The organism is Lebetimonas sp. JS032 (assembly GCF_000523315.1).
Lineage (GTDB): Bacteria > Campylobacterota > Campylobacteria > Campylobacterales > Nautiliaceae > Lebetimonas.
On the sequence record NZ_ATHS01000001.1, the window covers coordinates 1,358,152 to 1,520,921 of the forward strand.

Annotated in this window: 170 protein-coding genes and 8 pseudogenes; 139 read left to right on the forward strand and 39 right to left on the reverse strand. The window is 31.6% G+C overall.

What is annotated here, in order from left to right; all coding sequences use genetic code 11:
- Positions 1-104 precede the first annotated feature (104 nt).
- A pseudogene (locus DZ65_RS10095) lies at positions 105-1,204 on the forward strand (transposase).
- A 52-nt stretch (positions 1,205-1,256) separates the two neighbouring features.
- On the opposite strand, the gene cysE reads toward DZ65_RS10095, so the two are convergent.
- Genes cysE through DZ65_RS0107655 form a run of 8 tightly spaced genes read right to left on the reverse strand, consistent with a single transcriptional unit; the run spans position 1,257 to position 9,735 of the window.
- Positions 1,257-1,958 carry a serine O-acetyltransferase gene (gene cysE / locus DZ65_RS0107620; protein ID WP_024788040.1) on the reverse strand — a complete coding sequence of 234 codons (702 nt, stop codon included), beginning with the start codon at positions 1,956-1,958 and terminating at the stop codon, positions 1,257-1,259.
- Positions 1,942-2,517: a dTMP kinase gene (gene tmk, locus DZ65_RS0107625; protein ID WP_024788041.1), complete on the reverse strand. Its 576-nt coding sequence runs from the start codon at positions 2,515-2,517 to the stop codon at positions 1,942-1,944. The genes cysE and tmk overlap by 17 nt, the downstream gene beginning before the upstream one ends.
- Positions 2,501-2,983, reverse strand: coding sequence for a pantetheine-phosphate adenylyltransferase (gene coaD, locus DZ65_RS0107630; protein ID WP_024790159.1), 483 nt, complete (start codon positions 2,981-2,983; stop codon positions 2,501-2,503). Before coaD ends, tmk begins: the two co-directional genes overlap by 17 nt.
- A gap of 25 nt (positions 2,984-3,008) precedes the next feature.
- Positions 3,009-3,599: a UbiX family flavin prenyltransferase gene (locus DZ65_RS0107635; protein ID WP_024791498.1), complete on the reverse strand. Its 591-nt coding sequence runs from the start codon at positions 3,597-3,599 to the stop codon at positions 3,009-3,011.
- Positions 3,596-4,210: a flagellar basal body P-ring formation chaperone FlgA gene (flgA, locus tag DZ65_RS0107640; RefSeq protein ID WP_024790959.1), complete on the reverse strand. Its 615-nt coding sequence runs from the start codon at positions 4,208-4,210 to the stop codon at positions 3,596-3,598. Before flgA ends, DZ65_RS0107635 begins: the two co-directional genes overlap by 4 nt.
- Before the next feature lie 13 nt (positions 4,211-4,223).
- Positions 4,224-6,539 (reverse strand): endopeptidase La, encoded by a 2,316-nt coding sequence (gene lon / locus DZ65_RS0107645; RefSeq protein ID WP_024791499.1) that lies wholly within the window; start codon positions 6,537-6,539, stop codon positions 4,224-4,226.
- 9 nt (positions 6,540-6,548) lie between these two features.
- Positions 6,549-7,169 carry an outer membrane protein assembly factor BamD gene (bamD, locus tag DZ65_RS0107650; protein WP_024788045.1) on the reverse strand — a complete coding sequence of 207 codons (621 nt, stop codon included), beginning with the start codon at positions 7,167-7,169 and terminating at the stop codon, positions 6,549-6,551.
- Positions 7,162-9,735, reverse strand: coding sequence for a valine--tRNA ligase (locus DZ65_RS0107655; protein ID WP_024788046.1), 2,574 nt, complete (start codon positions 9,733-9,735; stop codon positions 7,162-7,164). The genes bamD and DZ65_RS0107655 overlap by 8 nt, the downstream gene beginning before the upstream one ends.
- 188 nt (positions 9,736-9,923) lie before the next feature.
- Here DZ65_RS0107655 and fliW point away from each other — a divergent pair, with 188 nt between their 5' ends.
- The 13 genes from fliW to DZ65_RS0107725 are packed head-to-tail and all read left to right on the forward strand — an operon-like array spanning position 9,924 to position 18,165.
- Entirely contained in the window at positions 9,924-10,301 is a 378-nt protein-coding gene (fliW, locus tag DZ65_RS0107665; RefSeq protein ID WP_024788047.1) for a flagellar assembly protein FliW, read from the forward strand.
- Entirely contained in the window at positions 10,298-11,038 is a 741-nt protein-coding gene (proC, locus tag DZ65_RS0107670) for a pyrroline-5-carboxylate reductase (protein ID WP_024788048.1), read from the forward strand. The genes fliW and proC overlap by 4 nt, the downstream gene beginning before the upstream one ends.
- Complete coding sequence (locus DZ65_RS0107675) at positions 11,016-11,672, forward strand: type II secretion system protein (protein ID WP_024788049.1); 657 nt, start codon at positions 11,016-11,018, stop codon at positions 11,670-11,672. Before proC ends, DZ65_RS0107675 begins: the two co-directional genes overlap by 23 nt.
- A complete protein-coding gene (locus DZ65_RS0107680; protein WP_024791500.1) occupies positions 11,669-12,631 on the forward strand; it encodes a type II secretion system protein in 963 nt (320 codons plus the stop codon). Before DZ65_RS0107675 ends, DZ65_RS0107680 begins: the two co-directional genes overlap by 4 nt.
- Positions 12,628-13,044: a hypothetical protein gene (locus DZ65_RS0107685; protein WP_024788051.1), complete on the forward strand. Its 417-nt coding sequence runs from the start codon at positions 12,628-12,630 to the stop codon at positions 13,042-13,044. Before DZ65_RS0107680 ends, DZ65_RS0107685 begins: the two co-directional genes overlap by 4 nt.
- A 42-nt stretch (positions 13,045-13,086) precedes the next feature.
- Positions 13,087-13,587: a ribosome hibernation-promoting factor, HPF/YfiA family gene (hpf, locus tag DZ65_RS0107690; RefSeq protein WP_024788052.1), complete on the forward strand. Its 501-nt coding sequence runs from the start codon at positions 13,087-13,089 to the stop codon at positions 13,585-13,587.
- Positions 13,588-13,625: 38 nt separating this feature from the next.
- Positions 13,626-13,760 (forward strand): 50S ribosomal protein L34, encoded by a 135-nt coding sequence (gene rpmH, locus DZ65_RS0107695; RefSeq protein WP_024788053.1) that lies wholly within the window; start codon positions 13,626-13,628, stop codon positions 13,758-13,760.
- Between the two features lie 23 nt (positions 13,761-13,783).
- Positions 13,784-14,041 (forward strand): ribonuclease P protein component, encoded by a 258-nt coding sequence (gene rnpA, locus DZ65_RS10595; protein WP_236617401.1) that lies wholly within the window; start codon positions 13,784-13,786, stop codon positions 14,039-14,041.
- Positions 14,007-14,324 carry a membrane protein insertion efficiency factor YidD gene (gene yidD / locus DZ65_RS0107705; protein WP_035003207.1) on the forward strand — a complete coding sequence of 106 codons (318 nt, stop codon included), beginning with the start codon at positions 14,007-14,009 and terminating at the stop codon, positions 14,322-14,324. The genes rnpA and yidD overlap by 35 nt, the downstream gene beginning before the upstream one ends.
- On the forward strand, positions 14,321-15,829 hold the full coding sequence (yidC, locus tag DZ65_RS0107710) for a membrane protein insertase YidC (protein ID WP_024788056.1): 1,509 nt from the start codon (positions 14,321-14,323) through the stop codon (positions 15,827-15,829). Before yidD ends, yidC begins: the two co-directional genes overlap by 4 nt.
- Positions 15,813-16,460 (forward strand): Jag N-terminal domain-containing protein, encoded by a 648-nt coding sequence (locus DZ65_RS0107715; protein WP_024788057.1) that lies wholly within the window; start codon positions 15,813-15,815, stop codon positions 16,458-16,460. The genes yidC and DZ65_RS0107715 overlap by 17 nt, the downstream gene beginning before the upstream one ends.
- A complete protein-coding gene (mnmE, locus tag DZ65_RS0107720; protein WP_024788058.1) occupies positions 16,429-17,757 on the forward strand; it encodes a tRNA uridine-5-carboxymethylaminomethyl(34) synthesis GTPase MnmE in 1,329 nt (442 codons plus the stop codon). Before DZ65_RS0107715 ends, mnmE begins: the two co-directional genes overlap by 32 nt.
- A 15-nt stretch (positions 17,758-17,772) precedes the next feature.
- On the forward strand, positions 17,773-18,165 hold the full coding sequence (locus tag DZ65_RS0107725; RefSeq protein WP_024788059.1) for a GatB/YqeY domain-containing protein: 393 nt from the start codon (positions 17,773-17,775) through the stop codon (positions 18,163-18,165).
- Here the strand turns inward: DZ65_RS0107725 and DZ65_RS0107730 are convergent.
- The 5 genes from DZ65_RS0107730 to DZ65_RS0107750 all read right to left on the reverse strand — a co-directional run bounded on the left by DZ65_RS0107730 (position 18,158) and on the right by DZ65_RS0107750 (position 25,961).
- Positions 18,158-19,903 (reverse strand): chloride channel protein, encoded by a 1,746-nt coding sequence (locus DZ65_RS0107730; RefSeq protein WP_024788060.1) that lies wholly within the window; start codon positions 19,901-19,903, stop codon positions 18,158-18,160. The genes DZ65_RS0107725 and DZ65_RS0107730 overlap by 8 nt on opposite strands.
- Before the next feature lie 4 nt (positions 19,904-19,907).
- Complete coding sequence (locus tag DZ65_RS0107735) at positions 19,908-22,877, reverse strand: NAD-glutamate dehydrogenase domain-containing protein (protein ID WP_024788061.1); 2,970 nt, start codon at positions 22,875-22,877, stop codon at positions 19,908-19,910.
- A 136-nt stretch (positions 22,878-23,013) separates the two neighbouring features.
- Positions 23,014-23,811 carry an AmmeMemoRadiSam system protein B gene (amrB, locus tag DZ65_RS0107740; protein WP_024788062.1) on the reverse strand — a complete coding sequence of 266 codons (798 nt, stop codon included), beginning with the start codon at positions 23,809-23,811 and terminating at the stop codon, positions 23,014-23,016.
- An 88-nt stretch (positions 23,812-23,899) separates the two neighbouring features.
- Complete coding sequence (gene amrS / locus DZ65_RS0107745) at positions 23,900-24,901, reverse strand: AmmeMemoRadiSam system radical SAM enzyme (protein ID WP_024788063.1); 1,002 nt, start codon at positions 24,899-24,901, stop codon at positions 23,900-23,902.
- Between the two features lie 73 nt (positions 24,902-24,974).
- The gene (locus DZ65_RS0107750; protein ID WP_024788064.1) at positions 24,975-25,961 is read right to left on the reverse strand and encodes an amidohydrolase family protein; all 987 of its coding nucleotides are present in this window, start codon (positions 25,959-25,961) and stop codon (positions 24,975-24,977) included.
- A gap of 46 nt (positions 25,962-26,007) precedes the next feature.
- Between DZ65_RS0107750 and DZ65_RS0107755 the strand changes: the two genes are divergently transcribed.
- The 12 genes from DZ65_RS0107755 (at position 26,008) to DZ65_RS0107810 (ending at position 38,700) form a co-directional block, all read left to right on the forward strand.
- On the forward strand, positions 26,008-26,472 hold the full coding sequence (locus DZ65_RS0107755; protein WP_024788065.1) for a DUF2628 domain-containing protein: 465 nt from the start codon (positions 26,008-26,010) through the stop codon (positions 26,470-26,472).
- A gap of 68 nt (positions 26,473-26,540) precedes the next feature.
- Positions 26,541-27,797: a phosphoribosylamine--glycine ligase gene (gene purD, locus DZ65_RS0107760; RefSeq protein ID WP_024788066.1), complete on the forward strand. Its 1,257-nt coding sequence runs from the start codon at positions 26,541-26,543 to the stop codon at positions 27,795-27,797.
- Positions 27,798-28,241 (forward strand): RDD family protein, encoded by a 444-nt coding sequence (locus DZ65_RS0107765; RefSeq protein ID WP_024788067.1) that lies wholly within the window; start codon positions 27,798-27,800, stop codon positions 28,239-28,241.
- Entirely contained in the window at positions 28,222-30,213 is a 1,992-nt protein-coding gene (locus DZ65_RS0107770) for an LPS-assembly protein LptD (RefSeq protein WP_024790961.1), read from the forward strand. The genes DZ65_RS0107765 and DZ65_RS0107770 overlap by 20 nt, the downstream gene beginning before the upstream one ends.
- A complete protein-coding gene (locus DZ65_RS0107775) occupies positions 30,210-31,613 on the forward strand; it encodes an MlaD family protein (protein ID WP_024788069.1) in 1,404 nt (467 codons plus the stop codon). Before DZ65_RS0107770 ends, DZ65_RS0107775 begins: the two co-directional genes overlap by 4 nt.
- Positions 31,614-31,636: 23 nt before the next feature.
- On the forward strand, positions 31,637-31,861 hold the full coding sequence (locus DZ65_RS11350) for a J domain-containing protein (protein ID WP_255327396.1): 225 nt from the start codon (positions 31,637-31,639) through the stop codon (positions 31,859-31,861).
- The gene (locus DZ65_RS0107785) at positions 31,858-32,448 is read left to right on the forward strand and encodes a hypothetical protein (protein WP_024790177.1); all 591 of its coding nucleotides are present in this window, start codon (positions 31,858-31,860) and stop codon (positions 32,446-32,448) included. The genes DZ65_RS11350 and DZ65_RS0107785 overlap by 4 nt, the downstream gene beginning before the upstream one ends.
- Positions 32,445-34,613: a polyribonucleotide nucleotidyltransferase gene (locus DZ65_RS0107790; RefSeq protein WP_024790962.1), complete on the forward strand. Its 2,169-nt coding sequence runs from the start codon at positions 32,445-32,447 to the stop codon at positions 34,611-34,613. The genes DZ65_RS0107785 and DZ65_RS0107790 overlap by 4 nt, the downstream gene beginning before the upstream one ends.
- Positions 34,610-35,704, forward strand: a complete 1,095-nt coding sequence (locus tag DZ65_RS0107795) for a succinyldiaminopimelate transaminase (RefSeq protein WP_024790963.1) — start codon at positions 34,610-34,612, stop codon at positions 35,702-35,704. Before DZ65_RS0107790 ends, DZ65_RS0107795 begins: the two co-directional genes overlap by 4 nt.
- Positions 35,701-36,162 (forward strand): hypothetical protein, encoded by a 462-nt coding sequence (locus DZ65_RS0107800; RefSeq protein WP_024788072.1) that lies wholly within the window; start codon positions 35,701-35,703, stop codon positions 36,160-36,162. The genes DZ65_RS0107795 and DZ65_RS0107800 overlap by 4 nt, the downstream gene beginning before the upstream one ends.
- Entirely contained in the window at positions 36,159-37,460 is a 1,302-nt protein-coding gene (murC, locus tag DZ65_RS0107805) for a UDP-N-acetylmuramate--L-alanine ligase (RefSeq protein WP_024788073.1), read from the forward strand. The genes DZ65_RS0107800 and murC overlap by 4 nt, the downstream gene beginning before the upstream one ends.
- A 49-nt stretch (positions 37,461-37,509) precedes the next feature.
- Positions 37,510-38,700, forward strand: coding sequence for a class I SAM-dependent methyltransferase (locus DZ65_RS0107810; RefSeq protein WP_024791501.1), 1,191 nt, complete (start codon positions 37,510-37,512; stop codon positions 38,698-38,700).
- Here DZ65_RS0107810 and recG read toward each other — a convergent pair.
- The 3 genes from recG to DZ65_RS0107825 are packed head-to-tail and all read right to left on the reverse strand — an operon-like array spanning position 38,692 to position 42,135.
- Positions 38,692-40,440, reverse strand: a complete 1,749-nt coding sequence (gene recG / locus DZ65_RS0107815) for an ATP-dependent DNA helicase RecG (RefSeq protein ID WP_024790965.1) — start codon at positions 40,438-40,440, stop codon at positions 38,692-38,694. The genes DZ65_RS0107810 and recG overlap by 9 nt on opposite strands.
- A 41-nt stretch (positions 40,441-40,481) precedes the next feature.
- Positions 40,482-41,573 carry a pitrilysin family protein gene (locus DZ65_RS10110; RefSeq protein WP_236617374.1) on the reverse strand — a complete coding sequence of 364 codons (1,092 nt, stop codon included), beginning with the start codon at positions 41,571-41,573 and terminating at the stop codon, positions 40,482-40,484.
- A gap of 13 nt (positions 41,574-41,586) precedes the next feature.
- Positions 41,587-42,135, reverse strand: coding sequence for a class II aldolase/adducin family protein (locus DZ65_RS0107825; protein WP_024790966.1), 549 nt, complete (start codon positions 42,133-42,135; stop codon positions 41,587-41,589).
- A gap of 62 nt (positions 42,136-42,197) precedes the next feature.
- Between DZ65_RS0107825 and rsmH the strand changes: the two genes are divergently transcribed.
- The 8 genes from rsmH to DZ65_RS0107865 all read left to right on the forward strand — a co-directional run bounded on the left by rsmH (position 42,198) and on the right by DZ65_RS0107865 (position 51,878).
- The gene (rsmH, locus tag DZ65_RS0107830; protein WP_024788077.1) at positions 42,198-43,103 is read left to right on the forward strand and encodes a 16S rRNA (cytosine(1402)-N(4))-methyltransferase RsmH; all 906 of its coding nucleotides are present in this window, start codon (positions 42,198-42,200) and stop codon (positions 43,101-43,103) included.
- The gene (locus DZ65_RS0107835) at positions 43,103-43,378 is read left to right on the forward strand and encodes a hypothetical protein (RefSeq protein ID WP_024790185.1); all 276 of its coding nucleotides are present in this window, start codon (positions 43,103-43,105) and stop codon (positions 43,376-43,378) included. The genes rsmH and DZ65_RS0107835 overlap by 1 nt, the downstream gene beginning before the upstream one ends.
- A gap of 48 nt (positions 43,379-43,426) precedes the next feature.
- Positions 43,427-46,495, forward strand: a complete 3,069-nt coding sequence (locus DZ65_RS0107840) for an efflux RND transporter permease subunit (protein ID WP_024790967.1) — start codon at positions 43,427-43,429, stop codon at positions 46,493-46,495.
- A 1-nt stretch (position 46,496) separates the two neighbouring features.
- Entirely contained in the window at positions 46,497-47,717 is a 1,221-nt protein-coding gene (mtaB, locus tag DZ65_RS0107845; protein ID WP_024791502.1) for a tRNA (N(6)-L-threonylcarbamoyladenosine(37)-C(2))-methylthiotransferase MtaB, read from the forward strand.
- Positions 47,704-49,092, forward strand: a complete 1,389-nt coding sequence (locus DZ65_RS11435) for an AAA family ATPase (protein ID WP_024791503.1) — start codon at positions 47,704-47,706, stop codon at positions 49,090-49,092. The genes mtaB and DZ65_RS11435 overlap by 14 nt, the downstream gene beginning before the upstream one ends.
- Positions 49,079-49,606 (forward strand): pimelyl-ACP methyl ester esterase BioV, encoded by a 528-nt coding sequence (bioV, locus tag DZ65_RS0107855; RefSeq protein ID WP_024791504.1) that lies wholly within the window; start codon positions 49,079-49,081, stop codon positions 49,604-49,606. Before DZ65_RS11435 ends, bioV begins: the two co-directional genes overlap by 14 nt.
- Position 49,607: 1 nt before the next feature.
- Positions 49,608-50,726, forward strand: a complete 1,119-nt coding sequence (locus DZ65_RS0107860) for a calcium:proton antiporter (protein WP_024791505.1) — start codon at positions 49,608-49,610, stop codon at positions 50,724-50,726.
- A 63-nt stretch (positions 50,727-50,789) separates the two neighbouring features.
- Positions 50,790-51,878 (forward strand): TRAP transporter substrate-binding protein, encoded by a 1,089-nt coding sequence (locus DZ65_RS0107865; protein WP_024791506.1) that lies wholly within the window; start codon positions 50,790-50,792, stop codon positions 51,876-51,878.
- Here DZ65_RS0107865 and DZ65_RS0107870 read toward each other — a convergent pair.
- The 3 genes from DZ65_RS0107870 to surE are packed head-to-tail and all read right to left on the reverse strand — an operon-like array spanning position 51,875 to position 54,526.
- A complete protein-coding gene (locus DZ65_RS0107870; RefSeq protein ID WP_024791507.1) occupies positions 51,875-52,501 on the reverse strand; it encodes a tRNA threonylcarbamoyladenosine dehydratase in 627 nt (208 codons plus the stop codon). The genes DZ65_RS0107865 and DZ65_RS0107870 overlap by 4 nt on opposite strands.
- The gene (locus tag DZ65_RS0107875) at positions 52,491-53,738 is read right to left on the reverse strand and encodes a YcaO-like family protein (RefSeq protein ID WP_024791508.1); all 1,248 of its coding nucleotides are present in this window, start codon (positions 53,736-53,738) and stop codon (positions 52,491-52,493) included. Before DZ65_RS0107875 ends, DZ65_RS0107870 begins: the two co-directional genes overlap by 11 nt.
- Positions 53,739-53,758: 20 nt before the next feature.
- The gene (gene surE / locus DZ65_RS0107880) at positions 53,759-54,526 is read right to left on the reverse strand and encodes a 5'/3'-nucleotidase SurE (RefSeq protein WP_024791509.1); all 768 of its coding nucleotides are present in this window, start codon (positions 54,524-54,526) and stop codon (positions 53,759-53,761) included.
- 37 nt (positions 54,527-54,563) lie between these two features.
- Here surE and DZ65_RS0107885 point away from each other — a divergent pair, with 37 nt between their 5' ends.
- A complete protein-coding gene (locus DZ65_RS0107885) occupies positions 54,564-55,046 on the forward strand; it encodes a hypothetical protein (protein ID WP_024791510.1) in 483 nt (160 codons plus the stop codon).
- 15 nt (positions 55,047-55,061) lie between these two features.
- Positions 55,062-55,751, forward strand: coding sequence for a 2,3-diphosphoglycerate-dependent phosphoglycerate mutase (gene gpmA / locus DZ65_RS0107890; protein ID WP_024791511.1), 690 nt, complete (start codon positions 55,062-55,064; stop codon positions 55,749-55,751).
- On the opposite strand, the gene DZ65_RS0107895 is transcribed toward gpmA, so the two are convergent.
- Positions 55,743-56,189, reverse strand: a complete 447-nt coding sequence (locus DZ65_RS0107895) for a YaiI/YqxD family protein (protein ID WP_024791512.1) — start codon at positions 56,187-56,189, stop codon at positions 55,743-55,745. The two genes, gpmA and DZ65_RS0107895, sit on opposite strands and share 9 nt — an antisense overlap.
- Positions 56,173-56,898 (reverse strand): iron export ABC transporter permease subunit FetB, encoded by a 726-nt coding sequence (gene fetB / locus DZ65_RS0107900; RefSeq protein WP_024791513.1) that lies wholly within the window; start codon positions 56,896-56,898, stop codon positions 56,173-56,175. The genes DZ65_RS0107895 and fetB overlap by 17 nt, the downstream gene beginning before the upstream one ends.
- 145 nt (positions 56,899-57,043) lie before the next feature.
- Between fetB and hisD the strand changes: the two genes are divergently transcribed.
- Entirely contained in the window at positions 57,044-58,333 is a 1,290-nt protein-coding gene (gene hisD / locus DZ65_RS0107905; protein WP_024788092.1) for a histidinol dehydrogenase, read from the forward strand.
- A complete protein-coding gene (locus DZ65_RS0107910) occupies positions 58,330-58,749 on the forward strand; it encodes a hypothetical protein (RefSeq protein WP_024790979.1) in 420 nt (139 codons plus the stop codon). The genes hisD and DZ65_RS0107910 overlap by 4 nt, the downstream gene beginning before the upstream one ends.
- Positions 58,750-58,757: 8 nt before the next feature.
- On the opposite strand, the gene rpsO is transcribed toward DZ65_RS0107910, so the two are convergent.
- Positions 58,758-59,033, reverse strand: a complete 276-nt coding sequence (gene rpsO, locus DZ65_RS0107915) for a 30S ribosomal protein S15 (protein ID WP_024788094.1) — start codon at positions 59,031-59,033, stop codon at positions 58,758-58,760.
- A 105-nt stretch (positions 59,034-59,138) separates the two neighbouring features.
- Here rpsO and DZ65_RS10440 point away from each other — a divergent pair, with 105 nt between their 5' ends.
- The 5 genes from DZ65_RS10440 to DZ65_RS11355 are packed head-to-tail and all read left to right on the forward strand — an operon-like array spanning position 59,139 to position 65,224.
- Positions 59,139-60,956 (forward strand): HAMP domain-containing sensor histidine kinase, encoded by a 1,818-nt coding sequence (locus tag DZ65_RS10440; RefSeq protein WP_024791514.1) that lies wholly within the window; start codon positions 59,139-59,141, stop codon positions 60,954-60,956.
- A gap of 43 nt (positions 60,957-60,999) precedes the next feature.
- Positions 61,000-61,416 carry an Rrf2 family transcriptional regulator gene (locus tag DZ65_RS0107925; protein ID WP_024788096.1) on the forward strand — a complete coding sequence of 139 codons (417 nt, stop codon included), beginning with the start codon at positions 61,000-61,002 and terminating at the stop codon, positions 61,414-61,416.
- Positions 61,406-63,580, forward strand: a complete 2,175-nt coding sequence (gene flhA / locus DZ65_RS0107935) for a flagellar biosynthesis protein FlhA (RefSeq protein ID WP_035908234.1) — start codon at positions 61,406-61,408, stop codon at positions 63,578-63,580. Before DZ65_RS0107925 ends, flhA begins: the two co-directional genes overlap by 11 nt.
- 1 nt (position 63,581) lies before the next feature.
- On the forward strand, positions 63,582-64,442 hold the full coding sequence (locus tag DZ65_RS0107940; RefSeq protein WP_024791515.1) for a cache domain-containing protein: 861 nt from the start codon (positions 63,582-63,584) through the stop codon (positions 64,440-64,442).
- Positions 64,439-65,224 carry a diguanylate cyclase gene (locus tag DZ65_RS11355; RefSeq protein WP_024791516.1) on the forward strand — a complete coding sequence of 262 codons (786 nt, stop codon included), beginning with the start codon at positions 64,439-64,441 and terminating at the stop codon, positions 65,222-65,224. Before DZ65_RS0107940 ends, DZ65_RS11355 begins: the two co-directional genes overlap by 4 nt.
- Here the strand turns inward: DZ65_RS11355 and cmoA are convergent, their stop codons facing one another.
- Positions 65,225-65,932, reverse strand: coding sequence for a carboxy-S-adenosyl-L-methionine synthase CmoA (cmoA, locus tag DZ65_RS0107950; protein ID WP_024790985.1), 708 nt, complete (start codon positions 65,930-65,932; stop codon positions 65,225-65,227).
- A gap of 52 nt (positions 65,933-65,984) precedes the next feature.
- Here cmoA and DZ65_RS0107955 point away from each other — a divergent pair, with 52 nt between their 5' ends.
- The 5 genes from DZ65_RS0107955 to DZ65_RS0107975 all read left to right on the forward strand — a co-directional run bounded on the left by DZ65_RS0107955 (position 65,985) and on the right by DZ65_RS0107975 (position 71,572).
- Positions 65,985-67,238: an O-acetylhomoserine aminocarboxypropyltransferase/cysteine synthase family protein gene (locus DZ65_RS0107955; RefSeq protein ID WP_024790986.1), complete on the forward strand. Its 1,254-nt coding sequence runs from the start codon at positions 65,985-65,987 to the stop codon at positions 67,236-67,238.
- Positions 67,235-69,394, forward strand: a complete 2,160-nt coding sequence (locus DZ65_RS0107960; protein WP_024790987.1) for an EAL domain-containing protein — start codon at positions 67,235-67,237, stop codon at positions 69,392-69,394. The genes DZ65_RS0107955 and DZ65_RS0107960 overlap by 4 nt, the downstream gene beginning before the upstream one ends.
- A 28-nt stretch (positions 69,395-69,422) precedes the next feature.
- Entirely contained in the window at positions 69,423-70,523 is a 1,101-nt protein-coding gene (locus DZ65_RS0107965) for a homoserine O-acetyltransferase (protein WP_024790206.1), read from the forward strand.
- Between the two features lie 99 nt (positions 70,524-70,622).
- Positions 70,623-70,799 (forward strand): exodeoxyribonuclease VII small subunit, encoded by a 177-nt coding sequence (gene xseB, locus DZ65_RS0107970; protein ID WP_024788105.1) that lies wholly within the window; start codon positions 70,623-70,625, stop codon positions 70,797-70,799.
- The gene (locus DZ65_RS0107975) at positions 70,796-71,572 is read left to right on the forward strand and encodes a carbon-nitrogen hydrolase family protein (protein ID WP_024788106.1); all 777 of its coding nucleotides are present in this window, start codon (positions 70,796-70,798) and stop codon (positions 71,570-71,572) included. Before xseB ends, DZ65_RS0107975 begins: the two co-directional genes overlap by 4 nt.
- A 47-nt stretch (positions 71,573-71,619) precedes the next feature.
- On the opposite strand, the gene DZ65_RS0107980 is transcribed toward DZ65_RS0107975, so the two are convergent.
- Positions 71,620-72,666 carry a dehypoxanthine futalosine cyclase gene (locus DZ65_RS0107980; protein ID WP_201767801.1) on the reverse strand — a complete coding sequence of 349 codons (1,047 nt, stop codon included), beginning with the start codon at positions 72,664-72,666 and terminating at the stop codon, positions 71,620-71,622.
- Positions 72,667-72,719: 53 nt separating this feature from the next.
- Between DZ65_RS0107980 and DZ65_RS0107985 the strand changes: the two genes are divergently transcribed.
- The 11 genes from DZ65_RS0107985 to DZ65_RS0108025 all read left to right on the forward strand — a co-directional run bounded on the left by DZ65_RS0107985 (position 72,720) and on the right by DZ65_RS0108025 (position 81,833).
- Complete coding sequence (locus DZ65_RS0107985; RefSeq protein ID WP_024791518.1) at positions 72,720-73,601, forward strand: GGDEF domain-containing protein; 882 nt, start codon at positions 72,720-72,722, stop codon at positions 73,599-73,601.
- Positions 73,602-73,609: 8 nt separating this feature from the next.
- Positions 73,610-74,131, forward strand: a complete 522-nt coding sequence (locus tag DZ65_RS0107990; protein WP_024790990.1) for a CvpA family protein — start codon at positions 73,610-73,612, stop codon at positions 74,129-74,131.
- 9 nt (positions 74,132-74,140) lie between these two features.
- On the forward strand, positions 74,141-75,649 hold the full coding sequence (gene lysS, locus DZ65_RS0107995) for a lysine--tRNA ligase (protein ID WP_024790991.1): 1,509 nt from the start codon (positions 74,141-74,143) through the stop codon (positions 75,647-75,649).
- 13 nt (positions 75,650-75,662) lie between these two features.
- Entirely contained in the window at positions 75,663-76,910 is a 1,248-nt protein-coding gene (locus DZ65_RS0108000; RefSeq protein WP_024790992.1) for a serine hydroxymethyltransferase, read from the forward strand.
- A gap of 30 nt (positions 76,911-76,940) precedes the next feature.
- Complete coding sequence (locus DZ65_RS0108005) at positions 76,941-77,483, forward strand: DUF1882 domain-containing protein (protein ID WP_024791519.1); 543 nt, start codon at positions 76,941-76,943, stop codon at positions 77,481-77,483.
- Positions 77,484-77,492: 9 nt separating this feature from the next.
- Positions 77,493-78,173, forward strand: coding sequence for an SPOR domain-containing protein (locus tag DZ65_RS0108010; protein ID WP_024791520.1), 681 nt, complete (start codon positions 77,493-77,495; stop codon positions 78,171-78,173).
- Entirely contained in the window at positions 78,173-79,576 is a 1,404-nt protein-coding gene (locus DZ65_RS0108015) for an anthranilate synthase component I family protein (protein ID WP_024790994.1), read from the forward strand. The genes DZ65_RS0108010 and DZ65_RS0108015 overlap by 1 nt, the downstream gene beginning before the upstream one ends.
- 3 nt (positions 79,577-79,579) lie before the next feature.
- Positions 79,580-79,972, forward strand: a complete 393-nt coding sequence (locus DZ65_RS11185) for an STAS domain-containing protein (RefSeq protein WP_236617375.1) — start codon at positions 79,580-79,582, stop codon at positions 79,970-79,972.
- A gap of 31 nt (positions 79,973-80,003) precedes the next feature.
- On the forward strand, positions 80,004-80,708 hold the full coding sequence (locus DZ65_RS11190; protein WP_236617377.1) for a hypothetical protein: 705 nt from the start codon (positions 80,004-80,006) through the stop codon (positions 80,706-80,708).
- Complete coding sequence (locus DZ65_RS11195; RefSeq protein WP_024790998.1) at positions 80,698-80,922, forward strand: chemotaxis protein CheX; 225 nt, start codon at positions 80,698-80,700, stop codon at positions 80,920-80,922. Before DZ65_RS11190 ends, DZ65_RS11195 begins: the two co-directional genes overlap by 11 nt.
- 104 nt (positions 80,923-81,026) lie before the next feature.
- Positions 81,027-81,833, forward strand: a complete 807-nt coding sequence (locus DZ65_RS0108025) for a shikimate dehydrogenase (protein ID WP_236617379.1) — start codon at positions 81,027-81,029, stop codon at positions 81,831-81,833.
- Positions 81,834-81,854: 21 nt separating this feature from the next.
- Here the strand turns inward: DZ65_RS0108025 and murA are convergent, their stop codons facing one another.
- The 3 genes from murA to DZ65_RS0108040 form a co-directional block, all read right to left on the reverse strand.
- The gene (gene murA / locus DZ65_RS0108030) at positions 81,855-83,120 is read right to left on the reverse strand and encodes a UDP-N-acetylglucosamine 1-carboxyvinyltransferase (protein WP_024791000.1); all 1,266 of its coding nucleotides are present in this window, start codon (positions 83,118-83,120) and stop codon (positions 81,855-81,857) included.
- Positions 83,113-83,958: a deoxyribonuclease IV gene (nfo, locus tag DZ65_RS0108035; protein ID WP_024791521.1), complete on the reverse strand. Its 846-nt coding sequence runs from the start codon at positions 83,956-83,958 to the stop codon at positions 83,113-83,115. The genes murA and nfo overlap by 8 nt, the downstream gene beginning before the upstream one ends.
- 86 nt (positions 83,959-84,044) lie before the next feature.
- Positions 84,045-84,380 carry a histidine triad nucleotide-binding protein gene (locus DZ65_RS0108040; RefSeq protein WP_024791002.1) on the reverse strand — a complete coding sequence of 112 codons (336 nt, stop codon included), beginning with the start codon at positions 84,378-84,380 and terminating at the stop codon, positions 84,045-84,047.
- 52 nt (positions 84,381-84,432) lie between these two features.
- Here DZ65_RS0108040 and pheS point away from each other — a divergent pair, with 52 nt between their 5' ends.
- The 18 genes and pseudogenes from pheS to DZ65_RS10135 all read left to right on the forward strand — a co-directional run bounded on the left by pheS (position 84,433) and on the right by DZ65_RS10135 (position 102,836).
- Positions 84,433-85,416 (forward strand): phenylalanine--tRNA ligase subunit alpha, encoded by a 984-nt coding sequence (pheS, locus tag DZ65_RS0108045; RefSeq protein WP_024791522.1) that lies wholly within the window; start codon positions 84,433-84,435, stop codon positions 85,414-85,416.
- Positions 85,413-87,656, forward strand: coding sequence for a YtpR family tRNA-binding protein (gene ytpR, locus DZ65_RS0108050; RefSeq protein WP_024791523.1), 2,244 nt, complete (start codon positions 85,413-85,415; stop codon positions 87,654-87,656). Before pheS ends, ytpR begins: the two co-directional genes overlap by 4 nt.
- Positions 87,653-88,948 (forward strand): 3-phosphoshikimate 1-carboxyvinyltransferase, encoded by a 1,296-nt coding sequence (gene aroA, locus DZ65_RS0108055; protein ID WP_024791005.1) that lies wholly within the window; start codon positions 87,653-87,655, stop codon positions 88,946-88,948. Before ytpR ends, aroA begins: the two co-directional genes overlap by 4 nt.
- A complete protein-coding gene (locus DZ65_RS0108060; protein WP_024791524.1) occupies positions 88,938-89,774 on the forward strand; it encodes a 4-hydroxy-3-methylbut-2-enyl diphosphate reductase in 837 nt (278 codons plus the stop codon). Before aroA ends, DZ65_RS0108060 begins: the two co-directional genes overlap by 11 nt.
- Positions 89,765-90,922, forward strand: coding sequence for a S1 RNA-binding domain-containing protein (locus DZ65_RS0108065; protein ID WP_024791007.1), 1,158 nt, complete (start codon positions 89,765-89,767; stop codon positions 90,920-90,922). Before DZ65_RS0108060 ends, DZ65_RS0108065 begins: the two co-directional genes overlap by 10 nt.
- Positions 90,919-91,365, forward strand: a complete 447-nt coding sequence (locus tag DZ65_RS0108070; protein WP_024788122.1) for a hypothetical protein — start codon at positions 90,919-90,921, stop codon at positions 91,363-91,365. The genes DZ65_RS0108065 and DZ65_RS0108070 overlap by 4 nt, the downstream gene beginning before the upstream one ends.
- On the forward strand, positions 91,366-92,934 hold the full coding sequence (gene serA, locus DZ65_RS0108075; protein WP_024791008.1) for a phosphoglycerate dehydrogenase: 1,569 nt from the start codon (positions 91,366-91,368) through the stop codon (positions 92,932-92,934).
- A 9-nt stretch (positions 92,935-92,943) separates the two neighbouring features.
- Positions 92,944-93,507 carry an elongation factor P gene (gene efp / locus DZ65_RS0108080; RefSeq protein ID WP_024790226.1) on the forward strand — a complete coding sequence of 188 codons (564 nt, stop codon included), beginning with the start codon at positions 92,944-92,946 and terminating at the stop codon, positions 93,505-93,507.
- A gap of 9 nt (positions 93,508-93,516) precedes the next feature.
- Positions 93,517-94,059: an adenine phosphoribosyltransferase gene (locus DZ65_RS0108085; RefSeq protein ID WP_024791009.1), complete on the forward strand. Its 543-nt coding sequence runs from the start codon at positions 93,517-93,519 to the stop codon at positions 94,057-94,059.
- Positions 94,060-94,071: 12 nt separating this feature from the next.
- Positions 94,072-95,271 (forward strand): tryptophan synthase subunit beta, encoded by a 1,200-nt coding sequence (gene trpB / locus DZ65_RS0108090; RefSeq protein ID WP_024791010.1) that lies wholly within the window; start codon positions 94,072-94,074, stop codon positions 95,269-95,271.
- On the forward strand, positions 95,271-95,906 hold the full coding sequence (locus DZ65_RS0108095) for a DedA family protein (RefSeq protein ID WP_024791011.1): 636 nt from the start codon (positions 95,271-95,273) through the stop codon (positions 95,904-95,906). The genes trpB and DZ65_RS0108095 overlap by 1 nt, the downstream gene beginning before the upstream one ends.
- Positions 95,907-97,271: a leucyl aminopeptidase gene (locus DZ65_RS0108100; RefSeq protein WP_024791525.1), complete on the forward strand. Its 1,365-nt coding sequence runs from the start codon at positions 95,907-95,909 to the stop codon at positions 97,269-97,271.
- Between the two features lie 71 nt (positions 97,272-97,342).
- Entirely contained in the window at positions 97,343-98,443 is a 1,101-nt protein-coding gene (gene ychF / locus DZ65_RS0108105) for a redox-regulated ATPase YchF (protein WP_024791526.1), read from the forward strand.
- A complete protein-coding gene (locus DZ65_RS0108110; RefSeq protein ID WP_024791527.1) occupies positions 98,440-99,612 on the forward strand; it encodes a class I SAM-dependent rRNA methyltransferase in 1,173 nt (390 codons plus the stop codon). Before ychF ends, DZ65_RS0108110 begins: the two co-directional genes overlap by 4 nt.
- Positions 99,612-99,860 carry a phosphoglycerate mutase family protein gene (locus tag DZ65_RS0108115; RefSeq protein ID WP_024791528.1) on the forward strand — a complete coding sequence of 83 codons (249 nt, stop codon included), beginning with the start codon at positions 99,612-99,614 and terminating at the stop codon, positions 99,858-99,860. Before DZ65_RS0108110 ends, DZ65_RS0108115 begins: the two co-directional genes overlap by 1 nt.
- A pseudogene (locus DZ65_RS10130) lies at positions 99,847-101,224 on the forward strand (menaquinone biosynthesis decarboxylase); the annotation flags it as partial. The gene DZ65_RS0108115 and the pseudogene DZ65_RS10130, both read left to right, overlap by 14 nt.
- Positions 101,225-101,233: 9 nt before the next feature.
- Complete coding sequence (locus DZ65_RS0108125; protein ID WP_024791529.1) at positions 101,234-101,590, forward strand: Crp/Fnr family transcriptional regulator; 357 nt, start codon at positions 101,234-101,236, stop codon at positions 101,588-101,590.
- Positions 101,591-101,652: 62 nt separating this feature from the next.
- Positions 101,653-102,836, forward strand: a pseudogene (locus DZ65_RS10135) (IS256 family transposase).
- Between the two features lie 298 nt (positions 102,837-103,134).
- On the opposite strand, the gene DZ65_RS10750 reads toward DZ65_RS10135, so the two are convergent.
- Complete coding sequence (locus tag DZ65_RS10750; protein ID WP_156920233.1) at positions 103,135-103,302, reverse strand: hypothetical protein; 168 nt, start codon at positions 103,300-103,302, stop codon at positions 103,135-103,137.
- A 1,555-nt stretch (positions 103,303-104,857) separates the two neighbouring features.
- On the opposite strand from DZ65_RS10750, the gene DZ65_RS0108145 reads away from it, so the two are divergent.
- Positions 104,858-105,085 carry a helix-turn-helix domain-containing protein gene (locus tag DZ65_RS0108145; RefSeq protein WP_024791531.1) on the forward strand — a complete coding sequence of 76 codons (228 nt, stop codon included), beginning with the start codon at positions 104,858-104,860 and terminating at the stop codon, positions 105,083-105,085.
- 517 nt (positions 105,086-105,602) lie between these two features.
- On the opposite strand, the gene DZ65_RS11545 is transcribed toward DZ65_RS0108145, so the two are convergent.
- From DZ65_RS11545 to DZ65_RS10760, 3 genes are all read right to left on the reverse strand, one after another.
- Positions 105,603-105,770, reverse strand: coding sequence for a helix-turn-helix transcriptional regulator (locus tag DZ65_RS11545; RefSeq protein WP_369792326.1), 168 nt, complete (start codon positions 105,768-105,770; stop codon positions 105,603-105,605).
- 15 nt (positions 105,771-105,785) lie between these two features.
- Entirely contained in the window at positions 105,786-105,923 is a 138-nt protein-coding gene (locus tag DZ65_RS10755; RefSeq protein WP_156920234.1) for a hypothetical protein, read from the reverse strand.
- A 703-nt stretch (positions 105,924-106,626) separates the two neighbouring features.
- Entirely contained in the window at positions 106,627-106,791 is a 165-nt protein-coding gene (locus DZ65_RS10760) for an Arm DNA-binding domain-containing protein (protein ID WP_156920235.1), read from the reverse strand.
- Between the two features lie 398 nt (positions 106,792-107,189).
- Between DZ65_RS10760 and DZ65_RS0108160 the strand changes: the two genes are divergently transcribed.
- Entirely contained in the window at positions 107,190-107,690 is a 501-nt protein-coding gene (locus DZ65_RS0108160; protein WP_024791532.1) for an Arm DNA-binding domain-containing protein, read from the forward strand.
- A gap of 316 nt (positions 107,691-108,006) precedes the next feature.
- On the opposite strand, the pseudogene DZ65_RS10140 reads toward DZ65_RS0108160, so the two are convergent.
- Positions 108,007-109,068: pseudogene (locus DZ65_RS10140) on the reverse strand (IS256 family transposase).
- 45 nt (positions 109,069-109,113) lie between these two features.
- Positions 109,114-110,607 carry a sigma 54-interacting transcriptional regulator gene (locus DZ65_RS0108170; protein ID WP_024791533.1) on the reverse strand — a complete coding sequence of 498 codons (1,494 nt, stop codon included), beginning with the start codon at positions 110,605-110,607 and terminating at the stop codon, positions 109,114-109,116.
- Positions 110,608-110,761: 154 nt separating this feature from the next.
- Between DZ65_RS0108170 and DZ65_RS0108175 the strand changes: the two genes are divergently transcribed.
- The 7 genes from DZ65_RS0108175 (at position 110,762) to DZ65_RS0108205 (ending at position 116,068) form a co-directional block, all read left to right on the forward strand.
- A complete protein-coding gene (locus DZ65_RS0108175; RefSeq protein WP_024791534.1) occupies positions 110,762-111,940 on the forward strand; it encodes a nitroreductase family protein in 1,179 nt (392 codons plus the stop codon).
- A gap of 1 nt (position 111,941) precedes the next feature.
- Complete coding sequence (locus DZ65_RS0108180; protein WP_024791018.1) at positions 111,942-112,226, forward strand: hypothetical protein; 285 nt, start codon at positions 111,942-111,944, stop codon at positions 112,224-112,226.
- 85 nt (positions 112,227-112,311) lie between these two features.
- On the forward strand, positions 112,312-112,605 hold the full coding sequence (locus tag DZ65_RS0108185) for a 2Fe-2S iron-sulfur cluster-binding protein (RefSeq protein WP_024788148.1): 294 nt from the start codon (positions 112,312-112,314) through the stop codon (positions 112,603-112,605).
- Complete coding sequence (locus DZ65_RS0108190) at positions 112,602-113,816, forward strand: FprA family A-type flavoprotein (RefSeq protein WP_024788149.1); 1,215 nt, start codon at positions 112,602-112,604, stop codon at positions 113,814-113,816. The genes DZ65_RS0108185 and DZ65_RS0108190 overlap by 4 nt, the downstream gene beginning before the upstream one ends.
- Positions 113,816-114,823, forward strand: a complete 1,008-nt coding sequence (locus DZ65_RS0108195; protein WP_201767433.1) for an AAA family ATPase — start codon at positions 113,816-113,818, stop codon at positions 114,821-114,823. Before DZ65_RS0108190 ends, DZ65_RS0108195 begins: the two co-directional genes overlap by 1 nt.
- The gene (locus DZ65_RS0108200) at positions 114,804-115,316 is read left to right on the forward strand and encodes a hypothetical protein (protein ID WP_024791535.1); all 513 of its coding nucleotides are present in this window, start codon (positions 114,804-114,806) and stop codon (positions 115,314-115,316) included. Before DZ65_RS0108195 ends, DZ65_RS0108200 begins: the two co-directional genes overlap by 20 nt.
- 53 nt (positions 115,317-115,369) lie before the next feature.
- Positions 115,370-116,068 carry a hypothetical protein gene (locus DZ65_RS0108205; protein ID WP_024791536.1) on the forward strand — a complete coding sequence of 233 codons (699 nt, stop codon included), beginning with the start codon at positions 115,370-115,372 and terminating at the stop codon, positions 116,066-116,068.
- On the opposite strand, the gene DZ65_RS0108210 is transcribed toward DZ65_RS0108205, so the two are convergent.
- Positions 116,054-116,485, reverse strand: coding sequence for an ankyrin repeat domain-containing protein (locus DZ65_RS0108210; protein ID WP_024791537.1), 432 nt, complete (start codon positions 116,483-116,485; stop codon positions 116,054-116,056). The genes DZ65_RS0108205 and DZ65_RS0108210 overlap by 15 nt on opposite strands.
- Positions 116,478-116,975, reverse strand: a complete 498-nt coding sequence (locus DZ65_RS0108215) for a hypothetical protein (protein ID WP_024788154.1) — start codon at positions 116,973-116,975, stop codon at positions 116,478-116,480. The genes DZ65_RS0108210 and DZ65_RS0108215 overlap by 8 nt, the downstream gene beginning before the upstream one ends.
- A gap of 94 nt (positions 116,976-117,069) precedes the next feature.
- On the opposite strand from DZ65_RS0108215, the gene DZ65_RS0108220 reads away from it, so the two are divergent.
- The 16 genes and pseudogenes from DZ65_RS0108220 (at position 117,070) to DZ65_RS0108295 (ending at position 130,779) form a co-directional block, all read left to right on the forward strand.
- Positions 117,070-118,653: an aspartate:alanine exchanger family transporter gene (locus DZ65_RS0108220; RefSeq protein WP_024791020.1), complete on the forward strand. Its 1,584-nt coding sequence runs from the start codon at positions 117,070-117,072 to the stop codon at positions 118,651-118,653.
- A 36-nt stretch (positions 118,654-118,689) separates the two neighbouring features.
- On the forward strand, positions 118,690-119,388 hold the full coding sequence (locus DZ65_RS10455) for a NifU family protein (protein ID WP_024788156.1): 699 nt from the start codon (positions 118,690-118,692) through the stop codon (positions 119,386-119,388).
- 46 nt (positions 119,389-119,434) lie between these two features.
- Positions 119,435-119,833, forward strand: a complete 399-nt coding sequence (locus DZ65_RS0108230; protein WP_024788157.1) for a DUF362 domain-containing protein — start codon at positions 119,435-119,437, stop codon at positions 119,831-119,833.
- A 2-nt stretch (positions 119,834-119,835) separates the two neighbouring features.
- Positions 119,836-120,219, forward strand: coding sequence for a NifB/NifX family molybdenum-iron cluster-binding protein (locus DZ65_RS0108235; protein ID WP_024788158.1), 384 nt, complete (start codon positions 119,836-119,838; stop codon positions 120,217-120,219).
- Positions 120,200-120,589 (forward strand): DUF362 domain-containing protein, encoded by a 390-nt coding sequence (locus DZ65_RS0108240; RefSeq protein ID WP_024788159.1) that lies wholly within the window; start codon positions 120,200-120,202, stop codon positions 120,587-120,589. The genes DZ65_RS0108235 and DZ65_RS0108240 overlap by 20 nt, the downstream gene beginning before the upstream one ends.
- A 10-nt stretch (positions 120,590-120,599) precedes the next feature.
- Positions 120,600-121,025, forward strand: a complete 426-nt coding sequence (locus DZ65_RS0108245) for a DUF362 domain-containing protein (protein ID WP_024788160.1) — start codon at positions 120,600-120,602, stop codon at positions 121,023-121,025.
- 334 nt (positions 121,026-121,359) lie between these two features.
- Positions 121,360-123,732, forward strand: coding sequence for an EcoAI/FtnUII family type I restriction enzme subunit R (hsdR, locus tag DZ65_RS0108250; protein WP_024791538.1), 2,373 nt, complete (start codon positions 121,360-121,362; stop codon positions 123,730-123,732).
- Between the two features lie 3 nt (positions 123,733-123,735).
- Entirely contained in the window at positions 123,736-124,737 is a 1,002-nt protein-coding gene (locus tag DZ65_RS0108255; protein WP_024791539.1) for a virulence RhuM family protein, read from the forward strand.
- A 1-nt stretch (position 124,738) separates the two neighbouring features.
- A pseudogene (locus DZ65_RS10150) lies at positions 124,739-126,079 on the forward strand (N-6 DNA methylase); the annotation flags it as partial.
- 61 nt (positions 126,080-126,140) lie between these two features.
- Positions 126,141-126,293 (forward strand): annotated as a pseudogene (locus DZ65_RS0108265) (restriction endonuclease subunit S); the annotation flags it as partial.
- A 112-nt stretch (positions 126,294-126,405) separates the two neighbouring features.
- Positions 126,406-126,729: a restriction endonuclease subunit S gene (locus DZ65_RS11550; protein WP_369792334.1), complete on the forward strand. Its 324-nt coding sequence runs from the start codon at positions 126,406-126,408 to the stop codon at positions 126,727-126,729.
- Positions 126,684-127,451, forward strand: coding sequence for a restriction endonuclease subunit S (locus tag DZ65_RS10155; RefSeq protein ID WP_024791542.1), 768 nt, complete (start codon positions 126,684-126,686; stop codon positions 127,449-127,451). The genes DZ65_RS11550 and DZ65_RS10155 overlap by 46 nt, the downstream gene beginning before the upstream one ends.
- A complete protein-coding gene (locus DZ65_RS11360; protein WP_024791543.1) occupies positions 127,448-127,942 on the forward strand; it encodes an AAA family ATPase in 495 nt (164 codons plus the stop codon). Before DZ65_RS10155 ends, DZ65_RS11360 begins: the two co-directional genes overlap by 4 nt.
- Positions 127,929-128,252 carry an AAA family ATPase gene (locus tag DZ65_RS11365; protein WP_024791544.1) on the forward strand — a complete coding sequence of 108 codons (324 nt, stop codon included), beginning with the start codon at positions 127,929-127,931 and terminating at the stop codon, positions 128,250-128,252. Before DZ65_RS11360 ends, DZ65_RS11365 begins: the two co-directional genes overlap by 14 nt.
- Positions 128,253-128,289: 37 nt before the next feature.
- Complete coding sequence (locus tag DZ65_RS0108290; protein WP_024791545.1) at positions 128,290-128,799, forward strand: AAA family ATPase; 510 nt, start codon at positions 128,290-128,292, stop codon at positions 128,797-128,799.
- Between the two features lie 189 nt (positions 128,800-128,988).
- Entirely contained in the window at positions 128,989-130,779 is a 1,791-nt protein-coding gene (locus DZ65_RS0108295) for a DUF262 domain-containing protein (protein WP_024791546.1), read from the forward strand.
- A gap of 26 nt (positions 130,780-130,805) precedes the next feature.
- Here the strand turns inward: DZ65_RS0108295 and clpX are convergent, their stop codons facing one another.
- From clpX to DZ65_RS0108310, 3 genes are read right to left on the reverse strand one after another with little or no spacing between them, the layout of a single operon-like run.
- Positions 130,806-132,017, reverse strand: coding sequence for an ATP-dependent Clp protease ATP-binding subunit ClpX (gene clpX / locus DZ65_RS0108300; RefSeq protein WP_024791547.1), 1,212 nt, complete (start codon positions 132,015-132,017; stop codon positions 130,806-130,808).
- Between the two features lie 11 nt (positions 132,018-132,028).
- On the reverse strand, positions 132,029-132,871 hold the full coding sequence (locus DZ65_RS0108305; RefSeq protein WP_024791548.1) for an SIR2 family protein: 843 nt from the start codon (positions 132,869-132,871) through the stop codon (positions 132,029-132,031).
- Complete coding sequence (locus DZ65_RS0108310) at positions 132,868-133,371, reverse strand: hypothetical protein (protein ID WP_024791549.1); 504 nt, start codon at positions 133,369-133,371, stop codon at positions 132,868-132,870. The genes DZ65_RS0108305 and DZ65_RS0108310 overlap by 4 nt, the downstream gene beginning before the upstream one ends.
- Positions 133,372-133,464: 93 nt before the next feature.
- On the opposite strand from DZ65_RS0108310, the gene nifB reads away from it, so the two are divergent.
- The 29 genes and pseudogenes from nifB to DZ65_RS11370 all read left to right on the forward strand — a co-directional run bounded on the left by nifB (position 133,465) and on the right by DZ65_RS11370 (position 157,579).
- Positions 133,465-134,874: a nitrogenase cofactor biosynthesis protein NifB gene (gene nifB / locus DZ65_RS0108315; RefSeq protein ID WP_024788170.1), complete on the forward strand. Its 1,410-nt coding sequence runs from the start codon at positions 133,465-133,467 to the stop codon at positions 134,872-134,874.
- Complete coding sequence (nifV, locus tag DZ65_RS0108320; RefSeq protein WP_035908241.1) at positions 134,871-135,983, forward strand: homocitrate synthase; 1,113 nt, start codon at positions 134,871-134,873, stop codon at positions 135,981-135,983. The genes nifB and nifV overlap by 4 nt, the downstream gene beginning before the upstream one ends.
- Positions 135,974-136,789 carry a GNAT family N-acetyltransferase gene (locus DZ65_RS0108325; RefSeq protein ID WP_024791551.1) on the forward strand — a complete coding sequence of 272 codons (816 nt, stop codon included), beginning with the start codon at positions 135,974-135,976 and terminating at the stop codon, positions 136,787-136,789. Before nifV ends, DZ65_RS0108325 begins: the two co-directional genes overlap by 10 nt.
- A gap of 12 nt (positions 136,790-136,801) precedes the next feature.
- Complete coding sequence (locus DZ65_RS0108330; protein ID WP_024788173.1) at positions 136,802-136,990, forward strand: CCE_0567 family metalloprotein; 189 nt, start codon at positions 136,802-136,804, stop codon at positions 136,988-136,990.
- Positions 136,991-137,000: 10 nt separating this feature from the next.
- Positions 137,001-137,267, forward strand: coding sequence for a hypothetical protein (locus DZ65_RS0108335; RefSeq protein ID WP_024788174.1), 267 nt, complete (start codon positions 137,001-137,003; stop codon positions 137,265-137,267).
- A 1-nt stretch (position 137,268) separates the two neighbouring features.
- A complete protein-coding gene (locus tag DZ65_RS0108340; RefSeq protein ID WP_024791552.1) occupies positions 137,269-138,768 on the forward strand; it encodes a GNAT family N-acetyltransferase in 1,500 nt (499 codons plus the stop codon).
- Between the two features lie 131 nt (positions 138,769-138,899).
- Positions 138,900-139,811: a nitrogenase iron protein gene (nifH, locus tag DZ65_RS0108345; RefSeq protein ID WP_024791553.1), complete on the forward strand. Its 912-nt coding sequence runs from the start codon at positions 138,900-138,902 to the stop codon at positions 139,809-139,811.
- A 19-nt stretch (positions 139,812-139,830) separates the two neighbouring features.
- The gene (locus DZ65_RS0108350; RefSeq protein ID WP_024788177.1) at positions 139,831-140,211 is read left to right on the forward strand and encodes a hypothetical protein; all 381 of its coding nucleotides are present in this window, start codon (positions 139,831-139,833) and stop codon (positions 140,209-140,211) included.
- A gap of 14 nt (positions 140,212-140,225) precedes the next feature.
- Positions 140,226-141,710, forward strand: coding sequence for a nitrogenase molybdenum-iron protein alpha chain (gene nifD, locus DZ65_RS0108355; RefSeq protein WP_024791554.1), 1,485 nt, complete (start codon positions 140,226-140,228; stop codon positions 141,708-141,710).
- Entirely contained in the window at positions 141,698-143,245 is a 1,548-nt protein-coding gene (gene nifK / locus DZ65_RS0108360) for a nitrogenase molybdenum-iron protein subunit beta (RefSeq protein WP_024791555.1), read from the forward strand. Before nifD ends, nifK begins: the two co-directional genes overlap by 13 nt.
- A 110-nt stretch (positions 143,246-143,355) precedes the next feature.
- Positions 143,356-144,714, forward strand: coding sequence for a nitrogenase iron-molybdenum cofactor biosynthesis protein NifE (nifE, locus tag DZ65_RS0108365; protein WP_024788179.1), 1,359 nt, complete (start codon positions 143,356-143,358; stop codon positions 144,712-144,714).
- Positions 144,711-145,994, forward strand: a complete 1,284-nt coding sequence (gene nifN, locus DZ65_RS0108370) for a nitrogenase iron-molybdenum cofactor biosynthesis protein NifN (RefSeq protein ID WP_024788180.1) — start codon at positions 144,711-144,713, stop codon at positions 145,992-145,994. Before nifE ends, nifN begins: the two co-directional genes overlap by 4 nt.
- Positions 145,987-146,442 carry a NifB/NifX family molybdenum-iron cluster-binding protein gene (locus tag DZ65_RS0108375; RefSeq protein WP_024788181.1) on the forward strand — a complete coding sequence of 152 codons (456 nt, stop codon included), beginning with the start codon at positions 145,987-145,989 and terminating at the stop codon, positions 146,440-146,442. The genes nifN and DZ65_RS0108375 overlap by 8 nt, the downstream gene beginning before the upstream one ends.
- A gap of 10 nt (positions 146,443-146,452) precedes the next feature.
- Positions 146,453-146,902, forward strand: coding sequence for a NifX-associated nitrogen fixation protein (locus DZ65_RS0108380; RefSeq protein ID WP_024788182.1), 450 nt, complete (start codon positions 146,453-146,455; stop codon positions 146,900-146,902).
- Positions 146,903-146,904: 2 nt separating this feature from the next.
- Positions 146,905-147,423 (forward strand): flavodoxin, encoded by a 519-nt coding sequence (locus DZ65_RS0108385; protein ID WP_024788183.1) that lies wholly within the window; start codon positions 146,905-146,907, stop codon positions 147,421-147,423.
- Between the two features lie 9 nt (positions 147,424-147,432).
- Positions 147,433-147,759, forward strand: a complete 327-nt coding sequence (locus DZ65_RS10160) for a nitrogenase-stabilizing/protective protein NifW (protein ID WP_024788184.1) — start codon at positions 147,433-147,435, stop codon at positions 147,757-147,759.
- 3 nt (positions 147,760-147,762) lie between these two features.
- Positions 147,763-148,146, forward strand: coding sequence for a nitrogen fixation protein NifZ (locus DZ65_RS10165; RefSeq protein WP_024791556.1), 384 nt, complete (start codon positions 147,763-147,765; stop codon positions 148,144-148,146).
- Between the two features lie 39 nt (positions 148,147-148,185).
- On the forward strand, positions 148,186-148,566 hold the full coding sequence (locus tag DZ65_RS0108400) for a 2Fe-2S iron-sulfur cluster-binding protein (RefSeq protein WP_024788186.1): 381 nt from the start codon (positions 148,186-148,188) through the stop codon (positions 148,564-148,566).
- A 16-nt stretch (positions 148,567-148,582) separates the two neighbouring features.
- Complete coding sequence (locus DZ65_RS0108405) at positions 148,583-148,873, forward strand: 2Fe-2S iron-sulfur cluster binding domain-containing protein (RefSeq protein WP_024791557.1); 291 nt, start codon at positions 148,583-148,585, stop codon at positions 148,871-148,873.
- Positions 148,874-148,963: 90 nt separating this feature from the next.
- Entirely contained in the window at positions 148,964-150,205 is a 1,242-nt protein-coding gene (gene rpoN / locus DZ65_RS0108410; protein ID WP_024788188.1) for an RNA polymerase factor sigma-54, read from the forward strand.
- Between the two features lie 35 nt (positions 150,206-150,240).
- Positions 150,241-152,238 carry a hypothetical protein gene (locus DZ65_RS0108415; RefSeq protein WP_024791558.1) on the forward strand — a complete coding sequence of 666 codons (1,998 nt, stop codon included), beginning with the start codon at positions 150,241-150,243 and terminating at the stop codon, positions 152,236-152,238.
- Positions 152,239-152,333: 95 nt separating this feature from the next.
- Positions 152,334-152,717, forward strand: a complete 384-nt coding sequence (gene rpsL, locus DZ65_RS0108420; protein WP_024788191.1) for a 30S ribosomal protein S12 — start codon at positions 152,334-152,336, stop codon at positions 152,715-152,717.
- Between the two features lie 197 nt (positions 152,718-152,914).
- On the forward strand, positions 152,915-153,382 hold the full coding sequence (gene rpsG, locus DZ65_RS0108425; protein WP_024788192.1) for a 30S ribosomal protein S7: 468 nt from the start codon (positions 152,915-152,917) through the stop codon (positions 153,380-153,382).
- A gap of 107 nt (positions 153,383-153,489) precedes the next feature.
- Positions 153,490-155,571, forward strand: coding sequence for an elongation factor G (fusA, locus tag DZ65_RS0108430; protein ID WP_024791559.1), 2,082 nt, complete (start codon positions 153,490-153,492; stop codon positions 155,569-155,571).
- Positions 155,572-155,895: 324 nt separating this feature from the next.
- The gene (locus DZ65_RS0108435) at positions 155,896-156,123 is read left to right on the forward strand and encodes a DUF6364 family protein (protein WP_024791030.1); all 228 of its coding nucleotides are present in this window, start codon (positions 155,896-155,898) and stop codon (positions 156,121-156,123) included.
- Positions 156,120-156,536 (forward strand): PIN domain-containing protein, encoded by a 417-nt coding sequence (locus tag DZ65_RS0108440; protein WP_024791560.1) that lies wholly within the window; start codon positions 156,120-156,122, stop codon positions 156,534-156,536. Before DZ65_RS0108435 ends, DZ65_RS0108440 begins: the two co-directional genes overlap by 4 nt.
- Positions 156,537-156,657, forward strand: a pseudogene (locus DZ65_RS11555) (hypothetical protein); the annotation flags it as partial.
- A 114-nt stretch (positions 156,658-156,771) separates the two neighbouring features.
- Positions 156,772-157,470 (forward strand): ModD protein, encoded by a 699-nt coding sequence (locus DZ65_RS10170; RefSeq protein WP_051433550.1) that lies wholly within the window; start codon positions 156,772-156,774, stop codon positions 157,468-157,470.
- On the forward strand, positions 157,445-157,579 hold the full coding sequence (locus tag DZ65_RS11370; RefSeq protein WP_255327389.1) for a hypothetical protein: 135 nt from the start codon (positions 157,445-157,447) through the stop codon (positions 157,577-157,579). The genes DZ65_RS10170 and DZ65_RS11370 overlap by 26 nt, the downstream gene beginning before the upstream one ends.
- On the opposite strand, the gene DZ65_RS0108450 is transcribed toward DZ65_RS11370, so the two are convergent.
- Entirely contained in the window at positions 157,563-157,958 is a 396-nt protein-coding gene (locus DZ65_RS0108450; protein WP_024791031.1) for a DUF6858 family protein, read from the reverse strand. The genes DZ65_RS11370 and DZ65_RS0108450 overlap by 17 nt on opposite strands.
- 110 nt (positions 157,959-158,068) lie before the next feature.
- On the opposite strand from DZ65_RS0108450, the gene DZ65_RS0108455 reads away from it, so the two are divergent.
- The 8 genes and pseudogenes from DZ65_RS0108455 to DZ65_RS0108490 all read left to right on the forward strand — a co-directional run.
- Entirely contained in the window at positions 158,069-159,079 is a 1,011-nt protein-coding gene (locus DZ65_RS0108455) for a M99 family carboxypeptidase catalytic domain-containing protein (protein WP_024791032.1), read from the forward strand.
- Between the two features lies 1 nt (position 159,080).
- On the forward strand, positions 159,081-159,380 hold the full coding sequence (locus DZ65_RS0108460; RefSeq protein ID WP_024791561.1) for a hypothetical protein: 300 nt from the start codon (positions 159,081-159,083) through the stop codon (positions 159,378-159,380).
- A 27-nt stretch (positions 159,381-159,407) separates the two neighbouring features.
- On the forward strand, positions 159,408-159,584 hold the full coding sequence (locus DZ65_RS10820) for a hypothetical protein (protein ID WP_173391320.1): 177 nt from the start codon (positions 159,408-159,410) through the stop codon (positions 159,582-159,584).
- A 56-nt stretch (positions 159,585-159,640) separates the two neighbouring features.
- Positions 159,641-160,348, forward strand: coding sequence for a molybdate ABC transporter substrate-binding protein (modA, locus tag DZ65_RS0108470; RefSeq protein ID WP_024791562.1), 708 nt, complete (start codon positions 159,641-159,643; stop codon positions 160,346-160,348).
- Positions 160,341-160,724 carry a TOBE domain-containing protein gene (locus DZ65_RS0108475; RefSeq protein ID WP_024791563.1) on the forward strand — a complete coding sequence of 128 codons (384 nt, stop codon included), beginning with the start codon at positions 160,341-160,343 and terminating at the stop codon, positions 160,722-160,724. Before modA ends, DZ65_RS0108475 begins: the two co-directional genes overlap by 8 nt.
- Positions 160,714-161,384 (forward strand): annotated as a pseudogene (modB, locus tag DZ65_RS10175) (molybdate ABC transporter permease subunit). Before DZ65_RS0108475 ends, modB begins: the two are co-directional and overlap by 11 nt.
- The gene (locus DZ65_RS0108485; protein ID WP_024791564.1) at positions 161,381-162,325 is read left to right on the forward strand and encodes an ABC transporter ATP-binding protein; all 945 of its coding nucleotides are present in this window, start codon (positions 161,381-161,383) and stop codon (positions 162,323-162,325) included. Before modB ends, DZ65_RS0108485 begins: the two are co-directional and overlap by 4 nt.
- Positions 162,326-162,336: 11 nt before the next feature.
- Positions 162,337-162,770 (forward strand): transposase (locus DZ65_RS0108490; RefSeq protein WP_024791565.1); only part of this gene is annotated, 434 nt, incomplete at its 3' end.

Consider the following 162,770-nt stretch of genomic DNA (forward strand, 5'->3'; position numbering starts at 1 on the left):
TAAGCAATTTAAGAATAAATTGGCCCCATCAAAAAAACTGTGTAAATCCTAATATAGATGTTGAGAGATGATAAAATAAAAAAATAAAAGTAAAGGATTTACACATGAGTATTTTAAACATTGAAGAATATAAAAGAAGATTAAAATCAGGAAATCCAGTGACAATTGAAGAGATTGAAAAAGAATTAAAAAATTTAATCAAAGAGATGATAGAAACAGCAACCCAAAGTGAAATGACAAACCATTTAGGTTATGAGAAAAATGAAAAATCTGATAATAGCAATTACAGAAATGGATACTCTACAAAGAATTTAAAATCTAAATATGGAGAAATTGAAGTAAATATTCCAAGGGACAGAAATTCAACATTTGAGCCTAAAATTGTAAAAAAAAGACAAAGTGTAAAAGATATTCAGCACCATCTTGATGATTTATACGGATATGAGCTTTCAACTGAAACCATATTAAATATTACTGAAAAAATCTTAGAAAAAGCTATTGAATGGCAGAATAGACCTTTGGAAAGTATTTATCCTATAATTTTTATGGATGCAACCGTATTAAAAATAAAGGTTGAGAGAAATATAAAAAATACAGCCTGTTATATAATGCTGGGAATCACTATAGAAGGTAAAAAAGATATTTTAGGTATATGGATAAGTGAAGAGAATGAAACTTCTAAATATTGGCTCTCAATACTTAATGAAATAAAAAACAGAGGTGTAGAAGATGTTTTAATATTTTCAATAGACGGACTAAACGGATTTAATGAAGCTATTAAAGCCGTATATCCAAAAGCTGAAATTCAAAGATGTGTAGTTCATCAGATAAGAAACAGCTGATACTGAGGATTTAGCCATTCAAAATCTTGAATATTTCAATGAAAAATGGGGCAAAAGATACCCTCATATTTATGATTTATGGAAAAGAAACTGGGATGAGCTTGCTACTTTTTTTAAGTATCCAAAAGAACTTAGAAAGCTTATTTAAAATCCGATTAAATCTTTAAATCTAAAGGCTCATTCCCTTCAAAAGAAGTAAAGTCCTTTTTACTTCAACACAGGAGGTTATGCAAAAATGGAAAAACAGTAGGATTAGAAACTGGTCGGAAATTTATCCTCAACTTGTGATATATTTCCAAGATATTTTAATAACATACCTTCAAAGTTTTAGTCTTTGGTTTTTATTTACACAGTTAATTTGATGGGCTCGATATAGTCCAAAGATATCACAGAAAAAATATTCAATTGGATTAATCAGCGGTTTTTAAGGGCTTCTAAATAATCCCTGTATTTTTTTTCTATTTCCTCATCTTTTTCTATGATGTCCTTATTGTTGTTTGTAACGGCTTCTTCAAGTATTTTTATTCTGTCCATTAAATATTCGAACAGTTCTTTTTCAATATCGGGAAGTTTATTATGCGCAAGAGGTGAATAATCTTTTCTTTTGATAACCTTTCCTGGAATTCCCACAACTGTTGAATAAGGCGGCACATTATTTACCACAACAGAATTTGCACCGATTTTACTGCCTTTGCCTATGGTTATATTTCCGAGTATTTTAGCCCCGGCGCCTATTGTTACATCGTCTTCTATTGTGGGATGCCTTTTCCCTGGATTTAAACTGACTCCTCCAAGTGTTACGCCCTGATATATAGTTACATTATTTCCTATTATTGCAGTTTCACCTATCACTACCCCGATTCCATGGTCAATAAAAACATTTTCCCCTATACTGGCTCCCGGGTGTATATCTATATTTGTCAGAAACTGATTTATTGCCATAATAAACCTGGCACACCTTTTAAAACCTTTTTTATAAATGGAATTTGATATTCTATAGCAAACCAATGTCCAGACGCCAGGATATGCATAAAGCAGCTCCAGATTGTTTTTAAAAGCCGGGTCTCTTGTTTTAACGGCTAAAAAGTCTTTTTTTATTTTATTTAATATACCCACTGATTGCCTTTTTTATTCGAAAATATATCTCATCTACTGAACTTGAGGCATCCAACAGAAGATACGGAATTTCAAGTCTGTTGCATGTGTTAATAATATTATTTTGAATTCTTAATAGATAATCAATTCCTCTTTTTTCAATATTGTCATGTTTTTTAAGTGAAAGTCTGTATTTTAGTGTTTCCTTGTCCAGTTTTAATATAATTGTCAGATTTGGAAAAATTCCATCCGTTGCAAATTTGTTTAGATTGACAAGCAAGTCAAAATCGAAAAATTCCATTGCGTATGCAATACCGCTTATTGCACTTCTATCGGTTATTATTGTTTTATCAAGATTCGGTTTTATTACTGTTTGCATCGTTTCGCTTCTGTCTGCCAAAAATAAAAAAAGTTCCGATTTTTTAGATATTTTTTCTTTTAATATTATCTCTCTTAATTTTTTTCCAAATTCAGTGTATCCGGGCTCTTTTACAAACAAAAAATTTTTATATTCTTTTTTTAATAAATTTATTTGGGTGCTTTTGCCTGCGGTGTCGATTCCTTCAAACGCTATATACACTTTTAATGTCCTTTATAATTTCTTTTGGGACTAAATGTTCTATGCCTCCGTTATATTTTAAAATACTTCTTACCACACTTGAAGAGATGAATGCATTTTCGAGGTTTGGCATCAAATATATTGTATCTATTTCTTTGTCCAGTGTTTTATTGGCATAGCCCATTTGCAGTTCATATTCAAAATCACTTACCGCCCTTAGACCTCTTATAATTATTTTGGCATTTTCTTTTTTTGCAAAGTCCACCAAAAGGGACGAAAAACTCTTTACTTCAACTTTATTGAATTTTTCAGTGGCTTTTTTCATAAATTCAACTCTTTTTTTAAGATTAAACATCGTTTTTTTATCTTTGTTGTCGGCAACTGCAACTATAATTTTATCAAACATCCTGCAGGCTCTGTTTATTATATCTATATGACCGTTGGTTACAGGGTCAAATGTTCCCGGATATACAGCTTTTGTTTGCATCTTTTTCCTTTATTCTTTTTTACTTCTAATTATTTTCACCACTCACCACCCCGCCGCTTTGCAAGTGCGCGGACAGGCTTTCACTATTTTCACTATTACTCCCATTCCATCTTTTAAAAAGATTATGTTTAATGCCTGCCAAATCCAGCCATTTACCGATTAAAAAATTTTCCATCTCTTCCAATGTTTTTGGATTGTGATAATATCCTATTACCGGGGGTGCTATAAAAATATTGGATAATTTTGCAAGATTTGTCATATGTTCCAAGTGAATAGTGCTAAAAGGCATTTCCCTTGGAGCTAAAATTAATTTTCTTTTTTCTTTTATTGCAACAAGGGCACTTCTTGTAATTAAATTATCCGCAATGCCGGCTGAAATTTTGGCAAGTGTGTTCATACTGCAAGGAACTATAAATGTTGTATCTATCTGAAAACTTCCGCTTGCCGGAGGGGCTGAGAGGTCAGTGTTAAAAAAAATATTTTCTTCATTTTCCAAAACCGTTTTTGCACTTTCACTTAATATTAAATATTTTTCATAAGTTTTTGGTATTAATTCAAACAGTTTAATTCCAAGACTTGCCCCGCTTGCCCCGCTGATGGCGACTAAAATTTTCATTGAATCTCCACTTCATATGATTTATTTAAAACACCTTCATAAATTTTATGATTTATTTCGACTTTTATTTTTTCACCAATGTTTGCATCGTTTAGCGCTGTGCCTTTGGAATATATTTCCACACCTATGCCTTTAAAAACCACATTTACATTGTCTCCTTGTAAAACAGCGGGCTTTATTCTTGTGTTTTCTTTGGTAATCACCGCATTTTTGGAAATAACTTTTGAAGCTATCAAATTTTTGTGTATTTTAAGCAGAGGAGGGGAATAAAAATGTCTGAAATCTATTTTTTCTTTTTTGACATAAGGTAAAACAGATTCGTTTTTTTTAATTACTTTTATGGTTTTATAAACTGTTAATTTTGCTTTTATCCGGTAAAAATAATATTTATTCTCTATAATTAAATTTCCGCTTGGAAATTTCGGGTTAATAAGTTTGAAAGAAATTTTTTTATATTTTTTGGGAAACGGTTTTTGAGTATAAATAGAAACAATTTCAATATTTGGATAATAGTGTTTATAAAACTTAACAAGTTCTTTTTTTACAGAAGCAAATAAAAAAATGGGTAAAAATAAAAAAAATAATTTAATTTTTAATTTTCCATTTTCCATTTTTCATTTTCCATTAAATTAAGGCTTCTTTTAACACTTCATCTATTGTTTTAACCGGAATAATTTCAAGACCGTTTAAAACTTCTTGTGGAATATCGTCCAAGTCTCTTTCATAATTTTTTTGCGGAATTAAAACTTTTTTAATTTTTGCTTTATATGCAGCTATTAATTTTTCTTTGAGACCTCCTATCGGCAAAACTTCCCCGCTTAATGTTATTTCCCCTGTCATTGCAATGTCTGAGTGAACTTTCCTGTTACTGAAAATGCTTGCAATTGCCGTGGTCATTGTGATTCCAGCACTAGGCCCGTCTTTTGGAATGGCACCTTCTGGGACGTGAATGTGAATGTTGTATTTGTAATAAATGGGTTCTCTGCTTTTTTGTGTTTCAATTTTTTTAGTATCAATTAAAACTTTTACAAGAGTATATGCAATTTGTGCGGATTCTTTCATAACGTCTCCGAGCTGCCCTGTAAGGCTTATTTGTCCTTTGCCTTTATATTTGACGGCTTCTATTCTCAACACATCCCCTCCTACTGGGGTCCATGCAAGTCCGTTTACAACCCCGATTCTATCTTTTTTGCAGACTTCTTCTATTCCGAAATAACCTTTATCAAGAAAATCTTTTAAATTTTTGATATTTACTCTTGCTTTTTTATCTTCTAAAACAAGTAAAGCGGCTTTTCTCATTATTTTAGCAATTATTCTTCTAAGGTTCCTTACACCCGCTTCTTTTGTATATTTGTCTATTATTTCTTTTAACGCTGCGTCTGAAATAGAAATTTCGCTTTTTTTAAGAGAATGTTTTTTCATCTCCTGAGGGATAAGATATCTTTTGGCAATTTGAAATTTTTCCTGCGGAGTATAACTTCCAACAAAAATCATCTCCATTCTGTCTTTTAAAGGAGCCGGTATGGTGTTTGGGTCGTTTGCCGTGGCTATAAATAAAATTTTGCTTAAATCAAGTTCAAAATTTAAATATAAATCTCTAAAATGTGCATTCTGTTCTGGGTCTAATACTTCCAAAAGCACTGCTGTTGGGTCACCTTTGAATCTTGAAATTTTATCTATTTCATCAAGTACCATTACAGGGTTTAACTGTTTTGCGTTAATAAGCCCTTGTGCAATACGCCCGGGCATTGCGCCGATGTATGTTCTTCTGTGGCCTCTTAGTTCATTTACGTCTTCAAGTCCTCCAAGAGCGATTCTTACGATTTTTCTCTCAAGAGAGCCGGCAATAGAATTGGCAAGAGAAGTTTTACCAACACCCGGAGGGCCCACAAAACATATTATTGCCCCGGAAAATTCCTCACCCCTTTTTTTGGCCAGCTCTTTTGCACCGAAGTATTCTATAATTCTTTCTTTCGGCTTTTTTAACCCGTAATGGTCTTTATTGAGCCTGTTTTTAAGTTCATCTATTGAAAATTCTTCTTTTGTATATTTTCCAAAAGGTATTTCAAGCGCCCATTCAATATAATTTTGTGTTGTTGTGGCTTCGGCGCTGTCGGGATGCATACGGGAGAGTCTGTTTAGCTGTTTTTTAATTTCTTTATATGCATCTTCTCGCATATATTTTTTGAGACTCTCAAGTTTTTCATAATATTCTTTTATTTCTTCTTCTATTTCATTTTTTATTCCGAGTTCTTTTTGAATTAATTTTAACTGTTGTCTTAATAAATGCTCCCTGTTTACTTCCTGAACCTGTTCCATTACTTTTTTGGAGAGTTCGTTTTTAATTTTTATTGATTCTATTTCTTCCAAAATAAAATGAATAAGTTTTATAATTCTTTCTTTTGTATCAATTTCTTTGAATAATTCATAGCCTTTTTCCACCGGAAGTTTAAGAGAGCTTGCTATGATATCCACAACTCTGTTGGCATCTTTATTGTTTTCAATTATTTTTATAAAATCTTTTGGGAAAAAAGGATTTATTTCGCTTAGGGTTATTATATGCTCTTTTAATGTTTCAAGAAGCGCTTTTATCTCTTTTTCATCTTCAGCTATCGGTTTAACTTTGTCTATTAGAGCCATTGTCGGATTTTTGTCTTCTATTTCAATAATTTTACCTCTGCTGAGTCCCTGAAAAAGAATTTTTATTTTTCCCTCAGGCAGGGTAACTTTTCTGATAATTGTACCTATTGTACCGTATGTGCCTATATTGTCGTTAATTGATACAAAAATCAGGGAATGGTCGTTTATCGCTTTTTGTATGGCTAAAACATCCTCTTTCTTTTCAAGAAAAATAGGAATTATCATAAACGGATATATTAATTCCTTTTCTGTCAAAACGGGTAAAACGCTTGGAAGTTTTTCGTAATTTTCTAATGTCATAATCCACCTTTACCAATAAAATATTTTTTTATACCATGGAACAGAAGGTTCTTTTGAATTTTTTGGAATATCTGTTTTAAATTTGTCTGCAGCTTTAGGTTTATTTAATTTTTTATACAGGTTATATATTCTAACATCTAAATAATTTTTTGTCAATTCAGCTTTGGCTAAAATTGTGTTTACTTCATATTTAAATTCGGAATTTGGGTAATTTTTTAAATAATTTTTACATTCGGTAATCAGATTTAAGAGTTCTTTTTGATTTGTAAAAGGATTATTATATTTGAGGAAATCGAATTTTATTTTTTGATATTCAATCCATGGAATTTCAGCCAAAGAGGCATATCTTTTTTCATATTCGTCAAGATAAAATTTTCCAACTTCAAATTCTCCGGTGTTTGCATGGGCAAAAGCCAAAATAAGTATATCTGTTTTTATATATGGAGATGCCGGATGCTCTGCTTCCAGAGAGAGAAAATCATCATCAGCCTGGTCAAGATTGTTTGCTTTTACATCTTTTGATATTTTATTGTGCCACGTAAGAGCCGTTAAGTTTTCATAATGTACAACATTTTTGTTAGAACAGCCCAAAAACACAAAAGGGATAATAAAAAGGATTTTTTTAAACATTTAATTTCCTTAATTCTTCTTCAATTTTTTCTAATTTTTCTTTAAGTTCATTTAATTCGTTTTTATTTTTTTCAATTACTTCTTTCGGCGCTTTTTCAATGAAATTTTTATTTGAGAGTTTCTTTTCAAGCTTTGTTATTTCTTTATTTAATTTTTCTTTTTGTTTGTTGAGTCTGTTTACAATAGGCGTTATGTCGATTTCTTCTTTGCTTACCATTGTTTCAAGGTTGTCGCTTATATCCCTTATGGCATTTTCAATCGGTTTATCAACGAATTCAACTTCGTCTATTTTTGCAAGTTTTTTAATGTATTTTTTTGCCATTTCGGGTAAATTTGCCAAGACATAAGCTTTTTTGAAATTACTTCCGGTTAAAGCTTTTATTCTTCTGAGGCTTACAATCGCTTCAATAATCATATCAAAATCCGCCGGTTTTTCTGTTTTTAGTGGTTTTGGATATGTTTTTAGCATAATTGTGTTTTCTTTTATATTAGTGCCGCTTAATTCCTGGTATAAAAATTCAGTAATAAAAGGCATAAAAGGATGAAGCAGTTTCATTGATTCTTTGAATATTGAGCCAAGTTCGGCAATCGAATCTTTAGAAACTTTGCCAAGCTCAATTCCCCAGTCGCAAAAATCCTGCCATAAATATCTGTAAAGAGTCATTGCCGCATCGTTAAATCTGTATTCATCAAGTTCAGCTCTTACGTTTTTAATGGCTCTATTTAATTTATAAAGCATCCATTTACCGAGGTCTGTTTTAATCTCCTGATTTTTTAAATCATTAAATTTTTCCTTATGCATTTTTAAAAATCTTGCGGCGTTATATAATTTATTGGTAAAGTTTCTTGATTCAAGCATTTTTGCTTCTGAGAGTTTTATATCTCTTCCCTGAACGGCAAGTATTGCAAGGGTGAATCTCATAATGTCGGCCGAATATTTATCTATCATTTCAAGCGGGTCTATTACGTTTCCTTTTGATTTGCTCATTTTCTGGCCGTGTTCGTCTCTTACCAGGGCATGTAAATAAACATCCCTAAAAGGCACTTCTTTTAAGAAATGAACACCCATCATCATCATTCTTGCAACCCAGAAAAATAAAATATCAAAGCCTGTTATTAAAAGATTGTTTGGATAAAATCTTTTTAAATCAACTTCTTTCCATTTGGTCCCTTTCCCCCATTCACCGTTTTCCCATCCAAGCGTAGAAAAAGGCCAAAGGGCGGAGCTAAACCATGTATCAAGAACATCAGGGTCCTGATGGAAATTTTTTGAGCGGCATTTAGGGCACTCTTTCGGCTCTTCCACGCTTGCCCATTCATGTCCGCATTCATCACAGTAATAAACGGGAATTTGATGCCCCCACCATAGTTGGCGTGAAATACACCAGTCCCTAAGCTCTCTCATCCATGCATCGTAATTGTTTTTCCATTGTGCTGGATGAAATTTTACTTCGCCTTTGTTGGCGGCTTCGATAGCCTCTTTTGCCACTTCTTTTTTCAAAAACCACTGGGTTGAAACATAGGGTTCTATTACGCTTTTGCATCTGTAACAGTGGCCTACCTGATGAATATGTTTTTCTTTTTTTTCAATAAATCCTTTGCTTTCAAGTTTTTCAACTACTTTACTTCTTGCTTCCAGTCTGTCAAGTCCGGCAAATTCTCCGGCGTTTTCGTTTAAAATACCTTTTTCATCAAATACTTTTATTATAGGAAGATTGTGTCTAAGCCCCACTTCATAGTCGTTTGGGTCATGAGCAGGTGTTACTTTTACCGCACCGGTTCCAAATTCCATGTCAACATAGCTATCCGCAATAATCGGAATTTCCCTGTTTATCAGAGGAAGTCTTACTTTTTTACCTATTAAATGTTTATATCTTTCATCTTCCGGATTTACCATAACAGCAGTATCCCCAAAGTATGTTTCAGGTCTTGTGGTGGCAACTACTATATATTCATCGCTATTTACGATTGGATATTTAATATAAACAAGCTCGCCTTCGTGTGTTTCATATTCCACTTCAATATCACTTAGTGCCCCGTCTTTTGGACACCAGTTTACCATATAATTGCCTTTTACAATGAGCCCCTCATCATAAAGTTTTTTAAAAGCAACCCTTACAGCTCTTTGTAGACCTTCATCCATTGTAAATCTTTCCCTGGACCAGGCAGGGCTTGCCCCCAGGCGTCTAAGCTGGGTTGTAATAGTGCCGCCGCTAAACTCTTTCCATTTCCATACTCTTTTTAAAAATTCGGCCCTTCCTATTTCTTCTTTTGTTTTACCTTCCGCCAAAATCTGTTTTTCCACAACATTTTGGGTGGCAATTCCGGCATGGTCTGTTCCCGGTTGCCAAAGTGTGGCATATCCGTCCATTCTTTTATATCTTACAATGATATCCTGAAGGGTAAAGGTTAATGCATGGCCTATATGAAGACTTCCGGTGACATTGGGAGGGGGCATCATAATGCAAAAATTTTTTTCTTTTTTATAATCTACTTCAAAAAAACCTTCCGTCTCCCATGTTTCATATGTGTTTTTTTCATATTCATGAGGGTTGTATTCTCTCAATGCTGTTCCTTTTTTGCGAAATTATAACACAAATTTATCAATGGATAATGGAAAATGAGCGAAAATGAGCAAAGCGAATTAACTAACCTGGCTGCTTGAAAAACGGCCATGGTGGATAATGGAAAAAAGTTTTTCATTTTTAAAAATTTAGGTATAATTATTGCTGTAAATGCAAAAAAAGGATATTGATGGAATATAAAGTTGCTTTGCCTGTTCTTGGATTTGAAAATATAGATAAATTTGAATTGGAAGAGATTGAACCCAATTTTTTTAAACTTCAAAACGGAAATATCTCTTTTACATTAATCAATCCCGCTGTTTTAAGAGAGGATTATTTTTTTGAAATAGACGAAGATGCCCAAAAAAAGCTCAAATTAAATGAAAACAGTAATTATTTTGTTTTAAACATTATGATAATAAATAAACCGTTTGTAGATTCGACAATTAATTTCGCCGCTCCTGTTATTTTTAACAATGATGAGAAAATTATGGGACAGGTGATTTTAGATAAATATCCTTATTCTCTGAGCGATCCTCTTAGAAATTACATAAAGGAAAAGAAGTGATTTATATACTCGGCTATGGGGCAATGGCCAGGGCTATTGCAACGGGAATGAGAGGAAAAGAAAAATTTGCAGTTGTGGGCAGAAATGAAGATAAATTAAAAAATTTTTCAAAAGAATTTGAATGTGAATATTTTTTATTAGACGGTTTTGATATAACTGATAGAGAAATAATTTTAGCCGTTAAGCCTTATGCGCTTGCTGAGGTTTCTATGAGAATAAAAGGTGAAGCAAAAACTCTTTATTCTATTTTAGCCGGTAAAAGTTTAACAGAACTTCAAAAATATATTAAAGCAAAAGCGTATATAAGAGCAATGCCAAATATAGCAGCAGCCTACGGGTCATCCACTACTGCTGTAACTGGGAATATTGATGTAAAAAAAAGAGCGGAGGAATTGTTTTCTTATATAGGGGATGTCGTTTGGCTTGAAAATGATGATGAAATAGATAAAGCAACAGCTATTATCGGAAGCGGTCCTGCATTTTTGGCTATAATAGCGGAAGCGATAAGTGACGGTGGCGTTTATATAGGTTTTAAAAGAGATGTCGCAAACAAGCTTGTTAAAGGACTTTTTAAAAGTTTCAGCACAATTAATTTGCCTTTTAGCGAAACAAAAGACAAAGTAATGTCTCCAAAAGGTACAACGGCAGAAGGTGTCTTGGAAATAGAAGATAATAAAATAAGAAGTACTATGATAAAGGTAGTAAAAAAAACTTATGAAAAATCAAAAAAATTATAAAGCGTTTTCATTATTTGAAATTGTAATTTCCATTGTGGTTTTAGGAATTATAGCGGCTACTTTTCCTTTAATCCTTGAAAGTGTTTTCAAAACTGCAAAAACGGTTACAAAAGAAGAAACGGTTTTAAATGAAATGAGTCTACTTACAATGATTTTGCCTTATTATTTTGATGAAAACAATACTTTAGGGGATAATTTTTATAAAGATTTGAATGCAAGCAATGGGGAAAGTGAGCTTTTAATAAATTTTAATTCTATATATACGGGCCCTGCAAGAAGAGGTAAAGCTGAATTTAATAATAATATATTCAGAAGTGGAAGCAGTTTGGGTGTCTCCGATATTGGTACAGATTCAGGGGAAAATAACATTTCCGCCTATGATGATATAGATGATTTTAATAATTTTTCGGAAATGATAAACGGTGTGAATTTAACAGTGCGTATTTATTATATCGAAGATAATGCCAGTTATAATGACCAAAATTTGTCTTTTTCATATAACTATAATAATATTGCAAATAAAACGAATATAAAACTTATAAAAATAACAAGTGACAATAATGTGACAATTTATTATCCAACATGCAACATAGGGGCGAGTAAATTTTTATCTTTAGAGGAAATAAGCAGATGAAAAAAGCATTTACATTAATAGAACTTACCATTGTAATAGTGATTTTGGGAATACTCGGAACAATCAGCGTTGAAATTCTTCAAAAACTTGCAAATAATTATGTTATGCAAAAAGAGATGAACAGGCTTGCTTATAAAACAGATTTAACCCTTAATATTATTGCATCCAAATTAAAAACAAGAATAAAAAACAGTGTAATTGCGAGTCATTGTAATGACAGTGGAATTCCAGACGGAGATTTTATCGCCGTTTCGCAGTTAACCCCGCAAAACAGCTGGAAATATCGGGTATTGGAATGGCTTAATTATTCTGTTTATTCAAAAAGAGGGATGTGGAACGGTACTAAAATCCAGCCCGGCTGGAGCGGTTTTGTGGATTTAAAAGATACAAATTCCTCAAACGGAGGCGATGAATACAATATATCCACTCCCGACAGTAATTTTTCAATTGTTCAGCAAATAGACGGTAACTGGTTTCATACATGGGGAATTAACGGATATAATAATATTTTTAACAATAAACGGGATGTTTTAGTTTTCAGCGGCAGTGACGGAAGAGGGGATCTCAGTGATATAAACAATTCTTACGGCTGGTATGAACATAACGCGACAAGAGTTTTTGCCATAGGCAAATTAAGTGACACTGAATTAAATTTAAGTGCTGTTGATGAATCCAATTCAACAACGGTTTATGAAGGATATTATATAATTAATTCAGCGGAAGCGGTTGTTCCGGTAAAAAGCGGCAATGAATATAATCTTACACTCAGATTTAATTATTTTCCATGGCTTGATCAAAATTATACAGATGGGAATGTCTCAATTTTGGCCACTCATGTTACCAAATTTAAGTTTAAAGAAGAAAACGGCCTTTTGAGAATTTATGTATGTATTACATCTGCAAATAAAAATCTACGTGATTATAATTTAACAATATGTAAAGAAAAGGTTGTATTTTGAAAAAATCATTTTCCCTGCTAATTACCCTTGTTTTTGTAATAGTTGTTGCTATTATAGGTGTTATGAGTCTGGAATTTGCCGCTGCGACAAACAAACATACAGCCGAAGTCTCAATGGACAGCAGGGCGGAGCTTATGAGCAGGGCCGCAACAGAATATGCAATTATGGCAATGCAGGGGCATGATTATAACAATAACTGTTTAAAACATATCAGTTTAAGTGATACTTTTTTTGATGTAAATATAACATATCATTATTTTTTAACGGATTGTAATACAAGCAGTTGCAGTGGGTATTGTTCAAATATAAACACGGCCGATACGAATGGAAGTGCATTAATTTATGTAACAGTAACTTCAAAAAATCCTTCTTTTTACATAAGAAAAGTCAGATTTACACTTCAAAATCCATAAATTTGCTATAATTCCTAATCAATTTTAAATAAAAGGAGAATTATGAACGTAACAGTTGTTGGCAGAAATGTTGAATTAACAGAGGCTATGAAAGACCATATCAAAAAAGTAATAAATGAAATAGAAAAATACAATTTGGGGATTCTTCATTCGGTTGTAACAATAGAAAAAGACAAAAGAGATTTTTTTAATGCAGAAATAATAATGAATATACCTGAAAAAGGCACAGCGGTTGTCCATTTTAAAGATAAAGACATGTATGCCGCACTTGACAAGGCAAAAGACAAACTTGAAAAATTATTAAGAAGATATCATGATAAAATTAAAGATTATCGTAAAAAAGACAGATTGGAAGAAATAATAGTTGAAGAAAGTCAGGATGAAATTGTCGAGGTTCCTCTTGATGTGGAAAAACCTTTAAGTATAGATGAAGCTATTGAAGAATATAAAAAATCAGGCCTTTATTTTATGGTGTTTAGAGATAAAAACGGAGAAAAAAGAGTGATATACAGAAGAAAAGACGGAAAGCTTGGATTATATTAATTTGTTTGGTAAAATTTCAGCTTAAAAAAGGAGTATAAATGAAAAGAACATATCAGCCAAGTAAAATAAAAAGAAAAAGAACCCACGGTTTCAGAGCGAGACTTAAAACTAAAAACGGAAGAAAAGTACTTGCAAGAAGAAGAAGCAAAGGCAGAAAAAGATTAGCGGTTTAAGTTCTAAGGAAATAGAATATATTATAAAAAAAGGGAGAAAATTTTATTCTAAATATTTTGTTATATATTTTCTCCCGTCTGAAAGTTTGAGAGTGTCCCCGATTGTGTCTAAAAAAATTTCGAAAAAAGCGGTGGTTAGAAATAAAATAAAAAGAAGAATCAGGGTGTTGGCAAAAGATGAAAAAGGACTCTTTGCAATTATTGCAAAAGAAGATGTTTCACAAATAAATTTTAAAGAGCTTATATATGATTTTAAAAAAGCTATTAATAAAATCAATTGATTTGTATCAGTTGTTTATAAGTCCGATGCTTGGTAATAACTGCAGATATTATCCCAGTTGCTCAGAATATAGTAAGATTCAGTTTGAATTGAATAATCCCCTTAAAGCTTTTATTGTTTCTATTAAAAGAATTTTAACCTGTAATCAGCTTTTTAAAGGCGGAATCGATTATCCTGTAATTGAATTGAATCTAAAAAACATTAAATATAAAAAACTTCCTGTAAAATACTGGTTAATTCCTCTAAAAAAAAATAAATATTATGTGATAAAGGCAGAAGTATGAATAAACCCAATATGAAAAATATTATAATTGCAACATTGATTTCATTTATTTTTTTTGCTGTTTATGAATATTTTGTTATTGAACCGCAGGTTCAAAAACAGAGTGCACAACAGAACAAAAGTGTTAATATACACACAGTTACAAAAACAAAAATAAATAAAGTCAGTGAAAAAAACATAAAAATAATAGCAAAAATAATTGCTAAAAATTATGAAATCAAAATCGATTCACTCGGAAGAATCGCCTCTTTCAAATTGGAACAAAAAAAATTTTCAAAAAACGGTAAAAAGCTGGAACTTGTTTCAAATGTAAAACCTCTTGAGATAAGGTTTGATGATGCCAAAATAAATGAAGCTGCTTTTAAAACAGATTACATATCTGATAAAAAGTTAATTAAACTTAAAGACAAAGCAACAATAACTTTAACTCAAAAACTGCCGACTCTAACGGTAAAAAAAATAATTACGTTTTATAAAGACGGCCATTATGATTTAAAGATTGAGTTATCAAAAAATGTTGATTATTTTATCACCCCGGGAAGCAGGCCTTCAGCCGCAGTCGATAAACTGACGGTTCACGGTGCGTTAATCAAAAAAAGCGATGGTACGCTTGATATAATCAAAGACGGAGATGCTGAAAATAAAACATATGATAATGCAATTGTCATAGCGGGGTTTGACAGATATTACACAACTCTTTTCTTTTCAAAAAAACCTCTGAAAGCAATTGTTTATCCGAATAAAGAAAATAATCCCCTGATTTTTATAAACACGGATAAAAATATTGAATTAACCGGATATATTGGCCCAAAATATGTGGACACACTTACCGGAATTAATAAAGAACTTATTGATGTTGTTCAATACGGAGTGGGAACATTTTTTGCGAGAAATCTGTTTATATTGCTTGACTGGCTGCATAAAATAGTGATAAACTGGGGTATTGCCATTATTTTCCTTGTTATTATTGTGAGAATTGTTTTATTTCCTCTTACTTTTAAGGGAATGATAAGTATGTATAAACTTAAAGAACTTGCCCCTAAAATGAAAGAATTGCAACAAAAATATAAAAAAGACCCTCAAAAACTTCAACAACATATGATGAAACTTTATAAAGAGCATGGGGCAAACCCTTTAGGAGGGTGTTTGCCTTTAGTACTTCAAATACCTATTTTTTACGGTATTTACAAACTTCTTTTATATTCCATTGAATTAAAAGGGGCGTCATTTTTATGGATACATGATTTAAGTTCAATGGACCCTTATTTTATTTTGCCTGTTTTAATGGGGGTTAGTATGTATCTGCATCAAAGGCTGACACCTACCAATTTCCAGGATCCTATGCAGGAGAAAATATTTAAATTTCTGCCTCTTGTGTTTACTTTTATGATGGCAACATTTCCGGCAGGTTTGGTTCTTTATTGGACAACGAACAATATTCTTTCAATTTTGCAACAATATATAATAAATAAATTAATGGAGAAAAAAAGTGCGCATAGAAGCTAAAACTCTTGAAGAAGCCTATTTAAAGGCGAGTGAAACATTTAACTGCTCTGTTACCGAGCTTAATATAAAAATACTTCAGTATCCTTCGAAAGGTTTTTTGGGTTTTTTTTCCAAAACCGCTGTAATTGAGGTGGAAGAACCTGAAAAAAATATAGAGGAGGTTATTGGAGAGATAAAAAAAAGTTTAATAAATTTATTTAATAATTCCTGTTTTAATATTGACACAATAGATGTTTATAAAATAAACGATGAAACAGTGGGAATAAAAATAGACGGTCCCGACGCTGCTTTGCTGATAGGTAAAGAAGGATATAGATATAACGCCTTAAATTATATGCTCTATAGCTGGATTAATCAAAAATACGGATTTAAAGTAAGACTTGAAATTGCAGAGTTTTTAAAAACACAAACCGAAATGCTTAAAAACTATTTAGCTCCTTTTATTGAAAAAGTAAAAATCAGAGGATACGGAAAAACCAAACCGTTTGACGGAATTTTGGCTTTTTTGGCGCTTGAAATATTAAGAAAAGAATTTCCTGAAAAATATGTCGCCCTCAAAGAAAGAAACAGGGAAAAATATATTGTAATAGGCGAAAGACATGAACACTATAGCGGCAATAGCAACTCCTAACGGGGTAGGCGCTATTTCGATACTCAGAATATCAGGAGAGGGGGCTTTAAGTATTGCTAAAAAACTGATAAAAAAAGAATTAACCCCCAGAATCGCCACCTTGGCAAAAGTATACGATTTAAAAAACAATCTCATAGATATAGCCCTTGTAATTTATTTTAAAGCCCCACATTCATTTACAGGGGAAGATGTAATTGAATTTCAATGCCACGGGGGATATGTGGTAAGCAGACTTATATTGGAAGAAGTTTTAAAAGCAGGTGCCAGATTGGCAAATCCGGGAGAATTTAGCAAAAGGGCTTTTTTAAACGGGAAAATTGATGCAACCCAGGCTGAAGCTATAGCCAAATTAATTGAAACAAGAAGTGTTGAGGGGGCGAGGGTTCTTTCACGTCAGTTAGAAGGCGAACTTAAAGAATTTGTGGAGGATATCAGAAACAGGCTTGTGGAAATTATGGCTTATTCTGAGGTGTTTATAGATTATGCCGAAGAGGATTTGCCTGAAAGTCTTGGAGGAGAGATTAGAAAAAAACTAAATGAAATAAAAAATGTTCTGGAAAAAACACTTGAAGCGAGCCAGAGACGCCAAGGTGTCATTAACGGATATAAAGTGTCAATTGTCGGTAAACCAAATGTAGGTAAAAGCTCTATTTTAAATGCTCTTTTAAATAAAAACAGGGCGATAGTAAGCTCCCTCGCAGGGACTACGCGCGATACAATTGAAGAAGATATACAAATAGGTTCACATTTAATTAAAATCATAGACACTGCCGGAATAAGGGTTGCCAAAGACGAAATAGAAAAAATAGGTGTTGAGAGGAGTAAAAAAGCAATTAACGAAAGCGATATTATTTTGGGTGTTTTTGAAGCCAATAATTTCAATAAAGAAGATGAAAAAATATTTGATTTAATTAAAAATTCAAAAAAAGAGGCTATTATAGTGATAAACAAAGTTGATCTGGGTATAAATATAGATTTAAACAGGTTTAAAAACTTTGAAATTGTAAAAATTTCAGCAAAAAAAGATATAAATGAATTAATTGAAGCCATAAAAAAACTTTTGGACAATAAAGAGGGTGAAAATGAGCATATACTCACATCTTTAAGGCAAATTGAAATGATAAAAAAATCACTCAAAGCAATAAATGAAGCGGAAGAATTTTTAGATACCGGCGAACTTGAGCTTTTCAGTTATAATATCCAGGATGCCATAAAAGCTGTAAGTGAAATAACAAGACCTTTTGAATATGACGAAATGCTTGATAAAATGTTTGGAAGTTTTTGTGTCGGAAAATAAATCAAAGGAGAAAAAATGACAATAATTGAACTTAAAAAAATGATGATTAAAGCAAAAAAAGAAGATAAAACAAAAGCCAATGCATTAATGATGCTTGTAGACACTGCCCAAAAACTTGCAAAATCAAAAAATGAAGAGATAAGTGAAAAACATATAATTGAAGCTGCCAGGAAACTTGCCAAAATGGCAAAAGAAAGTATCGATGCAGGAATGGAAGAAGCCAAAAAAGAACTTTCAATATACGAGGAATTTTTGCCTAAAATGTTAAGTGAAGAAGAGAGCAAAAAAATTATAGAAGAAATTATTAATGAAATAGGCGGAAAAAATATAGGCGAAATTATGAAAAGATTAAAACAAAGAGGGGATATAGATTTAGGCTTAGCCAATAAAATCATCAAATCTATTTAATAGGTATAGGTTTATTTATATCCTCTTCCAATTTTTCATGCTGACGTTTTAATTTTGAAAAATATTCTGAAACAGGTGTAAAGTAAGAGCTGAGTTTGTTTATGGCGCTTTGTGCTCCGTAAACCAAAACTTCATCGTTTTCTTTTAAACATTCTATTTCGCTTGGATGATACCACTCACCGTTTCTGAATATATATAAAACCCTTAAATCTTTAAATTTTTTAATATATCCTTCTTTTTTTAGTTCTGCATTTTTGTTTATTTTTCCAAAAAACAGATATTTGTTGTTTGGGAGTTTTATAGGAGCTCCGCTTTCAAGCAGTTCAACAATTTCTTCTTTTTCAATTTCAGAAGGATTTAGCTGTAATAAGTCCTGATAGCAAAACAGTATATTTTTTAATGTTTTTATTTGATAAAAAATAGAATAATTTTTATTTAATAACTGTGCTTCATACAAGCTTATGTATTTTACATTAAATACAGAACATATTAATTTATGTGTAATAGAAGAAAAAAATACTGCTAAAATAGTAGCAGGCAACAGTGAATATCCACCAGCCATTTCAACCACTATTACTATTGCGGCAAGTGGTGTTCTTGCCGCCGCTCCAAAAACAGCCGCCATTGCAATAACACTGAAAATTGCACTTGTATTGTGAAAAATTATGGCCAGGAATGTTCCAAGTGTAGCACCTATAAATAATGTAGGTGCAAATACACCACCGGAACCGCCGGAACCGATAGTTAAGGAAAAAGCCAATATTTTACCAGCAAATAATATTATTAAAATTTTTTCAGTAAAATTTCCGTTTATCGCCTGTTGAATCCATCCATATCCACCCCCTAAAACCTGGGGTATGTAAATTCCTATTACTCCTACAAATAATGCTCCGAGCGCAGGTTTAAAATGAGGTTTTATAGGTAAGTTTCTAAAAAAATCTCTTGTATAATAAAATATATTCGGCAGTATTACCGATACTATTCCGCTTATAATTCCAAGAAGAATAATTTCTATATAGGTTTTAATATCCGTTATCTGCAAATTGGAAGGCATTGTGAAAATAGGCTGCCATCCGAAAATATAACCGGAAAATATATAAGCTATTAAAGGCCCGAAAAAAACAAACAACAGTTCTCTTGTTTCATATTCCAGTTCGCTGTAAAGAACTTCTATTGAAAATATTGCCGTTCCCATAGGAGCTTTAAATACTGCAGAAAGTCCCGCAGCCATTCCAATAATCGCAAAAAGTCTTCTTTTTTCAATAGAAGCATGTCTAATATTGGCATAAATGGAACCTATACCCGCGCTAAAAAGTGCTGTAGGACCTTCTCTTCCGGCTGCTCCACCTGTTCCTATGGTTATAGCTGAGGCGATAATTTTAATAGGTGTTACAATAGGCCGCAAATATCCACCAGCCCTATGGTAAGCTCTGATAACAGTGTCTGTTCCATGTCCTTCTGCTTCGGGTGCAAATGTGTAGACTAAAAATCCTGAAATCAATCCCCCTGTTACAATTACAATAATCAAATTTACAGGACTAAAAGGATGATTAATATGCGAGCTGATTATATTTATGGTGTCTGCGGGAATATAACCGGCAATATAACCCAGTGTAAATTTGCTTATTAAATCCAGTAAAAAAATAAATATACTTGCGCAAATTGTCCCTATAAGCCCTATAACAAAGGTGTCTAAAAGTAAAATTAAATATTTTTTAATTTGATTTTGAGTATTCATAATGTTATTTTAGCATATTCAATATAAGAATGTTACTTATATGAGAAATTTCCAGTAACGATTTGCTGTGTTCTTTGCATAGTTCATCAGTTTCATTTATCATATGCTTGTATTCTTCTTTTTTTATTTCTAAAAAACTATTTATTGATTTATTAATTTTGTTTTCATTAAAGCCGGTTTTTAAAATTTCTTCGTTAAATGTTATTACAAAATATTCTATCATTGATTCTATTTCTTCTTTTAAATTTTTTTCTATTCTGCTTTTTGGCTTTATGTGCTTTATGCTGTGTAATAATTTGTTTATTTGGAATTTTTTTATTGTAATTTCAAAAAGTTTCAAAATATTTTCCAGTTTAAAAGAATATTTATGGTTAAAATAAATAATTGCCGGAAGAAATTTAAACAGTTCTTTCCATTCAAGAAAAATACCTATATTTTTTTTATTTTTAAAATTTTTATACTTTTTTGAAAAAATATTTTTAAGTTTTTCTTTGTATGTGATAAGCATCAAAGGCTTGATATTTTCGTTTTCTAATTCTTTAATAAGCCATCTGGAGGCAAATTTTATCGTTTCCTCCAACTCTATAAGCATATCGTATATTTTTTGATATTCGATTTGAAAATTAAGGGAATATATTTCTTCCCTTATGCTGTTTGCATTAATTAAATCGTTTAATATTATATAGGCTGTAATTTTATAAGGAAATTCTTTTTCTTTGAAATTATTTATAAAAGAAATGCCGTAATTGTTTATTATTTCATTAGTTATTTGTGTTGCTATGATTTGATTTTTTAGCAAATGTGAATTTACATATTCGCTGTAAGAGCTGTAAACAGAAGACGGAAAATAGTGTTTTAAAAATGTAGAAGCATATTTGCATTTATAAAAATTTTTTAAAATATAATTTTTTAAGAAAATTTTTGAATATAATAACAATATAGCCAAAACCGGCTTAATTACCCTGTTTTTATAAAAAATTATTTCTATTTCAGAGTTTTTGGGGATAGAAAAATTTTCTCGTTTAAATATTTCGATATGCTTTTCCAATGTTTCTATTATATTTATTAATTTTTCTTTATATATTTTTATTTCATCAAGACTGATTCTTAAAGGCTGTAAATAATTGTTTTTTAAGACTTTGTTTACAACTTCTTCTGTAAGATTTATTAATATTTCATTTTTTTCTTTTTTGGAAATTATATTTTTTTCCACCAAATCGTTTAATAAAATTTTCAGATTTACTTCATAATCACTTATATTTACCCCTGCAGAATTGTCAATACTGTCAAGATGTATTTTGCCCCCGTTTAAAGCGTATTCATATCTGGCTTTTAAAGTCATAGCCAAATTTGCACCTTCACAAATAACTTTTGCCTTTATTTCATCAGCATTAATTCTTATATTTTCATTTTGTTTGTCACTGATATAGATATTGTTTTCTTCGCTTGATTTTATGTAAGTTCCTATTCCTCCGAAATAGAGCATATCGACGTTTGCTTTTAAAAGATATTTTATTAATTCTTCACTTGATAAATAATTTTCGTTTATAGAAAACACCTTTTTCATTTCCGGGGAAATTTTAATTTTTTTTAAACCTTTTTTAAAAACACCCCCGCCTTTTGAAATTAAATTTTTATTATATTCATCCCAGTTTTTTCCCTCTAAAAAAAGTCTTTTTCTTTCGTTATATGAAATTTTTGAATCAGGGGTCGGGTCGATAAAAATTTCATTATGAGAAATAGCCGCAAGAAGTAGGAAGTTTTTATTAAGAAGCATTCCGTTGCCGAATACGTCACCTCTCATACTGCCTATTCCCACTACACTTATTTCATCTTTTAAAACATTTTTGCCCAATTCCAAAAAATGTCTTCCGGCTGAGGTAAGTGCACCTTTTGCTGTAATGCCAAGTTTTTTATGTGAATATCCGTTTTTGCCTCCGCTTGCAAAGGCATCTTTTAAATTAAAATTTCTTTTTAGCGATATTTCATTTGCAATATCACTCATATTGGCCGTACCTCTGTCAGCCGCCACTACGAAATAATTGTCCGTTTCATCATATTTAATTAAATTTGTTGTATCCGCGGTGTCTACTAAATCAAGCAGTGCATCTATAAAAAGTGTATAAATTTTTTTAAATTCAGTTTTTGTCGGATTAAAAAAAATATAAAATCCACCTTTTGCCCCGTCAGGGACAATAATTGCGTTTTTTGCAACTTGCGCTTTCATTAAATCTTTGATTTCTTCCCTGAAATCCTCCCTGTTTGAATATCTTATCCCCCCTCGTGAAATTTTACTCATTCTTAAATGGATTCCGTTAAATTGTTCGTGATAAACAAAACTTTCAATATTGGGTTGAACAGAAAACAGATAAGGTTTTAATTTGGAAGTGTCAATTTTAAAAGAAATTGTTTTTTTATTAAGAAAATAATTTGTCCGAAGTATATTTTTTATAATTAAATAAAATATTTTTAAAATTTTATATTCACTTAATTCATTGACGGTGTTTAATTTTTCTTCAAGTCTGTTCTCAAGATATGAATAATCATCTTTTTTTGAAAATTTTTGAAGAAAATAATTGATAACCGATTCCACCACATCAGAATTTTTAATAAAAGTTTTAATAATTGCACTTTCATTAAATTCATAAAAAAGCTGTTTTTGATATTTTAAAACAGCTCTTAATAAAGCGATTTTTCTTAAATCAAACCCGACCCATGCAAAATAATATAATTTACAGTTGTAAGTTATTTGTTTGTTAATAGCTTTTTTTATAATATCAAAGAAAATTTTTTTATATTTTTCAAAAAAATCCTGATGTGTTATATTAATCTTTAAAATCAGGGTATCGTTATTTTCTTTTACATTGACAATTTCAATATTGAAATTATCAAGAAGCTTTGAAAGAAAAGTTATTGAAGTGTTTAAATTTTTGGATATTAACAGTTCATTTTTTAATTTATCAAATTTTATCACATTTTTTCTCTTTCGAAAAGAAGAATTATCTGGAATATAAAACTCTTCTTCTTTTCCTCTTCATTTTAAATTTACCCTTTGCCATTAACCCTCCTTTTTAAGAAGTGTTAAACTTGTAAATTATAACAAAAAATTATTAGCTTTTTATAAATAAGGCGCTCATATATCCGACAACCTGGCTTTCATCGCCGCTTACATCGGCGCTTGTCCTGTAATCTACAATAAAAGGTGTTAATTTTTCTTCCCTTGCTGCTTCAATAATGGCTGCTATACCTATTTTACCACAGGCTTCACATTTTTCAAGTTCCAATAAATCCAAATCATTAACGGCCTGCAAACAGTGTGAATCAAGTGCATTTGCCGTTTTTATATCATAATAATGACTTAAATCGCTTGAAATTACAATTAAAGAATTCTCATCAATTGCGAATTCTATTATTTCTTTTAATTTATTTGGCGAATAGTTTCCGTAAATTAATTCAACTACAGGAATTTCCCCAAAATAATGATAAATAAAAGGCATTTGAACTTCTGTCGAATGTTCTACATGGACATATTCAAGATTAGCTACATCAAATTTTTCCATAAGTTCAATTGAAAAATTCTTATCTATAGGCAGTATGCCGCAAGGGGTTTCATATGATTCTTCCAATGTTACACTTATTCCTTCAATCGGAAATTTGTGGCTCGGGCCTATTACCAGGATTCTTTTAGGCTTGGTGTTGCTTGCGATTCTATAAGCAAAATTTGCGCTAAATCCGCTGTAAACCCATCCTGCATGCGGAACTATTATAGCTTTTGGTTTTAAGGAAAATATCTCTTTTGCTTTAATTTTATCCACATTTTCATCTATAATTTTATTAAAATGGTTTATATAACCCTCAATTCCTTCGCATGTCACTCCATACCATTCTTTTACTACCGCATTTCTCATAATCACTCCTTTTAATTTTGACTTTTATCACCCCGCCGCTTTTCAAGCGGCCGGGCAAACTCACAATTCACTATTCACTACTTACTATTTATTTCCATATTCCTTCGATAATTTCACCACATTTCGGACAGTGTCCGATTCCATTTTCATCTATTTTTAAAATATTTTTTTCAATTTTGTAAATACTTCTTACAATAAGCTCTTCGCCGCATTTTGGACAGTATGTAATTACAGGCATTGCCACATTACCGAGATATACATATTTTAACCCCGCTTTTTTACCTATTTCATAGGCTTTAAGCATTGTTTCAATAGGAGTAGGGCCTTTGTCTTGGACTTTGTAATCCGGATGGAATCTTGTAATATGCCAGGGAATTTCCACTCCAACTCCGGCAATAAACTCGGCGATTTGTGTTAATTCTTTTTCGCTGTCATTGTCTCCCGGGACTATTAAAGTGGTAATCTCCTGCCAAATTCCGACATCTTTTAATCTTTTGATTGTATCGAGTACATAATCAAGATCGCCTTTTAAAACTTTTTTGTAATAATCTTTTTTAAAACTTTTTAAATCTACATTACATGCATCCACCCAGCTTTTCATATCTTCTATTTCATACACACTTTCAAAACCGTTTGTAACAAAAATATTTTTAAGTCCCTTTTCTTTTGCCAATATACCCACATCTCTTGCATACGGATAAAAAACACTCGGTTCATTATATGTATACGCAATAGAATTGCATTTATATTCAATAGCAAGATTTACCATTTCCTGCGGTGATACGTAAATTTTATCATTTACTTTACTTGTATGGGCAATTTGCCAGTTTTGACAAAACGGGCATTTAAAATTACATCCCACTGTTCCGAAACTTAAAACCGCACTTCCCGGTAAAAAATGAAAAAGCGGTTTTTTCTCAACCGGGTCTACATTTACAGAGGACGGATGCCCGTATACTAAATTTACAAGTTCTCCGTTTTTATTCATATTTATGCCGCAGATTCCAACCTGGCCTTCTTTTAAAATGCAGTGATGTCTGCATAAAAGACATTTTATTTTAGTATTATCTATTTTTTCAAAAAATTTCAATTTCCCCTCCTTAATTTAAGATTAATATATTATATCAAAAAATAGGGGAAAAGTAAAGAAATTTTAGTCTTATTTACTCAACTATTTTGTAATTAATCTTTTTATATGGGCAATTTTTCCCTTTGCTTGCAAAATTTTCGGTATTTATTTCAAATTCGCCTTTTTCAAGGGTAATGTAATCATTTATTTGTATATTAAATAATTTTGCAGGATTAGTGGATATTAAATTTGTGACAGTCTCCTTTTTTAAAGGAAGAGAATAGACAAGCTGGGTAAAAATATCAAGTTTGCTTATTCCGTATTCCGCTTCCTCAATGGGAAGGTCTTTATTGTTTGCAGCGATATGATTTGAAGATATAAAATCTATTATCCCTTTTTCACATGCTTTTAAAAGGGCGTTTTTATCTTCTTCGCTTCTGAGGGGCGGAAAAGTCTTATATACGGTGTTGAATTCTTTTAACATTTCGTCCGTAAAATATAAATTGTCTATTGCCACGTCTATATAAATATTTTTGTTTTTATTTTTTAATATTTCAAGCGATTCTTTTGCTGTTATTGACAAAAACACTATTTTAGCGTCAAAATGACGGGAAAGTTCGTATATTTTAGCGACTTCCGCACTTTCCGCATAATTCGGGATTCCGCTTATACCAAGGGAATATGCTGTTTCACTGTCATTCATAATACCGCTGAGGGACTTGCTGTTACAGTTTACAAAAACAGGTATATCCAGAAATTGTGCATATTCAAAGACTCTTTTTATTAAATTCATATCCTCATCCGAATTTATATAAATTGCACTTGCACCCCTTTTTTTTAGAATTGAAATGTTAGAAAGTCTGTTTTCATGTATTCCCTCAATAGCTATCAAAAGATTAAAATCGGATTCATGTGCCCTTTTTAAATTATAAGCCAAATGAAGTTTGTCAAAAATAGGCTTGTGGGAAGGTATCATCACTGCCGCCGTTATCCCGCCGTTTTTTGCCGCAAAAGAGAGTCTGCTTACACTTTCGGAATTTTTTATGTTGATATCTATTGCTTTTGGGACCTTTATTTTCATTTATGTCCTTTTTTAATTATAATTTTACTAAAAAAAGGCAATATTTATGAAAAATAAATATTTGGAAATTTTAAAAAAGAGTTATTATCACCTTAATGAAAAAGATTTAAAAAAATTTGAAGAAATAATGGGTGAAGATGGTCTTGGAAAATGCAGGGCGAAATTTCATCTTTGGGGATTTTTGTTCGGATGGTTTTATCTGCTGTACAGAAAAGCACTTAACGAAGCTTTCGGAGTGTTGGTTGTCAGTTTAATGGTGGGATATGTTTCCCCTGTGGGTGTTATAATTGTAAATTCGCTGCTGGGCGGTTTTTGTTATTATTATTTATATCTGAACAAATTGGACAGGGATATACAAAACTGTGGGGGCATTCATAATCCTGATATTGAATGTGTAAAGAAAAAAGCCAAACCTAATATCTGGTATGTTGTCGCGGCTGTTGCGGTTATTTTAATATTGGTATGGCCAATTGCTTTTTCATTAATTACAGGACATAATATTAGTGAGTAGTGAGTGGTGAGTGGTGAGTAGGCAGGATTGGCGGGTAATTTGATATAATTTCGTAAAAAAGGCTTATTATGAAAAAAGTTTTAATAATCGGAAGCGGGGGAAGAGAATATGCCATCGGTTATCATTTAAAAAACGAAGCTGAAATCTTTTATGCACCTGGAAATGGGGCGACCGAGGATTTTGCCACAAATATAGATATAAAAGATTTTAATGAACTTGCTGATTTTGCAAAAAACAATAATATTGATTTGACTATAGTGGGGCCTGAAGATCCTTTGGTAAAAGGAATTGTCGATGTTTTTAAATCCCAAGGTCTTAGTGTTTTCGGGCCTAGCAAAGAAGCGGCAAGACTGGAAGGCAGCAAAGTGTATATGAAAAATTTTTTAAAAAAATACAATATTCCCACCGCTAAATATATTGAAACAGATGATAAAGACAAGGCTTATGAATTTATAGATTCAATGCAAAAAACACCGATTGTTGTAAAAGCGGACGGGCTTTGTGCCGGTAAAGGTGTAATTATCGCCAATAGCAAAAACGAAGCAAAAAAAACAGTGGAGGAAATGCTGAGCGGTAAAGCATTTGGGGAAGCGGGTAAAAAAGTCATAATTGAAGAATTTTTAGACGGCTTTGAACTTAGCATGTTTGCGATATGCGACGGGGAAGATTTTGTTTTGCTTCCGGCCGCACAGGATCATAAAAGACTTCTTGACGGAGATAAGGGGCCTAATACAGGCGGTATGGGAGCGTATGCGCCTACCCCTCTTGCCACGGAGGATATATATGAAAAAGTAAAAACAAAAATCATAAAGCCTACACTTGAAGGAATGAAAAATGAAGGCGCACCTTTTGAAGGTGTTTTGTTTACAGGACTTATGATAGTGGATAATGAACCTTATGTTCTTGAATATAATGTAAGATTCGGAGATCCTGAATGTGAGGAACTTATGCCTTTAATTGATAGCTCACTTTATGATATGTTTTATAACGGGGCGACCAAGCAGCTTGATAAAATTGATGTAAAAATAAAAGATACGGTTGCTGTGGGGGTTGTATGTGCAAGTAAAAATTATCCTTATTCAAGAAGCGAGCCTGCCGAAATTACGATAGATAAATTAAACGGGTGTAACGGGTATATAGCCTTTGCCGGAGTTAAAAAAATGAATGGGAAACTTTATGCAACCGGCGGAAGAGTGTTAGTATGTGTCGGGTTTGGAAAAAATGTTCAAAAAGCAAGGGATGAAGCATATAAAATAGTTGAAAAAGTTCATTTTGAAGGTAAAAAATACAGAAGTGACATTGCTTATCAGGCAATAGGAAAATAGATGCTTGGGGAAAAACTCAAAAGGGAAGAGCGGGAAACAGCTTCGATTTGGCAAAGAGCCATTTCCATGAGCATAGATGACTTTTTAATAAGTTTTTTGGTTATTTTGGCCTTTTATGACAGATTTGCCAATGTGAAAACATATGAGGAAATGGTTTTATTAATTGATTCTCTTTTTGTTTATATTTTTTTGGCATATACACTTTATCATTGGATTTTTATTGCACTTTACGGTAAAACAATAGGGAAAATGCTCGTGAAAATAGAAATAATAGATGTAGATTCATTTGACAAACCCAGTTTTTTAAGGGCGTTTATAAGAAGCGTGATGAGAAATTTTGATGAAATGTTTTTTTATTTAGGAATGATTTATGCTGTTTTTGACCCATACAACAGGGCAATTCATGATATTGTAGGAAAATGTGTTGCTGTTAAGAGTAATTAGTTTTTTAATTGTACCTTTTGTTGTATTTGCCTTAAAAATATATTCAACAGATGTAATTGAAAAAAAAGGGAACTATTTTCTTCAAAATCCGCTTATTATATATAAAAACAATATTTTTTTACAGGCTAAAAACGGGGTAATAGAAAAAAATCATATAATAAAACTTTTTGGCAACGTAACTGTTTTTTATCAAAATCAGGATGTTTTGCTTGGCGATTCATTGCTGGCTTATTCAAAAGAAAAAATCACAATAAAAAATATTTTCTTTTATGACAAAAATATAGACGGCTGGGTCAGATCAAATAAAGCCGATTCCAAAAAAAATATATTATATTTCAATAGCCCTTATTTTTCCACATGCTGCAGTGATAAGCCGGACTGGTTTATAAAGGCAAGCAGCGGAAATTATAACAGACTCTCAAAATTATTAAAACTTAAAAATATTGTATTGGTTGTCCACAATGTACCTGTGTTTTATTTCCCTTATTGGCAGGTTAGTTTTAACAAAAAAAGAAGAAGCGGTCTTTTAAGGCCGTATATAGGATATTCAAACAAAGAAGGCTTATTATACTCTCAACCAATTTATTTTGTAACATCACTAAATTCCGATTTGGAAATAATACCTACTGTGCGTACCCAAAGGGGAAAAGGGGTTTATTCTGTTTTTAGGTTTGTTGATTCGCCTTATTCAGAGGGTAAAATAAAATTCGGTTTATTCAGCGACAAAAACAGTTATTATGAAAAAAACAATCTGGCACATAAAAAACATTATGGTTATTCATTGTATTATAAAAGAGATAAACTTTTTGGTGAAGACAAGCTGTATCTTGATTTGAAATATGCAAATGATGTTGATTATTTCTATTTAGATGCTTACAATTACAGATTTGACACTTCTTATCTGACGGATAAAATAATAACTTCTTATTTGAATTATATAAGAGCGTTAAATAAAAATTATTACGGTATGTATTTTAAATATTTTATAGACACCTCACTTCTCAGTAACTCTGCAACCTGGCAGATTCTGCCGCAGATTAATTATCACCGTTTTTTGGAAAAAAGAGGGGTGTTTTTAGATTCACTTGATTTTAATATTTATAATTATTACAGAGCTAAAGGCTCTAATTTTATTTTTTCCGATATTAATTTGCCGGTTTCATTTTATAAAAGTCTGTTTAATGATTATATGAAATTCAAGCTTACAGAAAATTTATATTCTGGATACGGAAAATATTATCAGAAAAATAATCTGGGGGTTTCTAAATATCTGTATTTAACGACCCAGCTTAAATTTTTTACTTCTTTGGCAAAAAGTTATAATAATTTTTATCATATTATAAATCCTTCTTTTTCCATAAATATAAAAAATTATTCACATAAAGAAATCTATTCGGATTTGATAAATGTCCCCAAAATGAAAAATTATCTGCTTTTCAGCCTGTTTCAAATTTTTGAATTTAATAATTTAAACATTGATCATACATTAAATGAAATTTATTATCTTGATGATAGGAAATTTGCCGATTTGGAAAATATTTTAAATTTTTATTATTTAAATTATTATATTAATGAAAACAATAAGTATTCTGTGGATGAGGGGAAAATAGATTATAATAATATAAAATTTGGTTATAATAATGGTAAAATTGATTATTTTATATCGCATCTATATCAAAGGGATAATTTAAAATCCGTTACACTTGGAGGCGGATATAAACCAAATATATATAAAAGATATTATTTTGAATATTCGTTTGATTTAAACGAAAAATATATAAAATACTGGATGTTGGGGGTTAGTATGAATAAAAAATGTTATAAATATGAAATAAGCTTTAAACAAGACAGGGTTCCTGTGCTGGAAACAAGTGGAACAAATTACAGAAAAGACAATATAATTAATCTGTCGGTGGAATTTTATCCGATAGGCGGCGTAAATCAATCATTTATTTTTAAAGGAAACAAATGAAAACAGAAACCAAGGTGGGAATATTTGTTTTTTTGGGAATTTTGTCGATACTCTATCTGACGTTTCAGGTAAAATCCCTTCAGGATTTTAATCAGAAAGGTTATACTCTTTATGCTTATATTAATGATGCAAGCGGGCTTGAAAAAAAAGCAAAAGTAAAATTAAGAGGCGTTGAAATAGGTAAAGTAGAAGATTTAAAACTTAATAATTCTTTAGTGAAATTAAAACTTATAATAAAGCAAGGGGTTAAAATACCAAAAGGAAGCATGGTTACCCTGGCTCAGGATAATATGCTCGGCGGAAAATATGTAAAAATAATCCCTTCTAAAAATCATATTTACTATTCAAAAAACGAAACAATAAAAAAATATTTAAATGCGGCTTCTTTAGATGATTTGATGAATAATGTCAACAGTGCCGTCGATGATGTAAAAGTATTGATCAAAAAATTAAATAAAACTCTCGATAAAAACACTATAAATAATTTTCACCAGATTTTGGCAAATATAAAAGACGCTTCTGTTGATTTGAAATCGGTTATAAAAAATGCAAATAAAAAAATACCGAGTCTGCTTGATAACGCAAATGAATTGATTGCCACTTATAAAGACATAGGGATAAAAATAAACAAAAAAATTCCCGATATTATAAATAAGTCGGACACACTTCTTGCTAAACTCAATAAAACAGGCGATACCCTTAATTCCAAATTAGGCCCCACCATTGACGAATATAAAAAATTAGGGGTTAATGCCAATTCTATTCTTAACGATAATAAAAAAAGTATAAAAACAGCGATAGCTTCGGCTAAAGATTTTTTTGTAAGCGGGGGTGAAAGCTTTAAAAAAATTGACAAACTTCTTTCAAGTGCGACAAAATCCCAAATTGAAGTTGAATTTAACAATAAATTTCTTTCACGTGATAGTTATTCAAAATCTTACGCACAGATTGCTTATTTGCCGACTCCGACAAAATATTATATTCTGGGTGTGACTTCCTCAAAAGATTATTCCAATCTGGATAATATAAATAAAAACCATATTAAAAATAAATCATATATTACTGCCGAATATGGAAAAAGATTTGATAATCTCTTAATAAGAGGCGGTATTATAGAAAGCACGGGAGGAATCGGAGCCGATTATTTCTTAGACCATGACAAAGTAATTTTAAGTTCCGAAATATATGATTTTAACGCCGTAAACGATATAAGGGGCACTAACCCTCATTTAAATTTAGCAGCCAAATATATATATCTAAAACATCTTGAATTTTTAGGCGGATTTGAAAATATTTTAAATTCGCGTGCTGCTTCACTGTTTTTGGGTCTTGGTATAAGGTTCAGAGACAATGATTTAAAAAGTATAATTTCAGGGGGTGCAACATCATTTCTGAAATAAAAAAAGCCTGTAAAATCCTACATATTAAACCTTTAAGCACCGCAAAAGAAATAGAAAAAAATTATAAGAAACTTGCTAAAAAATATCATTCCGACACAGGAGGGAATGAAGAAAAAATGAAAGAAATAAACAAAGCCTATAATATTTTAAAAGATTATATAAAAAACTTTAAATTTACATTCAGCGAAGATGAAATAAAAAAACAGTACCCGGAGGAATTTCATAAAAATTTTAAGGTTTTTGAATGAAATTATCAACGGAAGAGATTATTTATCAGTTAAACAATATTATAGATAAAACTATTTTTAACAATTTGTTAATTTTAAGCATAAATGAAAGGTCAATTTTTCTCTCCCGTGAAATCGGATTAAAAAATTCTTTTGTAGAAGGTGATATGCTGTTTATTGAACCTATTTTTTCCCCTGTGAACAAAGAAACTGTAATAGGTGCCGTGAGTGAGTTTAGAGAATTGGTTATAATAGACGAGCTTAAAAATGCTTTTGATATAACGGATGATTATATTTATAACGAAGCAAATAGAATTTATGAAGAAAAAATAATTCCTAAAATGCATAAATTCCGCTTGGGAGAGAGTATAATTTCAATTGAGAATAAAAATATTTTATTGGTTGATTTAGGCTCTAATACCGCACTTACCCTTTTATGTGCCATTAAAAGCTGTATAAATGCAAAAGTTTTAAAAATAAATGTTGCCGTGCCTTTTATTTCAAAAGAATCAGCCGATAAAATAGAAAAAATTGTAGATAATCTTTTTTATATTCAAAAACTAAAAGATTATATAGATACCGAATTTTATATTAAGGAGAATAAATGAGTTGCAGTGTAGAATTAAAAGTTAATAACAGAGTTCAGAAATTTGTTTTAAATAAGCTAGCTAAACAGGCAAATTCGTCTGTATGGTTTCAAGACGGAAATACGGTAATGATTGCTACGCTTACGTATAATCCGGATGAACTTGTGGAAGAGGATTTTGTGCCTCTTGTGGTTCAATATGTCGAAAAAGCCTATGCGGTTGGAAAAATTCCTGCAGGGTTTGTAAAAAGAGAACAAAAACCGGGGGATTTTGAAACCCTAACAGCCAGAATAGTTGACAGAAGCCTCAGGCCTCTGTTTCCTAAAGAATACGGATACAATACCGTTCTTACTATTATGGCGGTAAGTGCGGATGAAGAGAGTGACCTGCAGGCTGCTGCCATGAATGCCGCCGCATCCTGCATGTATTTAAGTGATTTGCCTTTTTCAAAAATGGTTTACGGGGTAAGACTTACCAGAATAGACGGTAAAATAATTGTGAACCCTACATTAAGTGAGCTTGAAAAAGGAGAATTTAATCTGTTTGTTACCGGAAGCAAAGACGAGCTTTTAATGATAGAATTTGCCGCCCAGGGTCAGGAAGATATTGAGATTATTCCTGTCGAAGATATAATGCTTGACGGGGCGCCTATTGAAAATACAATCGTAAATTATAAAACAAATGAAATAAAAGAAGATGATTTAATAGAAGTTTTAAAAGTTGCTCAAAATGCTATAAAAGAGGGTGTTAAAGCCTATGAGGAAGGTTTAAAAGAATTTAAAAAAGCCCCTGCCGAATTTAAAGAGAGAGTTGAAAAAGACCCGGGTGAATATATTGAAACAATAAAAGAAAAATATATAGATGAATTAAAAGAAATAATAAAATATTTGAGCAAAAGCGAAAGGGATTATTTATTAAAACAATTTGCAAGAAAAATAGCAGGTTTATTGGATAAAGAAGAAGATTATGATGTTATTTTAAAAGCTGTAAAAACAGTTAAAAGAGAAATTGTAAGAGGTATGATTTTATATGAGGGAATCAGGGCAGACGGAAGAAAACTCGATGAAATAAGGCCTATAAGTATAGAGACAAACGTTCTTCCAAGAGCACACGGAAGCTGTCTGTTTACAAGAGGACAGACCCAGGCTTTGGCTGTTGCAACCAGAGGCGGTGATATGGATGCCCAGGTTTACGGAAATTTGACAGATAAAGAAGAAAAGCTTGAAAGATTTATGCTTCATTATAATTTTCCGGCTTTTTCAGTAGGTGAAGCGGAAAGATTGGGACCTCCGAGCAGAAGGGAACTGGGTCATGGAAATTTGGCAAAAAGGGCAATTGAGCCGCTCTTAGACCCGGAATTTGATGAAACAGTAAGGGTTGTAAGTGAAATACTTGAAAGTAACGGAAGTAGCTCAATGGCTACGATCTGTGCAGGTTCTTTGGCATTAAAAGCCGCAAAAGTTCCTCTACTTAAAATGGCGGCGGGAATTGCAATGGGTCTTATAAGTGAAGGTGATAAATATGCGGTACTTACTGATATTATGGGGCTTGAAGATCATGACGGAGATATGGATTTTAAAGTCGGAGGAACTTATGAAGGAATAACCGCTATGCAGATGGATATAAAATTAGGGGGAATTTCTCTTGATGTTTTAAAAGAGGCCCTTTATCAGGCTAGGGACGCAAGATGTTATATACTCGAACTTATGGAAAAAGCCGCAAAAGAGATTAAATATAACGAAGCTGTGCTTCCAAAAGCTATTAGTTTTAAAGTCGAACCGGATAAAATTATAGATATTATAGGTACTGCGGGTAAAACCGTAAAAGATATCATTTCTAAATTCGGAGTAACAATAGATTTGGATAGAGTCAGCGGAAAAGTGAAAATTTTCGGTGAAAGTCATGAGCAGCTTCAAGCAACAAAAGATTATATATTAAATGTGATTTGTAAAGATGACAAACCGAAAATTCCTGATTTTAAAACAGGTGAAATAATAGAAGGAAAAGTAAGTAAAATCGTAGATTTCGGTCTTTTTGTAGAATTGGTACCAGGTGTTGAGGGGCTTTTGCATAAATCAAAACTCAACGGAAAAAATCCGGAAGATTTCAATGTTGGGGATAAAATAAAAGTAAAAGTGCTTTCTCAAAGCGGATTTAAAATAGAGCTTGCTTTAGTGGAGGAGTGATGTTTGAAAAATATCCTTTTGAAAAATTAAATGAATTGTTAAAAGATGTGCCTCATCCAAAGGAGGTGTTTTCTTTGACAATAGGAGAGCCGCAGTTTGAAACACCTGAGTTTATTGAAAAAAGTTTATGTAAAAATGTTAAATATTTAAATAAATATGCCAAAACCGCCGGGGAGGAAATTTTAAAAAAATCCCAAAGAGATTTTATAAAAAGAAGATTTAATGTAGAACTTCGAAAAGATGAACTGATTCCTACATTCGGGACACGGGAAGTTTTATTTAATTTTCCGCTTTTTTTAAAGCCTCGAAAAATGGCTTTTCCGAATCCTTTTTATCAAATTTATGAAGGGGCTGCCGTTGCAGCCGGGAGTAAAATTAACTATTTAGAGCTCAGCGAAAAAAATAATTTTAAACCAAGTCTGTCCCAGCTTGAAGGAGATGAAGATTTTATTATTTTAAATTCTCCTAATAATCCTACTTCAAGTGTTATGAATTTGGACGAATTATGTGAATGGGTGGAATATGCCCTAAAAAAAGATGTTGTGATATTAAATGATGAGTGTTACAGCGAGCTTTATACAAAAAATCCACCACCTTCAATTCTTGAGGCAAGTATGAAAGTGGGAAACAGAAATTTTAAAAATGTACTCGCCATTAATTCCATTTCAAAAAGAAGTTCAGCCCCCGGGCTTAGAAGCGGGTTTATTGCGGGAGAGAGAGAAATATTAACAAAATATCTGCTTTTTAGGACTTATACAGGTTGCGCCATTCCTCTGCCTTTGCAATATGCGGCAAAAGCGGCATGGGAGGATGAAGAATATCCGGAAATTTTCAGAAAAAAATATATTGAAAATTTTGAAGTGGCCAAAGAAATTTTAGGGGTGGATATCCCGGAAGCCACTTTTTATATATGGCTAAAAGTAGACGATGATATAAAATTCACTGTTGAAGCATATAAAAGAGGTGTAAAAGTATTGCCCGGCAGGTTTATGGGAAGAAATAGCGCAGGAGAGTGTTATGTCAGAATAGCTCTTGTTTATGATATGGAAAAAATAAAAACGGCACTCAATATTTTAAAGGAAATTTTATGAGTTTGGTAGAAAAATATAAAAAATTGGATGAATTAGTTAGAAAAAACAGAGAAGATGAGATAGATGAAACATTTAAAAAAATTTTAAAAGAAACTTTTGAAATAATTAATAAAAAAATAGAAGAGCAAAAAACTCTTGATGTTAAAAATCCGGAAGAGAAAATGGCAATCAGGGCGATGATGGAATATATGCTTGAACTTTGGGATGAAGGTGCTGTTAGCGAAGCTAAACAGGTTGGTTATGATATGGTATATTTAATTGAAGATGCTAAACTAAAAGAGATGTTTTCTATGTTTGTAATTGGAATGTTGGCCGGATTCAGTTTAGATAAATTTTTTGAAAAATATGTAGATTTAAGTGAAATTTACGAAGATTATTTTTTTACAGGGTTTAACGATGAAATAGATGATCTTGTTATTAAATATAAAAATCAGTTTGTAAAAGAGTTTCAAGAGTGAGAATACATTTTATCGGTATAGGAGGAATAGGTTTAAGCGCTTTGGCAAGATTTTTAAGCGCAAAAGGCTATAAAATTAGCGGAAGCGACATACATGCCACTCCGTTGACAGAAAAACTAAAGAGTTTAGGTGTAAAAGTTTATATTCCACAAAAAGAAGAAAACATAACCGATGATATCGATTTAATCGTTTTTACTGCTGTTGCTAAAGAAAATAATCCTGAAAGGGTTGCCGCTAAGAAAAAAGGTATAAAAACAATAAGCAGAAGGGAATTTTTGCCTTTTGTTTTAAATAATAAAAAGGTAATTTCAGTCTGCGGTGCCCACGGTAAGAGCACAACAACTTCTATTTTGGCTTCTGTTTTAAAAGATGCCAGTGCCCTGATAGGGGCTGAAAGTAAAGATTTTAATTCCAATGCCAGATTTAGTAATAACGATTTAATGGTGTTTGAAGCGGATGAAAGCGACGGCAGTTTTATAGATTCAAATCCATTTGTTGCAGTTGTTACAAATACCGAACCTGAACATATGGAATTTTATAATCATGATTTAAAACTTTTTTATTCCCATTATGAAAAATTTTTAAAGAGTGCAAAAATCAGGGTTGTAAACGGGAATGATGAATTTATAAAAAGTCTTGATTTGCCTATGAAAAAAGTTTATTTAACTGATGCTAAAAACATACGATATGAATTAAGAGACAATCAGCCAAAAACTATTTTCGAATATAAGACTCGCGAATTTGAAGTTTACGGATTTGGTGAACATTTGGTATTGGATGCTCTCCTTGCAATTGAAGCTGCAAATGAATTTATCTCAATGGAAGAAATTGCTGAAAATATTAAAAATTATAAAGGCATTAAAAAAAGATTTGATATTTTACAAAAAGAGGATAATTTTATATTAATAGACGATTACGGGCATCATCCAACAGAAATAAAAGCAACCATTCATTCGGCACTTTTGTATGCAAAATTAAACGGAATAGATAAAATAACGGCCATCTGGCAACCTCACAAATATTCAAGGACGGTTGATAATTTAGAAGGCTTTGTAAACTGTTTTGAAGGGGTGGATGAACTTATAATTTTACCGGTATGGTCAGCGGGGGAAAAAGAAGTAAATATTGATTTTAAAATGCATTTTTCAAAATACAATCCTATATTTGCAGATAAGATAAAAACTAATAGAAATAATATTATGTTAATTAAAGACAATAAAATAATTAAAAAAATAAAAGACGGACTGGTTATAGGCTTCGGAGCGGGGGATATTACTTATCAATTGAGAGGTTTATAATTTTGACATTTTCTTTTTTTAGTTTTATAATAAAAAAAAAGGATTTGTTATGTTAGAAAAGACAATAAACAAATTTATTGAAGAATTCAATAAATATATGCCTGAAAAAATTTATGTGCAATTCCCAGATAAAAAAATGGGGGATGGAAAATTAGGGGTTATTTTGAAAGATTATAAAACAGCAAAAAGAATTTTGATAAATCCAGAGATGGGTTTTGCTGAAGAATATGTAAATGGAAACATAAATATAAACGGTTCTCTTGAAGAATTGTTAATCGGGGGTCTTACATATGTTAATTTAATGGATAAAGAAAAAAAACAGATAGATTTTACGAAACTCTTTTTTAATTTTTTGGGTATGCTGAAAAAAATTGAGGAAAAAGAGGTTCAATATCATTACGATTTAGGTAATGATTTTTATAAATCATGGTTGGATAAATCTATGACTTATTCATGTGCTTTTTTTACAAAAAAAGATATGAGTTTAGAAGAAGCCCAGGAAGAAAAAAGAAATATTATTTATGAAAAATTAAGATTAAAAAATGCAAAAAATTTTTTGGATATTGGATGCGGATGGGGTTCAGTTATAATTAATGCTGCAAAAAAATATAATATACCTTGTATCGGAATTACACTTTCAAAAAACCAGTATGAATATGTCAAAGAAAAAATAAAAGAGGAAAATTTAAATAATTTAGTAGAGGTTTATTTAATGCATTATGAAAATTTACCTAAATTAAATAAAAAATTTGACAGAATCGTATCAATAGGTATGTTTGAACATGTCGGTAAAGAAAGATATAAAAAATTTTTTTCAGTTGTTAATAATATTCTTGAAAAAAAAGGCCTCTTTTTGCTTCATACAATAGGCAAACAACATCCTGCACCTACAAGTAAATGGATTAGAAAATATATTTTTCCCGGCGGCCATTTACCTTGCGTTAGTGAAATATTTGATTCTTCAAAAGAGAGTGATTTATATTTTATGGATATGGATGATTGGAGATTGCATTATTATAAAACATTAATTGAATGGAGAAATAAGTTTCACAATATTAAAGATACTGTTATTAATAAATTTGATGAAAAATTTTACAGAATGTGGGATTTATATCTAATTTCATCTGCGGTTTCTTTTTATATAGGAGAACAGCATTTATATCAAATTTTATATTCAAACGGTGTAAATAATAATTATCCTATAATAAAAAGAACATTTATTGAAGAAAGTTTAATCTGATAGATTTTTTTCAATATATCTCTTAACATCCTCTAAAATTCCCAAATCTTTTGTTTCATCAAAATAGTTAAATTTTTCACCGCTTTGTTTTTTGCCGTCGAGCAGGTCTCCGGCTTTTCTGAATTTCAGATCAAGTTCTGCTATTTTGAATCCGTCAAGCGTTTTTGAAAATTCAATAAGCCTATTGTTGTTTTTATTATTTGTATATAAAAAGCAGTATCCTTTCTGTCCATATCTTCCGACTCTTCCCCTTAGCTGATGCAGTGTTGCGAGTCCGAGCCTTTCGGCTCCGACTATTACAATAGTGGTTAAACGGGGCAAAGAAATTCCAACTTCAATTACGGTTGTTGTTATTAAAATATTTCCTTTTTCCCTGAATTCGACTAAAATATCTTCTTTGTTTTTGTCTTTTCCGTGTGTTATATAGACTCCGCCAAAATATTTAAGCCAGAAATCTTTTCCTTCTTCTATGCTTTGATAATTAAAATTTTGCGATTCTTCTACAAGAGGATAAACAATTACCACCTGATTGCCTAAGCTTATCTCTTTTTGAATATGGGTTATTAAATCCTTAAAATCACTTTTATCTATTATTTTTGTATCAATATCTTTTTTAAAAGGAAGTTCTTTTATCAAACTTACATTTACAAAACTGCTCATAATAAGAGCCTGTGTTCTTGGGATGGGGGTGGCGCTGAATTGAAAAAAGTGAGGTAAGACTTTTCCACTTGAAGTTAGTTTTTCAAGCTTTGCTCTCTGATTGGTTCCGAATCTGTGCTGTTCGTCAACCATTACAGCGTTTAATTTTGGTAAATCCTGATATAAAAGAGCATGCGTGCCTATTAATAAATCTGCGTTTTTTAAATCATATTCAGTGAATTTACTTTTTTGCGTAACCAATACCACTTTAAATAATTTTCCATTTTCCATTGTCCATTTTCCATTTAAGTATTTATCCGCTTCTTCGTAAATCTGATTGGCAAGTATTGATGTAGGAGCCATAATTGCGCTTTTTTTAGCCATAAATGCAGTAGAGAGCATAACGATTGTTTTTCCGCTTCCTACATCGCCAATTATTACCCTTCTTGCCTGAACGGGTTTTGATAAATCGTTTTGTATATCTTTTATAACTTTTAACTGGTCATTGGTAAGTTTGAACGGAAGGGAATCTATAAAAGGCGTCGGCTCTGAAATAATCGGATTTGAAGGAAATATTTTCTTTTTGTTTTGAAGCTTATATAAATATAAAAAAATTTCGCTCCATTTTAGTGCATATTCTATTTTTTTTTCTTCAATATCTTTTAGAGTTGTCGGAAAATGCATTTTTATCAAAGTTTCGGCAATTTCCTGCGGCAGTATTTTTAAATTTTCGAAGCTCAGATGTTTTTTTATTTCATTTTTTATTTTTACAGATGAATATACAGAGGTTATTTCATTTATTCTGCTTATTGGTTTTGGCTGGATTAATTGGTTGTTTCTGATTTCTCCTCTTATATATAGAGTTTTACCTTTTTTAAAAACAGCTTCATGCCATTTTTTAAAAACAAAAAATACTCCCCACATAATCTGATTGATATTTTTTAAAAAAAATTTAATTCTGGTGATTTTAGATGATTTTTGAATATCGAGTATTTCGGCCTCAAATGCCTGGGGTCTGTTTAAAAGATAGGGATATAGATGATTATCTTCCCAATCTTTTGGTTTTATTAATGCGGTTTCAAGTGTTTTTAAATCAGTCATTTGTAAGAATTGAAAAACTTAAATTTTTTATATTTTTAAATTTATTTAATAAAATCGTTAATTTCATTTAATTTGGTGTTTTTGATTAAATCAAGTTCTTTTTGATAATAATTTTCAGGTAAATTAAGATATACTTCATTAAATTTTTTAAGAAGTCTCTGACTTAGTGTCTCGTTTCTAAGCGGTTCGCTACCAAGTAAAAATTTTTTTGCGTCGTTTAATTCTTCAGCGGTTATTCCGTTTTGTGTAAAATCGTTAATTATATTTTTTAAAGAATTAATTGCATCCTCAGTATTTTCAAGTTTTGTCTGCATATATCCGCTTAAAATTTTATGGGTCTTTTTGAAAGTGTTAAATGCATATGCCGAATATGCATAACCTTTTTTTACTCTGATTTTTTCCATAATACGGCTTCCAAAGCCCCCGCTTCCCAAAATAAAAGTTGCTATTTTAGCCAAATGAATCTCTTTTTTTTCAATATTGTATTCACTTGCGAAATAGATATAACTTTGTTCTACTTCTTTATTTTCTTTAATGTTTTTTTGAATAGGCTCAAAGAAAGGATATTCTTTTTCTTTTTTTGGAAATAATTTTATAAATTTTTCGTAATCAAATTTTTCTCCTCCGTTGATTATAATTACGTTTTCGCTTAATTCGTTAAAAAAATTTTTTATATCATCTTTAGTGATATTTTCTATATTTTCTCCTATTACGGGAATTGCCAGCGGTGTGTTTTCAAAAATGGCACGATAAAGATTTTTATTTGCAATATAGTCGTTGTTGTTTTTTAAGCTCTCTTTTTTGGCAATAATTTCTCTTTTTGTTTTTTCAAAAGCTTCTTTTGTCAAATTGATATCACTGAACAGCTCTATTAACGAATCGAGGGCTTTTTTTCTTTTATTGTTTAAACATTTAACGGAAACGGTGAAATATTCATGGTTTATTCCGAAATTCAGATTAATGGCGTTTTCATCCAAAAAGGAAAAAAATTTTTCTTTTTTTTTGCTGGTGCCTCTGTTTAATATCTCTTTGGCAAAATTGGCTACTCCGTCTTTAAAAAATATGCTTCCCGAGTTTAAAAAAACTATTTGTAAAAAACTTCTTCCTATGCAATCTTTTTCAAAAATTATCATTGATACCTCCGTTTTAATGTGGAATTTTTAATAAAATTCTTGCAGAATTGTTTAAAATAAAAGCTTTTTTTAAAGCTTCTTTTATATCTCTGCTTATTATAATCACGCTTTTTGCTTTTATAATTGCAATTTCTTCTTTTTCAAGAATGGCTAATAATTTTTTTATATTTGTTTCTGTCATTAAATCTTCGATAATGGTTATATTTTTAAAATATTTTTTTCCGTATGTGTCTATGGGCTGGAATTTTTCGTGGATTATAGAATAAGCAATGGTATTTGGCATATAAAGATTCAATGCAGTTTTTGCAAAAGAGATATTTTTGTAAATTTTTGCATGAAGAGGGGCATCTTCGTTTGCTTCTTTGTATGCGAGTGTTTTGTTTGCAATATTTACAGATATATAAAAATTTTCTTCTAAAATGCAGCTGTTTTTTTTATTTATAAGCATGGTGTCGTTGCCTGTTTTTAAAGAAATGCTACCAAAACCTATATTTAATATATTTTTTTCTTGCAAAACCCTGGCGGTTAATTTATAATCATCTAAAAACAGTTTTTCAAGCAAATATTACCTTTTTTGCCAAATTATATCAAAAATTTAGTATAATTTTTAAAAAAAAGGTTATTATGCAAATTCCTCATATACCGGTTCTTTTAAATGAAGTAATAAAACTTTTTTCTCCAATGAAAGAAGGTTATTTTGTTGACTGCACATTAGGTTTTGGCGGTCATAGCGTTGCGATACTTAAAAATTTTCCGAATATTAAACTAATTGGAATAGATCAGGACACGGATGCACTTAATTTTGCAAAGAAAAGACTTTTTCCTTTTAAAGACAGAATCCAATTTATCAACAAAAGGGCCAGTGTTGCTTTAAAAGATTTGAAAGATTTGGAAATTGCAGGTATTTTGGCGGATATAGGGGTCAGTTCTTTTCAGCTTGACAATCCCGAGAGGGGATTTAATTTCGAAAGTGAAATTTTGGATATGAGAATGAATAAAAATCAGGATTTAAGTGCATATGAGGTAATTAATTATTATTCAAGAGAGGAAATTGAAAGAATTTTAAAAGAATTTGCCGAAGAGAGAAGGTATAAAAAAATTGCAAAAGCCATAATTTCCAACCGTGTTATTAATTCAAACCGTGAATTTGCCGATATTTTAGGTAAAATCGGTATAAAAGATAAAAAAAGTCTGGCAAGAATATTTCAGGCCGTCCGCATTGAAGTAAACAATGAACTGGGTGAGCTTGAAAATCTGCTTGAAAATGCAAAGAATATTGCAAAACCAGGCACAATTTTAGGTATAATAACCTTTCATTCACTCGAAGACAGAATAGTAAAAAACAAATTTAAAGAGTGGGCGAAAAACTGTATATGCCCTCCCGAAGCTATCAGATGTGAATGCGGCGGCAATCATGCGTTGGGTAAAATTATTACTAAAAAGCCTGTAACTGCTACAAATGATGAAATAAAGACAAATCCAAGAAGCAGAAGTGCAAAACTCAGGGGGTTTTTATTTAAGGAAAAATAATGAATGAAAAAGAACTTTTAATTGAAGAGGTCTCAAAAGTAATCGAAGAAGAGTCGTTATCCATATCAATTATTAAAAATGTTGTATTTGTAATATTTTTTTCATTGGCTGTCTTATTTCCTAAAATATATATTTCAAATCATATTTACATATATTCTTTGCATTTAAATAAATTGTTAAACGAATATTATTCCCTAAAAGCAGAGCAGTCCATACTTTCATCCAAAATAGAAAAAATAAAATTTAAAAACAGACTTCAAAAACTTTCTTTTTAATTCATTTTTTATTTATCTATGATAAAATACCCATAAAAAAGAGGTTTAATGAAAAAATTTATAGGATTTTTTATAAAAAATGCCGCTTTTACCCATACACTGTTTTTTATAATTATAATTACGGCTTTTCTCTCTTACAAACATGTTCCAAAAGAATTGTTTCCGCCATCCGAACTTGATAAAATATTAATTACCGGAGGTTACCCAGGGGCATCTCCGGAAACTCTCAATAAAATGGCCGTGGATGAAATTGAAGATAAAATAAAATCTTTTTCAGAAGTCGATTCCATTGAAAGTGTTATAACTAACGGAAATTTTGTAATTACCGCTAATTTAAAAGAAGGCGTAAATAAAAATGAATTATTAAGCGAATTTCAAAGTGTTGTTTCCAATCTCAAAAAAGATTTGCCAAGCGATATGGATACGCCTTCTGTCAGCATAGCAAAAAAAGCTTTCCCCTTGATGTTTATTTCTGTTGCAAGTAATAAATTAAACAAAGACCAGCTTTTGGATGTTGCCGATGAAATTAAAAAAAAGCTTTTGAAACTGAAAGATTTAACTAAGGTTGATATAAGGGGAAAAAGCGATAAAAATATTTATATATCTTTTGACTCAAAGAAAATAGAAACACTCGGTATAAATAAATCATTATTGGCAAATGTCATATCTTCCCTTTCGACTATTTTTCCTGCCGGTTATATAGAAGGCAGAAATCATTTTTTTATCACTATGGCAAATGTTAATGTTGAAAAATTAAAAAACACTTATATTCAAACAGGCAATAAAAAAATAAGACTTAAAGATATTGCCGATATTAAAATGGAATATGACACGCCTGATCAGATAGGTAAATATGACGGAATACCGAATATAACAATCGATGTAAGAAAAGGCGAAAACGGCGATTCCATAGCTCTTAGTGAAAAAATAAGAAAAATTCTTAAAAATTATCATAAATCCCATCCCGATGTCGTATTCGGAATTTCCACAGATACAAGCAAATGGGTCAGAAACAGGTTTAATACGGTTGTAAGCAATATTGTTTTCGGGCTTATTTTAGTGTTTTTTGTAATGTGGATTTTTTTAAATGCAAGAATTTCTTTTATTGTTACACTTGGGATACCTACTTCTTTTGCCATTGCCTTAATAGCACTTTATTATTTTCATTATTCTCTTAATCTTCTTTCAATGCTTGGTATGCTTATAGCACTTGGTATGATTGTGGATGAAGCGATAGTGGTTGGTGAAAATATTTACAGGCATATGGGACAGGGAAAAGATAAAATAAGCGCTGCGATAGACGGGGCGAGTGAAGTTTTTTGGCCCGTTATGGCCTCTTCAACCACTACTATTTTGGCGTTTTTACCTATGCTGATGATTCAGGGTGAAATAGGTAAATTTATGAAAATTTTGCCTATAATGATTACGGTTTTAATACTTTCTTCTCTTTTTGAAGCTTATGTTTTTTTGCCTCTTCATTCAAAAGAAATACTTAAAGTTACAAAAAATAAAAAAGAAATTTTATGGGAAAAATTTTCATCGGTTTATAAGAAAATGTTGAACTGTTTTTTTAAATTCAGATATATAACATTAATGTTTTTTTTACTTGTAATCCCTTTTTTAACTTTTGAAGGCTTTAAACATTCAAAATTTCAGCTGTTTCCTGATTTTGACACGTCTCAGCTTTATGTAAACGGTAAATTTGATAATAATTTTACAATCGAGCAGAGTGCCAAAGCGCTCACCCCCGTTGAAAATGTTTTAAAAAAATATTTAGGTCCAAATGTGGAAGGCTTTACCACCGCAGTGGGAATGCAGATGAATAATAAAGGAGAGGCAAACAGAGGGGAAAATTATTTTCAGATATTTGTAGATTTAAAAGACAGGGTACCTCATGATTTTTATAACAAATATATTGCCCCCCTTTTTGAACCTGTAAAAGTTACCGGAGAAACAAGAGAGCTAAGTGCAAAGGCTCTGGCATTTAAAATAAAAAAAGATTTATCAAAGTTAAAAATAAAAGGGCTGAAAGAATTAAATGTAATAGTGCCTCAGGCCGGAATTGTAAAAAGCGATATAGTAATTAGTCTCGGCGGGGATAATAAAAAAGTATTAAAAGCCATTAAATTACTTGAAAATGAAATGAAAAAAATAAAAGGGGTATATAATATTTATGACGATGCGCAGATGGGTGCAAGCGAGATTAAAATAAATCTAAATGAATATGGTGAGAAACTGGGATTTAACGAAAGAAATATTTTTCAAGAGATCAGACCTTTTTTTGCAAAAGCCGAGTATGACAAAACATTTAATAAAGACGGAATCGTAAGGCTTAAATTTTATGATATCAATAAAGATTCTTTAGCGTTTCTTGAAAATTTCAGAGTAAACATTCCAAATACGGATAAATATATTGAACTGAATAAAATTGCCGATTTCAATATAATAAAAAATTTCAAAAAAATCCATAAATATGACGGTATTCCTGCCAAAACGGTATATGCAACGCTTAATAAAAAAATAATAACGGTTAAAGATTTTTATAAAAAAACAAATCCTCTTTTAAATAAATTTAAAAAGCAGGGATTAACAGTATTAATAGGAGGGGCTGCAAAAAAAAGCAGGGAATTTATGCAAAATATTAAAGAATCACTGGTTGTGGCTTTACTTTTAATATTTTTAATTTTGGTTTTGATGTTTAATTCTCTGTTTTTGCCGTTTGTGATTATTTCCGTTATTCCTCTTTCATTTCTGGGGGTGGTGTTTGGAAACATGATAATGGATATGAATCTTACAATGCTTGGAATGATAGGCATAGTCGGACTTTCAGGGGTGGTTGTAAATGACGGAATTGTAATGATAGATTTTATTAAAAATGCAAAAAGTCTTGAAGATATTTTAACATTGGCATCTTTCAGGCTAAGGCCGATTCTGCTTACAAGTCTTACAACGTTTTTTGGCCTTGCAACACTTATGTTTTTTCCTTACGGACAGGCCCAAATCCTTCAGCCTCTGGCAATTGCCCTGGGTTTTGGCATTATGTGGGGAACCGTATTGAATTTGTTTTATCTGCCGGTATTTTATTATGTTTTAAGAAAAAGAAAATTAAAGGAGTGATTTGAATATTTTTATTAAAACTTTTGGATGCAGAAGCAATATATACGATTCGGAGCTTATGAAAAATATTTTGAAAAAAAGTCATGTAATCGCTGATAATGAAGAAAAAGCCGATTTAATAATAATAAATTCCTGCACAGTTACCAATTTTGCCGACAGGGACGTAAGAAGTTATATTAACAAATGGCAAAATAAAAAAATTGTTTTTACAGGATGCGGAGCCTATACCCAGGGTGAAAAATTATTTAAAGAAAAAAAAATAAATGCTGTTTTGGGGCATAAATATAAAGAGGAAATTGATAAATATTTAAATTTTGAAGGTATTGAATTAGGGGACTTTGATTTTGTAAATAAAAAAATAATTACTGACTTTTCAACTACAAAAGCTTTTGTAAAGATTCAGGAGGGATGCGATTTTGAATGTGCTTACTGTATTTTGCCCAAAGTCAGGGGGTATTCAAGAAGTTTGGATGAAAAAACAGTAATAGAACAGATTAAGTATTTATCACAAACAGGAATAAACGAAATTGTTTTAACCGGAATAAATATGGGAAGTTACGGAAAAGATACCGGTTCTTCTTTAGCTAAACTTATAAAAAAAATTTTAAAAATAGGACAGATTAAAAGAATTAGGATCGGCTCTCTTGAACCAACTCAAATAGATGAGGAATTAATTGAGATAGCCAGTGATTCGATACTTGAAAAGCATTTTCATATAGCCCTGCAGCATACAAGTGACACAATGCTCAGAATTATGAAAAGAAGAAACAGAGTTTCCAATACACTGCCTCTTTTTGAAAAATTGGCCGCTTACGGTTTTGCACTGGGAACCGATATCATAGTGGGTCATCCGGGTGAAAGTGAAAAAATATGGGAAGAAGCGTTTAATAATTTTAAAAAATATCCGTTGACCCATATCCATGTTTTCAGATTTACTCCAAGAGATGGTACAATAAGTGCAGCAATGAAACAGCGGATAAGAGGTGATACAGCCAAAAAAAGAGCCAAAATTCTGCATGATTTTGTTCAGAAAACAAATTATAATTTCAGAAAAAGAAAAAATGAACTTTTTGTCCATATAGAAGATGAAAAAAACGGCTTTTATCAGGGATTTGATGAATATTATAATAAAATGCTAATAAAAAGTGATAAATTTTTAAAAGGAGAATGGGTGAGGGTAAAAGATTATGAGGTTAAGGAAGTTAATTATGCAAAAATCTAAAAAAAATCAGATAATTGTTTCTATTCTTTTTGGCGTTTTATTTGCCCTTGTGGTAGCTTATATGTTTAAAGGAAATTATGAAGAGCTGTTAACCCAGATTGTAGCAGTGGTTATTGTGCTTGCTTTTTTTATTCTGTTTATTTTGCTTTTAAAAAAATCTGTTCCCCAGCAAAATCCCCAGCAGGTTCAGGTTGAAATGAATACGGGAATAGAAAAAGATTTTGTAATAAAACCTACTATTTCCAATGTTACTTTTAAAGATGTTGCGGGTATAAGCGAAGTTAAAGAAGAGCTTATTGAGATTGTAGATTTTTTAAAAAATCCTGAAAAATATAAATCTTTTGGAATAAATCTCCCAAAAGGTGTTTTACTGGTGGGCCCTCCGGGTGTGGGTAAGACATTGATAGCCAAGGCCCTTGCCGGGGAAGCGGGTGTTCCGTTTTTTTATCAGAGCGGAAGCGGTTTTGTTCAAATGTATGTGGGTGTTGGTGCAAAAAGAGTAAGAGATTTATTTTCTCGTGCAAAAGCAAATGCGCCAAGTATTATTTTTATCGATGAAATTGACGCTATTGGAAAAGCAAGAGGAAATCTTAGAAATGATGAAAGAGAAGCCACATTGAATCAGTTGTTAACCGAAATGGACGGATTTGAAGGGAGCGAAGGCGTGATTGTTATAGGGGCGACCAATAAAGTGGAACTCCTCGATGATGCACTTTTAAGACCCGGAAGGTTTGACAGGCGGGTATTTGTGGAGCTTCCCGGGCTTAACGACAGAATGGAAATACTTAAAGTTCATTTAAGAGGCAGGCCTTTTAAGGGAAATTTGGAAAACATTGCCAAAATGACGGTGGGATTTTCTGGGGCGGCACTTGCAAGTCTGGTTAATGAAGCAAGTATTTATGCACTTAAACATGGTAAAAAATATATAGAAGAAGAAGATTTTTATGCTGTGAAAGATAAAGTTTTAATAGGTAAAAAAAGCTGTGAATTTGAGAGAATTTCACTTGTAAAAGATGATTTCAAAGAAGAAGACAAGGAAATAATTTCAAAAACTGAGCTCATGAATAAAATAATGGTTTATTTAGCCGGGCGCGTGGCTGTGGAAGAGAGGTTTAATGAAAAATTTTCAAACGCACATATGGATTTGAGAAAAGCAAAAGAGCTGGCGGTTAAAATGATAAAAGATTATGCTATGGGAGATGATATTGTGGGGGATGAGAGTGAAGTTGCAAAAGTGCTTAAATATTGTGAAGATGAAGTTAAGAATTTATATAAATCCAATGAATTATTAATAGAAAAAGTTTATAATATTTTATTAAAAAATGAAATTATTCATAAAGAAGATGTAATTAAAAACAAAAATGAAATATTTTAACGGGTTTTGTTTAAAAAACGAAAAAAATTTTTTTAAAGATTATTTGGAAGAAAAAGAGTTTATTGTTGCGGGATTCAGCAAAGGTACTTGTAAGGCTCTTGAATATGCACTTGAATGCAGTGAAAGAATAGATAAACTGCAGCTACTCTCCCCCGCATTTTTTGATGTGAGTGAAAAATTTATAGAGTTAAATATAAATGCATTTAAAAAAAGTAAGATTGATTATATTAAAAATTTTTTGACTAAAGCAGGCATTAATCAATGGATAAAGGAAAATGGAAAGTGGAAAATTGATTTAGAGGATATTGAAATTGATTATAGTTGCACGGAAAAAGAATTGTTAGGGCTTTTTATTTTTGATTGGGAAAAAATAAGAAAAGTTAAAAATATAAAAATAGAAGTGTTTTTAGGAGAATATGATAAAATTATTTCTTTAAAAAAAGCTTATAAATTTTTTAAAAATTACGGTGAAGTTTATTTAATAAAAAAATCAAATCATTTTTTAAGGAGTTAAATTGGATACTGAGCCCAAGTCGCATGTTGTTAAAGAGTATTGGGATATAGTCACAGGTTTTATTTCTTTCTTTTTTGCCATTATTTTTCATTTTGAACATTTGAGTGTTTTAGCAGCTGTTTTTGCCGCAATAGGTATCGGTTCGCTTGCCGTTACAATCTCCGAAATAGCGGAAATTTTGGCTGAAAGGTTTGGGGAACCTTACGGAAGTCTGGTTTTGACGTTTTCAGCCGTGCTGGTAGAAATTTTAATTCTTTTTATGGTGGTGCTGGAAGCAAAAGTTCATCCGGATGTTATGGAAACGGTAAAAAACGGTATTGCCGCCACGGTAATTGTGGATTTGAATGCACTTCTGGGACTTGCCGTTTTTGTAGGGGGGCTTAATTTTAAAGAACAGGTCCATAACGAAGATACATCGGCCAGTTATACAACTGTTCTTTTTGTGGCGGTGGCGATGCTTCTTGTGCCGAGCGCAATTTCTCTTCATTCAACCAAAGAGGCGCTACATAACGCAAGTATAATAATTGCCGTACTTTTATTTGTTTATTATCTGTTTATATTTAAATTCCAAACAGATACACACGTGCATTTTTTTAAATTTAAAAAACGAAGCAGGGTTAAAAGATATCAAAAAGAAGAAGATGATGAAAATTATTTTTTTGATAAAAAAAGTTCTTTGTTTAATGTGATTTTTTTACTTTTTTTATTAATTTTAATAGGATTTTTGTCTGAAATTTTTGCAAACGAAGGCGTAAGGGTATTTAAAAATATGGGCTTAACGGCAGGGTTTGTGGGTATTTTAATTGCTTTTGTAACAGCGGCACCCGAACTTTTCACAGCAATTAGGGCGGCGAAAAACGATGAAATGCAAAGGGTTGTAAATATAGCGATGGGAGCAAGCACCGTTTCTATACTTTTAACCGTTCCGATACTTATTTTTTTATCTTTGATTTTTGGAATAAAATTTACTTTGGATTTTACCCCTTTGCAGGTAGGGGCACTGATGATTACAATTTTGCTTGTCTGGAAAACAACCGAAAACGGTGAAACCAATTATTTAGAAGGGCTATCTCACCTTATGCTGTTTCTAAGTTATGCAATTATGGCTATTTTTTATTAATTTTTTAAATTTCTTTTCTTTTTTTGTGCTAAAATTAATTGTAAAAACTAAAAAGGAGAATGTATGAACAGAAGAAAATTTTTAAAAGCTGCCGGTGTAGGTGTAGCTGCAAGTGCTGTATTTACAACCAATTTGTATGCAAAAAGTGTAACAAGACTTAAAGTTTGTCTTTCATGGCCTAAAACACTTCCCATTATGGGTGAGGGTGCTTTATGGTTTGCAAAAAGAGTGGATGAGTTAAGCGGTGGAAGTTTAAAAATTCATATATATGGAGCAAATGAATTAGTACCTGCCCTTGGTGTATTTGATGCCTGTTCCAAAGGTTTGATTGACGGCTTTCATTCAGGCCCTTATTACTGGAAGGGTAAAAATATGGCGTTTGCTTTGTTTAGTTCTTTCCCTTTTGGAATGGTTGCCGATGAACTTGAACCTTGGTTTGATTTTGCAGGGGGAATGGATTTGTGGAGAGAATTATATGCAAGATATAATTTAATGCCTTTCAAAGGCGGAAATACTGGAAACCAAATGGGTGGATGGTTTAGAAAACCAATTAAAAGCTTAGCCGATATGAAAGGTCTTAAAATGAGAATTCCCGGTCTTGGCGGAGAAGTAATGGCAAGACTTGGAGTCAAACCTGTAAATATCCCTGGAGGTGAAATTTATACAGCACTTGAAAGAGGCGTTATTGATGCAACTGAGTGGGTGGGGCCAAGCCTTGATACAATTATGGGATTCCAAAAAGTTGCTAGATATTATTATACAGGATGGCATGAGCCTGGAAGTATTCTTGAAATGACATTCAATAAGAAAAAATATGAAAGACTTCCAAAAGAACATCAGGCAATTATTGAAGCTGCAACAAGAGAAATGCATGCAAGAATTTTTTCCGAGTTTCAATATCAAAATGCTCTTAAGCTTCAGGATATTATCAGCGGAAAATATGATGTTAAACTAGGTAATTTCCCTGATGATGTTAATGAAGCAGCAAAAAAAGCTATTATTGAAATTCTTAACGAATATTCCAATAAATCAAAAGATTTTGCAAAAGTTTATGAAAATATTAAATCATTTTTTCCTAAAATCAGAAAATGGACAGATACACTTCCAAAATGGTATCTTGATATAAGGGATAGCGGAACAATAGTAGATTAAACAAAATCTTTTAAAACTTCGCTGCAGAGGGCAAATCCAAATGCCCCTGTAACTCCTACAAAACTTCCCATTTTGCATTCTATCGGTTTTTCGGTTGAATAAACAGCTTTAAAATCTCCTTTAAATTTTTCTTTTTTTAAAAAATCCCTTACTTTTTTGGCAAAAGGGTCTGTGTGTGTTTTCCATATTGAATCTATTCTTATTTTTGTAGGGTCAATCCTTTTTGCCGCTCCCATTGAAGAGATAATTTTTGGGTATGCTTTTTTTATAAGGGAAATTTTTGCTTTTAAATCATCAATTGCATCAATAACCATGTCATATTTATTTAAATCCAGTTTTTTGATATTTTCCGGTGTCAGTTTTAAATCAATTGTTCTAATTCCGGGATATAATCTTTTTAAAACTTCAACTTTTTTTCTTCCTACAAACTCGCTTCCTATTTGTCTGTTTTGGTTTGTAATATCAAATATGTCATAATCGACAACGGTTATATTTTTTACACCGGAGCGGTAGAGGCACTCAAGCGCATACCCTCCCACACCCCCGGCTCCGCAAATTAATATATTTAAATTTTGAAGTTTGTGAAATTTTGAAAAAAGTTTTTTACATCTGTCAAATTTCATTTAACTCCTTTAATTTTTGTGCTAAATTTAAAATATTTATATATTTTTTTGAAAATTCTATTTTTCCGCTGTTATTTATAATTTTTTTAAATTTCTCAATAAATAATGGCTCTTTTGCAATCACTCCGATTAATGAATCTATCTGGGTAAAAGGGTATAAATCAGATATTTCCCGGGTTAATTCCTCAATCTCTTTTTTTTCATAATTTTGATAATTTAATATTTTATCTCTAAAAAATTTTGGATAATTTATATTATTGTATATTAAATCAACAACCGGATATATTTCGCTTATGGAAGGAATGATTAAATGAATTGCAAAAACACCGCAGCATTTATAGACTTTGAAATATTCTTCTTTTTGAAACACATCATAATGTTTAAAATTCCATTTTTCCTTTTTAAAAAGCGGCTTTTTTAAAAAATTTTTATGCACATCGCCGCTTAAATCTATGAAATGGTTAATTAAATTAAATTTTTCTCTAACCTCTTCAATATCATCGATTATTTTACCAAATCTGTTAAGTCCTGTCTGAAGAAGTTCCAAATAGGCTTTTTTTATCGCTTTTTGCTGGTCAATATCGCAGCCAAAAGCTAAAATAATATTGTCATCTTTAATATAGCTTGCGGCCATTACAGGGTATTTTCCCTCAAGAGAGGCATCGTATATCTGAATGTTTTTTGAATTAAAAGGATGGTCTGTTTTTGGCAGGGGCAGGGCGTATTTTATAACTTCGAATTTTACAAATCTTTCTATTATTTCCGCCTTGGCGTTTTTATAAGCCTTAATAATATCAAAATGTGCCGCCATACCGTTGCTTGCGTATAAATTTTGAAGCAGGTTAACTGGAAAATATATTTTTTCTTTGGTTGAGCGTTTTATAAAAGGTATTGAAAGTATTTCAAATGAATCAGAGTTAAAATCAATTAATTCCTCTTTTTGAAGGGTGTCTGTTTTATAAAATTTATTGAGTTCGTTATTTAAAAAATTTCCTTCTTTCATATCAGGATATAAACCGTTAATATAATATTCTTCAAAAAAATTTTTGGTTATTAGCCGCTCAGCCATTTCACCCTGTGCACTAAGCAGGGCGTCCCCTGATGTTTCACCTTTGCCAAAAGAAGTAAAAGGTATGTTTTTAAGTTTTAATTCGCATGTAAAAACATTGTTTATTTCTTTAAATTCATAATAATATTCTAAATTTAACTCTTCAAAAAATTTATTATAACCACTCACCACTCACCACTCACTACTCACTATTTTTCACTGTTTTTTAATTTTTCTAATAATTGATAATCGGTAATATCCAATGTAATGGGGGTTATTGAAACATAGCCGTTTTTTACAGCCCAAAAATCGCTTCCTTTTTCTTCTTTAAATTTTAAGGGATGAAGGCCGAGCCAGTAATATTCTTCGCCTCTGGGGTTAAGATATTTGTGGGCATCGTTTCCGTAAATTCTGTATGCAAGTTTTGTAAACCGGTATCCTTTTATTTTTTTTGTATTCGGTATGTTTATATTTAACAGTTTTCTGTGGGGAAGCTGAATTTTATTTTCTAAAACCATTAAGGCTATCTCTTTTGCTATTTTTTTTGCTTTTTTCCAGTTAATTTCACTGGGGGGATTATCGAAACTCTTTAAAACCTGAGATATGGCAATGGATTTTATTCCGTGAATTGCCCCTTCGGTTGCTCCTCCAACAGTTCCTGAATAATTTACGTCTTCGCCCATATTCGCTCCGTGATTTATTCCGGAAACAATTAAATCCGGTTTTTTGTCTTTAAAAAACTCGTTTATTGCCAGATAAACACAGTCGTCCGGTGTTCCGTCATCAAGTTTATAAAAATTTTCTTTAACTTTTTTAAACATTAAAGGTTTTGTAATTGTAAGAGATTTTGAGCAGGCGCTTTTTGGGGAAGCAGGTGCTACAACAAGAGGTTTTCCTATTTCGCTCATGGCTTCATATAAAATTTCAAGCCCTTTTGCTTCAAAAGAATCGTCATTTGTAATAAGTATTTTTGGCATCTGTATCCTTTGGTATAATTTTATAAAAAGGCCGGTTATGAAATATGTAAGAGATGATATTAATATCAGGATTTTATCAAATTTTGAGATGCCTTTTGGTGAAATTGAAAAAGATTTTAAAAAATTCAAGAAAAAACTTCAAGATTATGACATAGGAGTTTGGAGTAAAAATATTATGTTAAATAATTTTAATGATATTAATATTTTTAATAATATTGGTGAAAAATTAGAGTGGGTTGATATAGTGCTGAATTATCTAAATTCATTGAACGGATTTTTAAGAGAGCAGATAGGTGTTTGTATAGAAAAAAAGATTCCGAGAATAATTGATAATGATTTGCCTTATTTGATAATTCAGAGAAAAATAAAACCGGATTTTGATGAAAATTATTTTATTGCTTTTGATAAAAAAGTTTATTTTCCCGGTATTTCAAAAAAATTTGATTTAAAATTCAGTATAATTAAGCTGGTTGAGTGGTCTAAAAGAAGCAATAAATTTTTGATAAAATTTCAAAATTAAACTGAAAGGATGATTATGGCAAAATTAGTTCTTGTTAGACACGGAAAAAGCGAATGGAATAAACAAAACCGTTTTACCGGCTGGGTGGATGTGGATTTGGCGCCTGAAGGAGTGGAAGAAGCCAAAAAAGCTGGTCAGATATTAAAAGACGCCGGATTTACTTTTGATATATGTTTTTCATCTTTTTTAAAAAGGGCTATTAAAACGGGAATTATTATTTTAGAAGAACTCGATTTACTATGGATTGACCACTTGAAAGACTGGAGATTTAACGAAAGGTTTTACGGTGCCCTTACAGGACTTAATAAAGACGAGGTTAAAAAAGAGCTGGGAGAAGAAAAATTTTTGCTTTACAGAAGAAGCTATGATGTTCCTCCTCCGCCTTTAAGTGAAGATGACCCGAGACACCCGAGATTTGATCAGAAATATAAAAATTTTCCTGTTGAATTAATTCCAAGTACAGAATGTTTAAAAGATAATCAGATACGCTCAATAGCGGCTTTTCATGAAAGAGTTGCACCTCTTTTGGTGGAAGGCAAAGATGTTTTGATTACAGCTCACGGAAATACAATAAGAGGGATGGTTAAAGAATTTGACAACATAAGCGATGAAGATATTCCAAAATTCGAAGTTGCTACAGGAGTTCCAAGGGTATATGAATTTGATGAGGAGCTTCATATTAAAAAAGTTTATAATTTAGATTAATTTATAAAGAAATTTGCTAAAACTGTTGGCAAAATTTTGAATATCTTTTTTACAAAAAGGCTTTGGGCCTTTTGTAATTTCCCCGCTCTGTCTAATCTCAGCCATTAAATTTCTTATGCTTAAGAAATTTTGAATAGAATTTTCATCATATATTTCCCCTCTGTGTCCTAAAGCGATTGCATCTTTTTTAACAATTCTGTCAGCCAGGGGTATATCGGCAGTTATTACCAAATCGTTTTTTTCACACAGGCTTACAATTTCATCATCTGCTTTGTCTATTCCTTCGTTTACAATAATATATTCGATAGACGGGCTTTTTTCAAAAGAAATTTTTTTATTGGATACCACAATTGTTTTTATTTCGTTTTTATTTACCGCTCTGTAAATTATGGGTTTTACTGCCTTTGGCAAAGCATCCGCATCAATTAAAATTTTCATTTTTTTCTCTTATAAAAAAATAGCTGCCAAAAAGAGCGGAAAATGTATTTATACTTACAAGCATATAAATAATAATTATCTGGTAGCTTACCGCTTTTAGCGGGGATGCACCGGCCAAAAGCATTCCTGTGGTAATGCCGGGAATTGCAACAACACCTATTGTTTGAAGCATATTGTTAACAGGTATCAAAGCTGCTTTTATAGCTTCTTTTTGCATTATTTTATAAGCCGATTTCAAATTTGCTCCGATGGCAATAAAACTCTCAATTAACTCTTTTTGCAAAAAGAGTTCTCTTTTTAATCTTTCTATGGTTAATGTGTAGGTATTTAATGAATTTCCTATAATCATGCCCGCAACAGGTATAAATTCATATGGTTTAAGAGAAATTATTTTTAAAGTTATCATTATACTTAGAATTATTATAGCGGACATACTAATGGAATAAAAAGCACATAAGAATAAAAATTGAGTTCTCTTTTTTGCTATGAAAGAAGCGTAAATGAGCATAAACAACACAATAGGTATATACCAAAGTGGATTTTTAATTTTAAATAAAAATCCTAAAATGAATCCCAAAACACTCAGTTGCAGCAGTGCTCTTAGAGAATTGATAAAAAGTTCTTTTTCAATACCGATTTTGTTTTTGTATGAAATAAACAAAGGGATAAGCACTAAAATAAAACTTAAAGTAATTATGCTGAATTTCAATTATTTCCTTTTTAATAAAATTGTATCACATAATTATAAATTTATATTATATAGAAAAAATATTATGTTAATTTTGATAAAAAATTATATTTCTCTTTTTTGAAACTAATTATTTTGATAAAATACATTAAAAAAAAGGCAGCTTATGCAAATATTAAAAACAAATGCCGCAAATTTCAGGCTTAAATTTGAAGAAATTTTAAACCGGGGAAAAATGGACATAGAAAATGTTGAAGGAATAGTAAAAAACATTATTAACGAAGTTAAAATTGAAAAAAACAGAGCCTTATTTGAACATATTTCAAAATTTGACAGATGGACTCCTGATAAAGACAGTGATTTGGAAATAACAAAAGATGAAATGAAAAAAGCTTATGATAATTTGGATGAAAAATTAAAATGCGCTTTACATCTTGCGTATGATAGAATAAAGTCCTATCACGAAAAACAGCTCCCTAAAACATGGCTCACGTTTGAAGAAAACGGAACTATTTTAGGGCAAAAAGTAACCCCTGTCGAAAGAGCCGGTGTATATGTTCCAGGAGGAAAAGCTTTTTATCCAAGCTCTTTGCTTATGAATGTAATTCCCGCAATTGTAGCCGGAGTAAAAGAAATTGTTGTCACCACGCCCGTAATTGAAAATAAACCAAATGAACTTTTACTCGCTGCTTTATATATTTGTGGTATGCCAAAGGCTTTTAAAGTAGGTGGTGCAAGTGCAATTGCTGCTATGGCTTACGGAACGGAGAGTATTCCGAAAGTGGATGTAATTACGGGTCCCGGGAATATTTTTGTCGCAACGGCAAAAAAACTGGTTTTCGGGGAAGTAAATATAGACATGATAGCAGGGCCAAGTGAAATTGGTATTATTGCAGATAACACCGCAAAAGCTAATTACATGGCAATAGATTTACTTTCCCAGGCCGAACATGATGAAATGGCAAGTTCAATAATGGTAACAGTTTCGGAAGAGCTGGCAAAAAATACACAAAAAAAAGTTTACGAATTTTTAAATGAGCTTGAAAGAAAAGAAATTGCAAAAAAATCCATTGATGAAAGAGGTGCTATTATTATTGCCCGCAATATTGATGAGGCAGTTGCACTTATGAACGAAATTGCGCCTGAACATCTTGAAATTGTTACAGCTAATCCGTTTGAACTGCTTCCAAAAATTAAAAATGCGGGTGCGATTTTCTTAGGGGAAAATACTCCTGAACCGATTGGTGATTATATAGCAGGACCTAATCATACTTTGCCTACCGGGGGAACGGCAAAATTTTATTCTCCTTTAAATGTTGAAATTTTTATGAAAAAAAGCTCAATTATCTCTTTTTCCAAAGAAGCTATCAAAAAAATGGGAGAAGACTGTGCTATCTTAGCTAAGAGTGAAGGGCTTACGGCCCACCAGAAATCTGTTCTTGAAAGGCTTAAGTGAATTTTGACAAATTTGATTTTATAGAGAATTTTTTACCTGATTCTCCTTTTGTTTATATAATTTTTCTTTTTTTCTTTTTTTTCTTTACAACAATTTTTGTTTTAACAGTTGCAAAATTAACAAAAAATAAAAGTATTCAAAACAATAATAAAAAATTAACTATCGAAGATTTAATAAAAATATCTAAAAATGAAAAATCAAATATTAAAGATTTGGTATTTGCGATTGAATATTTTAACTCTGAATTTAAAGTAAAACAGTTTCCCGATAAAGCAGTTAAATTTCTTAAATCTGTTTTAACACATAAAAACAGAGGCAAAATTTTATTTGATATTTTTCATTCAAAAACCGTAAAACTGAATAAAGAATTTAAAGAACGTTTGAATAATTTAGAAAAAGAATGTTTGAATAAATAAGATAGAGTTTAAACTCTATCTCTAAGATTAAGTGCAGAAATTACTTCAAGATATTTGTTATGGTCTTTTCTTTTCAAATATCTCATAAGTCTTTTTCTCTGTCCAACTAATTTAAGTAATCCTAATCTGCTTGAATGGTCGTGTTTGTGTGCTTGTAAATGTTCGTTAATTTGATTGATTCTTTCGCTCAATAGTGCAATTTGCACCGCCGGGCTTCCAGTATCAGTTTCAGTATTTCCGAATTTAGCGATAATTTCTCTTTTTTTCGCCGAATCCAAAGCCATTTTAGCCTCCTGATTGGTAAATTTTAGTTTTTCAACTAAGACTGAAAGTATATCTTTTTTTATATAAAAAATCAAATTTTGATAAAATTTTAAAAAAAGGTGTTTATGAAGAAAATAATTCTGTTATTATTTACTTCGATACTGTTTAGTTTAAATATATTAATATTGAATTCTTATTCTGCAAAGCTGAAATGGACTCAGAATGAATTAAACGGTATACTTAACGAATTAAATGATCAGAATTTAAATATTTATGTGGAATTTATGGACACCAAACTTTTCAGACCCACTCCTGAAAGATTAAAAAATTTTTATAATTATATATTCAATAAGTATAAAAAAATACCTTTTGATATTATTATAGTTACCGATGACAACGCTTTGAATTTTGTAAGAAAAAATATAAATTCGGCCTTGTTTTCGAATGCAAAAGTTTTTTTTGCAGGGATAAACAATCTAAAATTGGCAAAAATTTTAGATAAAAACAGATTTGCAGGGGTGTTTGAAAAAAAAGAACCGGTGACAAATTTACAATTTGCTTCGAAAATTGTAAATTTAAAAACTTTGTATGTGGTGGGGGATAATTCAAATTCCGCCAAAATAGTAATGAAACAGTATAAAAAAGCATATAAAACATTTAAAAATATAAAATTTGTTTATATAAATGAAAAAGAGTTGACCCATTTATTGTATTTTTTTAAAGACAATTATTCAAATGATTCGGCTATGATGTTAATCAATCCTTTTAGTTTCAATTATGAAAACAGACATATATCTTATAAAAAAGCCGTTCAGCTTCTTTCTAAAGTTTATAAAAGGCCTATAGTTGTTCATACGGATATCCTGGTAAATATAAAAAATTCAAATGTTGTAGGGGGAAAAGTTAATGATTCCCATAATCAGGGTAAAATAGCCGCAATAAAAGTAAAAGAATATTTAAACAAAAAACAGATGAAAAAACTTGGTTTTACTTTTGAAAAAGCGAATAAAATGTATTTAAATGTTTTAAATCTTAAAAAATTCGGTGTAAATGCGTATTATCTGGGTTATAAAAATGCCGTTTACGTAAACAAACCCCAAACACTCTGGAAAAAATACAAAAATGAGATTATTTTAATGCTTTTATCTTTTCTTTATCTGGTTTTGGTTATTGTTATTTTAATTTATAAAAATATTCTTTTAAAAGAATTAAACAGAGAAAAAGAAAAATTGAATTTTGAATTACAAAAAAGAATAAATTCAGCTGTAGAAGATATTCAAAAAAAAGACAAACTTTTGGCTAATCATGCAAAACTTTCAGCTATGTCCGATATGATGGGGGCTGTGGCGCATCAATGGAGACAGCCTTTAAACGCTCTTGCAATTAATTTACAGGTTTTACCTGAAATTAGCGATAAAAATAAATACAGCGAAATTATTGATAAAAATTTAAAAATTATAAATTTTATGTCCAATACCATAGACAATTTTATAAAATTTTTTAAAAATGATGAAAATGAACTGAATTTTTCTGTAAAAACTTCCATAAAAGAGACTTTGGATATTTTGGATGCACAGTTGAATGCTAAAAAAATTATAATTGAATTCAAAGGGGATGATTTTTATATTAAAGGGAATAAAAACCAGTTTAGACAAGTGATTTTAAATATTATAAACAATTCAAAAGAAGCCTTTAAAAATCAAAAAAATAAAAAAATTGAAATAATTTTAAAAAATAAATTAAAAAAAATATATATTTTGGACAATGCCGGCGGAATTGAAAAAAATTTGCTGGATAAAATATTTGAACCTTATTTTACAACAAAAGATAAAGGAAGCGGACTTGGGCTTTATATCAGTAAAATCATACTTGAAAAATATTTTAATGCCAATCTGTTGATAAAAAATACAAAAATAGGAGTAATTAATATTATTTCATTTTAATATAAACAGATAATTTAGGTATAATTTTGCAAAAAGGGTTGATATGCTGTTTACAAAATCAAGCGCTTATACTCTGCAGGCTTTGATGGAGCTTTCAAGGTTTGATAAGCCTGTGGATGTTACAAAGCTTTCTGAAATAACTTCACTGCCAAAACCGTTTTTGGCAAAACTGCTGCAAACCTTGTCAAAAAAAGGTTATGTTAAATCATTTAAAGGGATACACGGAGGTTTTTTACTAGAAAAAAAACCAAAAGATATAAAAATATTAGAGCTGTTTAAAGTTATTGAAGATAAAGATTCTCTGGTTTTTTACTGCTCCAAAAAGCCTGAAAACTGTGTAAGGAACAGGGCAAATATCTGCTGTGTGAGACCTTTTTTTGTATTTTTGGAAAATAAACTTGATGAAATTATAAAAGATATGACTTTAGAAGATGTTATAAGGATGAAATCTGATAAATAAAATTAAAAATTCACTTAAGTTATTAAGCGAAATAACTGATTTAGGTGTTGTTGCTTTTGTTTTTGCAATACTTTTAATTATTATTATTCCGCTGCCAAACGGAATACTTGATTTTTTTCTCACGATATCTTTATCTGTGGGTATATTAATTTTACTTCTTAGTTTATATATCCCAAAACCTACTGATTTTACAACTTTCCCCACATTGATTTTGATTGTTACGCTTTACAGGCTTTCACTGAATGTTGCAACAACAAGAATGATTCTCTCAAACGGTTATTTAGGGCCTGATGCCGTAAGTAAAATAATCTCCGCTTTTGGGGAATTTGTTGTAGGTGGAAATTATATTATAGGTATTATTGTATTTACAATACTTGTTATTATAAACTTTATGGTAATTACCCAGGGCTCAACCAGGGTTGCTGAAGTGGCGGCAAGATTTACCCTTGATGCGATGCCCGGAAAACAGATGGCTATAGATGCCGATTTGAATGCCGGACTTATTGATGAAAACGAAGCAAAAAGAAGAAGGGCGGAACTTATCCAGGAAGCAAATTTTTACGGTGCAATGGACGGGGCCAGCAAATTTGTAAAAGGTGATGCGATTGCCGGAATTATTATTACACTTGTCAATATTATAGCCGGGCTTTTAATAGGTATTTTTCAGCATAATATGGATATTGCCGAGGCTGCTTCCACATATACCATATTAACGATTGGAGACGGTCTTGTTGGGCAGATTCCGGCACTTATGGTTTCAACAGCCACAGGTATTATAATAACCAGGGCAAGTAAAGATGAAAGTAATTTTGCAGAGGGTGTTATTAAACAGTTAATGAAAGATTACAAGGTTATTTTAATTGTAGGGACATTTCTTTTTTTTATGGCTTTTATCCCCGGATTTCCTAGAGGAAGTATGATATTTTTGGGACTTGTATTTTTAATGACAGGATATTTAATGATGGAAACCCAAAAAGGGGTAGACCCGCTTGCGGCAATTATCGCAAAATTCAGAAAAAAACCGCCTCCAAAGCCTAAAAAATCCCCTGAAGAAGTTGCAAAAGAAGAAGAGAAGCCTAAAAAATCACCTGAAGAACTTGCAAAAGAAGAAGAGAGGGTATTGGAAAATATTTTGAAAGTTGAGCTGCTCGAGCTTGATATCGGTTATCAGCTTATTAAAATTGCCGATCCGAATCAGGGAGGGGATTTGCTTGAGAGAATAAAAACAATGAGAAAAAAAATAGCCTCTGATTTTGGGTTTTTGGTACCGCAAATCAGAATAAAAGATAATATTCAGTTAGAACCAAACGAGTATCAGATTTTATTAAAAGGGGTTGAAGTGGCCAAAGGTAAAGTTTATCCAGACAGATATCTTGCTATGTCAACGCCCATGGTGATTGAAGAAATTGAGGGGGAACACGTAAAAGAGCCTGCTTTTGGAATTGATGCAATATGGATAGACGAAGATAAAAAAGAAGAGGCTTTAATGAACGGATATACTGTTGTTGATGCTTCGACTGTGATAGTTACACATCTGAGTGAAATTATAAAAAAATATGCAGAGGAGCTACTTACCCGTCAGGAGACTCAAGCATTGATTGAGAGAATTAAAAAAGATTTCCCGGCCATTGCGGACGATACCTTGAAAGTTGCAAATATCGGACTGATTCAGCGTGTTCTTAAATCTTTGCTTCATGAAAAAATTCCAATTAAAGATATGATTACAATTCTTGAAACAATTGCCGATATTGCCGAATATACTAAAAATATTGATACAATAGTTGAGCATGTAAGAAGCAACTTAAGCAGGGTTATAACAAAACTTTATGAAAGCGAGGACGATACGCTTAAACTTATAACATTTGATACGCAGACTGAACAGTTCTTGCTTTCAAAACTGCAGCAGCAGGGAGATAATAAGCAGTTTATCTTAACGGTTTCTGAGATGAATAAACTGGTTGAGGAAATAAGCAATGCGGCTAGCGAAATTGTAAATAAGGGAATTGCTCCGGTGGTGTTGATAGTGGATCCGTTAATCAGAAAGCCGCTTGCCGAAATACTTGAAAGATTCGGTGTGGATGTGGTAGTATTATCCCATGCGGAAATAGACCCTAATGCTAAATTTGAAGTGCTTGGAAGTATTAGTATAAATTTTAAGGAATAGCATGTTAAAAAGCACGGAAAAAAGTTTAATTAAAAAAATGTTTTTATATCCTGTTTTATTAATAATGTTTTCATTTTTACTGTTAATGATTTCATCATTTATTACTTTGAAAATATTTAAAAAAAATGAAATAAATAAAGATATTGAAAATTTAATAAATAATAAAAAAAGTTTTATTAAAGAACATGTGGTTAATTTATCGCAAGATGTTGACAATGCTTTAAAATTTAGTATTGATGAAACTAAAAAAAGTGTAAAATACAGAGTTTATTTGGTTTATTTTACTGTAAAAAGTCTTTATTCTTTAAATAAAAATAAAAAATTTATAATAACTTATTTGAATCAGTTAAACAAATATTTAAAAAATCATTATGTTTTTGTATATGATAAAAACGGAATAACAAAAGTTCATAAATTAAATTCTTTTTTAGGAAGAAGCATTAAAACAATTTATTTGTCAAATCATATATCTTTTTATGAAATGAGTAAAAAAATTTTGCAAAAAAGCAGTGAAGGGTTTATTGAAATAAAATTTTTCAAACCAAACCATACAAATAAAAAATATTTAAAAATTGATTTTATCAAATATATACCTGAACTTAATTTGATAATAGGTTCCGGAGAATATGTGGATGAAATAAAAGCAAAACTTGCAAATCAGATTTTTCAAAGAGTAATGATTAAAAAATATGGAAATAATAATTATTTTTTTATAATTAAAAAAGACGGCACTTTAATTGTAAATCCCACATATAAAAATGAAATAGGAAAAAATATTTTGAATTTAAAAGATGTTGACGGGAAATATTTTATAAAAGAGATGATAAAAAAGCACTTTCAAATAAAAACGGGGCTTTTGTGATTTATAAATGGTTAAATCCAAGTGATAATAAAATAGAAAAAAAACTCACATATGTAATATACAATAAAACAATAGATGCCGTAATAGGCAGCGGTTTATATATTCAGCAGGATATAGATAAGTATGTAAATAAAGAAAAAAGAAGAATAAGCAATGAATTTAAATCGTTTTATAAAAGTTTGATTTTTACTTTTTTGGCAGTTTTAATATTTTCGGTTTTATTGACATATTTTCTTTCTAAAAGATTAGAATTTATTTTTATAAAATATAACAATTTATTGGAAAAAGAAAAAAATAAAGCGGAATTTGAGGCAATTCACGACCCTTTGACAAAAATACCGAACAGAAGATTTTTTAACCAAAAACTGAAAGAAGAGTTTTTAAGGGCAAAACGATATAATACAACGTTTTCACTGGCAATGATAGATATTGACCATTTTAAAAAAATAAATGATACATACGGTCACGACACAGGGGATATTGTTCTTAAAAAAATGACTTCTTTTATAAGAAAAAATATTAGAAAAAGTGATTTTTTTGCAAGATGGGGCGGGGAAGAGTTTATGCTGATTTTTCCTTATACAGATTTACAAAAAGCTAAACAAATTTGTCAAAAATTAAAAAGAGAACTGCAGGAAAATGAATTTGTCCAAACACCTGTAAAATTCACAATAAGCTGCGGTATTACAGAATTCAGAAATGATGGCGATATAGAAAATATTATAAAAAGGGTTGATGAAGCTTATATGAGGCTAAAAACAGCGGTAGGGATAAAATTGTAGCTATTTAAAAGCAATAAAAGTTGCAAAATTATTCCATCTGAAAATTACCTCAACCTCTTTAAATCCTGCAGTTTTCAGCATTTCAATATTCTCTTCCATAGTATAGGGAATTAAAACATTTTCGAGAGCCTCTCTCTTCCTAGCTATTTCATATTCTGAATATCCCATTTTCTTTTTATAATCATAATATAAATCTATCATTATTTTATTGAGTTTTTTATGGTTTGTTATCAGTTTTTCGCTCATTAAAAATATTCCGTCATTTTTCAGGGAATTGTAAATTTTTTTAATAAGCTTTTCTCTTTTAAGTGGCCTTACAAACTGAATTGTATAATTGGCAATTGCGGCTTTAGAATTTGAAAAATCATATTCTAAAAAATCATCTTCAATAAATTTTATATCAACTCCAAATGCTTTTGCCTTGTTTTTTGCCCTTTTAATCATAGCGTCTGAATTGTCTATACCTGTCAAATCAAGTTTTTTATCGCTTTTTTTGGCAAGTTCTATTAAAAAAGTTCCGGTTGAACTTCCCAGATCCACAATTTTATCGCTTTCTTTTAAAAAATTTTTTAAAATATCTATTTGTAAATTTAAATTTTCTTTATAAAAAGGGACGCTTCTATTTAGCATATCGTCAAATACACTGGCAACCTCCTCGTCAAATTCGAACTGTTTTTTTATCGGTTTATTGAAAACTTTGTCTTTCAACTCTTTTCCTTATGGTATAATTTTTAATAATTTTACTATAAAAGGCGTTTTTATGAAAGATGCAACTTTAGCCCTACATTTAGGATATGAAAAAGACAATCAAAAAGCGATGCAGGTTCCTATTTATATGACCACGGCTTACGAATATGAAAGCACGGAGCATGCGGCAAGGCTTTTTAATCTGGAAGAAACTGGAAATATTTATACAAGACTTGATAACCCCACTACAAGAGTTTTTGAAAAAAGAATAGCGGCGCTGGAAAGGGGAATAGGAGCCGTTGCAACGGCAAGCGGAATGGCGGCGGTGTTTTATTCTCTTACAAATTTAGTGCAAAGCGGGGATAATATAATTATTTCAAATAAATTATACGGGGGAAGTATAACCCTTTCTACCCATACATTGAATAAATTTGGTATTAAAGCTAAATTTTTTGATGTTCACAATCCTGAGATGCTGGAAGATATGATAGATGAGGGAACAAAAGCAATTCTGATTGAGAGTGTTTCAAACCCTGCTCTTGCTGTGCCTGATTTTGAAGGAATAGCCAAAGTGGCAAAAGAAAGAGGTGTTATATTAATTTGTGATAATACAATTGCAACTCCTTACGGTGTAAAGCCTCTTACACTCGGATGCGATATTGTGTTGCACAGTTCAAGCAAATATATAGTGGGAAACGGGAGTGCAATAGGCGGTGTTATAATTGAGGGAAAAAGTGCCAAAGAAAAGCTCTCTTCATACAGATATCCTCAGTTTAACGAGCCGGATGAGAGTTATCACGGACTTGTTTATAATAAAAAATTTGAAACTCCTTTCACAGCAAGGGCCAGATTGGCGCTTCTGAGGGATTTCGGGGCGGTAATGTCGCCTTTTAACGCATGGCTTATGATTTTGGGATTAGAACACCTGCATTTGAGAATAAAAGCACACAGCGAAAATGCTTTTGAAATAGCTAAATTTTTGCAGTCTCAAGAGAATATAAAAAAAGTCAATTATCCGTTTTTAAAGGATAATGAAAATTATAAATATGCCAAAAAATATCTTAAATATGCCGGTGGAATTGTGAGTTTTGTTGTGGAGAGTTATGAAAAGGCAAAAAATATAGCAAATTCTCTTGAAATTTTTTCCCTTGTAACAAATATAGGGGATTCTAAATCCATTGTAACACATCCTGCAAGCACAACACACCAGCAGTTAAACAAAGAAGAGCTGATAAAAGCGGGGGTTGACGAAGGGCTTATCAGGCTAAGTATCGGGCTTGAAGATGTGGAGGATTTGATAAATGATTTGAAAAAGGCTCTTAATTGAAAGAGGAGATTAAAAAACTCTCTTTAATTCCGGTTTTGCTTTTTTTTATTTTTTCAGTATTTTTTTTTGTGATTTTTTACCAGTATATAAGATATATTTTGGAAAAAGATATATATGAAACTGAAAAAAGGGTAATTAATATAGAAAAAATGCATTTAAAACAGGATGTTGATAAATTTAAAAAAACGTTTAATTTGATTTTTGATACATCCTATAGTGTGGCAAATTCAAATTTAGAAATTTTTTTAAAAATATTGCTTGAAAAAAATACAATAAATAATTTTTATATTTCAAAAGACAACAGTTTTATTTATGGAAAAGTGATAAATAAAAAATTAAATTATGAAATATATAAAAACAGATATATTATACTGAATTATAAAAATAATAAATTTTTGGTTTATTTTATAAATGAAGGAAAAAATGTCTATATAGCGGGAATTAATAAAAAATATCTTGATAATCTGGCGTTAAATAAAATAAAAAAATATCTCGATGAAATAAATAAAAACAATCCAAATTATATAGCTATGGGAAAAATAACTACTTTTAACCCGGATAAAGACGGAATTTTTGGATATTTATATTATATGCCTTTAAAATTAAGAGAAATGGAAGGATTTGTTCTTTCAACTAAAAAACCTGATGTAAAAGGTAATTATTTCAGAAAAAAATATCTTGAGTGTTTTAAAAAACATAAAAACTGTTTTATAGAGTATTATTTTAAAAATCCAAAAACAGGAAAAATTGAGCAAAAAATAAGTTATTTTACACTGATAAAAAATTTTAATTTTGATATATTAAAAGGTATTTACGCATCCCAGATAAAAAATGAAATAAAAAAAGAGATAGTAGGACAGCAGAAAGAATTTAAAAAAATTTTTTTGATAGGAATTTTTATATATTTTGTTTTATTAATTATTTTATATATTGTTTTGACTTATTTTATTCAAAAGTTTCAAAATAGAATATTAAATGAATATGGGAAACTGATTGAAAAGCTTAGAAAAAGATATTATTTTGATTCCCTGACAAATTTGCCAAACAGGCATAAACTGATAGAAAATTTAGATAATTACGAAGGTTTGATTCTTATTGATATTGATGATTTTTCCGATGTAAACGATGTTTACGGATTTGACATGGGCAACGAAATTTTAAGAAATTTTTCCAAAAGATTATTATCAAAATATAAAAATGTTTACAGGAGTGGAAATGACGAATTCGTTATAGGGTTTAAAAGAAAAATAACTAAAAAAGATTTGTGTGAAATTGCAAATAACAAATATGAGTTTAACCTTATAGAAATATCTTTCAGCATAAGCGGAAGCAATGAAAAGGGAAAACTTTTAAAAACAGCTGAAAGCGCTTTAAAAAAAGCTAAAAAAAACAGTGAAAACTGTGTTTTGTTTAATGAAAAAATAGAAAAAGAACAGAGTGAAAGAATAAAAACAATACAAAAACTTAAAAAAGTTTTGGAATATAAAAGAATAATTCCTTATTATCAGTGTATAAAAGGAGAAAAAGAAAAATACGAAGCACTTATGAGAGTCGAAATAGACGGTGAAATTATGCCTCCTTTTTATTTTATGGACCTTTTGAAAGAGGCAAAGCTCTATTATAAGTTTTCTGAAATAATGATTCAAAAGGTGCTTGACGATGTAAAAAACGAAAGAATAAAAAATGTATCTATTAATCTCTCTTTTATAGATATAGTAAACGAGGAAACAAACAGATTTTTATTAAACCTTGTAAACAACTGCAAAAAAACCTCTGAAATAACATTTGAAATACTGGAAAGCGAAAGTATTAAAGATTTTGAACTTGTAAAAAAATTTATTGATTATGTCAAAAGTAAAGGCATAAAAATATCAATAGACGATTTTGGAAGCGGATATTCAAATTATATCAGAATATTGGAGCTTAAACCGGATTTTATAAAAATTGACGGAACGATTGTCAAGAATATAAATAATGATAAATATTATGAAATAATAAAACTGATGATAGAATTTGCCAAAAAATTTAATATTAAAACTGTTGCCGAATTTGTTGAGAATGAAGAGATTTACAATAAATTAAAAAATCTCGGAATTGATTATTATCAGGGTTATTATTTTTGTAAACCTGAAAAATTAGAAAATCTAAAAAAATAAGTTAAAATTTCATTTAAAAAAGGAAAATATGAAAATTGAAACCAAAATAGCCAAATTTACAAAACCTTTATATCTTGAAAGCGGTAGAATTCTTGAACCTTGGCAGATTATTTATGAAACATACGGAGAGCTTAATGAAAAAAAAGACAATGTGATTCTTATAACACATGCACTTTCCGGTTCCCATCATGCGGCCGGAATGTATGAGGGTGAGAGAAAACCTGGCTGGTGGGATTCTTTAATCGGCGATGGAAAAGCGGTCGATACCACTAAATATTTTGTTATAGCAACCAATGTAATAGGTAGCTGTTTTGGCTCAACCGGTCCTATCAGTCCGATATATCCCGGAAGCAGTGAAAGATACAGGCTTAAATTTCCTGTAATTACAATAAAAGATATGGTAAAAGCCCAAAAAATTTTATTGGATTTTTTAGGAATTAAACACTTAAAAGCCGTAATAGGCGGAAGTATGGGAGGGATGCAGGCATTAAGATTTGCTGTGGATTATCCGGGATTTGTTGAAAAAATTTTCCCTATTGCCACAACGTATCAGACAAGACCGTATGTAATTGCTATTAATAAATCTATGATTGAGGCGCTTAGGAGTGATTGTGAATTTAAAAACGGAAATTATGACCCGAAAGAAATCAGGAAAAAAGGCCTGAAAGGTTTGGCGGCTGCAAGAATGGTAGGGTATTTAAATTATATTTCCCCTAAAACGTTTGATAAAAAATTTGGAAGAGATTATGTAAAAACAGACGGTATGTTTGAACTTTTCGGAAGGTTTCAGGTTGAAAGTTATCTGGAATATAACGGAAGCTCTTTTCCAAAATGGTTTGATCCGCTAAGTTATATATATTTGTTAAAAGCTATTTCACTTTTTGATATAGGCAGAGGGTTTATTAATACAAAAGAGGCTTTTTCACAGATTAAAGACAAACTTGTTTTGATTTCCTTTTCAGGGGATACTCTGTTTTTTCCAGAAGAGATGAGGGAAATTAAAAAATATATGGATGATATAAACGGAATTTGCGAGTTTTATGAAATAAAAAGCGATTACGGACATGACAGTTTTTTGGTTGAAGTAGATAAATTTGAAGATATTATTAAAGAGGAGCTAAGTAAATAGTGAAAATGGTGAAAGCCTGTCCGGCCGCTTGCAAAGCGGCGGGGTGGTGAGTAGTGAAAATGGTGAATGTTGGATAATGAATTTTGATAAAGGAGAATTATGCAGGATTTTGAAAAAAAATTAAAAGAGGCAAAAGAGCTTTTGGAAAAATTAAACGACCCTGAACTTACGCTTTTTCAGGCGATGGAATATTATAAAAAAGGTATAAAACTGCTTGAAGAGGCTGCTAAAATGATAGAAGAGGCCAAACTTCAGTTTAAAGAACTTACAAAATGAAAATAGCGGCCCTTCAAAGTGCCGAGCTGCCTATAAATAAAACAAAACTTGATTATTATATAAATATTGCAAAAAAAGAAAAAGTTAAGATTTTTATTCTTCCCGAATATGTTTTAAACAGGTTTTTTAAGGAACTTGAAAAAACACCAAAAAATTTTATTATAGAACAGTCAAGACATCAGTTGGAACTTCTTAAAAAACTATCTAAAATTTATAATATCGTAATCATTGCACCTGTTGTGACATATGAAGATAAAAAATTTTTTAAGATAATCATCAAAGCAAAAAACGGTAGAATTTATAAATATTATCAGCAGATTTTAATGCCATATTCACATTGGAATGAAGAAAAATTTTTTGCTAAAAAAGAAAACAGGCCTTTTATTTTTAATATTCAAAATATACGGTTTGGGATAATGTCTGGATTTGAGAGCCATTTTACTAAATTTTGGGATTATTTTGAAACTAAAAAGGCTGATATTGTTTTAATTCCGAGTATTGGAACTTTTAATTCTTTTAAAAGATGGTTTGAAATGCATAAAACATTTGCTTTTTTAAAAAATATGTATGTATTAAGGGTTAACCGTGTGGGAAACTGGAAAGAATGGGAGTTTTACGGAAAAAGTTATCTTATAAACCCTTTTGGGGAAGCTGAAAATATTTTGGGAAATAAAGAAGAGATGATGATTTGCAAACTTGATAAAAACATTATTAAAGAAGCGAGAAAAGAATGGAAATTTAATAAATTAAGCAGAGGGCTTAATTTAAGTTAAAAGTGAGAAGTGTAAAGTTAAAAGTTTTTTTCATTTTTCATTTTTACTTATTGAAATATTTCTAATATTTCATACGCCGTATTTCTTTTAGCCGGAATTTCCCCCACGTCTTTAATCAGTTCAATCATTTCCTGCTGATTCATTGCGTTTTGAGCACCCGCGCTTCTAACCACATTTTCTTCCATCATGGTAGAACCTAAATCGTTCGCCCCGTATAAAAGTGCAAGCTGTCCGATATAACTGCCCTGTGTTACCCAGGAGCTTTGAATGTTTTTGAAATTATCCAAAAACAGTCTTGCAACCGCAAGATACCTTAAATATCTGTTTGAAGAAGCCTTATATTTTACAATACCTTCTTTATAAAGTGCAGTATTGTACGGCTGAAAAGACCACATAATAAAAGCTCTGAATCCTCCTGTTTCGTCTTGCAATTTTCTTATTAAATCCCAGTGTTCCACTATTTCCTCTATTGTTTCTACAGTTCCAAACATCATCGTTGCGGTTGAGCGCATGCCTATTTCGTGTGCGCTTTTATGAACTTCAAGCCATGTGGAAGTATCTATTTTATTGGGTGCTATTATATCCCTTACCCTGTCGCTTAATATTTCCGCCCCGGCTCCCGGAATTGAAAAAAGCCCTTTTTCTTTTAGCCTTATTAAAACTTCTTTTACAGGAATTTTGCTTATTTTGCTTATATATGCAATTTCGGGTGCAGAAAATCCATGTATGGTTATCTCCGGATATTTTTTATGAATGTGCTCCACTAAATTTTCGTAAAAATCAATTCTTAAATTCGGATGAACACCTCCTTGAAAAAGTATCTGTGTTCCACCTATTTTTATCAGTTCATCAATTTTTTTGTCTATTTCTTCAAAATTTAAAATATATGCATCTTCATTTTTTTTATGCCTGTAAAAAGCACAAAATTTGCAGTCAATAAAACATATATTGGTATAATTTATGTTTCGGTCGACAATAAAAGTGGTTATTTTTTCAGGATGAAGCTCTCTTTTCTTTTCAAGCGCCATTTTTCCGAGAGTAATTAAATCCCCATTTTTAATTAAATCTACTGCTTTTTCTTTGGATATTCTCAAAATAACTCCTTTTTTTTGTATAATTGCTTTATAATATCAAAAAAAGGCAAATCATGGAAGAATTGATTGAAAAAATATCCGGGAAAACGATTAATGAGCTTAAAAAAGCAAATAAACCTGCTTATCCGCTCTATTACAGGGATGTTTTTGTAAATATAACAAGAGAAGAGAAAATATTAGACCAGTTAAACCCGAGACTTTTATGTATTGAGCCAAATCTTAGCGAAGAGCTTATAAACAAAACCGCAGATACGGTAAAAAATATAAATCAAACCTCCAACAATATAAAAGAGGAGTCGATTAAACTGCTTGAAAAAATTGAGCCTGTCGAAGCAGAAGAAGTTAAAAGTCTTGTTATTCAATATTCTTCCAAACTGCTTGATCAGATTAATAAAATGCAAAATAAAATAAATGAACTGGAGATGGAACTTGACAGGGCTTACAAGGAACTTTTGGTTGATCCTCTCACAAAAGCATTTAACAGAAAGGCTTTTGAAAAAGATATAAATGAAATTTTAGAGGCGGGAAAAAACAGGGATTTGGATATGGCTCTGGCTATTGTCGATTTGGACCATTTTAAAGAAATAAACGATACCTACGGGCATCTGGTAGGTGATTTTGTGCTTAAAAAACTTGTGGAAATAGTAAGAAGACTTTTAAGAAAAGAGCATAAAATATACAGAATAGGCGGTGATGAATTTGTAATTTTACTAAACAGAACCGATTTGAAAGCAGCAGAAGTTATAATTGAGAGAATAGTGAAAACTATGGAAAAAACAAAAATGAAATATAAAGAGCATTTGATAGACATAACAATATCAGTGGGACTTACAATGCACAAAAGCGGAGACAGTATTGAGGGTATTGTTAAAAGAGCGGATATGGCTTTATATGAGGCAAAAAAAAGCAGAAACAAATATGCGGTAGAGTTATAAGGATAAAAATGTGGTTTGATGCGGTAATTATAGGAATAACGCTTATATTGGCGATAAAAGGTTTTTTTAACGGATTTGTAAAAGAAATTGCAGGACTCATTGGATTAATAGGCGGATTATGGCTTGCAAGAGAATATTTCCACAGTGTCGGAATATATATCGATAAAAATCTTTTTGCAATAAAAAATTATGCCGCCATAGATTTGGTGGGTTTTATTGTTGTTTTTGTGGGTTTTTGGATAAGTGTTGTTTTTATAGGATTTTTAATTAATAAAATTTTAAAAATGAGCTCTCTTGGTGCTCTTGATAAAATTTTAGGATTTATTTTTGCCGGGCTTAAGTTTTTTTTATTGATAAGTGTGATTATAGCACTTTTATATAAAGTTGAATTTATTAAAGAAAAAACCCGTAAATATATTAAAAACAGCATTACTTTTCCAATATGTTTAAAAGCCGGAGAAAAAATAATAAACCTTTCTCCCAAAGATTTAGAAAAACTTTCTAAAAATGTTAAAATTTCAAAAAAATAAAGGGAATTAATGTTTAGCAACGAATACGTAAAACAAAGAATGGCAAAAGCTTCCAATTTAAAAGAAGCCGGAATAAACCCGTATGCCCATAATGCTAAAAGAGATACTAAAATTTCTGAATTTTTAGAAAAAAACAAAGATATAGAAAATCTTGAAAACAAAAGGGATGAAAACAGAATATTCACAGTGGCGGGGAGAGTTAAATTCCTAAGGCTCATGGGAAAAGCCGCATTTTTTAAAATTGAAGACGAAAGCGGTATTTTGCAGGTTTATATGAATAAAAATGATTTGGGTGATAATTTTAACTTACTCAAAAAGAATCTTGAAGTAGGGGATATTGTGGAAGTTAGCGGATATCCGTTTATTACTAAAACTGGAGAGCTTACAATTCATGCCAAAGTTGTGAAAATACTCACAAAAGCGGTTCATCCATTGCCGGAGAAATTCCACGGTCTTCAGGACGTGGAAACTAAATACCGTCAAAGATATCTTGATATGATAATGAATAAGCAAACGAGAGAAAGGTTTAAATTAAGAAGTAAAATTGTTTCTCTTATAAGAGAATTTTTTTTGAGTCATGGATTTTTGGAAGTTGAAACCCCGATGCTTCATACAGTTGTAGGAGGCGCAAATGCAAGACCTTTTATGACACATCATAATGCGCTCGATATAGAAATGAATCTTAGAATAGCACCTGAACTTTTCTTAAAAAGACTTATAGTAGGCGGTTTTGAAGCAGTGTTTGAGCTTAACAGAAATTTCAGAAACGAAGGAATTGATCAAACCCATAACCCTGAATTTACAATGCTTGAATATTATTGGGCATATCATAATATGCAGGATTTGATGAATTTGACAAAAGAGCTTTTTAATTATCTGCTTGAGAAGTTGCATCTTCCTAAAAAGATACCTTTTGGAGACATGGAAATAGATTTTAACAATTGGAAAATAATTACTTATAAAGACGCTTTGGTCCAGATAGGAAATATACCGGAAGAAATATTAAACGATATTGAAAAAATGAAAAAATATTTAAAAGAAAAGGGAATTGAAATTGAGGAGCATATAGATTCGCGCGGAAAACTATGGGCGGAACTTTTTGATGAATTTGTTGAAGATAAGCTTATCAACCCGACTTTTATAACCCAGTTTCCTATTGAAATTTCACCTCTTGCAAGAAGAAGTGATGAAAACCCTGAATTTGCAGAGAGGTTTGAACTTTTTATAGCCGGGAGGGAAATCGCAAACGGTTTTAACGAATTAAATGACCCGATGGATCAGTACGAAAGATTCAAAGCCCAACTTGTTGCTAAGGCAAAAGGTGATGAAGAGGTTATGGATATGGATTACGATTATATAAGGGCGCTGCAGTACGGAATGCCTCCGACCGCCGGTGAAGGAATAGGAATTGACAGACTGGTTATGCTTTTAACCAATACGGAATCTATTAAAGATGTTATTTTATTCCCTACAATGAAGCCTAAAAAAGAGATTTTTGATAAAGATGATACAAAATAAAAAAGGAGTTACAATGAGTTTAAAAAATTTTGATGCAGACGTATATTCAATTTTGGAAAAAGAGCTAATTAGACAAACAGATCATCTTGAAATGATTGCCAGTGAAAATTTCACTCTTCCTGAAGTTATGGAAGCTATGGGAAGTGTTTTTACAAATAAATACGCAGAAGGTTATCCAGGTAAAAGATATTACGGCGGATGCGAATATGCAGATATGGTGGAACAGCTTGCAATAGACAGGGCAAAAGAACTGTTTGGATGCAAATATGCAAATGTTCAGCCGCATTCTGGAAGCCAGGCAAACGGGGCGGTGTATGTGGCTTTAATGAAACCGTATGACAAACTCCTCGGAATGGATTTAAGCAACGGAGGGCATTTGACACACGGGGCAAAAGTTAATTTTTCGGGAAAACATTATCATAGTTTTTCTTACGGAATAGATGAAAAAACAGGCAGAATAGATTACGACAGGGTTAGAGATATTGCAAAAATAGTTAAACCTAAAATGATAGTCTGCGGTGCAAGCGCTTATCCAAGAGAGATCGATTTTGCAAAATTCCGCGAAATCGCCGATGAAGTAGGTGCTGTTTTAATGGCTGATATTGCCCATATCGCAGGACTTGTGGTAGCGGGAGAACATCCCAATCCTTTTCCGCACTGTGATGTGGTGACAACTACAACACATAAAACCCTGAGGGGGCCGAGAGGCGGTTTAATTCTTACAAACAATGAAGAATATGCCAAAAAAATAAATTCTGCAATTTTCCCGGGAATTCAGGGCGGACCCCTTGTTCATGTAATTGCTGCGAAAGCGGTCGGGTTTAAAATGAATTTGGATGCAAGCTGGAAGGATTATGCCAAACAGGTAAAAGCAAATGCAAAAGTTTTAGCCGAAGTTCTTCTTGAGAGGGGATATGATTTGGTAAGCGGCGGAACGGACAACCATTTGATTCTGGTCAGCTTTTTAAATAAAGAATTTAGCGGAAAAGAAGCAGAAGAAGCACTGGGAAGGGCAGGAATAACAGTAAATAAAAACACGGTTCCGGGCGAGAAAAGAAGCCCTTTTGTCACAAGCGGTATAAGAGTCGGCTCACCTGCACTTACAGCCAGAGGTATGAAAGAAAAAGAATTCAAGTTTATTGCACAAAAAATGGCAGATGTTTTAGATGATATTTATAATGTAGAGCTTCAGGATAAAGTGGCGAAAGAATTAAAAGAATTGGCAGGCAAATTTGTAATTTACAACAATCCTACCTATTAATTTGTCCCCCTTTTGGGGAAAGGAGCGTTTTTGGCCTATAACGTAGATGTTTCAAGGATCAAATTAATTAAAAATTATTATTTTGAATACAAAGGGAAAATTGTAAATAAAATTGTCTATAAAGGCAAAACCTATTTTGATAAATATGAAAGAATAAATGAGCCTTTGACTCTTAAGATTATGAATGAACATATTGAAAAAAGAAAAATTATCGCTTTTGATTTAATCAATAAAAATACGGTGGAAAATATTGTTTTTGATTATAACGGAAGAGACCCTGAGAAATTTTGGAACAGGGCTTCTTTAATATTAAGGCAGGAAGGTTTTTTAAATTTTACAGCATACAATTCGAAAACACCCGGGCATTTGCATCTGTATGTGCATAAAGGCCATACGACGTTAAATGAAGGGATTCAACTTGCCAAAAAACTTTCTTTAAAATTATCTTCAAAACTGCCTAAACAATGGAGAATGTTTCCGACAGATGAATTGCCAAGGGAATTTAATATATTGAATCTGCCTTATGAACTGTATAAAAAAGAAAGGGGTGCATCTTGGTCACAACACATGTAAGGAGAAAAAATGGAAAAAGATGATTTATTAAACATTAAACCTAAGAAAAATATAAAAAAACCTTTAATTTACGGTGCAATCGCTTTTTTGATTTTTATAATCGCTGTTATAGTATATGCAATTTATTCAAATTCAAAACAGGAAAATGTTGTTTTGCCTCCTCAGGTTAATGAAACTCCAAAAGAGAGTTCCGGCGGATTTAAAGAAGTTCCTATTGAGGAAAACACGTCAACTATAAGTGAAAAATTGACTAAAAATGTAATTATAAACAATACAAATGAAAAGAATGAAACAAAGGTCAATGAAAACAGAATTAACAAAACGCCTCAAAACAGTGACCAAAGCGGTATGGAACAGTCAAAAAAACAAACTTCCGAAATTTCTGAAAATAAACCCACACATACTCTACAAAAAGAATCATCAGTTAAAAAAAGTGTTTCACTCAGATATTATATTCAGGTGGCAGCTTTAATAAAATATAAAAAGCCGGATAAAAAATTTTTGAATTTAATAAAAAAAGAAGGCTTTGATTACAGGATTTATCATACTTATATAATAAAAAACCATAAAAAAATACCTGTTACAAAAATATTAATCGGTCCGTTTAGAAATGAAAAAGAAGCTAAGAAAAATTTGAAAATTGTTAAAGAAAAATTAACCCAAAATGCATTTATATTCAAGGTTAAATAATGGTATATACAAAATTTTTGTTAGACGAACTTTCAGCGGTGGCTATATATTCCCAAATCTCTTCACTTTTTCCGGGTGAAAAACTTTTTTTGCTTGAAAGTGTTATAAACAACGATAACGGTAATTTCAGTTTTATTTTTGTAGGCGAAAAGGAAAAAGTTGTTTTTGACGGAAATAAAACGGCTTATTTTAAAAATAATAAAAAAGAAGTTTATAATACAGACCCTTTTAGCTTTTTAAAAAAATATTATAAAGATATTGAAAAAAATTATTATAAAAAAATTTCACAAAAACTTAATATCGGCTTTGTCGACGGATTTATAGGATATGTTTCTTACGATATGGTGAAAATATTCGAACCTGTTTTAAAACAAGAAATGGATAAATTAAAAGATGAAACCGATATACCCGATTTTTATATGATAAGGCCTAAAATAATAATAGGCCTTTCCCATAAATCTTCTGAAATCACCGTTATTGTCAATGATGAAAAAATGGAAAATTATTTATATATTATAAAGGATTTGCTGACTTCTGGATATAAACATCTGCCTTTAAAACCCATAAAAATAGAAAAAGAGCCACATTTTTTATTTAATAAAGAGCAGTTTTTTGAAATAGTGGAAAAAGCGAAAGAGAATATTAAAGCGGGGGATATATTTCAGATTGTTTTATCAAACAGACTTTATTTAAAAGCAAAAATTGATAAATTTTCTTTTTACAGGAAACTTAGAAGCAAAAATCCATCCCCCTATCTCTATTTTTTAGATTTTGGCGAATTTTCAATTATAGGTTCTTCTCCGGAGGTTATGGTAAGACTTACCGATGATGTTGTTTTGTTAAGACCGATAGCCGGAACAAGGAAAAGAGGCAAAACCCTAAAAGAAGATTTGGAAATGGAAAACGATATGATAAACGACCCTAAAGAAAGAGCCGAACATGTAATGCTTGTGGATTTGGGCAGAAACGATGTAGGAAGAATAAGCAGGGGGGGGAGTGTGAATGTCGAGGATTTTATGAGGGTTGAGAGATATTCCCACGTAATGCATTTGGTAAGCGATGTTGTGGGAATAAAAGATGAAAAATACGATATGTTTGATGTGTTTAAAGCCACTTTTCCCGCAGGAACCGTAAGCGGTGCCCCTAAAATAAAGGCAATGGAGTTAATAGCATCATATGAAAAGGTAAAAAGAGGTTATTATGCGGGAAGCGTCGGGTATTTCGGCTTTGACGGAAATATGGACAGTGCCATAACAATAAGAAGCGCTTTGATTAAAAAAGATAATGTAATTTTTCAAGCCGGAGCCGGCATCGTTGCAGATTCAAAACCGGAGCTTGAATTCAAAGAAATTAATAATAAATTGGGCGCATTGGTTTCAACATTAAAAGAATTAAGTAAATAAAAAATGGGGGTATTAAAATCTTATACAGGTAAAAAGGTTTTAATTAGGCCTCAGGGGTTTTTGGATTCTCAAAACGCCTCTTTTATAATAACACCCCAGGATATCAATAATTTTATAAACAGAAAAATTAAATATGTCAGCATTGATTTTGGTAAAATTATCAGTGTTAATATTTCCGGCATGCGTTTTTTAAATGATATATTTGAAAGACTTTATAAGAATAATATAGAATGCGCAATATTTTCTGCCAATAAACAAATAGTGGATATTTCCCTTAGAATTGAAAACAGATATTTCAATATTTATGAAAATGAAGAAGTTGAAAAACTTTTTACATCGGAAGAAATAATTACAAAAGATATTTACATCTGTTGCATAAAATTTAATAATTTTTAACTTAGTAAAAAAAGGTTATGTGCCTGTCGTAGTGGATAATGAAAAGAATATAAATACTCAAAATGCGCTTATAATAAAAAACAGTATCGTTTCTAAGTTTGCAAATACAATAAGTGCCGTGACAAAAAACGATATTGTATATTTCTTTTTTGACGGTTTTTTGGATGCCGATATAATAAATATGTTTGATATTGAATATTTCAGACGTTCTTTACTTACCGGGTTTAGAATATTTGTTTTTGATATGAATAATGTAAAAGGTCTTAATATTCATGCTGTCAGATTTCTTTCGAAATTAGGTGTTGAAGCCGCTGAATACGGAGCACTTCTTACAATAATCGGGCTTGATACCAAAGGTGTGCAGCCTAAACTTCTTGAAGATTTGGAAATTGTGGGATTTGTATTTTTTGCAGATGAGAAAACTTTTTTACAAAGTGATGTTTTAAAAGAGGCCAAGGCCAATATGCAAATTGTTTATAAAACCCAAAGAAAAATTACAAAAGAACTTGTTGAACTTTTGCCTTATTTTGTAAAATCTACAATAGAAACAATTGAACTTTTAACAGGAATAGAAGCAAAAAAAGAAAAACCGGAATATACGGAAATAGAAATAGACACAAATAAAAACTATGTATCGAGTTCGATAGGTTTTTACGGGGATGTAGACGGATTAATGATACTGATTTTTGCAGAAGAGCTGAGTAAAAATTCTAATCGGCGAAGAATTGACAAATAAAGAAGATTTAATAGACATGGTGGGGGAGTTTGCAAATATTATAGTGGGAAACGTAAAAAGCGAATTTCAAAAAAAAGATATAGAAATTGATTTGACCCTTCCGAAAGTTTTTGAAGATTTGGAAAAATTAAAGGTTTTGGTTGAGAAGAAAAAAGCTTTAAAAATTAAATTTTATTTTGAAAAAGAGGAATTTTATATTTACCTGACAAGGTAATTAGTAGTGAGTTGTGAGTAGTGAGTAGTGAGTTGTGATTTGTGAGTTGTGAGCCTGCCCGGCCGCTTGAAAAGCGGCGGGGTAGTGAATAGTGAAGGATAATAATGGACAATGGAAAATGGACAATGGAAAATGGGAAATTAATGTTTTTAATTTTTGGAAATCCAGTTGAACACTCAAAATCTCCTTTAATGCACAATTGTTTTTTTAAAAAAGAAAAAATCAATGCCTGTTATACAAGATTTTTATTGACTGACGGAGAAGAGATTGTTAAAAAATTTAAAGAACTTAAAATAAAAGGCGCAAATGTCACTGTGCCGCATAAAGAATGGGCATATAATCTGGCTGATGAGGTAAGGGGGATTGCAAAAGAAATCGGAGCGGTAAATACGCTTGTGGAAGAAGAAGGAAAAATTGTCGGATACAATACGGACGCCGAAGGATTTTTGGAAGTAGTTAAAGATTTTAAGTTTAAAAAAGTTTTAATAATAGGTGCCGGAGGAACAGCCAGGGCTTTAAGTTATGTTCTGCCTGATGCACACATTTTAAACAGGAGTGAAAACAGGCTTGAGTTTTTTCAAAAAAAAGGCAAAGTTACTTTCACTTGGAAAAATTTTAAAAATTTTGATTACGATTTAATAATTAATACAACAAGTGCGGGACTTAAAGAAAATATTCTGCCGGCTCCAGCTCAGATTATTGAAAAACTTTTTTTAAATGCAAAATATGCCGTGGATGTAATTTACGGAAAAGTAACGCCTTTTTTGAAGCTTGCCCAAAAATATAATCTGATTACCAAAAGCGGTATTGATATGCTGGTTTTCCAGGGAGTTCTTGCAATGGAATATTTTTTGGGAAGAAAATTAAATAGAAAAGAGGTTGCAAAAATTTATTTTGAAATACTTAAATAATTGATAAAAATTAAAAAAATTTTAAGGTCTTTCTTCACTTTTTAGCTCCATTACGGCTGAAAGTTTTTTAAATTTATCTATTAATTTTTCATATCCCCTGAAAAGATGATAAATCCTGTGCACTTTTGTTTCGTTTTTTGCAATAAGTCCGGCCAACACTAAGGCTGAACTGGCTCTGAGATCTGTTGCCATTACATCAGCACCTATTAACCGGGTAGGCCCTTTAATAGTTGCAATTTTTCCTTGTATTTGTATGTTTGCCCCGAGTCTGTTTAGTTCAGGCACATGCATAAATCTGTTCTCAAAAAGTCTCTCTTCTATAGAAGAGACACCTTCGGCCTGAGTGGCGACAGCCATAAGCTGTGCCTGCATATCTGTAGGAAATCCCGGATATTCGGAAGTTGTTATGTCTACAGGGTTTATTTTTTTTGCCGGAAATATTTCTATTTCATTTTCTCTCACTTCAATAGGAAATCCCATTTGGGAAAGTTTGACTATTACACTTTCAATATGCTCTGGTATCACATTCTTTAAAAGTATGTTGGAATTTGTAATTGCACCTGCGGTTAAATACGTCCCCGCTTCTATTCTGTCGGGAATTATGCTAATTTTAGGAAAATTTAAAAGTTCACCATCGGTGCCTTCAATTACTATTTCGTCATTTTTTCTTTCTATTTTAACACCGGCATTTTCTAAAATCCGGCATAATTGATTAACTTCCGGTTCTTTTGCGATATTTATTATTTTGCTTCTCCCTTTTGCAAGTGCCGCCGCCATTATTATATTTTCGCTGCCGGTGACTGTTATTTTGTCAAATATTATTGTTGCACCTTTTAGTCTGCCTTTTGCATGAATATACCCGCCTTCTATTGTGATATCAGCTCCCATAAGTTCCAGCGCCTTTAAATGCAAATCCACAGGCCTTGCCCCTATGGCACAGCCTCCGGGAAGAGAAACTTTCGCCTCGCCAAACCTTGCAAGCAAAGGGCCTAAAACCAGGATTGACGCTCTCATTGTTTTTACAATTTCATAAACTGCGGTAGTGTTGTTTATTGTAGATGTGTTTATTGTTAAAGTGTTGTTTTTAAAATTATAACCTGCGCCTAAATATCCAAAAAGTTTAAGGAGTGTTTTTACATCGGCAACTTCCGGGACATTTGACAGGTTTACTTCATTTTTGGCAAGTATCGTAGAAGCAATAATCGGTAATGCCGCGTTTTTGGCGCCGCTTATTTCAACACTTCCGGAAAGTTTTGGAGACTCAAAAATATGTAAATATTTATACATTTCCGAAACTTTTAAGCAGTTTTATTTCTTCTTCCCAAATTTCAGGTTCAATTGTTTCCAGAATCAGAGGAATATTGTCAATCCGTTTGTCACGCATAATAAATTTAAATGCATCAAGTCCTATTTCGCCTTTTCCCAAAGAATGGTGTCTGTCTACACGGCTTGCAAATTTTGCCTTTGAATCATTTATATGCATACCCTTAAGATATTTAAAACCGACAGTTTCATCAAATTTTTTCATAGTTTTTTCATATGTCTCTTTTGTTCTTATATCATAACCGGCTGCAAAAATATGTGCCGTATCGATACACACTCCTATTCTTTCTTTATCGGTAATTTTATTTATAATATATCCCAAATGTTCAAATTTATATCCAAGATTACTACCTTGCCCCGCTGTTGTTTCTATTACAAAAACAGAGCTCTCAGTCTCTTTTATGGCTTTGTTTAAACTTTCACTTATTAAATCAAGACACTCATTTTCGCTTATTTTTTTCAGATGGCTTCCAGGATGAAAATTAAGATATTTCAATCCCAAACTTTCAACCCGTTTAGCCTCATCTATAAAGCTTTTTAGAGATTTTTCCCTTTTTTCAACTTCCGGATGCCCTAAATTTATTAAATAACTGTCATGCGGTAAAACTGCATCCGCACTAAAACCATGCTCTTGCATATATTCTTTGAATTTAGCTATATTTTCTTCACTTAGAGGCTTCGCAAACCACTGTCTCTGGTTTTTTGTAAACAGTGCAAAACCGTCAGCACCTATTTTTTTTGCATTTAATACGGCGTTTTCAACACCTCCCGCCGCACTTACATGGGCTCCAACATACTTCAAAATATCTCCTTTATTTTAAAACTTACTTGGCTACTTGGAACTTGGCTACTTACAACTCACAACTCACTGCTCACTTTTTTCACTAATTATGCCAGTTTTGGCCATTTGAGTTTTCCATCCGGGTTTGCAACCATATGAACATGGAGATGAAAAACTTCCTGTCCTGCGTTTCTACCGTTGTTTGTTATTAATCTGTAATCGCTCAGGTTTAGTGTTTTGGCAACTTCTTTTATAAATTCTGCCATTTGAGGAAAAATTTCGTCAGGGGTTGAATCGAATTTTTCAAAATGCTCTTTCGGAATTATTAAAACATGAACGGGTGCTATCGGATTAATGTCATAAAAAGCCAAAAATTTATCATTTTCCGTTACTTTTTTGCTTGGAATTTCACCTTTAACTATTTTACAAAATATACAATCCATTGAAAGCCTCCTTTTTTTTTGGTATTATATCCAAAAATTTTAAGGAGCTTTAGTGGATTTAAGCGAAATTAAAAACACTCTTAATTTGGATGAACTTGAAAAATTAAGAGTTAAATATTTAGGTAAAAATGGTCTTATTACACAGGAATTTAAAAAACTGAAAAATTTAAACGAAGAAGAAAGAAAAAAAGTAGCAAAAGAACTTAACGAATTAAAAGAAAAAACCATAAATTTGATTCAAAATAAAAAAGTGGAACTAGAAGTTAAACTGCTTGAAGAAAAAATGAAACTTGAAAAAATAGATGTAAGTTTGTATTCTCCAAAAACCACAGGGGCGATTCACCCGATTACGGATACAATGAATAAAATTATTAATTTTTTTACAAGAATGAATTTTTCCGTTGAAACCGGTCCTTTGATAGAAGATGAATTTCATAATTTTGAGGCGTTAAATCTTCCTAAATACCATCCCGCCCGCGATATGCAGGACACTTTTTATTTTAACGACGGAAAACTGCTCAGGACTCACACTTCCCCTGTACAAATCAGAACAATGCTTTCTCAAAAACCTCCTATCAGAGCAATAAGTCCGGGAGCCGTTTTCAGAAGGGATTACGATTTGACACACACTCCCATGTTTCATCAGGTAGAAGGGCTTGTGGTGGATAAAAAAGGAAAAGTTAGTTTTGCAAATTTAAAATTTATACTTGAAAGTTTTTTAATACATATGTTCGGAGATGTAAAAGTCAGATTTAGACCCTCTTTTTTTCCTTTTACGGAACCGAGTGCAGAAGTGGATATAAGCTGTATTTTTTGCAAAGGCGAAGGATGTAGGGTATGTTCGCATACCGGATGGCTTGAAGTTTTGGGATGCGGAGTGGTTGATCCGAATGTATTTAAAGCCGTGGGGTATGAAGATGTAAGCGGATATGCATTCGGACTGGGTGTTGAAAGATTTGCAATGCTTATAAACAGGATAAATGATTTAAGAAGTATGTATGAAGGAGATATAAGACTTATGGAGCAGTTTAAATGAAACTAACAAGAAAATGGCTGGAAGAATTTATAAATTTAGACGGTATATCAACCGAAGATATTATAACCGCACTTAACAGAATAGGAAATGAAGTAGAAGGTTATAAAAAAATAGAGATTCCTGAAAATGTGGTAATAGGGGAAGTAATTGATTGCGTTAAACATCCCAACGCAGATAAATTAAATGTATGTAAAGTTGATGTAGGGGAAGAAATACTTCAGATTGTATGCGGTGCAAAAAATGTGGCTGCTGGTCAGTTTGTTGTTGTTTCAAAAGTCGGGGCATCTCTGCCTGAAATTAAAATAAAAAAAGCAAAACTTAGAGGAATTGAATCAAACGGAATGATTTGTGCGGCAAGGGAGCTTGGTCTTCCGGATTTTCATGAAGGAATACTGGTTTTGGATAATTCGTTAGGGGAACTCAAAAAAGGCGAATATGCCGGAAATTATCTAAACGATGAAATAATAGAACTCGGAATTACCGCCAACAGGGGAGACTGCTTTTCTATATACGGAATAGCAAGGGAACTGGCAGCCGCATTTAACAAAAATATAATTTCCGAAGAATTTACATATGAAGAAATACCCGAAGGTATAGGAAGAATTGTAAAATTTGAAAAAACAGATATTAAGCATTCTTCACATTTAATTAAAGCTTTTCAGGGAAGTGTTAAAAGTAATCTTAAAATTAAATACAGGCTGAGTTTGTGCGAAATAGAAGCAAAAAACGATCTTGATGAACTTATAAAATATTCAATGCATGCCACAGGGGTGCTTTTGGTTGCATCGGACGTTAACGGCAGTTTTGAAGAAAATAACGGTGTTGACGAATTAAAAACCCAAAGCGGAAAATATCAGGTCGGAATTAAAAACGATATAAAACTTGAAAATCCCTCTCAATTTATTATTGACGCCAACTATATAGACCCTGAATATGTAAGCGAAATTGTATTTGTTAATAAACTCAAAACCGATGAATATTTTTTTAAAGCGAGCAGGGGCAGTGAGCCTGATTTAAAAATCGGTATGGATTATTTTATAAAAGAGAGTAATTTAAAAGTATATTCATCTGAAATAGATTTTATAACGGAGAAAAAACCGCTTGTTTTAAATGTCTCAAGTAAAGAAATTTGCGAAATTATCGGTCAGAATATAGAGGAAGAAAAAATTGTCGAAATTTTAAAAAAACTCGGGTTTGTCATTGAAATAATAGGAGATGAGACATTCAGGGTAAAAATTCCAGAATTCAGGGCGGATGTAAAAAATATTCAGGATATTTCCGAGGAGGTTTTAAGAATATACGGAATAGATGAAATAAAATCTTCACCTTTAAATTTTGAAGAAAAAAACAGATTAAACGATGTTATAAACAAAATTGATTTTATAAACGAATTAAAATTAAAATCTGTTTCTCTCGGATTTTATGAAGCGATTCATTTTGTGTTTGATGATAAAGAGAGATTAAAAAAATATGGTTTTGAAGTTGTTGATGAAAAGTTTGATTTGGCCAACCCTATTGTAAATGAACTTTCAACACTGCGCAGCACTCTGCTTTTGCAGCTTTTGGATGATATTAAAAGGAACAGGGCAAACGGATATAAATCAATATATTTATTTACAATAGGAAGCGTTTATAATAAAAACAGAGTCGAATTAACAAAAGCAGCCTATGTTATCAGCTCGAATGCAGAATTTGAAAACATAACCAATCAGGGAAAACCAAAAAAAGTTGAATTTAAAGATATGATTGAGAAACTCTCTTCTGTAATATGGGAATTTGAATTAATGCAAAATGATTCTCATCCGTTAGCCCATCCCTATCAAAATGCAAAAATCATAAAAGACGGGAAAGAAATTGGAGTAGTGGCAAAGTTGCATCCAAAAGTACAAAAAGAATTTGATATTGAAGATACAGTTTTTGCGGAAATTGATTTGAATAAATTGAAAAGACCAAAAAAAGAGGCGAAAATTATCAATAAATTTCCAAAAGTAAACAGAGACCTTTCCATTGTTACAGATAAAAATATTACATACAAACAGATATTTGAATTAATAGATAATTTGAATATAAAAGAATTAATAGATTTTTATCCTATAGATATTTATGATTTAGGAAAAAGTAACTCACTTACTATCAGATTTGTTATTCAGGGTGAAAAAACCTTAACAGACAATGAAATAAATGATATAATGCAAAAAATAATAAAAAAATTGGAAGAAAAAGGTTTTAGCTTAAGATGAATTTAGAAGTGGTTGCAGGTAAAAGATTTAATGAAGAATTTATTGTAGATGCTGATAAATCAATTTCTCACAGATGTGCTATTTTTTCTTTGCTTACAAAAGGAACAAGCAAAATAAAAAATTTTTTAAGGGCCGAAGATACTTTAAATTCGCTCTCTATCGCAAAAGCCCTCGGGGCCGAAATAAAAGATGATAATAATGAAATACTTATAAGTGCCCCAAAAGGGATAAAAGAAGCCGACGATGTTTTATACTGTGGAAATTCGGGAACCAGTATAAGAATATATATGGGGCTTTTAGCCGGAATCAACGGTTTTTTTGTATTAACAGGAGATAAATACCTAAGACGCCGTCCTATGGCGAGGGTAGCCAATCCTTTAAGAAGTATCGGCGCAAAAATAGACGGAAGAGAGGGTGGTAATTTGGCTCCTTTGGCCGTAAGAGGCGATAAACTCAAAAATTTTGTATATGAAAGTAAAATAGCTTCCGCCCAGGTTAAATCCGCTCTTATTTTGGCCGGACTCAATGCAAACGGCAAATCTGTTTACAGGGAGCCGTTTTTAAGCAGGGACCATACGGAAAGAATGCTAAAAGGTATGGGAGCAGATATAAATTCTACAATGGAAAATGGAAAATTGAAAATTGAAATCAATCCGCTTGAAAGCAAGTTAGAACCTCTTGACATTGAAGTTCCAAATGACCCGAGCAGCGCTTTTTTCTTTGCCGTAGCCGCCGCTATAACCAAATCAAGAGCAGTTATTAAAAATGTTACACTTAATCCTACGAGAACTGAGGCTTATGAAATTCTTAAAAAAATGGGAGCAAATATAGAATATATTTTAAAAGAGAATAAATACGAGCCCATTGGGGATATTATAGTCGAAGGCGATAATTTAAAAGCGGTAGAAGTTAGCAATAATATACCATGGCTGATAGATGAGCTTCCTGCACTAAGTATTGTTATGGCAGTTGCCGAGGGTGAGAGTGAGGTAAAAAATGCAAAAGAGCTCAGGGTTAAAGAAACGGACAGAATCAAAGCGGTTGTAAAAAATCTTAAAAATTTAGGAATAGAGGCAGAAGAATCTGAAGACGGGTATAAAATAATGGGTTCTTTTCCAAAAAGCGGAACCGTAAATTCGTTCGGAGACCACAGAATTGCCATGAGCTTTGCAATTTTGGGACTTTTGTGTCCTGTTAAAATTATTGATATTGATTGTATAAACACATCTTTTCCTAATTTTTTTAATCTGTTTAATAAAATAGCTAAGTTCAGGGTGGAAAATGCTGATTAAAAAAGCCAAAAGTTACGGATTTTGTTTTGGTGTAAAAAGAGCGGTTGAAATTGCCGAAAATTCTAAAAATGCCGTAACACTCGGTCCGCTTATCCATAATCCACTTGAAATAAAAAGGCTTGCTAAAAATTATAATGTAAATTATGTTGATTCTATAGATAAAATAGATAAAAACATAAAAAGGGTGATTGTGAGAACCCACGGTATTCCGAAAAAAGATTTACAAAAGCTTAAAGAAAAAAAAGTAGAAATAATTGACGCCACATGCCCTTTTGTTAAAAAACCCCAGGAAATTGTGAAGGAGATGAGCAGACTTGGATATGATATAGTAATTTTCGGGGATATCAATCATCCTGAAATAAAAGGTGTTATGAGTTACAGCGTTCATGATAGGGTTTTTGTTGTGCTGGATATTGATGAACTTAAAAAAATAAAACTTAAAGAGCATATAGCGACGGTTGCACAAACTACAAGAAAAATTCAGGATTATTTAAAAATTACTGATTATTTAATAAAAAATTATAAAGAAGTCAGGGTGTTCAACACCATCTGTAATGCAACATTTGAAAATCAGGATGCTGTAAGGGCTCTTGCAAAAGATGCGGATATAATGATAATTATAGGTGGTAAAAACTCTTCTAATACAAAACAGTTATATAATATTGCAAAAGAGTATGCCCAGAGCCATTTAATAGAAAATGAAAAAGAAATAAACCCCGAGTGGTTTAAAGGAAAAAAGCTTTGCGGAATCAGTGCCGGTGCCTCGACTCCGGAATGGCTGGTAGAAAAAATAATCTCAAAAATAAAGGAAGTAACATGGAATTGAATATCGGTGATGTAGTTGAATTTAATGTGGAAAAAATAATAAAAGGCGGATTTATTTCCCATATAGACGATACTGAAATATTTTTGCCAAAAAGCCTAAGCGGTCTTAAAGAAGATGAAAGTGTAATCGGTAAAAAGGTAAAAGCAAAGGTAAAAGAATTTAAAGAAAATTCTGTTGTAGTTGATAGAAAAGCATATTTAAATGAAATAAAAGAAAAATTAGAGAGCTTAAAAGACAAAATAATATCTGCAAATGTTACAAAAGTTAAAAATTCCGGTCTTGTAATAGATATAGACGGAATCAGCGGTTTTGTTCCAAAAGATGAAATTTTTTATAAAAAAATAGACCATAAGAAATATATTAGTGTCGGAGATGATGTTGAAGTAATGCTTGTTGACCCTGTAAGAAGAATATTTTCCATTAAAAAAGCCCTGCCTAACCCTTGGGAAGAAATTAAAGATTTAAATAAAGGCGATGTTGTAAAAGTTAGTGTTTCACATATTACAGATTACGGCGCTTTTGTTGATTTGGGAAACGGGGCTGAGGGATTTTTGCATATAAGTGAAATTAACTGGGACGGTATGAATGATTTAACTCTGGGGCAGGAAATAGATGTTGAAATAGTAGAAATTAATACTGATGAAGAAAAACTGAGAGTCAGCAGAAAAAACCTTTTGGATAAACCTGCCGAAGAATTCTCAAAAAAATATAAAAAAGGCGACATATTAAAAGGTGTTGTTACAAAATTTATAAATGTAGGTGCTTTTGTTGAAATAGACGGAATAAGTGTTCTTCTACCAAATAAATTTGTAAGTTTTAAAAAAGGCGAAAAAGCAAGCGATGTGTTAAATATCGGCGATGAAATAGAAGTAAAAGTAATTACAATAGAGCCGGAAAATAATAAAGTGATTGTTTCAAGAAAAGATGTTCTTTCAAATCCTTATGAAGAATTTGCAAAAAATTATCAAATTGGAGATAATGTAAAAGGAAAAGTCAAACATATTACTGATTTTGGAAGTTTTGTAGATTTAGGAGATGTTGAAGCACTGGTTAGAAAAGAAGATATGAAAAATGAATATAATGTGGGAGATGAATTCCAAGGTAAAATTATAGAACTTAACGGAGATAAAATTAAGCTTGCTGAATGAAAATAATAATTTCTTTGCTAAGCGTTTTAATTTTTTCTTTGCTTGTATTAACTTATGTTAAAATTTCAAAACCAAATTTTATTTGGCAAAAATATGAAGAAAAAAAAGTTGAAATTAAGACAAGTAAACCTGAAAAATTTCCTGAAATTTCTAATTTTGAATATAATGCCCTTCCCGCAAGGGTTTTATATGAAAAAATTGATTTTAAAAAAATAAAAACAGTTATTTTATATAAAATAATAATAAAAGGTACAGACAGGTTTTCGCTTTTTAATGTTTTGGAAATTTTGAAAACCAAAAAAGTTCCTTATTCAATGATTAAACAAAAAAATGTTTCAGTTTATGTAATTTTTAAAAATTTAAAAGAAGCTGAAAATATATTGAATTTATTTAAAAATTATAATTTTCCGATAAAATTACAAAAAATAATAAAAAGGATTTAAATGAAAGTAGTAATTTGCGATCCAATTCACGAAGCCGGATTTGAAATACTAAAAAAAGCAAAAGATATTGAACTCGTTGATGCAAGTAAAACACCGAAAGATGAACTTTTAAATGTAATTGAAGATGCTGAGGGTGTAATTACGAGAAGTCCAACGCCTGTAAATGAAAAATTTCTTACATCAGCTAAAAAATTAAAAGCAATTGTAAGAGCGGGGGTCGGGGTTGATAATGTTGATATCAAAAGCTGTTCTAAAAGAGGTATTATTGTTATGAATGTCCCTATGGCAAACACATTGGCAGCAGTTGAACTTACAATGGCTCATTTATTTGCAGGGGCAAGAAGTTTTACAAATGCTGTATGGAACTTGAAAAAAGAGCATGTTTGGAACAGGGAAAAATGGTTAGGAATTGAACTTGCAGGTAAAAAACTCGGAATTATAGGTTTTGGAAATATAGGAAGCAGGGTAGGTATCAGGGCAAAAGCACTTGAAATGGAAGTAATTACATATGACCCTTATATCGATCCAAGCAAAGCAACAGATTTAGGTTGTAATTATACAACCGATTTTGAGGAAATATTAAAATGTGATTTTATTACAATCCATACTCCTAAAACAGCTGAAACAATAAATATGATTACAAAAAAAGAAATTGAAAAAATGAAAGACGGGGTGGTATTAATCAATTGTGCCAGAGGGGGTTTATATAATGAAAAAGATGTTTACGAAGGATTGAAATCAGGTAAAATAAGATGGCTTGGAATAGATGTTTTTGAAAAAGAACCGCCTACAAACCATCCGTTTTTTGAGCTAGAAAACACATCTGTTACACCTCATATAGGGGCAAATACCGTAGAATCACAGAGAAGAATCGCAACCCAGGCCGCTGAAGCCATTATAGAAGCCTTCAGGGGCAGCAGTTATCCTAATGCCCTTAATCTTCCTATTAATACGGCAAATACACCAGAATGGATTATTAAATATCTTGAACTCTCCCAAAAAATGGGATATATCCTTTCTCAGATAATTAAAAAATCAATCAAAAAAGTAAAAGTAAATTTAAGCGGGGATATCGCCAAAGAAGAAAAATCTGTTTTAACATTTACAGTAGTGGGGCTTCTTAAAAACATCACAGACAGCGTAAATTATGTAAATGCTGAATTTTTGGCCAAAGAAAAAGGAATTGAATTAAAAACACAAGAAATTAAAAACCCCACTTATAAAAATTTTATCAATATAAAAATAATTACTGATGACGGGGAATATTCCATAAGCGGCACAATGCTTGACAAATATCCGAGAATTGTTGAATTTAAAGGGTTTGATTTGGAATTTGAACCTAAAGGTAAAATGATATTCTTTAAAAATACCGACGTACCCGGAGTAATAGGTGAAGTTGGAAAGACTCTTGCGAAAAATAAAATAAACATTGCCGATTTCAGACTGGGAAGAAATAAAAAATCTCAGGCAATGGCTGTTATTATTGTAGATAATCATGTTAATGAGGATGTGTTAAATGAACTTAGAAACTTAAAAGCCGCTTTAAGTGTGGCTTTTGCAGAAATTTAAGGAGAAAATATGGCATACAGTATGAATGATTTAAAAAAATATTTAAATATAGAACTGGACGGAATACCTTATAAAATAGTTGAATATCATCATGTTAAACCCGGAAAAGGTGCGGCGTTTGTAAGAACAAAACTCAAAAATTTAATTGACGGCAGGGTGATAGAAAAAACATTTCATGCGGGGGACAAAGCTGATGAACCCCATCTTGAAAGAAAAAAATATCAATATTCTTATAATGAGGGGGATATTTATTATTTTATGGATACAAACACTTATGAAATGATTCCGGTGGATGTAAGTGTTTTTGAAGAAAGTAAACAGTTTCTTTTAGACGGAATGGAGGTGGACATTTTATTTCATAACGGAAAAGTTATAGGTGTTGAGCTTCCAGGAAGTGTTGAACTTAGTGTAATTGAAACACAGCCTGTAAGCAACAAAGACAGAAGCGGGGCATGCAGAAAACCCGCAACACTCGAAACAGGGGCTGTTGTGACAGTTCCTTGCCATATTCTCGAGGGTGATAAAATAAGAGTCGATACACGTACGGGTGATTATCTGGAAAAAGTAAAATAGGCAAAAAAAATGAAAAACAAACTGGCTAAAAAAGTAGAAAAATCTGTAAGAAATATTCCTGATTATCCCAAAAAAGGAATAATTTTTAAAGATATCACAACATTGCTTAATAACGGGGAACTTTTTGCCGAGGTTATCGATTACTTTGCAGATAAATATAAAGATGTCGATTTTGTATGCGGGATTGAGAGCAGAGGTTTTATTTTCGGTTCGGCAATAGCTTATGCTATTAAAAAAGGTTTTGTCCCTCTTAGAAAAAAAGGAAAACTTCCTTTTACCACTGTCAGTGAAAAATATGCATTGGAATACGGATTTGATGAAATAGAGATTCATATTGACGCTTTTAGAGAATGTCAAAATCCGAAAATTTTACTTGTTGACGATTTAATCGCAACAGGCGGAACCGCTGAAGCGGCTGTAAAACTTATTCAAAAAATCGGGGGGAAAATAGAAGCTTGTGCATTTTTAATAGAACTTGAATTCTTAGATGGGGCAAAAAGATTAAGAGAGCTTGGAGTTGAAGTGGATTCGCTTTTAAAAGTTAAAAATTAAAAAAGGAAATTAATGTATATTCCAAAACCTATATATGATCCTGATAAAGGAGGGCATTTTGACAAATTCGGAGGAAAATTCGTACCTGAGACATTAATGCCTGTTCTTGAAGAATTGGAAAATTTTTATAAGAGTGTGAGATTTGATAGAAATTTTTGGAAAGAAATGGATTATTATTACAAAGAATATATCGGGCGTCCCACAAATTTATATTATGCTGGGAATTTAAGTAAAGAGCTTAATGCAAAAATATATTTAAAAAGAGAAGATTTAAACCATACAGGTGCGCATAAAATAAACAATACCATAGGTCAGGTGTTACTTGCAAAAAAAATGGGTAAAAAGAAAGTAATTGCAGAAACGGGTGCCGGTCAGCACGGTGTTGCAACAGCAACTGCTGCGGCACTTTTCGGACTTGAATGTGATGTTTTTATGGGTGAAAAAGATGTAAAAAGACAGGAACTCAATGTTTTTAGAATGGAGCTTTTGGGTGCAAAAGTGCATCCTGTAAAAAGCGGCAGCAGAACATTAAAAGATGCTATGAATGAAGCAATAAGGTATTGGGTAAGTAATGCAAGGGATACCTTTTATGTAATAGGAACTGTTGCGGGTCCCCATCCTTATCCTATGCTTGTTAGGGATTTTCAGGCTATAATAGGATATGAAGCAAAAGCCCAGATTTTGGCAAAGGAAAACTCCCTTCCCGATTACGTAATAGCATGTATTGGGGGAGGAAGCAACGCCATGGGTGTTTTTTCGCATTTTTTGGAAGAAAAAAATGTCCAGTGTATTGGAATTGAGGCAGGGGGGCTTGGAATTGAAAGCGGAAAACACGGAGCTAGTTTAAACGCCGGAAGACCCGGAGTTTTACATGGCCAGATGAGTTATCTCCTTCAGGATGAGGAAGGACAGATTAAAGAAGCTTATTCCATTTCAGCCGGCCTTGATTACCCTGGAATCGGGCCGGAGCATGCATTTCATTATGAAGCCGGAAGAATTAAATACGATTATATAACAGACAAAGAGGCTTTGGATGCTTTTGCATGGTTAAGTCAAAAAGAGGGAATTATTCCGGCGTTTGAAAGTTCGCATGCTGTAGCTTATTTAAAAAAATTAGAGAATATAAAAGATAAAATAGTCATTATCAATCTTTCCGGCAGGGGAGATAAGGATATGATGAGTGCAAAAAAAATTTTGAAGTTTGAAATTTAATGAAAAAATTTTTAATCTTAACACTGTTTATAAGCTTTATTTGGGCTTTTGATTTACATTCCATAAAAGAATTTTTCAGTGAAGAGAATTTAATTTATCTTCTTAAACAATACGGATATATAATTTTATTTATATGGTGTATATTTGAAGGTGAAACCGGTCTTGTTATGGCAGGTGTTTTATCACATATGGGTGATATGAATCTGGAGCTTGCCATTATTGTCGCTACATTTGGGGGATTCAGCGGAGACCAGATATATTTTTATCTTGGGAGATTTAACAGAAAATGGATTTTAAAAGAGTTAACACAGCACAGAAAAAAATTTGCAAAAGCAAAACTGCTTCTTAAGAAATATGGCATCTGGGTTGTTTTTATACAAAGATTCATTTACGGGATGAGAACGATTATTCCAATGACAATAGGTATTTTGAATTATGATGCAAAGAAATTTGCTTTGGTTAATTTATTTAGTGCATTTGTCTGGGCAAGTGTTACAATAATACCAAGTTATATATTCGGCGAGGAGATTTTGGCAATTTTAAAATTCTTGAAACATCATTGGTATTTAGGTGTAGCTTTTGTAATAATATTGTTTTCATTTCTTTGGTATTTAAATAAAAAAGAGGAGGATTAAATGGAATTTATTAAAGGAAAAGGTCAAGTTAAAGCAGAAATTATTATAAACGGAACAAAAAAATTTGAAGAATATGGCTTTAATGGTAAAGACGGCGAAGTTTTGGTTTTGGCTGAAAAAAAAAGAATTTATGTCGGAATTGAAAAAATCAATGCCGAAAATATAAAAACTGCAACGGCAAGTATTATTAAATCTCTTAAAAAATATAAATTTGAAAGTGTGGAAATTACGCCTCCAAATACCAAAAAAGAAGAAATTTTAATTTCCTTTTTTGAAGGATTTATGTTAGGAGATTATGAATTTGACAAATATAAAAATGAGAAGGCAAAGCATCCGGTTAAAAAAATAGCAATTAATTCGAAAAGAGAATATGCTGATTTAATTATAGAAGCAAAAATAAGAGCAAATACAATAAATTTTGTAAGAGATGTCATTAATTCTGTTCCGGATGAAATAACTCCGCCTAAACTTGCAGCAATTGCCGAAGATGTTGCAAAAGAAAATAAACTTGAATGTAAAATTTATGATGAAAATTATTTATATGAAAACGGATATCATGCTTTTTATGCCGTAGGAAAAGCCAGCTCCAACCCTCCAAGGCTTATTCATTTAACATATAAACCGAAAAATCCTAAAAGAAAAATTGTATTAATCGGTAAGGGGTTATGTTATGACAGCGGGGGGTTAAGTTTAAAACCAGCCGATTATATGGTAACTATGAAAAGTGATAAATCAGGTGCAGTTACAGTTCTTGGAATTATAAAAGCTGTAAGTGAGCTTAAACTCGATATAGAAGTGCATGCCATCTTGGGTGCGGCTGAAAATATGATAGGAGGAAATGCTTATAAACCAGATGATGTATTAAAGGCAAAAAACTCAAAAACTATTGAAGTCAGAAATACGGATGCCGAGGGAAGACTTGTTTTGGCTGACTGTCTGTGTTACGCCGATGAGGAAATTAAAGAATATGATGAAATTTATGATTTTGCAACTCTTACAGGAGCTTGTGTCGTAGGCCTTGGAGAATATACAGCAGGTGTTATGGGCTTTAATAAAGAAAAAATAGAAAATATTATTAAAAATGCACAATTGGCCGGTGAACATTTTGCATATCTTCCGTTTAATAAATATTTGCCAAAACTGTTGAAGAGCAATATTGCCGATATTTGTAATATAGCTTCAAGCAGATACGGCGGTGCGCTTACTGCTGGAGTGTTTTTGAGTGAGTTTGTAAAAAACAAAGACAAATGGACTCATTTGGATATTGCCGGACCGGCATTTGTAGAAAAAGAGTGGGGATTTAATCCTTACGGTGCAAGCGGATTCGGGGTTGATACATTTATAAACTACTTAAAATCTCTTTGATTCTCCTTCTTATTTTTTCAAAATAAAAAATAATTAAAATAAGATATAATTTCATAAAAATTAAGGAGAAAATATATATGAAAGTTGGAATTGTCGGACTGCCTAATGTTGGAAAATCTACCACGTTTAATGCACTTACCAAAACACAAAATGCAGAAGCTCAAAACTATCCGTTTTGTACAATAGAACCTAATAAAGCTATAGTTCCTGTACCGGATGAAAGAATTGACGAGCTTGCCAAAATAGTAAATCCAAATAGAATTCAATATTCAACCATAGAATTTGTAGATATTGCAGGACTTGTCAAAGGCGCAAGTAAAGGTGAGGGTCTTGGAAACCAGTTTCTGGCAAATATTCGTGAGACAGATATAATTTTGCATATGGTCAGATGTTTTGAAAACCCTAATGTTATTCATGTGGAAAACAGCGTAGATCCCATAAGGGATGTGGAAATAATAGAACAGGAACTTTTATATGCCGATATTCAGACTCTTGAAAGAAGGATAGAAAGACTCCAAAAACAGGCAAAAGGTTCTAAAGAAGCTAAAGCCCAGCTTGAGTTAGCCGAGGAGCTTATGGAATGGCTGGCTGAGGGAAATCCGGTCAGTACTTTTCCAAAAAAAGATGAAGACGCTTTTAAAATACTTGAAAGAGAGCTCAGTTTTTTAACAAATAAAGAAATATTTTACGGGGCAAATGTTGATGAAGAGGGCTTAGCTGAGGATAATGAATATGTAAAAGCCCTGAAAGAATATGCAAATAAAAACAACAGGGAAGTAATAAAACTATGTGCGAAAATAGAAGAAGAAATGGTCGGAATGAGCGATGAGGAAAGAAAAGAATTTTTAGAGAGTATGGGGGCAAGCGAAAGCGGACTTGATCAGATTATCAAAAAAGCGTATGAAAAACTAAATTTGATAAGTTATTTTACGGCAGGAAAAATTGAAGTCAGAAGCTGGACGATTAAAAAAGGCACAAAAGCCCCTCAGGCGGCCGGAGTAATACACACAGATTTTGAAAAAGGATTTATCAGGGCCGAAGTTATAAGTTATGAGGATTTTATAAAATATAATGGTGAACAGGGCGCAAAAGAAGCCGGGGTTATGAGGCTGGAAGGGAAAGATTATATTGTAAAAGACGGTGATGTAATGCATTTTAGGTTTAATGTATGAAAGTAGAAATAAGTAAAGAGGCTTTCCAAAAATTAAAAAAAAGATTTCCATGGGTTTATAAAAACGAACTGGTAAATGTTCCCGATTGCGACAAAGGAAGTGTTGCCGATTTGATTTATAACGGAGAATATGTGGCAACTGCCTTTATAAATCCCTTGAGTAAGATCAGTGCAAGGGTTATAAGTTTTGAAAAAACACAAATTGAGAGGGAATTTTTTTATGAAAGAATTAAAAAAGCTTTAAAAAACAGGGGTGCTGATTTTAATAGTAAAAATATTATGTTAAGTTTGGAGAAAAAATTTCATTCTAATTCTCTTAGACTTATACACTCAGAAGCGGATTTTCTGCCTGGACTTATCGTAGACAAATACGGAGATAATCTTGCTGTTTCTTTTACAACTGCCGGAATGGATAATTTTAAGGGCGTTATTATTGAAATTTTAATAGATTTGTTAAATCCAAAAGGCATATATGAAAAAGGTGATAAAATAAGGCAAAAAGAGGGATTAGAAATTATAAATGAAACTCTTTTTGGAAATGTGGATGATAAATTTTTGATAATTGAAAATGATAAAAAATTTTTAACCAATTTAAAAGAAGGTCAAAAAACAGGGTTTTTTCTTGATCAGAGAAAAAACAGAAAAACAGTAGGTGAATATGGTAATAAAAAAACGCTGGATTTATTTTCCAATGCAGGTGGATTTGGAATATATGCAAACGCCCATTTTACTAAATTTGTAGAAATTTCCGCCTTGGCCTGCTCTCAGATAGAAAAAAACTGCGAATTAAATAATATTAGCAATTATGAAATAATAAAAGCCGATGTATTTAAATTTTTGGAAAATGAAAAAGAGAAATATGATTTAATAATAATTGATCCTCCGGCATTTGCAAAAAATAAAAAAGCTAAAAGAGGTGCGCTTAAAGGATGGAAATATTTAATTGTAAATTCGCTTAATATTCTTGAAAATAATGGATATTTGGCACTTTTTAGCTGTTCTAATGCCATTAATTCAAAAGATTTGTTGGATTTGGCGTTAAGTAGTAGTATAATAAACAAATGCAATTTGGAAGTTGTCGAATTTCTTAAACAGGATGTTGACCATCCGTATATTTTGAATATCCCAAATTCGCTTTATTTAACGGGAGTACTCTTAAGGAGGGTATAATGAAAAAATTTTTATTTATCAGACATTCTTTGGCGATGGAAAAGTATGAGTTTAGAGGACATGACTTTGACAGGCCGCTGATAGAAAAAGGAAAAATCAGGGCAAAAGAATTTTTTAAGGCCGTTAAAAACATTTATCCTGTAATAAATTTTATAATTACTTCAAAAGCAACACGTGCAAAAGAAACTGCCGAAATTTTAAAAGAATTTTATCCTAATGCTGAATTTAGAAGCGGTAAACTTGAATGATTTGCCGATTTTAAAAACCTGGCCTCTTGACGGCGGTAAATTTATAACAATGGGGCAGGTTTATACAAAAAGTATTGACGGAGAGAGCAGAAATGTCGGAATGTACAGACTTCAGATATATGATAATAAAAGACTTGGACTTCACTGGCAGATTCATAAAGACAGCGCACATCTGTTTTGGGAATATAAAAAAGCGGGGCTTAAAATGCCTGTAAGTATTGCAATAGGGGGAGACCCTCTTTATACATGGTGCGCAACGGCCCCAATGCCGCCCGGGATATTTGAACTTATGCTCTATGGATTTATAAGAAGAGAAAATCCAAAACTTGTGAAATGCATAAGCAATGATTTGGAAGTGCCCTCAGATGCGGATATAGTAATTGAAGGATGGTGTAATCCGAATGAAATGGAAATTGAAGGTATGTTTGGAGACCATACCGGGTATTATACGCTTAAAAAGCCTTTTCCTGTTATGAATGTAGAGGTTATTACTACAAAAAAAGACCCTGTATATTATGCTACAGTTGTTGGTAAACCCCCTTTGGAAGACAAATATATGGGGTATGCAACCGAGAGGATTTTTCTGCCTCTTATAAAAACTACGGCACCTGATTTAATTGATTATGCAATGCCTGAAAACGGAGTTTTTCATAATCTGATTTTGGCAAAAATTGCTCCAAGATACCCGGGACATTCTCTTCAAATAATGCACTCTTTATGGGGAACGGGACAGATGAGTTTTGTGAAACATGCCGTTTTTGTGGGGGATGGGGCACCGGCGCTTAGGGATTATAAAAATTTAACCCGTTATATTTTAAATAATTTTGATAAAGAAAAAATTTTAATTTCAAAAGGAATAGTTGATGAGCTTGACCATTCAAGCATTGAAGAACTGGTCGGCGGAAAACTTGGAATAGACGCCACAGGAAAAATGGAAAATGGAAAATGGAAAATTGAATATTTTAAGCGATGAAGAATTATTAGAAAAATTAAAAGAAATTGAACCTTTAATTGAAGAAGTTAAACAATATTTTACTGATACGAAAAACCCCATTTGTGTTATTAAGTTTAAAAAAGAAAAAATAAAAAATAATTTAAGAATAGTTGTATTTACTGATACAAATGAAATAGATAATCCTTATATGCTTGTGTGGAGGGTGACAAACAATATTGACGCTTTGCGTGATGTCTGGATAGATGAAATAATAGGAATTGACGTGACAAATAAAAATAAGCTTGACGGATTTAAACGTGAATGGCCGCCAGATGTTGATGTGGATCAAAAAGTTATAGAAAAGTTACAAAAATTAGGATTGATTGAGGGAATTAGTGAAGAAGAACTTAGAAAATACCAGATAACATAAAGGCAGGAGATGAATTTCAAAGAGATATTTTTATTTAAAAATTTAGATGATAAAGATATTAATGAAATTAAGAATTTTATTATTGTAAAAAACCTTAAAAAAGAAGATATAGTTTTTTATGAAAAAGAAGAACCTCATTATTTACATCTTTTAATAGAAGGAATTGCAAGAGTGTATAAGGTTGACAATAAAGGAAACGAACTTATTATTCATAAGTTTTTTGCACCTTCACTTATAGCGGAACTTGCAAATTTTGAAAAAATACCATATCCTGCTAATTGTGCAATGGAAAGTGATGGAATTATATTAAAAATAGAATTTGAAAAATTTAAAAAATTTTTAAAAAAAGGAGATGTCAATTGGTAAAAAAGGGACTGTTATAAATTCCGTGTCAGTCAAGGTAAAATACTAAAAATGAAAGGACTGACATGGAGAAATTTAATTTTGACAAAGCAGTAAAAGATTTATTAGCAGGTAAAAAGATAGGTGGGAAAGATGGAGTATTAGCTCCATTAATTAAAGAATTAGTAGAAGCTGCACTTGAAGCAGAGATTGAATCTCATATTGCAGATGAAGTTTTACAAGGTAAAAGAAATAGAAGAAACGGTTACAACAGGAAAACAGTTAAATCAACATCAGGAGAATTTGAACTTGCTACCCCAAGAGATAGAGAAGGTAGATTTGAGCCTCAAATAGTAAAAAAACATCAAACAACAATAAAAATAGAAGAGAAGATATTATCATTATATGCACTTGGAATGAGCTACAAAGATATAAAATCACATATTGAAGAGCTTTATCAAATTTCTATTTCATCCTCTACAATAAATACAATAACAGATAAAATCATACCAAAAATCAAAGAGTGGCAATCAAGACCTTTAGAGAGTATATATCCATTTGTATTTATGGATGCAATTCATTATAAAATTAAAGAAGATGGGAAATATGTAAATAAAGCGGTTTATACAATTTTAGGTATCAATATTCAAGGTAAAAAAGAAATTTTAGGACTTTATTTAAGTGAAAGTGAAGGAGCAAATTTGATTTAAACAACAGAGGAGTAAAAGATATACTTATTGCAAGTGTAGATGGACTTAAAGGATTTCCAGAAGCCATTAATTCAATATTTCCAAAAACAGAGGTTCAGTTATGTATAATTCATCAGATTAGAAATTCTTTAAAATATGTAGCTTCTAAAGATAAAAAAGAGTTTATGAAAGATTTAAAAAAAGTATATCAGGCAATAAACAAAGAACAAGCCGAAAGTGAACTTGATAGACTTGAAGAAAAATGGGGGAATAAGTATCCTATAGTCATTAAATCCTGGAGAAACAAGTGGAATAATTTATCTAATTATTTTAAATATCCTCAAGATATAAAAAAAGTTATATACACAACTAATATTATTGAATCGGTTCATAGACAATTCAGAAAACTTACTAAAACTAAAGGTGCTTTTCCTAATGAAAATAGCTTACTCAAACTCTTATATATGGGTATACAAAATGCAGAGAAAAAATGGACTATGCCTATTAAAAACTGGAATCTTACACTCTCTCAACTGGCAATTTTCTTTGAGGGAAGACTGGATGATGCTTTAAACTTATGATATAATCTCCTCAGTTGACACGGAATTTTGAACGGTCTCTTAAAAATTGGACTTTAACTTTATCTCAACTTGCTATTTTCTTTGAAGGTAGATTAGATGATGCTTTAAACTTATGATATAATCTCCTCAGTTGACACGGAATTTTGAACGGTCTCGAAATAAAAGATTTATGGCCTAAAAACTAAAAACTCTTCTTTAAGCCATTCAAAAATATTACTATTTTGGTTTAAAGATTTTTCTAATTCTTTTTCATTTTTAAAATCAGTATTTACATCTTTGTTTTTTATTTGCAAATGGTTTAGATAATTGATAAAGAAATAAATATTGCAAATCTAATTGTAAGCCTTAATTTTGCAATTTTTGTTTTAACCTTTGGTAATGTAGGAGTTAAGCAATATCTATCTGAAATATGCTTATTTAAAAGTTCAAATTCTTCAGCCCTAAGTTCACTAGGAGTAGGAAGCATTATTACCTGTTTTGAAGCATTAGGATAAAATTCTTTTAGAATTAATATTTGGTTTTCCTAAATATTCACTTACTCCCCAAATTAAAGAAGTGGCAATAATTTGTTTTTGCCCAGAAGATGCTGAGAGGACTGATAGTTTTTCATTGTTTTCATTTGAAATTTCTCATTTATTAATTTTTGAAGTCTTGGTCTTTTTTTTGATTTAAGAGATAATTTTATTTCTTTTAATACATTTATACATTTTAGAGATTTGTTTTATCTCTCTTTTTATATTTATCAATTTTTCTTTGCTGTTAAAAAGGTCATTTTCTAAGTTTTTTATATCATTTTCTAATTGGAATATCTCTTTTTGAATATTATAAATTTCTTCAAATAGGTCAGTATTTGATGCTTTTGATTAATCTATTTTTTCAAAATCTAATAAAGGCAAAATATTGCTACTACTAATAAAACCCTTTTTCTCTTTTAAAAACACTTCATCAAAAATCTTTACAATTTCATTGTATCTTTATTAATTCCTATTTTTTCTAAAAGAGGAGTTTTTAAAAGGTTTCTTTTAACAATTTATATCTCTTTTCGAGACTTTCTATTATTTGTTTTAAGTTTTCTTTTTCGTTTTCTAATTCGTTAAGTTTTTGTAGAGTGTTTTCATCTAAAGATTTTTTAAATATATTTTTTTAATAAATTTTTTAAATCTTGAATTGTTTGGTCATATATTTCATCAATTTTAAAATTGGTCTTTTTTTGTAGTAATGATATATATTTGTTACCAATTTTAAGTAATATTCTTAATTAACATCTATTTTACCTTTAGCAAAGCTTGTTATTACTTCATCTAAATGTTTATATATATTTTTTCTAATTAATCCTTTTGCGTAGCTTATTTATAAAGCTTGGAGTTAGATTATGTTTAAATGCCAACTCTTTTTCATCATCTTCTAATGCGTTAAAGGAGTAATAATTAATATCTCTTCCAAAATTTTTAGCTATTTCAATAGCATATTTGAATTAATTCTTCATTGATTTTCTATTTCAAGTAAATTTTGCAGCAATTCTCTTCGGCTTCATCCATTCTTCTGTATCAAGCATATTTTCCATTGATTTGTCTTTATTTACTACTGTACATACCCAACATCCAAATCTTGTTTTGCCACAGCTTGGGTCTTGTGGATTTTAGTTTCATCATGTCCTCGTGTGTCCAAAAAGTCCAAACTTCCTCATTTTTCCATTCTTTTATAGGAGAAAAAGTAAAAGCATTTGGAACACTATTGTGTTTAGTAAAACCTATGAAATTTAATTCTCTTTTTTCTGTGCTAAAGAAGTTAAATATTTTGTTGCTGGTTTTATTTTTAGTCTTTCTGTACACCATCTAAATGAGGTATTTGGTGCTGGATATCCTTTTCCAAGTAAATTTTAATATTTTTATTTCACTCAAGAAGCATTTCTATTGTAAGATGCAATACTGTAGTAGAATCTTTTCCACCAGAAAACGTAACAACCCATGGACGTGAATTATTTTTTTTGTTTTTTTTAAAAAAGATTAAAAAGGTAATATTTGAAAGAAGTATATAAAAAAATTGGTGAAAATGTAAAAAAAATTAGAGAAAGTAAAAACATTACTCAGCTACAATTAGCTGAAATGATAGGACATAAATCTACGACTATTATAGCTCAAGGTGAGTTAGGTGGTAAAAAGCATTTTAATATAGAACATCTCTATAAAATCCTCATTATTGTGAAGATGATAAATATTTTGTATCACATTCCTAAAAGAAATATTTGATTTGTTATTCAAAAGTTCAAATAAAAAACTATTTATAAATGGTGAAAATTTTATAATATTCGTTGAAAAATACTGAGACAAATTTGGATTAGTTAATCTAAAAAATAACTCTTGCATATTTTGTAGTATAGTATCATTTATTCTTCCAAATTATAAAAATGTTTTTTAAATAAAGAAGGTTGAATATTTGCAATTATTCCGATTCCAAAGTTTTTTATATGTAATGTCGAATCTTTTAAAGAGATTTTCTTCTCTATTTTGATTATATTTATTCTCTGCTTCTATTAAAAATTTTGTATAATATCGTATTAAAGGACTTTTCCCCGAACCAGGCTCAGCTATTGGACTAATAACTTATTATTAATAGCATTTGCTAAAAATAATATTGAAACCGCTGCAACTTCTTCTTTAGTTTTATTGAGGATGTAAGACACATTGGATAAGTAACTTTTAAGAATCGAAAGAAGGGAAAAAATAATCGCTTTTAGTTGTTTCAAATTTAATTTTATTCATTTGTCTATCCTTTTATGTAATAATTTATCCATTCTTCCACTTTTTCCTCTACCCACCTACTACTACGTCCAAACTTAATTGGTGAAGGAAAATTTTTAGTTTTAATAATATTGTAAATAATACTGTTTCTTACTTTTTTTGAAAAAAAAATTGTAAGATAAAACAAAGTCAATAAAATATGATAATGTTAATACAAAAATCCGAATAGCCCTACTATATAAGCATATTCTAAATTTTTTATCTGTTTTTTTGTTTTATTTTTACCACCAATCTCAAAAGTATATTCATTTACTACAAAATCACCTTTACTTTTTGGCAAATCCATTTTTATTCTATTAGTTTTTTGAATTTTCTAATTGTTGTAAATTTTATGTTAGATATTGCAGGAATATCAACTTCTAAAACTACATTTATAGTCTCTTTTAATTTCAAAAGATATGAAACTTTATCTTCATTTTGAAAATAAAAAGGATAATAGCCGATTTCTAAATATTCCTTAAAAGATTTTTACAATTTCATTGGGTGTAATGTTTGTTTTATTTTACTTCTTTTATAAGCATTCTTCTACTTAAATATAATTTTATTGATAAACTTCAATACCACATTTATGCTCCTCTATACATTCAGCAGCAATAGTTCTAAAAGAACTTCTCCAACCATGAGGACTATGAATATCTTTATATCCTATTTTTTTGTATTTATCGGATAAAAAATTTTCACTAATTGGCTTATTAGTTTTACTTGAAATAAATACAAACTCCTTATCTCCACTTAACTAAAATTGCAATTAAAGTGTAGCTTTCATTACTTCTTTTGGATAGATAATAAGTTTTTTCTCCCAATTAATATATTCCCATCTAAGATTACGGATATTTCCATTACGGATCTAATAAAGCAGAGATGTGCTGTTCTTTGTTTTTTCATTGCTAAATAATCTCTCTTTTTCTAACTCTTTTTGTTTTTTCCATTTTTGTAAGTCTATTCCTTTTTGTACTAAACTCTTTAACTCTATTGCCTTTTTTCTTGCTTCAGGGTTTATGAGTTTTCCATTCTTTTAATTTATATCTTAATCTCCAAACTTTTTTAGTTTTTTCGACAACTAAATATAAACCATTACCATCAGAATACCAATTTTTATATCTACTTTCAGGAATATATTTTAGGCTCCTAATCTTTGTGTCAGTAAGAGACATTATTTTCCTTTAAAAAGGGGTTTGTATACATAATTGTATACATATTTTTAATAGAAGTCAATAAAATTTTATAAACTTTCATAGACAATCGTTTAATGAAATCCCCTAAATATAGAAGTTATGAGAACTTTACTATAAACTAAATATTGGTGCATCTCTCCCGCACCATTTACTACTTTTAAAACAATTTAATCTCAGACACTTTATGTTAAACATCCCGAAAATACGTTATTCTGTTAAACGTTAAACATTAAAACTCCCACAAAATCTTTGTTGTTATTTAAAAAAATTTGTCCCCAGAGTTGTCCCTCCTTTTTGCCTAAATTTCGGGGATTTTAGCGTTTGCTATCCCCTCAAAAAAAATTGTATAAAATTTCTGGGGCAAAAACAATGCGATTTTGGGGACAAATCTGGGGACAAAAAAGATTACAGCCGTTGTTATTAAAAACCTTAAGCCGACAGGCAAAGAAGAATGGATTAGAATTGAAGAAGGATTATATTTGCGCATAAGAAAAACAGGTAAAAAGTATTTTGTTAGCAGATATACCTTTTTAGGTAAAAACAGAAAAATTACATTGGGAGAGTATCCTGTGTTAAAGCTTATGCAGGCAAGAAAAATGAATTTGGAAATTAGAGAAAAAATTGCAAGTGGAATTGATCCTTTACAGGAAAAACAAAAAGAAAAACAAGAACAAATTGAAGCTGAAAAACTTGCAATTGAAGAAAACTTAAATAAGCACAAATTTAAAGACATTGCGATAGAATGGTTGGAATTTAAAGAACAAAACATTGCAGACGTTACTTATTTTAAATTGTTAAGAAGAGTAGAAAATTATTTACTGCCTTTTCTTGGAGACAATTACAAAAAAAGACATTATAGACACAATAAAAAAATTTAAACAGGTTAGAACGCAAAACAATACTAAAAAGACAACTAAACATTATGTGTGATGATTACAGAAGGCAGGGGTAAATGAATTTCTCAATAAGCCTATTAATACTGCCGAAATTATTATAAGGTTAAAAAACAGTATAAAAATGATTAAATGTAATAAATTATCAAACCATTTGCATACTAAAAGGAGACCGTTCATAATTCCGTGTCAGCTGAAGAAATTATATCATAACTTTAAAGCATCATCCAATCTTCCCTCAAAGAAAATTGCCAGCTGAGAGGAGACCGTTCATAATTCCGTGTCAGCTGGGGAAATTATATCATAAGTTTAAAGCATCATCCAATCTTCCCTCAAAGAAAATTGCCAGTTGAGAGAGTGTAAGATTCCAGTTTTTAATAGGCATAGTCCATTTTTTCCTGTATTCTGAATACCCATATATAAGAGTTTGAGTAAGCTATTTTCATTAGGAAAAGCACCTTTGGTTTTAGTAAGTTTTCTGAATTGTCTATGAACCGATTCAATAATATTGGTTGTATAAATTACTTTTCTTATAGGTTTTGGATATTTAAAATAATTAGATAAATTATTCCACTTGTTTCTCCAGGATTTAATGACTATAGGATACTTATTCCCCCATTTTTCTTCAAGTCTATCAAGTTCACTTTCGGCTTGTTCTTTATTTACAGCCTGATATACCTTTTTTAAATCTTTCATAAACTCTTTTTTATCTTTAGAAGCTACATATTTTAATGAATTCCTAATCTGATGAATTATACATAACTGAACCTCTGTATTTGGATATATAGCGTTAATGGCTTCTGGAAATCCTTTAAGTCCATCTACACTTGCAATAAGTATATCTTTTACTCCTCTGTTATTTAAATCTGTTAAAACCTGAAGCCAGAAATTTGCTCCTTCACTTTCACTTAAATAAAGTCCTAAAATTTCTTTTTTTCCTCTTATATTAATTCCCAATATAGTATAAACCGCTTTATTTACATATTTCCCATCTTCTTTAATTTTATAATGAATTGCATCCATAAATACAAATGGATATATACTCTCTAAAGGCCTTGATTGCCACTCTTTGATTTTTGGTATTATTTTATCCGTTATTGCATTTATTGTAGCTGATGAAATAGAAATTTGATAAAGCTCTTCAATATGTGATTTTATATCTTTATAGCTCATTCCAAGTGCATATAATGATAATATCTTCTCTTCTATTTCATCACTTATTGTTGTTTGATGTTTCAATCTCTGCTTCAAGTGCAGCTTCTACCAATTCTTTAATTAATGGAGCTAATACTCCATCTTTCCCACCTATCTTTTTACCTGCTAATAAATCTTTTACTGCTTTGTCAAAATTAAATTTCTCCATGTCAGTCCTTTCATTTTTAGTATTTTACCTTGACTGACACGGAATTTATAACAGTCCCGTTTTAATCAACGCTTTTGTAATAGCCTCTTTTTCAATCTCCTGTAATTGCTTTTTTGTGGGCACTTTTTGGGTTGTGTCGATTTCTGCTTCTTTTTTACCATACACTTTTTGGAAACTATAAGGAAGTACAAAATCAAGCATTTCCGGTTTAATTTCTCCGGCAGGGCAAATCAGCACTATCCTTTCGACAATATTTTGAAGTTCTCTTATATTCCCGGGCCACGGATACTGAATGAGCAGTTCCATGGCTTCCTTGCTTAAATACATATTTTTATCATTTTCTTTCATAAATTTATTTAAATAAAAATTTATAATCAAAGGAACATCTTCGTATCTTTCCCTAAGAGGGGGAAGATTAACAGGAATGACATTCAGTCTATAATATAAATCTTTTCTAAATTCCCCTTTTTCTACCATTTGTTCTAAATTTCTATTTGTTGCGGCTATAAGTCTTACATCTGTTTTAATAGTTTTAACACCTCCCACACGCTCAAATTCCTGTTCCTGTAAAACCCTCAGAAGTTTTACCTGCATATTTGGTGAAATGTCTCCTATTTCATCAAGAAATAGCGTTCCTCCGTTGGCCAGTTCGAAACGTCCTTTTTTTGTTTCCTTTGCATCGGTAAAAGCACCTTTTTCATGTCCGAAAAGTTCGGATTCAAGAAGTGTTTCACTGATGGCCGCACAGTTTAATTTGATTAAAGGGCCGTTTTTTCTTCTGCTTAAATTGTGTATTGCGGTGGCAATTAATTCTTTTCCTGTTCCGGTTTCCCCCCTGATAAGAACGGTTGCATCACTTGGGGCGATTTTTTCAACTAAATTAAAAATTTTTTTCATTTTTGTGCTTTTTGCAATTATATTTTCAAACCTGTATTCTTTAAATGATTCATTTTCATAATAATTTTTTAATTCTTTTAATTCCTCTTTTTCCTTCTCGATTTTTTTTCTGTAATTTAGTGCACTGATGGAAAGTGAGCCGAATATTGTAAGCATTGATATAATTTCTTCAAAATTTACCTTGCTTTCTTTTGAGAGATTGGCTGAAACCACGCCTAATAATTTATTTTGTTTTATAATGGGAACCGCCACATATGAAATAATTGATGTGTTTCTTGTGCCAAGTTTATTTAAATAAAGGATATTGTTGTGGATATTTTCTATTACAACGGGTTCTTTTGCTTTTGCCGCAAGCCCTGTTGCGCCTTCTCCTAATTTGTAAATAGCTAATTTTTTCTGTTGGGATGTAAGGCCAACAGATGCAAACAAAGAGAGATAATTGTTCTCCTCTTCATAAACAAAAAGGGCTCCTCTTTCAAAATATTGCTCATTTTTTAGTAAATTTAGACTTTTTTCAATACTTTTTCCAATATCTTCATAACTGTTTAATAAATTAGATATTTCATATAAGAGTTTCAGATGTTTGTATGAGTTTAAAGCCTTGCAGTTTTTACATTTTTCTAAAGAAAAGTCATCAGGCATCCATATCCTTTGTCTAAAGATTTTAAAGATATAATAACATAAAAATGTAAAAATATATCGCTTTTTACTGATTAAATTTTAATCGATATTTTGTCTGTTTTTTATTGAAGATAGAATAAAAAATGCATATAATTAAAAAAACAGGGGTAAACTGATGTATGAAAAAACTTCGCTTACATATAAAAATGTTGCTAAAAATACAAAATTTATAGATTGGGAAAGTCAGCCTTTAATGAAGGAATATCCCGATTTTTTCAGTTATGATTTAAGAGATGTTGAAATAATTTATTTATCAAGATTTGCAAGCGAAGTTTTAAACATCAATAAAAAACCTTATATCAGGTTAAACATACCCTCAGCCGGAAATTTACATCCTACAGAACTGTATGTCCAGATAAGGGGAATAAAAAACATAATAAGCGGGATTTATCATGTTAATGCCAAAAAATCAAAATTAACTCTTATTAAAGAAATTTATAACGGCGGAATTGAAAATGAATTAGATATAAATATGGTAAAAGGGATAATTTTTTTGATTTCTGTTGTGCCTTTCAGGTCTTTTTGGAAATACGGTACAAGAAGTTACAGATATACCTATTTGGACGCCGGGCATCAGATAGGCGCTCTTTTGGCCGCTTCAAAAATATGCAAAAAAGAGATTTATCAAACAGAAATAAAAGAATATAAAAAAATAAATAAATTTATGGGCTTTTGTAATGAAGAATTTGCACTCGCCGCTTTTTACACAGGGGAGATTAAAAAGACAAAAGTATCTAAAACAATCCCTTTAATAAAAGTCTTTCCGACAAACTATACCGAATGGGAAGTGGATACAAATTTGTATCTTAAAGGGTTACAAAAATGTAATTTTAATCTATTTTATCCTAAAATTAAATCAAAAAAGACGCTTTTTCAACGCCGCTCCGCCCGAGGATTTAAAAAAAGAGATTCATATTTGGATTTTTATTTTTTCTTTTTTTACATGCTTAAATTTTTAGATGAATTTTCACTTTATTTAATTACGCTTGATAAAATCAACAGGGTTTATAAAAATGCAAAACTTGTAAAAAAGGGAAATTTTACAAACCAGATTGTAAAAATGTGTGTAAATCAGGGATTTATAAAAAATGCCGCATATATTTTTATTGTTACAGCTAAGCAATTTAATCAAAATACGCTTTTAAAATCCGGTATGCTTGGGCAAAAAATATATTTAGAAGCGGTTGAAAGGGGATGGAAGGTCAGTGCTATAGGCGCCTTTTACGATAAGGCGTGGCAGAGGTTTTTAAAAACAAATGAAAAAATCCATTATATCATCTCAATAGGAGGTTAAAATGACATTAAAAAAAGAAGCTTGGCATATTATCAATATTTTTAAATTTATGGGGGAGGACTCTTTTGTTTATATAAGTAAAAATTATGAATTGATTGATTCTCTTTTTGATTCGGTTATGCAGGCAATTGTAAAAAGCTCCCGGTTAAAAAACATAATGCCAAAAGAATTTGTTTATCCGGCTTTAAAATATCTGGAAAATGATTTAAAATGGAAAAAACATTTTGAAAACAAAGACCATAAAAGTTTTTTTCTAAGCGATTTAATGCTTTTTTTCAGGCACTGAGTAAATATAAGTAACTAAAGATAAAAATATTACATCTCAGTTTTTAATAGAATGAAAATTGCAGTAAATTAAATAAAGGATAATTATGGCAACAGTATATTTAAAAGATGACAATATAAAAGTTAAAGCGCCTGTTGGCACATCAATTAGAAAAATAGCTGAGAAAACAGGGGCTTCAATGGAATTTGGATGCAGGGTCGGGGATTGTTCAACATGCGTGGCGGTTGTTGAAAAAGGAATGGAATGTCTTAATGAACCATCTGAAAAAGAGCTCAAAACATTAAGTCTTATTGACAATAAAACAGATAATATGAGACTAATGTGTCAGTGTAATATTAAAAAGGAGGGCGAGATAGTAATCTCGTATATTAAGATATGAAACATGCAATAAAATTATGCGATGATGTCTATTTTACAGGGGCTTTTGATTCTAAAATCAGAACGTTTGACATTATTATGAGAACGGCAAACGGAAGTTCTTACAACTCTTATGTAATAAGAGGGGATGAGGGTGTATGTGTAATGGATACAGTCAAAAAAGAATTTTCATCGCAGTTTTTCATGCGTTTAGAAGAGGTTTGCGATTATGATGAAATTAAGTATATAGTTTTGCACCATTTAGAACCAGACCATTCGGGAGCCCTTTTTGAACTTATGGATAAGGCCCCGCAGGCGAAACTTATTATTTCCAACAGGGCTGTTTTAATGTTAAAAGCTCTTATGAAAAAAGATGTAAATTTTGAGGTGGCAGGCACGGGAAAAAAAATTTCTTTAGGTAATAAAACAATAGAATTTTTAAGCACACCTTTTCTTCACTGGCCGGATACTATGAGCAGTTATCTGCATGAAGACAAAATACTTTTCAGCGGAGATGTTTTTGGCAGCCATTATTATGATGAAAGACTATTTGATGACAAGGTGGGCGATTTTTCCTATGCATTTAAATATTATTATCTGCATATTATGAGACCGTTTAAATCGTTTATTTTAAACGCTTTAAAGCTTTACAAAAAATTTGATATTTCAATTATTGCATCTTTGCACGGCCCTGTTTTAAGAACAAATCCCATGAGTTATATTCAAAAATATGAAAACTGGAGTAAAAATTCAAAAGATAGCAATAAAAAAATATTTTCAATTTTTTATATAAGCAGTTACGGAAATACATTAAAAATGGCCAAACATATTGCAAAAGGTGCAGATAAAATTGAAGGTGTCGTTTCAGGTGTATATGACCTTGAAGCTTTAGAAACACCGAATATGATTGATTTGCTTGAAAAAAGCGATGTTGTATTAATCGGCTCTCCCACTATCAATTCAGATGCCGTAAAACCGGCATGGGATTTGCTTTCCTGTGTTGCACTTATTGAAAATAACGGTAAAATAGGGGCAACATTCGGCTCTTACGGATGGAGTGGGGAAGCTGCGGATATGCTTCATGAGAGAATGTCAAAGTTAAAATTCAGAATGCCAAACAAACCTTTAAAAATTAAGCTTATACCAACCGGCGAAGAATTAAAAGAGTGTGAAGAGTTTGGTTTTGAACTGGCTGAAATAGCAATGGGTAAAATGATAGAAATGGAAATATAATGTCTGTTTCCATTTCCACAAGTGAATTATATAAATATTTAGAAATTTTAATCAATACAGATATTCCGGTTTTTATACACGGCTCCCCTGGAATAGGAAAATCTTATATAGTTGCGGATATAGCAAAGAAAAAGAATCTTCAGTTAATCGATATAAGGCTCTCACAGCTTGACCCTGTTGATTTAAGGGGTATTCCTTCCATTAAAGAAAATCAAACAATCTGGATGCCTCCTGTATTTTTCCCAAAAGATGAAAATTCACAAGGAATTTTGTTTTTAGATGAACTAAATTCCGCCGCTCCTTCTATTCAGGCAGCTGTTTATCAGCTTATTTTAAACAGGCAGTTAGGAGAATATAAACTTCCAAAAGGCTGGAGAATTATTGCCGCGGGAAACAGAATGGAGGATAAAGGGGTTGTGTTTAGGCTTCCCTCTCCACTTGTAAACAGAATGGTTCATTTGTATGTGGAAGCAAAATATGAAGATTTTAAGCAGTTTGCCTTAAAAAACGGTCTGCACCATTATATTATAGGGTTTTTGGGCTTTCGTCCGGATTTGCTTTCTACAGATGTTGTTGAGGATGATTCAAACCCGGCCTTTGCAACTCCGAGAAGTTATCATATGCTATCAAATATATTAAAGCATAATGATAATATAAATGAAATTTTACCGTTGATTTACGGAGCTATCGGTTACTCATGCGGGATTGAGTTTGTAAATTATGTAAAAATTTATGAAAACCTGCCAAATCCAAAATCTATTCTAAACGGAGAGTTTCCCGAAATAGACAAAACCAATGCATCTCTTCTTTTTGCTCTGGAGTCGGCTTTGGTTGAATATTATGACTGTTCTGATATTCACAGAAAAAATATTTTTGAATTTACCAAAAAACTTCCTAATGAATTTTCGGTTATGCTTATAAAAGATTTAATTGTAAAAGATGAAAAAATAAGCGAAACTGTCTGGTTTGAAGAGTGGCTAAGCAAATATGGCGAATATATCATCTGAATATAAAAATATATTTGAAAAAATAAGAATAGAATTTCTTTTTGAAAATCCCTTTTTAAGTTTTTTGGCATTAAATATTCCTTTAATTCAAAAAAACAATAAATATGAAGTTATTGAAACAGACGGTGAAAAAATATATTTTGATGAAAAAAAAGCTTCTTATTATGATAATGAAACATTAAAATATCTGTATGCACATGTGCTTTTTCATATACTATTAAAGCATCCTTCCCGTATGAAAGAGAGAAACAAAGATATTTGGAACAGAAGCTGCGATATTGTTATAAACCTTTTAATGAGTGAATTTAAAAATATGGGTAAAAGAGATGAAAATGAAATTTTGCTGGAAAAATTCAGAAATAAAAGTGTTGAAGAGGTTTATAACAGTCTTTATAATGAATCTTTCGGGGGCGGTAAAAATGATGAAAATTTAAAAAACCAAAAAAGGGATTTGATTGAAAATCCAAAAGGTGAAGTTATAAACAGAATATAAAAAAATTAAAAAAATACGGGGATGTTATACATTTTAGCATTTAAAGGGGATTTTTGGAAAATCTGCATTATAAAAAAGAAATTGCGAAATTAAGCGAAGAGCCGGATTTTGAAAAAAAAGGGGATGAATTTTTTCTAAAACACCCTGACCCGCAGGCAAGAATGGAGTGGGCTTTTTACAGACCTTCCGGTTCTCACCCAAGACAGATAGAAGATGAGGATGTCTTTGTCAGTATAATGGCGTTTAACCATTCAAGATTAGGAGCTTATGAGAGGTTTAAAAGACTTAATAAAAAAGTTATTAAGGATGAAAAGCTGCGTGTTAAAATAAGAAACAGAAGCAGAATGCTTTTTAGAAGCTTAGTTGATGATGATTTTAAAGAACTTGTAAAAGTTTTAAAACTTGTTCCTGAATTTAAGGATTTAGCAATTGATCAGGTTATAAACGGTAAAATCTGGAACGATATTTATGCCGATCCTTTAGCTGCAAGTGAATTTGTTAAATTAGTGGAAAACAGACTAGATGAAAAATTAAAAACAGCTATAATAAAACGTCTTATGCCTGTAAATAAGTTAAGTTTAAAAGAAGGCAGAAAATATTTACTTTTTCTTATTGAAATTAAAGATAATCTCCATCCGTTTATAAGGGAAAGTTTCAGGGATAAATTTGATAAATGGGTAAACAGACTTCAAATTCATCCGCTTCAAAGAATAGTTTTGCAAAAAGAGATAAAAAAATTAGTTTCTGAGTAATCTTAATATCTGAGGTGTCACAGCCAAATCAACAGCGCTGAAACCGTCTAAATTTTTTATGTTTTTGTTCGCCCCGGCTTTAATCAACATTGCAGCTATTTCATTTTTTCCGGTTGATGCGGCATACATTAGTGGCGTTACACCGTTTTCATTTACGGTATCTATTTCAATATTTTTTTTTATTAATATTTCAACTATTTTTTTAGAGTTTGAAAAACAGGCAAACCATAAAACACTGTTTCCGTCGTTGTTTTTTATAAAAATATCCGCACCGTTATTTAACAAATCTTCAAAAACGTCTATATTCCCTTCCATTGCGGCTTTCATAAGTGCAGTGTTTCCGTAATTGTCCTGCATATTTATATCAAGCGGGTTAAAATTGTTTTTTTTAAGCCAAAAGAGAGTTTTTTTATTCATTAATTTCCTTTAATACACTTTCAATGCTCTCAACCGCCATAGATTTTATATTTTCTATGTTATCTCCTTCCCACCAGAACTCTATAATTTTTTCTTCTGTAGCTGAAACAATATCTATCGGGAGATTTGCAAATATTTCGTATGAGGATATTTCGTTTTTTGAAACATTTTTCTGTTTAGAGAGATTTTTTTCAATATCTCTTACTGCTTTTTCAAAAGGGTTCGGTTCATAATTTTGTGTAAGGTCTATGTTTCTTGCATAATCAATCCATGTTTTTATTTCATCTTCTAAAATTTTGTTGTATCCGTATATTTCATAGCATAAGATTTTATCTGAATTTTCAGTGCTTTTATCTTCACCGATTAAAATTTCAGACATTTTAGGTATACCGTTTTGTATATATATTTCAATTTTTTTGTTTTCGTCAAAAGAAGACGCCTTAAAAAACGCTTCTTCAATAATTTTTAACAATTCTTTTTTCAAATCCATAAAAATCCTTTTTTTACTTATTTTATGCAATTTTCATTCTAATTAGAATAAAAATTGTATATGATTATTTAAAAGAAAAAAATTAAGGTAAAAAATGATAAACAGCCAGATATTTTATCTGTTTTTTATAATAACACTCGGATATATAATCGGAAACATTAAAGTAAAAGGTTTTTCGCTGGATATTACCGCCATATTCCTTGTTGCCTTAATTGCCGGGCATTTTGGCATGGTTGTTTCTGATAATTTTAAATTTTTCGGGCTGGCTATTTTTATTTATGCGGTTGGTTTGCAATCGGGGCCTGGTTTTTTTGAAACAATTAAAAGCGACGGGATTAAATTAAATATAATAGCAGTTTTTTTATTACTCAGTATTTTTATTTGTGTTTATTTTCTGGGAAAATATTTTAATTTGGATAAAAGCGTAATAGACGGGATTCTTACAGGCTCTCTGACCAATGTCCCTTCCCTCGCAAGTGCTCTTGAAGTTAAAAACGACCCTATAATATCCATTATATTCGGGGCTGTTTATCCGTTTTGTATTTTTGTGACAATTTTTTTTATAAGAATGCTTCCTGTTATGTTCAGGGTGGATTTGGGTAAAGAGGTTGAAAATTACGAAAATGAAAAAAAGGGCAGATGCGCCCCGATACTTACAAAAAATTTTAAAATAACAAACGAAAGTTTTAAAAAACAGCCTGTTAAAAAATCCCAGGTGGAAAAAATGACATCCACCATCATAGAAAGGGTTGAATCTCAAAATCCGGACGATTTGGAGGAAAATGAGGATGTATATCTGCATTATAACGACATAGTAAGGGCATCCGGAAGCAAAGAACAGCTTGAATCTCTGCGTATAATACTCGGAAGCGAAATAGGAGATGCTTATAAATTTCACGATGATATGAAAATTTTCAAACTTCTTGTTACATCAAAAAATATAGTCGGTAAAAAAATAGGAAGTTTAAAAGAGCTGAAATCTTTAAGGGCAGTTGTTACAAAAGTCAGAAGATCGGGAATAGATATTAAACCTCATCCTTCGTTAACGCTGATGTTTGGGGACAAACTTTATGTAGTTGCACCTGAAAAATACGGAGAAAGAATTACAAAACTTGTGGGAAACAACCTTTTAAAATATCCGGCAGCCGATTTTTTATCTATATCTTTAGGGATTGTAGCAGGGATAATTGTAGGAAGTATACCTTTTTATCTGCCTTTTGTGGGGGAGATAAAACTCAGTTTTATAGGGGGGATTTTAATTACGGCATTAATCCTCGGAAGGCTTGGAAGAATAGGAAACATTGTTTTTCAGCTTTCACCAAATTCCGGGAGTCTTATGAAAACATCCGGGCAGCTTATATTTATGGCCGCCATTGGAACAAATGCGGGAAAGTATCTTTTAGAAGAACTCTCTAAAAATGGATTTTTACCAATATATATTGGATTATTTTCAATTATATTTTCACTTTTTTTAGTTTCTTTTGTGTGCAGGGTTTTTTTTAAAATGAATTTTTTAAATATTTTAGGTGTCTTATCTGGAGGAATGACATCAACCCCAACGCTTACTGTTATAAACTCTGTTTCAAAATCCGATTATCCGTCCATTGCATATACTGCTGTTTATCCTGTATCTTTGGTAATGACAATTTTTCTCTCCGAGATTATTTTAAAGATTTAGAATATAAATTGTATATAGGTTAAAAAAAGGGTAATTATGGATATGTTTGAAAAAGGTTTAAAAGAATATGAAAATAAAAATTATACCGGGGCATTGGAATGTTTTTTAAAATCAAATACCCCCAAGGCGTTTTTTAATTTGGGTATTTTTTATTTAAAAGGAATCGGGTGTAAAAAAGATATCAAAAAAGCAAAGGAATATTTTAAAAAAGCTGCAGAATTTAACGAAGCAAAAGCATTTTTTTATTTAGCAAACATTTATGAAAAAGAAAATAACAAAAAATATATTGAATATTATGAAAAAGCAGCAGAGCTTAATGACAAAAATGCACAGTTTAAACTTGCCCTCTATTACAAAGACAAAGATACAGAAAAATCAATGAAATATTTTATAAAAGCGGCTCACAACGGGCATCCTCAGGCCCAGCAGATTGTAACATATGTAAGCAATAAAGATTTAAACACTGATTTAAATGAAAAATTTAGAAAATTAGATGAAAATTTGCAAAAAGAAAAAATTATAAATTTGTTGCAAAATGAAATTGTTCCAGTACTCCAAAAAGACGGCGGGGGAATAGAACTTGTTAAATATATCCCGGGCGATATTCCGGAAATCTGGCTTCGTTATCTCGGTGCATGTTCTGGATGTATGTTTGGTAAAACCTCCACGGCGGATATGATAATTAAATATTTTGAAGAATTAATAGATAAAAATATTGTTTTGTATCTTCTTTAGAATAAAAATTGCATTTACTTTTTTAAAATCAATCAAGGAGAAAAAAATGGCTGTGATGATAACCGAGACTTGTGTAAGCTGCGGGGACTGTGCAGGAGAATGCCCGGTTGCTGCAATTTTGGATGATTCAAAAGACAGAAATCCGTTTATGGGTGAGCGCTTTTATGTAAAACCCGAAGCCTGTGTTGAGTGTGTAGGACACGCAGATGTGCCAAGATGTGCCGAAGCTTGCCCGACAGAAGGGTGTATTGTATGGGATATGCCTTATACTGAAGAATTCAGTGAATATTACGAAAAAGGAAACAGTGAAGGTAAATACAAAATAAGGGTTCATAAAAAGAAAGGCTTAATGCTCCCTACAGTTAAAGAAAAACCTTTTATAGAAACAGTTCCGTTAGAAGAGAGAGAAGCGCACTCTGCTGTTTTAAATTTCTTTAAAGCTTAAATATGCTAATTGCTTTTGCATCAAACGACGGGGAAAAAATAAACGAGCATTTTGGATGGTGCAAAAATTTTTTTATTTATAAAGTAGATAAAGATAAAAATGAGTTTGTTGAAAAAGTAGAATTTGTAAGCGAACCTGATGAAGAGAGGGAAAAACTTTTGTTTAAATTCGGAAAATTAAAAGAGTGTGATTTACTTTATTGCATACAAATAGGACCGGGAGCTTCAAAAATAGCAAACTCTTTTAATATTTTCCCTGTGAAAGTGGATAAAAACGAAAGTATAAAAGATGCAATTGAAAAAATTCAGAATATGTTAAAAAACAATCCTCCGATATGGTTACTCAGGATTTATAAAAGGAGTCAAAATGGCGGTAATGATTACTGATTTATGTACAAACTGCGGGGCATGTATAGATGAATGTCCGGCAACAGCTATAGTTAGTGTGGACAATTCACCTTTGGAATTTGCAGAGTTTACTTATGTAAAACCGGAAAAATGTATAGAATGTGTCGATTCGGCTGTCCCTAAATGTGCGGATGTGTGTCCTGTGGATGACTGTATTGTATGGGATATGCCTTATATTGAGGAATTTAACGACTATTTTGTAAACAGTGACAATTATGTAATAAGAGTGCATAAGAAAAAAGGGCTTATGTCACCTAAAGTTTCACCAAAGCCCTACAGGGAAAATATTTCCATTGAACTAAGAAAAGCACACGTAAGTGTGGGAGAAACGCTTAAATTATATAAATAAGGAGAAAAAAATGGCTGTAATTATAGGAGAAAGCTGTATAAACTGCGATGCATGCAGACAGGTTTGCCCGGTTAACGCAATTGTTGATGATTTATCAAACCCTACAGGTGAAAAACGTTATTATGTAAAACCTGAAGTATGTATTGAGTGCGCAGGTGTTTATGAGGACCCGCAATGTGCGGCTATATGTCCATCAACCGGTACAATAACATGGGATTACCCTTATACTAAAGAATTTGAAAATTATTTTTTAAATTCCCCTAAATATAAAATAGGCACTACAAAAAGCGGTAAACTTAAAACCCCTACATTAAGAGGTAAAAAATACAGAAAAGATATTCCTCTGGAATTAAGGGGCATTGGAAAAGAAGTTCAGGAAATTCCCGAGGATTTGAGTGAAATAAAAGTATTTAATTCAATTGTTCGCTCTTTTTAAATCATATAAACTGTTTTTTAAAAGGCACTGACTAAATGGTAAAATATATAAGAATAACTACAAAGATAAAAATATGACAGCTTCAGGGCTTCATTTTGCTAACGCACCGCTCAAATTTTGCTAAAAATTGCAAACGCAAGCGCCTTTACGGGTTGAGTGCAATTTTTTAAACGTAAAATTTTCGCTAAATTCCGCTACGCTGTCATATTTTTACTTTTCCGTTATTTAGTCAGTGCCTTTCAAAAGTAAATTTTATTAAAATATGTTATTATTATATGAACTAATTTTCTCAAATATATTGGAAAATATAAAAAATTAAAATAAGATTTGAAAAATGAATAAAAAAGACCTGTCAGAAGCGGATATAAAAGCAAAATTTATCACACCTGCATTATTGAAAGCCGGTTGGGATGAACAAACCCAAATTGGAAGAGAAGTATATTTTACTGATGGTCGAATCTATGTAAAAGGGAAAATTACAACAAGAGGAAAAAGAAAATTTGCAGATTATATTCTGTTTTACAAACCCAATGTCCCCATTGCAATAATTGAGGCAAAAGACAATAAACATTCAGTAAAAAGTGGTATTCAACAAGCTCTTGGATATGCAAATACTTTGGATATTCCTTGTGTTTTCAGCAGTAATGGAGACGGTTTTTATTTCCACGACAAAACAGCAACAGACGGAAAGATTGAAAAAGAATTATCATTAGACCAATTTCCAAGTCCGAAAGAACTTTGGGAGAAATACAAAAAATATAGAGGGATTGAAACCGAAGAAGTTGAAAAAATAGCAAAACAAGATTACCATCAAGACGGTAGCGGTAAAAAACCGAGATATTACCAACAAATAGCAATTAACAGAACAGTTGAAGCCATTGCCAAAGGACAGAAAAGAATATTATTGGTTATGGCAACAGGAACTGGAAAAACTTATACTGCTTTTCAAATAATTTACAGACTTTGGAAAAGCGGTGCAAAAAAACGAATACTTTTTCTTGCAGACAGAACTTCACTCATTGACCAAACAGCCAGAAAAGATTTTGCACCTTTTAAAGAAGCCATGACTATCATAAAGCATAAACAAATAGATACTGCATATAATATTTATTTAGCGTTATACCAAGGACTTTCAGATAGTAAAAGCGAAGATGCTTATAAAAAATTCAGTCCTGATTTTTTCGATTTAATAATTGTTGATGAGTGTCATAGAGGAAGTGCAAGAGAAGACAGTAAATGGCGTGAAATTTTGGAATATTTCAAGAATGCAACGCATATTGGGCTTACTGCCACACCCAAAGAAACAACCGAAGTTTCAAATATTGATTATTTTGGAGAGCCGATTTACACTTATTCATTAAAACAAGGAATTGATGATGGTTTCCTTGCCCCTTACAAAGTTGTAAAAGTGACACTGGATATTGATGCAGAAGGATGGCGACCACCAAAAGGATTTTTAGACAAAGACGGAAATCCGGTTGAAGATAGAATTTACAACCGAACTGATTTTGATAAAAATATTGTTGTTGATGAAAGACGAGAATTAGTTGCAAAGAAAATTACTGAATTTTTAAAAGGTTACGACCGCTTTGCTAAAACTATTGTTTTTTGTGTTGACATTGAACACGCAGAAGGAATGAGAACTGCTTTGGCTAACGCCAATGCCGATTTATTCAAAGAGAACAACAAATATGTAATGCAAATTACAGGCGATAATGAAGAAGGTAAGAGAGAATTAGACAGTTTTATCAATCCAAGTGAGCCTTATCCTGTTATTGCAACGACTTCAAAATTAATGACAACAGGCGTTGATGCTCAAACCTGCAAACTGATTGTTTTAGATAGCAATATATGCTCAATGACAGAATTTAAACAGATTATAGGCAGAGGCACACGAATAAATGAGGAATACGGGAAAACCTATTTTACAATTATGGATTTTCGTAATGTTACCAATCTGTTTGCAGACCCTGCGTTTGACGGTGAACCTGTAATGATAAAAGATGTAACACAAGACGACGATTTAACAAATTTAGAGGATGAAACAACAGATGAACCAATTACCAATATTTTAGACGGTGAAGAAGTTGAATTTCCTTACCAATATGAAATTGAAGGCGGAGGAGAAATTGTCGCCGAGCCAAGAGTAAAATATTATGTCAACGGCGTAGATGTAAATATTATCAACGAAAGAGTGCAATATCTTGATGAAAATGGTAAAATTATTACTGAAAGTTTAAAAGATTATACACGGAAAAATGTTTTAAAACAATTTCAAAGTTTGGATGATTTTTTGAACAAATGGAATAATTCGGAGAAAAAAGAGGCAATCATAAAAGAATTGGAAGAACAAGGAATTTTATTTGACGCTCTAAAAGATGAAGTAGGCAAAGATTTTGACCCATTCGATTTGATTTGCCATATTGCATATGATGCAAAACCATTAACAAGAAAAGAACGGGCAAATCAGGTGAAAAAGCGTAATTATTTTACAAAATATGGAGAAAAAGCAAGACTTGTTTTGGAAAAACTATTAGATAAATATGCCGATGACGGGTTATTAACCATTGAAAGCACAGAAGTATTAAAATTAGACCCATTAAATAAATTGGGAACACCAATTGAATTGATAAAAGCATTTGGTTCTAAACAAAAATATCTTGAAGCATTGAAAGAATTAGAAAAAGAACTTTATAAGGTAGCATAGTTTATGAAAGAAAATCAAATCATCATATACAATACTGATGACGGCAAAGCATCTGTTTCTTTGATGGCAAAGGACGGAACAGTTTGGATGAATCAAAATCAATTGGCCGAACTTTTTGCCACCACAAAACAAAATATCAGCCTGCACATTCAAAATATTCTGAAAGAAGGAGAGTTAGACAAACTTTCAGTTGTCAAGGAATACTTGACAACTGCCACAGATGGTAAGAAATACAAAGTTACTTTCTACTCTTTGGATATGATTCTTGCCATTGGATTTAGAGTAAGAAGTAAAAGAGGAACTCAATTTAGAATTTGGGCAAATCGAAACTTAAAAGAGTATATGGTCAAAGGTTTTGTAATGGATGACGAACGCCTGAAAAATCCTGATGGCAGACCCGATTATTTTGATGAACTCTTAGAACGTATTCGTGAAATACGAGCTTCTGAAAAGAGATTTTATCAAAAAATAAGAGACCTTTTTAAGCTAAGTAGTGATTATGACAAAACTGATAAAGCTACACAAATGTTTTTTGCCGAAACACAAAATAAACTGCTTTATGCTGTAACAGGAAAAACTGCAGCCGAGATAATCGTTTCGCGTGCCAATGCCAACAAACCAAATATGGCACTTACTTCCTGGAAAGGCAATATAGTTAGAAAACGAGATATTTATATTGCTAAAAATTATTTAACAAAAGATGAGATTGACACCCTTAACAGGCTGGTTGTAATTTTTCTTGAAACAGCTGAATTAAGAGCAAAAAACAGACAAGATATTACAATAGATTTTTGGCGGGAGAATGTAGATAAGATACTGGAATTAAATGATAAACAAATTCTTAATTATAAAGGCAAAATATCAAACAAAGAAATGGAAAAATTAGTCAGTAAAATTTATGATGAATTTGATGAAAACCGGAAAAAATATGAAGCCGAATTAGCCGATAAAGAAGATTTAAAAGAAATTGAAAACCTTGAAAAACAATTAAAAAAGAGAAAGTAATATGGCAAATGTATCAGCTGTAATAAACAGCATCAGAAATATAATGAGGCAAGACAGAGGTATCTCTGGCGATGCTCAACGATTAGAACAATTAGGTTGGATGTTGTTTCTTAAAATAATGGACGACAAAGACCAAGAGCTTGAAATAATAAAAGATGATTATGAATCGGTAATTCCTGAAAAATTTCAATGGAGAAATTGGGCAAGCGACCCCGAAGGAATTACAGGCGATGAACTTTTGAATTTTATAGACAGCAATGCCCAAAACGATAAAGGACTTTTTGCAACATTACGAGAACTGACAAGCATTAAAAACCCCAAACGAGCCGCTATTGTCCGAGAAGTTTTTGAAGGCTCAAACAACTATATGAAGTCTGGCTACGAAATGCGAAAAGTTATCAATAAACTTAACGAAATTGACTTTAACAATTCGGAAGACAAACACATTTTCGGTAATATTTACGAAAGCATTTTACAGGAATTGCGAGATGCAGGAAACAAAGGCGAATATTATACACCAAGAGCCGTAACGCAACTAATGACCCAAATGACCGACCCAAAATTGGGAGAAAAAGTGCTTGACCCTGCTGCCGGAACCGGCGGATTTTTAACCGCAGCTATTGACCACATTAGAGCAAATTATGTAAAAACGGTTGATGATGAACATATTTTGCAAAAAAGCATCACAGGTTGGGAACTCAAACCCGTTGCCTATGTTTTGGGCTTAACAAATTTGATTTTGCACGAAATGGATGTGCCCGATTATGTGTATAAAGACAGTTTAAAAACAGAATACAACAGCATTGGAAGAAAAGACCAAGTGGATGTAATCCTTGCCAATCCGCCTTTTGGTGCAAGTATAGCCGATGGAGTGGAAACCAACTTTCCTAAAACTTACCGCACAAAAGAATCTGCCGACTTGTTTGTAATTTTAATGTTACAACTGTTAAAGCCCAAAGGTCGTTGTGCAATTGTTTTGCCAGATGGCTCAATTACAGGCGATGGTGTAAAGATGCGAATAAGAGAAAAACTTTTAAAAGACACCAATTTACATACAATTATCCGTTTACCGTAAAGCACCTTTTTCCCTGCTACCGTAAGCACTAATTTATTGTTTTTTGAAAAAGGAAGCCCTACAAAAGAGATTTGGTATTACGAACACCGCTTACCCAAAGGACAAAAATCTTACAGCAAAACAAAACCAATAAGATTTGATGAATTTAAACCGCTTATTGAATGGTGGAATAACCGAAAAGAAAGTGAAGTAGCTTGGAAAGTAAAAGTAGAAGATTTAAAAGATTGGGATTTGGATATTAAAAATCCAAATACAAAAGTAGAAGAAAACAATCCATTTTACAAGAAGCCATACAAGGCAAACTAACCGAAGATTGGCGAAAAAAAACCCTAATATTGAACCTGCAAGCGAACTTTTAAAACGCATAAAAGCAGAAAAAGAAAAACTCATAAAAAAGAAAAAAATCCGCAAAGAAAAACCGCTACCGCCAATCACACAAGAGGAAATCCCTTTTGAATTGCCTGATGGTTGGGTGTGGGTGATGTTCCTAATGGACGGGCTTTAAGTCGCTGTTTTTTAATTGACGTAAAGGATTAAATACTCTCTAAATCAGAGAATCGGAGGCATTATACGGTATTTACCATAAATACTTAATTAAAGTATTAGATAGAAATAAATATTATTTATCTTTCAATGATGGGAAAAAACAAACAAATCTAAAAAAATCACAAATAATGTCTTGCCCTATCCCAGTTCCCCCACTTGCCGAACAAAAAATCATAGTCCAAAGAGTAGAAAGTTTAATGCAACAATGTGATATGGTGGATAGAGGTGAAAATATTGACAATATGCCTGTTATTCATCCGCAAGCCGTTACCCAACTCAAACAATCCATTTTACAAGAAGCCATACAAGGCAAACTAACCGAAGATTGGCGAAAAAAAACCCTAATATTGAACCTGCAAGCGAACTTTTAAAACGCATAAAAGCAGAAAAAGAAAAACTCATAAAAAAGAAAAAAATCCGCAAAGAAAAACCGCTACCGCCAATCACACAAGAGGAAATCCCTTTTGAATTGCCTGATGGTTGGGTGTGGTGTTATATAAGTGAATTAGCAGAATTATACACTGGTAACAGTATAAATAAATCAGAAAAAGAAGCTAAATATACAAAACAACAAAAAGGGTTAATTTATATTGGGACAAAAGATGTAGAATTTAATATGAGAGGAATAAACTATAATACTGGTGTTATTATTCCTACAAAAGAATTAGAAAAATTCAAAATTGCACCTAAAAATACAGTATTGATTTGTATTGAGGGTGGTAGTTCTGGTAAAAAAATAGGTATAACAACACAAGATATTTGTTTTGGTAATAAACTTTTGGTTGCAAATACATACATAAATGAACTTTCAAAATATTTATATTATTTGTATAAATCACCACATTTTAAATCTGAATTTGACAAACAAAGAAAAGGGTTAAGAGGAGGTGTATCTGTAAATTCATTTAAAAATATTAAAATTCCCCTTCCCCCACTTGCCGAACAAAAAATCATAGTCCAAAGAGTAGAAAGTTTAATGCAAAAAGTATCGACAATGGAAGAAGAGATACAAAAAAGCGAACAAAATGCAGAAATGTTGATGCAGGCGGTGTTAAAAGAGGCAGTTGAGGGTAAAAAAGAAGTCGAAGAATGATAACTAAAATCAAATTACATAAAACAGCATCTTATGCAGATGTAGTTGAAATTGAACCCAAAGCAATTAATTATTTTTTTGGTAGCAATTATCCACACTGTAATTTAGAATGGGCAACTTCACCAATAGATGTTTTTATATACAACAAACAGTTTGTTCAAGACAGTTTTTCGCAAAGTAACGCAATTAAAGGAATTTTTACATTAGGTAAAGATGCAACTGGTATTCAGAAATTTATAGAAGAAGCAAATGCTAAAATTGGAGATTTTAAAAATAAAATCGAAGGTTTAAATAAGTCTATTGAAACACAAGAAGAAAAATTATCAAAAAAGAGAGATGATGGGGCTTTAAAAAAGAAATATGAAGCATATTTTAAACCTGCATTTAAGGGCTTTATGGGGAGTGCAAAGGATTTTTTTAATAAATGTATTTCTGAACAAAAAAACAGCTCTGATTTACTTGACGAAAAAGAAATTATTGAAAATACATAAACTTGATAATAGCGACTGGGTAAAAGACGGTGTTAATTATTTACAACAAACTGAAAATATTTGTCCTTTCTGCCAACAATCAATTAGTAAAGATTTGCGTGAACAAATCGAATCATTTTTTGATGAAACTTATGAAAATAAAAAGAAAGAGTTAGCCGTGATAGGTAGAGATATTCCTATTCTTGATTTTAAGGAGCTAAAAGCTAAAATCGAACTACTAAAAAACACTTATAAAAACAATTTAAGTGAATTAGAAAAAGATAATAATAGCACTTTTGAAAATATTAAAACCGAAAAAAATTTGTTATAATATAAGATTTGGCGATTTATTGTAAAAGAAATAGCTATTGATAAAAGGGAGAAATGATACACTAAAATTAACCAAAGAAGAAAAAGGCAAACTTGAAATTAACAAGATTTTAAAGCTATTTGGTTTTACAAATTTTATGCTTGAAGAGGCAGATGAAAAAGGATTTTACAAAGTTGTTAGAGAAAACGGAAGCGAAGTAAATGGAACTTTAAGCGAAGGAGAATCAACTTTTTTAGATGTAAAAAACGGAACTAATGGAATAAAACAGATTTTCATACTTACGCACAATGTTTACTTCTTCAAAGAAGTTACTTTTAAAGGTGGTGGAAATAATAAATGGGAATTATTGTGGCGTCAATTAGATGATATTGAAAAAATAAATACGGCAACGATTTTCAATACATTACGCAGAATTTTAGAATACTACTTCAATATTTTAGGAGATGATTTAGTTGTAGATGCGGAACCTGAAAATGTAGAAAAATACTTGAAAGTTTTTGAGTTAATATTTGAAAAAATGGGACATAAAAGTAATGCCAACGCATAAAGCCATACACATTGCCAAGTCGCACGAAGCCGACCGCACAAACCAAAACTTGGCAATAAGTATGGCTTTGCCAACGCAGAGAAAGATGCTGACAAAATTATTGGTAAACTAAAAATATAGGTTTAAAATCCCACATTATGAATAGCCAAAGCGGGTATTAAAAAGCAATAAACATAAAGGAAATACCATATGAGCTCACAAAAATATACAGTAAATCAGCCGTTAATCGAAACCCTGATATCTTGGGTAAAATCAGGAGAAATAGCAATTCCCGAAATTCAAAGGCCTTTTGTATGGAGTTCTACGAAAGTCAGAGATTTGATGGACAGTTTGTATCAAGGTTATCCAATCGGATATATCATTGCTTGGAGAAACCCAAACATTAAACTCAAAGACGGAAGTTTATCAGAAGGAAAAAAAATATTAATCGATGGTCAACAGAGGATTACCGCTTTAACCGCAGCAATTATCGGACAACAAGTTATAAATAAAGACTATAAAAAAATAAGAATTCAAATAGCATTTAATCCGCTTGAAGAAAAATTTGAGACTTTAACACCTGCTATTGCAAAAGACAAAAAATGGGTAGATGATATTTCAACTGTTTTTAACGGTAATTTATTCGATATAGTTGGAAACTATTTAGAGAAAAATCCTGATGCGGATAAATTAAAAATTCAGACAGTTTTTCAGGATTTGATAAATATTCCCAAAAAACAGATTGGGCTTATAGAATTAAGCGGACATCTCGATATTGAAAAGGTAACAGAAATCTTTATCCGAATTAATAGTCAGGGTGTTGAATTAAGTCAGGCAGATTTTGTTATGTCAAAAATTGCAGCAAATGAAGAATATGGCGGTAATCTTTTGCGAAAAGCAATAGATTATTTTAGCCATTTAGCGATTGCTCCTGAATTTTATTCTCATATTGCTGAAAATGACACTGAATTTTCTAAAACTGAATATTTTCAAAAAATTAGCTGGTTAAAAAATGAAAATGAAGACTTATATGATCCAACCTACAAAGATATTTTAAGAGTTGCATTTACATTCAAATTCAACAGAGGAAAATTAAGTGATTTAGTAAGTTTACTCTCAGGTAGGAATTTTGAAACAAGAGAATTTGAAGAAGAAATTGCCAAACAATCATATAATAATTTAATTATTGGAGTAAAGAACTTTATTAACGAAACAAATTTTAAAAGATTTTTAATGATTATAAAATCCGCAGGTTTTGTTGATAATAGATTGATTAGATCTGTAAATGCGATGAATTTCGCCTATATACTTTACTTAAAATTAAAAGAACAAAACTACAATTCTGCTTTGATTGAAAAATATGTAAAAAAATGGTTTGTCCTTACTTTACTGACCGGGCGATATTCCGGTTCCCCTGAAAGCAGATTTGATTTTGACATAAAAAATATTTCTCAAAAAAATTTCGGCGATTATTTAAAAGAAATTGAGGACGCTCAGTTGTCAGATGCTTTTTGGAATGCAGAATTAATTCAAAGATTAAATACTTCAAGTTCTACAAGTCCTGTATTTAACGTTTTTCTTGCTTCTCAATGCTATTTTAATAATAAAGGTTTTTTATCGAAAGATATTACCGTAAAAAACTTGATTGAACAAAGAGGTGATGTTCACCATATTTTTCCAAGAGACTTATTGAAAAAGAAAGGTCTGACAAGAGGACAGTACAATCAAATTGCTAATTATGTTTATATTCAAAGCGAAATCAATATTAAAATTGGAAATAAACCGATTGAGAAATATTTACACGAGATAAAAGAACAATGCAATGGAGGGGAATTAAAATATGGTGGAATAGTAGAATATTCCTCAATTGAAGATAATTTTAAACAAAATGCAATTCCTGTGGGTATTTTTGAAATGAAAATGGAAGACTATCAAAAATTTTTAATAGAAAGAAGGAAATTAATGTCTGAAAAAATAAGAGACTATTACAAAATAATATAGATAATATATTTTCAACTTTCAAGTATTTAATTCAATTGTTCGCTCTTTTTAAATTCATAAACAGGCTCTTTTTTACTGCCTAAAATAAAATCTTTTGTAATAATACATTTTTGTAAGTTTTCTGTTGTAGGTGCGTAATATAAAACAGGAAGCATTATTTCTTCAATAATTCCCCTAAGCCCTCTTGCACCGGTTCCTGTGGAGATCGATTTTTCGGCAATTAAATCAATTGCATCATCTTCAAAAACAAGCTCTATTCCGTCCATGTCAAAAAACGCCCGGTATTGTTTTATTATAGCATTTTTAGGTTCTGTAAGTATCTTAACCATCTGCTCTTTTGTAAGTTCGTTAAGCTGTGCAATAACTGGAATCCTTCCTATAAATTCAGGTATCATTCCGTAATTAATCAAATCTTTTTGTTTTATTTTAAGGTTTTTGTTTTGATTTTCATCATCTTTTACAATAAATCCCATTTTTGTTTCTTTTTTTTTGTTTTTTTCAGGTACTAAATCCACAAATGCCCCGCCGCATATAAATAAAATATGGGATGTGTTTATTAAAACAGTGTCGGAATTGCTTTTTTTATTACCTTTTACAGGCACATACACATCAGAGCCTTCCAGTATTTTTAAAAGTCCCTGCTGCACTCCTTCTCCTGAAACATCCCTTCCTATGGCGGCACTTTCACTTTTTTTTGCAAGTTTGTCTATTTCGTCAATATATATGATGCCTTTTTGTGCAAGTTCAACATTGTAATTTGCCGCAACCAAAAGCCTTGATAATATACTTTCAACATCTTCCCCCACATATCCGGCTTCTGTTAAAGAAGTCGCATCCGCAATGGCAAACGGAACATTTAAAATTTTTGCAAGTGTTTTTGCAAGAAGCGTTTTTCCGCTGCCTGTCGGGCCTATCAGCATAATATTGCTTTTTTCGAGTTCTATGTCATTATATACAGGGTTTTCAATTCTTTTGTAATGGTTATACAGGGCAACTGCCAGTATTTTTTTGGCTTTTTCCTGTCCAATTATATATTTGTCAAGATGTCCCACAATTTTTTCTGGTTTTAACAGTTTAAATGCGGAACTGTTCTTTTTTTTAAGGTAGTTTTCTTTTTGAAGTATTTTAGAACATGTTTTTACACATTCGCTGCAAATTGTTGACTTTTCAGTGGAAAACATTTTTTCCACTTCGCTCTGTTTTCTTCCGCAAAACGAACATATTTTTTCGTTATCCATATTAAACCTTTTTACAGTGATGTTTTTATAAAATATTTGTTAAATTCTTCCAGAGATATCGGAATATGTGTTAAATTATGTCTTTTTAAAAATTTTTCCTCTTTTTTACTAAGAGGGGGTTCTTTTACATAATATCCTCCATCTAAATCCAAAGTCAGTTCATTTGCCACCATCCTTTCTGTGTCTTTTGAAAAATCAGCACCTAAAAAGAGATATTTTTTGCCTTTTCTGTATTTTTTTAAAAAAGCGGGAACCGCAAATCCGCCCATGGCTTCTGTAATCCAATCTACATAATCCGCATCTGAAATAATAAAACTAGGCTTTGGAAGAGTCGAACCCATAGGTTTAAAAAGAATTTTTTGTGCGTTTTTCAGCTCTTCATCATCGGTTTTTATATACTGTTTTGTTTGTATATCAAATTTGTAAATTTCATATCTGTAATCATTATCCAAAATTCTTGCTTTTCCTACAATAAGTATATGTTCAACATCCAAAAGCAGTTCCTGAAATTTAGAATCCCTGTTGGTATCAATAATGTATTTAGGATTTAAATTTACAATTTCTTTGTGTATTTCCGTAGGCTCAAACGGTTTGGAATATATCCAGTTTGTCAGCTGTTGGATATATTCATAACCTCTTCTTTGTTCCAAATGCATAGCTGCTCTTGAAAATTCATACATTAGTCTCGGGCTCATTGCTCTGCCGTTATTCATCATTAAAATAAGTGAATCGGAATCATAAGGCATCTGCTCGCCCTCTTTTGTTTTAACATTTTTAAAAATTCCTATACCCAAATAAGGAACTGTTTTATTTTCTTTAATCTCTTTTTTTATGTTTTTAATTAATTCTTTCATATTCCACATCCTTTATTGTTATAAATCTCTTTTGAAGAGATTATTTTTCTTTTTAGTTTTTCTAAATTAAATTTTTGATAAACATCATCAGGATACTCATCATAATATATTGCCCCGTCTTTTGATATTAAAATGAGCGCTTTTGTAATAGTTTCCTTATCTTCCATTTTAATTGTTAAACCGTAAATGTCTGAGAATTCATTATCTTTATCAAACAGGACAATAATGTTTTCAAACGAAGGTAAATTTGTTTCTTCCGGTAAAACCAGATATATATGTATTTTCAAATCTTGTAAAAATTTGTCAGTTTCCATAATTTCACGCATTAATTTTTCGTCAATAAAAGGCATGGTTATTATAAGCTGAGTATCTTTACATTTTTGCGGAAATTCAACCGGGATTGAATTTTTATCATATAAAGTTACCGTTTCTGCCTTGTATCCTATATCAAGCGGTATATCTTCCAAATAATAAAATTTATTTTTATATTTTATTTTCAAAACTGCTCCTTTTTTTATGTATATGCAATATTTATTCTATTGTTTAGAACATATATTGCATATAGATAAAAAGTTTTAAATAAGGAGAAAAAAATGAATTCAACAAACAAAAATTTTTTACCGGAAGATATAAAGGAAAAAATAAACAACCATCCGTGTTACTGTGAAGATGCTCATCATCATTATGCCCGTATTCATGCGGCTGTGGCTCCTGCATGTAATATTCAGTGCAATTACTGCAACAGAAAATACGACTGTTCTAATGAAAGCCGCCCCGGTGTTACAAGTGAGAGAATGACTCCCGAAGAAGCGATAAAAAAAGTACTTTATGTGGGGGGAGAGGTTCAGCGTCTGAGTGTTTTGGGTATTGCAGGCCCGGGTGACGCCCTTGCAAATCCGAAAAACACATTTGAAACTTTCAGGCTGGTCAGGGAAAAAACGCCTGATCTTAAACTCTGCCTTTCAACAAACGGGCTGGCTCTTCCTGATTATGTGGATGAACTTGTAAAATACGGGGTTGATCATGTCACCGTTACAATAAACAGTGTTGATGAAACAGGGGAAATAGGTTCAAAAATATATTCCTGGGTTTATTACGACCATAAAAGACATTTTGGTAAAGATGCGGCAAAAATTCTGCTTCAAAGACAGCTTGAGGGTATTAAAAAATGTGTGGAAAAGGGTATTTTAATTAAAGCCAATTCCGTTTTAATTCCGGGAATAAACGATAAGCATCTTCCTGAAGTTGCAAAAAAATTAAAAGAAATGGGGGTGTTTTTACACAATATTATGCCTCTTATTTCAGAGCCTGAATACGGAACCAAATTCGGCTTAGAGGGAGTTCCAAGCGCTACACCGCAACAGGTTATGGAAGTTCAGGAAGCCTGCGGTGTGGATGTAAGGCTTATGAAACACTGCAGACAGTGCAGGGCCGATGCCGTGGGTCTTATAGGAGAAGACAGGGGGGCTGAATTTACAAAAGATGTATTTGTAAATAAAAGTTTTGAAGAGCTTGAAAAACATTACAACATTAAAGCAAGAAAAGAAGCGCAAAACAAGATAGAAGAATTTAGAAAAATCCTTGAAAAGGCAAATGAAAGAGCAAGGGAACTTGAAGAAAATCTAAGCTCAGAGAATAAAACCATTTTAGTTGCCGTTACAACCGCAGGTGAGGGAATGATTAACCAGCACTTCGGCTCAGCAAAAGAATTTTTAATTTATAAAGCAGGAGACAGGGGTGTTATGTTTGTTCAACACAGAAAAATAAACAGTGCGTATGCCCAGAGTGTAGGTTCGGAAGATAATATAAAAGAAATTTCAGATGTATTAAAAGACTGTAAGCTGCTTTTAACGGCAAAAATAGGAGAGACTCCGAAAAATGAATTATTAAATGAGGGAATTTCAGTAGATGATTCTTATGCGTTTGAGCCGATAGAAATTTCTGTTTTAAACGCAGCAAGAAAATATTTTAACTTGCCTGAAAAAAAGGAGGTTAGATTATGATTATAAACGACACAACCCTAAGAGACGGAGAGCAGGCCCCTTATGTGGCTTTTAACACAAAAGAAAAAATAGCAATTGCCAAAATGCTTGTGGAGTGTGGTGCAGACGAGCTTGAAATAGGAATTCCGGCTATGGGGGAAGATGAAAAAAGAGATATAAAAACACTGCTTTCTTTAGAACTTGATGTGCGTATGATGACATGGAACAGAGCCGTAATGAAAGATTTGGAAGCCTCACTTGAGTGCGGTGTGAAAGCTGTTGATTTGTCTGTTCCGGTTTCAGACGTACTGATAGATGTTAAATTTAAAGGGAATAAAAATAAAATATTAAACAATCTTGAAAAAACAATTACAGAGGCAAAAAAAGAGGGTCTTTTTGTATGTATAGGGGCTGAGGATTCTTCAAGGGGCAATATGAATTTTATTGTTGAAATTATGAAATTAGGCCGTGAACTCGGAGCCGACAGGTTTAGATTCTGCGATACGGTTGGAATACTTACCCCTTTAAAAACATATGAAATTATTAAAAAGCTGACGTCATTAAATCTTTTGCCTATAGAAATGCACACACATAATGATTTTGGACTTGCAAACGCAAATGCACTAAGCGGTATTGAAGCGGGGGCTCTCAGTTTAAACACAACGGTTATAGGTTTGGGCGAAAGGGCGGGAAATGCTTCGTTTGAACAGGTTTTGATGTCTTTAAAATATTTATACAGCAAAGATGTTGAAATAAAACCGAAATTAATAAAAAAACTTACATTTTTTGTAAGCAGGGCCGCAAATATTACAATACCTCCAAACGCCCCAATAATCGGTAAAAGGCTTTTTGCGCATGAAAGCGGCATACATGCTGATGGTATGATAAAAAACAAAAGAGCCTACGAGCCTTTTGAAGCCGAGGAAGTAGGGGCAAAAAGAGAGTTTCCAATAGGTAAACATTCAGGCTCTTCCACGCTTATGTATCATTTAAAAGCTGCGGGGATAGAGGCTAAAAAAGAGGTTTTAAGAAACCTGGTCCCTAAAATCAGAAAAATAGTAACAAAAAGAAAAAAAGTTCTAAACAGAGCCGAACTTATTAATTATTACAGGAAATATGCGTGTTTATAAGATGGCTTAAATTAACAGATACACCCGAAATAATCTCAATTGCAAAAGAGATGGACATTGAGGTGGACACTTATCATATAAAACTTATACTTACGCATTTTCCGCATTTGTGTTTTGGAATATATAAAGAAAATATGTTAGCGGGCGTAATTCTGACGGTGGAATATGAAAAAAATATTCAGATTAAATATTTTATGGTCAAAAATAATTTTCAGAAAAAAAATTTAGGAAAAAGACTTTTAAAAACGCTGATGGAAATAGCAAAAATGTATAATAAAAATGTTTATTTAATTTTTCCTGAAAAATATCAACTGTTTTTTGAAAATTTCGGTTTTAAAAAAACAGTTGATATAAATAAATGGATAAACAGAGGAAATGTCCCACCTTTTTATTTTTCAAACAAAGAAGCCAAGGAACTTGAATCTTATGATTTTGAAAACAAAGTCCAAATATTAGATTATGAAACATTTAATGAAGAGAGGACATTTTATTTGTTTGAAGAAATGCAAAGGAACAGCTCATTAAAATTTGCACTTCCAGACAGTTTTCAGCATTCTTGCTCTATTACTTCAAAAGATGTTTTTTTAGGACCCTGGATATCAAAGGATGAATATGAAGCGGAAAAAATGATAAAAGGTGTTTTATTTTTCAGGGGGTTAAAAAGAGTAATATCATACAGCCCGGATATTAAAAATATTAACAAACTTTTCAAAAAATACAATTTTGAAAAAACAGAAAAACTGGTTTTTTTAAGCTATGGGGATTGTGAAATAAATTTTAACAATATTTATTCGTTTTCATTTTAAAAGGAGGAAAAAATGGACAAAAAAGAACTAAAAAAAGAACTTGGAAAAAGAAAAAGAAAAGCTGTTGAGCTGGCCGGTCAGATTCATGACATTGTGGAAGATACATTGTGGGTGGATTATAACAAGCTGCCAGAACTCTCAAAAAAAATAGTAGAAGCAGTGGAGGAAGTGGAAAGATTTAAAAAAGAAACCGGACTTTAAAGAGGGGAAAATGAGAACAAAAGAAGAAATTTTACAAATGGAAATATGTGAATGCGGTCAGAAAACTGTAAAACAGGCTATTGAAATTTTTGAGAATACTTCTTTACCTTTTAAAAAGGCAAAAAAATTGGTAACTGAATGCAACAGATGCTGCTGCAGAGAACCTTTAAAAAGATTGTATGATATGCAAAAATTCGGTAAATATGATTTTAAAGAGATAGAAATGCTGATAGAAAAAAGGTGGGAGAGAATAAGAAAACTGGCTGAAGGAGATTAAAATGGATATTAACGGATGGAGTGAACTTAAAAAATGGCTTATTAAACATAAGGCTTTAGGTGAAAATATTGACAATCCTTTATATATTACAAGGTTGAACCTTAGCTCTAAAGAGATAAAAGAACTTCCAGGTTCTATTGAACTGCTTGAAAATCTTGTTACGCTGGATTTAAGTGACAATTTTTTAGAAGCGCTGCCTGAGAGTATTAAAAATTTAAAAAAACTGATAAATTTAAATATATCCAAGAATAATTTTAAAGTTTTGCCTGAAGTTTTGGGTGAATTGAATTTAAAATCGTTAAACGCAAGCGGCAATTTGATAGAAAATGTCGATGTGCTGCAAAAATGTCAGAGTTTAAGGGTTTTAAATCTGAGTTTAAACAGAATAAATGAAATTAATTCACTTGCATTTGATAACAATTTAAGGGTAGTTAATATTTCAAATAACTTTATAAAAGAAATTTCTTCAATTTGTAAATCCCTTTGCAATGTGGAAAGACTTGATATCTCTTCAAATTTAATAAAGGAAATTCCGGATGAAGTGTCATATCTTGTTTCTTTAAATGTTTTAAACGCCCAGGATAATCAAATAAATAAAATTTCTAAAAACTTATACAAACTTCCTGTTGAAGAGCTTGATTTAAGCGGCAATCAGATTTCTGAATTAAAACTTAAAGAAATGGAAGATCTTGAATACCTGATTATTGATAACAATCCTGTACAAAAAATTTATTTAAGAGATGATTTTGCCCCTTATTTGGAAAGCTTTTCCGCCGACGGGTGCGGGCTAAAAGAATTTTTAATGTTTAAATCAGGTGAAATTAAAAATTTGTGCTACAGCTCAAATGAACTTACCGAATTGCCAGAAGAGATAATTAATTATTCAAAGCTTGAAGAATTGTATATTGATGATAACAATATAAAAGATTTACCCGAAAACCTTGCCAATCTTAACAATTTGAAAATATTGTATGTCGAGGGGAACCCTTTAAACGCCCATGCTTTAAAAGTAATAGATATTTTACATCCAAAAATATGTGATATCAAAACAAAAAAAGGAATTGTAATTGAAGAGGCAAAAGAAACAGACCTTCCTGAGATGGCGCATTTAATAGGGGAGCTGTTTTCAATAGAGAAAGATTTTGAAATAGATTTCACTAAACAGTTAACAGGTATAACAAAACTGTATAAACAAAAAGGTAATGTTTTGTTGGTCGCCAGGGATAATGACAAGGTGGTGGGTATGGTTACAATGCAGCGCCTCATTTCAAGTGCGGAAGGTGATTATATAGGGCATGTTGAGGATTTGATTGTAAAAGAAAATTACAGAAATATGGGGATTGGAAGCAGGCTTTTAAATAAAATACGTTCCATTTCCCAACAGCTTGGATATAAAAGAATTCAGCTTGCAGCTGACATAGACAATGAAAATGCCCATATGTTCTACACAAGAAGAGGCTTTTATCAAACGTATCTTAAAGTTTTCCACTACAAAGCGTAAACATTTTTACAAATTTGTTTCTCTTTTGTTTCTTTTTGTCAATATTTTGTATTTTTTTCCGGTTTTTTAACAAAAAAAGATGGAATGCATTATGCACTATAAAAAATGAAAATAAAAATTAAGGAGATAAAATGGCTGAATTAAGACAAATTGCCTTTTACGGAAAAGGCGGAATCGGTAAATCTACTACTTCTCAAAATGCATTGGCTTCTATGGCTTATTATTTTGGAAAAAATATAATGATAGTCGGTTGTGACCCTAAAGCGGATTCTACAAGACTTATTTTACACGAAAAAGCTCAGGACACTATTTTACATCTTGCTGCTGAAGCTGGAACAGTTGAAGATTTGGAACTTGAAGATGTGTTAAAACACGGAGCCGGAATTTTTAGTCCGGATACTAAGGGAGGATGGATTAACTGTGCGGAATCCGGAGGGCCTGAACCTGGTGTCGGTTGTGCGGGAAGAGGTGTTATTACAGCGATTAACTTTCTTGAAGAAGAGGGTGCTTATGAAGAGGACGGTTTGGATTTCGTATCTTACGATGTTTTAGGGGACGTTGTTTGCGGCGGTTTTGCTATGCCTATTCGTGAAGGTAAAGCACAGGAAATTTATATTGTTATGTCAGGTGAAATGATGGCCATGTATGCGGCTAACAACATTTCAAAAGGTATTTTGAAATATGCAAACACAGGTGGAGTCAGACTTGCGGGGCTTATTTGTAATGCAAGAATGACAGACAGGGAATATGATTTGGCAAATGCACTTGCTAAAGAATTAGGGACTCAAATGATTCATTTTGTTCCAAGAAACAATATAGTCCAACATGCAGAACTCAGAAGAATGACAGTTGTTGAATATTCTCCTACATCTGATCAGGCTTTGGAATACAAAGAACTTGCAAGAAAAATTATAGAAAATGATTTTAAAGTTATTCCTACACCGCTTGAAATGGATGATTTGGAAGATTTATTAATGGAATTCGGTCTTGAAGAGGATGTTTTGGAAGATGAAGTTGGTAAATCAGCCGAGCCGGTATTATAAAAAATAAAAAGGAGAGAAAATGTTTATAATAGGTTTAAAATTTCCAGCAGATATGGGAAACAATATTCCGGATGAAGAAGTAATAAAAAAACTGGATGCATTTATTGAATCAATTGGCGGAATAGATGACATTAATGCAATTGAACTTGAAATGGGCCCAAGAGGCGGAGATGTGGAAAAAATTGTTTACTGCAATAAAGACACGTTTCTTTTCAAGGCACTGGCAGCTTATTTGAAAGATGACAAATATATTGAAAAAGACGGAGAAAAATATCTGATTTTTACAAACAGGTATCAGATGAGTGAAATTTCAAAAAGGGTTGACAGTGACGATGAAACTATGGATTTATGCAAAAAATTTGATTCTATGGAGCATTTCAGAGTAAAAAAAGCGTCTTAATTTAAGGAGAAAATATGTCAGAAAAAACATTGAAAGAATTACAGGAAGAAGCAATAAAAGAAGTATTGAGTGTTTATCCTAAAAAAGCGGCAAAAAACCGCTCAAGACATTTAGGTGTTGCTACTCCGGAAGATGAAAGCCAAAAAACGGCGGGAAATGTAAGAAGCAACAAAAAAACGGTTCCTGGTGTTATGAGCCAAAGAGGATGTGCATATGCCGGAAGTAAAGGTGTTGTATGGGGTCCTGTAAAAGATATGATTCATATTTCACACGGACCTATCGGATGCGGTCAATACTCCCGTGCGGGAAGAAGAAACTATTATATAGGAACAACCGGGGTTGATACTTTTGGAACAATGAACTTTAGTTCTGATTTTCAGGAAAAAGACATCGTTTTCGGCGGTGATAAAAAACTTGCTAAATGTTTTGAAGAAATTGATGAGCTTTTTCCTCTCAACAGGGGTATTACCGTTCAATCAGAATGTCCAATTGGTTTAATTGGTGATGATATACAGGCAACATCAAAAACTTATTCTAAAAAAACAGGAAAAGTAATCGTTCCTACAAGCTGCGAAGGGTTTAGGGGTGTTTCTCAGTCTTTGGGGCATCATATTGCAAATGACGTAATAAGAGATTATGTAGTTGATCCTAATGTCCCGACTTACGGTAAAGAAATAGAGCCAGGCCCTTATGATATAGCAATTCTCGGGGATTACAACATAGGAGGCGACGGCTGGACAAGCAGAATTTTACTTGAAGAGATGGGTCTGAGGGTTGTTTCACAATGGACCGGGGATGCAACTTTGAAAGAGATGCATCAATCATCAAAAGTAAAACTTGTTCTTGTGCACTGTTATCGTTCTATGAATTATATCGCAAGGCATATAGAAAGGGAATACGGCGTTCCATGGGCTGAGTTTAATATGTTCGGACCGACCAACATAGCAAAATCCCTTAGAAAAATAGCATCTTTTTTTGATGAAAAAATTCAGGAAAATGCTGAAAAGGTAATTGCAAAATATCAACCGATGGTTGATGCTGTAATAGAAAAATACAGACCGAGACTTGAGGGTAAAAAAGTAATGCTTTTTGTGGGCGGTCTCAGACCAAGACACATTATCGGGGCTTATGAAGACCTTGGAATGGAAGTTATAGGGACAGGTTATGAATTTGCTCATGATGACGATTATGAAAGAACAAAAGAAGATATCAGTAATTCCACTATTATTTACGACGATGTAAATGAGTATGAATTTGAAGCTTTTGTTAAAAAATTACATCCTGACCTTGTAGGTTCCGGTATTAAAGAAAAATATGTATTCCAAAAAATGGGGCTTCCATATAGACAAATGCACTCATGGGATTACAGCGGTCCTTATCACGGATATGACGGTTTTGCAATTTTTGCAGCAAATATGGACCTTGCTATTAATTCGCCTGTTTGGAAAATAGATGATGCGCCGTGGGAAAGTAAAGGAGAAGAAAAATGCAAAATGTAGAAAATATAGTAGACGGACAAAAACTGTTTTTAAAACCTGAATATCAGGAACTTTTTAAAAATAAAAAAAATTTTGAAAGCGCAGCCGGGGCAACCGACCCTGAAAAGGTAAAAGAAGTTGCAGAATGGACAAAAACCTGGGAATACAGAGAAAAAAACTTTGCAAGGGAAGCCATTACAATCAATCCGGCAAAAGCATGTCAGCCGTTAGGGGCTGTAATGGCGGCACTCGGATTTGAAAAAACCATGCCTTATGTGCATGGAAGCCACGGGTGTGTTGCGTATTTCAGGTCTTATTTTACAAGACATTTTAAAGAACCGACTCCTTGTGTGAGTGATTCCATGACAGAAGATGCGGCGGTTTTCGGAGGTCTAAGTAATATGAAAGAAGGGCTTAAAAACTGCTGTGCACTTTATAAACCGGATATGATAGCTGTTTCAACAACATGTATGGCTGAAGTTATAGGTGATGATTTAGGTGCGTTTATTACTACAGCCATTGAAGAAGACAAAGGAGAGTTCATTCCTGAAGGTATGCCTATTCCTTATGCACACACACCTTCATTTGTAGGAAGCCATATTACCGGATATGACAATATGATGCACGGTATTTTAGGCCAGCTTACAGAAGGAAATGTTGATAAAACAAACAAAAAAGAGAGAATTAATATAATTCCCGGGTTTGAGCCTTATGTCGGAAGCATAAGGGAAATTAAGAAAATTCTTGATGAATTCGGTTATGATTATATTATTTTAGGAGACCATTCCGACCAGTTTGATTCACCTGCCGGTAAATATAAAATGTTTGTAGGCGGAACTAAACTTGAAGATGCAAAAGACTGTGGAAATTCAAAAGCCACAATTTCATTGCAGAAATATGCAACCAAAAAAACAATGAAACTTCCAAAAAGATGGAAACAGGAAAGAGTTTTTGCAAATCCTATAGGACTTAAGGGCACTGATGATTTTATAATGAAAATATCTGAACTTACAGGTAAAGAGGTTCCCGAATCTTTGAAACTTCAAAGAGGAAGACTTGTGGATGCAATGCAGGACAGTTATCCGTATATGCACGGTAAAAAATTTGCCATTTGGGGCGATCCTGACTTTTTACTCGGAGTTGTAAGCTTTTTACTTGAAATGGGTGCAGAACCTACACATGTATTATGTAATAACGCTCCTAAAGGATGGGAAGAAGAGATGAGAACGCTGCTTGACACTTCTCCTGCAAAAGATGATTTACATGTATGGGCAGGAAAAGATTTATGGCATATGAGAAGTCTTCTTTTCACAGAACCAGTTGATTTTATGATTGGTAACTCTTACGGAAAAGAGCTTTACAGGGATACTGGAATTCCACTAATCAGAATAGGATTTCCTATATTCGACAGACATCATTTGCACAGATATTCAATAAGCGGATATGAGGGTGCCCTTAATCTGTTAACATGGATAGCAAACGGTGTTCTTGATAGGTTAGATGAAGAAACAAAAGACATAGCAACAACCGATTACTTCTTCGATTTAATAAGATAATCTTCCCTTTTTCGGGAATCCTTCCAATTTTTTTGTTCTTTTTATAATTTTTCTTTTATAAATTCCCCAATTTAGAATAAAAAATGCATATCCTTTTAAAAGGAGCTGATATGGTTGGAAGAAAAAAAATAAAAGAATTATTAAATGAGAGTGCCTGCGAGCATTCAAAAAATAAAAAACAAGGCTGTAATATAGTTAAACCCGGTCTTGGAGCGGGAGGATGCGCTTTTGAAGGTGCGCAGATTTCTCTTTTTCCGTTTGCTGATGCGGTGCATCTGGTTCACGGCCCCCAAACATGCCTCGGCGCTTCGTGGGAAACAAGACAGACTCCGAGCTCATATAAAAAAGCGAATTTTACATATATGGGTTTTACCACAGGTATTACAACAAACGACATAATTTTCGGAGGTGATAAAAGGCTTGATGAATCCATTGAATATATTATGAAAAAATATTCTCCCGAGGCCATTTTTGTATACCAGACCTGTGTAACCGCTCTTATAGGTGATAATATAGATTCAGTTTGTAAAACAAAAAGTGAAAAATTTAATATTCCAATAGTGCCTGTGCATGCACCGGGTTTTGTCGGAAGTAAAAATCTCGGTTCAAGACTTGCCGGTGAAGATGTGTTGGAATATCTTATAGGCACAAAAGAGCCTGAATATACCACCCCTTATGATATTAATATAATAGGAAATTATAATGTTACTGGTGATTTGTGGCAAATTACCCCTGTGTTGGAAAAGATAGGTATCAGGGTTTTAAGCACATTAAGCGGAGATGGGAGAATTGAAAAAATAAAAACAGCCCACAGGGCAAAACTGAACGTAATAAACTGTTCAAAATCTTTAATAACGCTTTGCAGGAAAATGAAAGAAAAATATGATATTCCCTGGATATCCGCCTCATTTTACGGAAAAAGTGAAACATCTGCTTCCATTATTAAGATAGCCAAAGCTTTGGGAGATTCTGAACTTGTTGAAAAAGCTATTGAAGTAACAAAAAACGAAGAAGCTAAAATCGATAAAAAGCTAAAACCGTATATTGAAAAATTCAGAGGAAAAAAAGCTGTTTTAAATACAGGAGGTGAAAAAGCATGGTCTATAGCTTCAGCTCTGAAGGATTTGGGAATTAAAGTTATAGCCACTTCTGTTGCAAAATCTGTTGAAAGTGATATAAAAAAAGCAAAAGAAATTTTGGGAGAAGATATTATTTTAATGAAATCCCCGGCGTCTGAGCAGATAAAAATAGTGGAAGAATATGGCGCTGACATTCTTTTAGGCGGGGGAAGAAGTTTGTATACCGCTTTTAAAAAAGGAATACCTTATATTAATGTAAATCAGGAAAAAAAGAAAATTTACGGAGGATACGGGGGACTTCTAAATTTAGCAAAAGATTTGGACAATGTTTTGGATAATCCGGTATTTAAAAATTACTCAAAAAAAGCACCTTGGGAGGTTGAATTATGAATACAGTAAAAAAACCGCTTCAGGTAAATCCTATAAAACATTCCCAGCCTATGGGTGCTGCTCTGGCATTTATGGGGGTTAAAAACTGCCTTCCTTTAATGCACGGTTCTAAAGGATGTGCTTCATTTACAAAAGTTTTTCTGACAAGTCATTATAATGAACCAATTGCTATGTACAACACTTCCGTAATAGATATTACCGCTGTTCTTGAGGGCGGATATGAAACAATATTAAAAGCTGTGGAAAATATAATCAATAAATATAAATTTAAGCCCGATTTAATAGGCCTTCATACAACAGGGCTTACGGAAACAAAAGGAGATGATGTAAAAAGTGTTAAAAATTTTATAGACATACCTTACTGTTACGTAAACACGCCCGATTTTGAAGGCGGTATGGAAAGCGGATGGGCATTGGCCACAAAATCTTTAATAGAACAGTTTACAGAGGTGAAAGAAGAGATTAATTATAAAAAGATGTTGCTTTTGCCAAATGTATCCCTGCAGCCTGTTGAAATTGAAAAAATAAAAAGTTTTTGCGAAAGTTTCGGTTTTGAAACATATGCCCTTCCGGATATTTCCACCTCGCTTGACGGATGTTTAAGAGAAGGACAGGGGAAACTCGGAAACGGAGACATTACTTTAGATGATATTAAAAATTTAGCAGATTCGGCTTATGTCGTTACAATAGGGGAATCAATGAAAATCGCTGCAGATGCTCTTTTAGAAAAAAATCCAAAAATTAAACATAAACATTTCAACAGTTTAACAGGGTTAAATGCAACTGACAATTTTGTGGCATTTCTTATGAATATCTCTCAAAAAGAACCGTCTGAACATATAAAAAAATGGAGAGGCAGGCTTTTAGACGCTATGCTTGATACCCATTTTGTAATAAGCGATAACAAATTTGTCATTACAGGTGAACCTGATATGTGCTATGGAATAAGCGAACTGCTTTACAGTGTAGGGGCTAAAATAAAGGCTGTAATAGCAACTACCCCATCAAATGTGTTAAAAGATATTAAAGCGGAGAATGCTTTGGTGGGTGATTTGGAAGATGCTGAAAGTTTTTTAAATGAGTGTGATATGTTAATCAGTAATTTCCACGGGGAACGGATATTGCACTCTTTAGGAAGTAATGCAAAATTAATTGTAAGAGGTTTTCCAAATTATGAAGAATTTGGAAATCAGTTAAAAAATGACCAGCTTTATGAAGGCGGGGCATATTTTTTATTTGAAGTTGCGAACATACTGAATAAGGAGCTTTCACATGGCTAAAACTGTAAAAATAGACGTAATCTCAGAAGGAGATGAAAAAAATGTATTAAAAGTTGCCTTTGCAACGGATGATATAAAAAAAGTTAATCAAAATTTTTCAAGAGCAAAAAAATTTATTGTTTACGATATTACAAAAGAGGGATATACAACAAGCGGAATTATTGAAACAGATACTTCCAATCTGCCTGAGGGGGAAAAAACGGAATATAAAATTTCGGCTTTAAAAGGCGTAAATATAATGTATTGCAAAAGCATTATAGGCGGTGATGCCGCAAAAGTTATCTCTTCTGGCATTACCCCGGTAAAAGTTAAATATACAGACGATATTGAAGAACTGTTAAATCAGTTTGTATATATGTTAAACAATAATCCCCCGCCTTGGATTAAAAAAATTATGCATTTTGAAACTGAAAAAGACCCGAGACTTGATTTTTGGAAATATGAATAAAAGGGTAATAATGAAAGAAATTAAATTTGACAAAGAAGATTTTAAAAAAGAGCTTGTAAGACAGCTAAGAGCTTCTGATCAGTTTGGAAGCTGGTCTAAAATGAGCGATGAGGAACTGTTAACAAAAAAATATGTAAAAACAAAAGAAGAACTTAAAAATATTCCGATTATTGCGGATATTGATGAAATCTGGATAAATGAAATAAAAATGATTTTCAATGCCCTTGCCTTATTGTTTGAGAGAAAAACCGGTGTAATGTGTAATGTTGTTATGGAAATGAGTCATGAAGGTTTCGGTAGATGTGTCGTTATTGCGGATAAAATTGTTTTGGTTAACAAATATTTTAAAGATGCGCACCGTTTTAGTTATAGAACTCTTGAAAAACTATATGAAGACGGGGAAAAAATGTTAAATAAAGCCTATAAAACATATTTACAGTATAAACCATGCAAGGATTAAAAATGGCAAAAATTGGAATATTTGTAGGAAGCAGCGGAGGAGTTACCCAAAATGCCGCAGAAATGCTTGAGGAATTTTTTGAAGAGAGTGAACTTATAAATATGGAAGAGGATTTTGACGGCATTGAACAGTTTGAAGAATATGATGTGTTGCTTTTAGGCTCTTCAACCTGGGGACAGGGGGACCCTCAAAGGGACTGGGTCGACCCGCTTTTTGAGCTTGAAAATGAAATGCCGGATTTAAGCGGTAAAAAAGTCGCTTTCTTCGGTGCCGGGGATCAGGTTACACACGGGGAACATTTTGTAAGTGCTTTGGCAAAACTTAAAGAAGTTTTTACAAAGCTTGGAGCCGATTGTGAATACGGTTACTGGCCGATTGATGGATATAATTTTGAGTATTCGGCATCTGCGAAAGACGGAAAATTTTGCGGTTTGGCCATAGATGATATTAATCAGCCGGATTTGACCGAAGAAAGAGTGGCCGCATGGGCTGAACAGATTAAAAAAGAGATGAATCTTTAAGGAGAGGTTATGGGTAAACTTGAAGAGTTTAAAAAACTGAAAACTATAGAGGAATATTTTGATTTTTTTGATATTGAATATGATAAAAATCTTGTAAGTGTAAAAAGATTCCATATTTTAAAAAAATTCGGTGAAATGCTTGAAAAATCAAAAAAAGAAGAGTTTGAAAATGAGCAAAAAGAGCTGGATTTTTATAAATTTGCCTTTTATAATATTTATAAAAATTTTGAAAACGGTTATTCCCCGAGTGCTGCGGAAATTTGGGACACATTCAGCAGGCCGTCTCCTTGTAGATTCTGTCTTGGCGCAAGCAGCTGCAGCAGTGTAAAGGAGTAAATTATGAAAAAATTAACAGTAGCTGAAGAAGGATTGATTTCATCTTCAACAAAAGATGAAATACTTCCCAAATTTAAAATAGGTCAGAGGGTCAGGATAAAAGTCCCTATAAAAAATGACGGAACAAACCCTTTTTATGAAAGAAACGCCATTTTGATTGAACCCGGGGAAGAGGGATATGTTAAGCATATTGGGGATTTTTTACAGGTAATAAGAATTTATGAAGTCCATTTTTTGGAAAAAGGCGTAATTTTCGGATGCAGGGAAGATGAGCTTGAAGCGGTGGAAGATGATGATTTTTATGATGAGGTGGAAGAAGAATTAAAATGGATTAGAGAACACCGTGCGAAAAAAGAGAAAAAACAGATTCAAAGTAAAAGTACATAAAATGAATCTGTTTTAAATAAATAAAAAAAAGGAGAATAAATGGTAAGTGTGATTTTTTGCGGATTCGGTGAAGGAATGGATAAAAGGATTTTTGCAAAAAAAGGTGATTTACTTTTAAGAGTTGCAAAACTAAACGGGGTTAAAATACCGAGTGAATGTGAAGACGGTACCTGCGGAAGCTGTGCCGTGAAAATTGAAGAATTAAAATTAAAAGATACATTAAAACCGGATGAAGAGGGTTATGACCCGGAAGCCGTTCCGGTATATATGGAAGATAAAGAACTTAACACTTTGATAGAAATGGGAGCCATTTCAAAAAAAGAGGCTGAAATAGCCCAGCAGTATAACAGACAAACACCTATTAGACTTGCATGTCAGTGTATTATACAAACAGACATACTTGTAAAACCATTTGAATAAAAAAAAAGGAGTAAAAATGACAACAAGAGTAGAGATTGTAAATGATTTTTTAGCTGTAAATGTTAAACCTGGTAAAACTATCCAGGATATTGTGGAAGCATCAGGTTCCGCTTTACCTTTTGGTTGCAGAGACGGAGAATGCGGAACCTGTGTTGTATATATTGAAACAGGGATGGAGTATTTAAGTGAAATGAATGAAAAAGAAAAAGCTGTTATGAAAATGTTGAATGAAAACAGCCCTAAAGCAAGACTTGCATGTCAGATGAAAATTGCTAAACCGAACGGACTTGTACGTATAAGGTATTAGTTCCGATTCTTTTTGAATCGGATAATTTAGCCGTTTTCGTTTAGAACAAAAATTGCATATAATATTGTAAAAATATTATATGGGGTTTTTATGGAACTAAAACAGAGTTTGTCTCAAAAACAGGTGCCGCGCCTTTCTATGAAAATGTGGCTTCCGATACTTGAGTGTTCAGTTACAGAACTCGATGAGCATTTAAGAACCATATCTTATGAAAATCCCTGTATTGAAATATCAAACAAAACTTCACCAAAAGCTTACAGTGAATATGTAAACCGTGTTTCAAACGCTTCAACCGATTCTATAGAAGCTTTGAGCATAAATGAAAAAAATTTATATGAAATTTTGGAAGAACAGATAATTCCGCCTTTATTCCCTACAAAAAAATCCCAAAAAGTTGCAAAAGAGATTATATTAAATATAAATAAAGAGGGTTATTTTGAGGGAAATATAGAAGAAATTGCCAATATTTGCAATGTTACGCCTACATTTGTGGAATCTGTAAGACAGCGCTTTGAATACTTGGAGCCTAGCGGAATAGGCGCAGAAAATTTTAAAGAGGCTTTTTTGTTCCAGCTTGTGGAATATGATTTAGATGATGAACTCAGCCTGCTTTTAAGTAATATAATTAAAAATTTCAGTTCTATGGACAAATTTATCAACCATCCACGTTTTAAAGATGCAAAAGATATTTTAAAGCGTTTAAAATATCCCCCTGCCGTTGAATTTAAAAAAAACAAAGAACATATTGTTCCGGATATGCATATTTTTTTTGAAAAAGGTGAATTAGTTATTATGATGAACAGCCAGTTTTATCCGGATGTTAAAATAAATTTTGTAAACGATTCGAATAATTATCTGAAAAAGAAATTTAAAGAGGCGAAAGAACTTGTGAATATGCTGGATCTCAGAAAAAAAACCCTTTATAATATTGCGTTAATCATTACCGAAAAACAGTATAGCTTTTTTGTAGGCGGCAGTTTAAAACCACTTAGGTTAAAAGATGTCGCCAAAGAATTAGGATTTAACGAATCCACAATTTCAAGGGCAATAAAGAATAAATTTATTCAGACAGAATGGGGTATATTTGCATTTAAAGATTTTTTTGCAAATAATATAAACAATGTTTCAACTGTTGAAATAAAAGAATTTGTAAAAAATCTTATTGAAAATGAAAATCAGGAAAAACCTTTAAGCGATAAGGAAATTCTTGAATTTGTAAATAAGAAATTTAATATAAATATGCAAAGAAGAACCATTGTTAAATACAGACAGGAGATGAATATACCTTCTTTTAAGGAAAGAAAATTTATATATTTAATTAAAAATTCATAATTTTATTTTTGCTATAATTAGCAAAAAGGGAAAATATGAAAAAATTTTTAATTTTTTTCTCTTCTGTTATTGTAATATTTGCAGCTTTTATAGTTTTTTTATTTACGCCTCCGGGAAACGCGCTTTTAAAACCTATCGTTGAAAGTCAGATTAATTCAAAATCCCCTGTTAAAATTTCTTTTGATAAATTTAGGGTTGGCTTTGGCAATATTGATTTAAAAATTAAACTTTTAAAAAATTCGGTAGCAAATATTAAAGGAAATTATTCACTTTTTTCCCAGAATTTCAATATTAATTACAATGTTCATATTGATAATTTAAATAATTTAAAAAATATAGTTAATTATCCACTAAGAGGAAGTGTGGATACAAGTGGAAACATTAAAGGAAATATCAAAGATATAAAAATAAAAGGAATCACAAATTTTGCAAAAAGTAACAGTAATTATTTTGTTGAACTTAAAAATAAAAAAGTTTCAAAAATTTTGGCAGATATTAAAAATCTGGATTTAGCAAGCCTTCTTTATATAGTTAATAAACCTAAATTTATAGACGGAAAATTAAATTCAAACATTGTTTTAAACAGTATTGATATTAACAATTTGGACGGGAATATAAAAGCTTATATTAAAAATGCAACTGTTAACAGGAATTTATTGAAAAAAGAGTATAATTTAACACTTCCAAAAACTGCGCTTAATTTAAATGCAAAAGCTTTAATGAAAGATAAAAAAATAAACTTTTTTGCCAATTTAGTTTCCAATTTATTAAAGGCAAATATAAACGGCAAATTTGAAAACAATTATTTAAGTTCCAAATATATTGTTTTGGCCGATAATTTATCTGTTTTAACACCTGTTATAAATCAAAAAATAAGGGGAAAATTTAAAACAGAAGGCAACATAAAAGGTAAAACAGACAATTTATTGGTAAAAGGAATCGCATATTTAGCGGGCGGAAATATAGATTATCAAACAAATTTGGGTAAAAAAGAATTAATTTATAGAGTGAATAATATTAAAATAAATAAACTGCTTTATATGGTTTATCAGCCGATATACAGTTACGGAAATATTAACTCAAATGGAAAAATTTATTTTAACAAAGATTTAAACGGAAAAATAATTGCCAATATACAAGGGAAAACAGATAAATATGTGTTGTATAAAGAGTTTAATTTTACAAATGCTGCTATTTCATATAATCTAAATTCAAATGTCAATATAAAAAATTCAATAGCTTTAATAAATACAAAATTAAATTCAAATGTTGTTAATGCTAATTTGCCGGATGGAAAATACAATATTAATAAAAATATATTTACAAGCACTTATTCAATAAATATTCCAAATTTAGACAAACTCTATTTTGCAACAAAAAAACATTTAAAAGGTAAAATTAGGGTATTTGGAAATATAAAAAAGGATAAAGATTTATTAATTACAGGAAACTCTAAAACACTCGGAGGAAGTATAAATTATAAATTATTAAACAACGATTTTACATTAAATGCAAAAAATCTATATGTTGTAAAACTTATGGATATGCTTATGTATCCTCAAATTTTTGATTCAACCGCAAATATTGATTTGAAATATAACCTTTTAAATAAAAAAGGCGTTTTGGATGCTAATTTGATTGACGGCCACTTTTTACCTAATAAGCTCAGCTTTTTAATAAATTCTCTGGCTCATTTTGATTTAACAAGAGAAATTTATAAAAAAACAACTATTCACTCTATTATAAATGATAAAAAAATAATAAGCGATTTGGATATGAAAAGCAGACTGACTCACATTTCTTCTAAAAAAGCTTTTGTAGATTTAGATAAAGAATATATAGACTCAAAGCTTCTTTTAGAAATAATGAAAAGACCAATTTATATTAAATTAAAAGGTAAATTAACTTCTCCATCTATAAAAATTGATGCAAGTAAATTTTTAAAAGCAGAAATTAAAAGGAAGGCTAAAGAAGAGATAAAAAAACAGATTGAAAAAAATTTGCCTATTCAAAATTTCTTTAAAGGATTTTAATTTCCTTTTTTTAAGTAAATAATAAATAAAAAAATTTAATAAATTTCTTTTATTTTGGTATAATTCCACACTAAAAAACTGATTAAAGGAAAAGAATGCCTACTATAAACCAATTAGTTAGAAAAGGTAGAAAACAAGTTATTAAAAAATCAAAATCACCTGCACTTGTAAGCTGTCCTCAAAGAAGAGGGGTTTGTACAAGAGTATATACGACTACTCCTAAAAAACCGAACTCTGCACTTAGAAAAGTTGCAAAAGTTCGCCTTACCAGCGGGTATGAGGTAATTAGTTATATACCCGGTGTAGGTCATAACCTGCAAGAACACAGCATTGTGCTTGTAAGAGGCGGTAGGGTAAAAGACTTGCCTGGGGTTAAATATCACATCGTAAGAGGTGCGTTGGATACTGCCGGAGTTAAGGGAAGAGTACACTCAAGAAGTAAATACGGTACTAAAAAAGCAGAAGCCGGTAAAAAATAATTTTTGATTTTTGTGTAGTTTAGGTTAATTTGCATTTTGGTTATAGTAGGAGGAATTTTTAATGGAAAATGTAAAATGGAAAATGTAAAATTCCATTTTTAATTGTTTAATTGTCCATTGATTTGCCTCCTCACTGCCAAAGCTGGTAGAGTAAGTCCCTGTATATGGGTAAAAAAAACTGAAGAGAAGGAGATTTTATGAGAAGAAGAAGAGCGCCTAAAAGAGCGGTAATGCCGGATCCGGTATTTAAGAGTGAAATAGTTACAAAATTTATTAATAAAATTATGTGGGACGGTAAAAAAACAATTGCCGAAAAAATAGTTTACGGTGCTATTGAAAGATTGGATAGCAAAGGTGAAGAAAAAGGAATAGATGTATTTTTCAAAGCTATTGAAAATGTAAAACCGCTTTTGGAAGTTAGAAGCAGAAGAGTCGGTGGGGCGACATACCAGGTCCCTATGGAAGTGAGACCTGAAAGACAACAAACACTTTCTATCAGATGGATAGTTGATGCTGCAAGAAACAGAAATGAAAGAACAATGGTAGAAAGACTTTCTAACGAACTTTGGGATGCGGCAAACGAAAGAGGAGCGGCATTTAAGAAAAGAGAAGACACTCACAGAATGGCAGAGGCAAACAAAGCATTTGCTCATTACAGATGGTAATTATTTAATGGAAAATGGAAAATTGAAAATGGAGAATTTTCTTCTCCTTTCTTCTAATCTGCAAACTTCAAAGTCTGATATAATTTCAAAAAATTTAAGGAGATAAAATGCCAAGAAAAACGCCTATCGAAAAAGTTAGGAATATAGGTATTGCTGCTCATATTGACGCAGGTAAAACTACAACAACGGAGAGAATTTTATATTATACCGGTGTTAGTCATAAAATAGGTGAAGTGCACGAAGGTGCAGCGACTATGGACTGGATGGAACAGGAAAAAGAAAGAGGTATTACAATTACTTCGGCTGCTACAACATGTTTTTGGAAAGAACATCAAATTAACATTATCGATACTCCGGGACACGTTGACTTTACTATTGAAGTCGAAAGAAGTATGAGGGTGCTTGACGGTGCGGTTGCAGTATTTTGTGCCGTCGGCGGTGTTCAGCCTCAAAGTGAAACAGTTTGGAGACAGGCAAACAAATATCATGTCCCAAGAATTGCATTTGTTAATAAAATGGACAGAATCGGGGCAAATTTCTATGAAGTTGAAAAACAGATAAAAGAAAGATTAAAAGCTAATCCGGTTCCTATTCAAATTCCAATCGGGGCGGAAGAGAATTTTAAAGGTGTTGTGGATTTAGTTCAAATGAAAGCTCTTGTATGGGAAGATGAAGCGGCACTTGGAAGTAAATACGAAGTTGAAGACATTCCGGCTGAACTTAGGGATAAAGCGGAGGAATACAGGGAAAAACTTATTGAATCAGTTGCTGAAACAGATGAAGCATTAATGGAAAAATATTTTGCCGGAGAAGAAATTACTGCTGATGAAATTAAAGCGGCTATTAAAAAAGCCACATTAAATATAGAAATTGTTCCAATGTTATGCGGTACCGCATTTAAAAACAAAGGTGTTCAACCGTTGCTTGACGCTGTAATTGATTATCTGCCTTCTCCTACAGAAGTTACATGGATTAAGGGAATTGACCCTAAAACAGGTGAGGAAATAAGCATAAATCCTGGTGATGACCAACCTTTCAGCGGACTTGCATTTAAAATTATGACTGACCCGTTTGTCGGTAAACTAACATTTACAAGATTCTATTCAGGTGTAATTGAAGCAGGCAGTTATGTATTAAACTCAACTAAAAACAAAAAAGAGAGAATCGGAAGACTTCTTAGAATGCATTCTAATAAAAGAGAAGAAGTCAGTGAATTTTACAGCGGTGAAATCGGAGCAATAGTAGGTCTTAAAAACACTTTAACAGGTGATACTTTATGCGATGAAAGCAGACCCGTTATTTTGGAAAAAATGGAATTCCCAGACCCGGTTATTTCAGTTGCGGTTGAGCCTAAAACAAAAGCCGACCAGGAAAAAATGGCTATTGCATTACAAAAATTAGCAGAAGAAGACCCGAGTTTCAGAGTTGCAACCGATGAAGAGAGCGGTCAGACAATTATTTCAGGTATGGGTGAGCTGCATCTTGAAATTATTGTAGACAGGCTTAAAAGAGAATTTAAAGTGGAATGTAATACAGGTAAACCTCAGGTTGCATACAGAGAAACATTCAAAAAAACAGTCGAGCAAGAATACAAATATGCAAAACAATCAGGCGGTAGAGGTCAATACGGGCATGTATTTATAAGACTTATTCCGCAAGAACCTGGTAAAGGTTATGAATTTGTTGATTTAATTAAAGGTGGGGTAATCCCAAGAGAATATATTCCTGCAGTTGACAAAGGTATCCAAGAAGCATCTCAGGGCGGAATTTTGGCAGGATTCCCGGTGGTTGATTTTAAAGTGGAACTTTATGACGGAAGTTACCATGAGGTTGACTCAAGCGAAATGGCGTTTAAACTTGCCGGAAGCATGGCATTTAAAGAAGGTGCCAAAAAAGCAAATCCTGTTATACTTGAACCGATTATGAAAGTTGAAATTGAAGTACCGGAAGAATATATGGGTGATGTAATTGGGGATGTAAATAGAAGAAGAGGCCAGGTAAATTCTATGGAAGATAGCCATGGAATTAAAAAAGTAACAGCATTTATCCCTCTTGCAGAAATGTTTGGATATTCAACAGACCTTAGAAGTATGACTCAGGGTAGGGGAACCTATTCAATGGTATTTGACCATTATGAAGAAGTTCCTCAAAATGTTGCAGCAGAAATTATTAAAGAAAGACAAGGGTAAATCCCTTGTTTTTTTGTTTTTATAATTAAAGGTGTTTGACACTAATTTATAAGTTAGTCCGATAAAATAACAGGAGTGGTTAAGGAAATCGAGAGGATTTAAAAGAGAAATTGTTTGTAAATTTAAAAGAAAATTAATATCAATTGACAATGGAAAATGATGAAAAGTATTGAAATAAGGGGAATTTTAAATATTTTTAAAGTAACTAACTAATTGAGAATTGGTATTACTTTGATTTATTTTTCATGATGCACAAAATAGTTCATTGAAAATTAATTAAAATTATCGTATAATATTAAAGAAACTATACGATAAGGTAGTAAAATGAATGCTAAAATTACGCTTTACAGTGATAAAGAATTAATTAAAAAAATAAAAAAATATGCAAAAGAAAAAAATACAAGTGTATCTGCAATTGTAAATGAATTTTTTAAATCATTACTTGAAAAAAATGAATCTTCACCTGTTACAAATTCATTAGCCGGAATATTAAAAAATAAAAAATTAGATGAAAAAAATTATTATAAACATTTAGAGGAAAAATATTTATGAAAATGCTCTTAGATATAAATATTGTACTGGATTTTTTTCTTGAAAGAGAACCTTTTTTTGACGAAATATATAAAATATTTAGTGCAATTGAGAATAAAAAAGTAATAGGTTATCTATGCGCTTCAAGTATTGATACGATTTATTATTTAATAGCAAAATCAATTAATAAAAGAACTGCTAATGAAGTTATTTATAAACTTTTAAAAATTTTTGAAATAAGTGAAGTAAATAAAAATACTATACTTGGTGCACTTAAGAGTGATTTTAATGATTTCGAAGATAGTATTATTTATTCAAGTGCTTATTTAAACGGAATTGATTATATTGTCACTCGGGATAAAAAAGGCTTTAAAAAGTCAAAAGTTAAAGTTTTAACTCCGGTTGAAGCTGTTTCAAAAATTAAATGTTTGTAACCGCTTGCTGAAATGTTCGAGTATTCAACAGATCTTAGAAGTATGACTCAGGGTAGGGGAACCTATTCTATGGTATCCTCAAAATGTTGCAGCAGAAATTATTAAAGAAAGACAAGGGTAAATCCCTTGTTTTCCCCTTTAATTTTCAATCTTCAATTGATATAGCTTGCTTTTTTATTTTTAAATATTGTATAATTCATCCAACGTTATATAAAAAAGTATATAAGGAAAAAAGATGTATTATACAAAAGAGGATATTGCAAGACTTATCAGTGAAGATATGCCTTATTTTGATTTGACTTCCAAACTTTTAAATATTGAGGGTTTGGGCAAGATTACTTTTTTTACCAGAAAAGATGCTGTTGTTACCGGTAATAAATTAGTTGAATTATTATGCAGGGAACTTGATTTAAAAGTAAATTTTAAAGAAAAAGATTCTAAATTTTTAACTGCTGGCAGTAAAATATTTGAAGCCGAGGGGGAAAATGTTTTAATTCTTTGGAAAGTTGCACAAAATATTTTTGAATATGCGCTTTCCGTATCTACCTACACATATGAAATGGTTAAAAAGGCAAAAAATATTAACCCATATATTGAAATTTTAACTACAAGAAAAATAATTCCTTTTACTAAAAAAATAGCCCTGAACGCTATAATAGACGGAGGCGCAATGCCCCACAGAATTACAACAAATGAAACGGTTTTGGTTTTTGATAATTATGTAAAACTTTTCGGAGGCTGGGATAAATTTTTTAAGGAATTTAAAAAAATAAAACATAAAACGATTGAAAAAAAATGGGTAATTGAAGCTGATAATTTAGAAATGGCTAAAAAATTAATAGATATTGAAGTGGATGTTATTCAGCTTGATAAAGTGGATATTGAGACAACTAAGCAAGTAGTAGAACTTGCCCATAAGTGCAGGAGGGATTAATACTAATAATGTGGAAGAGTATGCAAAAACAGGGGTTGATTCAATAGTTACAACAGCCCCTTATTTTGCAAAAGGGGCTGATGTAAAAGTGGTTATAGATTCTCTTTAATATCTTTTACCCATCCTTCCATTACATCATTTGCGATTAAAGCGGGAGCTTCAAGAAAAGCTATTTCAAACTTATCTTCAAATTCAGTAACACCGATACTTCTTGGCCTCACGGCAGTTATTTTTCCGTTTAATATTTTATTTCCAAAACAAAATATAATAATTTTGCAGTCTTTAATACCTTTTGCAATTTCTCCGTTTGGAAGATTTTTTGTATGGGTAAAATGGTCAAATTCTCCTATATATGTACATATAGGATGGGAATTAATTTTTTCTTTAAAAAATTTAATTATTTCATCGGTAGTTTTATAGTGTGTTTCATCTTTATATACATCCAATACAAATACCGGATATTTTTCCTGTAAAATCATTTGTTGCATTATGCCTCCTTAAATTTTTTGCAACTTTAGCTTAATAAGTTTAAATTATTATTAATATAAGAAAATATTATATAAATTTGATGTATAATTATAAAAAAAAGGTTTTTTAAGTGGATAGAAGAAAATTTTTAATTGCTTCTTCTTTAATACTTCCTACTTTATCTTTTGCAAAATCCCATAATCATATTGTTTTGCCTAAAAAACCATTTGAGTATTTTTATAAAAAAGGAAGTGGCAAAAGAATTTTAATTATCGGCGGAATTCATGGCAATGAAATGGGGGCTTACAAAGCTGCAGATTTACTGGTGGATATGGATATAAAAGCTGATGTTTTAATTATTCCAAGAAGCAATTTTACTTCAATTTTAGCGGATGTAAGGGGATATAACGGGGATATGAACAGAAAATTTGATTATATTTCAAAAAAGGATCCTGATTTTTATTATGTGGAACTTCTTAAAGAGGCAATACTCGATTTTAAACCGGATTTACTGATTTCTATGCATGACGGATACGGATTTAGTTCAAAATACAGGCATTCGTGGGGACAGAGTGTTGTAATTGATGAAGTTAGATATAAAAATTTTGAACTTTTTAAAGAAGCTGAATTTGTTAAAAACAATGTCAATAAATATTTAAAATGGCCAGTTTCTATTATAAACACAAAAACATTTACCGGTAATATTCATAAAGAACAAAAAAAAGCACTTACCGGCTGGTGTTTAAAACATAATGTAAAGGCATTTTGTATAGAAGCTTCCAAACAACTGCCGAGTTTAAAGGATAAAGTTTATACCCATCTTGTAATGCTGAGGGAATTTTTTAATTTATATAATATTAAATCAAATATAGATGAATATATTAAAAATATTTATTTAAAAGAGATTTTTCCAAGCGTTAAACTGAAAATAAATAATCAATTTTACAGAATAAATAAAACAACAAAAATAAAACTTCCTTTAAAAGCCGATATTGAGATAGTGGATATAACAGGCAACAGGGGAAGTTTTATTGTTCCAAAAGGCATTAATTTAAACTGGAGAAAATTTTATTTTAAAAATTTAACATTAGAAGTAAAAAACGATTTTGAAAAAAAATATGAAATACATTTAAAGGGGTAAAATGGCTTATGAACTTATAATAGACAATGATAATAAAAAAATTGAAATTCATTCGGATTTGTGTGACAAATTTATGGAAATTAAAACCGGTTTTAATAATAATTTTGAGTATGTTAATTTTCATTTGTTTAACGAAGTTGAAAATTTTTTGAATAAAGATGAATATAAGGAATATGAAATAATGGAATGTTCGGAATGCAAACCCATGGAAAACAAAGAAAAATTGGATGAAGAATATGATGATTTTTATGAAGAATTTCCAGAAGATGAAGAAGATAATCCAACTTGCTGCCCTTTTTAGGTATAATTTCACAAAAAGGAGATAAATATGTTTAAAGAATGTTGTCCGGAATTAATACCTGTAATGGAAAAATTAGCTGCTGAAAATCCTCATATTGATGCCTTGATTAAAAGGCATGCAGAGCTTAATAAAATTATAGATGATGTTGAAGCGGGAAGAGAACATATGAATGAAATGGAATTAGATAAATTATATAACGAATAAGTGCAATATTAGAATAAAAATTGCATTATATTTAAAAATTGTTGAAAGGATTATAAATGAAAAAATTTATTATTTTTTTCTTAAGTGTTTTGTTATCTGCAAATGAAATATATATTGCATCCGCCGCAGGAAATGCCTACGCACTGCCCGAAATCATAAAATCTTACAATAAACATTATCCCAAGGATAAAATTAATTTAATTTTGGCGAGTAGCGGAAAACTTACTGCCCAGATAATGCACGGGGCAAATTATGATGTGTTTTTAGCTGCCAATATGAAATACCCTTTTGCTTTATATAAAAAAGGATTGACATTAACAAAACCTAAAATTTATGCAAAAGGGGCAATAGTCCTTTTTAGCAGGAAACCTTTAAAAGGTGGTTATAAAGATATAATATTAAATTCTGCTTCCATTGCCATTGCAAATCCGAAAACAGCGCCTTACGGGAAAGCCGCTGTCGAATTTTTAAAAAATACTGGATTATACAAAAAAATAAAAAACAGACTTGTATATGCCGAAACAGTTTCGGCGGCACTTAATTATGCCATTCATTCAACAGATTCCGGAATTGTGGCAAAAGCACTTCTTTTTTCTCCAAAAACAAAAATGTACAAAAATTGGATTGAATTGCCACACAATTACAATTCTATCAATCAGGGGGCGGTACTGTTAAATAAAAAAGGGCTTCGTTTTTATAATTTTTTATTTTCAAAAGAAGCTAAAAATATTTTTAAAAAATACGGGTATAATGTAAATGAATAAAATAAAGGCCGAATTAATCAATATTGAAAATAAAAACAATATAAATTTATTAACGTTTAAAAGTGTTAATGAAACAATAAAAGTTGTTATGCTTGAGATGAATTTTGAAATTAAAAATGAAGCTTTTCTATTTTTCAAACCGACAATGGTCTCTTTGTCAAAAGAAAAATGCAAAAGTACAATAGAAAATAATTTAGCGGCTGTGGTTAAAAATATTGAAATTGGTGAAATTTTTACAAATATTTATTGTAATTTTAACAATGAAGAAATAGAAGTGTTGGTTTTAAAACAATCTTTTGAAAAATTGAATATTAATGTAGGAGAGAGGGTTTATTTAATGATTAGGGCCAGTGAAATAGGAGTCAGTGTTGATTGATTTAACACCTTTTTTCCTTTCATTTAAGCTGGCTTTTTCAGTAACGGTTATATTGCTTTGTGTAGGTATTCCTTTTTCTTATTTTCTTTCAAATACAAAATCAAAAATAAAACCGGTTTTAGAGGCGTTAAGTGCGCTTCCTATAGTGTTGCCTCCTTCAGTGCTCGGGTTTTATCTGCTTATTTTATTATCACAGGATTCTTTTATAGGAAAAATAATTTATGAAATTTTTAATATAAAACTTGTTTTTACATTTGAAGGTCTTGTTGTCGCAAGCAGTATATATTCTTTTCCGTTTATGGTTCAGCCTCTGCAAAATGGATTTGATAATATAGATAAAAAATTGATAGAGCCCAGTTTTTTAAGTGGAAAAGGTAAATTGAAACTCTATTTAGAATAATTTTACCCAATATGAAAAGTTCGATAATGACTGCGGTTATTATTACTTTTGCCCATACTGTGGGGGAATTCGGGGTTGTATTGATGGTGGGTGGTTCAATCCCCGGGAAAACTGAGGTTGCGAGTGTTGCAATATATGATTATGTAGAAATGATGGATTATAAATCAGCTCATTTTTACAGCGCCATAATGCTTGTTATAAGTTTTTTGGTTTTATTATTTGGTAAATATTTTGAATTAAAAGCAAAAGAGAAAATATGAATTATTTTAACATTTTTAAAAAACTTCACGGAAGCAACGGCAATATGGATTTAGATGCGGAATTTAACCTTGAAAAAGGCGAATTTTTGGCAATAATGGGTGAAAGCGGCAGTGGAAAAACAACACTTTTAAGAATTATTGCCGGACTTGAAAAAAGCAGCAGTAAAATTATTGTGGATAATGAAGTCTGGCAGGATGAAAAAATTTTTTTGCCTCCACAGAAAAGAAAAATAGGATTTGTTTTCCAGGATTACGCACTTTTTCCAAATATGAATGTAATCGAAAATTTATTATATGTAAACAAAGATTATGATTTGGCTGAATATCTGCTTGAAATAACCAATTTAAAAGAGCTTAAAAAAAGATTTCCAAATACACTAAGCGGCGGTCAGAAACAAAGGGTTGCATTAATCAGGGCATTAATGAGAAAACCTAAAATTTTATTGATGGATGAGCCTTTTTCAGCGCTTGATCCTGCTATGAGAAAAAATCTACAAAAAGAAATTTTGATTTTACATAAAAAATTTAATTTGACAACAATTATGGTTTCCCATTCTCCAAGCGAAATTTATAAACTCTCAAACAGGGTGATTGAAATAAGCGGAGGAAAAGTAATTAAAAATTCAAAAACAAAAGATGTTTTGTTAAAACACAGCGGTTCGGCAAAATTTGCATTTGAAGGCGAAATAATAGATATTAAAAAAAATGATGTTATAAATATTGCGGTTATTTCCATAGGTAACCAAATAACAGAAATTGTTATAACAAAAAAAGAAACAAAAAATTTAAAAATAGGGGATAAAATAATTGTTTCAACAAAAGCTTTTCATCCTAATGTGGGAAAAATAAAAAAAAAAAAAATTTTTATCATATTAAATGAAAAGTGGTTTAAATTATATTTAAAGTTTTTTTCGAGAGTGTTAGCAATTCCGTGTCAGTAGACAGGACTGACATGGAGAAATTTAATTTTGACAAAGCAGTAAAAGATTTATTAGCAGGTAAAAAGATAGGTGGGAAAGATGGAGTATTAGCTCCATTAATTAAAGAATTAGTAGAAGCTGCACTTGAAGCAGAGATTGAATCTCATATTGCAGATGAAGTTTTAGAAGGTAAAAGAAATAGAAGAAACGGTTATAACAAGAAAACAGTTAAATCAACATCTGGAGAATTTGAACTTGCTACCCCAAGAGATAGAGAAGGTAGATTTGAGCCTCAAATAGTAAAAAAACATCAAACAACAATAAGTGATGAAATAGAAGAGAAGATATTATCATTATATGCACTTGGAATGAGCTATAAAGATATAAAATCACATATTGAAGAGCTTTATCAAATTTCTATTTCATCAGCTACAATAAATGCAATAACGGATAAAATAATACCAAA

Bases quoted from the DNA above. Each gene is read 5' to 3' on its own strand.
- coaD (WP_024790159.1), bottom strand. From the start codon at position 2,983: ATGCAAACAAAAGCTGTATATCCGGGAACATTTGACCCTGTAACCAAC.
- DZ65_RS0107635 (WP_024791498.1), bottom strand. From the start codon at position 3,599: ATGAAAATTTTAGTCGCCATCAGCGGGGCAAGCGGGGCAAGTCTTGGA.
- flgA (WP_024790959.1), bottom strand. From the start codon at position 4,210: ATGGAAAATGGAAAATTAAAAATTAAATTATTTTTTTTATTTTTACCC.
- lon (WP_024791499.1), bottom strand. From the start codon at position 6,539: ATGACATTAGAAAATTACGAAAAACTTCCAAGCGTTTTACCCGTTTTG.
- bamD (WP_024788045.1), bottom strand. From the start codon at position 7,169: ATGTTTAAAAAAATCCTTTTTATTATCCCTTTTGTGTTTTTGGGCTGT.
- fliW (WP_024788047.1), top strand. From the start codon at position 9,924: ATGGAATATAAAGTTGCTTTGCCTGTTCTTGGATTTGAAAATATAGAT.
- DZ65_RS0107675 (WP_024788049.1), top strand. From the start codon at position 11,016: ATGAAAAATCAAAAAAATTATAAAGCGTTTTCATTATTTGAAATTGTA.
- DZ65_RS0107680 (WP_024791500.1), top strand. From the start codon at position 11,669: ATGAAAAAAGCATTTACATTAATAGAACTTACCATTGTAATAGTGATT.
- hpf (WP_024788052.1), top strand. From the start codon at position 13,087: ATGAACGTAACAGTTGTTGGCAGAAATGTTGAATTAACAGAGGCTATG.
- rpmH (WP_024788053.1), top strand. From the start codon at position 13,626: ATGAAAAGAACATATCAGCCAAGTAAAATAAAAAGAAAAAGAACCCAC.
- yidD (WP_035003207.1), top strand. From the start codon at position 14,007: ATGATTTTAAAAAAGCTATTAATAAAATCAATTGATTTGTATCAGTTG.
- yidC (WP_024788056.1), top strand. From the start codon at position 14,321: ATGAATAAACCCAATATGAAAAATATTATAATTGCAACATTGATTTCA.
- mnmE (WP_024788058.1), top strand. From the start codon at position 16,429: ATGAACACTATAGCGGCAATAGCAACTCCTAACGGGGTAGGCGCTATT.
- DZ65_RS0107725 (WP_024788059.1), top strand. From the start codon at position 17,773: ATGACAATAATTGAACTTAAAAAAATGATGATTAAAGCAAAAAAAGAA.
- DZ65_RS0107730 (WP_024788060.1), bottom strand. From the start codon at position 19,903: ATGAATACTCAAAATCAAATTAAAAAATATTTAATTTTACTTTTAGAC.
- amrB (WP_024788062.1), bottom strand. From the start codon at position 23,811: ATGAGAAATGCGGTAGTAAAAGAATGGTATGGAGTGACATGCGAAGGA.
- DZ65_RS0107750 (WP_024788064.1), bottom strand. From the start codon at position 25,961: ATGAAAATAAAGGTCCCAAAAGCAATAGATATCAACATAAAAAATTCC.
- DZ65_RS0107755 (WP_024788065.1), top strand. From the start codon at position 26,008: ATGAAAAATAAATATTTGGAAATTTTAAAAAAGAGTTATTATCACCTT.
- purD (WP_024788066.1), top strand. From the start codon at position 26,541: ATGAAAAAAGTTTTAATAATCGGAAGCGGGGGAAGAGAATATGCCATC.
- DZ65_RS0107765 (WP_024788067.1), top strand. From the start codon at position 27,798: ATGCTTGGGGAAAAACTCAAAAGGGAAGAGCGGGAAACAGCTTCGATT.
- DZ65_RS0107775 (WP_024788069.1), top strand. From the start codon at position 30,210: ATGAAAACAGAAACCAAGGTGGGAATATTTGTTTTTTTGGGAATTTTG.
- DZ65_RS0107785 (WP_024790177.1), top strand. From the start codon at position 31,858: ATGAAATTATCAACGGAAGAGATTATTTATCAGTTAAACAATATTATA.
- DZ65_RS0107790 (WP_024790962.1), top strand. From the start codon at position 32,445: ATGAGTTGCAGTGTAGAATTAAAAGTTAATAACAGAGTTCAGAAATTT.
- DZ65_RS0107800 (WP_024788072.1), top strand. From the start codon at position 35,701: ATGAGTTTGGTAGAAAAATATAAAAAATTGGATGAATTAGTTAGAAAA.
- DZ65_RS0107810 (WP_024791501.1), top strand. From the start codon at position 37,510: ATGTTAGAAAAGACAATAAACAAATTTATTGAAGAATTCAATAAATAT.
- recG (WP_024790965.1), bottom strand. From the start codon at position 40,440: ATGACTGATTTAAAAACACTTGAAACCGCATTAATAAAACCAAAAGAT.
- DZ65_RS10110 (WP_236617374.1), bottom strand. From the start codon at position 41,573: ATGATAATTTTTGAAAAAGATTGCATAGGAAGAAGTTTTTTACAAATA.
- rsmH (WP_024788077.1), top strand. From the start codon at position 42,198: ATGCAAATTCCTCATATACCGGTTCTTTTAAATGAAGTAATAAAACTT.
- DZ65_RS0107835 (WP_024790185.1), top strand. From the start codon at position 43,103: ATGAATGAAAAAGAACTTTTAATTGAAGAGGTCTCAAAAGTAATCGAA.
- DZ65_RS0107840 (WP_024790967.1), top strand. From the start codon at position 43,427: ATGAAAAAATTTATAGGATTTTTTATAAAAAATGCCGCTTTTACCCAT.
- DZ65_RS11435 (WP_024791503.1), top strand. From the start codon at position 47,704: ATGCAAAAATCTAAAAAAAATCAGATAATTGTTTCTATTCTTTTTGGC.
- bioV (WP_024791504.1), top strand. From the start codon at position 49,079: ATGAAATATTTTAACGGGTTTTGTTTAAAAAACGAAAAAAATTTTTTT.
- DZ65_RS0107865 (WP_024791506.1), top strand. From the start codon at position 50,790: ATGAACAGAAGAAAATTTTTAAAAGCTGCCGGTGTAGGTGTAGCTGCA.
- DZ65_RS0107870 (WP_024791507.1), bottom strand. From the start codon at position 52,501: ATGAAATTTGACAGATGTAAAAAACTTTTTTCAAAATTTCACAAACTT.
- surE (WP_024791509.1), bottom strand. From the start codon at position 54,526: ATGCCAAAAATACTTATTACAAATGACGATTCTTTTGAAGCAAAAGGG.
- DZ65_RS0107885 (WP_024791510.1), top strand. From the start codon at position 54,564: ATGAAATATGTAAGAGATGATATTAATATCAGGATTTTATCAAATTTT.
- gpmA (WP_024791511.1), top strand. From the start codon at position 55,062: ATGGCAAAATTAGTTCTTGTTAGACACGGAAAAAGCGAATGGAATAAA.
- DZ65_RS0107895 (WP_024791512.1), bottom strand. From the start codon at position 56,189: ATGAAAATTTTAATTGATGCGGATGCTTTGCCAAAGGCAGTAAAACCC.
- hisD (WP_024788092.1), top strand. From the start codon at position 57,044: ATGCAAATATTAAAAACAAATGCCGCAAATTTCAGGCTTAAATTTGAA.
- rpsO (WP_024788094.1), bottom strand. From the start codon at position 59,033: ATGGCTTTGGATTCGGCGAAAAAAAGAGAAATTATCGCTAAATTCGGA.
- DZ65_RS10440 (WP_024791514.1), top strand. From the start codon at position 59,139: ATGAAGAAAATAATTCTGTTATTATTTACTTCGATACTGTTTAGTTTA.
- DZ65_RS0107925 (WP_024788096.1), top strand. From the start codon at position 61,000: ATGCTGTTTACAAAATCAAGCGCTTATACTCTGCAGGCTTTGATGGAG.
- DZ65_RS0107940 (WP_024791515.1), top strand. From the start codon at position 63,582: ATGTTAAAAAGCACGGAAAAAAGTTTAATTAAAAAAATGTTTTTATAT.
- DZ65_RS0107955 (WP_024790986.1), top strand. From the start codon at position 65,985: ATGAAAGATGCAACTTTAGCCCTACATTTAGGATATGAAAAAGACAAT.
- DZ65_RS0107965 (WP_024790206.1), top strand. From the start codon at position 69,423: ATGAAAATTGAAACCAAAATAGCCAAATTTACAAAACCTTTATATCTT.
- xseB (WP_024788105.1), top strand. From the start codon at position 70,623: ATGCAGGATTTTGAAAAAAAATTAAAAGAGGCAAAAGAGCTTTTGGAA.
- DZ65_RS0107975 (WP_024788106.1), top strand. From the start codon at position 70,796: ATGAAAATAGCGGCCCTTCAAAGTGCCGAGCTGCCTATAAATAAAACA.
- DZ65_RS0107985 (WP_024791518.1), top strand. From the start codon at position 72,720: ATGGAAGAATTGATTGAAAAAATATCCGGGAAAACGATTAATGAGCTT.
- DZ65_RS0107990 (WP_024790990.1), top strand. From the start codon at position 73,610: ATGTGGTTTGATGCGGTAATTATAGGAATAACGCTTATATTGGCGATA.
- lysS (WP_024790991.1), top strand. From the start codon at position 74,141: ATGTTTAGCAACGAATACGTAAAACAAAGAATGGCAAAAGCTTCCAAT.
- DZ65_RS0108000 (WP_024790992.1), top strand. From the start codon at position 75,663: ATGAGTTTAAAAAATTTTGATGCAGACGTATATTCAATTTTGGAAAAA.
- DZ65_RS0108010 (WP_024791520.1), top strand. From the start codon at position 77,493: ATGGAAAAAGATGATTTATTAAACATTAAACCTAAGAAAAATATAAAA.
- DZ65_RS0108015 (WP_024790994.1), top strand. From the start codon at position 78,173: ATGGTATATACAAAATTTTTGTTAGACGAACTTTCAGCGGTGGCTATA.
- DZ65_RS11185 (WP_236617375.1), top strand. From the start codon at position 79,580: ATGGGGGTATTAAAATCTTATACAGGTAAAAAGGTTTTAATTAGGCCT.
- DZ65_RS0108025 (WP_236617379.1), top strand. From the start codon at position 81,027: ATGGACAATGGAAAATGGACAATGGAAAATGGGAAATTAATGTTTTTA.
- murA (WP_024791000.1), bottom strand. From the start codon at position 83,120: ATGTATAAATATTTACATATTTTTGAGTCTCCAAAACTTTCCGGAAGT.
- DZ65_RS0108040 (WP_024791002.1), bottom strand. From the start codon at position 84,380: ATGGATTGTATATTTTGTAAAATAGTTAAAGGTGAAATTCCAAGCAAA.
- ytpR (WP_024791523.1), top strand. From the start codon at position 85,413: ATGAAACTAACAAGAAAATGGCTGGAAGAATTTATAAATTTAGACGGT.
- aroA (WP_024791005.1), top strand. From the start codon at position 87,653: ATGAATTTAGAAGTGGTTGCAGGTAAAAGATTTAATGAAGAATTTATT.
- DZ65_RS0108060 (WP_024791524.1), top strand. From the start codon at position 88,938: ATGCTGATTAAAAAAGCCAAAAGTTACGGATTTTGTTTTGGTGTAAAA.
- DZ65_RS0108065 (WP_024791007.1), top strand. From the start codon at position 89,765: ATGGAATTGAATATCGGTGATGTAGTTGAATTTAATGTGGAAAAAATA.
- DZ65_RS0108070 (WP_024788122.1), top strand. From the start codon at position 90,919: ATGAAAATAATAATTTCTTTGCTAAGCGTTTTAATTTTTTCTTTGCTT.
- serA (WP_024791008.1), top strand. From the start codon at position 91,366: ATGAAAGTAGTAATTTGCGATCCAATTCACGAAGCCGGATTTGAAATA.
- efp (WP_024790226.1), top strand. From the start codon at position 92,944: ATGGCATACAGTATGAATGATTTAAAAAAATATTTAAATATAGAACTG.
- DZ65_RS0108085 (WP_024791009.1), top strand. From the start codon at position 93,517: ATGAAAAACAAACTGGCTAAAAAAGTAGAAAAATCTGTAAGAAATATT.
- trpB (WP_024791010.1), top strand. From the start codon at position 94,072: ATGTATATTCCAAAACCTATATATGATCCTGATAAAGGAGGGCATTTT.
- DZ65_RS0108095 (WP_024791011.1), top strand. From the start codon at position 95,271: ATGAAAAAATTTTTAATCTTAACACTGTTTATAAGCTTTATTTGGGCT.
- DZ65_RS0108100 (WP_024791525.1), top strand. From the start codon at position 95,907: ATGGAATTTATTAAAGGAAAAGGTCAAGTTAAAGCAGAAATTATTATA.
- DZ65_RS0108110 (WP_024791527.1), top strand. From the start codon at position 98,440: ATGAAAGTAGAAATAAGTAAAGAGGCTTTCCAAAAATTAAAAAAAAGA.
- DZ65_RS0108115 (WP_024791528.1), top strand. From the start codon at position 99,612: ATGAAAAAATTTTTATTTATCAGACATTCTTTGGCGATGGAAAAGTAT.
- DZ65_RS0108125 (WP_024791529.1), top strand. From the start codon at position 101,234: ATGAATTTCAAAGAGATATTTTTATTTAAAAATTTAGATGATAAAGAT.
- DZ65_RS10750 (WP_156920233.1), bottom strand. From the start codon at position 103,302: ATGCTTCCTACTCCTAGTGAACTTAGGGCTGAAGAATTTGAACTTTTA.
- DZ65_RS10755 (WP_156920234.1), bottom strand. From the start codon at position 105,923: ATGGATTTGCCAAAAAGTAAAGGTGATTTTGTAGTAAATGAATATACT.
- DZ65_RS10760 (WP_156920235.1), bottom strand. From the start codon at position 106,791: ATGTCTCTTACTGACACAAAGATTAGGAGCCTAAAATATATTCCTGAA.
- DZ65_RS0108170 (WP_024791533.1), bottom strand. From the start codon at position 110,607: ATGCCTGATGACTTTTCTTTAGAAAAATGTAAAAACTGCAAGGCTTTA.
- DZ65_RS0108175 (WP_024791534.1), top strand. From the start codon at position 110,762: ATGTATGAAAAAACTTCGCTTACATATAAAAATGTTGCTAAAAATACA.
- DZ65_RS0108180 (WP_024791018.1), top strand. From the start codon at position 111,942: ATGACATTAAAAAAAGAAGCTTGGCATATTATCAATATTTTTAAATTT.
- DZ65_RS0108185 (WP_024788148.1), top strand. From the start codon at position 112,312: ATGGCAACAGTATATTTAAAAGATGACAATATAAAAGTTAAAGCGCCT.
- DZ65_RS0108190 (WP_024788149.1), top strand. From the start codon at position 112,602: ATGAAACATGCAATAAAATTATGCGATGATGTCTATTTTACAGGGGCT.
- DZ65_RS0108195 (WP_201767433.1), top strand. From the start codon at position 113,816: ATGTCTGTTTCCATTTCCACAAGTGAATTATATAAATATTTAGAAATT.
- DZ65_RS0108200 (WP_024791535.1), top strand. From the start codon at position 114,804: ATGGCGAATATATCATCTGAATATAAAAATATATTTGAAAAAATAAGA.
- DZ65_RS0108210 (WP_024791537.1), bottom strand. From the start codon at position 116,485: ATGAATAAAAAAACTCTCTTTTGGCTTAAAAAAAACAATTTTAACCCG.
- DZ65_RS0108215 (WP_024788154.1), bottom strand. From the start codon at position 116,975: ATGGATTTGAAAAAAGAATTGTTAAAAATTATTGAAGAAGCGTTTTTT.
- DZ65_RS0108220 (WP_024791020.1), top strand. From the start codon at position 117,070: ATGATAAACAGCCAGATATTTTATCTGTTTTTTATAATAACACTCGGA.
- DZ65_RS10455 (WP_024788156.1), top strand. From the start codon at position 118,690: ATGGATATGTTTGAAAAAGGTTTAAAAGAATATGAAAATAAAAATTAT.
- DZ65_RS0108230 (WP_024788157.1), top strand. From the start codon at position 119,435: ATGGCTGTGATGATAACCGAGACTTGTGTAAGCTGCGGGGACTGTGCA.
- DZ65_RS0108235 (WP_024788158.1), top strand. From the start codon at position 119,836: ATGCTAATTGCTTTTGCATCAAACGACGGGGAAAAAATAAACGAGCAT.
- DZ65_RS0108240 (WP_024788159.1), top strand. From the start codon at position 120,200: ATGGCGGTAATGATTACTGATTTATGTACAAACTGCGGGGCATGTATA.
- DZ65_RS0108245 (WP_024788160.1), top strand. From the start codon at position 120,600: ATGGCTGTAATTATAGGAGAAAGCTGTATAAACTGCGATGCATGCAGA.
- hsdR (WP_024791538.1), top strand. From the start codon at position 121,360: ATGAATAAAAAAGACCTGTCAGAAGCGGATATAAAAGCAAAATTTATC.
- DZ65_RS0108255 (WP_024791539.1), top strand. From the start codon at position 123,736: ATGAAAGAAAATCAAATCATCATATACAATACTGATGACGGCAAAGCA.
- DZ65_RS11360 (WP_024791543.1), top strand. From the start codon at position 127,448: ATGATAACTAAAATCAAATTACATAAAACAGCATCTTATGCAGATGTA.
- DZ65_RS0108295 (WP_024791546.1), top strand. From the start codon at position 128,989: ATGAGCTCACAAAAATATACAGTAAATCAGCCGTTAATCGAAACCCTG.
- clpX (WP_024791547.1), bottom strand. From the start codon at position 132,017: ATGGATAACGAAAAAATATGTTCGTTTTGCGGAAGAAAACAGAGCGAA.
- DZ65_RS0108305 (WP_024791548.1), bottom strand. From the start codon at position 132,871: ATGAAAGAATTAATTAAAAACATAAAAAAAGAGATTAAAGAAAATAAA.
- nifB (WP_024788170.1), top strand. From the start codon at position 133,465: ATGAATTCAACAAACAAAAATTTTTTACCGGAAGATATAAAGGAAAAA.
- nifV (WP_035908241.1), top strand. From the start codon at position 134,871: ATGATTATAAACGACACAACCCTAAGAGACGGAGAGCAGGCCCCTTAT.
- DZ65_RS0108330 (WP_024788173.1), top strand. From the start codon at position 136,802: ATGGACAAAAAAGAACTAAAAAAAGAACTTGGAAAAAGAAAAAGAAAA.
- DZ65_RS0108335 (WP_024788174.1), top strand. From the start codon at position 137,001: ATGAGAACAAAAGAAGAAATTTTACAAATGGAAATATGTGAATGCGGT.
- DZ65_RS0108340 (WP_024791552.1), top strand. From the start codon at position 137,269: ATGGATATTAACGGATGGAGTGAACTTAAAAAATGGCTTATTAAACAT.
- nifH (WP_024791553.1), top strand. From the start codon at position 138,900: ATGGCTGAATTAAGACAAATTGCCTTTTACGGAAAAGGCGGAATCGGT.
- DZ65_RS0108350 (WP_024788177.1), top strand. From the start codon at position 139,831: ATGTTTATAATAGGTTTAAAATTTCCAGCAGATATGGGAAACAATATT.
- nifD (WP_024791554.1), top strand. From the start codon at position 140,226: ATGTCAGAAAAAACATTGAAAGAATTACAGGAAGAAGCAATAAAAGAA.
- nifK (WP_024791555.1), top strand. From the start codon at position 141,698: ATGCAAAATGTAGAAAATATAGTAGACGGACAAAAACTGTTTTTAAAA.
- nifE (WP_024788179.1), top strand. From the start codon at position 143,356: ATGGTTGGAAGAAAAAAAATAAAAGAATTATTAAATGAGAGTGCCTGC.
- nifN (WP_024788180.1), top strand. From the start codon at position 144,711: ATGAATACAGTAAAAAAACCGCTTCAGGTAAATCCTATAAAACATTCC.
- DZ65_RS0108375 (WP_024788181.1), top strand. From the start codon at position 145,987: ATGGCTAAAACTGTAAAAATAGACGTAATCTCAGAAGGAGATGAAAAA.
- DZ65_RS0108380 (WP_024788182.1), top strand. From the start codon at position 146,453: ATGAAAGAAATTAAATTTGACAAAGAAGATTTTAAAAAAGAGCTTGTA.
- DZ65_RS0108385 (WP_024788183.1), top strand. From the start codon at position 146,905: ATGGCAAAAATTGGAATATTTGTAGGAAGCAGCGGAGGAGTTACCCAA.
- DZ65_RS10160 (WP_024788184.1), top strand. From the start codon at position 147,433: ATGGGTAAACTTGAAGAGTTTAAAAAACTGAAAACTATAGAGGAATAT.
- DZ65_RS10165 (WP_024791556.1), top strand. From the start codon at position 147,763: ATGAAAAAATTAACAGTAGCTGAAGAAGGATTGATTTCATCTTCAACA.
- DZ65_RS0108400 (WP_024788186.1), top strand. From the start codon at position 148,186: ATGGTAAGTGTGATTTTTTGCGGATTCGGTGAAGGAATGGATAAAAGG.
- DZ65_RS0108405 (WP_024791557.1), top strand. From the start codon at position 148,583: ATGACAACAAGAGTAGAGATTGTAAATGATTTTTTAGCTGTAAATGTT.
- rpoN (WP_024788188.1), top strand. From the start codon at position 148,964: ATGGAACTAAAACAGAGTTTGTCTCAAAAACAGGTGCCGCGCCTTTCT.
- DZ65_RS0108415 (WP_024791558.1), top strand. From the start codon at position 150,241: ATGAAAAAATTTTTAATTTTTTTCTCTTCTGTTATTGTAATATTTGCA.
- rpsL (WP_024788191.1), top strand. From the start codon at position 152,334: ATGCCTACTATAAACCAATTAGTTAGAAAAGGTAGAAAACAAGTTATT.
- rpsG (WP_024788192.1), top strand. From the start codon at position 152,915: ATGAGAAGAAGAAGAGCGCCTAAAAGAGCGGTAATGCCGGATCCGGTA.
- fusA (WP_024791559.1), top strand. From the start codon at position 153,490: ATGCCAAGAAAAACGCCTATCGAAAAAGTTAGGAATATAGGTATTGCT.
- DZ65_RS0108435 (WP_024791030.1), top strand. From the start codon at position 155,896: ATGAATGCTAAAATTACGCTTTACAGTGATAAAGAATTAATTAAAAAA.
- DZ65_RS0108440 (WP_024791560.1), top strand. From the start codon at position 156,120: ATGAAAATGCTCTTAGATATAAATATTGTACTGGATTTTTTTCTTGAA.
- DZ65_RS10170 (WP_051433550.1), top strand. From the start codon at position 156,772: ATGTATTATACAAAAGAGGATATTGCAAGACTTATCAGTGAAGATATG.
- DZ65_RS0108450 (WP_024791031.1), bottom strand. From the start codon at position 157,958: ATGCAACAAATGATTTTACAGGAAAAATATCCGGTATTTGTATTGGAT.
- DZ65_RS0108460 (WP_024791561.1), top strand. From the start codon at position 159,081: ATGGCTTATGAACTTATAATAGACAATGATAATAAAAAAATTGAAATT.
- DZ65_RS10820 (WP_173391320.1), top strand. From the start codon at position 159,408: ATGTTTAAAGAATGTTGTCCGGAATTAATACCTGTAATGGAAAAATTA.
- modA (WP_024791562.1), top strand. From the start codon at position 159,641: ATGAAAAAATTTATTATTTTTTTCTTAAGTGTTTTGTTATCTGCAAAT.
- DZ65_RS0108475 (WP_024791563.1), top strand. From the start codon at position 160,341: ATGAATAAAATAAAGGCCGAATTAATCAATATTGAAAATAAAAACAAT.
- DZ65_RS0108485 (WP_024791564.1), top strand. From the start codon at position 161,381: ATGAATTATTTTAACATTTTTAAAAAACTTCACGGAAGCAACGGCAAT.